The organism is Fimbriimonadaceae bacterium, from assembly GCA_019454125.1.
GTDB lineage: Bacteria > Armatimonadota > Fimbriimonadia > Fimbriimonadales > Fimbriimonadaceae > JALHNM01.
Map to the genome: position 1 here is coordinate 1 of CP075365.1, position 225,778 is coordinate 225,778.

A 225,778-nucleotide genomic window follows, 5' to 3' on the forward strand; every position below is an offset into this window, starting at 1 on the left:
AGCCCCACGGGTAAGGCGGCAAACGCAAAAAAGCCGCAAATGGCAAACGCGAAACACATCATGGCATAGTGGTTAGGTCGATCCATAAACGTCAGTAAAATAACACCGCCAGTGGCCAGCCAGAAGGAGACTTTGAAGATCTCCAGATATCTGTCAGCACAGCAGTCGGGCACAGCCAATGTAAAATGGAATGACAGACACTCTTTTCAGTTGCCCCACCCCACCCTCGTCTCCGTCGCCCACAGTTCTCCTCCTCCCCCACCTCAATTCCGTTGCCCACAGTTCTCCTCCTGCCCCACCTCAATTCCGTTGCCCACAGTTCTCCTCCTCCCCCACCTCGATTCCATTTGCCCACAGTTCTCCTCCCCCCCCCCCCCGATTCCCCTTTGCCCCACACCCCCCCCCCCCCCCCCCTTTCGAGAGCTCAAACAAAATATGTTTGCGACCGGGCTCCCTTCCGATGGTGCCATCCAGATTGCCAAAGAAAAACTCAACGCGGATCCGATTTGTCCCTCCGGGTGCATTATGTCCACAATGACATAGACCTTCTGTAAACGTGTTGCCGTCAATCCTAACCGATGTTGGATGTACTACCACGACTTTACCGCCTACACCTGCTCGGGCCAAACGTACTATAACTGCAACGGCTACGTTTGGGAGACGGCTGAAGAGTCTTGTCTGTGCAGCATTCCGCCTCAAGACAATTTACCAACCGGTTGCGTTCCTCCGGTTCCTCCGGGCTATAAATTCTGCGTGCCTAATGGCGGCGGAAGTTAAGGGCAAGTCGATTGAAGTCCCCTTCCTGGACCGGTCTCTTGCTGGACTGTTGGGAGGGTTTCTCGGGGGCTGGCTCGTCGACGTCCTATCGAGGGCGACCCTTGGCCCGCTTCGCATGGCCTCGCTCTCCATCGCCTCGGGAATCCGGCCTCCCTGGATTTATAGTCCCGGCCATTGGACGACCCTCGATTTGGCACCCTCTTCATACGTGCTCGTCGCTCTGACCTCGGTCGCTTCAATTGTCGTGCTGGAGTTCGGTTTGCGACGCGCGTTCCCTGCCACCGCTATCGGCTTGGGACTGCTATGTCTTGTGCTTACGGCAACCGCGGGCTATTTAGCGTACATCCTCCACTTACCGTTCTGGATCGACTTCTTGTGGAACTTGTTCGAACGGACCCTGGCGCTGTCCTTAGCGTGCCTTGGCGCATTTAGCGTCCAGACCCTGGTCAGGAGAATTTGGTATTGAGAAAGGCTCTAAGCTTCGTCGAGGTCTTGGTGGTGATCGCCTTGCTTGCGGTCCTTGTCGCCATCATCTACCCTGTCTTTGGCAACTCGAGACGAGGGGCCCGGGAGACGAACTGCGTCAGCAACTTGCGGCAGCTCTATGCTGCTTGGGCCCTATACGTCGATGCAAACGAGGGCCGGCTTCCGAGCAACATGGCTCAGTTTGTCGGCGAGAGCGCAAAGCCCGTAGCCCTTTGCCCTTCCGACCCGTTAGGCGGTGCTAACACGGAGTCCTCGAAAGCGCTTCAGAGCCCCGTCTCTTACTTCTACGTGCCGACACAGGACTACTTCCTAAACGCGATAGCCGCCGCCGATCCCAATCACGGCATCCTGGTCGATCTCATGCACGGGGAGCGGAAGAAAGTGGTCAAGGATCCATTTCTGGATACGAAGGGTCTCGTCTTTCGTGGGCTCTTGGACGGCTCCGTCCACCGCGCCCGCGTCGACCATATGTGCCTCAATACTGCCCGAGGAGAAGTCGTGGCGCGACCCCATTGGACCATCTTCACCGACGCCCTTCCGTGTCCTGAACCGTGGTGCCTAGCCGGTTCCACACCCTGCTCGCGCTGACGCCGCCCGTAGTCGCAGGCTGTCCGCAGGTCGGCGGCAGCCGACCGAAGGATCCCTGCGCTTATGCGACCGCTCGGACTCCGCAGGTATCGACCCATCGCTGCCGCACGGGCGGACAGCCTGCGCCCACGGGTCACCGCGTCTGCCAGCTCTTCCAATAGTCCGGGTCTTCGATCGCCACCGCGTCCTCGGTCATGTAGAGCGGGTGGAAGGTGTCGAGCATGACGGCGAGCTCCTCGGTCTTGGTATGGCCGATGCTGCGCTCGACCGCGCCGGGCTGGGGGCCGTGGGGGATGCCGAGCGGGTGCATGGTGATCGAGCCCTCCTCGATGCCCTTGCGCGAGCCGAACTTGTCGTTGCAGTAGTAGAGCACCTCGTCGCTGTCCACGTTCGAGTGGTTGTAGGGGATGACGATCGCCTCCGGGTGGAAGTCCAGCATGCGCGGGCAGAAGGAGCAGACGACGAAGTTGTGCCCGGCGAAGGTCTGGTGGATCGGCGGCGGTAGGTGGAGCTTGCCCGTGATCGGCTGGAAGTCCAGGATGTTGAACGTCCACGGGTAGACGTAGCCGTCCCAGCCCACGATGTCGAACGGGTGGAACTTGTAGTGGTACTTCGTGTACCGCCCGCGCGCCTTGACCACCACGTAGTAGTCGCCCGCCTCGTCGTACGTCTTCAGCTCGACCGGCGGATGGATGTCGCGCTCGCTGTAGGGCGCCTCCTCGAGGAGCTGGCCGTACTGGTTGCGGTAGTTCTTGGGGATCGTGACCGGCCCGTAGCTCTCGATCGTGAGCATGCGCACGGGCAGGCTGTCGAAGCGCAGCCGCCAGATCGTGCCGCGCGGGATGACGATATAGTCGCCCGGTTTGAACGGCACGTCGCCGTACATCGACTCCAGCACGCCGCTGCCGTCGTGGATGAAGAGCACCTCGTCCGCCTGGGCGTTTTTGAAGAAGTCCTGCATCTGCTCGGCGACCAGGGCCTGGTTCCAGACGCAGTCGTTGTTGCCCATGAGCGGGATGCGCCCGGTGATGGCGTCGCCGCACGGCTTCAGCCGCGCGGTCTTGAAGTGCCGGTGCCGCAAGGCCTCGTCCTTGACGTAGCGCGGCTCGACCGGCCCCATGTCCTCCCACCCCGCGACCTCCGTCGGCAGGTTGATGTGGTACATGGTCGACATCATGTCGCTGAACCCGTGGGTGCTGAAGAGCTGCTCGGAGTAGAGCGAGCCGTCGGGCTTGCGGAACTGCACGTGCTTCTTGGCCGGAAGCTGGCCGAGTCGGTGATATCGCGGCATCTTGGCTCTATTCTACGCTTAGCGCGCATTCCCCTGGGCAGTGCCGTGGGTGTTCACCGAACAGGGGGTGGCGGGGCACTACCATCCCGCCACCCTGGCCACCTGCCCCGTCGAATCACCTCCGAAAACCAATGGAACGCTCGACAAGAGGGCAAGTTGGCGGTATCTTGACCGTGGTATGAGAATGGTTCTGTTTCTGGCTGCGATGCTTCCCGGAGCGGTCTTGGCAGGGGCAAGGGTCGAGGTTTTTCTGTGCAGCAACCGTTCTATTGGAGTGGCACAAACTGCCGAGCCAATGCAGATGCCGTCATAGAAGGGATTGGCACACAGGGCTTTACCGAGATCCGACTGTATGTGAACGGCGAAGAGGTGGAAAGAAACACGTGCGAACCAGGGCTACCTTTCCTCCAGCACGTTTCGGTTGGGGACATGATTGACTCGACGCACTTCACCGACGGAACTCTAGCATCGCTCAGAGCTGAAGCGGATGGAACTGACGGCCTTACATACCATTCAGCGACAAAAACGATGCCGAATGGGTTGCAGGAAACCCAATGTCCGGTGAAAGGTACAGGCCAATCTTGCCGCTTCGTCAGGCGGCTAACGGATCGGGACTGCCCCCCTTCAACACTGGTTCGATACCGATTAACTTGGCATTTCTCCAGTGCTGCCACACTGGAGAAACGAATCAGTTTGCAGAGGGCTTCCTTTTCCCGTATGGCAATGCGTACGCAGGAATTTCTGAGTTCCCTGAGAATCAGGCACAGTGCGGATACATCGGAGGTGTGCTCCTCAATCTGTATCGTCCGCTCGCGCAGGCGTTCTTCTTGGCGTTAAAGCAGGGCTACAATGTCCACTATGCGAGGCTTGCGGCTGAGACTGTGTTTGGCCCAAGCGTGGATATCGACGATCCTGTTCCCCAAGGACAGGAGCACCGACTTATAATTTGGGGCGATCATGCCACAAAATAAAAGGCGTGTACGAGGGCGTAGTAAGTTCAACCCCTAATCTCAGTTGGCATCGGTAACATCATGAAACTCACAATGCTTGGCCTCGTTATTGCCGCTCTGGCTTTAGCGGTGATCTTAAGAGTCGATTCAGCGGATGTCACCGCCGAAGAGGCGGCTTCCAGGTGCCGAGCACTACTGAAGAAGTTGAAAATTGAGGCGCCCACCGATGCGTACACTTGCCGTAAGTTGGACGGTGGCGACTTCTGGCACTGGCAGTGCTCAGTCGTTGGTGGGGGGCGGGACCTTTTCATCCTCGTAACACCGAAGGGCGACGTCGTTCGGATCAACGATGGGCAGCTGAGCTACGACATAGCCCGAAACGTGGGAGCTAACAAGAGCAAGGCATTTGAAAGCGAACTTGAGGCGGCTACCAGGCTCAGAGAAATTGTGGACGCCGTCCGTGGAGAGTGCCAAGTTCGTCGAACCGACTTCAAGTTCGTGCAGAATGGTTCTGGCGACCCACCAAGGCGAACCAAGACCTATGCGGCTTATGAGGGGCTGACAGCAGGTTATCCAGTCGTGTCTGACGTCAGCGTAGGATGCAGGATCACGCTGTGCGCCCAGACAGGACGTTTCATTGATTTCCACCAGAGTTGGCAAGAACCCGATCATAGAGACCCCGCTCGGCTCAACCTAGACGAAGCAGCTGCTCGATCCGCTTTGGCTAAGGTAGCGAAAGGCAAGCATTGGGCTCAGATCACGCCAAAAGTTGGGTGGGCAAAGGGCTCTGGCGGCAGGTACCGATTGGCATGGCGTTTTGTCGACAAGGGGGATCTTGACGCCGGGCGACATCCGTCGCAGTACTTCATCGACGCCGAAACAGGTTCCCTCTTACGCCGCGATCTATAGCGGCAGGTGGCATGCTCTTCTGGGTGGCTTCATCATGAGGGTTGGGTGGCATGGTTATGGCCCTCGCTGGGCGCTGGGTGAAGCCCACTGACGCCCGGACCATAGCCATGGGCTCTCACCCCGTCGGAGCCGCCGCAACCATCGCCTCAGCCCAGCCCCTCTGACCACTCATGATAAACATCTTCCGGCGGCTAACAGCTCAGCCACGCGAGTGAAAGGGCTTGTCCCATGGCTATGACCCTTGTCCGTCCTTGATGTTTGACCGCCGCCACGGACGGGTCATAACCATGCCACCCGTAGGGCGCATTTCCCCTCAGGGGTCTTCGAGGCCTCTTGCAGGCCTCTTCGAGGCCCCTTAAGCGGGTTAAGAGGCCTTAAAGAGGCCTGATTAACCTCTCGAAGGCCCCTGAGGGGCGGACGGGGGGTGGCCGATAACTGTCGTATGGCGCGGGCGCGGCCGGGGGTGTTGTTCGACTCGGTGCGGGGGCGGTTGGACCAGGTGGTCGTGGTGCAGACCCGCACGGGGCTTGGGGTGCGGCGGCGGCCGGTCTTCCGCAAGGTGCTGACCCCGGCGCAGCAGGCGGGGCGCGACCGGCTCCGGGTCGCGGCGGCGCTGTGGCACGAGCTGGAGCCCGCCGAGGTGGACGCCTGGCGCGACTACGCCGCGCAGGTCCGCCGCCGCCAGTCCACGACCCTCGTGGAGTACTCGCCCATCGCCTACAACGCCTTCACGATGCTCACCACCAAGTGGCTCCAGCTCAACGGCGGCGGCGACCCGCCCCGCACCCCGCCGATGGACGACTTCATCTTCGAGCAACCGAAGCTGACGGTCGAGGCGGTCGAGGGAGGCGTCCGGTTCACGGCCGACTCGCCGACCGGGCCGGGCGAGGTGGCGGAGCTCATGCTGCAGCCGCTGGCCAACGTCAACCGCCGCCCCGGCAACCAGTACGTCGCCGCCGCCTTCACGCCCTTCCCGCCCGGCCAGCCCACCTATGACCTCCCTCTACCCCCCGGTGCTTACGCCTTCGCCTCGCGTTACGCCCGCGTGGCGACGGGCGAGCAAGCGGGTTTGGGGGTGGTGGGCAAGGTCGAGCTCCAAGGCACCTAGGCAATAGCAAGGCGATGGGCGCAGGCTGTCCGGAGGTCGGCGGCGCTAGCCGGTCGAAGGGTCCCTGCGCCGGCGCGGCCGTGCGGTCTCACCGCAGGGATCGGCCTGCGCCCCTCAAGAGTGGGGCTGTGGGCCGGAGACAAGGGCGCGGGCCCACGTCAGGGACAATAGCGCCCGTGGACGGCCTAGCGGGAATCAACGGCGCGCTGCTCGTGGCGGGCATGTTCCTGCTGCTCTGCGTCCTCGCGAGCAAGGCCTCGACAAAGCTGGGCGTCCCCGCGCTCGTGGTGTTCTTGGCGCTGGGCATGCTCGCGGGCAGCGACGGCCCCGGGCGCATCCCCTTCGACAACTTCGAGATCGCGTCCTACGTGGGGAGCGTCGCCCTCGCCTTCATCCTCTTCTCCGGGGGCCTTGACTCGAACTGGACGGACTTGCGCCGGGTAGCCCGTCCCGGGCTGCTGCTCGCGACGCTCGGGGTCCTCGTCACGGCGGGCCTCGTCGGACTCTTCGCGCACTTCTTCCTGGGGTTGCCGATCACCCTCGGCCTCCTGCTGGGCGCCGTCGTCTCCTCAACCGACGCCGCAGCCATATTCGGGGTCTTGAGGGGCTCTGGCTTTCGGCTCAAGCACCGGATCACGCCGCTGCTTGAGTTCGAGTCCGGCGCGAACGACGCACTGGCCGTGTTCCTGGTCGTGGCCCTCACCCAGGTCGCGGTCGACCCGAACGCGACCGCTTGGGGAATGATTCCGAGCCTCCTCGTCCAGATGCCCCTTGGCGCGGCGATCGGCTATGTGGTCGGCCTTGGCGCGGTCTGGGCGATCAATCGTATCCGGCTGGAATACGACGGGCTCTACCCGGTGGTGACCGTTGCGGCGGCGTGCCTGGCCTTCGGCGGCGCGGGGGCGCTGGGCGGCAACCCGTTCCTCAGCGTCTACGTCGCAGGGGTCGCCTTGGGCAGCCGCACCTTTGTCCACCGCATCTCGTTGCGGCAGTTCCACGACGCGGCGGGCTGGCTCATGCAGATCGTGATGTTCGTCCTCCTCGGTCTGCTTTCTTTTCCCAGCCAACTGCCGCCGGTGGCTTTGTCCGCCTTGGCCCTCTCGCTGTTCTTGATCTTCGTGGCCAGGCCCGTGGCGGTGGCCGCCTCGCTCGCGCCGTTTCGGATCGCGCGTCGGGCACAGGTCTTCGTCGCTTGGGCGGGGCTGCGCGGGGCCGTGCCGATCGTGCTCGCCACGATCCCCGTGGTTCGGGGCGTCCCGAACGCGGTCCACCTCTTCCACCTGGTCTTCTTTATCGTCCTGACCTCGGTGCTGCTGCAGGGCACGCTCCTGCGCCCTCTCGCGAGGGCCCTGCGCGTGCTCTCGCCCATAGGGCGCGAACCCGCTGAGGACATGCGCGAGGTCGGCGGCAAGAACCTGCTGGAGACGACCGTCGCGCCAGGCTCGCCCGCCGACGGGAGCCAGGTCGTGGAACTGCGGATGCCGCCGACCGCCCTGCTCGTCCTCCTCACCCGCGACGGCCGCTCGTACGTGCCGCGCGGGTCGACCGTCCTCGCCGCAGGCGACCGCATCCTCATCGCCACCCGCCGCGACGACGAGGACGAAATCCTGGCGCGATTCGGTTGAGGGGCCGTTGTCGGTCGGCGCAGGCGGCCGTGCGGTCTCACCGCAGGTTGTCGGCCCATCGCGGGTACACGGGCCGACGGCCTGCGGCTATGGGTGGCGGGCGGGCTAGATCGCCCGGTCGTAGTGGACGGAGGCGTACTCTTCACAGAACCCGAGGGCGACGTTCAGACCCAACATCGGGTTCTTCTCCTCGTTGTCGGTATAGAGCCGCTTGCCGCCCCGGCGCTTGGCCTCGGCGAGGTTCTGCACCTTCAGGGCGGTGGCCAACCCTTGCCGCCGGTGGGCTTCGTGGGTGGCGGTCAGGCCGGTCGAAAAGATCGTGGTGTCCACTTGGTTGTGGAAGACCCCCGTCATCGCCACGATCTCCCCGTCCTTGAAGGCGTTGAGCTGGAGCGTCTCGTCGAGGCTGGGGTCCTCAAGGAACTTCAGCCAGTCCTCATAGGGGATGCCCTTCCACTCATAGGGAAGCGGCACCGTCTCCATCGCCACCATGTCGAACTCCCACCACTTGCGGCGGTAGTCAGGGTCGGTCTTGGCGACCTCCGCCCACGTCTTGAACTCGTAACCGCGCGCCAGGGCCGCGTCGATCGTGGCCTGCCACGGGGAGGGGTCGAAGGCAGCGAGGTCGAGCGAGGTGACCGGGTTGCGCTGGCCCATCTTGTAGCCGCGGGCTTCCGCCACGTGCGCGGTCTCGGGGATGTCCGTGCGGGTCCAGACGGTGATGCGCTGGCAACCCAGGTCCTTGGCCGCCTTCTCGCCGATCTCGAAGAACTGGTCGGCAAGGGCCTCGGCATCGCCCTCACGGCTCGGATAGAGCCGGACGGAGAAAAGGCCTTCGTCCGCGCTCCAGAAGGCTTGCGTCACGTTGATCGCGCCGACTTCCGCTCCGTCGAGTTCGACGATGCAGCGCCGTCGGGGCACCCGCTCGGGCGTCTCGCTGGCCCAGTGGGCGAGCTGCTCGGGGGTCGAGGGGTTTTCAAGGGTATGGACGTTGCAAAACTTGGCGTAGACGCTCCAGTCCGCAGGCGTGGTGATGTCTCTTAAGGTGAGTGTTCGCATAGGGGAAGGCGCGGCAGGGCCGCTTTTAACGGTCGTGGGTGAGGCGAGGGTGCGGGCGCTCGGCTGCCGCTACTCTTTCGCTGCCTGGGTGGCGCTGTTCAGGATGTTCATCATTCGATCCACCTCCTTCTCCAATCGGCCACTATACCCTCGGGCGTTGGCGACAGGCAATGGACCGCAGCGCTTCTGGGCCAGAATGGGACGATGGCTCATATCGTCGTGCCAGAGGCCGAAGCCCTGCTGGACCAGGAGATGAAGGTCCTCGATAAGGGCTTTGTGCGGCTGGTGGACTACCTGGGCGGCGACCAGCGGATCGTCCAAGCCGCACGGGTCAGCTATGGCGCCGGCACGAAGACGTACCGCCAGGATCGGGGCCTTATCCACTACCTGATGCGGAACGAGCACACGTCGCCCTTCGAGCAGGTCGTCCTCACGTTCCATTGCAAGATGCCGATCTTTGTGGCGCGTCAATGGGTGCGGCACCGCACGGCGCGGCTGAACGAGATCAGCGGGCGCTATTCCATCATGCGGGACGAGTTCTACGTCCCCGAACCGGCGACCATGCAGCGCCAGAGCGACTCCAACAAGCAGGCGCGAGGCGAGGAGACGGTGGCGGGAGCGGCCGGCCTCATCGAAGAGATGCAGCAGGACCAGCGCACGCTCTATGCCCACTACCAAGGGATGATCGAGCAGGGCCTGGCTCGCGAGGTCGCCCGGGCGAACCTGCCTCTAAGCCTCTATACAGAGTGGTACTGGCAGTGCGACCTGCACAACCTCTTCCACTTCCTGGCCCTCCGCCTGGACGCCCACGCCCAATACGAGATCCGCGTCTATGCGGAAGCGATGGCGCTGTGCGCCCGGGCGGTGGCACCGCTGGCCTACGAGGCGTTCGAGGAGCACAAGTTGAACTCGGTGCGCTTCAGCCAGTCGGAATGCGCCGCGCTGGTCGCGATGCTGGAGGGCAGGGAACCGGCGCTCCAAGACCGGCCCCGACAAATGTTCGACGAGAAGATGGCGAAGCTCCGCGACGCCCACCCGGTCGAAACGCCCGAAGAGCTCGCACCCCCCTCTGAAACCGCTGTCGTCGAAAGTTAAAGGGACGCCAAAACTCATAGATTTACGTAGTCCTTAGACCGGGAACTGCTCCCGTATGGATTCCGGGACGCCTCCGGGATAAACCGCTCGATCAGGACTCAGGAACCAGAATAATCAAAATGCTCGTCAAACACACTATGCCCTTCTCGCACAAGGCCCTCGCCTTTGCGCCGCTGCTTCTCGCCGCGGCCGCACAGTCCGCGAGCCTCCAGCCGGACTGGTTCCAGCCAACCCTTCGGCTCCCCGTCAACTCTTCCCACTTTGTCGTGGGGCAGCTCGACGGCGATAGCGCACGCGAAGTCGTCCTTGGCTCGGACAACCGAATTTTCGTCCTCGACTACGCCGGCGCCGGCAACTACCAACTGCGCCACCTCGACAACGGCGACTTCGAGTACCCGCTGAGCGGCGTCGTCATGGGTGCCTACCGCAACCCACAGCTGACATGGGACAACCTGGTCTATCTCGACAACTCGAAAGTCGGCTTTATCAGCGGCTTCCCCGTCGTCCAAGACGGACTGCTCCCCGGGCCGGTCCTGCTGGACAAGGTCTCTGCGGGCCCGCTCGCGGGGCCGAACACCCTGAACTTCTTCGGCACCGGCAACGGCCTCTTCCAGATCGTCAACGCCCAGGGCCAGCGGCTCTACGCCAACCGGCTCCTCGCCTCCCGCGAATACGCCTTTGGCCAGGTCGACACCGACCTGCAGCTTGAGCTGGTCTTCGCGCGGAACGACGGCACCGGCTTCGACGTCTATGACGGGGCCAGCCGCGCGCTCCAGCTGTCGCTCGACGCCTTTGGCACCGTCCACTCGTTCGTCCTTGCGGACCTCGACGCGGACGGCAAGGACGAGCTCGTAGTCAACCTCAGCGGCAACCTCGCCGTCTACGACCTGGACAACGGCAACCGCAAGTTCTTGCGCTCGGTGCCCGGCCGCAGCGCGAGCTATTCGATCGCGGTCGCGGACTTCGACGGCGACGGCAAGCTGGAAGTCGCGGCGCCGACGACGATCGGCCAGACAGAAGGCATTTCGCTCTACGACGGCGTGACCGGCGCCCTCAAGCGCCAGGTCACGATGCCCGGCCCGGCCGGACCGTGGACGCTTAGGGGCGGAGACTTCGACGGCGACAACCAGGTCGAGTTGCTCCGCTATTCCGGGAGCTACGGGATCCGCACCACCCAGATCGATATCGCCGATCTGCGCAACCGCCGGGTTGAATGGTCGAGCAGCCACGTCAAGGGCCTTCCCTTCCACATCGCGGTCGGCGACATCAACGGCGACGGACAACAGGACATCGTCTATGCCGACCAGATTCCCAACTCGAGCCGGCCGCTGATGGCCCTCGACGGCAAGACGAAAAAGGAGATCTGGCGCGAGCAGCCCGGTTCCCTTCCGACCAACTTGCTGACCTTCCCCTATGTCACGCTCGCCAACATCGACGCGGACCCGCAGGACGAGATCATCGGCGTCGTCCACCGGTTGGACGGCGGCCACATCATCGCTTACGACGCCAAGGACGAGGTTCTGAACATCGAGACGGCCCCCTTCAGCGGGCAGCCGCTCGCCATCGCCGTGGGCGATATTGACGCCAACGGCGTGATCGACCTGCTTGTCTCGACCTTGGAGGTCGGCACTCCGAACAAAGGCTACGTCTACGCGTTCCGTTCGGACACGGGCGCCCAGATCTGGAAGTCGCCGGAGCTTGTGGCCGGCGCCGGCATCCCGTCGTTCTTCCGCGTCGCGCAACTCGACCGGGACGCCCAGCTCGAGATCGTGGTCAGCGACAAATACACGCGGGCCTATGACGGAAAGACCAAGGGGGTCCAATGGAACGTCCGCAACACCTCGCCGACCACCGCCATCGCGACGGGCGACTACGATAACGACGGGCAGCCCGAGGTCTTCATCGCCAGCGAGAACGGGAGCCTGATCGGCCGCAACGGCCGCACCGGCCTCCAGGTCCGCACGATCGCGGGCAAGGTCTCCCCGGGCGAGAACGCCGGCACGGGTCTCGTGCTCTTCGACGCGTTCGCGGGCAACGCCAAGGACTTCATCTTCCTGGATGCGGGCAAGCTCGCCGCTGTCGCCTACGTCGGGGGCGGCGTCGGATTTGGCAAATGGACCCTGGACAACTTCCCGGTCTCCGCGCCGAGTTCGGCCCTATCCATCCCGATAGCCGACCTGGACGGTGACGGGATCCCTGAAGCCGTGCTCTCCGGCCCCTATGGCCTCGTCACGGTAGAACTGCGGCGCTAGGTCAAGCACGCGCACAAAGTAAACGCCCCTCCTCGCGGACTCGCGGGGAGGGGCGTCTCTCGTTACGGGGTCGGCAGGCTCGGGATCGGGAACCGGGCGCAAAGTGCCAGGACTTCCTCCTTCACCCGGGCCAGCTTCGATTCGTCCCCGTGGTCACGGAGGGCCGCCGCGATCCATCCTGCGATCTGCCTCATCTCGTCCTCGCCCATGCCCCTGGTGGTGGTGGCTGGGGTACCGAGCCGCACGCCGCTGGTGACGAACGGCTTCTCGGGGTCGTTCGGGATCGCGTTGCGGTTCGTGGTGATGTGGACCTTCTCCAGCACTTCTTGGGCGAGTTTGCCGGTCACGCCGAAGGCGCGCAGATCGACCAACATCAGGTGCGAGTCGGTCCCTCCGCTCACGATGCGGAACCCCTCGGCGGTCAACGCCGCGGCCAGCGTCTGGGCGTTTCTCTTCACTTGCGCCGCGTACTCCTTGAACTCGGGCTGCAGGGCCTCACCGAAGGCGACCGCCTTGGCCGCGATGATGTGCATGAGCGGACCGCCCTGGATGCCGGGGAACACGGACATGCGGATCGCCTTGTCGAAGGCCTCGTCGTCGTAGAGGATGATGCCTCCGCGCGGCCCGCGAAGCGACTTGTGGGTCGTCGAGGTAATGATGTGGGCGTGGCCGACCGGCGTGGGGTAGACCCCGCCCGCGATGAGCCCCGCGTAATGGGCCATGTCGCACAGGTGGATCGCGCCGACTTCGTCCGCTACTTGCCGGATAAAGGGGAAGTCGAACTCCCGAGAATAGGCGCTGGCGCCGCTCACGATAATCTTCGGCCTTTCCGCTAACGCCGTCTTCCGCAGCGCATCGTAGTCTATCGTTTCGTCAGCCTTTAACCCGTAGCTCACGATGCGATAGGTTTGGCCACTATGGGCGACGGGCGAGCCATGAGTAAGGTGACCCCCATCGGCTAGGCTGAGCGACATCAGCGTGTCGCCCGGCTTGAGGAACGCGTTGTATACGCAGAGGTTCGCCGAGGCGCCGCTGTGCGGCTGGACGTTGGCGAACGCCACGCCGTACAGCTCCTTGAGCCTGGAGATGGCGAGGCTCTCGACTTCGTCGGCAAACTCGCACCCGCCGTAGTACCTTTTGCCCACATATCCCTCCGCATACTTGTCCGTGAGGACGCAGCTCATGGCTTCGCGGACGGCGCGGCTCGCAATGTTCTCGCTCGCGATCAACTCGAGGTTCGTCTGCTGGCGCCGCTCTTCTTTGCTGATAATCTCGGCAACGCGGGGATCCGCATCTGTCAAAGGCCTAAAACGGCTGTTTTTTGAAGAAACCACGACAAGAAGAGTGTACTACCCTTCCAATCTGCGGCCACGACTGAGGTATTTTTTTAGACCTGTGTGACGTGTCAGCGGCCATCGGCCTTTGCCCTTCTAATTTCAGCCCAGAATCTTAGAAGAACAACCACAGGTGGATATTTTTGGAACTTCCCAAACGTTTGAACGAGATCTTGCAGCTTGCCTCCGCAGGGAGGAGCGACAAAGAGATTGCTGCGATCCTTGAGATAAGTCCGCAAACAGTTGAATCGCACTGGAAGCGCCTCCGCGACAAGTTTGGTTTTTCTAGCCGGGCACAGATCATCGCCACAGCCTTGGGGGAGATGCTTCGAAGGGCCGAGGCAGAAAGGGACGAGCTGCGCAAGCAGCTTGAGGCGGAGCGCGCGAAAAACCGGGCGCAAGTTGACCGCGCCGTGGTCGACCTCGGTCCTAAGAAACCGGAGCCGACCCCCGTGGCCGAAGACTAGGCTCGCGCCAGCGCCGATTCGATGTCGCGGAGGATGTCGCGAACGTCCTCCAGGCCAATGGAAAGACGGACGCCGCCGGGGCTGATCCCTGCCTTCGCCTGGTCCTCCGGCGGGATCGCGGCGTGGGTCATCGAGGCCGGGTGCTCAACAAGCGTGCGGATTTGGCCGAGCGAGACGGCCAGCGTCACGGACAGAGCCTCCGAAGCCAGGTGGTCGCAAACTTTGACCGCCGAATTGTAAGCTTCCTCCGGCGAGCCCTTCAGCTCGAAGAAGATCAGGGCGCCGGGGGCAAATTCACCGTCAATGTCGCGCATTTGCCGCAGGGCCAACTCCTTCTGGGCGAAGGTGTCCAGGCCCGGATAGTGCACCCGGGCGACCTTCGGGTGCAAGTTGAGGAACTCGGCGACCCGCTGGGCGGCCTCTTGCTGGCGCTCGAGCCGCAGGGCCAGAGTCGGGACTCCATAGGTGAGGATGTGCCACGCCGCATCGGGCGTCATCGAGCCACCAAAGTCTTTGCGGTACAGCAAGAGGTCGGTCTCCGTCTTGCGGGGGCCGACGACGACGCCCCCCATCGTCGCACCAAAGCCACTGATGTGCTTCGTCAGGCTGTGCACGACGTAGTCGATGCCGTGAGTCAAGGGCCGTTGCCCGTAGGGCGAGGCAAAGGTGTTGTCGATGACGGTCACGATCTTGCCGTCTTCTGGCCTGTCCGCGTTCACCTTCCGGACGAAGGAGGCGACGGCTTCCAGGTCGACCAGTTCCATCGTCGGGTTGCAGGGCGATTCAAAGTAGACCACGCGGGTTTCCGGCCGGACCGCCGCCTCCAGCGCCTGGGCTTCGGAAAAGCGGGCAGGGGTCGCCTCGACCCCGAACCGCGAGAGCCACCGCGTCAGGTGGCTGTAAGTGCACCCATAGACCGCCGGATGGTAGACCACGTGGTCGCCCGACCGGACATGGATGCCGATGCTCGCCGCCACCGCCGACATCCCCGAGCCGAAGCAGACCGCGCACTCGCCCTTCTCGGCGAAGGCCAAGGTCTCCTCAAGGAGGCCGACGCAGGGCTCGTCGAGCCGGTCATAGATGTAGATGGGATGGGCGGTCGAGCGGTCGACGTCCGGGTTCGCGAACTGCTGGAACCCCTCGGCGCCCCGCTCCGCGCTGCGGAGCCGGAAACTCACGGCCGTCGTGATGGGGGGCAGGATGTGGTCTTGGAAGTCCCACTTCTCGCTCCGGAACTTTCCGTGGATCAGGACCGACCGGTCTCTATACGCCTCATCGCGGCTCACGCCGTGAGTCTATCAAACTTCGGCCCAGCGAAGCCTAAGCCAACGCGATAAGACGCAGATGGCGTTAATTTCGAAAGATTCGTCTGCAAACCGCAGGAAACGCCTAAAGTTGTTAGCGGGGCTTCTGCTGCTGGTTGCCGTAGCGGCGCATAAACTTCTCGACGCGGCCGGCCGTGTCCACGATCTTCTTCTGGCCCGTATAGAACGGGTGGGTGAAGGCACTGATCTCGAGGCGGACCACAAAGTGCTCGACGCCGTCGATGCTGCGGGTCTCGCCGGACTTCATCGTCGAGACGCCCTGCCACTCGTGTTCGCCGTCGACGAAGAGCACAGGATGGTTCACGGGATGGGTTTCAGCCTTCATAAGTCGTCTCGCGGGCAAGGATGATGGCACACGGGCGAAGCTAGGCAATGGGCCCGGCCGGGAACTGGGATTTTCAGGTCGGCCAGGCGATCTTCCAGGGTATAAACCGGGCAGCGCGGGAGTAGCTTAATGGTAAAGCTCCAGCCTTCCAAGCTGGCCACGCGGGTTCGATTCCCGTCTCCCGCTCCAAGACAACTGAAAAGACCGGCGGGCGTAGTTCAATGGTAGAGCGTCAGCTTCCCAAGCTGAATGTTGCGGGTTCGAGTCCCGTCGCCCGCTCCAGATGTCCCCGGACTGCGTGAACGTCCGCCTTGATCTGACGTTGCAGTTCCGCCACCCCGTCGAACCGTTCTTGGGCGCGAATCCGGGCCAGGAAGCCCACCTCGGCCGCCGTGCCATAAAGCGGTTCGCCGTCGTAATCCAGCAGATGGGCCTCCACCGCCCGGGCCGTGCCCCCGACCGTCGGCCGTTCCCCGATGCTCACCGCCGCCCCAAAAGTGCCCCGCACGGTCCGGCAACGCCCCGCGTAGACGCCGTCCGCCGGGACGACTTGGTCGTCGGCCCGGGCTATGTTAAGGGTGGGGTAGCCGAGCTCGCGCCCAAGCTTCTCGCCTCCCACCACGACCCCGGCCAGGGAGAACGGGCGGCCCAAGAGCCGGGCAGCCTCGCCGACCTCGCCCGACGCCACTTTCGCCCGGACTTCCGTGCTGCTCACCCGACGCCCCTCGAGGGTGAAGGGCGGCACCACCACCGTCTCGATGCGGGCCGAGAGCCAGGAGGTGTCCCCCTCACGGCCCTTTCCGAAGGCGAAATCGTGGCCGACCACCACCGCTTCCGCCCGCAGGGCGTCCCGGAAGACCGTGTCGAAGAAGTCTTGCGCAGGGGTCGCGGCGGTGGCTCGGTCGAAGGGAAGGACGACCGTGACCGAAACTCCGAGCCGGGAGAACTCGGCAAGGTTCTGGTCCAAGGTCGCAAGCGAGGGCGGCACCCGGTCTGGCGCCAAGACCGTCGTCGGATGACGGTCGAAGGTGCAGAGCACGGTCGGCGCCTCGCGGCGTGTCGCCTCGCTCAGGGCTCTGCCTACAACGGCCCGGTGGCCCAGATGGACCCCGTCGAAGACGCCGATGCAGGCGACAGAGGAGCGCCATTCCGGTCGGAGCCCGGAAAGCCCAAAGTGTACGATCACGCGCTAGAAATGGTGGCACGTCGGCAGCCCTCGGCCGCGACCATGCGACTAGGGGCGTCAAGTTTCGGGGACGTCTTCCGGCCGGGTCTGGCCCGCGGCCTCGTTCTCGGCCAGGATCTGGTCGTAGATCTCCTTTCGGTGGACGGCCACGTTGCGCGGCGCTTTGATGCCCAGCCGCACCTGTTCGCCCCGGACTTCCAGGACGACGACTTCGACGCCGTCGCCTATCACGATGCTCTGGTTTACTTTTCTGGTCAGGACCAGCATGGACGCGCCCTCCTTGGCACCCCGTTCGAGCTCTGCCCGGTCAGGCCGCTTCCTTCAACCGTCTGAAGGCCGGGTAGCGCACCGGGTACGCGTCCGACTCCAAAACGATCTGGCGCGCCTTCCCGGTCGCGGTATTGATGACGATGGGCCCCGCGAGGTTCAACGTCATCCCGTTTGGATCGCCCGGCGGGATCGTGCAAACAGTATAGACGAGTTCCGTCGGTCCGTCCACTGGTTCACGGCCCAGCACCTTAAGAATCTGCGTGCTGTATCCGGGCTGATAGATCTCCGGGTCGACGGTCAAGACGGCGAAACCCGGCTCTTCCACGCTTTGCAGCCAGAAAAAGGGGCCGGCAGAGCGGTGCGGGATCACCAGGAACTGGCGCATCGCCGGAAGCCCGACGAGCCCTTCCGGAAACTCCAAGACATCGACCGGATCAAATTCGATCTCGCCGAAGCGGGGCGTGTCCAACGTCACGGTTTGGTGCTGCGTCATCTTAAAAAGTCCATGAGGCTGAGCTGGTTCGCCCGGGAGGTGACCTGGAGCGCAGCCTGGTAGGCGGTCTGGGCCTGGGTCATCTGGGTGACGGCCTCGGTGAAGTCGACTTCCGAAAGCTCGGAGATCCTCTTCTTCGTCTCGTTGATGAGGCGGGAGTTGTTCTCCCGCAACGAGGCCACCGTCTGCAACTTGTTGCCGATGTTGCCGCGCATCACGAGCGACTCCTGGTGGCGGTCGGCCAAGGCTTGGACGTCGAGGTCGCCGAGCCGGGACTGGTTCGCGCCCAGTAGGTCGTTCTTCAGGTTCTCAAGGTCGCTGTACGCTCCCTGGAAAAATGTGTCGGCCTGCGTGTTCACCTGGGTCTGCTCGCCGATCCGCGTCTCGATCAGGATCGGGTTCTGGTCGCCGTTGTAGTCCAGCCCGGGCGGGTTCACGGTGAAGGGCTTCGTCGTGGTCTTCTGACCGGCAAAGATGTACTGGCCGTTCGAGCCCCGGCTGTTGGCGAGGTCCACGAGCCGGCGTTGGATCTCGGCGACCTCGGTCGCCATCCCGTCCCGCGCTTCCTTTGTTGTCGCGGCGTTCGCCCCGTTCAAGGCGAGCGTCCGAGCCCGCTGGAGCATCGTGCCCACCTCGCTCAAGGTGTTTTCCGTATTGCCGAGATAGTCGTCGGCGGCGAGGAGGTTCTTGTCGAGACGCTCGATGCGGCTCAGCAAAGTCTGCGCCGGGAGGAGCGACTGCATCGCGGCCGGGTTGTCGCTCGGCCGCTGGAAGGCCTTGCCCGTCGCCACCTGTTGCTGGGCGCTGATCCAGCGCGAATAGCTTTGCTGGATCTGCTTTGTCAGGGACTGGTACTGGTATCCGGTGCTAATCCTCATTCTTCACCTCACCTGCGGACCATGCTGATCAGGTCTTCCGCGACCTGGTCGAAAATCGTGAGCGCCCGAGCGGCCGCTTGGTAGCTCCGCTGAAACTTGACCATGTCCGCCATCTCATCGTCGATGGAAACGCCGGAAACCGCCTGGATCCGGTTCTGGATCTGTTCGTTGACCGACCGCTCGGTGTCGGCGAGCGAACTGTAGTAGTTGACCTCGCCGGAGAGCTTGCTGACGTTGTCCCGCCAGTAGTCGTGGAACGTGACGTTCCCCAGGCCGGTGATGGCCGTGTCGCGAAGTCCGGCCAGGGCTTGGGCCATCGCGCCGTCGCCCGGATTGGCGGTCATGCCCGCGGCGATGTTCTTGACGTCACTCTTGATCTCGGTCGTCAGGTCGAAGTCCGCAGCCCCGGTCTGGGGGACTCCGTCGTTGAAGAAGTTGACCCCGGTCGCGCCATAGGAGTTGTAACCGGTGGAGTGGATGCCGTTGATCTGCGACTTGAGCGAGTTCGCCAGACCGTCCAGAGTGGCCTTCTGGTTCTCATAGGCGGCGTGGGTCGAGAGGAGGCCCGCCAAGGTGCCGCCCCGCACCACGTAGTCGGCGCTGCCATCGTTCACGGTCCCGGTCGCGGAATTGTAGGTTTGGGGGAAGGGCCGGGAGCCGGCGCTGTCCACCAACGTATAGCCCGCCGCATAGACCGCGATCGAGCCGTCTGGGAAGGTCGAGGTGGAGACGTTGACCAGTCCCGCGAGGTCTCGGATCGCTTGGTCGCGCTGGTCCAGGAGGTCGCCGTTCTCGCCGTCCTGGCCCAAGGAGGCCCGCACCGCCTTGTTCAGCGTGTCGATCTTCTTGGCGAGCAGGTCGACCTGCTGAATAGCCGTCTTGATCTGCTGGTGGGTGTCGATCTGCTGGCTCTGGAGGTCGCCATAGGAGTTGCGGATCCGGTCCGCCAGGACTTGCCCCGCCCCTCTCACGTCCACCCGGGCGGCCGTGTCCGAAGGGTTTGCGGCCAGGCCGCTCCAAGAATCGAAGAACTTGTCGAGGGCGCCTGAGATCGAACCCGCCCCAAGCTCGCTATAGATCTCCTCGATGCGGCCGAGGCCGCCCGAAGTCGTCTCAAGCCGGGCCAGTTCGGCCGTGCTCTTGTTTGCGGAGACCTCCAGATAGTTGTCGCGGATACGCTGGATGCCCACGACGCTCACGCCCTGCCCCACGGCCCGCCAGCCCTTCTCAAAGAACTTGATCGGTTCGTTCATGGCAAAGGTGACACGCTGCCGGGAATAACCCGGGGTGTTCACGTTCGCAAGGTTGTGGCCCGACGTCGCGAGCGCCCTTTGGAAGCTCCGAAGGGCCTGGCTCGCAACATTGAGTCCACCAAATGGGCCGGCCATGGCGTAATTGTCGGCTCAGGCCGCCTGGTTCATAACGACGTTTGTCACAGGTTCGGGCGGTCCGTACGGCCCTTGCTGTTCCGCGGCCGCCTTGGCGATCAAGGCGGTGGTGCCGTTGAAGTACTCGATCTCGTTCTCGATGAGGGCACGGTTCTTCGCCACGACGTCTTGAACGTTCCGGGCCACGACGATGACGCGGTTCGCGACGGCTTGGAGGCTCATGCCTTCGGCGCGGTCAAGTCCCTGCACCAAGCTTCGAAGGTTGGGCTCGCGACCCAGTTCTTCGGCCAGCTCTTTGGCACAGGCAAGCGCACGGGCATCGATATCCTCCATCAGCGCCATCATCGCGTCCAGTTCGGGCTGGATGCGGGCGACCCGGTCCGGATCGCGCAAGGTGAGCGCCGCGGTCTGTTCGTGGAGGGATCGGAGCAGCCTCTCAGAGGTGCTGAGCCAATCCCACCAGAGGGCCTCGAGGGCCTTGGTCTTCTTTGTGGTCGTGGTCATGGGTTGTTCTCGGTGGTCGGGGTCGGGCGGCTTGCGGCCGATTTGACGATCTGTCCGGCGGTTTGCACGAACACCATCTTCGCCATGCCGAGGCCGGGCGCCCGTTTGGCGACCGCGTCGGCGACGGCTTGGTTCATGAGGTCTCGGGCGAAGTCGCCCATCGGCGACTTGTCCTCGACAAACTTGACTTTCTGGGCCTGTTCCAGCAAGCCCTTGATGAAGAACCCTTCCAGGCCCTCGGCGGCGCTCTGGAGCTTCACCAGGTCACGGCGGGTCGTCTCCGAAAGCTTCGAAAGGTCGAGCTTGCCGCCCGAGGCAACCTGCTCCACCGCCTTCGCCGCACCGACGATCGGGGACCGGGAAACCTGCCCCAGCCAGCCGTTCAGCGCCGTCTCCAGCGACTGGCGGAAATCGCTGCGGAGCTCAGGGCCCGAATTCCGGGCCGCACCGATCGGGCCGCTCAGCGTGCCTTCTATGCGCGTCGTCATTGGACTTCGATCCTCGCTTTCAGGGCGCCCTGCTTTTGCAAGGCCATCAAGATGGCGATGACGTCCCGGGCGGAAACTTTCAGGGCCTGGAAGATCCGCGAGAGGTCTTCCAAAGTGGCGCCGGGCGGCACGAGCTGGACTTGGGCCCTCGTCTCGCCCGCATCCACCTGCGGCACTGCGATGACGACCGTCTCCCCCTGGGAGAACGGGGCGGGCTGGCTGATCACGTAGTCCGTCGTGATGCGGACTTCGAAAGAGCCGTGGGCGATGACTGCCGGGCCGAGCCGCACGTTGCCGCCGACCACGATGGTGCCGGTCCGCTCGTTCACCACGACGCTGGCCGGCGTGTTCGCCAGGACTTCGGTCGCCTCGACCTGCTGCGCCACGAACGTCGGGCTCTCCCCGCTCGGCGCCACGATCTTCACCGTCGCCCCGTCCAAGGCCGTCACTTGATAGCCCGGGAACTGGTCGCGGAGGGTGGCCGCCGTTCGTTCCGCCGTCGTAAAGTCCGGCTTGTCCAGGTCGAAGTACATCACCCCCCCTTCGAAGACGAATTGGGTCGGGACGCTCTTCTCGACCGTCGCCCCGCCCGAGATCACGCCGACCGTCGGGTGGTTCTTCCGGCTGCCGGAACCCCCGGAAGAGGCGTCGAAGCCGCCGATGCTCACGGCACCGTAGCCCACCGCCATCACCGTGTCCGCGTCCGTCATGGAGGCGAGCGTCGTCGGCAGGAGCACGCCGCCTTGGAGGCTCTTGGCGTCGCCGTTCGAACTCACCGTAAGGTCGACCCGCGAGCCGGGCGCGATGAAGGGCGGAAGCTCCGCCGTCACCATAACGGTGGCGATGTTCTTGCCTTTCACTTGAGCCTGGTCCACGATCGTGCCCCAGCGGCTTAAGTAGTTACTGATAAGCGTCTGCGTCCAGGGCGTGGACTTGGTGTCGCCCGTCCCGGCCAAGCCGACGACCAAGCCGATGCCCGTGAGGACGTTGCGCCGGGCGCCGCGGAACTGGCCGATATCGCCGAGCCGCACCCGGACGCCTTCCAGTTCCGCTTCGCGGACCGCTTGGCGCTCGGCCTTCTCCTTCTCCTCGAGGAGCTTCTTCACGTCGGCGATCTGTTGCGGGGTCAAGGGCGGGACCTGCCCTGTCGACTGCTGTCCTTGCGCGGCGGCGCCTTGCCCGATAGCCAGGGCACTGAGCACGATGAGCGCAAGGGTCGTGGTGGTTCGCGTTTTCATAAGCCTTAGAAGAAGATGTCGAGAATCGTGGTGATCAAACCTTTGCGTTGGCGGTCTTGGATCATTCCCTTGCCTTCCATGCGGATTTCCGCGTTGGCGATCTGGGTGCTCTTGACCGTGTTGTCCGGCTTGATGTCATAGGGCCGGATCTCGCCGGAAAGAACGAAGGTCTGAGTCTCCTTGTTCGTGACGAGCGTCCGCTTTCCTTCGATCAAGAGGTTGCCGTTCGGCAAGACTTGCTTGACGAGCACGCTCATCCGGGTCTGCATCGTCCCCGTCTGGTTCGTCTTGCCGTCCCCCTTGACGCTGCTGCTCGCCGAAGCGGACAACGGCCGGAAGAGCCGGTTCAAAATGTTGTTCACGAAGCTGAAGCTGAACGACGTCTTATCGTTCTTGGTCGCCTCGGTACTGGCCGTGTAGTTCGCCGTGTTCTGCTCGTCGACGATGACGGTGAGGAGGTCGCCTACCCTCCGGGCCACTCGGTCCAGATAAGGGTTCTGGTAGCTCGGAGTCACAAGCGAACCCGGGTTCGTCTTTTCCTCGGTCTGCTGCGCGCCCGCCAAAGTGGCCAGCAAGGCCGCAGCCAGGAAGAGAGCCTGCCTCACGCCTGCACCTCCACGACGCCGTCCGCGGCAAGCTTGCCGACAAGCAAGGCGTTCGTGTCTTGGGTGCGCACGGTGACCTGGCCGGTCTTGGCGTCCGCCTGTACGACCGTGCACTTGGTCGTCACTTGCACCCCGCCCGCGTTCACCCGGACGTTCACGATCGTGCCCGGGCGCAGGTCGACGATCGGGGCCGTGTTCTTCAAGCGAACCACACGCGAATTGAAACGGCGGCCGTCGACATAGACGGCGACCGTGACCGAGCCCTCCGAACGGCCAAGTTCCACGCCTTCCACGACGAGGCGCAGCGACCCGGTCGGCACGCTCATTTCAACGTCGTCCTTGGCCGCCGTCCAAGACCCCGCCTGCTTCGCCGCGACCGCGTCCAAGGCGGCCTTAAGAAACATGTCGTGCGTCAGTTTTTGGCCCTTGCGGACCACCTTGCCGCGCGTGGGGCCGATCAACCTGAGCTTGTCCACCTTGAGACCCGCCAGCCGCAGTCGGCTGACCACCCAGGTGCGGTCGACCGTGAACTTCACGCCGAAAGCGGGGGTCTTCCCCAGCTCGGCCGCGCTCAACCTCGGGGCCATGTCTGCCTTGGCGTAGACGGTCGCGATCTGGCCGAGCGTATAAGTCTCTGTGTCGAGCTCGGTCTCCGGGTTCAAGGCGACCTCGATGCCGCCCTCGGCCAGGTAGGCCGGGTCGGGAAGGACTTCCGGTAGGGCGTCCGCCGTCGCCGGTTCGGCGGGCGGGGCGGTCACGACGGTCGGCGCGACCGTCTCTTGCGGCTTCGGCGTGGGGCCGGACGAGAGCTTGGCGTCGCCGACCACCAACCTCAGCGGGGCTGCTATCGGCACCGTTCGGGGCCGTTCGGGCGACCGGTAAAACCCGTTCTCGTCAGGGCTCGGGGCCCCGTTAAAGACGTACGCCTGGAGCCGGCCGGCGACGACGCCCTTACTCGTGACAGTGCCGTCCTCCGCGATGGAAAAGTCGTCTCCGACGAAGACTGCCGGAAGGAGGGCGTCGCCACCCACGGTGGAGAGCCGGCCCTCGCGGGAGCAGAGGGTCGCGGTGCGCACATAGGCCACGCGCCCTTCGTGCAAGACCTTCAGCAGGAAGCCGCCCTCGGTCGCGACGGCGACCTGGTTTGGACCACTAAGCAACCCAAGCAGTGCCAGCATCATTCTTCGTTACCTCTTCATCCCGTTCAGGATGCTGAGCATGTCGTCGGCGGTCTGGATCGCCTTTGAGTTGATCTCATAGGAGCGTTGCGCCGTGATCATGCGGACCATTTCTTCGACAACCTGCACGTTCGACCCTTCCAGCGCGCCCTGGTAGATCGTGCCCGCCCCCTGGTCGCCCGGGTTCAAAGCGGTCGGGTCGCCCGACCCTCCGCCTGCGCGGAAGAGGTTCTGCCCGACCCGGGTCAGACCGGCCGGGTTCGGGAAAACGGCAAGCTGCAGCACGCCGATCTCGGTGGGTTCTTGGGAGCCCGGGAGGATGGCCGTGATCTGCCCGTTGCCGGCGATCGTGACCGCGCTCGCCCCGGTCGGAACGTTGACGGGCGGCTCGACAAGGTAGCCGTCGACCGTGACCAGGTTGCCGCTGGCGTCGGTCTTAAAGCTGCCGTCCCGTGTGTAGAGCACCGTGCCGTCCGGGTGCGTCACCTGGAAGAAGCCGTTGCCGTTGATGGCCAAGTCGTAGGGGTTGCCCGTACTCTGGATCGAGCCCAGGGAGAGCGAGGTCGAGTTGCCCGAGAAGCGGGAGCCCAGGCCGATCTGGGCGGGGCCCGGAAGGGTCGATTCCCCGCCGGTCGGGGCGCCGGAAGCCCGGATCGTCTGGTACATGACGTCCTGGAACTCTGCCCTTTGGCCCTTGAATCCGTAGGTGTTTGTGTTCGCGAGGTTGTTCGCGATAACGTCCAAGTTCGTCTGCTGGGCGACCATGCCGGTGCCTGCAGTGTTCAGTGCTCTCATCATTGGCGGCGCGTTCCTTTCAGTTGCTTTGCGCCTCTTCCGGTCTCCCGCCTGCCGCTTTCTGCGGCGGGGCGGCTCGCTCCTGCTTCCAAAAAGCAGTCCAGCGTTTAGCGACCTTGGAGGCTCTGGATCAGTCGGTCAGTGCTTGCGTCCTGGCTCTGCACGCTGCGTTGGGCCAGTTCGAAAGCTCGGTTGAGTCGGATCATCGCGATCATCTCGCTGACAACGTTCACGTTGCTCATTTCGAGCGTGCGTGGGAGGAGTTCGGGCGCGGCGATAGGCCGCGCGTCGTTCGATTCGAAGAGTCCAAAACCGGCCTTGGCGAAGCTCCCGGAGAAGACGCCGATCTTGCCGACGACATGGTCCTGCACCTTGACGGAGCCGTCCGCCTCGATCGAAGGCTCGCCCCGCGGCAAAGTGATCGGCTGGCGGTTCTCGTCCAAGACGAGGCGTCCCTGTTGGTCGGTGAGCTGCCGGGCCGTGTTGATGCTGAAGCTGCCGTCGCGGGTGAAGCGGACGCCTTGCGGGGTTTGCACCGCGAAGGCTCCGTTGCCACTCTTGATGGCGACGTCGAGCGGGTTGCCCGTCATCGTCTCGGGGCCGGTGCTGAAATCGGTCGCGATGCCTTTGGCGACCGCGCCCGCCCCGATGCTGCCGAGAAGGGCGCCCGATCCACCGTCCGCCCGTAAGTAGCGGACGAGTCCGTCGTCGAACGAGGCCACGTCGCGCTTGTAGCCGACGGTCGCCGCGTTTGCCAGGTTATGGGAAACCACGTCCAGCCATTGCTGGGCGCTTTCCATCGCCGTGGCCGCGGAATAAACACCCCTTTGCATCCCGCATTGTCTATCGGCAGGATTGCGGGGCCCATAAGGGGATCAACCTCGCATTCGACTTCAGGTTTGGGCGCGGGCAACGCCCCTGGGCTTACTTAGGCGAACTCAAGCGCCAAACCCGCAAAACCTTGTCCAGCCCGCCCGCCGAGACGTGGCGGCCGTCGGGGCTGAAGGCCACCGCGGAAAGCGGTTGGAGCGAGGCTTCCGCCCGCCCGTGGTTGACGCCGTGCACGACGTTCCAGAGCCCCATGCTGCCGTCCCGGCTCGCGCTGGCGAGCAGCCAAGATCGAGGGTGGAAGGCCAGCGCCTCGACCGGGCGGTCGTGGCCGAAGAAGGTCTTGCGCAATTGCAGCTTGTGGACGTCGAAAACGCGGATCGAGAGATCGACCGCCGCCACCGCGATCCAGTGCCCGTCCGGACTGAACGCCAGCGAGGTCACGGTCGAACGGACTTGGTCGAACGTATAGACCAGGGAACCCGTCCGCCCGTCCCAGAGCTTAACGGTCGCGTCGGCCGAGCCCGAGGCCAGGTAGCGGGAATCCGACGACCAGGCCAGCGCCGTCACCGCGTCGGCGTGCCCGTCGCACGTGAACCTCACCGCTCCGTCACGGCTGCCGACCACCCGCGCCTGGCGCGTCACCGTCCCGAGCGCCAGCGAGTTGCCGTCAGGCGAGGGGAGCACGGTCACGACCCAATCCTTCGGGACTTGGCGCCAGACCTCAAACTTAGTGCCGTCGATGCGCCAGCAGCCGAGTTGCTGCTCGGTGCAGCCCGCGACCACCGCCCGGCTGTCGTCAAGCGCCACTACGGAGCTGACGACGCCGCCTTCCAGACGCATCGACCGCTCCGCCGCGGTCATCTCTTCGTTCCACCAGAAAATCTCGTTGTCGAAAGAGCAACTGAGAAGCCGCCCGGTTCCCGGAGCGTAGCTCAGGCCATAGATCGGGGTCTTGTGCCCACGGGCGCGGTGGATGATGGTGGCCCGGATGGCGTCCGGATTCCGGCCCGCCGTCTCGCCGCTCGGCTCTTCGAAGGTGGCCGTGCCGATTAAGGCGTCGTACTCCATACGGCGCACGGGGTCACTGAGCACCTCGAACGCCGCGTTGATCTTCGCCATCTTGTCGTGCGAAGCCGGGTCATCGTTGACGTCCGGGTGGTAGGTACGGGCGAGCCGACGATAGGCGGTTCGCACTTCCGCGGGCTGGGCTTTCGTCTCAAGGCCCAGAATTTCGTAGAGCGTCGGCAAGGCACCCCATTATAGTTCGCTGGACGAAGGGCCCAGGGCTGTTTTCCAGCCCAAAGCGCGCCGATTCCAGCCAAAACCCTGAAGGCGGCGTTCCATCCGCCCGCCTTCTCCGTTCAACTCGCCCAAAATGAGGGCGCTGGATGGTGAAAGCCGAAAAAAGAGGGCCGGGGTGGCAGGAATGGCTTTTGTCCCTTTCCTGCACCTTGTTGATCGGCTACGAGCAACTTGTCCGGCGGGAAATGGAGACCCCCCAGACCGCCGAGCGTTACTACAGCTTGGAGGCAGGGGTCACGACCCTGCACTTCCTGGGGCAGGCCGTCGCGCTGGCTTGCACGGCCGCCACCCTGCTCTGGATCATTCTGGCAAATAAACGGGTCTTTCAAACCACGATCTTCGCTTTGGCGGGGATCGGGATCATCTTGTGCTGGATCGAGGTCCTCAGAGCGATCGGAACCCAGCCCAACTCCGTGTACATCCTCACAGAGCTGCCCTACCGACCTTTGAACAACATGGGCATCGTCGGGGCGCAGGTGTTCGGCACTTACCTCATCCTTCGGGGCAGGGACCTTCCCGGGCCGGTCTGGCGATCGCTCCTCACCAAAATGGGGCTGGCCGCCTGCCTGTTCCTATTCCAACTGATCGCCTGGGAGCTGTTAAGCCGTAGAATGGGTTAGGCATGACGCCGCAACGGAACCAGTCCAGAATCGCCATCCTGGCCACGGCCGCCTTCATGTTGGGGTTCCCGGCGCTCGGCCTGGTGTGGTTCTGGCTGGACGGCCACCGGCGGATCCAAGAATCGGCCGCACCCGCCGCGCACCGGATCGCGGAAGAGGCGCTCGCCCGCTGGGACGTCAACGTCCTCGACGCGGCCGGCACCTCCGAGTTCCGCCGGAGCGACGTCGAGAAGGCGTTCGAAGAGGCCCACGTGCGGCTCGGCCCGCTCAAGAGCCTCGGCGAGTTCCATTCGAACCGGTCGTGGGCAGGCGGCCGCGACGATATGGTGTGGCAGTTCGCCGAGTGCAACGGCAAGGCCAGCTTCCAAAACGGCCCCGCGGAGATCAAGATGACGGTCGCCCGCCGGACCATGAACCCGGAATGGCGGGTCGAGAAGTTCGAAGTCCGATGAGGACGATGCCTCAACCGGTCCCGATTTAGGCGGCGGCGAACTCGGAGCCCGGGTATATTTCGCCTTCGTCCTTGGAGCTTTCCAAGGGCTCAAAACCGAGCCACAGGCAAGGTGCAACGGGTCTTTCCCGCTTACGAGAGTCTAGACGTCCCGTCTTGCCCTCCCGGTGCGGGGCTCAGTCAAGGAGCAGACAGGCGGCCGGAAACGGCCCTCGCCCGGAGCAAACCGGCCCGGGAACGGCGGGGTACCGAATGCCAAAGACCTGTCTAATCGTAAAGCAAAAGCGCAAACCAAAGTTCAAGGTGCGCGCCTACACCCGTTGCAGCCAGTGCGGCCGCCAACACGGGTACATCCGTTATTTCGGCGTCTGCCGAATCTGCTTCCGTGAGATGGCCCACAAGGGCCTCCTCCCCGGCGTGGTGAAGTCGAGCTGGTGAGCTGAGTTATGCATAGCGACCCAATTGCCGACCTTCTGACCCGCATCCGCAACGGGATCATCTCCCGTGCGATGAACGTGGACTGCCCCGTGAGCAAGATCAAGCTCGAGGTCCTTCGCATCCTGAAGGACGAGGGGTTCATCACCGGGTTCGAAGTCATCACTGAATCGAAGTTCCCCAGCGTCCGGGTGCACCTGCGCTACGACGACCGCCGCAAACCGGTCATCCACAGCATCATGAGGGTGAGCAAACCCGGGCTGCGCGTCTACAAAGGGTCCGGCGAGCTACGGCCCATCCGCAGCGGCTTGGCGACCCGGGTGATGACGACCAGCCAAGGCGTCATGACGGACCGTGAAGCCCGGCGGCGCAAAATCGGAGGCGAGGTCCTCTGCGAGGTTTGGTAAGCGATGTCACGAATCGGATTTAAACCCATCAAGGTGCCCGGCACCGTCACCGTCACGTCCGAAAAGGGCCATATCGCGGTCAAGGGGCCGAAAGGCGAACTCGCGGTGCGGGTCGCGGAGAGCCTCACCCTCTCGCAGGAGGACGGCGTCCTGAAGATCGACCGGCCGGACAACGACCGGTTCCACCGGAGCCAGCACGGCCTCGCCCGGACCCTGATCGACAATATGGTCACCGGTGTCACCGAAGGGCACAAAAAGACCCTGGAGATCCACGGCGTCGGCTACCGCGCGTCGATGGAGGGCAAGACCCTCGTCCTGAGCGTGGGCTACTCCCACACCGTCAAGATCACCCCGCCGGAAGGCATCGACTTCAACATCGCACCGGACGAGAAGACACGCGTCACCACGATCACCGTCAGCGGCATCGACAAGGCCGTCGTCGGACAGATCGCGGCGGACATCCGCAAGGCGCGAAAGCCCGACCCCTACAAAGGCAAGGGCGTGCGCTACAAAGGTGAGGTCGTGAAGCTACGGCCTGGCAAGAGGGCAGGTAAGTAATCATGGCCACCAAGACAAGAAGCGACATGCGGGTCGTGCGGCACGACCGTCTGCGGAAGAAACTCCGCGGGACGGCCGAGCGACCGCGCCTCGCGGTTTTCAAGAGCACCAAGCACATCAGCTGCCAGCTCATCGACGACGTGGCCGGCCACACCCTGGCCGCGGCCAGCAGCCTGGAGAAGGGGCTCGAAGCGACGGACAACATCGCCGGGGCCAAGAAGGTCGGCCTGGCACTGGCCGAAAGGGCGAAGAAAGCGGGTGTGAGCACGGCGGTATTCGACCGAGGCGGGTTCCAGTACCACGGCGTCGTGAAGAGCCTCGCCGATGGCGCCCGAGAAGGAGGGTTGGAGTTTTAAATGGCTAGAGGACCAAGACTCGTCGGGCGACGACAGCCGAGCGCCCCGCGCGACGGCCGGCAACCGGAAGGGCCGCAACTCGACGTCCGCGTCATCCGCTCCAACAAGGTCTTCAAGACCCACAAGGGCGGCAAGACGGCCAGCTGGTCGATCCTCGTCGTGGTCGGGGACAACAAAGGCAGCCTCGGCGTCGGCCTGGGTAAAGCCCGGGGCATCCCGGACGCCATCCGCAAGGCGGAAGAGGCGGCCAAGAAGAGCATGTTCAAAGTGCCGATGATCGGCACCACGATCCCGCACGAGGTGCGAGGCAAGTGGGGCACGGCCGAAGTCGTGCTGAAACCGGCCTCGCCCGGTACCGGCGTCAAGGCCGGCTCCGCCGTCCGCATGTGCCTGGAAGCCGCCGGCATCCACGATGTGCTCGCGAAGTGTCTCGGCAGCAGGAACGGCACCAACGTCGCCTATGCCACGGTGAGCGCCTTCAAGGAACTCGCCGCGCCGGAAACCATGGCCCAGCGCCGTGGGGCCGACGTGAACGAACTCGTGCCCTGGCTCGCCAAGGCCCGTAAGGAGGAAGCGGACCATGCTTAAGATCACGCTCGTCAAGAGCAAGTTCGGCAACACGCCCCGGAACCGGGCGATCGTCCAGTCGCTCGGCCTTAACAAAACGGGCCGGAGCGTGCTGCAGCACGACACACCCTCGATCCGAGGCATGATCCACAAGGTCAAGCACCTCTTGGAAGTCGAGGAAGTCGAAGAACAGCCCAAGACGCCGAGGGCGAAGGGCCACAAGGCCGCCGCCCGGATCGGCAGCGCCGCTGCGGCCGAAAAGAAGCCGAAGGCGGCAAAGCCAAAGCAAGAGGCCGCCGGCGAAGAAACCGCCGAAAAGCCCAAGACCACCCGGGCCAAGAAAAAGGCCGAACCGGAAACCAAGGAGTCTGAAGAGTGAACCGACACGACTTGCGCCCCGCAAAGGGCAGCACGAAGCGCCGACGCCGCGTCGCCCGAGGCATCGGCAGTGGCATGGGCAAGACCGCGACCCGAGGCACAAAGGGCCAAAAGGCGCGACGCCAGATCCCGCCGTGGTTCGAAGGCGGCCAGACCCCGATCCACCGCAGACTGCCGGTGAAGAAGGGCTTCCGCAACATCAACCACAAGGAGTACGCGATCGTCAACGTCTCCTCGCTCGACAAGTACTTCGACAAGGAGGCGGGGCCGGAAGACCTGATGAAGGCGGGCCTCATCCACGGCGAGATGGACGGCGTGAAGATCCTGGGCCACGGCGAGGTCACGAAAAAGCTCACCGTCACCGCCCACTTCTTCAGCAAAGCCGCCCGCGAGAAGATCGAGAAGGCCGGCGGAAAAGTCGTCGTGCTGGAACGGCCGGAAAAGACCCAGCCGCAGAAGAAGGATAAGAACAATAGCGACGCGAAAGGCGTGAAGAAGACCAAGAAAGGTGAATAAACAGTGAGTGCGATCGCCAGCCTGGGCGGAGGCCCGGGAGACAAAGGGTTACGGTTAGGACTGCTCGAGACCCTGCGTCTCGCATGGTTGGACGAAGACCTTCGGGCACGAATGGTCTTCGTCCTCATGTGCTTCGGTGTCTACGCGCTCGGCGTGCACGTCCCCGTTCCCGTCCAAGGGCTCGACCCCGAACGGCTGACCTCGCTGCTGAAGGACAACAACTTCTTCATGCTGCTGAACACGCTCGGCGGAGGCGCCTTCCGGCGACTCTCGATCCTCGCCCTCGGCCTCGGCCCCTACATCACCGCCTCGATCATCACCCAGGTCATGACCCTGGCCGTGCCGGAGTGGAAGAAGGAGCTGCAGGAAGGCGGCGAATACGCCCGGCGACAACAGAACAAGCGGACCCGCTTCCTCGCCCTCGGCCTCTGCGCCTTCCAGGGCTGGGGCCTCATCACACTGATGGCCGGCTCCGTGCCGGAGCTTGCGGCCATGGGCTTTATGCCCAAGCTCAGCATGGTCCTCTTCTGGACGGCCGGATCCATGGGCCTCCTCTGGATGGGCGAGCAACTCAGCGAAAGAGGGATCGGCAACGGCATCTCGCTCCTGATCTTCGCGGGCATCGTCATCTCGATCCCGAACATCATCAACCTGGTCGGCACCACAGTCGCCCAAGGCACGATCGGATGGTGGCAAGCCGCCCTGATCTTGATTCTGTTCGTCCTCATCACCTGGTCCATCGTGCTCTTCACCGTCGCCCAACGGCGGATCCCGATCCAGCACATGAGGCGGAACTATGGGACGAAGTCCCTCGGGGGACAGACCAGCTATCTGCCGATCTCGGTCAACATGGCGGGCGTCATCCCGGTCATCTTCGCGATCTCGCTGGTCTACATGCCGGCCCAGTTCGCGGCCGCGTTCCCGCCGACCAGCCCGATCCACCAGGGGCTTATGACCGTCGCCAACCTCTTCGCGCCGGACTTCACCCGGCCGGTCGGCTACATCGGCGCCCTGCTGTACATGGTGCTCATCTTTGTGTTCACCTATATGTGGAACGCGATGATGTACAACGTCGAGGACATCGCCGACAACCTGAAGCGCGCCGGTTCTTACATTCCCGGCATCCGGCCGGGCAAGCAGACCAAGGACTTCCTTGACGGGGTCATCTCCCGGGTGACCTTCGTCGGCGCCGCATTCTTGGCCGGCGTAGCCTTGACGCCCTACCTCTTCCCGCTTATCGCGCCGATCCAGGGCCTCGCCCTCATCGGCGGCACCTCCCTGCTCATCATGGTGAGCGTGGCGCTGGAAACAATGCGGCAGATCGAGGCGAACCTGCTCGTCAAGCAATACGAATGACACCGGTCCGACTCATCTTAATCGGCCCCCCCGGAGTCGGGAAAGGCACCCAATCCGCCCTCCTCGAAGAGCGGCTCGGGCTTAAGCCCTTTTCGTCCGGCGTGATCTTTCGCAAAGAGATCGAGGCCGAGACCGACCTTGGACAGCTCGCCAAGTCGTACATCGACCGTGGCGAGCTTGTTCCGAACGGGATCACGATCCAGATGATGCTGAAGAGGATCCGCTCCGACGAAGTCCGACGAAAGGGCTTCGTCCTGGACGGCTTTCCGCGAACCGTCCGCCAAGCGGAAGCCCTGACGGAAGAACTCGCCCGGGCCGAGCTTGAACTCACCGGCGTCGTGAGCCTGGAGGTCGAGGACGAGACCGTCATCGAGCGGCTCAGCGGCCGGATGGGCTGCACCAAGTGCGGCGAGATCTACCACGCAGACCACAAACGACCGAAGCGGGAAGGGCTCTGCGACCTCTGCAACAGCCCCCTCATCGTCCGCGAGGACGACAAACCGGAAACGATCCGCGAACGCCTCCGCGTCTTCCATGAGAACACGCAACCCGTCGTCGACTACTACCATAGGCAGGGGCAGCTCCTGCGTGTGAACGGCGACCAAGGGCCCGAAGAGGTCTATTCGGAGATCATCGCGGGGTTGGGCGTTTGACCGGCCTCGGGCGGCCGCGCCAAGGGGCCGCACAGTGATCCACCTCAAGAAAGACTCCGAGATCGCCAAGATGCGGGAATCCGGGCGCATCGTCGCCCGCACGATCCGTCTGCTGAGCGAAGCCATCGTCCCCGGCAAAACCACCACGAAGGAATTGGACGACCTGGCCGAGAGGTTGATCCGCGAACAAGGCGGCGTCCCAAGCTTCCTGAACTACCGCGACAGCTACCCGGCTTCGGCCTGCATCAGTGTCAACGAGGTCGTGATCCACGGCATCCCGAACGAGCGGGTCCTGCAAGAGGGCGACATTATCGACATCGACCTTGGCGTGTGCAAGGACGGTTACCATGCGGACAGCGCCTGGACCTTCGCGGTCGGCACGGTCTCGAGCGAGACCCAGCGCCTCCTGAACGTGACCCAAGAGGCGATGTGGCAGGGCATAGCCAAGGCCCGACCCGGCAACCGCATCGGGGACGTCTCCGCAACAATCCAGCGTTATGTCGAGTCCAACGGCTATTCCGTCGTCCGCGAACTGCTGGGCCATGGCATCGGGCGCAACCTCCATGAGGAGCCGAACGTGCCCAACTACGGCCGCCCGAAGGAGGGCCCCTGGATCAAACCAGGATTGACGATTTGTATCGAGCCGATGGTGAACCAAGGCACTCGCAAGATCGTGACTTTGGACGATGGCTGGACTGTGGTGACCGAAGACGGTAAACTGTCGGCACACTTTGAGCACACTGTGGCCGTCACCAAAGACGGCCCCGAAATCCTCACAGTGGAAAATTAACCCCATCTATGGCTAGAGGACGCGGACGCGGAAGAGGCCGGCAGTACGTACCGCCGGAGATTAAAGAAGATTCCGAAAAGGAAGAAGGCATAGAGCTTGACGGGACGGTCATTGAGAACCTCCCCAACGCCCAGTTCCGCGTCAAGCTCGACGAGACTGACGGCGAGATCCTCGCCTATATCAGCGGCAAAATGCGCCGCCACTGGATCCGAATCCTGAACGGCGACCGCGTGCGGGTCAGCATAAGCCCCTACGACCTGAACCGAGCACGGATCGTCTACCGCTACCGCTAACTTCGCGGTCGCAGCAACAAAAGGTTCTGCGGGGCGTTCTCGACCATGTCGAAAGCCACGCTCCCCACGAAGAGCCTTTCCAAGAACCCGTGCCCTTGGGCGCCGACGATGATCAAATCCGCGTTGCGCTCCTGGGCCAGTTCACGGATCTTTAGGTTCGCGTGCCCCTCAAGCACGACCGAATCGACATCCGCCACCCACGGCTTTAGCCTTTCGACCAGCGCCTGGTTCATCTCTTCGACGCGTTGGCGCAAGTTGCCGATCGCGTCAGAGACCTTCAGCATCGCGTCGCCGTCGAGCCCCGCCAGGTTGCCGCCCGGGCCCCGGTAGACCGCGACCACAGTCACCTTGCCGATCCCCGTGGGCCGGTCTTCCAGCAAAGTCTCGATGCAACGGTTCGTGTAATCCGAGTGGTCGGTGGCCAGCACCACGTTCAGGGGCCCGTCGTGGGGGACGTCCTTCTTGGCGATGAGCAGCGAGCAGGGCGAACGCATTGCCAGCCCACGGGAAACCGAGCCCCCCAGGAACGCGGTGAACGCGTCGTCGTGCTCGAACCCGACCACGATCAGGTCGGCCTTCTTCTTCTCGGCCGCGTGCCGGAGCACGGTGACCGAGTCCCCAAACCCGACCTCACCTTCCGCCTTGAAGCCCATGGACTCCAAGGTCTCGACGGCCTGCCGCGTCGCCCGAAGACCGTTCTCCCGCAGCTGGGTCAAGATGTCCGCCATCGGGTGGGTCGCGCCAAGCTCGGGGAAGCTGCCGTCCGAAAGCACGGGCTCCACCGAATTCACGACGTAGGCGTGGACGTCACCATAACCGATGCGCTTGAGCAAGCCCATCGCCGGCTGACAAGAACCGCCCAGATCGATGCCCATGACCACGCTTTTCGGCATGCCCCCAAGTTACCAGGACCCGGCGTCTCGGCCCTTACGGCCGACTCCAATGGGCCGTCTGCGAACACCGGCGTCCCCCGTTGCGTAGACTCCCGGCGAACGATGTTGCAGATTAGAAACCTTCACGCAAAGGTGGCGGAGGAAGAGCGGGAGATCCTCAAGGGCGTGGCCCTTTCCGTGAACCCGGGCGAGGTGCACGCCGTCATGGGCCCGAACGGGAGCGGCAAATCGACCCTGGCGAACGTGATCGCTGGCCGGGAGACTTATGAAGTCACCGACGGCGACATCCAGTTTGAGGACAAGAACCTTCTGGAAATGGAGCCCGACGAACGCGCCCACCACGGCATCTTTATGGCCTTCCAATATCCGGTCGAGATCCCGGGCGTCTCCAACACCTACTTCCTGCGGGCGGCCGTCAACGCAAAGCGGAAGGCGCATGCCGAGCCCGAAATGGACGCGTTGAACTTTATGAAGTTCATTCGAGAGAAGGTCAAGGCGCTCGGGCTGACGGACGACATGCTCCAGCGATCCGTCAACGAAGGTTTCAGCGGCGGCGAGAAGAAGCGCAACGAGATCTTTCAGATGGCCGTTCTGGAGCCCAAGCTGTGCGTTTTGGACGAGACGGACTCCGGGCTGGACATCGACGCCTTGCAAACCGTCGCCAACGGCGTCAATTCGCTCCGCTCACCCGACCGGGCGTTCATCATTGTCACCCACTACCAGCGGCTCCTGAACTACATCGTGCCGGACCATGTGCACGTCATGATGGGCGGGCGCATCGTTCGCAGCGGTGGCAAGGAGCTGGCCTTTGAGCTTGAGGAGCGCGGCTACGGCTGGATCGAGCAGGAGGTCGGCGTCACGGCATGACGGCGACCCTTCGCTACCAGGCGTCGCTGGCCGACAAGGTCGTTCCGGCGCTTCCCGCAGGCGAACCAGATTGGCTCGCCCAGCTACGCCGGCAAGCCCTGGGGGCCCATCGGGAGATCGGGGTGCCGACTCCAAAGCACGAGGAATGGAAGTACACCCCCCTGCGCCTGGTCGCCGAGACGAATTGGCGGGCGGGCGAGCCCGGCCCCGCCGTCTTCGACCGACCGCTCCCGCGTTACGAGGAGGAGTCCCTCCAAGTGGTGCTGGTCAACGGCCGTTTTGACCGCAATCTCTCGCTCTCCGGCGCGCCGAAGCTGCCCCCGGGCGTCGTCATCCAGAGCCTGCGGGACGCGATCCAAGAGCGGCCCGACTTCGTCTTGCCCTACCTTGCCCAAGTGAAGCCGGAGACCACCTCCGCGGTCGGGCGGGTGATCCGACCGGACGTCCACCCGTTCGCCGAGCTCAATACGGCCGCCTTCGTGGACGGGCTCTTCATTTCCCTCTCGCGGGAAGCTACCGTCGACCAGCTCATCGAGATCGTGCACGTGGCGACCGGCGAGGGCCAAGCTTTCTTTCCCCGCCTCCTGGTCGTGGCCGAGACTGGTTCTTCGGCCCGGATTGTCGAAAGCTACATTGCCCATGGCACGGAGCGGACGCTGACGCTGCCCGTCACTGAAGTCGTCGTGCGCGAGGGCGCGAACATAGAGCACGTCCGGGTTCAGGACGAGAGTGTGGACAGCGTCCACATCGCCTCTTGGCAGACGGCCCAATCCCGAGACAGCTCGTACCACTCCTACAACGTTTGCTTTGGAGGCTCGATCGCCCGCGTCGACCAAGGCATCTGGCTTGGGGGCGAAGGGACGACCACCCGCCTCGACGGCGTGGTCTGTGCCGACGGCGGCCAGCACATCGACAACCACACGCGGCTGGACCATGCCTTCCCGAACGGCAACTCGTTCGAGGTCTATAAGCAAGTCGTCGACGACGAGGCGACGGTCGTCTTCAACGGCAAGATCTTCGTCCACCAAGATGCCCAGAAGACGGACGCGAAGCAGACGAACCAAGCCCTGCTCCTCAGTCCCCGCGCCACGATCGACTCCAAGCCGCAGCTCGAGATCTTCGCCGACGACGTGAAATGCACGCACGGGGCGACGGTCGGCCAGCTGGAGGACCTTCCGCTCTTCTACATGCGCTCCCGAGGGATCCCCAAGGCGCAGGCAGAAGCCGTACTGGTCTACGCCTTTGCGGCGGAAGTCATGGAGCTGATCTCGATGGATTCTGTTCGGCAGGCACTGGAGCGCCGACTGTACGAAAAGCTCGGGATCAGCGACTGAGGAAAGGCTCACGGACCTTTCGTGGCGGCCGCGACGTCCAACTATGGATAATAATGGGGCAGAACGCGGACAGATGGCTGAGTGGACGAAAGCGCCCGCCTGCTAAGTGGGTAGGGGATTATATCCCCTCTCGGGTTCGAATCCCGATCTGTCCGCCAGATTTTCGTATGCACGGCCGAGCCCTTCTCCTGATCGGAACGCTCCTGGCCGTCGTCACGGCGCCGGGCCAGACCCTGGAGGGCTACATGAAGCTCCGCCGCCAGTACGGGATCGAGCAGGCCGCAGACCCGGACGCCTTGACGAGCTTCGTCGGGCGAAAGGTCCTCGAAGTCCGCGGCACCGTGAACGGTGTCGTCGGCGGCCCCGACGGCTCCAAACTCCTGATCCTCTCGGGCTCGAGCGGCCAGATCTTTGTGAAGTCGGACGCGCCGCCCAACTGGCTGGTCGGGAACTCCACCCCTGCCCGGCTGCTGATCGAAGCGAAGCGGGCCACGGAATCGGGAATGCTCGAAGCCACCCTGCTCGGAGCGGCCACCGAGGGCCAGGTCGCGGCAAAGGAAGCCGCCGCACGGCCCAAGCCGACCGCTGCGCCGGCCCGAGGCAAAGGCTCCACCACTTCGCGTAAGGGTGGCCGGCCCTCGCCGATCCCGGGTGACATCCCGTCCACGGGCGTCCCCCGAGCCACCGCTTCCCCCGCGAACCTTTCGCCCAGCCTGGCGCAGCTCGTGCCGGCCTACACGAATTTTGCAAAGAGGATGAACCCGCGCCTGGGCGACGCAAAGGCCCGCCAGATCGCCGAAGGCATCCTCGCCATGAGCGCCCACTTTGGCGTGGACGCCCGGCTCATCGTGGCCATTATCGTCGCGGAGAGCACGTTCGACCCGAACGAGACCAGCCACGCAGGCGCGATGGGCCTCGGGCAGCTTATGCCGGGAACCGCCAAGATGCTGGGGGTCAGCAACGCGTACGACACGGACCAGAACATCTATGGCACCGTCAAGCTGATGCGCGACCACTTGGACACCTATACGGCCAAGACGGGCGACGACTTCGAGGGCCTTGTGCTCGCCCTGGCCGCCTACAACGCCGGGCCGGGAGCGGTCCGCAAGCACGGCGGCGTGCCGCCCTATCAAGAAACCCAGCGCTACGTGCGCAAGGTCATTGCGATCTACCGCCAGCTCTGCGCGAAGTAGGGGCCCCTAGAAAAGCTGGCCCTGCTCCTTGTGCCCGTGCGGGAGGACTGTCCCGTCTCCCATGATGTGCCACACCTCGTGGCCCCGTTCCACGAGCACAGGCGTGACGAGGCGCCCACGGTGGCAGGAATCGGGCGAGAGGCACCCGCACAGGAGGCACGGAACGCCCGGCAGCCCCTCCAAGACGGCCACCCCCTCGGCAAAGACGCTTGAAGCGCGGATCTTCTCGTAGTCAGGGCGTCCGTCCGTCTGCAAGGCCGGGTCGTTGGGCTTCCCTCCGAGTTCGCGGCCCAGAAAGACGTAGGCGAGCCCAGCTGCCTCGGCCAAGCTTCGGAGAGTGTCCCGACGGAAATCGGGCGAGTGGCGGGAGAAAGGGTTGGTCCGCACGTCCACCAGGTGGGTGACGGAGTGCGCCGTCAGTCGCGCCAGAGTCCGTTCCCAGCTCTGGTTGCCATATCCGACGGTCAAGACCTTCATTCCTCGTCAGAATACGTCTGATGGAAACGGTAAGTTGGGATGAGTTCGCAAAGGTCGAGGCCCGGGTCGGGACGGTCGTGCGGGCGGAGCCCTTTCCTGAAGCGCGCAAACCGGCGGTCAAGCTCTGGGTGGACTTTGGAGAGCTCGGCGTCTTGGCCTCTTCGGCCCAACTCACGGTCCACTATACGCCCGAGTCGCTGGTGGGGCGACAGGTCGTCGGCGTCTTGAACCTCGGGCCGCGCCGGATCGCCGGGTTCGAAAGCCAGTTCCTTACGACCGGGTTTCCGGACAGCGACGGGGCGGTCGTGCTTTGCGTGCCGGACAAGCCCGTGCCGAACGGGGCAAAGTTCTTCTAGGATGCCTCTTCGGCCTTGGGCGTGAAGCTGGTTCCGCACCCGCACGAGCGGGCGGCGTTGGGGTTTTCAAACGAGAACCCGCCCGTCAGCAAGTTGCCCGTCCAGACCAGCTTCGCCCCTTGCAGGAACTCGGCCGAGCGAGGGTCGCAGAGCAGGGTCACGCCCGCCAACTCAAGCACGAGGTCGCTTTCGCGCGCCGCTTCTTCCGGCCGCACGACGTATTCCAGGCCCGAGCACCCGCCCCCTTTCACCCCGACCCGGAGGAAGGCGACGCCCTTGCGCCCAGCCGCACGCACAAGCTCTGCCGCGGCGCGCTCCTCGATCTCAAGGGGGAATGGGGTCGTCATGCGATGCTCTTACCAGTAAAGGCCCAGCTCTAGGCGGATGTGTTCCGGGATTCGGTCGATCGTGAAGGGCGGGTCCCAGACCAGTTCGAGGTTCGCACTTCGGACGCCCGGTGTGCTCCGGACGGCCTGCTCGACCTCGCCGGGAAGCGTCCCGGCAACGGGACAGGCCGGGCTCGTCAAGGTCATCTTGATGTCGACCGTGGCATCGTCGTGGACCATCACCGAATAGATCAACCCGAGGTCGTAGACGTTGACCGGGATTTCCGGGTCGTAGACCTGGCGGATAGATTCGATGACGTCCCCTTCGAGGATCGACTTCGCGATCGGGTTGAGCGGGGGTGCCTTCGTGGGCGGGATTTTTTCCGGCACTCCTTCCAATAGTACGCCCCGGGCGAAGCGTTCTCACACCGGCCAGGCCAAACCCGAGCAAAAAGACCTTGTGCAACCCTGTTGCCGCCGATTCGTGCTCCCGAGAATCCTTGCAGAGCTACCGAAAAGGCAGCCACGAGACTTGCCGAGGGCAAGACGCAAGCGAGATAGGGTTCGGGCGACCTCCAACGAGAGGCGCCCATTTTTTTCGCCACGGCACGCCTAGAAGAAGACACTCTGGAAGGCGTCGCGGAGCGGGGCCTTGTAGTCTTCCACCGTCACCCTGCGGCCCGTCGCCTCGGTTAAGGAGGTGACCCCGTAACCCGGGATGCCACACGGCACGATGAGGTCGAAGAGGGAAAGATCGTTCTCGACATTGACCGCGATCCCGTGGGTGCTGACCCATCTTCGCACCTTCACGCCGATCGCAGCGATCTTGCGGGGCTCTCCCTCCACCTGCACCCAAACCCCGGTGTGCGGCGGGAACCGGTACCCCTCGAGGCCATAGGCGGCCAAGCTGCGGATGACAACCTCCTCGAGGTCGCGAAGCCACTTGTGCAGGTCACGCCCATGCTGGGCGACGTCGAAGACGGGATAGGCGACAAGCTGCCCGGGGCCGTGGAAGGTGACGTCCCCTCCCCGGTCCACTCGCTCGACCGCAATGCCCCTACGGGCGAACTCTTGCGGCGGGACGAGCAGATTCTCCAAGTGGTGACTGGCCCCGAGGGTCACGACCGGGTCGTGCTCGACCAGGAAGAGCGTGTCTTGCCGGAAGGGCTCCGCCGCCCGCCGTTGCTCTTCCCAGGCCGCAAGAAACCCCATGCGGCCGAGGTCCACGACGTGCAGGGCCGTTGCGTCAGCCAAGGGCGATCGCCAGAGCTTCCTCCGCCGTCGCCACGGGGTGGAACTCGATGTCTTTCCGCACGCTCTCGGGCAGGTCGTCCAAGTCCCGGAGGTTCTCCTCCGGGAGCACGACCTTCTTGATCCCCGCGCGGTGGGCGGCGAGGATCTTCTCCCGCACCCCCCCTACCGGCAACACGCGGCCCCGGAGCGTGACCTCGCCCGTCATCGCCACGTCCCGCCGCACCGGCTTGCCGGTAAAGGCGCTCACCAGGGCGGTAAGGATCGTAACCCCGGCCGACGGCCCGTCCTTAGGCACCGCCCCCTCTGGCACGTGCACATGGAGGTCGCAACGGAACTCTTTATCCGGGCTGAACCGCTCTTGGTTGGCGCGGAGGTAGGTCATGGCCGTGTACGCGGACTCCTTCATGACGTCCCCCAGCGAGCCGGTGAGGCGCACTTGAGGCTGGTCGCCGAAGGGGGTTGATAGGGAGACCTCGATCGTGACGATGTCGCCCCCGTACTCGCTATAGACGAGGCCCGTCGCGACGCCGATCTCGTCCCGCTTGCCGCGGACTCCGTATCGATAGCGCGGCTTGCCGAGCAGCCTTCCCAATTGGTCCGGGGTCGCATGGACGCAGTCCGTCTCGCCCTCGGCGATCTGGCGGGCGGCCTTGCGGCAGATCGTCGCGATCTCGCGCTCGAGACCACGCACGCCGGCCTCACGGGTGTACTCCCGCACTAAGACCTCCAACGTGGCCTTCGGCACCTTGAACTGGGCCTTGGTCAACCCGTGCTCGACGAGCTTTTTCGGCACGAGGTACTTCGTCGCGATCTGGAGCTTCTCCTGCTCGGTATAGCTGGGGAAGCGGATCACCTCCATGCGGTCGCGCAGGGCGGCCGGCACGTTCTCCAGGAGGTTCGCGGTGGCGACGAACATCACGGCCGAGAGGTCGAACGGCACCTCGAGGTAGTGGTCGCTGAAGTGGGCGTTCTGCTCCGGGTCGAGAGCCTCAAGGAGGGCCGACGTGGGGTCGCCCCGGAAGTCGTAGCCCATCTTGTCGATCTCGTCCAGCATGAACACGGGGTTCCGCGTCCCGCAACTCTTCAGGCTCTGGATCAGTCGGCCCGGCATCGAGCCGATGTAAGTCCGTCGGTGGCCCCGGATCTCCGCCTCGTCGCGCACGCCGCCGAGAGAGATGCGGACGAACTGGCGGCCCAAGGATTCCGCGATGGAGCGGCCGATCGAGGTCTTGCCCACCCCGGGGGGTCCGACAAAGCAGAGGATCGGGCCGCGGAGCGACTGCGAAAGCTGGCGCACGGCGAGGAAATCGAGGATGCGGTCCTTCACCTGGGCCAGTCCGTAGTGCTCGCGCTCCAGGATCGCGGACGCCTTCCGGACGTCGATGCGATCCTCGCTGAGGATGCCCCAAGGCAGGGCCGCGAGCCAGTCCAGGTAAGTCCGGATGACCATGCCTTCCGGCGAACTGGATGGCGCCCGCTCAAGCCGTCTCAGTTCTTGGACGGCCCTGTCCAGCGTCTCGGAGTCCATGCCCGCGTCCTCAAGGCGCTGCCGGTACTCCTCGCCCTCTTCGCTCAGTACCGCCTCTCCGCCGAGCTCCTGCTGGATCGCCTTGAGCTGCTCCCGCAAGTAGTACTCACGTTGGGTCTGGCCAAGTTCGCGCTCGACCCGGGTGCGGAGCGTCGCCTGCATCTCCAACACCTGGCGCTCCTTCACGAGGATGCGGACCAGCTCCTCAAGCCTGGCCATCGCGTCGATCTCTTCCAGGAGGCCCTGCTTGACCGCGGCATTGCTCGGGAGGTGGTGGGAAAGGAGGTCGGCCAGGTAGCGGGGGTCTTCGACCGAGGCCACCGACTCCACCAGTTCCGGCGGCACCGAGAGCCCGAGCGCCACCGCCTCTTGGAAGGTCGCGACGCATTCCCGCATCAATGCGGCGACATTGTCGCCCGTGGGCACGGGCTCTTCGATCAGGGTCAGCTCCGCATTGAACGACCCTGCTCGGTAAGTCATCTTTTCGACCCGGGCACGGGCGAGCCCGCGGAGCACGACCCGCATCGTGCCATCCGGGAGGGGCAGGACGTGGAGGACTTCGCTGAGCGTCCCCGTGCGGTAGAGGTCGTCGCCTGTGGGCTCGTCGACCCCCTGGTCCCGCTGGCCCAGCACCAGAGCCTCGCGGTCGCGCTTCAGAGCCGCCTGGAGCGCTTTGACGGACATGTCCCGGCCAATGAGGAGCGTCTGAATGACGCCAGGAAAGTGCACGGTGTCCCGAACGGGGAGGACGGGCGCTTTTGAAACGACGGCTTGGGACTGGCGTCGGGCTTTCGTTTCCGCCATCTCTTGAAAGTTCACCTTACCTTCTTCATTTCAAAGCCCAGGTCGCCATCGTTCAGGAGCCGGACGGCCTGCCGAAAACCGTCGTCGGAAAGGAACACCTGGTCATAGATTCGGTCGATCGTGCCAAAGATCTCGAGGATCGCCCTCAGTCTTTCCTTAAGTTTTTCCGCTTCGCCGGATTCGTCCTCGGTCGGCACCATCGCAAGGCACTCCCGCAGGGCGTCAACGGTCGGATCGATCTCCCGCCTCTTCCGCTCACGGATCACCCGGGCGAAGACCTGGTAGACGTCAGCCTCGCTCTGATAGGTGTCCTTCCGGTCTCCCGGGTTGCGCGAGCGGCGGATGATGCCCCAGTCGACGAGATCCCGCAGGTTCATGCTCGCGTTGCCACGGCTGATGTGGAGCCTTTCGATCAGTTCCTCGACCGTGAAGGGCCGCCCGGTCAAAAGGAGCAAGGCGTGGATCTGAGCCATCGTACGGTTGATGCCCCAACTGGAGCTCATCCGCCCCCACTCAACGACGAAGCGGTCTTCGACCTCGCTCACGTCGTGGCCGGCGTCTCGATCACGTGAATCCACTGGTGTAATTCTAGACTGAAATTTGTGGCGGAACGGCTTGAGCGCGGCCCCGAATCAGCCAATGATTCATACGGTGCCCCGGTATACGCCCAAGGACTTCATAGGAACGAGGCTGCGACTGCACCGGGTTAAAGACGCGGCGATCTTTAACGGTTGGCTGCGGTCCTTCTTCGGGTCTAGGGTCGAGGCGGACGTGAACGCCTCAAAGGTCCTCGAGATCGGGGACACCTTCCGAATGGAAGCGAACGGCCAAAGGGGGAACTTCATCTTCGAGGCCACACTCCAGTCGGTGGAGCAACTCGACATGGGGGCTAACGGAGTGGTCGCCGCGATCGAAGGCACGTCTGCCCGGCTCCTCGAAGCGCGGATGGTGACGCTCGTCTTGATGATCGGCCCGCAGCCCCGCTACGCCCCGACACCCCAGCCGTTCCGCATCCGTGTGACCGGCATAGACGGAATGGTCAACTCTAGCGGATCCGCACTTGAAGCGAGCCTTCTCGACGTCTCCAGCGAGGGTTTCGCCCTCTTCTCGAAGCGTGAGATCCGGCTCGGCGACACGATCCGCTTCGAGATTGCGACCCCGCTCGGCATGGTTCGAGGCGATGGCCAAGTGATGAACTGCCGGCCCGCCCCAGACCATCCCGGCTTTCACCGCGTAGGCGTGAAGGTTATCGACTTGGGGCGGCTCGATGCGCCCCGTTGGGCGAGGGTCGTCCAGGAATACTGATCCATGGGCAAAGGCAATCCTTACGAGGGCAACCGAGCCAGGCTGCAGAGGCTTTCCGACGCTAAGTTCTTTGGCGGCTGGGTCTTGCGCATAGCGGATAAGGCGATCGTCGTCAAGGCGCCGGACGCCCCCGGATTCCAGACCGGCGAGACGTTCCACTTCCAGGTCTTTGGCCAAGACGCGAGCCTCGTGTTCCAGGCCCGTTTCGCCAGCGCCATCGGCGACCAAGCGGTGTTCGAACTCAGCCAGAACCCACGACAGATCCCTTCAAACGAGCAGGCGAGGCGCACCGTGCGAGGCATCACGGCCAACCTTGCCCATCCGTCCGGCTCGGTGGAACTTGAAATCTTCGACGCCAGTTACGACGGCCTGGGCGTCCTTTGCGCCTTGGAACTTCAGAACGGCGAGACCTACCAGGTCCAGATGCAGTCGCCGGTCGGCGACCTTCAGGTCTCGGCCACCGTCCGGCACTGCAAACCTGCCGGCGACCGACTCAACCGGTACCGCGTGGGCTTCCAGATCCAGGCCGACTCGCGGACAGAGCTCGCCCGCTGGCGCTCACAACTCGGGCTCGCCGCCTAGCCGCCGCTGATTTCGGCGGACTTGACCTGGTTCTTTTGGACGTACTCGCGCCACTGCTCGGGCACGTCGGTATCGACGAAGATGGCGGAAACGGGGCACTCCGGCTCACAGAGGCCGCAATCGATGCACTCGTCCGGGTGGATGTAAACCATGTCGTCCCCTTCGTAGATGCAGTCTACGGGGCAGACGGTGATGCAGGATTTGTCCTTGACTCCGATGCAGGGTTCAGTGACGACGTACGGCATTCGAGGGCGGTCAGTGTACACCGAGCGAGCGAGCTTCGCCGGCCGTCCCGTTCGGACTGGACAACGGCTGTGACCCTCCGGGGACCTGGCTCAACGCCGCAAGCCACGCCTCGATCGCGGGACGAGACGGTTGCTCCCCAAAGTAATTATTGCGGGACGATGCCATCGCGTTCACGATCAGTTTTGCAAGGCCCGCTTCCCGCCGCTGGCCCTGACCCAAAGCCGCCTCGACCGGTCTGTACACCTGTTCTTCCAGGAGCCTCAGGGCTTCTTCCCTGCCGTGCGGTGAGAGGTCCTCGCAGTCCCGCCAGACCGCAAGCACGTCCGGGCTGTCCTCGGCAGTCAGCGCCCGGTGAAGCCGCACGAGCGTTTCTGGCAATGGGAGCTCCTCCCCGACCAACGCGGAGAGCTCGGCGCCCAGCCTTTTGAGCGAGACTTGGAGCCAAGTCGAATAAATGCCTTCCTTGTCGCCAAAGTGATGGTAAAGGGACGGGGCCTTCAGCCCTCCTTCCGCAAGGATCTCGGCGACGCTGACGCGCGAGTATCCCGAGGCCGTGAACAAACGGTCTGCGGCATCGAACAGGGCTTGGCGCCCACCTTGCCTCCTTCCCCTGCCCGGGGACTGCCTTTCCACATAGGATGCGAACGAGGTCCGGGCGGGCTTAGTGCCCAGAATTGTCACCTTTCGGGACTTGCGTACGTGGGAAAGGGGGCAGCGGTAGGCCACAGCGTCCCAGAGCCCCTTTTGGCTATGGCACAATGCCCTTAGCGATCCCGCCGCTGGAGCAAAACTATGTCCATCATTCTCACTCCTCGAGCCGCATGTGAACTGAGAGAGCTTATGGTCAGCCAGGGCAAACAGGCTGCCATGCTGCGTGTTTGGGTGCAGGGCGGCGGTTGCTCCGGCCTCAGCTATGGCATGGCCCTCGACGACGCCCCGGCGGACGATGACGACCAGGTCTTCACTTCCGAAGAGATCCAGGTGGTCGTGGACGGCATGAGCCTGCAGTATATGGCCGGCGCCACGGTCGACTACGTCGACGACATCATGGGCGGTGGCTTCAAGATCGACAACCCCAATGCGGTGTCATCCTGCGGCTGCGGCTCGTCCTTCAAGACGGCCGAATCCGAAGGCGGCGCCGGGTGCGGCGGCTGCTGCGGCAGCAACTAAAGGGCGCCCGCCAAGAAGAAGCTGGCCTCCTGGGCTCCCGGGTTCTCCGGAGGACAGGAGGCCAGACTCGTTTTGGCTTTGGCTTTCTCAGCCCGTGAGCTGTTCGCCCTGGCGCTGGAAGATGGCGTGGACGTAGTCCACCCATTCCATCCTTTCGCCGCCCGTGGTCGGCAGGCATTTGAAGCCGGTGGCGAAGAGGTCGGAGTCTTCAATCGGAATGCAGTACCGGGCCTCCGCTTGTACGACAAGCGGCTCCTCGGTCATACGGCCGATCTGCAGAGTGAAGATCTCGCCGACGGCGAACTTGTTGCGAGAGCGGACCTGGAGGCCGCCCAAGCTCACGTCGATGATCACGGACCGGACAGGCTCAAGCTTCCCCTGCTGGCGCACGATCGCGTACTCAAGAAGTTCGAACCTGGCGTGCCGCCTCTGGTCGCTGTTTTGCCCTTCAGTGCTCATGGTCTCGTCCCTACAAGTCGGTCTTGTTCAAAGCCTAGTGGAATAGTCGGAACCTAGAATCTGTGTCATTAGGTTCAGGCCGCCTCAGCCAGGCCGTCCTGCCTTTGAGGGATCACGCCGTGCCGCTCCACGACCTTGATGAGGGCGTTCAGGGCGGCCGGGTCGATCTTCCCTTCCATCACCTCACTGAGCATGATGTCCAACACCTCCTGCGTCTCGATCTTCTTGCGATAAGCACGGCTGGAGGTCATCGCGTCGAAAATGTCGGCCACGGTGGCGATGCGCACGCTCACGGAGATTTCGTCGCCCTTCAACCCGTCGGGGTACCCGCTTCCGTCCAGCTTCTCGTGGTGGCCGCGGATAATGGGGATGCACTCTTCGAACGGCTTGATGCCGCCCATGATGTTCGCGCCCAGAACCGGGTGGAGCTTGATGATGTCGAACTCCTCGTTTGTGAGGCGGGCCGGCTTGGTGAGGACGGCGTCGGGGATACCGATCTTGCCGATATCGTGCACGAGCAGGCCCATCTCCAAGATCCGGAGTTCATACGGGCCGAGGCCCATTTCCTCCCCGACCCAGACGCCGTACTGCATGACCCGCTCGGAGTGGCCCGCCGTATAGATGTCCTTGGCTTCTATGGCCCTCACCATCGCGCGGACGACTTCGCCCAAGTTGTCCTCAAGTTCGGCAAGGGCACGGGATAGCAGGGCGTTCTTCTGGGTCACCTCGGCGTTCATGGTGCGCAGCTCCTGTTCCGCCTTCCGCTGTTGGGTCATGTCCAGACAGAAGGAGAGCATGTGCCGGAAGGCCCCGTCCGGCCCCGTCACGGGCGCCACGCGGGTCTCGACCACCTGGTTCTTCCCCTTTGACCCCACCACGCGGCAGTCAAAGGTCGTGGACGTCTGGCTCCGCTCCGCGCCCTCCAGCTCCTGCTGGACCCGCCAGCGGTCCGCCGGATGGACGCGGGCGACAAACGCCTCGATCTGGTTCTCGCCCGGCTTCGCGTCAAAAAACTCCTGCCACGTCCGGTTGCTGAAGAGACCCGCCCCACGGGCATAGGCGAAGAGGCTGATCGGCATCGCTTCCACCAGGTTCCCATAGTCGTTTTGAACCTGGTTGCTCTCCTCCACCGCCTCGACCAAGCGCTCGTCCTGCCCGGACGTCACCCGAAGCACCACGATACAGCCGATCGCCAAGACCAGGGCCACGATCGAGATGCGGGCATAGCGCTGCACCGCCTCACGCTGCGAGGATTGCAGGCGGGCGATCTCTTCCTCGGTGTTCGCAGTCTCGTTATTAAGCCGCACGAGGACTGGCCGGGCTATTTCGGCCGCTCGGGCAGGGTCCGTGTCTTTGATCTTATCGAGGGCGTGGATCAGCCAAGCCTTCTTCTGCTGGACCAAGAGCTTCCCGAGTTGCCCGGCCTCCCTTTCCCAGTTCGGCGTCCCCAGGACGACCTGCTCCAACGTCCACTCCGTCCTGCGTAAAACCTCCCAGCCCGCTCGCTCCCGATCCAGGCTCTTATCGATCGCGGCTCCAGAGAGGCCGGCATAGGTGGATTCCACGACCACGATGCTCACGCCGATCACGAGGCCGGAGATGAGCAGCCTGCGGCGGAACCGACGGACTTCCGCCGTCTGGCTCGAGTGGGCCGCATTGTAGTCCGGGCGGCTGGTCGCCAGCGAGACCAAGAACGCGAGGATCGTGACCACGATGCACCCGACAAGGGTGATCGAATTGGTGTGGTCCAGCTCCTCCTTCAAGTAGCTGTAGGGACGGTCCACACCGACGAGTCCCACGATCTGGCCCTGGGCGTCCCGGATCGGGGCGAAGGCCGAAATGGCGACGCCTCGACGGCTCCCGATCGGCCGCAACTCAACGCTGCCCATTCCGTTCCGGTAGGCCTCGGACATTGCCGACGGGTCGCGCAGCACCTTGTCCAGAAAGGGCGACCGGTCCTCCATGCCATCGTGGTTGGCGTCCCCCACCGGGGTCGTGTCCAGCACGTAGATAAAACCGCTCTTTGACCTGCGGACCGTATAGATGGCGCTGACGTTCGCAGTGGCCGAAAAGACCTGGGCGAGGCGGTCGATCTGCTGCCAATAGGAGTCAAGCTTCGCGTCGCTGGGCGACTTTAAGGCATCGTGGGCGACCGGGTCGATTTGCTGGGCCGCGAGCCGCGCGATGCTTGAGAGTTCGTCCGCATGGGAACTCTTGGTCGCTTCCAGGGCTCGGTTCGAGACGAAAAGGCACGCGAAGACGCCGACGGCCGAGAAGCAAAGGCCGTTCACGAACTTGGCCTTCGTCACAAACGTTTTGGCGAACCGGAAGCCCTTCAGTAAAAATGACACGGTGCCCTACCCGTGTTTTCGGATAGGGCACCGCGAAAAGCAACGTGCCGAAGCAGCCTTTCCCTTACTTTTTGTCGCTTTTTGTGACGACGACGTGTCGGGTCTCGGGGTCGAACTGTACGTCGAGGCCGAGCGCCAACTTGATGAAGCTGAGCGGGACGATCGACCGTCCAAGCTCGAGGAACGGCTTGCGCTCCATGCGGAGGCTCTTGCCGTCCAGCTTCGCGTTGGCATCGCCGATCGTGAAAGTGAGTTCCACGCCCTGACCCTTCGCGTCGACCCGCTTAGCCTCGTGGTCCCACTTGACCTTGCCCCCTTCGTGCTCGAAGAGGTGACGGAAGGGGGCAAGGGCGACCCCGTCCTCAGCCCTCGGGGAAACGTCGAAATCGACCTTGTCGCCGTCGATGTAAACGTCGAAGGTTCCGCTGTAAGGCAGCTTCTTCCCGTATTCGACGCTGAGTCTGGCCGGTTTCGGCGAGATAACGGCCTTCGGCGCGGTCTTCGGCGCGGTCTTCGGCGCGGTCTTCGGCGCGACCACCGCTTTCGGCGCAGTTTTCGGCGTGATCACGGCCTTCGGTGCAGTCTTCGGTCCGACGACGGGTTCCGCCAGCGGCTTCACCTCGACGGCCGGTTCTGCCGCGGGCTTCACTTCAACGACGGTCGGTTCGGATTCGAGGGCGATGGCCCCCGGCTGGCGAGGAGCAATGGTGGCGGGCTTAACCGGCTTCGCTCCGACGACCCGCTTGCCCGTCGGGAGCATGGTCCGCAAATCGGAGATCATGGCCCCGTCCTTGGGAACCTTCGGCGGCGCGACCTTCTTCGAAACGACGGCGGTCCCGACGTTCTCGGCGAGTTCCAGGGCTTCAGGCTTCGCCTTCGGAGCGACGACGGCTGCTTCCGGCTCGGCGGTGATGGGCGGTTGGCGGTTCGTGCGGCCGCCGGGGTTGTTCACGTAGACCCGCATTCTCTGGGTCTTGTGGGTGCGGCTGGCCTCGTCGACCACCCACGCCTCGACCTCGTGCCATCCGTTGCCGACCGCTGTGGTGTCCCAAAGGAAGGTGTACGGCGGGTAGTTGCGGAGCGACTTGAACTGGTCGTCCACGAAGAAGCTGACATAGACGTTCTTCATGTCGACCTTGAAGCCGACGCTGATCTCGACGTCGCCTTGCACCGTCGTCCCGGCCTTGGGCTGGGCGAGGAAGACCTGGCCGCCGGCCAAGCGGTCGACTTGGACGCGCATCCGCTTGGAACCCAGCACCTTGCCGGCCGCGTCGTAGAGCCGAATCTCGATCTGGTTCTCGCCGTCGGGGAGCTTCGCCTCTTCCATGGTGAAGCTGACTTCGCCCGAGGTCGAGTTATCCGTGACCGGCTTGGTGGCAAAGCTCACGCCGTTCACACGGAGTTCCACGATCGCGGCGGCGGCACCGCTATAGCGCACGGAAAGGGTCTTCGAGTCTGGACGTTGGACGACGACGGTCGCCTCCTGGGCGGTCGCCCAACCGAGCCCCGCCATTCCGGCGAGCACAACCATCAAGTAGAGTCGGGTGATCCGTTTCCTCAGCATCGATCGAGATCCTTGGCAAGCGCCAAACATGCCTATTCTCCTCATCAGGGACGGGTCCGTCAAGGCCCTAGGTGCGATATTCTGTTGATAAAGGCGTATTAGACTCGATTTCTAGACTCCTAGGACTCTCGAAAGCAAAAATCATGGGGGCATTAGCGGACTACGTCGCAAAAGAAGACGGCGGTTTTCAGTGGCGTCTTGCGGGGCCGGACTGGATCCATTTGCAAAGCCATAACTGGAAAGGGTTCCTTTGGTCGCACGACCTCGTGTGCAAATGGCCACAAGACGGCCAAGGCCGCGGCCCCGTCTTTTTGCACGTCACCGGTGGGGAGCCGAACCCGACAGACCTTGACTGGGCGCAGCGCCTCGCCGACATTTCCGGTTGCGGCGTCGCCACCCTTTTCCAAATTCCAAACCAGCCCCTTTTCGACCGGGTCGAAGACGATTTGATCGCGCATACGTTCGAGCAATTCCTGGATTCCGGCGACCCCTCTTGGCCGCTGCTCTTACCGATGGTCAAGAGCGCTTTCGCGGCGATGCGCGCGCTCCGCGAGCACAAACCAGACATCGCGAGTTTTGTGGTGGGCGGGGCCAGCAAGCGCGGATGGACAAGCTGGCTGTGCTCTGCCGTCGCGGACCTCGACCTTGTCTCCGGCATTGTGCCGATGGTCTTCGACAACCTCAAGTTTCGGGAACAGCTCGAAAAGCAGATGAGGGACTGGGGGTGTTTCAGCCCGATGATCGAGGACTATACAGGCCGAGAACTCGATTTAAGCCTTGACGAGGATGAAGGCTCCGAACTCTTAAGGATCGTGGACCCTGCCTCCTACCTCCCCTCCATAAAAGCCCCCGTCCTCATGGTCCATGGCGCGAACGACCCGTACTGGACCACCGATGCCTTAAGTCTCTATTGGGACGCAATCTCTGCCCCGAAATCGGTCGTGGTCGTCCCCAACATGGGCCATGGCTGGGGCGCCACGGAGTTTTGGACGCCGACCGTCGCGAAATTCCTCCAGCTTCAAGGAGCCCTGCCCCGAGTCGATTGGGACGCCGAGCCTGCTGCAAAGTCCGGCCCATGCACCCTACTGAGGTCAGAGGTGTGGGCCGCCACGAGCGAGACCCGAAACTTTTCTCAATCAGAATGGAGCCCCATTCTCGACCACTTCCAGCTCTTAGAACTTTATGAGGCCCGTGAATGGCCGAGCCTTCCGACGGCCGTCTTTCCCCTCGCCCACTATGGGCACGAAGGAACGAGCTTCCCCGTCTCTGCCCCCGTTAAAGTGTTCATGCCTCGGCGCTCTCAGCCGTGACCACGCTGCTGATCCCGCCACGGACGTTAAACCGCCCGGTCACCTTCATCCGTCGCGGTTTGCACGCCGCCACAAGTTCGTCAAGGATCCGGTTCACCACCCCTTCGTAGTAAATCCCTTGGTCGCGAAAGCTGTAGTAGTAAAGCTTTAAGGACTTGAGCTCAAGGCACACTTGGTCCGGCACGTACTCCAGCTCAATCGTGGCAAAGTCCGGCTGGCCCGTCTTCGGGCAGACGCTGGTGAATTCGGGGCAGACGTGAAGGATCGTGTAGTCACGCCCGGGGTTGGGGTTGGGAAAGGTTTCGAGGATGTCCGACACGGGTTCCCCAGCATACCGAGGCTCGCGCAACGTGCGGGCTTTTGGTACAGTGACACCCAATGTACGCCGTCGTCTTCCCCGGACAAGGGTCGCAACACCCCGGCATGGGGCTGGACCTCTATCAAAACTCCCCTGCCGCCAAGGCCGTTTTTGAAGAGGCGGGCCAAGCCACTGGGATCGACCTCCCCCACCTGATGTTCGAGACTCCCGAAGAGGTCCTGCGCGAAACGCAGAACGCCCAACTGGCCCTCTATGTCGTCGGTTTGGCCGCTTGGAGGGCCTTGCGCGAGGAAGTCTCGGTGGAGCCGGCCGCCTTCGCGGGCCACAGCCTTGGCGAATATACGGCGATCGTCGCCGCCGGCGTCCTCCCGATCGGCGAGGGCGCGCGCCTGGTGCGGCGGCGCGGCGAGCTTATGGCGACCGTCGGGCGCAGCCGCCCCGGCACCATGGCCGCCGTCCTCGGAATGGACGGCCCGGAGATCGACGTCATCTGCCGCGAGGTGGAGGCGTGCGGCGAGGTCGTGGTGGCCAACGACAACAGCCCGGGACAGGTCGTTATCAGTGGCGACCTCGACGCAGTGCAAAGCGCCAGCGCGACCCTCCTGGAGCGGGGGGCGCGCCGTGTGGTGCCGCTCAACGTCAGTGGCGCCTTTCACAGCCCCCTTATGGAGGAAGCCGCGACCCAGCTGGGCGAAGCCCTGCGCGCCGCGCCCTTCGGCCAAACGCCGCAGAAGACCCCGGTCTACGCAAACGTCTCCGCCGAGAAGGTCACGGACCCGATGGACTGGCCTAGCCTCTTGGAGCACCAGATGTCGCGGCCGGTCCGCTGGACAGAAAGCATCCGGGCCATGGTGGAGAGCGGGATCGACAGGTTCGTCGAGTGCGGCTCCGGCGAGGTCCTTTCGAAGCTCGTGAAACGGATCGAGAAGGCGGTCGAGTGCTTCCGGGTGGTCGATATGGCGACCCTCGCCCAGACGACTGCCCTGCTCAAGGAGGCGCGGGGTTGAGGCTTCACGAGAAGATCGTCGTGGTCACGGGCGCGAGCCGCGGCATCGGCCGCGCCGTCGCCACCGCCTTCGGCCACGAAGGGGCGGTGGTCGTCTGCGTGGCAACGACCCAGGAGAACGCGGACTCTACCGCGATCGGGATCGAAGGGGCGGTCGGCTTCGGGTGCGACGTCTCCGACGCGGGTGCCGTGGAGACGCTCTTCTCGCGCATCGAGAAAGAGGTCGGGACACCCTATGCCCTCGTCAACAACGCGGGCGTCACCCGCGACGCGCTCATGATCCGCATGAAGGACGAGGACTGGGACCGAGTGCTCGCGGTCAACCTCAAAGGCGCCTTCCTTTGCACCCGTGCCGTCGCCAAGCCGATGATGAAAGCACGCGAGGGACGCATCGTGAACGTCTCCAGCGTGGTTGGGGTTTCCGGCGCGGCCGGCCAGGCGAACTACGCGGCGAGCAAAGCGGGCCTGATCGGCCTGACCAAAGCCACCGCCAAAGAACTCGGCGGCAGGGGCATCACGTGCAACGCGGTCGCGCCAGGGTTCATCGAGACGGACATGACCTCCGGGCTCACCCCCGAGTTCCGAGAGCACGTGGAAAAGACGTCCGCGCTCGGAAGGTTGGGCACGCCGGAAGACGTGGCCGCCGCCATCCTCTTCTTCTGCGCGCCGGAATCGGCCTATATCACGGGACAGGTCCTCTCGGTGGACGGCGGCCTCCCGCTATAAAACTCGCGCGCGTTCCCAGGGCAGGGCAACGCGCCGCGCCCGGGTCGTGTAATATCGCCAGACCCTGGTAACAGGGCTTAGGTGCACGAAGAGCATGTCCGAAGACATTTTCGAAAGGGTCAAAAAAGTCGTTTGCGAGGAACTGGGCGTCACTGAGGCCGAGGTCAAGCCCGAGGCTTCCTTCACGGAAGACTTAGGCGCCGACTCGCTGGACGTCGTTGAACTCGTTATGGCCTTGGAAGAGGAATTTGGGATCGACATCCCCGACGACGACGTTCCGAACTTGAAGTCGGTCGGCGACGCCGTCAGCTACATCGAAGGAAAGCTCTCAGGCTGATGGAGCGACCAGCCCGGTCAGGTCGGGTCGTGATCACGGGCCTCGGGGCGGTCACCCCCATTGGGATCGGGACCGATGCCTTCTGGAACGCGGCGCTCTCTGGCAAGAGCGGCGGGGGGCCCGTGACGCTTATGGACGCCACGGACTACCCCACCAAAGTCGCGGCCGAAGTCCGCGATTTTCAGGCCGAGAACTGGCTCGACAAGAAGGAGGCGAGGCGGGTCGACCGGTTCCTCGCCCTTGCCGCGGCCGCGGCCCAGATGGCGATGGACGACGCTTGTTTCCCGGCGGATCCCGACGTCCGGCTCAACACCGGCGTCTTGATCGGCTCTGGAATCGGCGGCTTGACGCTGCTCTCCGAGCAGTCGCGCAAGCTCCATGCAGAAGGACCGGGGCGCATCACGCCGTTCCTCGTCCCCTACATGATCCCGGACATGGCGAGCGGTTTCGTCTCGATCATCCACGGGCTGAAAGGGCCGAACACGTGCGTCGTCTCCGCCTGCGCGACGGGCGCCGACGCGATCGGCACGGCCGCGCGCACCATCCAGCACGGTGACGCCGTCGCCATGGTCTGCGGCGGCACCGAGGCCCCGATCAACGAGATCGGAATGGCCGGGTTCTGCGCGGCGCGCACGATGACCACCCGCAACGACGATCCCGAGCACGCCTCGCGGCCGTTCGATAAAGACCGCGACGGTTTCATGATGGGCGAGGGAGCGGGCGTCTTCGTCCTGGAGGACTTGGACTTTGCCAGAGCCCGGGGCGCGCGGATCTATGGCGAGATCGTCGGCTATGGCATGAGCGGCGACGCCCACCACATCACCGCCCCCGACCCGAACGGCGACGGCGCAGTCCGCGCCATGCGCAAGTGCCTTGCCGAGACCGGCGCGGAACTTGAAGACGTGGGCTATATCAACGCCCACGGTACGTCCACGCCGCTTAACGACAAAACCGAGACGCTCGCGATCAAGACCGTCTTCGGGGAGCACGCCTACAAGGTGCCGGTGAGCAGCACAAAGTCCATGATCGGCCACACTCTGGGCGCGGCCGGAGCCATCGAGGCGTTGACGTGCGTCCTCGCCTTGCGCGACCAGGTCCTGCCGCCGACCATAAATTACGACCAAGCCGATCCCGAGTGCGACCTCGACTATGTGCCAAACCATGCCCGAAAGACCGCCTTCAAGCTCGCGATCAGTAATTCTTTTGGCTTCGGCGGGCACAACGTAACCCTGGCAATTCGTACATACGACGAATGAACACCGGACTGGACTCACTTGTCCAGGCATACCTCGACCGTTTGAGCGCGACCCGTTCGCCTCACACGGTGCGCGCCTATGGGGCCGACCTCTCCCAACTCGTCGTCTCGTTGGGAGACGAACCCATCAGTGAGGCGACGCTCGCCGAGTACCTGCGGCGCTACGGCACGACCCCGGTGACCCGTGCGCGAAAACTCGCGACGTTGCGAGGATTTTGCAAGTACCTTCGGACTATGGGATTGATGGACGCGGATCCCACCGTACACCTCGCAAGCCCCATCAAGCGACGCCAAGTCCCTAAAACTCTCAGCCAAGACCAGGCGGCGGCCCTGCTGGACCAGGCCCCGAACACCCGGAACCCCTTGCGCGACCGCGCCCTGCTGGAGCTCGCTTACTCCGCTGGACTCCGCGCCAGCGAGCTGGTCGCCGCCAACCTCGCCGACATCGATTGGCGGGAGCAGACGATCCTCGTCCGCGGCAAGGGCAACAAGGAGCGGCTCACCCTCTTTGGCGCGACCTGCGCCGAGGCGCTCCGCGCCTATATAGACCACGAGCGCTTCCCCTCAACCTTCGAGAACCCGGTCTTCACGACCCCGCGGGGCAGGCGCATCGCGGCGCGCACGATCCAATACGTGGTGAAGCGGTGGGCCCTGCAGGCAGGCCTCCCGCCGAGCGTCTCGCCCCACACGCTGCGGCACAGCTTCGCTACCCACCTGCTGGACGGGGGCGCCGACCTCAAGACCGTGCAGCAACTTCTCGGGCACGAAAGCCTGGCCACGACCCAGATCTACACGCACGTCAGCGTCGAACGCCTCCGAGACGCGGTCGGCAAGGCCCACCCGAGGGCCAAGCGCCCGAAACACTAGATCCAGGTGGTCGCCCGGCGGAACAGCTTATAGCTGAGCGGACGGCGCAAGTGGGCGAAAACGAAGTTCGGCCAACCCACCATGAAGTCCATCTCGTAGTCGTCTGGCGCGGCGATCAGCACCAAGGGCACCGCGGCTCCTTGGGGATGCGCCATCTTGACCCGGGCGAACTTCTCGTAGCCCGACACTTTATGGGGCACCTCGAGCGTAGCGAGGAGATCGACGAAAAGAAGGTCCGCGTCGGCGCACTCGTCCAACGCTTCTTGCCAGTCCTCAAAAATCACCAGGGTGTCATCCGGTTGAAAGGCCCCGTCCGTGGCACTTCGGACATCCGGATCTTTCGTCACTAGGACGAACTTCATGTTCCGCGTAGGATAGACCTGGAAGCCTAACGATTGCAAGCTAGTCCCCACTTTCACCATTGCCGGCCCGTGCCCAGCCATGGGACTAGGGCGGAAGTATCAGAAAAGAATGATATAATGGCGTATAAGGAATCAGAGGTAGGGAAAAGTGATCGACGACACCCAGCTCAGAACCGGCCCCCGGACGCAAGAAGAGTTCGAGGCGATGCGCAAAGGGACGGAGCGACGGGCGTTCTCGGTCGCACTGAACCTCACCCGGAACCCGGTTGAAGCCGAGGACCTCGTCCAAGACACCTATCTCAAGGCGTGGCGCGGGTTCGACTCCTATATGCCGGGGCGCCCGTTCCTAAACTGGCTGCTCCGCATCATGCAGCGGGCCTACCTTGACCAGCGCCGCCGCGAGAACCCAATCCGCAAGGCCGACTCCCTCAATGCGATGGTCAGCCCGAACGACGGGGAGGTGCAGGAGATCCCGATCGCCGACGAGGCCCGAAACGCGGAAGAAATTCTCCTTATGGAGGAGTTCTCGGCCGAGCTGCGGAACTCGCTCACCGAGCTCCCGACCGTATACCGCAGCGCGATCGTGCTGTGCGACGTCGAGGGCCTGAGCTACGAGGAGATCGCCGAGCGCCAAAAGACGACGATCGGCACCGTGCGCTCCCGGATCCACCGGGGCCGCAAGCTCCTTAGGGAAATCGTCCAGAAGAAGGGGCTGACGATCCCCGTCCGATAAAGACGCCCGGCCAGGCGACCGACAATCCCCCTATGAGCGTCTCCGGGCCCAGTCCTGCGACTCACCCCGCGCCGACCGCGGAAGTCGACAAGGACGCTTATAAGGCCGCCATCTTGAAGAAAGCCCTGGACAACCAGAAGGCAGAGGCAGCCGAGGTGCTCAAGGTTCTCCAGCCAAAGGGCCGTGTCTTGGACATCCGGGCCTGAGTGGCAGCGGGTATCTTCATAGCCTGTGCTAGGTCGGCAGCCTAAGCAACCCAAAAAGCCCGTCTTTTGGAGGAACTCGTTTGTTTGGTACGCGGCCGCTATGGTCGTCGTGGCCACTCTTGGCCTTGTCAAAGGCCAAGAAGCGATCCGCGACCCGGGCCAGACCCGGGAACAAGTGAACCTCAGCCTGCTTTATATAGTGGGGGCGCTCGTTATGGCCGTTCACGGGCTTATCAGCCATCGGCAAGCCGTCCAAGCCTACGACGAAGCCCTGGAAGACTAAATGGTGACCTGCTCCCTATGCCAAAAGCCAATCGACAAGGTTCCCGAGTGGCTTAACTCGGTCAAAGTGAACTTTGTCTGCAACAACTGCCCGAACCGATCGGTGAAGTCGATAACGCAGGTGACCCTCGAGACGGCGCAAGAGCCGTCGCAAGGTAAGGACCACACCGTCGAAGGCGCGATGGACGAGGCCGAAGAAGACCTCGAAGACTAAGCCGCCGGCCTGAGCGCTCTCCGGAAGAGGATCATCTGGGGAGCCTGGTCCGGGCCGAGCGCGGTCCGGCATTCGTCGATCAGCTCCTCTTCGCCGTAGCTGGCGAAGTCCATGAGCGTGACGGAAGCAAGCACAGTCCCGCGCGAGATCCAAGCGCTGGCGTCAAGCACGCCTTCTTGGCTCAGCAGGAAACGCTCGAGGGTGTTGGTGTCGACATCGACGACCTTGGACACAGACAGGTGCACAGGTTAGAGTTCGGCATGCGTCCTGACCTTCTTTAGGCCGATCAAGTGGGAATACTGGTCGGCGTCGTCAATATCTGTCCCAATTTCCGGGTACCGGGAGACAATCCCCCTCACCCTTGTCCCCATGAACCGGCCAATGGCTGTCTCCAAGGCCGATATGGGCAGGGTCCCAGGGATTATCTTCCCGATCACGACGCGTGCCAACAGGCCGATCCCGACCATTCCCGCAAGCTTTAGCGGGCTCTTTCGGGCAAGATAGGCGGCCTCGAGCTTGGGCAGCGCGCCTCGGAACGCCTCCGTCCGCAGCACCGCGAGGTTGCCTCCCGTAAAACGGCCCTCGCGCACGGCAAGGGTCGTCCGCTTCAGCCCCGGGTACGCCCGCTCGCACTCCTCCATCGGCACGATCGGGTAGTTGAACCCTGCGGCAAGGTCGCACCGGGCGACGAAGTCGGCGACGGCCTCCTTCGAAAGGTCGGGGAGGTCGCTGGTCGCGAGGAGCAGACTGTCGGTCTGGACCGCCTCCAGTCCTGCCTTTACACTCCCCAGGAAAGTGGCCGCAGACGGCACGCGCTCAATCCCGGAGACCTCCGGCCCGCCGACTTGAACGATCCTGCCCACCCCGCCCACCGCACCAAGGACGATATCGATGAATCGGCGTCCCTCGTACGGCACTTCCGCCCGCCATTCGCAGCCGGTGAGGTCCCGGAACCGTTGGTCCGTCTTTCCGCCCGCCAAGACTATGACGTCCAAAGGCTCTCCTTCCGGGTGAGCGTCCGGCACGCCCATGCCCGCACTCCGTCTTCACCCTCCAGTCGCGAGGCGGCCTCAGCCGCCGCTGCCTCGTCCGAGAAGACCCCGAACGACGCCGATCCGGAGCCGGTGAGCCCGGCTTTCGCGCCAAGGTCTCGAAGTCTCTGGGTCAGCTCGAGCGCCGCCGCTGGGACGACGCGCTCGAAGTCGTTGTAAAGCTCCCAGGGGTCTTCCGGAAAGCTTCGCCACTCGTAGTCCAGTGCGTCGAGCCGGGCGAAGGCTTCCGGCGTGGAGGAGCCGATGGACGGCATGGCCACCACCAAGTGGCGCGGCGCCCCGTCCGGCAACGGGGTCAGGCACTGGCCGTAAGCCTCGCCCCTGGCCGCTCCGCCCATTAAAAAGAAAGGGACGTCCGCGCCGACCGCCAGGGCGATCTCGCTCGTCTCTCGCCGCGAGAGCGCGCCCTTGGAAAAGACCTCGAGGGCGCGCAAAAGCCCGGCCGCGTCGGAGCTTCCCCCGCCCAAGCCGCTCAGGGCCGGGACCCGCTTGGTCAAAGTCACCGAGAGAGGGGGAAAGCCGACGTACTCTCGGGCCAAGCGCCAAGCGCGGGTCACCGTGTTCTCGGGAGGGACGCCGGGGTCCTCGCAGACGAAACCGTCTTCATCGGCCTGCTCCACCACCAATTCGTCGGCCAGGCTTACCGCATGGAAAACCGTCCGCAAGGGGTGGTAGCCGTTCGCGTCTAGACGTCCCACCGCCAGAAACGTGTTGATCTTGGCGGGACAGATCGTGCGGACGGTCAATTCTCCGACTCCAGCGGTTTTTGGTGCTCTTCGCGCACGGGCGGCGGCCCCAAAAGTTGCTCCCGAAGCTGCGGGGAATCTGGCATGACCGAGATCGTCTGTGGGAACGGGGTCAGTTCCAGTTCCACCAAAGTCTTGTCGATCGCGTCGAGTTGCATCCGCGCTTCCGTGATCGCGGCGAGGAAGTCTTGCGAGGGGGTTTCGGCGCTACGAATCGCCAACCGATAGCCGAGCAGCCTCATCCGCAGGGTATCGAGGGTGGTGGAGAGCACGGCCGCCTGGGCCTCGGTCCGCTCGACCCCTGCCATCACCCCTTGGTAGTGCGAGCGGTACTCGGCGATGTTCTTGTCCGCCAGGCGGTAAAGCTCCTGGGCTTGCCGGTCGCGGCTGGCGACGCCGGGCAGAGGGGGTGCTGAGGCGGTCAACCACCCCTCGCTGGCGAGCACTTCCGTCGCCACCGTGTCCGCCCTGCGAAGGGCGACATAAAGCTGCTGTGCCGTGAGCTCGATGGTGTGGGGAAGCTCGCGCAGGTCCGCGATCTTGCTCCGCTTCAGGCCCTGCAGCGCGAGGCGCAGGCGCCGGCGCCGGTCCACCACCGATTCCCAAAGGAAACGGTAGCGCTGCGAGCGGAACCGCTTCGGGACGCTGGCCTGATAGGCCGAGACCCCCAGCGCCGTGAGCAGGCTCGCCCAACCGAGAATGAGCATCCACAGGGGGATCACATCCCCGACTTGGTACGCGAACCAGGTGATGAAGCCCGAGGCCCCGATGACCGTGAGCCGCCCGAGCGAGAAGAATTCCTGCAGGAAGACAGTGAGGTCTCGGCGGCGGATGTCGTCCATCTTGGGGCTAGGGCAGCGGCGGTCGGCGATAGGGGCCGAACGCCTGCTCGATCGCGTAGGCTTGCTTTAACAGACGCTCGTCCTCGTTCACCGGTGCGGTGAGGAGCAACCCGACAGGCAGCCCCTGGACCAAGCCACAAGGGACGGAAATGCTGGGAAACCCCCCCATGTTCGCGGGGATCGTGCAGAGGTCGAGCATCTTGAGGGCGAGGGGGTCGCCGCCATAACCGCCCGCCGGGAACGCGGGCACTGGGCACCCGGCCGAAACCACGGCGTCGACCTCCCCAAACTCCCGCTCGAACTCCGCGACCATCAAACCGCGCACCTGTTGGGCCCGATGGTAATACGCGTCGTAGTAGCCCGCAGACAGGGCATAGGTGCCGACCATGATGCGCAACTTCACCTCGTGGCCGAACAGCCGCCCTCGCGTGACGGCGACGTTCCCGATATGGCCGTCGCCCTCGCACTGGGGGCCAAACCGGATCCCGTCGAAGCGCGCCAGGTTGCTGCTCGCCTCCGCAGGAGCGATGATGTAGTAGGTAGTCACTCCGACCGAAATGCTGGGGAGGCTGATCTTTCGAACCTCGACGCCCTCCTTTTGCAGGGTTTCGATGGCGGCCTCCAGCGCGGCACCGACCGAGGGGTCGACGCTGTCCCCAACCAGTTGCTCGGGGATGCCGAGCCGGAGCCCCTTGAGCGAGCATGATTTCAGCTCGTCCAAGCGGATCTTTGAATCGGGCAGCGATGTACTGTCGAGCGGGTCGTGGCCGGAAATCGCCTGGGCGAGCATGGCCGTGTCCTCCACGGTTCGCCCGAACGGGCCGATCTGGTCCAGGCTCGAGCCGAACGCGATCAAGCCATACCGGGAAACCCGGCCATAGGTGGGTTTGAAGCCGACAATGCCGGACATCGCGGCCGGCATACGGATCGAACCGCCCGTGTCGGAGCCGAGCGAGAGCGGCGCCATCTCCGTTCCGACCGCCGTCGCGGACCCGCTCGAGCTGCCGCCCGGGACCCGCCCGGCGTCCCACGGATTGCGGCTGACGCGGAAGGCGGAGTTCTCGCCGCTGGTGCCCATGGCGAACTCGTCCAAGTTCGTCTTGCCGAGCATCACGAGCCCCTCCTCCCGCAACTGCCGCACGACCGTGGCGTCGAAGACGGGGCGATAGCCCTCCAGGATCCGTGAGGCGCACGTCGTCGGAACCCCGCGCGTGGAGAGGTTGTCCTTTAGCGCGACGGGCACGCCCGCGAGCGGCCCCCCGTCCCCGGAGTCGATCAGATCCTGCGCGGCCTGGGCTTGGGCGCGGGCGCCCTCTTCGTCCACATAGAGGAAGGCTTCGTAGGTGCCGTCAAGCTCCTTGATCCGGGCCAGGTGGGCCTCGCAAAGTTCAAGGGCGGAAATTTCACGGGCGCGCAGGCGGGCGGCCATTTCGGCCGCGGTCCACTGGGTCGCCACCGCTTATTCCTCGATGATCGTCGGCACGATGAAAAGGCCGGCGCGAGAGACGGCCGCGTTGGACAAGGCGTCCGTGCGGCTCAATCCAGGGGCCGCCACGTCGTCCGCCCAGACGTTTCGCAGCGAGACGGCGTGCGGCTTCGGCTCGGCGTTCGACACGTCGATGTGCTGGATGTCCTGAAAGTGGCCGAGCAGGGCGTTCAGTTCGCCTTGGAAAGCCATAAGTTCCTTCTCATCCAGCTCGAGCCGGGCCAGGCGCGCGACATGGCGCACCTCGTCCAGGGAAATCGACATCTGCTTGATTATAACCTTGCATAATCCTCTCCAATGCCGATCTGGGGACCACGGGAGCAGTACCCGATGGTCACCGCCACCGTGACTGCCTTGGTGGCCGTCTTCGCCGTGACCTCGGCGATCCGCCCGTTCATCCCCGAACGGGCCGAAGGCCCACTCACGAATTCATCCGGCGACTTCCTTCGCGCGGGGGCAAAACAGCGCATCGGCTGGCGCACCTTGACCGACGACCCGTTCCGGGAAGCCCTGCGGCGCGACAAACCGATCTTTATGGTGCTGGGCACCAACATGAACGCGACTGCCCGCGAAGTCGACAGGACGATCCTGATGGAAAGCGAGGTCGCAGAAAGGATCAACCGCGACTTCATCGCCGTCCGCGTCGACCTTGACCAGACTCCCGAGTGGCGCAACGCCTACCGTCCCCTCGCCTGCGCGGTCGACGGCGCCGACCCAGGCTGGCAGATCGTGGTGCTCGGCTCGCGTGGGGAGCTCCTCAGCCAGATCTTCCGCTACGACCGGCGACAAGAGCTCAACCCGACCTTCCTGCTCCGCGTCCTGCGCGAAGCCCAGCAAAGGGCGGTCCACAAAGTGGACGTCTTTGAAACGACGCTCGCCGACGGCCAAGCGTCGGAACGCAAACTGCTGCTCGACGGGAAGTTGGCGGACCACATCGACGCGTCGGCTTACGCCAACCGCCTTCGGGCGCGGCTCGACCCTCGGTACGGCGGCTATCCGCAGGGGGGCATGCAGCGGCTCTATCCCTGGGAGTGGCGGTTCCTGGCCGCCTCCGGCGACTTGGACGCGTTGCGCGCCTCGCTTGCGCCGCTCATGCGCACGGCCCTGGTCAACTGGCTGGACGGCGGCTTCTACCGCTATTCGATCGACCTCGGGGGATTCGTGCCGAAGTTCGAGGCCAGCGCGGAGCAAAGCGCCGACATGGCCGCCACTCTGGCCTTGGTCGCCACCCAGACGCGCGACCCGATCGTGCGCGAGCTCGCCCTGGAAACCTTCGACGGGACCTTGGAGAGCTTCGACCGGCCCAAGGGCTTCGCCGCCCATTGGTACGAGAACTCGGGCACCATGGCGCGCGGCAAACGCTATAGCTTCCCGCCGCGGGAGCTCTCCTCGCGCCTCTCCGCGGCCGACGTCGAGTGGCTCGCCAAGAACGCGGGGCTGGACCCGCGCCTTAACCCCACGATGGTACCGTTCGTGGCCGACGCCCAGGTCTACGTGCGGTCGCCCGAAGACTTCCAGCAGCACCTCGACCTTCTCCGCCACCTGCGGAAGAACGACTCCCGGATCTTCGAGTCTCTGGACTTGTTGGACGCCACCGCGAGCGTTGCCGCCCGCCTGATCGAATCCGCACGGGTCCTCGGCGACAAGGCCCGCCTACAGGAGGCCCTCGCCCTGGGCGAGCGGACGCAGAATTTTCGGTCTGGCCCGGACGACGTGATGCACCAGCTGAAGAAGGACGGGCGGAGCACCGCCTACCTTGGCGACTACCTGGCCTATGCCGATTGCGCGCTGCAACGGTACCTGGCGACAGGGGAAAAGGACGTGCTGGAAGACGGCTTGGTCGTGTTGCGCCGAGGGATGGACTTGTTCAAAGCGGACCGCAGGGGCGTCTACGTGCTCGGGCGCGGGCCGAACGGCAAAGTCGGGCAGGACGTGGTCGAGATCCCGGAGGTTGTCGACGGGACGGGACAAGCCGCGACTTCGCGCTTGCTTTCGCTCTGCCACAGCTACGGATTCTTGTTCCGCGCCTCGGCCACCGGCCGCGACTTGGGCAACAAGGCGGTCGAGATCATCCGCGCCACCTCCCCAGCCGTGAAGGACGTGCCCTGGCGCATGGGCTCCTTCTACCTGGCTGGCTGGGCGACCGTCTCGGACATGGAGATCGCCACGGTCGGCCCGGACGCCGTCGCGAACGCGGCGAAGCTCGCCCCCCTCGCGCCGCACATCTTGGTCACCCCGCTCACCGGCAGCCTGCTGCCCGAGATCCAGGCCAAAGGGCCGGGCGTCTACCTTGTGGTCCGGGGCTCGGCGAAGGGGCCCCTCACTTTCGAGCAAGCCGTCCGAATCCTCAAGGAACCAGCTGCCCTAACAACCCCCGCCCCGAAACAGCCATAATCTGGGGCTCGCCCGGAGAGGTCGCATAGTGGTCTAGTGCGCCGCACTCGAAATGCGGTGAGGTGCAAGCCTCCGTGGGTTCGAATCCCACCCTCTCCGCCACCTTCCTCTCTGCAGGTTCCCGCTTGCCTCCAGAGGTCACTCTACCCCGGTCTGTACGCATGTTGTACGCACGTGACCTTTCCAAGTTTCGAACCCGATTGACGCTACGACGACCTTCACTTTGACTGTCCGAGGGGTGGGGGTGGTCAAGATTTTGAGTCTCCTTTCCCGATTTGGGAAGTCCCAATTATCCGAGAGGCTCACATGCAAAACAGAGCCAGTCTTCCCGGTGTTCAGGAAGACTCGCTCATGTTCTCCGTGGGCAGCGAGTGAGGCTCTTTAGGGAGGACACATCCCTCTCTGGGAGAGCCAGAGCCTGGCGTTCTGGTTATCGTGCCACTCAACTATGGCTCGCAGGAGCATTTTCTTGTAGTAGCGATGTGACCGTGCCTTCCCGAAGTGCCAGAACAGGGGCTTAGACCGCTCATAAATCCCTTGGGCAAATTTGCCTACCTCTCTGGCTTTTCGATTTCGAGAATTTGGAGCACAGTTAATCTGCTCTGCGGCAAGGACTCTATGGTTGATGGCTTTGAAGCGCTCATCTAGCTGCTTCAAAAACATCTCCTGCTGCTTCCTCTTCAATGGCAACAGAAGCTCGTGCATATAGCTTGGTCGTTCCGGGATGCCGCTCACCCCAGCAAGCATCGCTCTGCACTCAAGCTGATTTACGTCGTCAACAAATGACTTGATTTGCGCTAACACGATTGCCGCTTCATCGCCCAAGTTTCGGTAGTGCTGGCTCGCCTGGCGAATTGCGTCTTGCCACGCTTCCTCTTGTTCGACGTAAGTCCTTCTCGCTTCATCGGGATTTGAAACACTCTCGGGGTGGATGAAGTGAGACGATGGCGGCATGAGCGAAGTCCGGCTCCGCTTCGCAAGAAGCTCACGCTGTCGCTCCGGTGACCTCAACCATCGCTGGTAGCAGCATGGACACAGTGAACGCTTCTGAACCGAAACGGGTCGCTCCTGACAGAAGCGGCAAAGGTCATTTGTATTTACTTGTTTTTCCATAAGTTGGTGGTACTCCTTCGATGCCACCAAGCCTGTCGTGCACCTTCCTGGAAATCCGGTCACCTGTTCTAGATTTTTCTGAAATGCTCTCCGATTCGAACCTGAAAGCCCTGCGCTGCTACCTTCACTAACATCCTCAACCTAGTCCGCATCTTGGGTAAAGGCGCATGGAAAATCCATGCGCTTACCGAGCCCGGCGGGACTCAACCAATGCCTCGCCACTCCCGACTTATCCCGACCTCGACCCCAGTGTCAGAAGCGTCTTGGCGAACCTCAAGCGACTTGCATCCAGATATGCGAATCGGGAGAATTGGCTCACTTTCGACGACGCCCTGCAAACGCTGTTGCTCGGCGCTCAAACAGCACTTCAGAGGCTCGATAGGACATTGACCGTCCGTGAGCAGGGTCGATATATTGTGGTTCGCTCAGAGAATTTCCTGAAGACACGAATTGACCTCGAATCTCACGTGTCATGTCCTTCGCACGTCACCGGTGCTCGGAATCGTGTACGAGACGGTCGTGGCTCCGACGAAGACCACCAGGCTGCAGGGTTCCTCTCGTTCAAGAGGATTTTCTTTGGCGATTTCGAGGACGGTTGCCAAGCCTGCCAGTGCTCGTCCCTCGACGACATGGAGGGGGAAGCTCTGGAAAGGTGGGCGCTGGCTCAGCTTCCTGAACTCGATGCTGCGGTCTTTGAACTCGTTAGGCTGCTGCAGTTCAGCTATCAAGACGCTGCGAGAATCCTCGACATCTCGGTTGACCGTGTTCAGTCCCGCCTCAAAGCCGCCTCCAAGAGGCTCGCCGACTTGTTTGACGACATCAACTAACTTGGAGGGCAGAGTTCGCAGGTTCTTCCTAGCGACTCGTCGAACAATTGTCTGTTCAGCGGTCACTCATCAACGTGAACAGCGCATACCGTGGCTGCGGCAACCGACCGCATTGCCGAGCCACACCTCAATCTCTGCTTCGATAGCAGTATTGCCGGTGCAGACGGCATATTACTGTCAGCGAAGCAAGTCATTGTAGTCCCTTGTATTGGGGCTGGTAGGCAGCCAGTCGTTCGGATTATTGGGAAGGTTCGGAACCGGTGGTTGCCACCCATCATTGAAGTACAACGGAAATTTATCACGAATTTCCTGCTGGTACCTTGACGCACTAGCCTTCCCATTTGCGGTGGCAGTGCTAGCACCGTCGCCAAGTATCTTTACCACCTTCGTCGAATAATCAACCAGGAATATGAGGTCATAAAAGCCAGTTCCTTTGCTTGTCGGGGTGCACGCAGGATTCTCCTCCCAGGGGTCATAGAAACCGTAGCGTCTCTCGAACTCCAAGACCTTGTATCGCCAAGCGCCGATAATGGTGTCGATTTGGCGGTCTGCTTTGTTCATCTCAGGACGCACAGCGGAGTCCAAGGTAGTTGGCGACGTTAGCGTGGCGCTGCGGCGTCCGGGCAACGGGTCAGCAGGGGAAGATGTATTGTTCACGATAATTGCACTGAATCCGAGCCAGCAAAGATAAGCGACACCGACCCCGCCCAAAAGCCGAACGAACCAGTTCGACTTTTGGGAGGGTGGAGAATAGTAGATTTGTTGGTCAGCGGGCGCATGGTTCTTGGGCTGAGACTTTCGAAGAGTGCAGTCGCCACAAAGAAACTGTCCGTTAGCGACGGGCTTGCCGCACTCAATGCAGGTTGGTGCTCTAGGAGGTGCCTTCGGCGCATGGGCTCCGCTTTGTGCTGTACCGGTGATTCCACCACTATCGAACTTGGGAGACGGCGTTGCGATGGTTGAAGCGCCCTGTTCGATGAGTGAGCCGCAATTCGTGCAGAATCTCGTCGATTCGAGCTTGGAGCCGCACTTGGTGCAGAAGTTCATTTGGACGCTCCCGGCTCCGAATAGCCACCTTCGGCAACTACATTGCACCCAGCGACGCTAGCACGCAGCTTCATCGCATCGGCAACGACTGTAGCGCTACTTAACTCCAGGGGGGTCAGTTGGCGTTTGAAGTGCTCATTTTGCTTCGCTTCCTGAACCATAGCATTCAACTCCGTACAGTTCATTGAAGCGATTCGGTCGAGGATTTGCTGTTTCTGGGAGGTGAACACGTCCACGCCATTCACCTTGAAGATGCTCCTGACGCAATCCTGGGGGGTCAATTCGGGCGGGCGATTGAGGGCTTTGAAAACGAGCGGAGAGGTGATGGCTATCACCGCCACCAGCAGACCACCAAACAGGACTCGATTTCCGCCCCCACTTGGGCTCGCTGCCTCGGCTATTGGCGAACTGATGAAAACGGGTCGGACACCAGGTAGAGGTTGACTTGGGAATTCGGCAGGTGCTTGGCTCAGGGAGGCAGCGACGTAAGCCGCTCCGCAGTTTCCGCAAAACTTCTCATCCCCTTTCAAGGGAGCCTGGCATGCTTGGCACTTCGGCATCCTGACCTCCACCCAAGGGCAGATTGTCGCCAAGGATGCCCCGAGTGTAGTTATGATACCTACAGCATGAGTGCAACCCTGTCGCCAAGAAGTGGCGAAGCGCACCAGACAGTCCTCAATCTCGACTGACACCGACGTTCTAATGGAAACGATTCGGTCGGCACGTGAGGCTGCGGGTCTCTCTCAAAGAGAGGTGGGTCGAAGACTTGGCTTCCATCCCACTGTTTATCACAAGATTGAACTCGGGGCTAGGGTTCTTGATGTCGTCGAGTTCGTCGCACTGGCTCGGGCGATAGGCACAGACCCGATTGAACTGTTGGGCTCCTACCTCGTGAACCTTCAGCAGCGCCGAGTGGAAAACGCCCAATGACGACCGCCACTGCTGGTGAGCATTACTGCCGTCTGTTTTTACGATATCGCCGTCGCTTTGACCAGATTTGAAGAATGATGCGGATTTTGGACTCGACTGAGTATCGAGCATCTTCCTTAGCAATCTCTGGTTCGTCGTAGGTCAGGTTTTGCGCCAGAATCTCATCGTAGAGGGTGTAAACGTGCCGAATATATCCACGCACGGCACGACTTGCTCGTTCGCTCACATGCAAATTTGTGTTCGTGCCGACCCGCTGGCACCCTTCCTCAAGGGTGTGGTCGAGAGTGGCTCGCAGGTCGTGCTCGGGGATGCTTGGGTAGATGCGCAGAATCTCGGCTTCAAGTTGCTTCCGTTGACGATGAGGTGATTTCTGTTCTTCGATGTTCTTTGACATGGCTCGATACGGGTCGAGTCAATGAACGTGAGGAACGTTGTGAAGAGAGGGAATTCCTCAAGTCAAAACCTGCGCACAGTAGCTATTGAGAATTGAAAGTTCTCGATGACCTCAGATGAACCAAATTCAGCCCATCCAATCCAGCGAAATCCAGCGCCTCGTCGTTGATGCGATTGACTATGCCCGCCAATCGAGAGCACCCGCCACGCTGAGGGCATATCAATCCGACTGGAGACTTTTTGAGGAGTTCTGCGGCTCGCATGGACTTGGGGCACTTCCTGCTGTACCATCAACGGTATCGCTCTTCATCACAAAGCTCGCTGAAACTCATCGACCGTCCTCGATTCAGCGTAAATTGGCAGCAATCTCCGTGGCTCACAAGACAGCCGGTGTGCCATCCCCCATCGCAGCCGAAATCGTGCATTCCACGATGTCTGGGGTGCGACGGGCAAAGGGCATGGCGAAAACTCAGAAGTCACCCATCCGGGCAAGACACTTGCGGGAGGGGCTTTCTCTGATGCGCTCGGACTTAAAGGGAGTGCGAGATGCGGCTATCATCCTCGTTTCCTACGCAGGTGCGCTTCGCCGCTCGGAAGTCGTAGGGCTTGACCTAGCTGACCTCACGTTTACCTCTGAAGGCGTCGTCTTGAACTTGACCCGCAGCAAGACCGACCAGGAGGGCTCAGGGGTGAAAGTCGCAATCAAAGCTGGGAACAGGGCGGACACCTGTCCCATCAGAGCGCTGCGGAACTGGATTACGGCGGCTGAACTCTCCGATGGAGCGCTCTTTCGTCCAATAACGAGAGGCGGACGCCTTGGGATGACACGGCTGTCCGACCAGACCGTTTGCGCCATTTTCAAAGAGTTTGCGCTTATTCTGGGACTCGACCCGAGAGACTACGGTGGGCACTCGGGACGAGCAGGAGTTATCACCGATGGCTTTGCAGCGTCGGTCGCTCAAGCAGTCATAGCCAAACACTCTCGGCACAGGTCGAACGCTATTTCAGACTATCTGCGGGAAGCCACATTGTTCGAGCAAAACCTCAGCGGCTTGGTTGGCTTGTGAGGCAAAGTTCTTCGGCTGATACTTTGAGACACACACTTTGATTTCGGGGACTTTTCCGATGGTTTCTACCCGAACCTGCGTACCAGTGGAAGGAGGAAGGGAGGGAGGAGGAGATATGGATAGAAATTAGGAGAAATTCCAGTGGGAGCGACTTTGTCGCCCTGAAAGGGCTCAAGCCTCAGACCACTCAAGGCTAGTTGGAATTCCCAACTCGCTACATTCCTGACTTACGACACCGGAGATTCTTCGTCTCAAGCAAGCTCGGTCTGAAGTGTCATGTGGATGGAGATGTAGCCCATCGAAGGTATTCACAAGGATGGTAAATCCATGTTTTCCTCTGCTTCGCTGAGCTAGTTCATAAGCCGCAAACATGATTCTCTGTTCGTAACTCTGCGACACTTGAGCCATGATGCTCTTAACATTGTCGCCTTTCGAGTCTGGAACAAGCGGAATTATCCTGCCCCAAGCGTCGGTGGCATAGCCCTCTGCACGAATCCTCCGCTTGACCTCCTCTCGACCTCTGAGTAGTGGATTGAAGAGACGGTGCTTCCGAAGCTCTCCCCAAAGTCCCCCTCGAATTTGTTCAGCCTTCTTTGGAAGGTTGACCCTGCCTCCGCCCGTATTCGACATGCCATAAAACAAGCAGAATATCAACTCCTTGATTTGCTCTCTCGATTCGGACGGTAATCCAAGGTCTTCGATGATTTCATCGTATGGGCGCTCCGTAAATGAACAGCCAAACTCTCCAAGTTGCCATATAGCCACGTTAATCGCATACTGCGCCGCACGCAAATCGCACTTCATCCAGTCTTTACAAATGACCTCCCGAACGCACCGCTTCAATGAAGGCAGCATAGCTTTGTGAGCAGGGTAGATTCGGGCACTCCGTTTGACGGTCTTGTAGATTGGTTTGGGATGGGTCAGAAGGCGGGACAGGGTAGCCGCACAGTGCTTTCCTACCCCAGAGTTAATATCTCCCAGTTCCGCTGCGAGGGAAGCTGCCTCTTCCCAATGACGCTCGACGGCTGCAGTGAATCGGTTTGTAGGGAGGTCGTTCATGTATTGCGCCATTTCCACGGAAGCTTCGCAAGATGAATTGAGCACCGGTAACTCGTCGGGCACAATAGCCTTCGAGCCAGACACGAACTGTATTCTCGGGGTTTGGCGTGTGCGGCGTTCTGCCTCCCAGAGCCCCGAAAGGGCTGTTGGAAGGGGCGAGTTCACGGTCTTTGAGAGGAACTTTCCCATTGAGGGACTGTATTCATGACCGCCAAGTGAGACTGCAAACACATGCGTTGAAAAGTCTTCTGCAATTCTTCTCACGCTGCCGTGCCCGCTGCCGAAGTGCCTTTGTCTGCCCATCCATTCGGAAAGCTCGTCCCTTGAGATGATGAGCTTCTCGTCATCGTCGAAGTGCACTCCGTAGAGCAGATACTGGAGGAACTCCCATCGTCCCGGCTTTGAATCGAGAGCCGGATATAGTCTCAAAATCTCATCCCGAAACCATTGCGAGCAATACCGGATGACGCTCACGACTGTGACTCTCCATCTGTTGAGCGGTCTCGATTGCGGCGCTCCATCAACCTGTTCAAGTCTCGGAAGTAGGTTGCTCTGCTTCGTCCGGTTAGCCTCGCATACTCCTCAACCCTCTTTTCGGTCGGGATGTCTAGCGCCTGCAAATCGACGAGCAGTCGAGTGTTGTTGTCGATGCCCATCGTATCGAGGACAGTCCGCTGCCAATCCAGATTGCCTTTTCTCAACTGCGACGCCGTGATGTAGAGTCTTGCGCTGACGGTGCTGACATAGGGCAGCCATTTCCAGACAAAGTCAAGAACCTCTCGGTCGTCAAACCAGGTCTCGACATACTTGTGGATGTCCTCGGGGCTAGGTGCAAAGTGAATGAGAAGTCCCCGGTCTTCAATGGCGGCGACATTTCGGTTCAAAGTGCGCCAGTCATTGGCAATGATGACAAATCGGCTCTTCGTCTCGAATTCAACTGGGACGCCCTCATCGCCGAGGTCACTATGTCTTGTTCGCCAAGATACGGTCTTGATTTCAGCCGTCTGGCAAGCTTGCTTGAGCAGTCGGATGAAAGCTCTGTCACCATATAGGGAGTCCACGTCGTCCAGAACGAACAGTTCATCTTGATGCTGATAGAGCAGCTTATAGAATTCGAATGCCGAGAGGTTCCCGTCGATGTGCTTGCCCGACCCATTGACCGCATTCTTGACAATCGAAGTTTTGGCAAGACCGGGGTCGCCGACGAGAATGATATTGTTTGCGGTCAATGCGAAGTGCTCGATGGCTCTTTGAAGCTCTTTGTATGTGCAAATCGTGGTTTTCATCACCTAGGGATTCGAACAGCGCACGATTTTGAGGAAAACAGTGAAGGACTGCCCACGCTTCACAAGTTTCCTCATGACTGGTGACTGGTTTGGCTAAGAGGTATGCCGACCTTTACGATTCCCTTGGAAGAAGCCGCTACTGCGCTTCGTTCACTCTCTCAAAGACTCATCGACCTGGAAGCCGAGGCATCAAGGCTTGGGTTGCTTCTCACTGGTCTGCCTGATGCCGATGAGCCGCCAGCACCGCTTACAGACGCCAAACTGAAAGTGTGGGTGGACAATCTGGTCGCCCGACGCTTGGAAACCAAGAAGTCCCTGAACTTCAGCATCCTCGTCTACGGCTTTTACCATCACAAGTTTCAAGCCCTCGATGGCTGGCTGGATGACCTCGAAGCAATCGTCGAGTTTGATTAGACGAAATGCCCCATTTTCTGGCAAGCCTTATTTCAGCGCCCGTCTGTGTAGGTCGAATTGAAATTCGTGTCCGACAGCCACTTTTTGAAAGCAGGGTTGTCGGAGAACTGTTTGAACAATTCCGTGTGGTCGGTAAGTAGCTCGACTAGCACCCGTTGCAGAGCCTTGTCGTGCTCAATCCGAGCGTTCTGCTTGTCGGAGTTGGCAATGGCGTTTTGATACGCCTTGTCCGCCGCCACCTTCGCTGGAATCTCCTGCGTGATGACCTCCTTTATCTTGTCTCCGTCCTTCCACTCGATATTCCCGAACTGGTCATTGAACGACTTGAGGATGTTGCTCAGCCTGTCAAGCTCAGGCTCAGGAGGGTGCCCTCCGCCTGCTGTTGGCACGGGCTCAATCTCGGAATCCTCGTCTGTCAGCGAAATCGAAAGCGCCGACCGAACCTCGACCCGATAACTGTCCATGTCGATGGACTCCAGAATTCCCTTGGATAAGTCCTCCTCTTTAGGGGCTGGAAGTTTGGGAATGAGGAAATTCAGGAAGATGGACAGCCGTTCCCATGAGGCGATGCTGTAGGTCAGAACCGAGGCTAAGAACCCATAGGTGCGGACGAACGCCTTGGCTTTGCCCTTGAACTCAACCTGTCCATCCTCGTCCAGCAAGTCCAGATACGTGGCGACGCAGCCATCGAGAATCGGGTCAAGCGTGTCACGGTCGGCACCAGCGAGATAAAGCTCGACTAGCTGTCGAATGTCGGAATCGCTGTAAACCTGAGCGCCATCGAGGTCAGCCTTGAGGTCATGCAGCTTGTTCGGGTCAGTCTCACGAGCCAGAACGGTCGTGCGGTAGTAATCGTCGAACGCCATCTGAATCGTGTCGATGTCGTTGACAAAGTCCAGCACAAAGGTGTCGTGCTTTTTGGGGTGCGCCCTATTCAACCGTGAAAGAGTTTGAACAGCCTTGATTCCAGAGAGCGGTTTGTCCACATACATGGTGTGGAGGAGTGGCTCGTCGTACCCGGTCTGGAACTTGTCGGCGCAGATTAGGAAGCGGTAAGGGTCTTCCTGAATCATCTCGGCAATCTTGTTGCTGGCAAATCCGTTCAGAGATGCCTCGGTCACCTTCTGACCGCCGTATTCATGCTCGCCAGAGAAGGCAACGATGGCTTTGTACGGGCTCTTGCGCTCCTTCAGGTAGTCCTGAAAAGCGTGGAAGTAGTCGATGGCTCTCTTGATGCTTCCCGTGATGACCATTGCCCTCGCCTGACCGCCAATCTTCTGCTTGGCAATCACATGGTCGTGGAAGTGGTCAACCATGATTTCGCTCTTCTCCCGAATGGCGTGGGTATGTGACTCGACGTACTTGCGGAGCTTTCGCTGAGCCTTCCTGGAATCGAACTCGGGGTCATCCTCGACGGTCTTGATGAGGTTGTAATAGGAGTTGACCGGCGTGTAGCTTTTGAGCACGTCCAGGATGAAGCCCTCCTGAATCGCCTGCTTCATCGTGTAGCTATGGAATGGTCGATGCTTGACCACATCTCCTTCGGGATAAGGCTCGCCAAAGACTTCCAAGGTCTTGTTCTTGGGAGTCGCAGTGAACGCAAAATATGAGGCGTTCGGCAGCATCTTCCGGGCTGCCATGATGCGGTTGATTTGGTCTTCCGTGTCTTCTTCGTCGTCCTCGGCTGAGGTGCCCGAGAGAGCAATGTTCATCTTCGCAGCGGTCTGACCGCCTTGGCTCGAATGCGCCTCGTCGATGAGGATGGCGAACGTGCTGTCCTTGTTCGCAGAGCCGATGTCGTCCAAGATGAACGGAAACTTCTGGACAGTCGTGATAATGATTTTCTTTCCGTTCTTGAGGAAATCTTTGAGTTGCCCCGAGCGCTCAGCATGACCCACCACTGACCCAACTTGGGCGAACTGCTTGATGGTGTCCCGGATTTGTTTGTCGAGGATGACCCTGTCGGTCACGACGATGACGGAGTCAAAGACCGGCACGGAGTCCTTCTCCAGACCGACAAGCTGATGAGCCAGCCATGCAATTGAGTTTGACTTGCCGCTTCCCGCCGAGTGTTGAATCAGGTAGCGCTTGCCAGACCCGTGCGTTCGTGTGTCCGCCAAAAGCTTCCGCACCACATCCCGCTGGTGAAATCTAGGGAAGATGAGGAGGCGCTTGACTTTGCCTGTCTTGGGGTCTTTCTCCTCAACCCGCTCAGCATAGTTTTCGATGATGTCGGTCAGACCTTCTTTGGTGAGTATCTCTTTCCACAGATAGTCCGTTTTGAGTCCATTGGGGTTCGGCGGGTTGCCAGCGCCATCATTCCAGCCTTTGTTGAATGGGAGGAACCAGGAAGCCTTGTCCCGGAGGTGAGTACAGAACCGAACCTCGGCGTCATCCACGGCGAAGTGAACCAGGCATCGAGCGAATTGAAAGAGCAGTTCACGACTGTCCCGGTCTCGCTTGTATTGCTGGACGGCGTCCTCGACCGTCTGCTTGGTCAGGCTGTTCTTGAGTTCGAAGGTCGCAATCGGTAAACCATTGATGAAAAGGCAGAGGTCGAGCGCAAGCTGGGTTTCATCCTTGCTGTAGCAGAGTTGCCTGGTGATGCTGAAGATGTTGGAGTCCCAGCGTTCCTTCGCCTTCTGGTTGCCCGGTGAGGGTGTCCCATAGAACAGTTCGACGTGCGCAGCTTGGTGAGAGACGCCTTTGCGAAGCACGTCTACGATTCCACGCTTGGCGATTTCTCCTTGAAGTCGGGTCAGAAACTGGGTTCTCTTTATTCCATCGGTGCCAAGGTCAAGCTGGGCAAACACCTTCGGTTGAGTCTGAGCGAGGAACTGAAGGAGGTAAGTCAGGTCAACCGCATATTCTCTACTGTAGTCTTGGGAGCGCCCCAGCACATAGCCAGCGCCACCGTAGCCAGTTGGGTTCTCTGCAATGCCTGGAGCGACCGGCTTGAGAATCTGCTCATTGGTGAGCCCAGTGAGGCTGCGAATGATGAGAAGTTCGAGTCCCTTCTCGCTGGTGTCGGTCAATTCAACCTCCATTCGGCTGGAGTGACTTCAGGCACCAGAATTCCCAGCGCTTCTCCAACGTGAGCGGAGAAACTAGGAACCGTCCAAGCCAACCTGCCCAGAGTTACCTCAACGCTCTTTCCACGGTCTCCCGAGAGGCGATAGAGCTTGTCAACGACAACTCCCCTGTCGTGCTCAAAAAGAGTGATTAGATACGTTCCAGGGTGAACAGCAACAATGCCCCAGGGGTCGAGTGCCTCGGAAGGGAAGTGCTTGATATTCGTCGTCACGATGGTCTCGACCTTCTCATGAATCGCCGCTGCCAACACATGGCGGTCGTCTTCGTTATTGTCGCACTTGCACTCCAGGTGCTCGAACCCAGAAACCATCGCTTCCTCAAAGAAGTTCGTAGCAACCTCTCGGCGCTTTGCAACCACTTCGGGTCTCCAACTCAGCTTGTCTCGACAAGTCCGGTCAACTTCGTCCCAAATCCGCTCCGTCCACTTAGGTAGGAGAAGGCGGGGTTCTTCAGACAGGCGGAGATAGAGGTCGGCGACCGAAGCCTCTGCGAGTACGCAGGCGTCAAGGACGACGGCAAAGTCCGCCCTGACCGGCATTTACTCTTCCGACTCCAAGCGTCGGTCGTAGACTCCTTCCTCGTCCATCAACTTGGTCAGGTCAGTCAGTGCCTTGCTTCGCTCCTTGTTCCTAGCCTCCTGAAACACCAGGAGGTCTTTGAACATGATGCGCCTGTGGGTTCCGACTCGATGGAACGGAATCCTGCCGTTTTCAAGCAGCCTCAGAAGGAATGGGCGAGACATGCCCAAGAAGTTCGCCGCAGCCTGAGTCGTGAAAGCCTCGTCCTCAGGCATGAGCAAAATTGCTTGCTTGCGCTTCATTGAGTCCACGATGAACAGCAGGAGGTCGTTGAGGGGCTTCGGTAGGGCGATGCGCTCGCCATGAAGACCAACGAGGCTGGCTTCACCCGTGTGGATGAGTCCGTCAAGCTGCTTCAGAATCTCGGGCGAGATTTCAGAGGGCTCCAATCTTCGGTCTTGTAGGCTGCTCATATGGATATTATACGCCTAAGTGTAATAAACGAAACCCGCAAAACTGCCGGGTCTATTGAAATCGGGACGCTTGACTCACCGCTCCATCAAATGACCATCAAATAAGAATCGGGGTCAACTTGAACCTAAAACTCGCTCTGAGAAGGCTGCCAATCAAATACCCATCAAATAAACTCGGGCTTGCATCGAACCTCCCTTTGCCCCGTCACCACGTCAGAAACTATCCTCGCCCGATACTCCCGCAGCAGAGCCAACTCCTTCGCCAACCTCCTCTTCGCACGAAGGACAGGACGAACGTGGTCATCAAACCAGCGCACGGCCGTGCGCTGGCTCTCCAATGAAGACACCGCAACCTGAAGTTCCGACAGGCGGCTCGTGCGAATCCCCACCGCACCGGCACCGGTCGCAAGTCGGCGAAGCTCATCCTGGAACGCACCCGACCGGCACACCATCAGCAGAAACTCAGGAACCACCAAATCCAAACGAGGGCGGAAGGCGACCACTCGTTGGGCGATGGAGATGTCCGGTCGGTCAGCCAGAGCGAAATGCCCCATTGGAGCCTCAGTCGTCATCAGCAGGTCTCCGACCTCGGGTCGTCGGGCATTCTCAAATTCGTGAGACTCTGAGACGAAGTCCACCGACACCTCATAGTCCACATAGCCTTGGCGGACGTTCTTCGAGGTCACCAGACGCCGCCCAGAGTCGGTTCGGTTGGGAGTCGTGCCTCGGTTGTCGATGCGGGTCGAGAAGCACCGGGTGAACGGGAGTCTCAGAATCTCACCGTTTGCCGTGTTCGTGTCCACGACATGCTGCAGCAAAGCCTGTTCCTGTTCGTCCAAGAGCGCCAGCATCCGTTCCTTGGCAGCGACCAGGCGGTTCATCTTCCCGTCGAACACCGCCACACGCCGAACGATGGCAAGCTGCTCATCGGGCGGAGGCAGAGGAATCTTCAGTGAGGCGAAGTTGCCAAACAGCAAGTCAGCGACCCGTTCTCGCACGCCACGGGCAGCCGCAAAGAGGAAGCCGTTCCGAGCCAGGTCACGAAACAAGAGAGCCAAGTAGTGTGCATCGGCTCCAGGAAGGGTCGTGCAGACGGCGCAGGCAGGCGTGGTCTTTCCATCCGAGTCGGAAACCCCAATGGCTCCGGCATAGGCATCGAGGTCGTGAATTACCAGGTCACCCTCTCGGACTCCCTGGTAACCGACCTCAAAGAGCGACTCCATGATGCCCTGTGGCTTCTTGGGATGACGCAACGTGACCTCGCCGTCTCGGAAGCAAGTGACCACTTCGTCGCAGAGTCTCACCGGTCGCTGCATGCGCCGCAAGATGGTCTTCGGTCGAACGATGCGCCAGTGGGCTGGGCATGAAGCAAGCCAAGGCAGATTCGTAGCCTGACTTAACTGAACATGCCCTTGCTGAGTCTCGGGCTCAGGCTTCGAAAGGAGGACGACGCTCAATAGTGTTTCAGTCCTTGCCGTCGTTGTCCCGAGGAGGTTTGATTTCCTTGGTCTCACCCTTATCGCCGCCCTTCTCGACGACCTCACTTTCCATTGCCACCTGTCGAGGCGGCATATCTTCATCAGTTTCTGGATTGAACATGGCTACTTCTTGGTTGTTGGCGGAGGCGTGGTCGTTCTTGGTGGCTTTTCTCCACGTTCGATTGTGCCCCCGTCCATCGCTGGCTGTCGAGGCGGCATTGGAGGCTCCGACCTCGTAATCGGCTTGGAAATCTGTTCTTTGTTCATTGCTGAAGTGAAGACGATAGAGAACGACAAACTGAATGAGATTGCCGTGGAGATGAGGAGTAAGACCACACCCCAGCGAAGTCCTCGACCGATGGTCTTGGTGCGCTCGATATGGTCTGCGATGAAAGACTCAGCGTTGTCAATAAGCTGCCTCAGAAGTTGCGCCTCCGAGTCGTATCCTCCTTCTTTCTCGATGATTTGATTCCCGTTAGGTAGATTGCGCACCTTGCGTGTGAGGGCTCCCGCAAGAGCAAGAAATGAACCCAATACAAGCAGAGCGGTCGAACTCAAACCCCCAACTATCAACACCATCCCGACCTCCTGGGCATCTTTGAGAAGAGAGACGAGGGCGACCAGCGCTGCCACCGACCCGCCTGAGGCAAAGCTTGCAACGATACTTGAACTCGTTCGAATCTGAAAGTAGCTCTGTTCTGCCTGAGTAATTCGAAGCTTTTCAAGCTCCCAAGCCTCCCTGCAAATTTGAGCGTTCGATGGCTTAGCGCTCTTTGGTTCGGGCACCAAGGCGGCTGGCACCGTACTGACAGGCGAGAACTTTGTTGAGTCGGATGGCACCGCTTCCTTCGCCTTACTAGTTCTCTGTTTCCTCGTCCTCAAGCTCCAAGTCCTCCGGCGAGTGGGCATCAATGGCTTCGAAGAGCGATTCTTCGACCTCGGGCAAGTCGAGGTGGCGGACATCGAGTTGACCGGTCACCACGTCAGCGACGAGGCGGGTGCGGTATTCACGAATGAAGTCGATTTCAGACCTCGTCAGTTGTAGTGCGCGGTCGATTTCTCGGCTCTCTTCTGCAATCCGAGTAACTATTCCGGCTTGTTCAGACAGCGGTGGCTCTATGATGACGCAGTCCCGAATTCGCCCTTGGCTGATGTTCGGGTCTTTGCGTGTTCCATCCGCACCCACCATCCAGAAAGGGCGTTGAAGTTGCATGAACCTAAAGAGGAATTCAGGTTGGAATCTCTTGTTCGGAAGGATTCCGCAAACAGCCTGATTGAGCGCCGCTGGGAATGTGAGGAGTCCATTCTTGCCAATTGTTCCAGCGCCGCCGTACATGGCGACCAATACCGTTCCTGCTGAAACGACTTTGCAGGCTGTATCCCGAAGCGCCCGGTCGGTGATTCCAATTTCGAAGGAATCCATGATGTCGTTGGTCAGGTCGGTCGTTCGAATCCACGGAGTTGAACCACCGTAGTAAAGCTCCTGCATGGAGGTGTTTGGCGTTCCTCCACTGGTAGTTCTGAATGCCCACTTTACTTTCACCTCATTCCAGTGGGCTGGAATCTCTTCCAGCCAGTCGATGCCGGAGGGTTTGAGGGGGACGGTGGGGTCGAGACCTCGGGTGACGGCACGGTGGATGATGGCTTGCTTCTGCTCGTTCAGCAACTCGATGAGCCGCCGCTTGGTCTTGATAAGCTGATTCACCCGATGGTCGAGGTGGCGAATGAAGCGCACAATTTGCGCCTGCTCGTCGGGAGGCGGAACGGGGATTGGCAGGCGTCGGAAGTCCACCCAAGACAGATTCTGCCGTAGACCTGACCCTAACCCATAGAACACCTTCTTGATGTCGTATGCGTGAAGCAACAGGTGGGCATAATCCTCCGTCAGCTTGCCCTTCGTTTCGAGGCACATATACGCTGAGGTGATGATGCCTCGGTCTTTCGCCTGACCCACTCGCAGACTGACATGGTCGTTCTGTAGGTCGGTCGGTCGAATGATGATGTTGCCTGGTTCGACAATCTGGTAGGTCTCGAATGATTCGGGCACGAGTCCACGCAGCTTGTCCTGTGGCTTGATGACCACTCGACCGTAGCTGAGAGAGAGCACTGTGGGTTCAACCAGACCGATGTTCTTGACCTGCCGTTCCTGGAGGACAGCCAATCCGGGCTCTACTTGCCAGCGGCTCGGGAACTCTCCAAGCCACTCAAGAGCCGTTGGCTGGAAGTCCGAATTCTGCTTGAGCGCCGTGCTCACGCCTTCACCTCGCCGGTCTCGACGTTGACCTGGCTGACCATCGCAATCTCTCTCCATCCTTCATCGAAAGTGAAGGTTCGAGCATTCCCAGCAGGGTCTTGGATTTTCAGGATTCGAGGTTCCTCAGAAGTGGCGTTTTCGACGATATAGAGCCAGTAGCGGTAGCCCTTCTCAAGAGCCATCTCGAACTGCGCCTTCGACATCCCGACCGGATGATTCGCCAACGTGCCGACCATCGCCTTGACCTCAATCCAGCGGTTCGTGTGACCGTCGTCGTCCGTGCCAAAGAGGTCATAGCCCTTGTTGCCTGCTGGCGTCCGCTGCAGGTCTGATTCGAGCGTGAGGATGTGGTCGATGGCGACCGCCTCGACCTTCATTCGCTGCTCATGGGTCTCGGAATCCGAGAATTCATCGTCCTCGACCTCGACGGGATGAGTCTTCAGATAGCTGAAGAACTCTCGACGACCGGCATGGGAGTTCTTGCTGGTCGAGGAACTAGACCCACCTGCGCCGCTAGAGGAGCCACTGCCAATTGACCTTGAGCCCCCCACATTTGAGCTACCACCTCCGCCTCCTGCACCCGTTCCCTCACCCTGGTTGCTGCCACTACCAGCACTGGCTCCAGAATCTCCTGCATCGCCGCCCTCGTCACCTTGATTGTTGTTATCGCCCTCTTCGTTCTCGTCTTCCTCAACCCCAATGACTAACCCAAGGCGCTGAAGGACTTCTTCGTCGCTAAGCCCGCTCTTCTTGATTCGGCTTAAGACATCCAAGTTCAAGCCAGTCGCCTCAGCAAGCTGAGCTAGGGCAGATGGGCGGAACTTGAGTGCAGATTGGAGAACGGCGTTCGGTTCCCATGGTGGCTCGATGTGCTCGAACACAACCTCATCTGGACTAGAAAGTTTGCCCTCGGGAGTCGGAATCCACTCTGAAGCCTTAAGGATGCGAACAAACTCAGCGTCATACTTTGTGCTGCGTCCGGTTCCATAAAACCAATGGTACGTTGCCCTCAGAACAGCCTCACGTCGATATTCGACCAAATCACCTAGAGCATCCCAAAGGATTTGGCAACGCACCACTGCCTGCTCAAACGGCAGTTCAGCAATGCGCTTAAGGAGGGCATTTAGACGCCCAATCGTCCGGTTGTCATGAGATTCACCGCCCGTTGAGGTTGCATAGCCTGCCATCTGCCGGAGTTCTGCACGTTCGCTCTCATCTGGCTTGGCGTCTGTCGTGACGGTTTTCAGAGTTCGTGAAACCCCGCTGGCAAGCAAAACTTCCCGCATATCCTCCCCCTGCAGACCTGTCACTGACTCGTCGATGAAGCGGACGCCAGATACGCCTTCGAATAGCGTCTTGAGGCGCTCCGTCGGAAGGTAGCACTGAGTGGGCACAACCCACTTCCGCACCCCAGTATCATCAACTGAAGGAATCCAATAGGCAGTGCGAAGCTCATTCGTGAGGCGCTCTCTGGTGTTTCTGTTTTCGAATGCGGACTGAATCGCTTGCAGATGCTCTCGATAGAGTTCGAGGTCGTCATGCTCCATTCCATCCCCGTACAACGGCAGAATATTGACGATGACCCCGTCCACTGGGTCAGGCTTGGTGAGCTTGAGGCTGTTCTGAAGGAAAGCGAATGCGTCTTCCGAAGCACAAACAGTGGAGCGAACAGTTGGGAACCCACTTGTCGAGGCGGAAGGAAGATAGGCATTGTGCCTTTCGCCACTTCGAGCCGCAACGTGAGAACCATCTTCAAGCCGCGCCCAAGGTTTGTTGAGGTTTGCAGCGACCTTCCAGAGATAGGGCAATCCCCCAAGATATTCGTAGAGGTGCTCAATCCAAGAATCAGGTTGAGCCGTAAGGAACTGAGGCGTCACCCTCGTTACGAAGCCTTGCGGTGTTAACTCTGTGATACCGTGCTCGTTTCGCAGGTAGTCGCTTACCGCAGACATCCGCTCCAAGGTGAGATTTGGGTCTAGCCATTCAAGCTCAGTGTCGGACTCGAATAGTGCTTGCAGTTGCTCCGGGCTCACCAGTTCGATAAGCTCTCGTCGTGTTAGCTTAACTTCTCCAACTCTCGCAAAGCTGCCGCCGCTAGTGGGAAGGAGGGGAATCTGTTCAAGGGCTTCAGCGAAGGCGTCATACAAGGGACGGAACATCGAGCCCTCAGGAAAGTCGTCCTCGTCAATCGGCATCCCGCTGAGGACATCGACCGAAAGGGCGTCCATGTCTCTGAGCACACCCAACGACTCTACAAGCAACGAAGCAGTCTCTTCGATGAGATGCTGATTCCAGGTGGCTTTTGGGGGAACGTTGTCCCGAGCCGGAGTGGTTCGATAGGGAGCTTGAAGAACTACCCCAAGATTCGTTTGGACGCTCGTCGGAAAGAACGCTGCCAGTCTTGAGTCGGCAACGGGTTTCAGCTTGAGTTCGCCCGGTGGCGATGCCAAGTCCACTGAGTAGGCAATCTCAACCGCTCCAACCTCTACGCCGTCGGATTCGACAGGTCGAGAGAAGACGAGCCACTGCTCTTCTGCAAGTTCTCCGCCCGTGTTACTGGTGCCAATGAGGGTCACTCGCCTCAATCCTGGCTTCAACTCGACCGACTCACGGCAGTACGTGCCGCTTGCACCGTCCTCGATGCTCCAATCTACTTCCTCGACGTGACGGAGAAACAGCAGGGTTTTCGCATCCAGCTTTTCGAGCCCTTCACTGATTTCACCGAATGCTGGACTGTCTTCAGGGCGGAAAGGGAACCAGAAGCTGGTCTCGCCATCTTGCTGTTCGCAGGGCTGCAATTCAACGGGATGGACATAGTCTTCGATGGCAAAGTGTTGTCCTGCCGAGCGAATCTCCGGTCGGTCGGTGACGGCATAAACCGACTTGAAGCCAATACCAAATCGCCCGATTGCGGTCAGTTCATCCTTCTTGGTGCTCTTGTTAATGCCGCAGATTCCTCGAACATCTGCTTCGTCGAACGGCTTGCCCTTGTGGGAGACTCTGAGCCCCTCACGACTTAGCTCGAACCGAACCGAGCGTGAGCCGGTGCTGGCTCGCTTTCGGATTGCATCCTCGGCGTTTTGGAGAAGCTCGAAGACGAAGTGAGTTCGTTCGTGGTACAGGTTGGCGAGCAGTTCAGGAGCCCATTCGCCGACATCCGTGCCATAGCGCTTGAGGTTTTCTTCACTGAGGGCTGCGTAGTCAATCTGCATCGAACCTCCTCAACTCTCAGCCTTCCTTGGGCACGATGTCCAACTTGTAGCCACACTCGTTCAGCCAACCGTAGAAGTCAACACACTTGACCCCAAGGTGGTCACAGGCATCAGGAACCTTTAACCGCTGCTTCTCTGGTTTCTTGCGTTTCTCCATCGTGACGACAATGGCTTCGCCTGCAAACAGGTCTTGATTAGGATTCCGGTGATGGGCAAGAGCCGTCGCAACCAAGAAGTGGTCGGCATCGACAGACTCGGTCTTGGTGGCGTCAACAAAATCCGGTATGGCAGCGACTTCCCGAATAACTTTCATAGTCTCGTTTGTCACAGGCTCAAAGCACTTCTCCTTGTGCTGGTCAGCCCATTCCTTAGCGACACCGCCTTTCATTTCACGGAATACGTGTTCGCACACCCTTATCCTTCCAGTCTTTACCTGGGACTCGGCAAGCTCGTGAATCTTGGGGATTATTGTCGATGGGAATTGCTCGTTGAGCGTGATGATGATATTCGCATCCCAATAGAAGATGGCTTCCATCAGTCCACCACCTTGCGCCGACTAAGCTCAAGTTCTAGCGCTTCGAACTGGTAATCCCGCAGACCTAAGAGGTCTTGCGCATCGGAGAATTCAAGCGTGCCCGAAGACATCGCCTGAAGCACTCGTCGGGTAAGGGTCTCACCACGAGCCGACAGGGAGTCGGCAACAGGCGATGCCCCTTTGCGTTCCTTGCCAAGCAGCTTGTTCTTCTCCTCCCGAGCCTTTTGCTTCGCCTCCCGAAGTTCAGACTCTTCTTCGTCGATTTTTCTCCAAGCTGAGAATACGGCAGTGGACTTGGACTTGGGAACTTTGCCCGATTCGATAAGCCTGTGAAGCAAAACGTATTTGCTGACCCGGAATTTCTTTGCATACTTATCCACGAGCCCAGCGTCCGTCGCTCCTTCTTTGGAGATGTCAGCAACGGCGGCTTGAACCTCCTTCGCCCCCGGTGGCAGAAGTAGCGCCGAAGCGAACCTGTTGCAGAACGTCTCCGTTCTCTTTACTGCGTCTCGACCAGTCTGAATACGGTCGGCTCCTAAATCGGAAACCACCGACTGTCGCAAGCACAAGTGCGCTAACTCATGGAAGAGTGTAAAGACCTGTTGGGACTTGTAGCCTTCTAAGTTGAAACCAACCAATGGGAAGCGGGGATGCCAAATAGCAAATCCCAACGCCTGCTCTCGTTCAACTCTGAATCCGAATGTGAGGACGCCAGTCAGGAAGAGTGCGTGCCTCCACTCTCGTAAACCTCGATTTTCTAGTTTGAACTTCTTTTGCTGAGCTAAGGTTACGCCCAAGGCTGTTCGCATTTCGTCAGCCCGCACAACGGGGTCGTCGCTGATTTGGAAGGCAGGCAGGTTTGAAGTCCACTCAGAAAGGACATCTTCCCAGTCCTCATCCAATCGCGACTGAAGGTACCGTGCTCGCCGAATATCGAGAACGAGGTCTGCTGAGAAACTCCCTTTGCTTCGGTTGCCCACCGTTCTGTAATCCAGCAGGGGCTTGGGTTCAGAAGGTTCTTCGGGCATGAAGAAGACAATGCAGGGTCGCTTGACCTTGTTCGCTATCCTTTCAATTTGGCGAAGAGTCGGAAAGGAAACGCCAGATTCCCATTCCCGATATCTCTCGACTGAAACGTCAGCAACCTGAGCCAACTCCTCTTCAGTTCGAAGCGAAGCTTTGCGAGCCCAGACCAGCACCTCCTTTGTGATTGGTGCTAACACGCTGCTCATGTCTCGACCTCCACGAGAACCTCATCTAGCAGACCCTCTGTCTCTTTCTCCAGGGCTTCGATGTCCCGCCGAATCTCTTCCAGCGTCCGCATCGGCTTGGGCTTGTAGAAGTAGCGGGTGAAGCTGATTTCGTAGCCAATCTGCGTTTTGTCGTCATCAACCCAAGCATCAGGTACGTTCGGCAGCACTTCCCGCTGAATGAACGCTTCGATGCCGCCATCTTCGAGCAGCGGCACGTTCTCGGTGTCTCGGAGGTCGGTGTCTGGCTCGTATTCCACGACGCAGGTCTTGCCGCCGATGACGACTTCGAAAAGCCCGTGCATGGGGTCGGCTACGGCGTTCTTGTGAATCTTCTTGATAACCGGATGGGCAGACTCGTCCACTCCGTTCGTCGCCTTAAGCTCCTTGATTTCCTTGGAAGAATAGGCTCTTGCCGGGTCGATTCCCTTGATGCGCAGGGGACGCTCGACAACGACCTTCCAGTATCCAAACGCCTCATTGGGGAAGAGCTTTGACTGCTCTGACTCCTCGAATGCTAGGAAGGCATCCATGACCCGCTGGATATCCTCAGGCGCAAGTTCACAGTTCTTCTTGCCCAGGTTCTTGCGCAGGGACTTGAACCACTGCGTAGCGTCGATGAGTTGGACTTTGCCTCGCCGGTGCTCTGGCTTTCGATTGGTGAGCACCCAGATGTACGTGGCAATGCCGGTGTTGTAGAACATGTTAAGCGGGAGTGCAATGATGGCTTCAAGCCAGTCATTCTCCAGAATCCAACGTCGTATATTGGACTCGCCCTGCCCAGCGTCGCCTGTGAAGAGCGAACTGCCGTTGTGTACTTCGGCGATACGACTCCCGAGAGGCGTGTTGTGCTTCATCTTGGCGAGCTTGTTCACGAGGAACATCAACTGACCGTCGCTGGAACGGGTGATGAGACTGAACTCGGGGTCTCCAGCGTGCTCGATGATGAAGCGTTGGTCGGTGAGTTCACCCTTGCCGCCCATACGCTCCAGGTCGGTCTTCCAACTCTTGCCATAGGGCGGGTTGGAGAGCATGAAGTCGAACTCACGGGACGGGAAACCATCTTGAGAGAGCGTTGAGCCGAGCCGGAAGTTCTCTGCCTCTTCACCCTCGCCTTTCAGAATCAAGTCCGCCTTTGTGATGGCATAGGTCTCAGGATTCACCTCCTGACCAAAGAGGTGAATGGTCACGTCTTTCCCATGCTCTTTCGCAAGCTCTTTGAGCCGCTCTTCAGCAACGGTGAGCATGCCTCCGGTTCCACAGGCGGCATCGTAGACCAGGTATGGGGCGGACTGTATCTGGTCGGCGATTGGACGGAAGATGAGTTCCGCCATCAGCTTGACGACATCTCTGGGAGTAAAGTGCTCTCCGGCTTCCTCGTTGTTCTCCTCGTTGAATCGGCGAATCAACTCCTCGAACATCGTGCCCATCGCATGGTTATCGAGAGCAGGAACCTTCTCCTTGCCATCTGTGTCGAGCACCGGCTGTGGTGAGAGGTTGATGGAGCGGTCAAGAAATTTCTCGATGAGGCTGCCAAGGATGTCGGCTTCCACGAGGGTCGGAATCTGGTTGCGGAACTTGAATTTGTCGAGAATCTCCTGAACGTTCGAAGAGAAACCGTCGAGATATGCCTCGAAATCATCCTTCAAGCGCTGTGCGGTCGCTCTGGACTTGAGGTCTCGGAGGGTGAAAGGGGACGCATTGTAAAACGCCTGACCTGCAGCTTGTCGAAGTGCCGCCTCCTGGTTGGCGACGCCCGCTGCATCCAGGTTCTTCTTCATGTCCAGGACGGCTTGCTTGGTCGGTTCCAGGACGGCGTCGAGGCGTCGAATAACGACCATCGGCAGGATGACATCCCGGTATTTGCCCCGGACGTAAACGTCCCTGAGCACGTCGTCGGCGATGCCCCAGATGAAATTTGTAATCCAGCCCAGCGTTTGTGCGTTCATCCCTGCCCTCTACCTTCTGCCCGTTCAAGCCGCTCCAAAAGCTCTTGATAACCTTCGGCGTCTTGGAGCACCAGCGTCGCCTTTCCTTTGACCGTCAACACGACCGGTGCCTTGGATTCCGACAGTCGAGCAATGTGCTCTTTGTGGTTCCGCAGGAAGTCGGTCAGCGAGTAGACGTGTCTTAAATCCAGCATCGGCGCAACCCTCCAATCATACTTTTCTCAGACGATACCCGGATGAGCTTCCAGCCTCATTTCCTCAAACTGTGAATGGCTACGGATAGGAGAATGTGGTAGTTCAACCCGCTCCCTTCGTTCACTCCGTCAGCTTCGTTTGGGAGCATGACCCCTGTGGTGAGCCCGACTACCTTGAGCGCTCCGCTGCAGACCACTTTGGAGATGGCTGGAGCCATGTTTCCGATGCTGAAAAAGCACGAGTCATCGAGCAGTTCGGGTCGATTGAGGCTGCCTGTCGTCACTTCGCCGAAGAGGATGCTCAGCGGATTCGAGATTTTCGAGCAGGTGACCGGTGGTTCGAAAGTTGCCGAGCGGTCGCCGAGGTTCGGTACGAACTCTACGATGGCAGCTTCCGAATCGAGCGGTTTTCGAGCGGCGGACTATATGGCATCGAGTCAGATTGCGGTGAAGACTGTTCGAGGCGGTTCACCATGCCTCACATCGTTCTCGGTCGGAGTCGCCGTGCAAGGCTCTCGACGGACTCACGAATGCTCAAGAAAGGGCTGGTGCAGCGATGAGCCAGCCATTCCCGGACACGTACAAATGGCTTCGAGAGGCAACGGCGCTTGACGCCAAAATGGAACTGCTGGGGCTCTTGTATGACGGCGCTCCGCTTGACAAGAGCGATATCTGGGATGTCGTCGAGGAAGTGGCTTACAAGACGGTCGTTCACCTCGTCGAGAACACCTCCCTGCTGACCACATATCTGATGCGGGGCGAAGTCGTATTCCCATGCACGGAGCCGACCTACCTGGAGCGCCTCATCAATGAGGTGTCGCTTAAAGCACCATTGAGCTTCTTGCCTGACATGCATCGGCGAATCGCTGCTGCAATCTACTTTCTGGCTCTGAAAGTCAAGAGGGACAACTTCGCCCTGTTCTCTCACGCCGCCAATGGGTTCATCCCTGACTGGGAGAACCGATATGAGGGAACCCTGTTCGACAGCAAGCAGGACACGGACTGATTTCCTCAAAGTGGATGCGCCTCTGAATAAACAGGGGTGAAGAGCACTTACCAAAGAATCACCGAGCAGGTCATCCAGGCAATCGAGACGGGCAACGTGCTGCCGTGGAAAAAGCCGTGGGCTGTTCGACGACCATGCAATGCAGTGACCAACAGACCCTATCGAGGAATCAATAGGTTCATGCTTTCGCTCAGTGAGTTCAGCGACCACCGGTGGCTCACCTTCAACCAGGCAAGGGCTCTCGGCGGTTCCGTTTGCAAGGGCGAGAGGGGTTCAACGGTGTTGTTATGGTCGGACGTTGAAGACGAGGTGACGGGGAAGGAGCGAGTTGTTTGCCGAGCTTTCACCGTGTTCAACGTCGAGCAGTGCAACGGGCTTGAGTTGCCGAGCGGCTCAATTGCTCAAGCACAGGGCTGCGGGTTCGAAGCTGCAGAGCGAATCGTCGCTGGATACAAAGACTGCCCAACCCTTCACTTCGGCACCGAGCAGGCGGCATATTATCCTGTTCGAGACGCAGTGGTGGTTCCCCACATGCGAGACTTTGAGACCCCAGAGGCGTTCTACGGAACGCTCTATCACGAGCTTATCCATTCGACGGGTCACCCTTCCCGCTTGGGGAGAATCTCCCTTGGTGCAGGCATCGACTTTGGCTCAGATGAATACAGTCGAGAAGAAATTTTGGCTGAAATCGGAGCGGCGTTCTTGTCGAGCGAGGCATCCATTCAGAATCTCTCGCCTACCACGAACTACATCAACTCTTGGTTGACCAAAGCGCTGAACGCTGATGCGAGCCTCATCATCAAGGCTGCATCGCATGCTCAAAAAGCGGTTGATTGGATTCTTGGCGACAGTCATCATGATGACAACTCGGAGCCAGAACCTCGGCTGACGGGCGAACTAGTCGCTTTGTAGGGATTCGAACTCTGAATTCTCTGAGTTGAGCGATTCGCCCAGGTTCAATGGAGACTGACTTGAAGTCGTAAGTCACTCGACTTCAAGTCAGAAAACCATCGACCGGTTGGAGAAATCCACCCGAGTTTAGGTCGAGGTTTTCAGAGACACAGCTACCTGCTCTGCAACCCGAAAGCCTGCGTCACCTGGCGTCCTGCGGCATCGTTGACCCTTGCTTCATCCTCATCGCTGCTCCGCAAGTACAGCATTGTCGTGTCAAGCGTGGTATGTCCCATGCTGTGGCGGATGGCATCTGGGCTCACCGACTCCGTGCGCATCAATCCCGTGGCATAGAGCCGACGACCATCGTGCGGTCTAAATGGAACCCCGACCTTTTCGGTCAACTCCTTGAGCGCTAAAAGGAAGTCGTTATAATGCCAGTCCGCACCATTGGCGTTCGGCACGACGAATCTGTGGCTCTCCCACTTCCGGGTCACCTCGTTGTAAACCTTTGTTGCTTTGGCTAGCTTCAGGGATTCATGAAGGATGTCGAGTTCAGCCTGAGTCAGTTCGAAGCTCTTTTCTTCGGCGTCGTGCTTGAGTTTCGCGAGTCCCCACACGCTCTTTGATTCAGCACCGTTCGGATTCCAAAGGTCATTGACTTGGTAACAAACGGTGAGCCTGCTACCCTTAATGGAGTCCTCGGTCACAGCAAGTGCCTCTCCTGCCCGCAAACTTCGCCGAAGCAAAACCAGTGCCGCTTTCAGGCGAATGTCGGCGGCATCGAACAACTTCTGCAAGTCGCCGTCGCTGACTTGCAGCTTCTTCCGAGTCTTTCTTCGCTTCGCCCTTGGCAAGTCTTCCGCTGGATTGTCGGAAACGTTGCGTAGCTTGATGTGCCGTTTGAAAAGACCGTTGAGCATGTCCCGCATGAACGGCTGACTTTGCCCGACATGGTTTTTGCACCAGGCTCGATACATCGGCTCCAGATGATGCAGTTGAATCTCGTTCAATAGGTAGTCCCCAAGCGGTCTGCCAACCCCCAAGGGCTGGAAGCTGCATGCGAACTCAACCACCGAGCGGTACTTCTTGAAGGAAGTGAATGGCTGGTCGTTGTGCAAGTGGCGCTCGGTCAGTGCTTGACGAAGCGTCGGAACGACCCTGGGAGCCACTCCGTTCCTCAACTGCCATTCGGCGTCATGAGCATCTGCTTTTGCACGAGCAGCCGCCTCTGCCTGCGTTTTCGTTTTCCCGGAAGCGTAATGCTTGCGCAGCCCGTTGGGTAGTGGATGCTTCGAGAAGACGTAGCCGTACGCAAATCTGGTCACTCGACCCGTTGCGCCGACTCGTTCCCTGTACTCGAAATGCCCGGTAGCGTATGCTCGCACACGGGGTCTGTCATGCGTTTTCGATTGTTTTCGGTCAGTCATTTGCAGCGTTTGCTGCAAGCGGTTCAGCGAACCCGGCTTGTACGCACGTCTGTACGCACGTTGTCCTCGCTCCTAGGATGAGCGCAGACTCAACCGCTGGTACACTTTGAGTCGGTCGGGAAGGGTTTAGGTTCCCTGTGTAGGTAATCCCTCCCTCTCCGCCACCGACCGGTTCGAGCCATCGACATATTCTTCAGAAACGTCGATGGATCCTGCGATTCATCGACACGTTTAGGTAATGTGTCGATGGTGACGACAGAAGGCTACGCGCCGACCAAGCCCTATAACGAACTCTCTCCCTTGCCGCCCCGCGCTGAGGTCGAGACCAGGGCCACGCTGAAGGCGGCGATCACGGCGAACTCGGCTTTGGCCGAGCTCCGGTGGGCGGGGGATTTGATCCCGAACCAGACCGTCCTCCTTCGGTCGATCCTCGTCCAGGAGGCAAAGCTCTCCAGCGAGATCGAGAACGTGGTCACCACGAACGACGAGCTTTATCGGGCGTTGGGCGAGCTCGCCTCCCAAACCGATGCGCCGACCAAGGAAGTCCTGCGCTACGGCGAGGCGCTCTGGCACGGCTACGAAAGATTGGGGAAGGGGGAGCGGCTCGGCCCGGAGCTCTTCCTGGAGATCGCCCGGACGATAAAGGAAGGCTCCATCAACCTACGCCCCGGCCAGTGCCAGATCGCCAACCAGCGAACGGGCGAGGTCGTCTACACGCCCCCGGTTGGCACGGCACGGATCCAGGGCCTGCTCGATAACGTCGCGGACTATTTGGAGGCCCGCGACGGCACCGACCCGCTCATCAAGATGGCGGTCGGCCATTACCAGTTCGAGGCGATCCACCCCTATCCCGACGGCAACGGCCGCACCGGGCGGGTGCTGAACATCCTCTACTTGGTCTCGCGAGGGCTGCTGCGCGTCCCCGTGCTCTACTTGAGCCGCTTCGTCATCGAGAACAAGAACGACTACTACCAGTTGCTCCGCGCCGTGACAGAGCGTGGGGAATGGGAGGATTGGACCATCTTCATGCTGCGAGCTGTCGAAGAGACCGCGCGGCAGACGGTCGAGACGATCCTCAGCGTTCGCGACGCCCTCGCCCAAGGGGTCGAGACAGCGCGCACCGGGATGCGCAAGGGCTATAGCAAGGAATTGGTGGAGCTCGTCTATTCCCAGCCCTACGTCCGGATCTCGCACCTAAGCGAGGCTGGCCTCGCGAAGCGGCAAACGGCGAGCGAATACCTGCGCGAGCTGGAACGGGTCGGCTTGCTGGAAGGTCAGAAGGTCGGCCGCGAGATGCTCTATGTGAACAAAGGGCTCTTACGAGCCCTGACGGGGCGGGCTTAGACCCGCGCGTTCCGGCGGGCGATCGTGCCGATCAAGGGAAGCTCGTAGAGCTGCCCGTCGTAGGCCTTGACCGCGCCCAGGATCGGGAGCGCGAAGCTCGCGACCAGCAGGACAATGCCCATCACGATGGCGACCGGGATCAAGACGATCGTCACGGCGAGGAAGCCGGCGACGATCCCCAGCACGGTGAGCGCGACCTGAAAGAGCAGGGCCTGCAGCGCATGGAAGGCGACAAACCGGGACTTGTCCTTATAAACCATCCACACCACGAGGGCGACCACCCAGCCAAAGCCGACCCAGCCCCCCACCATGCCGAGGACGTGGGCGAGCGCGCCCCAAGTTTTTTCTTCCGAAGAGTTCATGTGACCCACCTAACCGCTATCACGCGGGCCGCTCTCCTCGGGTTGCGCGCTTTCGTTCTCAGAGGCGAAGCGGTGGGCCTCGTCGGCGTCGAGGATGACGACATTAGGCTCCGCGATGCGGATGAACTCTTCGACCGAGACGCCCTTCACGACGCCGTCCCGGCTGAACTCGCGGTAAAGGCACTCGACGACCTCGCCGCCGCTCGGCTGGTGATAGGTGGCGTCCACCCAGAGGCCCGGCTTGTCCTCCGAGCTCTTGTAGGCCACGGCCGCGAACCAGACTGGGCGCACGACCTTGAGCAACTCAGCCTCTTCCTCCGGCGACCATTGGCCCCGTCCGATCTCGAGCCCCGCCTCCTGCAGCAGGAACTGGGCGGATTCGAGCGACATCTTCGTCTCCGCGCGGACGAGGAAATTGGCCGCGGGGTGGGCCGCGCTGGCCACCGTCCTGCCTGCGAGCCGCGTGAGGTAGGCGAGGGGTCGGGGGCAGTGCCGCTTGACCTCTTCGGCGAACCGGTCGAATTCCACCAGCAATACCATCTGCGGCGATTATAGTGGGGTAACCACTGCCCGGTCGTCCTCTGCGCCCCGGTCGTGGCACCAAGCGAGCCCAAAGGGGTCGACGAAGACACTCTCAAAGACCTCCTTGAACCCCAGCGCAACCAGGTCTTCCGCGCTCGGCAACGAGGTGAGCCAGAGGGCCGGCTGCGAAACCGGAGCCTGACGGAACCGCAACCGGACCAAGCCGGACTCGATCGCCACGCTCCTGTCCGGGAGCAGATCGGGCGCCTGGCACAGGAGCTCTCCGTAGAAGTCCGCCGCCTCACCGGGCGAAAGGAGGAGGCCGCCCACGAACGGCTTCACGAGGCGGCTGTCCGTGAGTTCGACCTCGGGGGACTCGAACGTGCTCGGCGAGCTGTAGATGTTGAAGACATAGCCGAACGGGTCGCGCACCAGGTTGCTTCCTCCCGGCCCTTTCCAGGCGATCTCCTCAAAGCCAAACCCTTTTAGGCGAAGCCGCGCCTCCAGCAAGTCGCACGTCAGGAGTTCCAGCACCAAGGGTCGGGGCGCGCCCGGATCGAGGAACAAACGGAGGAGCCCGCCCGAAAGTTCGATGCCGTTTTCCCTGCTGACGATGGCCATACCCAAGTGGCCCGCATAGAATGCGGCCGCCGCGCTGGGTTCGGGCGTGACGAGTCCCACGCACCGACTGAGTCGGAAAAGCTCGTCGATAAAGTCAAGACGAAACGATCTGCCTCACCGCGTCGTGAACATCGGCGGCAAAACGCGGTTAGAATCCATCGTAAGATGAACGACAACCGCCAGGGCCGCATCTTTGAAAAGAGGGTCTTTCCACCGCCGGCCGACTTTGCCGCACGAGCGAACGTCCGCGACCGGAGCCTCTACGAAGAGGCCGACCGCGACCGGATCGCGTTCTGGGAAAGTTGGGCGCGGAAGTTGCACTGGGAGGAGCCCTGGCACACGCCCCTGGTGTGGGAGAACCCGTTCGCCCAGTGGTTCGTCGGCGGCAAGCTGAACGCTTGCTACAACTGCGTCGACCGGCACGTCGAGGCAGGGCTCGGAGACAAGACCGCGTTCATCTCGGAAGGCGAACCGGGCGACGTGCGCCACTTCACCTATCAGCAGGTCCAGGACGAAGTTTCGCGGATTGCGAACGGCCTCAAGTCCCTGGGCGTCGGCAAGGGCGACCGCGTCTGCCTTTATCTGCCGATGGTCGCGGAACTCCCCATGGCGATGCTCGCCTGCGCCCGCATCGGCGCGATCCATTCCGTGGTCTTTGGCGGCTTCGCGGCCGAATCGCTCCATGAACGCATCAACGACGCGGGCGCCAAGGTGCTCCTCACTGCCGACGGCGGTTGGCGTAAGGGCCACGTCGTCGAGTTGAAGCGCATCGCCGACGAAGCGCTGGAACTTGGCTGCCCGACGATTGAAAAGGTCGTCGTGCTCGACCGCATCACGCCGGGGATCACCGCCACCGCCGACCACCCTCGCGACTATGACCCGGGGGTCTGGACCGAAGGCCGCGACCTTTCCTGGGCCGAGGTCGTGAAGACGCAGTCCACCGAATGCCCCTGCGTCCCCATGGACGCGGAAGACCCCCTCTTCATCCTCTATACAAGCGGCTCGACAGGGCACCCGAAGGGCATCGTCCACTCGACCGGCGGCTACCTGACCCAGGCGGCGATGACCGCCTACACAGTCTTCGACCTCAAGCCGGAGGACGTGTTCTGGTGCACGGCGGACTGCGGTTGGATCACCGGCCACAGTTACGTCACCTATGGCCCCATGGCGAACGCGGCGACCCAGGTGCTCTATGAAGGGGCGCCGGACTCGCCCGGGCGCGACCGCTTTTGGGAGATCATAGAGAAGCACTCGGTCACCATCCTTTACACCGCGCCGACCACGATCCGCACCTTCATGAAGTGGGGCGACGAGTTGGTCCAAAGCCACGACCTCTCGTCCCTGCGACTCCTCGGGTCGGTCGGCGAGCCCATCAACCCGGAGGCCTGGATGTGGTACCGCGACCTTGTCGGCGGAGGGCGCTGCCCCGTGGTGGACACCTATTGGCAGACGGAGACGGGGGCCGTCGTCGTCTCTCCCCTTCCTGGGCTCTCCGCGACCAAGCCGGGTTCAGCGACGCAGCCGATGCCCGGCATGGCGGTGGGGATCTTCGCCGAGGACGGCCGGGACATCACGCCGTACCCAGGTTCAAGTCCCGGGGAGGTGACCGGGCTGCTCGGCATCAGCGAGCCTTGGCCTTCGATGCTGCGGGGGATTTGGGGCGATCCGGAGCGCTATAAGGCCACCTATTGGGGCAGGCTGGAAGGCACTTACTTCGCCGGCGACGGGGCCATGGTCGACGAGGACGGCTGCTTCTGGCTGCTTGGCCGGGTGGACGACGTCATCATCGTGGCGGGGCACAACATCTCCTCGATGGAGGTGGAGAGCGCCCTTGTCGACCATGTCTCCGTCGCCGAGGCGGCCGTCATCGGCCGTGCCCACGAGGTCAAGGGCCAAGCCATTTCCGCCTTCGTCCTACTTCGCGCGGGCTATGACGCCGCGGACTCCGACCAATTGGTGGCCCTGCTAAAGGAGCACGTCGCCCACAAGATCGGGCCCATCGCCCGTCCCGAGGAGGTCTTCGTCTGCGCCGATCTGCCCAAGACGCGTTCCGGCAAGATCATGCGGCGCCTGCTCCGGGACATCGCGGAAGGGCGGGCCCTCGGCGACACCACCACCCTGGCCGACCGCGCCGTGGTCTTCTCCCTCCAACACCAATACGAAAGTACGGAGGGGTAAGGCCCGGCAGGTTTTCTAGTGGGAAGGGGCGTTCAAAACGGAACGAACCCCCTATGCGACGCATGGCGATCCTGGGATTCCTGGCCTTTTCGGCCGTGGCGGTCAGTCAGCAGCAGTCCGAAATGTTCAACCCGGAGCTCAAGGCGCCGGGTCAGTCCTTCACGCTGAAGGGGATCGCAGGGTGGTCGCAGGAAGTCTCCGGCGTCATGGGCATCCTGATCGAGTTGCCCGCCCGAATGGGGGTGCGCCAGCACTACCTTTTCCGCATGACTGACCCCAAGGCGAAGGACGTGAGGGCCGGCATGGAAGTCCAGGTCAACGGCCAGTTCGTCGCCAAGCAGTACTTCAAGGAGCAGAACACGGCGGTCTATACCTTTGACCAGACCAAACTGCTCTCCGCAAGCGGGCAAGCGGCCCCGGGGGCGGACCAGCAAGCCCTGAGCCCGGGCGGTCTCTCCACCGAGACCTCCATGGCCCCGGCCGGCGGACGTGGCCCCAGCAGCCTCCACGATGGCTCCCGGGCCGCTGGCGGCGAGGCGCCCGAGAAGCCGAAGTTTACCGACCAGCTCAAGGGCTGGGCGTTCAGGGGCACGGTCCGATCGGAGCACGGCGTCACCGCCGTCTTCGTAAACGCGGCCCGGACCCGCTATGTGCAGGTCGGCGGCAAGATTGAAGACGACCTCTTCGTCGTCGGGTTGAACTCGGACCGCGTCCAGGTCAAGGGACCGGCGGGCCGCTTCGACCTCACGCCCTGGTAGTCTAAAGTCAGGGGCGTGTGTTCCCCAGCCGGGCGGCCGATGCGAATCAGCCGCCCGGCTCCGTTTGGCTCAGCCGTTCTTGGCGGCGAAGTCGCCCATAAAGGAGGCGAGGTCGCGGCAGCCCTCCAGCGGGAAAGCGTTGTATACGCTCGCCCGGCAACCGCCCACGCTGCGGTGGCCCTTGAGCTCGACCATGTTGTTCGCCTGGGCTTCCTTTAGGAACTTGTCCGTGAGCTCGTCGCTCGGAAGGACGAACGGAATGTTCATGCGGCTCCGGTTCTTCTCCACCGCGTGCGGCTTGTAGAACCCGCCCGAGCCGTCGATCGCGTCGTAGATCACCTTAGCCTTGGCCTCGTTGTGCTTGCCGACCGCTTCCAGGCCGCCGAACTCGAGCCAGTGCTCGCAGACTAGCCCGATCATATACGCGCCCCAGCAGGGCGGCGTGTTGTACATCCAGTCGTTCTCGACCTGGACCTTGTAGTCCAGCATCGGAGGGAGGCCGGCCGGAACCAGTTCCAGCATGTCTTCGCGCAACAGCACGAGGCAGACGCCGCTCGGACCGAGGTTCTTCTGCGCGCCCGCATAGACCATCGCGTACCGCGAAACGTCGAAGGGGCGGCTTGCGATGCAGCTGGACATGTCGCAGACGACGTCCTTGGCGACCGTCGGGTCGGCCAGGTAGTCGACGCCTTGGATCGTCTCGTTCAGGGTGGTGTGGAGGAAGCGGGCGTCAGCCGAGATGTCGAGCGATCCAAGGTCCGGGGCGCTCGTGTACTTGCCTTCCTTCCCGCTCCAAAGGAGCCGCGCTTCGCCCTCAAGGTTGGCCGCCGCTATCGCCTTCTCGCCCCAGGAGCCGGTGACGATATAGTCAGCCTTTCCTCCGCGCAGGAAGTTCATGGCGAGCATCGTGAACTGAAGGCTCGCCCCACCCTGCAAGAAGAGGACTTTGTAGTTGTCGGGCACGCCCATCAATCGCCGCACGGCGCTTTCGGACTCTTCCGCGATCTTAAGGAAGTTCTTCCCGCGGTGGCTCATCTCCATGACGCTCATGCCGCTTCCCCGCCAGTCGAGCATCTCTTCCTTCGCGCGCTCAAGCACAGGCACCGGCATCACGCCCGGGCCGGCCGAGAAGTTGTACGTTCTTGTCTGCGTCAGGGCCATGGGCCGAGTTTACTCACGGCGGGGGCAGGGCTGACGGCTGCCGCCGCCTAATTGCCAGGAAGGGTGCTCGCGAGCTCGCGGCAGTGCCGGTGCCGGGGGCAGTCCACCAAATGGTCGTTCACCATCCCCACCGCTTGCATGTGGGCGTACATGATGGTCGGACCCACGAAATTGAAGCCCCGCTTCTTCAGGTCTTTGCTGAACTCCTCTGCTTCTTTCGTGACCGCCGGGACTTCATCGAGGGACTTCCAGGTGTTCTGGATCGGCCTTCCGTCCACAAAGCGCCACTGGTAGTTTGAGAAGGAGCCGAACTCCTCGACGACGCGCAAAAACGCGATCGCGTTGTTCACGCTGCTCGCCACTTTCGCCCGGTTGCGGATGATGCCCTCGTCCGAAAGGAGCCGTTGCTGGTCCGCCTCCGTATACCGCGCGACGACCTGCGGGTCGAAGCCCTGGTACGCGCGGCGGTAGCCTGCGCGCCGGTTCAAGATCGTCGACCAGCTCAGCCCGGCCTGCGCGCCTTCCAGGATCAAGAACTCGAAGAGCACGCGGTCGTCGAGGACGGGAACCCCCCATTCCTCGTCGTGGTAGCGCTGATAGACCTCGCTCCCCTCGGCCCAAGCGCAGCGAGGCATCGTTATCCGCCGGCGACGGCCTTCGCTTCCTCGGCATTCTGGCCCATCGACCATTTGTGGCCGAAGGGGTCGATGAACTGGCCGTAACGGTCGCCCCAGAACTGGTCTTCGAGGGGCATGGTCACTGTCGCGCCCGCGTCGACCGCCCGTTGGAAGTCCGCGTCCACGGCTTTGGAGGAGATGTGGATCGTGACCGAAGAGCCGCTGTAGTGCTTCGGGCCGAGTGCGCCGTAGTCCGGATACTCGTCGTTCAGCATCAGCATCGAGTCGCCGACCTTGAGCTGGGCATTCATGACCTTGCCGTCCTCGCCCTTCATCACGTCGACGACCTGCGCGCCGAGCGCCTTTTGATAGAAGTCGATCGCCGCCATCGCATCGTCGACGACGAGGTACGGGGTGAGGGTCGGGAATTGGTTCGCCATGCGGACGATGGTACCGGCAAAGCCCGCGTCACCCGGTGGGCTGCAGGAGCGCCTTGAGGAAGCGGCCCGTGTGGGACGCCTCGCACGCGGCGACGTCCTCCGGCGTTCCCTCGACGATGATCTGGCCGCCGCCCGCCCCGCCTTCCGGCCCGAGGTCCACCACCCAGTCCGCGGTCTTGATGACGTCCAAGTTGTGCTCGATGACGAGCACCGTGTTCCCCTGGTCAACCAATTGGTGGAGCACCGCGAGCAGGCGGCGGACGTCCTCGAAGTGGAGCCCGGTGGTCGGCTCGTCAAGGATGTAGAGCGTGCTGCCGGTCGAGCGCTTGCTCAATTCTTCCGCTAGCTTGACGCGCTGGGCCTCGCCGCCGCTGAGCGTCGTCGCGGGCTGGCCCATGCGGATGTAGCCGAGCCCGACGTCGAGCAGGGTCTTCAGCTTGCGGTAAATCTTGGGGATCGGCTGGAAAAACTCGCACGCTTCTTCGATCGTCATCTCGAGCACTTCGGCGATCGACTTTCCCTTGTACTTCACCTCCAGGGTCTCGCGGTTATAGCGCTTGCCTTTGCAGACTTCGCAGGGGACGTAGACGTCCGGCAGGAACACCATCTCGATCTTGATGATCCCGTCCCCTTTGCAAGCCTCGCACCGCCCACCCTTCACGTTAAAGCTGAAGCGGCCCTGCTTGTAGCCCCTCGCGCGCGAGTCCGCCGTTTGGGCGAAGAGGTCGCGCACCATGTCGAACGTCCCCGTATAGGTGGCCGGGTTCGAACGCGGCGTCCGGCCGATGGGCGACTGGTCGATATCGATGACTTTGTCAAGTTCGTCGGCCCCTTCAAGGCTATCGTGCGGCGCCCACACCCCGCGCGTGCCATAGACCTCGTACATGAGCCGCGGGAACAACGTGTCCTGGACCAAGGTCGACTTACCGCTGCCGCTTACGCCCGTGACGCAGACGAAGAGCCCCAGCGGCACGTGGAAATCGACCCCTTTGAGGTTATTTCCCCGCGCTCCGCGCAGGCTCAACCAGCCACTCGACATGTAGACGGGAGGATACCCATTCCTGCAGGCCGGGAACGGGCTCCCCCGTTTAGGCTTCCCACGCCGGGCGCCTGGTCAGCGAGCGTCCTCAGCGTACATGACCATCCCGACCCGGTTGCCGTCCGGGTCGCGGACGACGGCCGACCAGCCCACGCTGGCGACTTCGCCCTTCTCCTCCTCGATGCTCCCGCCCAAGCCGCAGGCCGTGTCAATCGATTTGTCGAGGTCCGCGACGCGGTACCAAACGCTCGGGCTACGCGAGGGCTCGACCCGGTCGACCCGCATCAGTCCGCCGATGTGTTCCTCCTCCTGACCGAACACCACCATGTCCGGCATGGCGAACTCGCTGAAGTGCCATCCGAAGAGGCCTTGGTAGAACGCCTGGGAGCGCTTGAGGTCGGTGACTTCAATCTCGATGTGGCAGACAGTGTTGTGCTTCACGGTCTCGATTCTTGCCGGTGGCCGTCATCGTCTGATTGTCCGGGCTTGCTAATTTTGTGCTTCGTAGCGTGGAGGCCGACGAGAGTCGCTCCCGGTGCGTGCCCAAACTGCTTGCGGTAAGCGCGGTGGAACGAGGACGGGCTGCTGAAGCCGATTTCGGCGCAGACCGCGTTCACCGCCCAACCCTCCTTCAAGAGCGCCACCGCCCTTTCGAGCCTGCGCCTTCGCAAATAGGTCTGCGGGGTCAGGCCGTAGGCTTCGCGGAAGAGGCGGTGGAAGTGGTAGGGCGAGAGGTCCGCCAGCCGGGCAAGCTCGGGCAACGAATGACGGTCTTGGGCCTCGTCCAGGATCCGGCGCGCGCCCTCCAGCCTGCGAAGGACGTCCTCCCGCGTCCCCCATTTCTTGGCCGGGATGCGGGCCATCGTCAGCGCGGAAGGGCAAGGGGGCATGGCGGTCAGACCTTGGCCGGTCGCCCCCGCTTCTTGGCTCTCGGCGCGACCACGGCCGCGACGACGGCTTGGCCGGACTTCGTCCCTAGAGGTTTCCGCGGCTTTCGGCGCACCGCAGGCACTTCGATCATGTCCTTTCCAGTGAGATAGCGGGAGGTGGGCGAATCGCGGGTGACGAAGTCGTCGTACGCCCCTTCGTTCACGACCTCTCCCCCGTGCTCGCCTGCTCCTGGACCCATGTCGATGAGCCAATCGGCGGCCCGCATCGTGTCCTCGTCATGCTCCACGACAAGGACGGTGTTGCCGACGTCGCGCAACCGCTTGAGGGTCTCGATCAGGCGCGCGTTGTCGCGCTGGTGCAGGCCGATGCTGGGTTCGTCCAAGACGTAGAGGCAACCCATCAGCCCGCTCCCGATCTGGGTGGCGAGGCGAATTCGCTGGGCTTCGCCGCCGGCCAGCGTGTTCGTGTTGCGGTCGAGGTTCAGGTAGCTCAGGCCGACGTCGTTCAGGAACGTCAGACGCTCGGTGACCTCCTTCACCGCCCGCTCGCCGATCGTCATCTGCCGCTTTGAAAGCTTGCCCGGCAACTCGACGAAGTAGGTCAGCGCGTCCGCCACCGCGAGGCTGGTGACGTCCGCGATCGAGACGCCCCGGAGACTGGCCCCGCCACCCCCTGCCCCCTCGCCCGCGACAGGAGGGGGGGCCGCCGCAGACCTCGCCGTCCCGGGGAGGCGGACGCTGAGCGTCTCGGGCTTGAGGCGCTGGCCGTGGCAGACGGGGCAGGGGCGGGTGCTCATGTACTGCTGCAAGTCAGCCTTGACCCACTCGCTTTCGGTCTGTTCGTAGCGCTTACGCAGGATCGCGGTCACACCCTCCCACCGCGCGTTGAACGTGCGCTCCGTCTTTCCGTACCGCATTTTGACGGGCACAGGGTTCGGCAGGCCCTCCCAGACCACGCGCATCGCCTCCTCGTCGAGGTCCTTCACGGCACGCGAAGCGTCGAAGCCGCACGCGCGCCCGACCCCGTCGAGCACGTCCGGCCACCACTCCTTGGTCTCGCCCGACTTATAGACAAAGGCCTTGATCGCGCCGTCCCGCAGGGGCTGCGTCTTGTCCGGGATAACGAGGTCCGGGTCGAACTCGGTCTTGGTGCCGAGCCCCGTACACTCGGGGCACGCGCCGAAGGGCGAGTTGAACGAAAACATGCGCGGCTCCAGTTCCGGCATGCTGAAGCCGCAGACCGCGCAGGCGTAGTGCTCGCTGAAGGTCTTTTCCTGGGGCCCGTCTCCCCCCCCAACCCCCCCCTCAGTTTCGGGGGCACGATCATCCCCCAAAACCGAGGGGAGGGCTTCCCAGACGAGAGTCACAAGACCCTTGCCCATCTTGAGGGCGGCCTCGACCGAATCGGCCAGTCGCCGCTCGATTCCCTCCTTCATCACGATCCGGTCCACGACGACCTCGATCGTGTGCTGCTTGTACCGGTCCATCGGAATGTCGTCCGTCACCTCGTACATCTCGCCGTCCACGCGGACACGGACGAACCCCGCGGCCTGCACCTCCTTCAGCTCCTTTTGATAGGTGCCTTTTCGGGCCCGGACCACGGGGGCCATGACCTGGAGGCGCGTGCCCTCGGGCAGGGCAAGGGCCGCGTCGACGATCGTGTCGGTCGACTGGCGCTCGATTGGGCCGTGACCGTTCGGACAGTGGGGGACGCCGACCCGGGCGAAGAGGATGCGAAGGTAGTCGTAGATCTCCGTGACCGTGCCGACGGTCGAGCGGGGGTTCTTCGAAGCGCTCTTCTGGTCGATGCTGATGGCGGGCGAAAGGCCGTCGATGTGATCGACGTCCGGTTTGTCCATTTGGCCGAGGAATTGGCGGGCGTAGGCGCTCAGGCTCTCGACGTAGCGTCGTTGGCCCTCTGCATAAATCGTGTCGAACGCGAGGCTGGACTTGCCGCTACCGCTCAAGCCGGTGATCACCACAAGCTTGTCACGGGGGATCTCGACGGTCACGTTCTTGAGGTTGTTCTCTCGCGCGCCGACGACAACGATCTTCTCGCTGGACACGGCCCCGATCATACCCGTGCCATGAGTAGACATATGACGACTTAATGCCTATCGTTCCATGGAAGTCCCGGCCTCGTACGTTTGGGTCGAACCTGTGGAAAATTGTAACGACGGGGATGGATTTCTCCGATTTAGGCGTATCATGGCTAGGATGCGAGTTAAGAGCCTCTACGTCGGTCTATTGACCGTTGCGCTCGCGGGTAGCGCCTTTTCTCAAGAAACCCCGCAGCCGCTGACCATCGGCGACCCGGCCCCGACTTTCAAGCCGGTCGGCTGGGTGAAGGGAACCCCGGTGCCCGAGTTCGAGAAAGGGAAGGTCTACGTCGTCGAGTTTTGGGCCACTTGGTGCGGCCCTTGCCTGCAGTCCATGCCCCACCTGAGCGACATGGCCGACAAGATGAAAGGCAAGGTCGACTTCATCGGAGTGAACACGTGGGACCGGAACGAGGAGGGCGAGAAAGAGCCCGGCAACGCGAAGCACGAGGAGCGCATCAAGAAGTTCGTGGCCGAGAACGGCCAGAAGATGCGCTACAACGTCGCGATGGACGACGAGCGCGACACGATCGCCAACACTTGGATGCGCGCCGCCGGCCAAAACGGCATCCCCTGCGCCTTCATCGTCAACCAGGAGGGCCAGATCGCTTGGATCGGCCACCCGATGAGCATGGAAGAGCCGGTCGAGCAGGTCTATAACGGCACGTTCGACCTCCAAGCCTTCAAGACGAAGTTCGACGAGGAAGCCGCCCAGGCCCGCGCCGAGATGAAGCTTTCCCAAGACGCCCAGGCCGCCGCTAAGGAAGGCGACATGGAGAAGTTCGAGGGGCTCATCGCAAAATTCGACGGTGAGAAGAGCGACGCGGTCGTGCGGGGCGCGAGCATCGCTTCCCGCGCGAACCCCGAGTTCGCCATGAAGTATGTTGAGGCGAACATGGACAAGGTCACCGTCGACCCCGTCGACTGGTGCAACATCCTGGGCTCGATCGCCCAGTCCACCAAGGACGAAGCGACGAAGACCAAGGCTCTCGCGATGTCGGCCGATTGTGCCGAGAAGGCGAACCCCGAGATGAAGGGCGTCGCCTACGCCTTCCACGCCCGGTCGCTCTCCCAAACCGGACGCAAGGACGAGGCGAAGCAGTACATCGCGAAGGCGCGCGCGGCCGTCAAGGACTATCCTGAGCAGGGCCGCGAATCGCTGTCCAAGTTCATCGACGGCATCGAGAAGTCGATCCAGTAACGGGGGCGAGACCCTTATGCAGGGGGCGCGGGCCGACTTTGGCCCGCGCCCCCGGTCGTTTCGCCGGGCTCGTGCTCGTACTCGACCAGCGCCTTGGCCCGCGACCAGAGTCCGGCGACCACCATGCACATGAACCCGCCGATGACGATCGACGCCCGTTCGCCGACCCAGCTCGCCACCGCACCGGCCTCGAAATCGCCAAGCTGGGGCCCGCTAATGTGGAAGAGGCTGCTGGTCGCGGACATCCGTCCGCGAAGCTCGTCCGGCGTGGCCAACTGGCGGATCGTTTGGCGCATCACCGTGCTCACCATGTCCGCCGCCCCCACGCACGCCAGGCAGGCACAGGCCACTGGCAGGTTCGGCGCTAGTCCGAAGCCGATTGTGGCCAGGCCGAAGAGCGCGATCATGGCCACCACCCATCGACCCTGGTTGCGGATGGTCGGAAGCCAGGCGAGCGAGGATGCGGCCAGAAGCGCGCCCATGGCACTGCTCGCGGCCAGGATCCCGTAACCCTTGGACTCCAGTCCGAGCACGACGGTCGCGAATGCGGGCAACAGCGCCTCCGCCCCCGAGAAAAAGGTCGCCCAGAAGTCGACCCACATCGCGTGGCGCACGACAGGCGTCCTGTTCACGAACCGCAGTCCGTCGCCGACCAGCCGCAGGACGTCGCCGATGCTCGTCGCCGACGCGACGTCCGGAGCGGGCCTCGGCCCGAGCCGCCAGATGACCGCGAACACGGCGAAGAAGGAGAGGAAGTTCAGCCCATAGGCCAGGCTCAACCCGTTCAGACCGAGGAACCCGTGCGAGGCGATGAGCAACCCCGCCGAAACCGGGCCAAGGACGTCGCTGAGCCGCCAAGCCACCCCGTTCAGGCTCGCCGCGTTCGGGAAGTCTTTGATCGGAACGAGGCTGACCTGGAGCGCTTGGCGGGTGGGACCGTCGAAGGCGCGGGCGACCGCGTTCAGGGCGACCAAAAGGTACAGAGGCGCGACCGACTGGATCCCCGCCGTCGCCGTCGCGAACAGCGCAAGCGAGATTCCGGCCATCGCCGCCTGGGTCACAAGCAGCACCTTGCGGCGGTCCGCCCGGTCCGCGATCACCCCGCCAAAGAGCGCGAACACCAACAAGGGGCCGACCCTCGCCAGGCCCAAAAGCCCGACCATGAGCGAGCTCTGGGTGAGGGCGAAGACTTGCCAGGCGATGGCCCAGGCTTGGATGCTGTTGCCGACGTTCGAGACAAAGGAGCCCGCGAGGTAACTGCGGTAGGTCGCGTGTTTGAGCGCGGGCGGAAGGTGGATAGCGCATTTTGGCGCGGCCCATCAACGGGGCATCCGCCCCTCAGCCCACGAACTTGTATCCGACGCCGCGCACCGTCACCAAGTGGCTGGGCTTGCTCGCGTCGGGCTCGATGCGCTCTCGCAGCCAACGGACGTGGACGTCGACGGTGCGGGGCGAGACATACGACTCCTTCTCCCACACCCGGTCCAGGAGCGTCTCGCGCGAGAAGACTTGGCCGGAGTGCCGGGCCAAGAAGTGCAGCAACGCGAACTCGCGGGGCGAAAAACTCACCGGCTCGCCGTCCACCCACACTTCATGGGTCCGAGGGTCGATCTTCAGTCTGCCGGATTCGATGATCCCGCTGGAGTGATCACCGCTGGACCGGCGGAGCACCGACCGGATCCGCGCCACGAGTTCGGAGAGCGAGAACGGTTTGACGACGTAGTCGTCCGCCCCAAGGTCAAGCCCTTGGACGCGGTCCTCTTCGCTCAAGCGCGCGGTGAGGAAGATGATCGGCACGTTCGAGACGCGGCGCAGCGCCCGGCACAGCTCAAAGCCAGAACGCTGGGGAAGCATGACGTCCAGCAAGATGAGATCTGGCTTGACGAGCTTGAAGAGCCGCATCGCCTCCTCCGCGGTGTCCGCGGAAAAGGTGGTGTAACCTTCTTTCCGAAGCTTGTTCTCGACTGTCTCGAGGATGTTCTGTTCGTCGTCTACGACTAGGATCGTCATGATGTGGCGATGATCTCGACATTGGCGCGAGGTACCGTCACCTCGCGGCCATCATCGAGTCTCGCCGTCAAAACGCGAACCTCTGCCCCGGACTCCACCTGTTGCAGCGTCGCGGGAAGGCCGGTGACCTTGCCCAACTCGCCGAAATACGGTTCACGGATGATCCGGATCGGTGTACCAACCTCCAGAGGGGCACCGCTGGCGGCCAAGTGGCCCGCCCCGGTCAATCCCTCTATTGGCGCTATGACTTCGGGTCTGATGACGCCCGCCCGGATCTGGGTCGCCCCGTTCAGGCTGGCTTGTCGGCCTTCGATGGACTTCAACAAGTTGAAGGTTCTCTCGGCCATCTGGAGTCTACCAAAACCTTCGGTCGCAATGACAGTCACATTGATAGATTCTTGCCCCGTGATCGCCACTCCGATGTCATAGCCCAGGAATTGAATCAGGTCGACGTCCCGCACAGCCCCGACCACGAGGCCGACCACGCCGGAGGAGTTCGCCTTCTCCAGGGCCGCCAAAGTCAAACCGGCGCCACCGACCAAGATCTTCCCCGCGTCGCCGTCGCCGATATGCTGGGCGTCCAGGATCTCGCCCGGGTTCTGGACCGCCACCCGGAGCGTGCCGTTCCTTTCGCCGCCGACGCCGAAGATGCCCTGCACCATGGCGCCGCGCGTCTCCACCATCGCGCCGTCGCCGTCAGAGACCTCGATGATCTTGCCGTCCACGTAGGCCGTCACATCGACCGGGATCGAAGGCTCGCGGATCAGGGCGTGCCCGGTGAGCTCGGAGACCGAGTCCACCGTCCCCGTGAAGTCGGAGACGACCTTTTGCTTGAAGAGGCCAAAGAACCCTTTCGACTCGGCCACGATCTGGCCCGCTTCCACCGGGTCGCCGACCTTCAGCTGGAAGTAAGGCGGCGCATCCTTGGCGTCCACCCCAAGGCGCTCCGAAAGGCGGATCGTCTGCAGGACGCCGGGCAACATCGCGCGGGCCACGACGGTGTCGTGTTTCACCTCGTCGCCGACTTTCACCAAGACCTCGCCTTTGATCGGCAGTCGCCTCACGCGCTGGACGACGATGTCACGGCTAACGGTTAGTCCTGGTGTGTAGGCGCTCCCCAACTTTTTACGATCCTCCCTAATCGGACGGGCGTCGTCGCCCTCCGGTGCGGGAGTTTAGCACGGGCTAGGGCGAGCTAGGGTGAGGGGTTTCCGCGCAGTGGCCCACACGCCGGCTCCGGGTTGTAGACCCGGTTTGGAGGGGCCTTCCGACTGGACGACGTCGGATCCCACGCCCAGTTCCCCGGCCCGGGAGGGCTCCCGGTGCTATAATGCCCGGTCGGACTCCGGGTGACGCTTCCCACTCCCCGCCGTAGTTCCAGAAACCTTTACAACGAGACCGCCCTATGGCAAAGAAGATCACAAGCGTCATCAAGCTCAACATCGCCGCTGGAAAGGGAACGCCTGCGCCGCCCGTCGGCCCTGCCCTTGGCCAGGCCGGCATCAACATGATGGAGTTCCTGAAGAAGTTCAACGAGCAGACCGCGCCGCAGATGGGCTTCACCCTGCCGGTCGAGATCGTCGTCTTCGAAGACCGGTCTTACAACTTCCGGGTCAAGCAGCCGCTCATGACCGACCTCATCAAGCGCGCGGTCGGGATCGAGAAGGGCTCCCAGACCCCCGGCAAAGCGATCGCGGGCAAACTGACCAAGGATAAGGCTTTGGAAGTCGCTCGCCTGAAGATGGCGGACCTCAACACCGACGATGAGGAAATGGCCGCCAGGATCGTCGCTGGCTCGGCCCGCTCGATGGGCCTCGAAGTCGACTTTTGACCTGGAAATCCGGCCTGTTTCTCGAAATGTGCCGAAACCAATGCAAGGCCCCGGAGTCATAAGGACATAGAGATGAAGAAGGCCCGGGTTTTTGCATGCCTTGGGGCGATGGCTGCGTGCCTGGCCCTAGCCGGGCCCGACCGCGAAGCCTTCGGCCCCGCCCAGGTCGCCGCCGACTACCTTCGGTCCGCGGCGCGGACCGACATCGCCTTCCTTCCCGCGGGCGTTCTGAAGCCCGAGTTCAAGTCGGGCGACTTGAGCGGCATGCTTCAGTTCCCGACTGACGACCTCTGTGTCGTGCAGCTGACCGGCGCCCAGCTTCGTGCAGCGATGGAGCGGTCGGTGTCTCTCTACCCTTCGCCGAATCCGGGCTTCCTTCAGGTCAGCGGCATCTCGGTGACGTTCAAGAAGGGCGCCGCTCCGAACAAGAGGGTCGTCGACCTTAATGTGGCAGGGGCGGACGTCCAGGGCGACGCCAAGTACAAGGTCGCGATGCCGGGCAGCCTTGCCCGCGGCGGTCTGGGCTACTTCACGATCTGGGATCGCTCACAGATTCTGGACACCCTCCCGGGCCAGGACCTCGAGTCCGTGCTGAAAGGGAAGTCCGGCACAGACCCGAACCCTCGCGTCCGCCCCGTCGACTAGGCACCGGGTGCAACAGCGCCGACTGCGCGTAGAATCCCAGGGATGCTGACGCCCTACGACTGGCAAGAAAACATCACCCACCGTGCCGAATTTGTCGAGGCGAGGATCGCCAGCGGCGTTCCCGTCGCGGCTGTCTCCCGGCCGGAGGGCATCGTCGCGGCCAGCTTCAAGCGGCGCACACGGAAGCTCTATGAGATCTACGACCGACTCATGTACGCGGCGATCGGCCAACAGTCGGACGTGGAGTCCCTCCGGGTCGCGGCGATCGACTTTGCCCACCGCGAAGGTTTCAACCGGAGCGAGGAAGACGTCACCGTCCAGCGCGTCGTCAGCGCCTTGAGCCAGCCCATCAAGAGTTCGTTCGGCAACTTCCAAACCGCGCCTTGGGTCGGCAAGGCCCTCTTCATGGAAGTCGGGGATGAGCCCGCGCTCGACCGCTACTACTGTCTGGAGTACGACGGCGACTATTGCATCGACGCGAACTGGACGTGGCTCGCCGGAACGAAAGACGCAGGCGACCGCATGAAGAAGGTCATCGAGGAGCAAGCGCTGGAAGCCAAGACGCTCGAAGACGCGGTCGCGGCCCTGCGCGCGGCGGTCGTGGAAGCGATGGGGGAAGCCGGCGACCAGCGGAGCGAGGACGAGCGCTGCTCCGGCCTGGTCTTCGAAGCGGCCCTCATGTCCCGCGAGCCCTCCCACGAGCGGCGTTTCCGGACTCTGGCCGGAGACGGCCTGGCATAATTCGGCGGTAAGGCGAATTGCTATGACCCGAAACCCGTTCATCATGTTCACCGACCAAACTGCCGCCGGGTTCCTGACGGAGGCCCCCTAAGGAGCTTAGACATGGGACCTTTACTTCCCCTTCTCGCCTTGTGGGCGCTCCTACCGACGCAAGAGCCCGCTCGCACCTTAGAACTGACGCCCGCCTTCGCGACCGAACCCGTCGGCCATGACGCCGACGACCCCGCCATCTGGGTGAACCGTCGCGACCCCTCCAAGAGCCTGATCATCGGCACCGACAAGAACGCGGAAGACGGCGGTCTCTTCGTCTTCGACCTCGAGGGCCGCGTCGTGCAGTCCTTCGTGGGGATGAAGCGACCGAACAACGTCGATGTCCAGTACGGCTTCGTGATGGGCGAGGACACGGTCGACCTGGCCGTCGCTACCGAGCGGGGCGCTAAGAAGCTTCGCGTCCTGGCGATCGACCCGGACACCGGGAAGATGCAGGACGTGACCGGGGAGACCCGAGTCTTCATCGGCCGCACGGGTGAAAGCGGCGCGCCGATGGGCATCTCGTTAGCCAAGCGCCCGAACGGAGAGATCTGGGCGGTGGTCGGCTCGAAGACCGGGCCGACGGAAGGCTATCTCGAAATGCTCCGCGTCACCGCGATCGGCTCGCGCGTCGCCACGGAGCCTTTGGGCAACTTTGGCGCGTTCAGCGGCGAGGGCGAGATCGAGGCCATCGCCGTAGACAGTGAGATGAACGAGGTCTGCTATGCGGACGAAGGCTTCGGCCTCCGGCGCTACCGCTTCGACGAGCAAGGCTCGGCGACGAAGGTCGAGGAGTTCGCCACCGCGGGGTACTCCGGAGACCGCGAGGGGCTCGCCTACGCCACCATCAAGGGCCGACGGTTCCTCTTCAGTAGCGACCAGATCGAGAACGGCTCGAAAGTCTTCGTCTGGGAAGAAGTCGAGGGCCGGTTCAAACTTAAGCTCACCCTGCTGACAGGCGCGGACTCTACCGACGGCTTGGAGGTCACGACCGAGGCCCTTGGCGAGAGATTCCCGCAGGGGGCGCTTGTCGTCATGAATTCGAAGGGAAAGAACTTCCTCGTCTTCGACCTGGCTCCCGTAATCTCGGCCTTGGCCCAAGAATAAACGCAAAGGCGCCCCCCGTATAAGGCTCTCATCGGGGGGCGCCTGGTCTTGGAGCCTTAGCTCTTGCGGCGTCGGGCCACGAGGGCAGCGAGGCCCGCGCCAAGCGCGATCATCGAAGCGGGCTCCGGCACCACCGCGAGGCCGCGAAGGTTCTGCGAGTTGCCGCCGACCACGCTCATAGCCGTTGCCTGGCCCGTGGTCAGGTTGATCGAAGTGAGCCAGGAACGGGCGTCCCCGGCCCGTTGCATCACCGCCCAGGCGGTGTTGACTCCGACGATGTCGAAGCCGGCAAGGTTCGTAATATCCATGCCAAGCGAGCCCACCGTGACGAGCGCACCGCTGTTTGCCGGGTTCTGGATCACAAGGACGTCCAGGTTCGAATCGATGTTGTACAGGGTCGTGCTCTGGGCGCCCGCGAAGTTGTTCGTATAGGCGGAGGCGACGATGTTCGGGTTGGCGCCGAAATTGACGTCGCCGCTCGCGAAGGCCAAGTTGCCATCAAGCAGGACGGTGCCGTCGTTCGGGTTCCCGCGCAGGTTCTGCTCCAGATCGCTCACGATCCGGACGCGGTCGACCGTCGGGTTGAAGTCAAACCCGTGCTCGACGCCGTTCAGCGTCGGGCTAAACGGGCCGGAACCCACTGCGGTGAGCACGCCCGTGTTCTCGTTCACTGTGTACAAGCGGCTCGAGCTGCCGAGCGCGTAGAGCTGGCCCGTGGCCGGCCGGTAGTCGATGGCCAGGATCAGTTCGTTCTGCTGGGCGAACCCTGAGAAGTTCACGTTGCTGGTCAAATTGACCGGGTTCATCACGTCGAATCCGACCAGGCGGTTGTCCGAGGTAAGGGCGTAGGCTTGCTGCGCATTGGCCGCAATCGCGATCGCGGCCAGGGCGACCGTGCTGCTGAAGTGAATGGCTCTAGTCATGCTTTCTCCTTGGAAACAAGGGGGAACAGTGCCCCCATGCCGACCATCAGGCCGACTACTGAAAGAGTAAGCGCACGACTTGAACGAGACCTGAACGAGAATTGACGGGGATCTAACGCTGGGCAGAAATCACGGGTTAAGCTCGACCAAATGGCTTCGCAAAGGGGCGGGCTCGAAGGGCTCCGGCCAGAATTCGACGATCCTGGTGACGAGCCCGTCCGTTACGGTGAAAAACGTGAGGGCCCGGCCCGAGACACTCCCATCGGTGACCTTGACGTCCGAGACCGCTTCAACGTCGTTCCCCACGACCCTCTGGACCGAGAACTGCCAGGCGCCGTGCTTCGGATATTCGGTGTTCATCCGGGCGAGGTTCTCAGCCCCGAGGATGCGCTCTCCCGACTGGGGCCACTCCAGGACAAAGTCCTCGGAGAGCAAGACCCCTACCGAAAAGAAGTCGTTCGTGGCCATCAGCCGCCAGAACTCGTGCACGATCTCGACCGCAGATTTCATGTCGATCCCCTCGATCGTGACGGGTGGCCTGAGCCGATAGGTTGCGAGCGGGTCCTCTGGCCTTATGTTAACGCAATGTTAACAAACGAGGTATAGTTGGGTCGTCTCTCCCCCGGGAATCCGGTGGGACAGAGCTGAAGCGGGGAAGGCGTTTGGTTCATTTGCTTCGGGTCAGAACCGGCGCCCCCCGCTTTGGCGTTCGCTAGAGCGGAGAGCTACCCCTTCTCACCCCGTTTCTTAGGGGATCAAGACCTTGTCGACCTCGTGGACGAGGCCGTTTTTGGCGAGGATGTCGGCTTTGATGAACTTGGCGCCTCCAATCTTGAGGTCTTTTTCGCCGCCCGAAATGTCCCAGGCCTTCCCGCCCTTTGACATCACCCGTTCGACGTGGACGAGGTCCTCGACGCGGCTCTGCCCATAGAGCATGTGCGACCGGATAAAAGTCTTGAGCCTTTCCGGATCCTTGCGCAAAGCGTCAAGCGTGGCCGCCGGGACGGCCTTGAACGCGTCATCGGTCGGGGCGAGCAAGGTCATCCGGTCCTCGCCGGTCAACTCAGAGCTAATGCCGGACTTGGCGACCAAGCCGATGAAGACGGAAAACCTCTTGGGGTCCAAAGTGGCGAGCATGTCCTTGCCCGCCCCTGTCGGCGCGTACGTGATGCCCCGTGCCCGAGCTTCCTTTGCCGCCTCTTCAGCCTGCTTCTGAGGGTCTCTGTTGATCGCCTTCGCCACTTTCTCGGGCTGCACCTTCACGGTGCCCGTGCCGCCAGGTCCGGGCTGCACTTTGGCTCCGGGGGAATCGGTGGCGTGGAGGGTCACTGCCCCGTCCGACGCGCCTGACTCTTGGACTTGGCCGGCCTTGGGAGCGGACGTTTCGGCGTCGCCCTTCTTCCCATCGATCGGTTCCAGCGCACCTTCGACACTGTCGGGTCGTATGTCCCTGGGATTGGGACCGTTCTGTAATCGGCAGCCGGCGCCCATGGTGAGGAGGGCCAGGCCGAAAAGAATGGAGGTTGCGGAAAGCCGCATACCCCCATTTTGGTTCATTTCGACTTCTATCCCAGGGACAAAATGAACCCGCCCCGGCAGTCTTGCCGGGGCGGGGAGTGGGCTGCCTTTAGCCGCCGACTCGCGGGGGGGCGGACTCGCCCTTTCGCTTTGCGCGCTCTTCGAGGCCGCGCTGCTCAGCCTCTTTACGAGACTCCTTGTAGTCTTCGAGCGGGCGGGGCGACCGCTCCATCGAGGTCTCCGGCGAGGCCGCCATTGCGCGGTCCTTTCCGGTGACTTCCATGGCGGTCAGGAAGAAGACGATCTCCGTCCGGACCTTGCTGTCGTTCCTGCGGCTGAAGAGCTGCCCGATGATCGGGATGTCCTTCAGGATCGGAATGCCGCTCACGCTCTTGCGGTCCTGGTCCATGATCAGGCCGCCGAGGGCGATGGTCTCGCCGCTCCGCATGTTCACGAACATGCTGGTCTCGCGGTCGCTCGTCTGGGGCAGCTGGCCGCCGCCCGGCACCGGCGTGAAGCCGGTCAGGATGCTGAAGTTCTGCTTCAGGTCCAGGGCGATGTTGCCGCCCGAGCCGATGCGGGCCTTGATCCCGAAGACCACGCCGACCTTGATCTGGTCGGTGATGACCGTCGTCCCGTTCTGGCTCGTCTGAATGCTCTTGATGTAGCGGACCGTGTCGCCGACGAAGAGGTCGGTGCTGCGGCCGTCGCTGACCAAGGCGTTCGGGCGGGCGATGAGGTTGCGGTTGTTCGCGACCTGGTCAAGCGTGCCCAGGAACGAACCGTTCTCGAAGAACGGGGCGTTGGTCACGCCGTTCAGGGCTTGGTCGAAGTTGACGTTTCCTTGGAAGGAGCCGGGGTTCGCGATGTTGTCGCCCAGACCCTGGTTGATCCGGATCACGTTGCCGCGAGCGCCTGTCACCAGGCTCCAGTCGAGCCCGATCTTCAGGGCGTCTTCCTTCGTCATCTCCATGACCCGGAGCTCGAGCGCCACCTGGCGCGGAGCCACGTCGATCATGGCGAGATAGGCCTTGGCCTGCGAGATCTGCTGGCGGGTGCCGCGAAGCACGAGCTTCATGGGTTCCCGACCGATCTGCCGCTTCAGCTTGGCCTCGTCGGGCTTCGCCGTGGAGCCACCGCCGCCGGGGGCGCTCTCTTGCGGAGTGTCCGCCTTCTTGCTCTCGTCCTCGCCCGTGATGCCCGGCGTGACCGGGTCCGGCACGACCGTGACCCAGAGCCCGCGAATGCGGTTCTTCAGGTCGAACTCGGCGACCATCGGCTCCAGATACTTAAGGTCGATGACTTCGTAGACCCGGTTCAGGTCGTTGACGGAGTCGAGGTAGGCGATGCCCGAGGCGCGACAGAGTTCCTGGTCGAGCGCGACCGTGAACTTCTTAAGCGTCTCCAACTCCTCGGCGGGGCCGATCATCAGGAGCATGTGGGTGGCGAGTTCGCCCTCAGGGAGCTCCTTGACGGAGGTCTCGGAGATCGAATAGTCGCTGGCCCGCGGGTTGTCGACCAAGAGACGGTCGATCATCTGTTTGATGCGCTGGGTCTCACCGCTCTGGATCGGCACGACGACCGTTCCGGCCGTGTCCGCCATGTTCAGCGAGAACGACTGTGCGATGCGCGCGTCCAAATCGCGGATGTACTGCTCCACGACGCTCAGCCTCGTCGTGTCGCCGACGAGCATCAGATAGAACGCTCGAGTGCGACCGTTGCGGGGCGAATCGTTGGAAGCAGGCGCCTCCTGGCCCTTCTGGGGCGGGTTGGGAGCGGCCCCACCCTGTCCCATGGCGGCGGCGAGTTGGTCGGCGGTCGACGGGTTACCCCCGTCGGTCGGCGCCTTCTGGCCGGGCCCGTTCGCCTGCGCGGCGGCTTGGCCCGGAACGATGATCTCGTAGTAGCCGTTTCGGCCGTCCGGCGGAAGGGCCTTGAGGGCGGCGTCGCGGATTTGGGCGCCTTCACCGCTGATCAGGTTGATGACGCGGGTCTGGTAGCTGTCCGCGTTGCGCTCCATGATCTGGCGCATGGCGGTCGTGAACGACGCGCCCGGCGTCACCACGAACGTGTTGCCGACTTTCGCATATCGGAGCCCCGTGATCGAGGTCAGCATCGAGAGCGCGTCTTCGAGCTGGACGTCGTTGAGCGACAGGGTCACGCGAAGAGGCTTGTCCTGCGGACTGACTTCCGGCGCAGCAATGATGTTCACGCCCGCCTGGATGCTCAGCGCCTTGAGGATCTGGACCACGTCCGTGCCCACAAAGTCGAGGGACACGCGCTGGCGCATGGCCTGCTGCGCGCTGACGCCCGTGTTGGCGTCGAGCGACGGGCTCGGGCTCGGGGCCGATTCGGCCAGGGCTGGCTTCGGACCCTTGGCGGCCACGGTCTCCGCGGCGTTCTCCTGCAGCTTTCGGGTCGCTTCCTCGAGGGCGATGCGGTCGGCATCGCTCGCCTGGGCGAACGGGTCAGGCAGCTGCTCCAATTCGTCGGACGTGGTCTGCGGGGCAGCGTTGATCGGCTCGGAGACCGATCCAAAGAGGTCTTGCGGCGTCTGGCCCTCGCCGGACTCGCCGTTCGGCGGGGTCACGCGGACGATCCACTGGCCGCCTCGGTTCACGAGGTCGACCTTCGCCAAGCTGGTCGTCCGGACGCGAAGGCGGACCTTCGGCGGCCGGGCGCTGTACCAGTTCAACTGGATGTCCTTGATGTGGTGGTGGCCGACCGTCTCGAACTGCTTCCGGCCCTCCATAGCCCCCGTGAACTCAAGGATGTAGGAGGTGTCCTGCAGCAGTCGGTAGACCTTCGGCTTTTGGAGCCCTTGCCCTTGGACGGCTATCTCGAGGCTGCCGCCTGCCTTGTTGGTTTGAAATCCGGTCAGGCGAGCCTGGCCCAGCGCGTTCGACGCCAGTGCCGCCAGCAAGCCTACCGTCAGTGTCAGGTGCTTCATTTACTGTCCCTCCGAGAGGGTCAGCGTCTTGTCCTTCCCTCTGTGGCGGATGCGAACCTTTCCTCTTTCGATGCCGACGACCTTGCTGTCTCCATCGACCGAGCCACCGAGCGGCACGAGCCGCTGGTTGCCGTCGTCGTCCTCGAACACGGCCATCGGCTTGCTGCCGACGACCACGCCTTTTACGCTGTATGCGAACTCGCCCACGTTTCGCACGGGCTTGCCCGGGGTCGTGAGCATTCCCGCGTCCGTCGAAGGCGGCAAGCCAGGATTGGCGTTGCCGGGCAACGGGTTCATGGGGGGGATGCTGACGCCGTTGTCGGAGCTCGCTCGCCGCGGCGCCCTCGTCACCTTGTTGACGGGCGGGGCCGCTGGGGGGCTGTCCGGCCGCTTGGTGCCTTCCGGGACGATCTTGTTCGCGGGAGGTTGGAGCGTGCTGTTGCCCGCGGTCGTGAACGAAGCCATCATGAAGGGGTCTCGTTTGGGCAGTGGCCCGGTCACCATGGCCATGAGCGCCTCGCGCTGCGGATCCAGTTGGACCTTTTGCGCCTCGCCCTCCTTGCCACCGGCATTCACCGCGCCCTCGGTGGCTTTCGCCCCCTTGGAAGACTTCTTCGCCGTCGGGTCTTCGAGCTCGCCGCCTTGGCCCATTCCAGAGAACTGGAACACGCCGACGCAAACGAGCACGAGCCCAAGGCCGCCCACGACCATCATCTTTCTCTTGTCGTTCATGATGTCGACACCGCCGACTTGTCCGTGGCCTTGTCGTCCGTTGTGAACAGGAAGGCCTTGATGCGAATGGAAACATCGAGGAGCGGGCCGTCGCCAGGGGCGACCTCCAGATCCTTGGTGACCCTCTTGGGTTGAAGGCCGACCGTCTGGACCGCGATGATCTTCGGGAAGGTCTTCAGGGCCTCGACCATGCCCATCACGTTGGCGTACGTGCCGCGGCCGGTGATGTCGATCATGATCTCCTGGTAAGCCTTCTTTGCCTCGCCCAGCTCTTTCTTGTTCGCGCCCTTACCCTTGCCCAGGCTCTTCGAATCGACGATCGGACGGACGCCCGTCACCGTGATCTGGTGCTGCCGGCCAAGCTCTTCGAGCTCTTGGAGCAGGGTCGGGACATACGCGAGGCCAGGGACTCCGGCCTCGAGGTGGTCGAGCTGGGCACGGTACTCGTCGACCGAGTACTGCGACTCGGCGAGTTGTTCCTGCAGCTCCTCCTCCTCGGGGACCTCGGCTCGCAGCGCGTTGTAACGCTGTTTGGCGTCCACGCTCATGTTAAAGGTCCACATCGTGGCGAGGAAGCCAATGAAAATGACTCCGAGCGCCATCAAGACCATCGTCTTTAAGCTAGGGGTGCGACTCATGCGGACTCCTTCTTCTTCTCGGCGACCGTCTTCTTAACTTCGGTGCCGGTGAGAGTGGCAAGGATTTCGAACTCCAAAACCTTCTGCTGGTCGATCGGGCGTTCCTGGCTGAACTTCAGGGAGACATTGGCCAGGTCGGGGCAGGTGCCCAAGCGGATCAGAAGCTCGCCGATCTGTTCTTGGGTCAGCCCGTATCCGTCGACCGTGACGACCACGCCTTTGGACGCGTCGTTGCTGTTGCTCCGGACCTGGGTGAGCCAGACGCCGTTCGGCGTGTTGTAGCTCAGGTGGTCCATCACCCGGAACCAGCGCTCCGTCGCCTTGACCGCGCTGCCCAGCGACTCGATCCTCGGCTCGAGCTCCTTCATCTCCTTCAGGTTCGCCTGGTACTTGTCGATCTGGGGTTGGAGCCGTTGCTTCTCGCCCGAGAGGCTCATCACCATCACCTGGTAGCGCGCCGCTTCGAACGTGAAGAAGCCTGCACACAGGAACGCCAGGGCGCCGAGCCCGACTGTGGCGAACAGCAGGGCGCGGATCTTTTGCTCGCGCTCTTGGATCGCCAGGCGCTGTTCTTGGATCAGGTTGATCATCGGCATGGGTGGTTGCTCCTTAAGCCGCCTTGGCGAACGGTCGCATGGCGAGGCCCGACGCGACGGTCAGGTCGAATCCGTGCCCCGGATCGTCAGGCCCGGAATACATAAACCGGGGGTTGTCGAAGACTCCGAGACACAAGGTCTCGAGCCCGAGCTTGTTCTGCATATAGGTGCTGAGCCCCTTCATCGAGGCACCTCCGCCACAGACCAGGATCTTCGTGACCGGCTTGTTCTGGCCCGCCTCGGTCTGCTGCGACTGGTAGTAGTTCAAAGACCGCCGAATCTCCCGGACGAGGTCGTCCAGGTGCGGCTGGATCACCCTCAAAGGCGGGTTCTCCTGAGGCTTCTCGGCGTCAAGCAGGGACTGAAGGTCAAGCTGGGCCTTGCCCGCCTCGGCGTCCTCTTCCGGCAGCTTGAAGTAGTTCTTCAGCGCCTCCGTAAAGATTTGGCCGGCCTGCGGGATGGTGCGCGTCATGGCAAAGACGCCCTCGCTCACCACGCTCACGTTGGTCGTCTGGCTGCCCACGTCGACCAAAGCGATCGTCTGACCGAAGAGGTCGTCGCCCGGCGCCGCCTCGACCATGACGCGATAGGCGGCAAAGGCATCGACGTCGACGGTCTCGACCTCGAGCCCGGCCCCTTCGCACGCCTTCACACGGCTCTCGACCACTTCCTTGGGCGCGGCCACGACCAAGATCTCCATCTGGCCGTCTTCCGTCTCGCCCAAAATCTCGAACTCGATGTAGCTGTCCTCGACGCTCGACGGGACGTAGCGGCCCGCCTCGAACTTGATCGACTTGCGCAAAACGTTCTCGGGCATCTTCTGCGTCCGGACCGAACGCACGATGACCGAGGCGCCGGCCGCGCCGACGACCGCGGTGGTCGCGCTGATCTTCGCGTCCCGAAGGGCGGCGTGGATGGTGGCGGCCATCGCCTGGACGTCCGTGACGACTCCGTCCTTGATGCAGTCCTCGGGGGTCGGGGCGTGCGCGAAGCGCGTGACCTTCCACCCGTGGGCGGCCCGTTCGACCTGCACCGCCTTGATGGACTTGGCCCCAAGGTCGAGGCCCACGTATGACTTTGCCCTGAAAAGCTTAAGCGACATCTGTCTTCTCCTCGGCTGTCACCGCTTGGTGCAGCCACTCGTCGAGCACGTGCTTCTGGAACCGGTAGCGGCCGTCGATCTCCACGGACGGGATCTCGCCGTCGCGGGCGAGCTTCGCCAGCGACTGCGGCCGGATACGGAGGTACTGCGCGGCCTCGGCCATGGTCATCACGGTGTGCTGGCCCGCCATGATCGCGCGCAACATGCTGCTGGTCTGTTCGGAACTGAGGAACAGCTCGATCCGGACAACATTGCCGCTCAAGATCGCCGCGCTGGGCGCATCCGGCGGCAAACCCTGGCCCACGGTCGCGTCGCCACTCTCCGGAACGTTATGGTTCGGGCTGGGCGCGAACGCGGTCGGGACTGACCCGATTGGGGGCAGGGATCCTTCTTGGGCTGCCTTTCGAATGGCATCGGCTAGGTTCATGCCGCGACTCCGGTGTACTCCTCTGCGACTTCGTGCATCAAGAAAGCGTCGATCATGTGCTCGTTGCGAGCCATGGCCATCATCATCGCGTTGTCCGCCAGCTGGCAGATCACGCGGGGGGCGCCGCCAGAGATCTGATGGAGCTTGTGGACGGCGTCAGGCGTGAACGGGCTCTTTTCCCCGGCGTAGCCCGCCACCCGCAGGCGGTGGAGGATCAGCTCGCCACAGTCCGTGAGGTCGAGCGGCTTCAGCACGTGCCGCACGGCAAGGCGCTGCTCGAGGGCGGGGACTTTGGCGATCCGACCGCGGAGCTCCGGCTGACCCAGGAACAGCAGGCTCATGAGGAACTGGTCGTTCATCTGACAGTTCAGCAGGAGCCGCATCTCCTCAAAGGTCGCGGCGCTCTTGATCAGGTGCGCCTCGTCGATCAACACGACGACACGCCGCCCCTTGTCGTAGTACTCTAGCAGGGCAAGGTGAAGCCGCTGGACCAGCACCTGGCGGTTTCGGGACTGGATGTCAATGTCCAGCTGGTCCAAAACCTCTTGGAGCATCTGAGTCGGCGTGAAGATCGGGTTCACGATGAGGACGACCCGGTACTGGACCGGATCGAGCGTCTCGATCAACTTTCGGCTAATTGTCGTCTTGCCCAGCCCGATCTCGCCAGCTAGCATCGCCGCACCCTTGTTCCGGGTGACAGCGTAGTGCAGCATCATGAGCGCGTCCTCGTGCGCCCGGCTCATAAAGAGGAAACGGGGATCGGGCGTTAGGGAAAAAGGTGGCTCGTTTAAGCCCCAAAACTGCTCGTACATGCGCGATACTCCGGTCGGTAGACCCGGTGAACATATCGGGCAGCTAGAGCGAGAACTTAAGGGGCCGCTTCAGGTCTTGCCGGGTGAAAGTTAGATCGGACCCTGCGAGCCGAACCTGGCGGGCGGGGCATACTCTTCTGGACGCCGGGGCCGCGAAGCCTCAAAAGCTTAACTATTGTGGACACCATCGAACCTGGAGACGTGACCGGGCCGGGCGCCCCCGAGAGAGAGCCGAGGCGATTCTATTGGGGCTGGGCCCTATTGTCCATCCTTTTCGCCGCTTGGATCGGCTATGCATTGACCGGGTACTTCAGTCCCGGTGAAAGCAAAGAGAAGGACTTCACGCAAGAGCGAGTCGCTATCCGCTTGACCGGCGTCTACCTGGCCGCCCTCCGCAAGTCGGGCCAGACCGAGGCCATCGAGAAGGTCGAGGAACAGTACGGCAAGAGCCTGGCCGAAATCCGCAAGAACCTCTTCGAAGAACGCGGCGCCCAGGCCGGGGCGGCGGAGATCGTCCTCGTCATCGACGCCCTGGAGAATCGTCCGCCCGACCCCCAGGCCCTAGAGAAGCTGGCAGCTAGTAAGGACACCGACGAGCGGATGTTCGGCGAGGCGTTCCAGCCCGGGCTCGAGAAGACTCGCGCACAGGAGCTCTCCCGCAAGCTGGACGCGGATTTCTTTGAGCGTCTGGCCGGTGCCCAGGCCCTGGAGGAGGGCGGTCTCGTCGAAAGGAGCTCCAGACGGTTTGGGCTCGTCGATCGGGTCTCCGACCCGGAGACGTACATCCCCGTGGTCGCGGTGATGCTGGCGGCCCCAGCCATTGTCGTCGTCGGCCTCGTCGTCCTGGCCCTTGGCGTGGTGTTCCACTTGAGCAAGGCCTTCAAGCCGCTCGGGACGCCTCTGGGTGAGATTTCCGCCCTCGATGCAGACCGCCTCGCCCTGCGGGTGGCCCTGGCCCTCCTCTGCTTCGCGATCGTGCCGCCCATGGTCGTCGCCTTTTTCCCGCCCGGCACGCGGGGCAGCTTCTCGACCTTCACCGGCATGCTGGTGGTCTTCGGCGCGATCGTCTTCATGCTGCGCATCCCCCTCGTCGGGGTGGCCGACCCGTGGCCGAAGCTCGTGGGCCGGGTGAGGCCCGCCTGGCAGCTCGTGGGGCTCGGCGTCCTGGGCTTCTTGGCGAACCTGCCGATCGTGATCCTTCTCGCCGTCGGCTCGTCCCAGCTCTTGAAGAATCTGCCCGCCCCCAGCCACCCGGTCACCGAGATCTTGGGAAGGGGCGGCGCCTTCGGAACGATCGGGCTCTACCTGCTGGTCTCGCTCACGGCCCCGCTGATCGAGGAGACCATGTTCCGTGGGATGCTCTTCCCCGCGCTGGGCCGGTTCATGAAGCCGGTGGCGGCGGGGCTCCTCACGGGCCTGCTGTTCGCCTCAGTCCACCCCCAGGGCCCCATCCTCTGGGCGTCGCTCGCCGCGGTCGGATGCATGGCCTGCTACCTCACCTATATGACGGGCTCGCTGGTGCCCGCTCTCGTCATGCACAGTGTGCACAACGCGGCGATCGTCACCCTCGCCCTCGCCCTGGCCGGATGAACCGGTTCTATCTCGACCACGCCGCCACCACGCCCCTCGCCGCGCCCGCCCGAGAAGCCATGGCCCGGTGGCTGGGCCAGCCGGCCAACGCGTCCTCGCTCCATGCCGAAGGCCGCGCCGCCCGCGACGCGGTCGACCAAGCAAGAGAAACCGTGGCCGAAGCCTTCGGCTGCCTTTTCGGCGAGGTCGCCTTCACCTCGGGCGGGACCGAGGCCGCGAACCTCGCGATCCTGGGCACGGCCCTTGCGAATCCGGACGAGCGACGCAGGCGCGTCCTCTTTGGCGCGGCCGAGCACCACTGCGTGCTGCACACCCGTCCGATCCTCGAGCGGCTGGGCTACCGGGTGGAGATCCTGCCGACCTGCCCCGACGCTACCGTTGCGCCCGAGAGCCTTGCCGCGGCCCTGGGCGAGGACGTGTTCCTCGTGAGCGTGATGCAAGCGAACAACGAGGTCGGCTCCATCAACCCGATCGAGGCCCTCGCCGGGCTCGCCCACGAGGCGGGCGCCCTCTTCCACACCGACGCGGTGCAGACCTTCCCCTTTGACGAGGCGGCTCGACCGGCCACGGCCGACCTCATAAGCGCGGCCTCCCACAAGACGTACGGCCCGCAAGGGGCCGGAGCGCTCTACGCACGGTCGGGCGTCCCGTTGCAGCCCCTCGCCGTCGGCGGCGGCCAAGAACGGGAGGTCCGGGCGGGGACCGAGAACGTGGCCGCCATCGTCGGCTTCGCGGCCGCGGTCGCTTGGCGCCTGGCCGAGCCCGGCCTCTTGGCCAAGAAGAGGGCGGCCCGGGACGCCTTCGCCCAAGCGCTGCTCAAGGACGGGAGGTTCCAAGCGACACTTCTAGATTGGCAGGGGCCAGGCGTGCTCTGCGGACATTTCCACTGCCGCTTGCCGGGGCTCTCAGCCGAAACCGCCCTCATACGCCTTGACCGGGCCGGGGTCGCGGCCAGCAGTGGCGCCGCGTGCAGCAGCGGCAGCCTCCTCCCCAGCCACGTGCTCCTATCCATGGGGTTTTCCGAGGCCGCGGCCCGCGAGGGGTTGCGCTTCTCCTTCGGCCCCGCCCAAGACGCCGCTTTCGGGGAAGCGGTAGCCGCCCATGTTCGCGGGTCACTAACCGGGTGATGCCTCTCCCCAGCTTCGGGAAGGAGGCCTCTTTATGCCTCGGCTGTCGGGGCTGGCCCAACAAGACTTTGCGCGGACTCGACGCGAAGGGCTCCCCTTGCGTTCCCCTCTTGGCAGCCCATGGCCGTCCATCCCTCGCCCCACCGTCGGCCACTCGTGATCGGACGACAATCGGACGACAATCGGACGACGAAGCTTGGGAAAGGGGTGTGTCAAGCCGACCGTCTGGTCATAGCCGAAGCCTTTCTGGGGTTGAGCGGGAGGTTCGGCAACGCCGTCTCTTACCAGACCGTCGAGGCGCGGTCCTTCGTGGGGAGGCCGGGCGCTCCTTGGCCGCGCAAGACATCCTTCCCAGGCTTGGGAAGAGGGAAAGGAACGCTCATCTAGAACCCCCTCCCCAGGCTTGGGGAGGGGGCAGGGGGAGGGGTTAGTCGAGGTAGCGATCGGCCCCGGACCCATAGCCCCTCACCCCGCCAAACGTTGAATCAATAGATGGATTGGTCATGGGTTGAGCGGAACTGGGACTCGCTGAGGCACGACGTTGTGGAGCGGTGGAACGCGGTGACGAGCGAGGACCTCACCTCGATCGCGGGGAACCGGAACCGGTTCGTCGAGATGTTGCAGCACAGGTACGAGATGGGCCGACAGGCCGCCGAGGCCGCGGCGGACGACTGGGCCAGGAGGATGCGCGACCCGAGGAAGCGCCAGGCGGCCTTGACCGTCGGCGGCGCGCTCCTGCTGATCGGGGCTGCGTTCGCGGGATACATGCTGTTCCAGAACATGTGCCGCCGGCGCGAGCTCGAACACCGCGAGAGCCGGTTGGACGAGGAGGTCGCCTCCACGATGGATGCCAGCGACCCGATCGCCCGGTACTGAGCGCCGCCTTTCAGAACCAGCCGATCCCGCCGTCCGGACGGGCGACGGGTACAACGAAGACTCCATGTCGCTGCCGATTGAAGACCTCACGCCCCGCCAGATCGTAAAGGAGCTCGACAAGTACATCGTCGGGCAGGCGGCCGCGAAGAGGGCAGTGGCCGTCGCCCTGCGCAACCGCTACCGCCGCCAGCGCGTCGACCCCAAGCAGCGCGAGGACATCCTTCCCAAGAACATCCTTATGATGGGGCCGACGGGAGTGGGCAAGACCGAGATCGCCCGCCGACTCGCCCAGCTCGCTCGGGCGCCCTTCATCAAGATCGAGGCGACCAAGTTCACGGAGGTCGGCTATGTCGGGCGCGACGTTGAGAGCATGGTCCGCGACCTGGTCGGCTCCGCCGTCCGGCTGGTCGAGAACGAGAAGATCGAGGCGGTGCGGCCCCAGGCGGAGGAGGCGGCGATCGACCGCCTGGTGGAGCTCCTGGACAAGAACCCGCACCCGGCCTACGCCATCTTCGGCGAGCCCGGCGAGCAAGAGGACTACGCGCAGATGGAGGCGGAAATGGAGCAGCGCCGCGCCGAACTGCGCCAGGCAATCCTCCGGGGCGAGCACGATTCCACCTTGATCGAGGTCGAGACCGAGGACGCGGGCAGCGGCTTCATTCAGATGTTCACCCCGCAGGGGATGGAGGAGATCGGCGTGGACAACCTCCCCTTTAACCAGAGCACGAAGTACGTCCGCACCAAGATGACCGTCCGCGAGGCGAAGGAGTTCCTGGTCGATGCGGAGGCCCGGCGCTTCCTAGACCGCACAAGCGTGAACCGGGAGGCTGTCCGGCGGACCGAGCAGACCGGCATCATCTTCTTGGACGAGATCGACAAGATCGGCGCGAAAGGAGGGGGCAGCGGCCCCGAGGTCAGCCGAGAAGGCGTCCAACGCGACCTCCTGCCCATCATCGAGGGTTCGACCGTGCCGACCAAGTTCGGCCCGGTGCGCACCGACCACGTCCTCTTCATCTGCGCGGGGGCGTTCCACATGTCCAAGCCCAGCGACCTGATCCCCGAATTGCAGGGCCGCCTGCCCATCCGGGTCGAACTCGACCCTTTGAACCAGGAGGACTTCCGCCGCATCCTTTTAGAGCCGCAGAACGCCATCACCCGGCAGTACCAGCTGCTGCTTGCAGTGGAGGGCGTAGACCTCACTTTCACCGACGACGCCCTCTCCGAGATCGCCCTCTTCGCGGCGGCCGTGAACGAGAAGGCGGAGAACATCGGTGCCAGGCGGCTCCACACAATGCTGGAACGGCTGCTGGAGCCGGAGATGTTCGACGCGCCCGAATGTGGGGCCAAGCGCATCGACGTCGACAAGGCCATGGTCGAAGAACGGCTCGGGCCGGTGATGAAAGACCTGCAGCTCAGCCAAACGGTGGTGTAGCGGCTCATTCATACTAAGGGCATGGCCGAGGAAAAGCGACGGGGAGTCAACCCCCTCGTGAAGCTCTTCGTGGCGTTCCACGCCTTCATGGTCTTGAGCTGGTCGCTGCCCAGACCCGCGCCCGCGGTGATGAACGGGGCACTGCCGCCGACCGCGGCCAACCTGGCTACCCACGCGCCGGACTTCCTCTTGGCCGCAAACCTCCGGCTCAGGAGCGAAGCCCCGACCCGCTACTACATGCTCTCGAGCGGCCTTTGGCAGTACTGGGACATGTTCTCCCCAAACCCCGCGAACGTCGACTTTTGGTACGACTCCGTCGTGACTTACCGCGATGGGACCACGCGCGTTGTGCCCTATCCTCGGATCCATGACTTGCCGATTTGGGAAAAGTACTTCAAGGAAAGGTTCCGCAAGTTCATCGAGCGAGTGAACAACGACGGGACCGACGCTTGGAAACGCCCCCAGTTCGCCCAACGGATGGCGTTGCTCGCCTATACCGACGCGAAAAACCCACCGGTGCGGGTCGAGCTGCGCCGCCACTTTAAAACCATGAAGTCGATGTACGAGCCTGTCCCAGAGGACTACACGACTTACAGCTTCTTCACTTGGATCGTCGACCAAGACCGTCTTCGACGAGAAGCTAAACGTGCGCTTCCTATCAAGTCTTAACGAGAAGATATTCGGCTACGGATCCCCCGTTACGATGGGATTGGTCCGGATGCTCACCGGCACCCTCGCGTTCGTGAACTTTGCCATGATCGCGATCGACTTCGATTCGTGGTTCACTGAGCGGGGCTTCGTCCCCGCCTGGTTCGCAGAGCGCTGGGCCGGGGGGATCCCTCGCTTGAACCTGCTGGCGAACGTGACGGACGACCGCGTCACGATGCTGGTCTATGGCCTTTTGATGCTCGCCTGCCTCTTAACGGCGGTCGGCCTTTTCACCCGGGTTTCTAGCATCGCGATGTTCGCCCTCATCGTCACGATGCACCACCGAAACCCCGAGATCTTGCACAGTGGCGACACCCTGCTCCGCAATATGGCCTTCTATGTGATGATCGCGCCGAGCGGCGCCGCGCTTTCGCTCGACCGCGTGATCGGACTTTGGAAAGGCACGGCTCCTTCGATCCCCGCAGAAGTCTCTTTGTGGCCGCAACGGCTCGTGCATTTCCAAGTGGCCGTCCTCTATTTCACCACGGCCTGGCACAAGTGGGGAGGTTCTACTTGGCGCGATGGCACCGCGACGTGGTACGTGCCCCAACTTCATGAGTTCGATAGGTTCCCGCTTCCCGCCTTTATGGATCAACAACCTATCGTGGCAATCACCACTTATGGCACGCTCCTGGTTGAGCTAGCCTTCGCCTCGCTGGTCTTCGCGAAACCATTCAGAAAATGGGTCTTGCTGAGCGGGCTCATCCTTCACGGCTTTATCGAGTACCGTTTCAACATCCCTCTTTTTTCCTTCATCATGACGAGCACATACGTTGCCTTTTACAGAGGCGAAGAGGTCAGCGCCTGGTGGAACCGGCTCACTGAGCGCTTCCAAGGGCGGCGGCTCCGCCTGCTCGCTCCGCACGGGGCCGACTGGAGCCCAAACCCCTTGCGGGCCCTCAAGGCGCTGGACGCCTTCCGCCAGATCGAGTTCGAAACCGGCCAAGAACCGGCGCTGGAGGCCCGCACCGCCGCGGGAAGACCGGTGTCCCCCGTCTTGGCGAGCTTGGCCCGGTGTCCGGGAGCCTGGGCGCTCTGGCTCTGGGTGCCGGCTTGGCGCCGGGTGCTGAACGCTGCCCTCCAGAGCCGGGCCATGTCCGCCGAAGCTGCCGTTCAACCGATCCAGGAGGCGGCGACCGTCTAGCGTGCGCTACCGCCTGAAACACCTCCTGCCCTGGCAGAAGCCCAAGACACCGGGCTTCGGCATTTCGAGCAGCTTTTATTTGAGCGTCCTGGCGGCCAGGCTGCCCCTGCCCTGTTTGGGAGCCTTCATCAACCCAAAGGGGGAAGGCGGCGCGGTCGCCGGGTTTGGAGTGCCCCTGGCGCGTGAAGCGGGAAAAGAGGCGATCGACCAGCCCTTGGAACGGGGTGTCTATGGCCTCTCTTCTCCGGACCGGCACAGCCTGCTGAAGATGCGAGTGCTTTCGAAGGAAGAGGCCGGGTTCGACCCCGAAGCCCTCGCCCGCAGCCCGCTCGCCAGCCACCTTCCCGCGGACGACCTTGACAAGATTCGCGCGACATGGTCGATCGTGCAGCTGACCTTCGAGGCGCACGACCCGAGCGTTTATCCCGCGCTGGACTTCCTGACCCAGTGCGCCGCGCGGCTGGCCGACCTCACAGACGGGCTCATCGCCGACCCCGTCTGCCAGGTTTATCGCTCCCCGGCGACCTGGCCGACGCCACGAAAGGAGGGCGAGCCTCCGAACGTGACCGATTTCATCGTCGTCAAACACGGCGAGGGGTTCGCCCACACGCTTGGACTCGCCAAGTTCGCCCAGCCCGAGATCGAGCTGGCAGGGTTTGGGCCGGGACTGCTCGACAAGGTCGACCTCTTGCTCCTGAGCCTGGCGAACGGCGTGCTCCGAGGCCAACTTCTGCAAGCTGGAGACCGGTTCGGCACGGCCGGCAAGCAGTTCCGCCTTGCCGAGGGCGGGCTTGATCGCGGTCGTTGGGATGGGATCGATGTCCTCGAGATCCTGCCGGAGCAGACGGGTGGCCTCGACGAGGCCCTTGCCGCCTTCGGTAACCCAGACTAGCCAAAATTGGGCATGCGCCCCCAATTTGAGGCCGTCCTTTATGCCGTCCGCGAGAGCCCCGCGAAGGGCCGCGCGTTGCGGGAGCTCGCGATACGCCAGCTGGACGGTTTGGACGGCTACGACTGGTCAGGGGTCTACCGGATGGACGGTGGTCGCCTGGTGCTGGACGCCTATTGCGGCGCCGATACCGAGCACACCGAGATCGAGGTGGGGGTCGGCGTTTGTGGCACCGCCGTGGCCGAGGACCAAGACCAGGTGGTCGAGGACGTCCGCGCCCTGACGAACTACCTCTCCTGTTCGACCCACACCCGGTCGGAGATCGTGGTTCTGATCCGGGACGGGGACGGCGCCGTTCTCGGCCAAATCGACATCGACGGCCACACCGTCGGCCAGTTCGGGGAGGAGGACCGGGCGTTCCTCCAAGTGCTCGGCTCCCTGCTAGCCGAAAGATGGCAGGAGTGAGCGGGAAGACGACGGAAAACCGCGCAAGGTTCCCACATGCCCCCTCCATTCACCAAATCTTAATGCGCTAGAACTCACGTATAAAGAAATGTTAAGTTATGGGAACCTTGTGATCACGGAGTCGTCAGAATCGCTTGGAAAGGGAGCGCAGGCTAAGGCGCAACTTTCCGTGAGTCTGTCCTAATCGGGCCGCCACCGTGCGGCCCACTTTTTAGCCAGTTTCGAAGACGGCTTCCATGTCCGAACTGTGCCCAGGGAACAGTTTGGCGGCAGGGTCAATCATAGTTTTTATCAAGCAGACCACAGTCGCCGCCTCGCCCACGCCAGTAGCGATTAAGCGTATCTTATTCGCATAGGAGCAGACATCGCCGACGGCGAAGACTCCAGGAAGGCCCGTGTTGAACTTTTCGTCCACGACAATTTGGTTTCTTTCGATCTTGAAACCCCAGTCTTTTAAGGGCCCTAGGGACGACTTGAAGCCGATGTTGACGACCACCGCGTCGCACTCCATCTTCTCGTCGCTCTTGTTCTGAACGTCTTCCAGGGTCAGGCAGTGCAACCGTCCGTTCCCGTGCACTTCCTTCACGACCCGCCAGAGGCGGAACTCGACGCCAAGGTCGCGCACGGCCTGGACCGTCTCCTCGTGCGCCCTGAACTGGTCGCGCCGGTGGACCAGCGTAATCGACCGCGCCACATCGTGCAGGTTCAGCGCCCAGTCGAACGCACTGTCGCCGCCCCCCACGATCACTACGCGCCGACCGGCGAACTCGGCCTTGGACCGTACCCCGTAATAGACCCCCCGGCCGACAAACTCGTCCTCGCCCGCAGCGCCAAGCTTCGTCGGGCTGAACGCGCCGTTGCCGGCCGAGACCACCACGGTCCGCGTGGGATAGCGGTTCCCGCTGGCGGAGACGATCGAGTAGCCGTCCTCGCCCTCATTCTCCAGGTGCGCCGCGGTCTCTTCGAGCACGACCTCCGGCTTGAAGCGCGACGCTTGCTCGATCAGCCCGTCGGCCAATTGCCTGGCGGGCACGGCGGGGAAGCCGGGCATGTCGTAGACAAGCTTCTCCGGATAGAGCGCCGTGAGCTGCCCGCCGAGTTCCGGAAGGCTATCGATGATGCGGACGCTCATGCCCCGCATTCCCGCGTAGAAGGCGCCGAAAAGTCCGACGGGGCCCCCGCCGATGATCGTCGTATCGACCCTGCGCATGCTTCTTGGGCAGTCTACGGCTTTCGCCACGGGCAGGGCGGCCCGAACCTAGGGACAAAGCCCAGGCCGGGCACAAAAGCGGGGCAGGCGCGGTGCCTGCCCCGATTCCGGCGCTCCGGTTCGGAATCCGCTTTACGGGTTCACAACGAAGGAAGCATGGTTGACGGACGCCTTGCCTCCCGAGGGCTTCAGCGTCACGCGCGCTTTCATCATCTTCTCGCCGTTCAAGAACTGGGCGGTGCCGCGGCCCTCGGGACGGAAAGTGGCGCCGTCATCGGCCTTGGCCCCGACCCACTTGCCCTCCTTGTAGTCCCAGAGTTCGACCGTGGCGTCTTTCTGGTCCGATTCAAAGCCGAAGCCGACCTTGGCGAGCCCGGACCAACGGCTTTTGCCCTCGAACTCGATCTGGATGTCCTTGCCCTTGACCGTCACCGCCTGGGTGTCCACCGAGCTCAGGCCTTCGAGATCCTCGCGGGAGGCCTCGCCCTTCACCGCTTTGGCGCTCGTCACCGGCATCTTCACCTTGGTCGCGTCCGTGACGTCCACCACGAAGAGCCCGCGGTTGATGTCGCTGATCAGCACGATTCCGCTGGGCAAGAGCGGATAGTTGCTCCAAGCACCCTCAAAAACCGCGTCGTCGTTCTCCGGGTGGGTGTCGAAGTAGCCCACCATTTGCGGCGACGTCCGGTTATCGTTGGCGTTGAAGATCCAGAGGCCGGTCGTGTAGTTCGCGTGGTAGACGAAGTCGTTTCGGGTGTAGAGGTTGTGGTCGATGGAGGGCTTGCCGGTCGTATAGGTCGAGACGAGCTCGGCGTTCTCCAGCACGCTCACGTCGAAGACGAGGGTACGGGTGGCGATCGAGTTCGTCGTCTCATCGAACTCGTCGTTGACGTAGTAATACTTGCGGTCGCTGCTCAGCCACCCTTGGTGGCAATAGCCGACGAACGGATAGGCGACGCGGCGGATCAGGGACGGATTGTCCTTGTCAGTCACGTCGAAGATTTCGAGGCCGCGGCCCTCACCGCCCCCGAAGAAGACCTGCTTGCCCTTATAAGGGCCCTCGGTGTACGTCACGACCTGGGCCTCGTGCTGATAGACCGGAGTCATCGTCTTGGCGCCGACTTGGGTCGGGTTCAGCGGGTCGGCCTTCAGGTCGAAGCAAGTGGTCGTCCCCGTACCTTCGCGCGAGCCGCAGGTGTAAAGGAAACCGCTGACCTCGTCGACCGCGATGGTGTGCGAGCGACCAGGCGAAGGGATGGTGCGGACGAGGCGGACCTCGCCCTCATCGACCTTCGAGAGGTCGATCACCTGCAAGCCGCTCGCCGCGTTCTCCGTCGAGACGTAAGCGGCCGACTTATAGGTCTTGATGTCCGACCACAAGCCCTTGGTGTGCGGCACTTCTCCCACGACCTTGATGTCGTTCGGATCGGTCACCTCGACCACCAATGTCTTGTTGTCGAAGCCCATCAGGCCGTATTCACGGCCACTCGGGCTCACGTACCCCCAGCACGTGTTGCCGGAGGCCGCGCCAAAGTCGGACGGCGGGAAGTTCTTTAGGAGCTTGACGCCTTGGGCAGCGTATTCCGGGCCCGCGAGGGCGAGGGTGGAGAGGCAGGCCAAACCGAACACGGCACCGCCCATAACGATCCTTCTCATGGAGTTAAGAAGTTATACGGCAGATCGACTAGGCGAGATGCCCGGCATAAATGCTAGATACCGTCTGGGAATGGACGAAATTCGCTCTAACTCGCGAAAAAAGGCTTCGGCCCCACCCCCTCCCCATTTCGGGGAGGAGGGAGCAAGGGTCGGGGTGGCCCCCCTTTACGGGTTGACGATCCAGTCGAGCTTGTCCACGTCCATCCGCCAGTTGTTGCTCTGGACGGGGCCGGCCTGGCTGATGCTCACCCGGGCGCGGACGGTCTTGCTCGTTGGCTCGATGAACCGGTCCGGGTTCGCGGCGGTGACGGTCAGGTCGGTGTCCGAGAGCGGCGCCGGCCCACTCTGCAGCGTGACCCAGTCGTTCGCTTGATAGTCGAACATCTCCACCTTCTGGGTCAAGTTCGCAATGCTGACCTTCGTGCGGAGCTCCAAACGAAGCTTAGTGACGTCCGTCCACATCGACGTGCCGTTGAACTCGACCCGGATCGGCGGAGTCGAGGAGTTCGGCGTGATGCCCTTGGCGACGGTCAGATACTGGCCGTCAGTTTGCTGAAGCTCGGTGAGACCGCCGTTCAGAAGCGTGCCAGGGCCGACCTGGAAGCTCTCGACCAGGGCGGTGCGCTTCGTGGCCTCGGTCACGTTGACCAGGAAGAAGCCGCGATTAATGTCGCTGATGAGCACGTTGCCGCTCGGCAAGTAAGGGTAAGTGCTCCAGGCGCCGTTGTAGGACGCATTGTCGTTCGCTGGATAGGTGTCGAACCAACCGACCTGGACCGGGCGCTGGGGATCCGAATACCCGTCGAAGATGCGAAGGCCGCTCGTGTAGTTCGCCTGGAAGATGTAGCCGTTTTTGTTGTACTGGTTGTGGTCGATCGCGCGAGTGCCGCTCGTGAACGTCCCGACCAGGTCGGCGGTCTCGAGCACGCTCACGTCGAAGATCAGCGACCGGGTTGTGAAACCGTTGTCCGACTCGTCGAACTCATCGTCCAGGTAGAGGTAATTCCCGTCCGGGCTCAACCAACACTGGTGGCAATAGCCCACGAACGGGTACGCGACGCGGCGGATCAGCTGGACGTTGCTCTTGTTCGTCACGTCCCAGATCTCGAGGCCGCGGTTTTCCCCGCAGCCGAACATGATCTCGCGCCCCGCATAGGGGCCGCTGGTGAACTTGCGGACCTGAACGTCGTGCTGGTACGTGGGCGTGAGGGAACTCGAACCGACGACGACCGGGTTTGCGGGGTTGCTCAGGTTGAAGCACATCGTCGTGCCATTGGCCTGGTTGGAGCCGCAGGTGTAGAGGTAGCCGCTCGCCTCGTCGATATGGATGTTGTGGGTGCGGCCCGGGTTTGTGATGGTGCGAACCAGGGTGACGGTGCCGCTGTCGATGTTCGCCAGGCTGATGACCTGGACGCCCGTGTTGTTCGCCTCGGTCACCACGTAGCAGTGGTCACGATAAACCTTGATGTCGCTCCAACTGCTGGAGGAGTGGGGAATGCTCGTAAGGATGACCGGGTTGTTCGGGTCTGTGACCTCGATGAAGACGGTGCGGACGTCGGTACCCATGAGGGCGTACTCCCGCCCACTCGGGCTCACATAACCCCAGCAGTCGTTGCCTGCGCCGGCCTGGAGCTGGGCCAAAGTGAAGTTTTTGTAGAGGGTGACCTTGTCGGACTGGAATTGCGCCGACGCGGGGAGCGCGAGCGCGGCAGCCATGGCGAGAGCAAGCTGGCGGTAGTTCATTTACATGTCGTCCCGAGTGAAGGCGGTCACGCTACCGGATTCATTCGCCATATCGCGATACCCCCACCAATAACCGGCACGTTTACGAGCGCGTTAGACCAAAATTGTCCGAAGAGATCGCGTAATACGGTGCGGCGTCGGTTCCGTCATTGAGGCAAGGCAGAAGCAAGGATCGACTTCTCGGTCGCCTCGGCCCGCTGGAACTCGGCGGAGAGGCGGCCTTCACGCATGACCAAGATCCGGTCTGACACGCCCAAGACTTCGGGCAGTTCGCTAGAGACCAGGAGAACGGCCGCTCCATCGGCGGCCGCCTGGTGCACGATCTCGTAGATCTCGCGCTTGGCCCCCACGTCCACCCCCCGCGTCGGCTCGTCGAGCAGGAGCACCTTCGGCTTCGCCGCCAGCCACCGCGCTAGCACGACCTTCTGCTGGTTGCCGCCGGAGAGAAGGCGCACCGGCTGGCGCAGGTTCGGCGTCCTGATGCGCATCGCCTCCACCTGGCGCTGGGCCGCCGCCGCTTCGCCGGGATCGTCGACGAGGATCTGCTTGCGGCCCGCGAACGCCATGTTCTCAGTCACGGAGCGGCGAGGAAGCAACCCGTCCGCCTTACGGTCTTCGGGCACCAGCACGATCCCCGCCTCCACCGAACGACGCGGCGAGCCGAGACGGACGTCCTGGCCGTCCACCGTGACCTTGCCCCGACCGCGGTGGTAGATGCTGTGCAGGAGTTCCGTCCGCCCCGAACCCACCAACCCGAACAGCCCCACGATCTCGCCAGCCCGGAGGCTGAGGTCGACGGGCTCCGCCAACCCCGGACCGATCAACTGCGAGACGGTGAGGCGCACCGGGCCGAGCTCGTGGGCACGGTAGGGGAAGACCTCGCCCAACGGGCGCCCCACCATCGCCTCGATCAGCCGTTCGTCGGCCACGTCCTGCAGCTGGGCGTGGGTGGCCACGTGCTTTCCATCGCGGAGGACGGTGCCTGCGGAGCAGAGCCGCCGGATCTCCGCCATGCGGTGCGAGACATAAATGACGGCCCGACCTTCGCCCGCCAGGCGCCCAATGACCTCGAACAACGCCTCCGCCTCCCGGCTCGTAAGGCTGCTCGTCGGTTCGTCGAACGCGATCACGCGGGCGTCCCAAGCGAGGGCCTTCGCAATCTCCACCGTCTGCCGGAGCGCGATGGAAAGCTTGCCGAGGCGCTCGCGCGGAGAGACCGAGACCCCGAGCCCGGCCATGAAATTCGCCGCTCCTTCCTCCATGGCCGCCCGGTCTACCAACCCCGCCCGGCCCGGCATGTGGCCAAGGTACACATTCTCGGCCACCGTCAGGTTCTCGACCAGGTGGAGTTCCTGATAGATCACGGCCACCCCGGCCTTCAAGGCGTCCACCGTCCCGCTGAAAAAGGTCGGCTGCCCGTCGAGCAGAAGCTTTCCTTCGTCAGGCCGGTGGGCGCCGCTCAGCACCTTGAGAAGCGTGCTCTTGCCCGCGCCGTTTTCGCCGAGCAGCGCGTGGACGCTGCCCGGCTCCACCCCGAACGAGACGCCGTCCAAGGCCCGGACGCCTGGGAACGACTTGCCAATCCCCTGGAACTCGACGGCAAATCCGGACATGGTTCGCGAGTAAACCCGGAAAGCCGGGAGACACGGCCTGGTACCTTTCGGACTATGCTGGGCTTTGCGGCTGTGGCCGCCTTCGCAACAATGGCAAGCCAACCTCAACAGACGTGGCCCGAGCGCATCATTCTCTACACCGAGGACATCGGTAGCCTTTCGCGGAAGTACGACGAAAGCCTTTCGCCCACCGGCGTCGACCGGATGGAACGGTTCTACCGGACGGTCGAGAAGGAAGCCCAAGCCGCTCCTGCTGAGACCCGGGACGACAAGGTCGATAAGGCCCTGCTGACGCTCGACGCGGCCAAGCGGGCCAAGCGGCTCGCCATCGAGGCCGGCCAAAACGAAGCCACCCCCCACCTCCCGTTCCGAGCGACGATCGTCGCCTTCGACGACGCCCGCCGAGACATTGAGCCTGTCCGTCCGAAAGAAGCGGCCAAAGCCCTGGCGCAAATCCCCGAAATGGTGGCCGACGCCCGGAGAGGCGCCCTGAATTCGCCCCCGAGCCGCGCCGTCGCCCTCCGTGCCTCACGGATGACGGCCCAATTGGGCCGGGCCCTCGAACGCTGGTTCAAGTTCTACGACGGCTATGACCCGCAGTTCAGTTGGTGGTGCCGCGCACCCTATGCCGAGGCAAAGGAGGCGGTAGACGGCTACGAAAAGTTCCTGCGGGAAGAGGTCGGCGGCGTGCGGCTCGGCGACCAGACCACCATCGTGGGCGACCCGATCGGGCGCGATGCCCTGCTCGCCGAGCTCCAGCTGGAGCTCATCCCCTACACGCCCGAAGAACTGGTCGAGATCGCCTGGCGCGAGTACGAATGGTGCCTGAAAGAGATGAAGAGGGCCAGCTCCGAGATGGGCTATGGCGACGACTGGCACCGGGCGCTGGAGGCGGTGAAGGGCATGCACGAGGAACCAGGCGGCCAGCCTCAGTTCATCAAAGGGCTGGCGGACGAAGCCGCCACCTACGTCCGAGACCACGGCCTCGTGACCGTGCCCGAACTCGCCGCCGAAACCTGGCGCATGGAGATGATGTCAGCCGAGCGGCAACTCGCCAGCCCGTTCTTCCTGGGCGGGGAAGCGATCATCGTGAGCTTCCCGACCGAAAGCATGCCCGAGGGGGCCAAGCAGATGAGCATGCGGGGCAACAACCGGCACTTCGCCCGAGCCGTCGCCCACCACGAGCTCATCCCGGGGCACCACCTGCAGCAGTTCATGACCCAGCGGTACCGCCCCTATCGCCAGGTCTTTTCCACACCGTTCTGGATCGAGGGCTGGGCGCTCTATTGGGAGTTCGTGCTCTACGATATGGGCTTCGCACGCTCGCCAGAGGACCGTATCGGGATGCTCTTTTGGCGGATGCACCGGTGCGTCCGCGTCGAGTTCTCACTCGGGTTCCACCTAGGCAAACTGACGCCGGACCAATGCGTCGAAATGTTGGTCGACCGGGTCGGCCACGAGCCCGCGAACGCCGAAGCCGAGGTGCGCCGCTCCTTCGGCGGGGACTATCCCCCGCTTTATCAGGCGGCCTACCTGCTCGGCGGCTTGCAGATGAAGGCGCTGGCGGCAGAGGCCCTCGCAAAGGGCATGACCCTGAGGCAGTTCCACGACGAGGTGCTGCGCCAAGGGCCCATCCCGATCCCCATCCTCCGGATGGCGCTGGGGCTCGGCGATTCGCCCGCCGGCTGGAAGTTCGCCCAAGCCCAGCTCTGAAGCAGAAGTGCTTTAACGCGACGCAGGGCACCCTATCACGCCCGCGCCTAGGTGGCCGGCCTCGGCTCAGTGGGCACTGCGCCCTCTGCCGCACGCTTTATGCCCCGGAGCATCCCTCCAAAAACGATGTTGTGGAACGGGACGACCATGTACCAATAAAGCAAGCCGAAAAACCCCTTGGGGCGGAAACGCGCGGTCATCGTCAGGCGGGTCGTGCCCTCGGTATGGGAATCGAGCGCGAAGTCGAGGGTCGCCGTGCCAGGGAGCTTCATCTCGGCCAGGAGCATGAGGCTCTTGTCCGTCTCGACACCGATGACGCGCCAGAAGTCGAGTGCCTCGCCGTAGCCGACTTCGTCGGGGTGCCGCCGTCCGCGCCGAAGCCCGGGCCCGCCCACGAGCTTATCCATCCAACCCCGGACCTGCCAAAGGATGTCACCGGAATACCAACCGTGCCCCCCGCCCACTCGGCAAACGGCTCTGTAGACGTCGGCCTTCGACGCGAGAATGTCGATCGTCCGCTGATCTTTGAACACGGTGCCGCCTGCCCATTCGGGGTCGCCTTGAACCGGGCCCGCCGCCGACCAACTGGTGACGACATTGCCCTGCTTGACTCGGGTCAAGGCGGTGTGGATCGCTTCCCGCACCCCCATCGCCTCGTGCGGCATGAGCCGCTGGGTCAAGTCATTGGTCACCACCACCCGGTTCCGCAGCCCTTCCGCGAGGGGCCGTGCGATGCGGTAGGACACCGGGGTGACGAGCCCGATCCAGCCGGAGCTGAGACGCGGAGTGAGAACCGGCAACGGGATCACGATTCGGCGAGGCAGTCCCAGTTCGTCGCTCATGATGTTCATGAGGTCGCGGTATTGGAGCACGTCCCTGCCGCCGATCTCGAGCGTCTGCCCGTTCGTCTCGGGCACCGCGAGACACTCGGTCAGCCAATGGAGCACATCGGCGATTGCAACGGGCTGGCATTCGGTCTTCACCCAACTCGGGGTGACCATGATGGGCAACCGCTCGACCAAGTAGCGAAGAATCTCGAACGAGGCCGAACCCGATCCGATGATCATGGCAGCGCGGAACGTCGTCACGGGCACGCCTCCCTCTTCCAGCACCTCCTCGACTTCGCGCCTTGAGCGCAGGTGCTCGCTCAAGTTTTCGCCCATTTCACCAAGCCCGCCGAGGTAGATAATGCGTTGGAGACCGGCCGCCTTTGCGGCTTTACCGAAGGCCCCGGCGAGCCTGCGGTCTTCTTCGGCGTAACGCGCCCCGCTCGCGTGCATTGAGTGGATCAGGTAGTAAGCACAATCGCAGCCCCTCAGCTTTCCGGCGAGTTCTGCCGGGTCCGAGAGATCGTCGGCGACGACGTCCACCCTCGGGTTCCGCCTCCAGTGACGGTCGTCAAGCTTCCGGGCGTTCCGGACGAGGCATAAGACCTCGTAGCCTTTATCGAGAAGCATGGGGACGAGCCGTCCTCCGACATAGCCCGTTCCCCCCGTTACCGCGACCCTCATCGCCTTGCCGCCTTGGTGAGCCCTTTCCATAGCCACCCGTTGTGCCGTACCGTGAGAGGGGGGAACCCGTTGAGCCGAACCTTCAGGAGAGGCAATCTCAACCCACGTAAGGGTTCTTCACTCGAGAAGAGCCAGCTCGCCAACTGTAAAGCAGGCTTAAGCGCCCCGAACCCGCTCAGACTCAACACGACCACCTCCTCTTCGGCCTGAACCTCAAATGGCCGGCCTCCTACAGTCCCTTGTAGACGGCCGACCATGGTCAGTTTGGGCTCTGGGCGACCGGCTTGGTGCGGATCTTGAGCTGTCCGCTGACACGCCATTCCGCGTGCTCGGCGGTGGCACCAGTGCCGCTTGGGACGCTGACTCGGAGGTCGCTGAAGTCGTATGTGATCTCTGCGTTGCGGCCGGTGAGCTTGTCGTAGAGGCCGATAGCAAGATCGGGCCAAGTCTTCGTGTGATCGGTCTCTTGCACGTTGCGTACTTCGGGGGCTGTTCCTCGATCGTCTCACGGGCCCCAGGCCAGGCACGTGTACTCGCCCCCCTTTCCGCCGCTTTGGTTGCTAGACCCCGGGGAGCTCTCGAGGGAAACTCGCCAACCGCTTGAGCACGCGAAAAGCGTGGTGGAGGCTAGGGGACTCGAACCCCTGACCCTCTGCTTGCAAAGCAGATGCTCTCCCAACTGAGCTAAGCCCCCAGAGGAAGTGAAGTGTACCGTCGGGGCCCGGGGCACAGGCGGATGGCTTAGGCAGAATCGGGCCGTGTCGCCACGCCTTGCCTTCGCTATCGAGACGGCCATAGCCGCAGGTCGGGCGACTTTGCCCTGGTTCCAGACCGGAGTGGACGCGGAGGCAAAGGGCGACGGCTCGCCCGTCACCGCCGCAGACCGAAGGGCGGAAGCGGTCGTCCGGGAACGGATCGGCAGACACTTCCCGGGCGAGGCCGTGCTCGGAGAAGAGGAAGGAGGAGACCCGACCGCGCCCGACCGCTGGGTCGTTGACCCGATCGACGGAACCAAGTCCTTCGTCAGCGGAGTCCCCCTCTTCGCTACGCTCCTCTCCTACGAAGTTGACAGTGTCCCTATTGTGGGCGTTGCATACTTCCCCGGTTTGGACGAGCTCTATTACGCTGAGAAAGGGGAGGGCGCCTTTTGGAACGGCAGGATTTGCCGCGTGGCGTCAGAAGAGGGCCGGGACACGGCCGTCGTCTGCCATGGGGGCATCAAGGCGATGCGCGGCGCGGGCCGTTTGGAAGGGTTGATTCGCCTGAGCGACCAAGTCATGGCCACCCGCGGCTGGTCCGACGCCTACGGACACGCCCTCGTCGCTTCTGGCCGAGCGGTCGCCATGCTGGACCCTGCCGTGAAGCGATGGGACGTCTCGGCCATGGCCCTCATCGTCCGCGAGGCGGGCGGCGTCTGGACCGACTTCGCGGGCCGGGAGGTGCTGGGGGACGAAGCCGTTTCGAGCACGCCCTGGTTCCACCCGACCGTCATGGAAGCCTATTCGGCCGTCGGAGCCGAGCCCCTATGAGAGCCCTGGCCGTGGATTTTGGCTCGAAGCGGATCGGAGTCGCGGTCGGCGAACATTCTGTCAAGCTCGCCACCCCGAAACCCGCCCTCGCGGCGAGCGGCACCCTCGCCCGCGACGCCGAGGCGATCGCCTCGCTGGCGCAAAGGGAGGAGGCGGAAGCCGTCGTCCTCGGCTTGCCCCTGGACGAATCCGGCCAGGAGACAAAGCTGAGCAAGGTGGTCCGCCAACTGGGCGAAAAGATTGCGGCGCTCGGACTCGCAGTGGACTATGTGGACGAGACGCTGACCAGCCACATCGCCCATCAGAGCCTGGAAGCGCAGGGCCTCACCATCGCGGGGACCAGGCGCCGCCTCGACTCGGAAGCGGCGTGCCAGATCCTGGAGAGGTGGTGGGCTGAGTAAGACGGGCCGAAGGGTCGGCTGCCTGCTGGTCGCGGCAATCGGCCTTGCGGCGGCGGGCTTTCTGGCGTTCAAAGGGTACGTCGCCTCCTTGGCGGTCGTCGATATCGGCGAGGCGACGCAGGAGTACGTGAGGTTCAACCAACCTACGCCGGTCGGCGAGGCCGTCGATTTTCTGCAGAAGCAGAAGATCATCAAGGGCGACGCCACCGGGAAGTACGTCCGACTGAGCAGGATGACGTTCACAGTGGCGGCCGGCACCTATTCGTTCCAGCGAGTCCACACCCCCGGTCAAGTCGTCGGCACCCTGCAGAAACCGGTCCGCAACATGGTGCGCCTGCCCGAAGGCTGGTGGATCAAGCGGACGGCCGACCGGCTTCAAGAGCAGCTTGTCTGCAGCGCTACAGACTATGTCAAGGCGGCCAACGACGCCGCGGGCTTCTCCCGGAAAACGAGGACCGGCACCCTAGAAGGCCATCTTTTCCCGGACACCTACGACCTGCCACCCCTGCTGGGGGCGGAAGAAGTTGTGCAGCGTCAACTTCGGGCCTTCGAGCAGAAGGCATGGCCGATCCTGGAGGCGGCCGACGATCCAGAGGCGGCCCTCATCGTCGCATCGATGGTAGAAACGGAAACGGCGAAGGACAGCGAACGGCCCCGAGTCGCCGGGGTGATCTATAACCGTTTAAAGAGGAACATGAGGCTGGAGATCGACGCGACCGTGCTCTACGCGCTGCAGAAGTGGCAGGTCTTGGGGCCTGGAGTCGTGCGCAAGGTCCGCTCGCCTTACAACACCTATCTCAACTTCGGCCTCCCGCCAGGGCCGATCTGTTCGCCGGGGGTCGCTTCGATCAAGGCGGCCGTCAACCCCGAGCAGCACGACTTCCTTTACTACGTCGCGCGGCCCGACCGCAGCCATTTCTTCGCCAAGACGTACGAGGAGCATCGTGCCAACATCCGCAAGGCGTCAAAGGAACGGGAGGCCGCAGCAAAACGATGAGACACGTCCGTCCTGGGGTGTTCGCCCGCCAGAGCATGCCCAGCACGCTCCGCCGGTTCAGCCCGAAGGAAGCGCTCGAACGGCTGACAGACGTTGACTTGGACGCCTTGAAGCAGGCCGACAAACGCCTGATCCTGCTGGACGTAGACAACACCCTCATCCGGTGGCGCGAGACGCAGGCGTCCGAAGATGTCCTTGCCTGGCTCCAGAAGGCGAAGGCGCTGGGCTTTGACCTCTGCATCCTGAGCAACACGAACAACTGGGACCGGCTTGGCGCGCTCTCCAAAGCGATCGACGTGCCGTTCATCCGCGACAAGAACAAGCCCAGCCGGGCGATGTTCCAGCGGGCGCTGGAGAAGTTCGGGCGCAAGCCGGAGGAAGCGGTGATGATCGGGGACCAGCTCTTCACTGACGTCCTGGGCGCGAACCGCTCCGGGATCGACGCGATCTGGATTCGGCCGATGGCCTCGCACGAGTTCGCCGGAACCCGCTACATCAGTCGGAACCTCGAGCGGGTCGCGGCCCTCTTCCTTTACCAGTACTTCCAAGAACACCCTCCCAAAGAGGCGGTAGAGAAGGTCGAGCAGGGGCTTTACTCCGGTTCGACGCTCGTCCAGTTCGTCCGGTTCATCATCGTCGGGGCGAGCTCCACGATCATCGACATCGGCCTGCTCTTCGTCGTGATGTTCGCCGTCCCGATCAACGGCCAACCGCTCGGCACGGTGCTGGGCGAATGGCTCTTGGCCTGGCAGCCCGGTGTTTTTGGCTTCGCCCAAGCCCGTCCCAGCGACGCAGCCGTCCCCGTGCTGACCGTGCCCGTGACCTCGCTCGCGATCCTCAACGGCTTCTATTGGAACCGCCTTTGGACCTTTGAGAGCCGCGATCCGAGCACGCGCCACCGGCAGTTCGTCCGCTATTGGATCATCGCGCTGCTTGCGATGCTCATCAATGCCGCGGTCAAGACCTTGGGCAACAACGTCTTGCCGGGTCACGCAAAGCTCAGCTTGCTCGCCGCGTCGGCGATCGCGACCGTCGTGGCGGGTGTGTTCAACTTCTACTTCCAGAGAAACTGGACCTTTAAGTCGTGAGCTGGAAGGAGTGGCGGGCCGTCGAACGTGGGGACTTGGCCGTCATCGGCGATCCCATCGCCCACTCCCTTTCACCCGTGATGCAGAACGCCGCTTTGCGGCACGCAGGTCTTTCGTGGGGCTATCAGGCCGTGCGAGTTCCCCTGGAAGAGTTTGACGAAGCGCTGGGGCACCTGGCCGCTTGCGGCCTTTGGGGCCTGAACGTGACCGTCCCTATCAAGGAAGCGGCCTTCGCCTGGTGCACCGACGTCGACCCGCGGTTAGGCGCCGCGAACACTTTAGACCTGCGGACACCGGGCCGGGGCACGAACACCGACGCTCCCGGGTTCATGGACACCCTGGCGGAACTTGGCGTCCAGCCGTGCCGGGCCGTGGTGCTCGGGGCGGGAGGGTCGGCCCGTGCTGTCGCCGTCGCCCTTTGCGACGCCGGATTCCAGGTCGCCCTGCACAACCGGACCTCAGACCGGGCGCGGGCCCTGAGGGGCGAAACCGGCCTTGCGATCGAGATCCTTGAGGAACCGGTCTTGACGGGGGGAGGGCTGGTGGTCAACGCCACTTCGGCCGGACTGGGAGGGGAGGCTCCATACGTGGCCTGGGAAACGGCCGAACCGGGCGCCCTCGCCTACGACCTGATGTACGGCCCAGCTCAGACCGCCTTCTGTGAGGCGGCCGAAGCGAGGGGGCTCCGTTCGACTGACGGCCTCGCGATGCTGGTCGCGCAGGGGGCTAGGTCGTTCACCTGGTGGCTCGACATCCCCGCTCCCCGTCAGGCTATGATGAGGGCGCTCGATGAGCATCGTCGCTCCAACCGCTGAGAATATTCGCTTCGCCGCACGGGTCGTCCGTGAAGGCGGGGCGGTTGTGATGCCGACCGAGACCGTCTATGGGCTGGCCTGCGACGCGACCAACGACGCGGCCGTCGCCAACGTCTTCTCCATCAAGGGGCGGCCGAGTGAGAACCCGCTCATCGTGCACATTGGAGGCCTGGACTGGCTCGAAAGGGTCGCCGCGTCCTGGCCGAAAGTGGTCGAAGAACTGGCCCTTCGCTATTGGCCTGGGCCACTGACCCTCGTCCTGCCGAAGTGCAAGGACTTGCCGGACCGGACCACGGCCGGGCTCGAGACTGTCGCCGTCCGCGTGCCGGACCATGACGTCGCCCTCGCCCTCATCGACGAGGCGGGCTGCCCGATCGCCGCTCCCAGCGCCAACGCGTTCAGCCGACTCTCACCCACCACCGCAGAAGCGGTCGCACCGGAGATCGCCGGCCAGGTGCCGATGATTCTGGACGGCGGACCTTGCTCGGTGGGACTCGAGAGCACCGTGCTCGACCTCTCGACAAAAACCCCGCAGATCCTGCGGCCGGGCGGCGTCTCGCGGGCCGACATAGAAGCGGCCCTGCGAATGCCGCTCGGCATCGTGCCTCCGCCAGCCGTCCGCCGCTCACCGGGCATGTACCAGCGGCACTATGCGCCTCGGGCGGCGATCCGGTTCGTCGACAGCCTTTCGAACGGCGAGAGCGGCTTGACCTTCCAGACCGCCACCGGCCCCGGACAGATCCACATGCCCCGCGAACCTCGGGCCTACGCGACCATCCTCTACGACGCTCTGCGGCGCGTCGATGAGTCCGGCGCGACCGAGATCGCGATCGAACTTCCACCCGAAGGGCCCGAGTGGGAAGCGGTCCACGACCGCTTGAAGAAGGCCTCCGCCACGCCCTAAGGCTTCCCGCCGGAGACCGGCCCCCGGACGATGACCAACGGGCGGCGGACCCGTTCGACCACGGCGGCCAACGTTTTCAGGCACGTCTCGTCGCCCTCGCGGAACTCGGGGAGGGCAAGCACCACGTGCGCCGCTTCAAACTCGTCCGCGACCTCGTTCAGGATCGCCGAGAGGTCACGCCCGCGCTCGATGCGCAGCACGGTGGGAGTGCCCCGGTCGTGCAGCCGCTTCCGGGCGGTTTCCAGCCCGATGGCGGCGGCTTCCTCCTTCTCCGGCATCGGGGCCGTGACGGGCTTTTCCCGCGGGACGATGATCGGGGCGACGACGACCGCCTTAGCCGGCATCGATTCGACCAGTTCCTCCAAAACGTCAAGGAGGTGGGCATCGTCGCGGGTCACGCTGAGGCAGGCGACGATGTGGCGGTCGAAAGCCTTGAGCGACTCTTTCTTCCTTCGGGGGCCGTGCTCCTCGTCCTCGACCAAGAGGTCGAGCGAACGGCGGGCGTCATCGACCGTCTTGACGACGGGGAGTTGGGACCGCACGTTCGGCACCTGGCGCAAGACCTCCATGACATGCTCGGGGACGGCCGCGACGATGATGCGGGCGTCCTCGAACTTGTTCACGAACTCTATGGCGTCGATGAAGGTCTCCGCTCCTTCCTGCGTGACCTCGGTGATGTCGCTGCAGTCGATGATGACGCCGGTGGGGTGGCGCTTCAGCGTCAGCGAGATCGCCGTGTGGATCGTCTCCCAAAAGTTCGAGCGAAGCGGCCCGGAGAGACGGATGACGTCTTCGTAAGACTCGACGATCATAAGAGCTAGCGGAGGAAGTAGCGGACGTTCGTGACGACCACGTTCTTGCGCGAGGCGAGGGCGGTCTTCAATTGGGCGGCCGCGTTATTGTGTAGGATGGCATGCCAGGGATATTTGGGCACGGCCTGGGGCACGATGACAGTCACGACCAAGTCCGGATCCTCTGCGATCATCTGGTCCACGTAGTCGGTGACGGGATCCACCAGTGACCGGTAGGGCGAGTCCAAGATCACCAGCGGGAGGTCTTCGCCGAACTCTTCCCAGGCTTTCTTGAGACTTTCGGCGCTGGAGCCGTCGAGGGTCACGTGCAACGCGCGGACGTCCGCCGTGCTGGCCCGAGCATAGGCGATCGCGCTCAGGATGCCTTTGTGCAACCTCGGCACCAACAGGAGAGCCGCCGTCTTGTACTTGGGAATCACGTCGTCCGGAGCCAAGTTCAGTTCGTTCGCCAGATACTTGTAGTGCTTGCTGATCGCCTGGAAAAGGAACAGCATCGCGGCCAGCGCGATCACGATCAGGTAAGCGCCCTCTTCCCACTTCGTGACAAGCAGGATGCCCGTCACGATGAACGTGACCAGGGCGCCGAACCCGCTGATCGACATTTGCCAGGCCTTCTTGCGGGCGGAGCCGGTCGCGCCCTCGGCCAGGGCCTGCTTCCGCTCGGTCCAGAGCTTCATCGCCATGCCTGCCTGGCTCAACGTGAAGGAGATGAAGACGCCCATCGCATAGAGCGGGATCAAACTGTGGGTGTCCGCGTTGTAGAAGACGATGAGCGCCACCGCGAACAGAGAAAGCAGGACGATGCCGTTCTGGAAAACGAGGCGGTCGCCCAGCGACATCAGCTGCCGGGGGAGGAAGTTGTCCCGGGCGACGAAGCTGGCCAAGCGGGGGAAATCGGCGTAAGCCGTGTTCGCAGCCAGGAACAGGATCGTGGCCGTCGCGACAAGAGTCAGGCGGAAGAGCCAGGAGCCGTCGCCAAAGTGCAGGCTCGCCAGCTGCGCGACCACCGTCTGGTATCCCGGGGCATCGGCGGCCATGGGGACGATGCCGTAGTGCATTGCGGACCAGCTGACGCCCAAGAACATGGTGAGCAACAAACCGACCATGAGGATCAGGGTCAGGCCGGCGTTCCGGGGCGCCGGGTCCTTGAAGGCAGGCACACCGTCCGCGATCGCCTCCGTCCCCGTGAGCGCCGTACACGAGGCGGCAAAGGCCCGCAGGAGGAGGAGCACGTTGATCGCGTGCCACCCTTCGGCCGGAGCGGTGAGCCCCTGGGGCGGGATGTGTGGCGACCCTGCCCCCCTCATCAAGCTCGTCCCGATGAGCGCCAGCATCATGACGACAAAGAAGTAAGTCGGTATGGCGAACAGCGCGCCGCTCTCTTTCGCGCCACGCAGGTTCGCCAGGCCCAAGAGGGCGATGGCCGCGACGCCGATAGGGACGGCGAAGGGTTGGACGCCCGGCGCCATCGAAACGATGGCGGCAATGCCAGAACTGACTGAGACCGCGACCGTGAGGACGTAATCGATCAACAAAGAGGCCCCAGCGATCTTGGCCGCCCCTTTCCCAAGGTTCTCGGACGAGACGATATAAGTGCCGCCACCTTTCGGATAGGCCTGGATCGTCTGGAAGTAGCTGAAGCCCACAATGAGCATCAGAACGCCGAGCCAGGCGCTCACCTTTAGCAGGTATTGGAGTCCGACCGGCCCCGCCAAGACGAGGACCAACATGATCTCCTCGCTCGCATAAGCGACCGAAGAGAGCGCGTCCGAGGCGAAGACGGCGAGCCCAAAAGGAACGATGAGCTTCTCGTGGTGGGCCCGCTTTGTAGCGATCGGCCGCCCCAGCAATATCCGCTTAAGCCGTGATATCCCCGTCATAGCTCGGCTGACCGCGCCGTCAACGCCTTGCTATCCTAGCACCCGACGCGTTTCCGTGATGCGCAGGTCGGGGTCTAACGTCAGCCAAACACGAGGGTCCAGGCTCAGGCCGGGGGCCGCCCTGCGGGGGTTGAGACAGCAAAGGCGGATCGCGGTCTCTGCGCCGAAGTCCTCCCACAAGAATCGGAAACTGTCATACAGCGTCGACGCGCTCCCCGCCAAAGTGCCGTCTTCCAAGCTGACGACGCCCTTGACCACGGACGCCTTGTGGCCCCACAGCTCGAACTCGCTCCGGTTGGGCAGCCCTGCGCCCGCGGCAGCGTCGCTGACCGCCACGATCTTCTCCAGCGGCTTGCACTTGAAGAGGAGCTCCGCCGCCTCCTTCGCGACGTGGACCCGGTCGTAGACCAGCTCGCAGGTCAGATCGGGGTTGGTGAGGGCGTAGCCGACGATGCCCGGGCTGCGATGGTGGAAGGGGCGCATCGCGTTGAACATATGGGTCACGTTCGAGGCTCCGAATTCGAAGCCGATCCGCGCCTCGTCGTAATCGGCGTCGGTGTGGCCCATCGAGACGGTGACGTTCCGGTCGCGCAACCGCGAGATGAGGGCCGTCGCATTGGGCAGTTCGGGAGCCAAGGTCACCAGCTTGAGCCGCGGGTCGTTCAAGACGTCGTCCCATTCGCCCGGGCCGCTCGGAGGGAGGGCGATCGCTTCCTTGGGCTGCGCACCGGCCCTCGCGGGGCTAATGAAAGGGCCTTCCATGTGAAAGCCCGCCACCATCGGATCTTCAGGCAAGAGGCTCAAGAACCGTTGGACACCCATCACCGAGCTTGCGACCGTCGTGGGAAGCAGCGACTCATATCCCTGCCGACACAGGGCGTCCAGCCACTTACGCCAGCCTTCCGAGTCGGCCGTCATGCCGTCGACTCCCACCCCGCCGTGAGCGTGGATGTCAACAAAGCCGGGGACCAGCGTCCCTTCGGGCTTCTTGGTCACCCTTTCGAGGATCGGCCCACCCTCGTCCCATTCGACAAGATAAGCCCCAAAACCCTGCGGACCAAGGGCATCAAGAACCTGGCTCACTGGGCGCGAGCGTACCCCTCGGTCGCCCGGACAATCGCGCCCTCAAGCTCCAAAATTGTCAGGGCGGAAAGCACGCGGCCGGGGGCGAGACCCGTCGATTCGGCAAGCTTTTCGACCGAAAGCGGCTGACCGACCAACGCTCCGAAAACGGCCGCCTCGTCGCCGCCGAAGGCGGACGGGTCGAACTCCTGCCCAGGGGAAGCCTGCAGCCCCAAGCTCCGCAGGACTTGCCCCGGGTCGTCCGCTAACACCGCCCCTCGGCGGATCAAGGCGTGCGAGCCGACGAAGCTCGGTTGGTTCGCGGGGCCGGGGACGACGAAGGTCGTTCGGCCCGCTTCCCGAGCGTGCTTGGCGGTGATGAGGGCGCCGCTCTCGGACGGCACCTCGACCAAGATCACGGCCCTGCAAAGCCCGGCGACGACGCTGTTCCGACCCGGGATCCAATGCTTCTTCGGCCCGACCCCGCACGGGTAACGGCTCATGAGCGCCCCCCTTTCGCGGATCTTCGCGTAGAGCTGGGCGTGGCGGCTGGGATAGACCACGTCCACGCCGCAGGGGAGGACCGCGAGGGTCGCGCCCCCCGCCTCCATCGCAGCCTCGTGGGCTGCGCGGTCAATGCCCACCGCCCCGCCGCTCACCACCGTCGCGCCGGCTTGGGCAAGCTCGCCCGCGAAGCGCCGCGCCATCGCAAGCCCATAGGTGCTCGCCGTCCGCGTTCCCACGATGGCCACCATCGGCCGATCGAGGCACCGAAGGTCTCCGTCGACGAAGACGGCAGGGGGAGGCGAAGGCGCCCGCAAAAGCAAGGACGGCAAGCGGTCGCCGAAGAGCACCTCGGCCCCGCCCAGGAGAGCGCGCTCGGCGGCAGTGGCGTCATGGGCCGCCATCGCCTGGCGCTGTCGCTCGCTGGCACCGGGCCAAGCGAGAAGGAACGCTTCAGGGTCGGGGGAGGAAGACGCTCCGGCCGCGGCCCGGGACGCCTGTTCGACGCCCAGTTCCGCGGCCAAGATCCGCGACCAGAAGGCCGCGGAAAGTTCGCTAGGTCTAGCCGCCTCCGGCTGCCCCGCCACGCCTTCTGCCACCTGCGCCGCCGGTTCCCTCGGTCGCCGACTTGCGGGGCGCGAGGCCGGTTGCGGCCAGAGTGTTGTCAACGCTTACATTCACGGTTTGAGTGGCCTCGTTGCCAAGCCAGTCCTTGGCGACCACCCGGATCTCGTGTCGCCCGTCGGTCAGGGGCTGGTTCCGGCCGCCCGCCGCGATCTTCACGCTGAGGTAGCCGTCCCGCGAGTAGACGCCTTCGTACTCCTTGTCGTCCACGTAGACCTTCAGGCTCGAAGAGTTCACGCCGGACGAGGCGTCATCGATCTGGAAGAGGAACTCCAGGGGCGCCGCGCCGGAGATCTGTTCGCCACGGCGGGGCCAGAGCATCGAGATCTCCGGCGGGGTGAGATCCACGCCGAGTCGGCTGTCGAAAGCGACCAGGCTGCCGTCGCGAAGCAGCACCAGCATCGTCGAGCCGCTCTCGGCGGCCGGGCCGGAAGCCGTCACGAACCGGGCAGGCGGGGTGTCGCCCCCACCGTCCGCAGCCACCTTAAAGAGCGGCGGGACGATGTAGTTGAAGACGATGTCGCCCGTGGTCGGGTCGAGCACGTTCACGGAACCGTTCGTCGTCGGGACGACGACCCACTTGCCGACGAACCCAGGTGAATTGACCGGCAGCGACTCCAAGTTGATCCCCGCGCGGAAGACCGGCTTCAGGTTCGCGTCGAACGTGAAGACGTACCCGTCGTCCGAGACCACCGCCACCCCGTTCGCGCTGACGGCCGGGCCGAAGGAAAGGGTCTTGTCCAGCCGCACCTCGCCTTTGCGGCCGCCGCTTGCCGCTCGGATCGCGGAGATATAGTTGCCGCTGGCGACATAGATGGAGTCGCCGTAGGCGACGAGCTGGGTCGCCGCGCTGAGGCTGCGCAGGCCGATGCGCCAATTCTCCTTCTTGGTGGCGACGTTCATCGAGATGATCTGCGGCTCGTTCGTCATGTAAATGACGCTGTCTTGCCAGGCGGCCAGGTTCGGATAGATCCCGTTGGCGGCCTTCACCGGCTGGGGCCAAAGGGGGCTGCCGCTGTCCAAGTTCAGCGCGACCAGGCTGCGGTCGGTGGTCGCATAGACCACGGCGTTGCCCGCGATGACCGGGGTGCCTGCGACGGGGGCTTCGGCCGGGTGCTGCCACTTCAGGGCGCCCGTCGCCTTGTCCACGGCATAGACGATTCTGGCATCGGTGGCGCCAACGATCAAGTTGCCGGCAAGGGCCGCACCAGTTCGGAAGTTGCCGTCCAGAGGCTCGGCGACCGGGAAGCGCCAGTTCTGGTTGCCGGTCTTGCGGTTCACGCTATAGATGCGGCCTCCGACGGCGACGAAGACTTGGTCGCCGTCGACAAGCGGCGCTCCAGCAGGCGGGGCCGAAGTTGTCTCGGCCCATCGCCAGGCCACGGGGGCGACCCCGTCGAACTGGGCGACGGCGGAAGCGGCGAGGCCCGCAAGGGCCAGCACGGCGGTTGGGATTCTCGAAGACATCGTTTCTGCGTCCTGTAACTCTTCTCGGCCGGCAAGGTCACCGGACTCCGGCGCAGTCTACCGAAGGACGACGGGGGCCGTGCCGAGGGGTTCGTCCCTTATTGGACGCTTTCCACCCCAATTCAGTACGCGGGCCTGAAAAAGGACGCACCGCGCCGATAATCGGAAGGTATCCTACGCGCCTGGTAAGGGCCTATAGCTCAGCTGGTTAGAGCGCACCCCTGATAAGGGTGAGGTCACTAGTTCGAATCTAGTTAGGCCCACCAATCCCCGAGCCACCGCTAACGCGCGAATCGCTATACTCACCGGGCAGATGGCAAGGAAAAAAGCCCCCGATGACGCAGGCGAGGCGAGGGAGACCCCCCGAGGGACGACCGGCCGAAGGCTCACCCCCGAAGACCTAAGTCGCCTCCCTTGGCGCTCGGTCGGACCCGCTGTCATGGGCGGCCGTGTCAGCGACCTCTGCTTCGAGCCCGGCAACCCTAAGACCTTTTACATGGGCTTCGCGACCGGCGGGCTCTGGGTCACGAAGAACCGTGGGACGACCTTCGAGCCCATTTTCGACAAGGTGCTTGAGACGTCCTCGATCGGTTCCGTCGCGGTGGTCCGGCTACCCGGGACCCCTGTCAGCACGGAGGCGGAGCCGCCCGCCGGAGCCCAGCCGAAGGCGGCCGCGAAGACGGCCTCGATGATGGACGAACCGCTCGGCGACGCCCCCGGGCAAGCGCCGTCGGGCGGAGACCAAGTCCCCATGCCCGAGCCGGTCGCGGCAAGCAAGGGCTTCCGCATCTGGGTCGGCACCGGCGAAGGCAACGGGCGGAACTCCAGCAGCTGGGGCAACGGCGTCTACCGCAGCGACGACGGCGGCAAGAATTGGGTGCACTGTGGGCTGGAGGACAGCCACGATATCCCGCGCCTCGTCGTGGACCCACGCGACCCTGACGTCTGCTATGTCGCTGCCCTCGGGCACCTTTGGGGCGCGAACCCCACCCGGGGCGTCTACAAGACCACCGACGCGGGCCGGACTTGGGAGCCCGTGCTCCAGATCGACGACCAGACCGGGTGCTGTGAGATCGCGATCGACCCAGAAAACCCCGACACGCTTTTCGCCGCGATGTACCACCGTCGCCGCACCCCTTACAGTTTCACCAGCGGTGGCCCGCAGGGCGGGCTCTTCAAGACGACCGACGGCGGCCGAACCTGGAGAAAGCTGGCGGGCGGGCTGCCCGAAAAGACGGGGCGCATCGGCCTCGACGTGTTTCCCGGCGACAGCCGCATCCTAGTGGCCGTGGTCGAAGCGACCGAGGGCGGGGCGAACTCGATCCGCGACGACCGCATGCGCGGGGGAGGAGTCTTCCGCAGCGAGGACGGCGGCGAGACCTGGGCCCGCTTCAGCGTGCGCAGCCCCCGCGCCTTCTACTTCAGCAAGGTCCGGTTCGACCCCAAGGACAGCCAGCGTGTCTACATGCTGGGCTGGACCTGCGAGGTCAGCGACGATGGAGGGCGGACGTTCCGCCAATTCCAGGCGAACCTGCTCCACGCCGACCACCACGCCATCATCATCGCGCCGGACGACCCCGAGCACATTGTGATCGGCACCGACGGAGGCACCTCCCAATCGTTCGACCGAGGCGCCACCTGGGATTTCCTGAACACGATCGCGACGGGGCAGTTCTACAACATCAGCCTTGACATGGGCGACCCATACCGCATCATCGGCGGCCTGCAGGACAACGGTACGTGGATCGGCCCCAGCGCCGGAGCCCGAGAGGTCGAGGCGGACAAGGCGGCCAAGACCCCCGCCACCGGGATCACGAACGCCGAGTGGCAGTATGTGAACTGGGGCGACGGCTTCCACGCCGACTTCGACCCGGAGGACCCGGACATCGTCTACGCCGAATGGCAGGGCGGCAACCTCGTCAGAGTCGATCTCGGCACAGGCGAGCGCCGCTACATCGCCCCCGAGGCCCGCGAAGGACAGCCGCGCCACCGCTTCAATTGGAACTCACCGTTCTTCGTCTCGCAGCACGACCCCTCCGTCATCTATCACGCGGGCAACTATGTGTTCAAGATCACGGACCGAGGCGAGAAGTGGGAGAAGATCAGCCCCGACCTCACCACGGCCGACCCGGCCAAGATCGAGACGGTCGGCTCCCACGCCGAGACCCATTGCACGGTCGTCACGATCGACGAATCGCCCCGAAAGGCGGGGGTGCTCTGGACGGGGAGCGACGACGGCCTGATCTACCTTTCAAAGGACGACGGCGGCTCGTGGAAGAACGTGACCCCGAAAGAGGTCGGCGGACGCTATGTCTCGCGCGTGGTGGCGAGCGCCCATGCCGATGGTCGCGCCTACGCCAGCATCGACGGCCACCGGTCGGACGATATGGACCCGCTGATCCTTGCCACCGAAGACTGGGGCAGGACCTGGACGGATGTGACCGGCGACTTGCCCAAAGGGCGGTCCGTCAAAGTCGTCCGTGAAGACCTCTTCAGCCCGGACGTGCTCTACTGTGGGACCGAGAACGCAGCCTACGTCACCTTGGATCGAGGGCGCACCTGGGTTCGCATGAACGGCAAGGCGCTGCCGCCCACGCCGGTGGACGACATCAAGCAACACCCTCGAGAGACGGACGTCGTCCTTGGCACCCACGGACGTTCCATTTACGTGCTCGATAGCGGCGCGTTCTTCAGCCAGCTGACTCCGGAAGTCCTCGCCTCGCCCTTGCACCTCTTCGACCTGCAGCCCCGCCGCCCCATCTACCGGCTGAACTATCAAGGGCTATGGAGCCACAAGATCTTCCGGGCCGCGAACCCTTCGATCGGGCCGAGGATCGATTATTGGATCGGGGAGTACACGGGCGAGGAGGTGAAGGTCAAGATCGAGGACGCAAAGGGCAACACGGTCCGGGAACTGAGCGGCTCGAACGCGGCCGGGTGGAACCGGGTCACCTGGGACCTCCAACCGGAGGACTGGCTGAAGCAACCGGACCAGAACCAGGACGTGCTCTTCAACCCCTTCCATGTGCAGCCCGGCGACTATCAAGTCACGGTAACCATGGGTGATCACAAGGCCACGAAAAAGCTGGTGGTCTTGGAAAGGCTCTAGCTGTTCTGCCGGCGGCCCTCGGCTGGAGTCGGGGTCACCAGAGGGCGGGACCGCGCCGGGCCTTCGGCGGGCGCTGGAACGCCAGAAGGTTACAATGCTGTCTCATGTCGGACCAGTGCCCGCTTAGCCAGGTCAAGTCCTCCGTTCCGAAGGACGCGGGGTTTGTCGCGATCAACTACATCGACTGCAAGGCACACTATCGAGACCGCTTTGAGTGCCTCTTCTGCACGCGCGCTCGCGCCATCGACCGCATGCCCGGCTTTATGGGGATGCAGGTCTTGAAAGACCAGAAGGAGAACGAGCCGTACTTGATCGTGAGCTACTGGAAAGACGAGGCCAGCTTCAACGCGTGGGTCGGCAGCCCCGAGTTCCTAGAGGGCCACAAGCGTGGGTTCGAGGACATCACGGAGGCCAAGAAGCGCGGCGAGGAGCCGCCCATGTCCTCGCGGTTCCACACCTATTCGATCTTGACGGACTGAGCGGTCAGGGCGCCGTAAGCTTGTAGCCGTAGCCCCGGACCGTGTGGAGGTACTGCGGCTTCGCCGGCCTCTCCTCGATCTTCTTGCGCAGTCGGTAGAGGATCACCTCGAGGCTGTTCGTATTGAACTCCATCTCGTAGCCCCAAGCCCGCTCGAAGATCGTGTCCCGATCCATCACCCGGCCCGCGTTTTGGGCCAGAAGCGCGATCACGTCGAACTCGCGGGAGGTCAGCGTGACAGGCTGTCCCGCCCGGCGCACCATCCGCTTGGCCAAATCGATCTCGAGGGCGCCGATCTGGATCGGCTTCGGCGCTTCGTCCTCGGTGGAGCCATATTCGTTCGCCCTGCGCAACTGGGCGCGGACCCGGGCGACCAACTCGATCGGCTCGAACGGCTTGGTCAAATAGTCGTCCGCACCGACCTCCAAGCCGACCACCTTGTCGATGGACTCCGAGCGGGCGGTGAGCATGATGATCGGCAGCTTCCAGCGAGAGCGGATCCGGCGGCACAACGTTAGGCCGTCCATGCCCGGGAGGCCAAGGTCCAAGATCAAGAGGTCCGGCTTCGCCTCGGTCACCAAAGCGAGGCCCTGCTCACCGGTGGAGGCGGTCGTCACCTCGAAACCTTGCCCGGTAAGCACCCGCTTGAGGTTGTCGAGCAGATAGCGGTCGTCTTCTACGACTAACAGTCTGTTTGGCATCGAATAGACTTCCTTTAGATGCTTCGGGAGGCCGCTAACGTTACGCGAAACGTGGTGCCGACGCCAATTTTGCTCTCGACCTCAAGCGTCCCGCCATGTTCTTGCGCGATACGGCGGCAACTGTAGAGGCCCAGACCGGTCCCGTCCGTCCTACCGGATAGGAACGGCTGGAACAGCGTGGACAGGTCTTCGGGCACGATCCCTTTGCCCGTATCGATCACCTCGACGACCACATTTGCTCCCACATGGTTGGCGCGGAGCTTGACCGAGCCGCCGGAATCAGCCATCGCCTGGATCGCGTTGATGACCAGGTTCACGATGAGGTGCTCCAACTGGTGGCGCTCGCCCATGACCCAAAGCCCCCGGCCCTCCACCTCGCGCTCCAGCTTGGTCCCGTGGATCCGGGCCAGCGCCCCCGTCAGTTCGACCACGTACTCCAGCACCTCCGCGACGTCCAGCATGCTGTGCGAGACCATCCGCGGCTTGGCATAGGAAAGCAGACGGTGCGAAAGGAGCGAGAACCGGTCCAACTGGTCGCGGACCGCGCTGAGCGCCCATTCGGGGTCGGCGTGGCGCTCGTTCAACAAGATGGAGAGCGTCGAGAGGATGTTGCGGATGTCGTGCGCCGTGCTCGCGGCGAGCGTGCCCGCCACTGAGAGCTTCTCGCTTTCGACAAGCTGGCGCGAGGTGGTCTCGAGTTCGTCCCCGGTTTCGACCAGCTCCCGCTTCAGCGACTGGGTGCGGAGCAGCAAGTTCACCTGCTCCACCAAGGCCTCGAGGTGGGCGCGATGGTGCTCGTCGTCGACGGGCGGCGCGGTCGGGTTGCCGAAGGCGACGACTCCCGAGACCCCCGTGCCGAGCGAGATCGGAGCGAGGACGATGTACGACGTCCCGAGCATTTTTGCAAGGACGCAGGCTTCCGGCGTGGCGACGACGAAGTCGCGTTGCCGGTCTTGGGCGGAGGCGATGCGAGAGAGGACCTGGCACCGCTCAGGTGCGACCTTGGCTGACCGCGGACGGTCGGCCCCGGCCGCATAGGCGAATCCCTCCCAATCCTTGCCGCCTTCGGCCACGAAGAGGCCGCACGCTTCATAGTCGAGCAGGCCGTGCAAGATGCGGACCTGGCTCTTCACAAGGGCCTTGCGGGAGTCCGATCCGAAAAGGTCGAACGCCTCGTTCATCGCGGAGAGCACGGTCCGGGTGGTCCCGAGGGCGCGCCTCTGGCGGGCGACCTCCCGCTCCTGCTGCTCGATCCGCTGGCGGATGTTCTCTTCACGCGCGAGTTCTGAACCGACCCGCAGCGCCAGCATGGAAAGGAACTGGACGTCCGCGTCGTCGAAGATGATCTCGGTGCGGTGGTCCAAGACGCAGATCGTCCCGACGGGGCTGCCCTGGGCGGACATCACCGGCGCACCCAAGTAACGGTTTTGGCCGAATCGGGCCGGCAACAGGCTCGCAAGGGCCGGGCTTTGGCGCGCGTCTTGCACCAGGAAGGGCCTCACCGATTCGATCGCATACTGGCAATAGCTGTCGGAGACCTCGTTCCCGGGCGGGAAGGGCACGCCGGGCGGGGCCCCTGCCACCTCACTGAACTCCAGCCAGTCCCCTTTTCGGACGGAAAGGATCGAGATCGCGCCATCGAAGAACCGGGAGGCCATCTCGATCCCCTTGCGCAGCACATCGCGGGGCTCCGGGCTGTAAAAGTCGCTGAGCTCCTGCAGCGCTTCGCGCATCCGCATCGCCCTCCTCTCGCGGGTGACGTCCTGGAACGTCCAGACCCGGCCAATCAGACGCCCCTCGGAGTCCACCACCGGCCCCGTGAAGCGGCGGACCACCGCCTCGCCCGTCCCCTTGTCCAAGACCAGGTCGTCCTCGAACTGGTCGAGGGGGTTCGCGTAGACCTCGTCTAAGTTCCGAAGCCATGCGTCCGCATCACGGATGATCGGCAAGACCCGGCTTCGCACACCCTCCACGTCGTCGCTCACGACCGCGGTCGGCTCGACCCCGAAGATCTCCCCGAAAACGCGGTTGCAGGCCAGGCTCTTGTGGTCCAGGTCGGTCAAGAGGACACCGTGGTCGATGGCGGCGAGGATCGCGCGAAGGGTCGCGGTGGGCTGGGGCTCCAAATTCGGGCGCAAGGCCACCCCGTCGTTCCCCGGTTCGAACCGGTCGTCCCGCACTTTGCTCCGATGCATGAGCCCTAGATCATTCTGTCGGCAAAACCTGGCCTATTCTGACGCTGAGCTGAACGAAACCTTACGTTGCCGCAAGTGGCCGATGAGCAAGGCGATGTCGGACGGGCGCACTCCCGGGATGCGACCCGCCTGGCCGATCGTCAAGGGGCGCACGGCCGTCAGCTTCTCGATCGTCTCGTAGCTCAGCCCCTGCAGGGAGGAAAAGACGAACGTGGAAGGGATCGGCAGGTCTTCCAGTCGCCGCGCCATCAAGACTTCCTCCTCTTGCCGGGCCAGGTAGCCGCTGTAGACCGCTTCGATCTCAAGCCGCTCCCGCGCCCCGCGCCGGACCGACCCGGCGGGTTCGTCTTCCTTAAGCGTCAGTGGACTCTCGCCCAGGCCCGTGGCCCCGGCTAAGGCTTCTATCGTGCGGAACGAGACGTCCGGACGGCGCATAAGTTCGAAAAGGGAGGCGCGACCCTTGACCGGGGCCAGCTCCAGCCTCTCCAACTTGGCGTTCTCGGCTTCGAAGACCCACGTGCCTTGAAGCCATTCCCGTGCCCTTTCGATCGTCGCGCACTTTTCCTCGAAGCGGCGGCGGCGGTCCTCGGATGCCAAGCCCAATTCGATCGCCAAGGGTGTCAAGCGCTCGTCCGCATTGTCGTGGCGCAGCACGAGCCGGTGCTCCGCCCGCGCCGTCAACATTCGATAGGGGTCTTCGACCCCTTTCGTGACGATGTCGTCCACCATGACGCCGATGAAGCTTTGCGTCCGGGGAAAGACGACGGGCCCCTCGCCCCGCGTTCGCCGGGCAGCGTTGATTCCGGCCACGATGCCTTGACCGGCCGCCTCTTCATATCCGCTCGTGCCGTTGATCTGTCCGGCCAGGAAAAGCCCCGGCAGCAGCTTGGACATCAAGGTCGCATCCAGCTGGAGGGGGTCGGCCATGTCGTATTCCACGGCGTAGCCGGGACGAAGCATCTCCACCTCCTCCAAACCCGGGATCGTGCGAAGCGCGGCCAGCTGGACCTCGCCCGGCATCGAGGACGAGAAGCCCTGGACGTACACGGATTCGTCGTCCCATTCCTCCTGCTCGAGGAAGACCGGGTGCGAGTCCTTCTCCGCGAAGCGCACGACCTTGTCCTCGATGCTCGGGCAATAGCGTGGCCCGACCCCCTCGATTTGTCCGCTGAACATGGCGCTTTCGTCGAGCCGCTCGCGGAGCACGTCGTGGGTGGCGGGCAGGGTCCTCGTCTGCCAGGTCGGCAGGAGCTCCCGCCTTGGAAACGTGCGGTCATGCAGGTAGCTCATCGGCGCGGCGTCCGGATCGCTCGGCATCACGTCCGTCCGGGCGAAGTTGATCGACCCAAGCCGGACGCGCGGGGTCGTGCCTGTCTTGAAGCGTCGCATCCGGATGCCGAGCTCGACCAAATCGTCCCCGAGCGTTCTCACCGCGTCGTCCCCGTGGCGTGCGGCCACGGTCTTGTTGCGGCCCTCGTGGCAGAGCCCGTTGAGGAACGTGCCGGTGGTCACGACCACGGCGCCCGCCTCGATCCGCGTGCCTTGGACCACCACCCCGCGCAACGCCCCTCCCTCGGTCCAGAGGCGCTCGACTTGCCCTTCACGCGCGCCCAGGTTCGGCTCATTGAGCAGGACACGCTGCATGAAGGCGGGATAGTCGCGCTTGCAGACCTGGGCGCGCGCGGTCTGGACGGCCGGCCCCTTGCCGGTGCCGACCCGCCGCAGGTGGGTCAGGGTGTGGTCGGTGGTGACCGCCATCTGTCCGCCCAGTGCGTCGACCTCGCGCGCGATGTGCCCCTTCGCCGGGCCCCCGATCGAGCAGTTGCAGGGCAGGTGCCCGATCCGGTCGAGCCGCAGGGTGACGCAGAGGGTGCGCCGCCCCATCCGGGCGGCGGCAAGCGCGGCCTCGATGCCCGCATGGCCCGCGCCGACGACGATCACGTCGTACCTCTCCTGCATCCGGACATGGTACCGCCCGGGCACAAACCATCTGAAAAGCGGGCAAAATCACGCGATGCCGCTCACGAGCGAAGAGATCGACGCCCTTTGGAACTTTGCCGACCCAAGCGAGAGCGAGGCCCGGTTCCGAAGGGCCCTTGAAGAAGGGGGAGGGACCGAGGTCCAGACCCAGCTGGCCCGCTCGCTGGGGCTGCAGCGGCGGTTCGATGAGGCGCAGGCCGTGCTGGACGGTCTCGAAGGCGAGATGGACACCCCTCTGCTCAAGGCGCGGTACGCGCTGGAGCAGGGCCGCGTGCTCAACAGTTCGCAGAAGAAGGAGGAAGCCGTGGCTTGGTTCGAGACCGCCCTTGCCCGTGCGATCGAGGCGGACGAGGACTTTTACGCGGTGGACGCGATGCACATGCTCGGTATCGCGTCTCCGCCGGAAGATGCCCTGGACTGGAACCTCAAGGCGATAGCCGCCGCCGAGGCCAGCGCCCAGCCGCGTGCTAAAAAGTGGCTCGGCAGCCTGCTGAACAACACGGCTTGGACCCTCCACGACATGGGTCGGTTGGACGAGGCGCTGGGGCTATTCGAGAAGGCGCTCGCCTTCCGGCGCGAGCACGGCACGTCCGAGACGCAGCGCATCGCGGAGTGGAGCGTCGCCCGCTGCCTCCGCTCGCTCGGCCGCACCGAAGAGGCCCTCTCCCGCCAACGCGCGCTCCTCGCCGAGGACCCCGATGGTGGCTACACCTACGAGGAGATCGCCGAGTGCCTCCTCGCGCTGGGCCAAGCCGAAGAAGCCAAGCCCCACTTCGCCCGCGCCCACGAGATCTTGAGCCGCGACGAGTGGTTGGTGGCGAACGAGCCAGCCAGGCTTGAGCGGCTTAAGTCGCTAAGCATGCAGGAAAGCTGAACCGCCTGTCGTATTGGCTAGATTATAGGTCGCGGCGTAGGAGCGTCCCTGTCTCTGCGTCGATGAAGTAACGAGACGGATGGCGGCCGGTGCCGGGGTCACCTTTATCGATGAGCCGCCACGCTAACTTGTACCGCCCATCATCGCCTTTGGCCCAACCAAGTTTCGGCGTTATCGTCGCCCATTGTTTGCCTTTGGCCACCTTGGCAATCGCGGTTTTGGCGGTTGCCTCGTCGAGGTTGCGGAAGCGTTACGACTTGTGCGCGGCCCAAAGCCTTTCGAACTCGGCCTGTAGCCCTTCGATCGCTGCGAAGCCGCCTTGCCAGAACTCGCGGGAGCGGAGGTCGATACCGAGGTGGGCCATGAGTTCGAACGGATTCTGAGAACCGCCGAGCCGGAGCACCTCGACGTACTTTTGCTCGAACCCGGCGCCTTCGGCTTTCGCCTTCTGGTAAACCGCCAGCGCCAGCAATTCCCCAAAGGAATAGGCGTAGACGTAAAACGGCGCGAAGACGAAGTGGCCGACATACTGCCACCACAGCTTGTGCTGCTCGCCTAGGCGGAGCGCGTCGCCGAACATCGACTGGATCTCCTCCTGCCAGATCGCCTCGAAGTCGTCGCTACTGAGCTCGCCCTTCGTGCGACGGTGCTCATGGCAGCGCTGCTCGAAGCGGAACATCGCGGCCTGGCGGTGCACGCTGGCGAAGATGCCTTCCAGCTTCTGCGCATAGAGCGCGAGCCGGTCACGGTCGTCAGCCTCGCCTACGAGCCGCTCGAAGGTGAGCATCTCGCCGAAGATCGAGGCGAGCTCGGCCAGCGGCAGCGAACCGTCGAAGTTGAGATAGCTTTGCGCCCGGCTGAGCGAGCCGTGCACGCCGTGGCCCATCTCGTGGGCGAGGGTCATCACGTCGTCCAGCGTGCCGAGGTAGCTCTGTAGAAGCACCGGGTGGGTGTCCGGCGTGTTGTAGCTGCAGAAAGCGCCGCCCGTCTTTCCCTCGCGGGGCTCGGCGTCGATCCAGCCCTTGTCGAAGAACTCTTGCGCGCGGTCGCGGAGGGTCGCAGAGAAACCACCGAAGGACTCCAGCACGATCTGCTTGCCAAGTTCCCAGGAGACCGTGCGCTTCGTCTCGAAGAGCGGCGCGTAGCGGTCGATGTGGGTGAGCTCGTCCAAGCCGAGGGCCTCGCGCTTGACCCGGTAGTAGCGCTCGACGATGTCGCTCCGCTCCTTGCAGAGTTGCATGACGAGGTCGACGGTGGGTTTGTCGAGCTCGTTCGCCATGTGGCGGGAGCTCTCCGGGTGCTCGTACTTCCGCAGCCGGTCCTCCAGCCGCTTGTCCGCGAGCAGGGTGTTGTAGAGGAACGTGCAGGTGCGGCGCAGGTTGACGAGGCCCGCGGAGAACGCGTCGGCGGCGGCCTGGCGCACGAGGCGGTTGGGGTCGCGAAGCTTGGTGAGGACCTCTTCCATCGTCAACTCGACCGCGGCGGCCACGTCCGGACCATGGTAGTGGTACTTCTGGTTCGCGGTGAGCTCGTCGTGCAGGCGCATCCAGGCGCGCACGCCCGTGTTGGCGGTCTCCTCCAACAAGACCTCCTCGGTCTCCGAGAGGGCGTGCGGCCGGTAAGCCTGGCGGACGCTGAGGAAGTGCGCATAGGGGCTGCATGCGGGGTCCTTGGCGCAGTCCGCGATGTAGACCGGGTCCGCCGCCTGGAGCTCCAGGTCGAAGAACATCAGCTTGATGCGCAACTCGCTCGCCTTCTCGGTCTGTTCTTGCATGAAGGCGCCGTGCTCCGGCTTGCCCGTGTCGGCCGCGAAGACGAGGTTCGCATAGTGCTGCGGCTTGGACATCTCGGTCAAGATGGCTTCGTACTCGCGAAGGGCGGTGCCCAGCTCTGCACCGGTCATCGCCTTGTTGCCGACCTTACTGCGGTAACGCGCGGCAAAATCGTCGGCCTTGCGGTGGCACTCTTCCCAGGTCGCGGCGATCTTCGGGTCGGCGAGCCCGGAGAAGAGGGCGGACAGGTCCCACCGCACGCCCTTGGCGGCGGCCGATTCGATAGTGGCGCTCATTCCACCCATTATTCCCTCAGTCCCTTAGCCGAGATCGGGCTCGGCATGGTGCTCACGCTGCTGGTGGCGGAGCTCTTCCTCATAGGGCTCGTAGTGCACGATCGTCTCCGCCCCGCCGAGGGCTTGGCTGAGCTCCGCCTCGATCTCCTCGGCGAGGTCGTGGGCCTGGATGAAGGTGAGGTGGTCGTCCAGCATGATGTGCAGTTGGACGATGCGCTTCGAGCCGGACTGCCGCGTCTTGAGGGCGTGGTGGCCGCGCACAGCGGGATGCTCTGCGAGCACCCGCTCGATGCGCTGGAGGTCGGCCCGGGGCAGGGCCCCGTCCATCAAAGGGTGCAAGGCGCGCAAAAGGTGGCGGATAGCGAGAAAGGCGGTGATCCCCGTAAAGGCGAGCGCCACGGCCGGATCCATCCAGTTCAGCCCCGTCACCCGCGTCGCGACCAGGCCCACGAGCACGCCGAGCGAGGCGAACGTGTCGCCGCGCAGGTGCTCCGCCTCACCGCGCAAGGCGGCCGAATCGGCCCTCTTCGCAGTCCGGATGAGGTAGCCGCGGACGGCCGTGTTCGCGAGAGCGGCATAGGCCATGGCGGCGATGCCCCAGCCCGCCTCGATCGGTTTGGGGTCGTGGAGCCGCAAGGCGGCCTGCCAGGCGATGACGCCCGCCGAGACCACGACCAGCACCATCTGGAACGCGCTGAGAAGATCCTCCGCCTTGCCGTGACCGAACGGGTGGTCGCGGTCTGGCGGCTCCGCCGCGATGCGGATCGTCCAGAGCGAGGCGGCCGAAACGGCGACGTCCAACATCGACTGGATCGCCTCGGCAAGCACGGCGATACTGCCCGAGAGCCCGCTCGCCACCCCCTTGAAGGCGACGACGAGGACGGTGGACAGGAGCGAGACGGCGGCCGCCCTTTGGGCCAGCACCGATTTTTCCGCCGCCGTCATAAGCGTGATTTTCGCTCGAAACTGTCGTTTGAGGCTCGGGCCTTGCGGCAAGGAGCCCGGAATCGTCCGTCGTCGGATTGACTCCTTTTGACTTGTAGTTCGCGTGCCGCTTTCCTAGGCACTTCTGCCCAAACGATTCTAAGGGGAGCTCGGAGAGCAACTTTTGAATAAAATAGACTTGTGAGCAAACTTCTTACCAAAAAATGGGCGTGCGCGGCTTCGTGCGTGGTAGCGGGATGGAGTTGGGTGGTCGCCGCTGCGGTTTCAACGCCGAACCCGGTCCGAGATAAGGGTTGCGGCATTGCCTCAGATCCAGCCTGCGTGAGCGCAACGCCTGCCCCAACGGTTGTCAGAACCATGCTGGGATGTCCCAGTTGAATTGGGCGTCCAGGTATAAAGATTGCGGCAGTCCCGGAAACTGTTACTCCGAGTCCTGCCGCTTCTGGGCATACACCGGCCAAAACTGTGTCACGGCAAATTACGTCGGTGAGTTCTTTAGCAACGCAGAAAGGTGCGGCCAGATATGGCAACCGGACAACTGAGCCAGAAAACCCGAAGCGGCTTCACCCTCGTGGAGCTCGCCACGGTCGCGGCGATCGTCGCGATCCTAGGCGCCGTCCTCTTTGCGGTGGTGGCAAGGGCCAAGTCGTCTGGCCACTATACGACCTGTCTTTCGAACCTCTCACAAATGGGTAAGGCCCATTCCCTTTACGCCTTAGACTATAGTGACACCTTGCCCGCTTGCCTTACGCCCATCTGCGTGGATTCTGACCTCAAGGGGGGTGACGTTAGGAAGCCTGCCCATCTCTGGCGCGGGATGATAAAACCGTATGGATTGGCCGACGGCCAGTTTTTCTGTCCGAAAGATCCCCACGCCCATAGGGAGTTCAAGGACGGATGGGCCGACCACACGGCGTCCAGTTACCTTCACTGGGTGGGGATCACCGCGAACGGCATGCCCGTCGTCGCCACCACGATTGGCGACCCGACCAAAACGCCCCTGATGCTTGAAGACGCGGTGGAGTTCCGCCGCAAGCCGGATTCGAACAACAGTTACGGTATTGGCCCGCACGATGGGCTGTCCAACATCGTCTATTTCGACGGCCACGTCAAAGCGTTCAAAAGTCCGTAGGGTCGCCCGGGTCTCGTTTAGGGGGTGCAGGCGCCCGCCGCGCTCCGTCATGATGTTCAGGCATGCTCCTTGAGCTGACCGTCGAGAACATCGCGATCATCGACCGGGCGTCCCTTTCCTTGGGGCCCGGGTTCACCGCGCTCACGGGCGAGACGGGGGCGGGCAAGTCGTTGTTGGTCGACGCGATCGGCCTGGCCCTCGGCGGGCGCGCCGATTCTGACTTGGTGCGGACGGGGGCGCGGAAGGGAACGGTCACGCTCCTGGCCGACCTCAGCCGCTCGCCCGCGATCCTGGCCCGTTGCGCCGAGTTCGGCGTGGACATGGAGGACGGGCAGCTCGCCGTGCAACGTGAGGTGAGCGTGGAGGGCCGTTCCAACGTCCGCCTGAACGGGCGCCCTGCGTCGGTCGGCGTCCTCCGCGAGATCGGCGCGATGCTGGTCGACCTGCACGGGCAGCACGACCACCAGGCGTTGCTCGCCCAAGAGAAGCAGGTGGACTTCTTCGACGCCTGGATCGGCGAGGCCGCCTGGAAGGCACTTGCCGAGGTCCAAGAGCGGCACCACGAGTGGGAAGCCCTCCGCCGCCGGCTCGAAGCCCTGCGTGGCGGAAGGCGCGAACGCGAGCAACGCCTTGATATGCTGCGTTTCCAGGTCGGAGAACTCGAGGCGCTTGCGCCGGTCGAAGGCGAGGTGGAGCAGCTCGAGGCGCGCGTCGAGCGGCTGCGGAACGCGGAACGGCTGGCGGTGGGGGTCGGCGCCGCCCTCGCCCTCATCGCCGACGAAGGCGGCGCCCAGGAGTCGCTCGGCCGGGCCTTACGGGAAGTGGAGGGCGCCGTCAACTACGACCCCGCATTAGGCGAAGCCCTCGAGACCCTGCGCGAGGCGACCCTCGCCGCGCGGGAGGCAGCGCCCCAGCTCCGCTCCTACCTGGACGAGCTCGAATCGGAACCGGATGCGCTCGAGCAGACCGCCGCCCGGCTCGACGCCCTGCGCCGTGCCATGCGAAAGTACGGCGACACCGAGGCCGCGCTGGTCGAATACCTGCGCGCCGCACGAGAGGAACTCGGGACATTGGAGACGGACGACCAAGACGAGGCCGGGCTCGTCCAGAGACTCGGCGCGGCGGAGGCCGACCTTCACGAAGCCGCCGCCCAGTTGACCGAAGTCCGGCGAGGCAGGGCCGAGGAGTTCGGCCGGCTCGTGACCGCGCAGATCCGCGAGCTTGCCATGGAGCGTGCCGAGTTCCGCGTGGTGGTCGATCCGAAGCCGATCGCCGCGGACGGTGCTGACTCGGTGGCCTTCTTCTTCACGGCGAACCCCGGAGACCCCCCACGTCCCCTCGCACGGGTCGCGAGCGGCGGCGAGATCAGCCGGGTGATGCTCGGAATCAAGGTCGCTTCCGCCGGGCGGGCCGGCGTGCCGACCCTCATCTTCGACGAAGTCGACACTGGCCTAAGCGGACGTGCGGCGGCGGTGACGGCGCGCAAGCTGGAGGAGTTGGCCCAGTTCTACCAGGTCATCGTCATCAGCCACCTGCCCCAGATCGCAGGGCGGGCGCACACCCAGTTCCGGATCGAGAAGTCGGTGGAGGGAGAGCGCGCGAGGACGGACGTGCGGCTGCTGGAAGGCGAGGAGCGGCTGGCCGAAGTCGCAAGGCTGCTCGCCGGCGAGAAGGTCGGGGAATCGGCCCTGGCCAACGCCCGGGAAATCTTGGCCCGAGGCTAGCTAGCGGCCGCCGAGGCCGCCCAGCCCGCCCAGAATGTTGCCCATCCCGCCGCCGATGTCGCCCGCGATCGAGAACCACTTGCGCTTGCGGTACTTGTCGCAGATCTCCTGGACAAGGTCGTCGGTCTGGCGGCCCGAGACGTCCACGCGGTTGCTGCTCGTCCCGCGCATCTTCATCAGGGATTTGACCGCTTGGTCCGGATCGCTGCCCGCCTGGGAGATCGCGTCCAAGACCTCGACCACCATCGTCTTGGTCTCGCCGAGGGCTTGCGCATAGGCGTTGCGGATTGGGACGCACTCGGGCGGCGGCGGCAGGCTGTCGAAGTCATCGATCAGCGTGTTCCACTCGGCCCGCTTCACCCCCGCCTGCTGGGCAATGTCCTCGGCCGGCGACTTGTCGAGGGCGTCCGGGTCGTTATTGAGGAGGCCGTCCATGACTCCCGGGGTCCCGCCGACCCCGGAAAGCATGGCGAGGTTCGTCAGGAGCCCGGCCATCTGCTCGGTGGACATGTCCTTGCGCTTCTTCTCGATGCGCTCCAGGTGCTTCAACCAGTCCAGGATTGCCTGCGGCATCTCGGGCGGAACTTCTTGCGACGCCTGCAAGGCGGGTTGGGGCTCGGCAGTGGCCTGCGTCACCGGTGCGACGGGCACCTCGCCCGCTTGGGTCGCCGGGCCGCTCACGCCCTGGCCCTTGAAAAGAATGCCTGAAAGACCGACTCCCAGCACGATCGCGAGCACAAGCATTCCCAAGCCGATGTAAAGGTAGTTCCGGCTCTGCTTCGCATGGGCGGCGTACGGGTCGATCGGGGTCTGCACGTCCTCCTTTTAGGGTCAGCCAATTGTGCCTGACTTTCGCCATTGGTTTTGACGCCCGAAACCAACGGCCCGTTCCTTGACGGGCCTGTCAGGGCGAACTCTTCAAATCTTTTTGAAGTCTGAGGAATAAGGAAGCTATGGCACGGATTGGAGACGGACACCCCTTGTTCGCCTATTTCCGCGGCCTCGTTCACGAGGCGGTGGCGGTGGAGCTGCGTGAGCCCCGGATCGACGACGTCGAACACTACGTCGCCCGGCTCCTCACCGATTTCGCCCTCTTGGACTCCGTCTTTGCGATCCAGGACGGCACCGGGCGTCGTCTTACCAGCATCCAGGAGATGCTTGCGGAAGGGGACGTGCTGCTCAATGCCGACTCCTTCGAACGGGAGCGGCAAGTCCACAAGCACATTGGCGACTACATCCTCTTCTGGTCTGGGGTCAACCCGGTCTATCTCACCCGGCTGAAGCTCACGGACGGTCGCGAAGTCGTCTGCGACTACACCCGCCAAGGCAAGGCGAGCTACCAGCTTGTGAGCCAGTTCGACTACTCGCCCTATGAGCGCGAGGCGGAGACGTTCGCGAAGCTAAGCGACCTTTTCGAAGGCGTCGCCTATGCGCTGGCCCGCGTCCGCCACCAGCTGCCCTTCGGACGAGCCTAGGCTTCTTCCTTGGGCGGCAGGGGTTCGGTCGCGGCCGGCATGGTCGCGGCCCGTACATGCCGGTCGCCCCAGACGGCAAGCGCGGCGGCGGTGATGCCACCTCCCATGACGAGGTACATGCGGACGAGCCCGACCGCCTTCAGCGAGAACCCCGTGAGGGCGGCTCCTACCGGTTGGACGCCAGCCGAGACCATCGAGGCCACGGAGTTCACGCGCCCGCGGTAGTGGTCTTCGACGACCAGGTTCATATAGGTCGAGAGCGGGATGAAGACGAAGGGCAGCGCGAGACCCGCCGCCACGTTCATCAGGACGTAGAAAACGTAGTTGGGAACGGCCATGCCGGCGACGGTCGCGCCGAGGACGACGCTGCCCGCGACAAAGCTCAGCCCCACCCGACGGACCTTCAACCGGTTCACGACCATGCTGCCGACGACCATCGAGAGCATGAACGCGAACTCGATGCCGGCCAAGGTCGCGAAAGAGCCCCCGAACCACTCCCGGTTCGTTGCGGTGTAGACCACCATGAACCCCGCGATGAAGAGGTTTGTCACGAGGTTCACGGCGAACAGCTTGCCCAAGACGGGGTGCCGGAAGATCACGTCGAACCCTTCGCGGGCCTGGGCGAGCACTTGGCTCTCGCCGCGCTCTCGCGCGTCGGCCTTGATCGCCGGGAGCATGCGGATGAACACCCAGGAGAGCAAGAACGTGGCCGCGTTCACGAGGATGGCGATCTGGAAGAACCGGATGGGGTCGAGCCGCTCGATCTGGGCCAGCAAGAGGACGCTCAGGGCGAGGCCCAATGTCTGCATCAAGCTCTGCGTCGCGGCGGAGAGAGAAGTCGCTTCCAGGAGCCGCTCCGGAGGCACGAGGCGCGGCACAGCGGCGCCCCGCGCCGGAAAGAAGAACACGTTCACGCAGGAGAGCAGGAACGGGACGAGCACAAGCGTCCACCGCGGCACCTCTGCGGAAACCATGAGGAACCCGGCAAAGGCCAGGAGGAGGACGGTGCTCGCCAAATCCGCGAAGAGCATGATGCGGCGCCGGTCCATCCGGTCGGCGGCCACGCCCGCCAACGGGCTGAGCAAGAGGAACGGTAGGGCGTTCGCGGAAGCCACGTACCCCACGAAGACCGAATCCCGCGTGATCCGGTCCGCCATAAAGATGAACGTCAGCCCATAGACGGCGTCGCCCAGTTGCGAAACCGTCTGCCCCAGCCACAGGTTGCGGAAATCGCGGATCTCTAGCGCGCCGAAGCTGGGTCGCAAGTGGACCTACTCTTTCATCGAGAGCACGATCTTGCCCGCGTCCCCGTGCTCCAAGATCTCCATGGCCCTGACGATGTCGGTATACGGCATTTCGTGGGTGACGATGGGGGAAACGTCCAAGCCCTTCTCGCTGAGAAGCCACGCCATCTGATCCCACGTCTCCCACATTTTTCGTCCGACGATGCCTTGCATGCGGAGCCCCTTGAAGACGATGCGGTTGAAGTCCACCGACTTCAACGTGTCCGCATAGACCCCGAGGAGGGAGACGCGCCCCCCGGGGCGGGTGGCCTCGATCGCCAGGTCCAGTGCGGCAGGCTTGCCGGACATCTCCAGAGTGCCGTCCACCCCACGGGGCTCGTGCCGCGCGAGGATGTCGTAGACGTCGGTCTTGCTCGGGTTCAGGACGATATCGGCGCCGAGCTTCTCGGCCAGCTCGATCCGGTACGGGGCGACCTCGGTCGCATAGACCTTTCGGGCGCCGAGACACTTGCAGATGGCTACCGCGAAGAGCCCGATCGGCCCCAAGCCGGTGATGAGGATCGCCTTGCCCTCGACTGGCCCGTCCATGACGGTGTGGACGGCGTTGCCGAGCGCGTCTTGCAGGCTCGCGATGTTCTTCGGCACGACGCTTGGCGTCTTGCGCGCGTTCAGCTCGGGCACGACCGCATACGGGGCGAAGCCACCGTCCACGTCCACACCAAGGATCGACGTGGTCGAGGCGACGTGCCCGTTGCCGATGAGGTAGTCCGGGTCGCACGGGTCGACGATGTGCGACTCGCTCGCGACAAAGTCGCCTATCTTCACGTTCTTGACCCCGTCGCCAAGCTCCACGACGGTGCCGCAGAACTCATGGCCGATGACCCGCGGCGGCTTGATTCGGCCCGCCGCCCAGGCGTCCCACTGGAAAATGTGGAGGTCCGTGCCGCAAACGCTGCCGTGCTCCACCCGAATCCTCACATGCCCTGGCCGGATGATGGGCTCCGGAACATCGACAATCTCCAGCCCCCGACCCGCTCGCGTCTTTGCGACCGCCTTCACAGCCCGGAGCATACCGACCAGGAGCCGCGCGAAAGTGCCAGGCAGAGACGCATGGCTCAGGCCCTCACCGATATGAACGGCGAAGCGTCGCCCACAAGTTCGCCTTCGAGCATGAGGCCCTCCTGCCGCTCCAGCCGGACCCACTGGCAGGTGCCCCGCACTTCGGGCGGACCCGCGAACTGGACGGAGAGATAGTTGTCCGAAAGCCCTTCGAGCAGGCCGTTGCGAGGCGTCTTGCCTTCCACCAGGACGCGCACCTTTTGGCCCAAGAACCGGGCGACGTGGGCGCGGCCGGATTCCGCCACCACTTCGGCCAACGCGAGCGAACGGCGGTGCTTCTCGTTCGGATCGACGGGGTCGCCCCAGGCGTCGGCCGGAGTCCCCGGTCGGGGGCTGAACCGGAAGACGTGCGCCTTGTAGTACCCCGCCCGGCGCACGGTCTCCAAACTGTTCGCAAAGCGCTCGGCGGTCTCGGTCGGGAAGCCCACCATGACGTCCGTCGTGAGCGTCACGCCAGGGACCGTGCGTCTCAGATCGTCGCAGAGCGCCAAATACTCGTCCTTGTCGTACCGCCGGTTCATGTCCCGCAGGACGTCGGAATCGCCGCACTGAAGCGGGATGTGAAAGTGGGGGCAGACCACGCCTGCCTTTGCCAGGTCGATGATCGGGGGCGTGACCTGGTGCATCTCGATGCTGCTGATGCGCAGGCGGTCCAGGCCGGAGCGCTCGGCTAGGATTTGGACAAGCTCGTCGAAGCACGGCCCGCCACTCCCCGATTCCGGGCCATAGGCGCCGATCAGGACCCCCGTGAGCACGGCCTCTCGATAGCCCAGGTCCACCAGCCGGCGCGCCTCGTCCAGCACCTCTCGCCAGGGCCGCGAGACCAATCCAGGCCGCGTGAAGGGGATGGAACAGTAACTGCAGAGCACGTCGCAGCCGTCCTGCACCTTCAACGTGGCGCGGGTCCGCCGCTTTGCGCGACCGTCCGCCGCGGGGGTCTCAGCCTGTCGGTTGGCCCGGGCCGCCTCGGCCAGGAGCGGGAACCGGGTGAGAACGTGCTCCACCGCCTGTAGCTTTTCGGGGTTGGGGACGACGAGGTCGGCGTCGAGCGTGGCCCGCCCCTCGTTCAAATCCATTTGCGCGGCGCAACCGGTGGCGACGACCTTCGCGTCCGGGTTCAGCCGGCGGGCGCGCCGCACGGTGTTGCGGCTCTTCGCTTCGGCCTGGCCGGTGACGCTGCAGGTATTGATCACATAGACGTCCGCCTCCTGGTCGAAGGCGACCACGTCAAAGCCCGCCTCCAAGAAGGAGTCAAGGATTCGTTGCGTCTCGTACTGGTTGACCTTGCAGCCCAGCGTCGTGAAAGCCGCGCGCGGCACACGGCTATTGTACGGCACGGGCCCGGCGAGTCTGGCCCGGCCCCGAAGGGCCACAATCCAGGCACGTGCGGATCGACATGGAGTCGACCTGGGCTCCTGGCAGCCCGGCCCCCTATTTACTCTCGCCCTTGGCGCTTCTCTACGCCCTGGGATGGTGGTCGTATGAAGGGCTCTACGCCCTTGGGCTGAAGAAGCCCTTCGAGCCTCACCGGCCCGTCGTCAGTGTCGGGAACCTCCTCGTCGGCGGTTCTGGCAAGACGCCGCTGACCCTCTTCGTGTCCAGCGTGCTGACCCGGTTGGGCAAGGCCCCCGTCCTTTCGCTCAGCGGCTATGGGGCGGCCCGGGCGAAATCGGCCTCGATCGCCCCGGAAGGCCCCCTCGACCCCGCCGAATGGGGGGACGAGCCCACGATGGTCAGGTGGCTCCGGCCCGAGCTGCCGCTGGTGGTGGGGCGCGACCGCGTGCAAGCCGCGCGGCTGGTCCATGAGCGATGGCCCGACCGGTCGATGCTCATGGACGACGGCTTCCAGCACCTGCGCCTGCGCCAGCACGTGCCCATCGTCATCGACGCCCGCGCCCCAAACCGGTTCTGCCTGCCCGCCGGGCCCTACCGTGAACCGCGCTGGACCGGCCTCAAACGGGCGCGGCTCGTCCTCCCTTCGAAGGATATGGCCTTGCGCCTGAGACCTGTTTGGCTGAGCCCGGAGGGAGAGGCGGTCGCGGGGCCGAAGGGCGACGCCCAGGCCGTCTGCGCTTTGGCCAGGCCCTATCGCCTTGTGAGCAACCTGGAGGCCCAGGGGATCAAGGTCAGGCGGGCGACCTTCCGCCCGGACCACGACCCCTTGACAGCACCGGGGCTACTCGAATCCTTCGACCCGAACCTTCCGACCGTGGTCACCGCGAAAGATTGGGTCAAACTTCGGGAGCGGCCCGATGTGGAACGGCTTGACGTGCGGGTGGCGCATTACGAACTCATGGTCGAGCCAGAGGCGGCATTCTTGGACTGGTTAGGTGGAACTCTCTAGCGAATTCAGGCGGCGACGGAAACGGCTCCGCAGGCGCGCGGTCGGGGTCGTGGCGAGCGGTTCGCTCTCGACCCTTCAGCGATGGCTCGCCGGGAAGCCACCGGAGAAGGTGGACGAGATCGGCGCCCGGTTTGGCCGCTTGATTCACCGTGTGGTTAAAAAGCGGCGGGAGCGGGCGCTCTCGAACCTGGAGCTCGTCTTCCCTGAGATGCCCGTCTCCGAGCGGGAAGCGCTTGCCCTGCGGGTCTTCGAGCACTTCGGCCGCGTCTCGGCCGAGTTCCTTGCGCACGCCTCGTTGGAGCCGGAGAGGGTGATCGCGACGACAGATGCCACAGGAATGGAGTATGTCGATGAGGCCCTTAAGCTTGGCCGTGGCGCCCTCCTGTTGACCGGCCACTTCGGCAACTGGGAGCGCGGGTCCGCATACCTTTCCAGCCTCGGGTACCGCATTAACGTCGTGATCCGGTCCGCGAACGACGACGGAGTCGACCAATTGGTGAACAGGCTCCGCGGAAAGGGCGGCGCGGGCATCATCCCTCGCGGAAACGCGGCGAAACTGATCTTCCAGAAGCTGCGTGCGAACGAGCTTGTCGCCATCCTCCCAGACCAAAACGCCGAGGACGCGTTCATCCCCTTCTTCGGCCATCCGGCCGGGACGAACCTGGGACCGGGGGTGATCCACGAGCGGACCGGCGCGCCCGTGATCCCGTCAAGCTGCCTCTATGTCGGCGCTGGCCGGTGCAGCCTCACCGTCGGCGCTCCGCTGGTCGCCCTTCCCGGCTACGAGACCAAAGGCGAGGGACTCATGCGGGCCTTTCACACGTTCTTAGAGTCAGTGATCTCGCAGAACCCCGAGCAATGGCTGTGGTTCCACGACCGGTGGCGCCGCGCGCGCGAGGCCGGGCTCCTATGAAGGTGCTCGTCGCTCGGTTCTCCGCCATAGGGGACTGCGTGATGACGGCTTGGGCCGTCACCGCCCTGCGCCAAGCCCTGCCCGAAGCGAGGATCGTCTGGGCGGCCCAACAGCGTTGCGCCCCCGTGATCGATACCGACCATTTGGTCGATTTCACCCACATCTTTCGGCGGGAAGCCTGGAAGAAGGAGCGGTGGTCGCTGCGAAACTGGCGCGAAGCGACCGCGACCTACTTAGGGTTGCGCAAGGAGAAGTTCGACGTCGGGCTCGATTTCCAGGGCCATAGTAAGACCGCGCTCTGTCTCGCCCTCAGCGGGGCGAAGCGGAAACTGGGCTCCCGCGCGACAGACGCCCTTGCCGAAAAGCTCCTTCAAATCGTCGTCCCCCCGGGCCGGCGCCACGAAGTGGAAACCGCCCACCTTTTGGTCAACCAAGTGGCAGAAACGACCCTTCCAGTGCGTCCCCTAATGCCAAAGCCGCAGCCCTTTCCCTGGACCGGGGATAGACCTCTGGTGACGGTGCAGACCGGCGCGGGCGAAGACCAGAAGCTTTACCCCGCCACGGCTTGGGAAGAGGTCGTGCGCACACTTGTTGCACGGCGATTCCATGTCGCGGTGATCGGTGCCCCGAGCGACCCGCGCCTGAACGTGGAGGGCGCGACCGACCTGGTCGGCCGCCTCAGCCTGAAGGAGGCCATGGGAGCGGTCGCCGCCAGCGACCTTCACCTTGCCGCAGACACGGGCACCGGGCACATCGCCGCTGCTTACGGGGTGCCCGTCGTGAGCGTCTTCGGACCCAACCCGGCCTGGCGGTTCCGGCCCTATTCCGACCGAGCGCGGGTGCTGGAAGAGGGAGGGAATCCTGCCGCCGTCGCCTCCTCGCGGGTCGTCGAGGCGGCGTGCGAGCTCTTGGAGGCGCGGCTTGCGCGTCCTCGTTAGCCGCCTGTCCGCGCTAGGCGACGTCGTCTGCACGCTCCCCGTGGCCCACACTCTAAAGGCGGGGAAGGAGCCCTGCGAGGTCGTGTGGGTCTGTGACCGGCGGTTCTCCGCGATCCCAAAGCTCTGCGGCAGCATTGACCAAGTGGTTGAAGTGTCGAAGGACGTCCGTGAGGTCTGGCGCAAGGTTCGGGCCCTTGGCCGGTTTGACTATGCCCTCGACGTCCAGGGCCTGCTTAAGTCGGCTGCGGTGGTGGCGTTCGCCCAGGCAAAGCACCGGCTCGGCTATCACTGGCAGCGTGAGGGGAGCAGCCTCTTCAGCAAGGCCGTCGCTCCCGACCCTTCCTCACACCACGTGGTGGACCAATACGTGGACGTGGCGCGCGCGGCAGGAGGTTATGCCGACCGTGCCGTCTTCGACCTCGCTCCGGATTCAGGGGACGTCGCCAACGTTCGGGAAAAACTTGACTCAGCGGGGCGCCGCGCCCGCACTCCCCTCGTCCTGGTGAATGCAGGGGCGGGTTGGGCCACCAAAAGGTGGGATCCCGCGAAGTTCGCGCAAGTCGCGGAGTCCTGCACAAGGGCCGGGTGCGACGTCGCCTTCCTCGGGGCCCCGGGCGACCGCCCCATCTTCGAAGAGGTTCGGGCCAGAACGTCAACTCCCGTCCTCGATATGGTGGGTAAGACGAACATTGCCGAGCTCGTCGCGCTCGTCTCACTCGCCGACGTCCACCTGGGGGGCGATACGGGAAGCACCCATATCGCGGCCGCGCTCGGGGTCAAGGCGGTCGGCATCTACTTGGTGACGGATCCCGTCCGGTCCTGCCCTTACGGGCAGATCCAAAGGTGCTTCGCGGGCAACCCCGAAGCAGACGAGGTCGTGCGAATGGTCCAGACTTGCCTGGAATTGGAGCCATGCCCCTCGCAACTTTAGAGCAGGTCGAGAGCCTCAGGGCGGGCCGCCGCCTGGTCTTTACAAACGGCGTCTTCGACATTCTCCACGCGGGACACGTGGACTACCTTGAGGCCGCACGGGCACTCGGAGACCTCCTTGTCGTGGCGATCAACAGCGACGACAGCGTGAGAAGACTGGGCAAGGGGGCAAACCGCCCGATCAACCCTTTGGTCGACCGCGCTCGAGTTGTCGCCGCCCTACGTGCGGTGGACGCGGTGGTCTCCTTCGACGACGACACTCCCGAACAGATCATCGCGCAAATCCAACCGGACGTCCACGTGAAGGGGGGCGACTACCGTGAAGAAGACCTGCCCGAGGCCCGCATCGTCCGCGCCTATGGCGGCGAGGTCGTCATCCTTCCGTTCCTTCCCAACCGCTCGACCACGGCGATCCTTGAGCGACTTAGCCAGAGCCGCGAAGCTGAGGACTGAAGACAGGGCTCGTATAGTCGCCTTCCTGCGAGAACCGCTTGGGCGGGCCGGATGCGTCGGACGGCACCGTAAAGATCACGCGCGACTTGCCCGGTTCCTGAACCGAGAAGACCAGTGTCTTGCCGTCCGGGCTCCAATTCGGACTGGAAATCTCGCCGATAGCCAGCTGCCGCGGGAGGCCGCCCGCTTCGGAAAGCGGGAAGACCACAAGCGCCTCGCCGATCAGGCGGCCTTCCGGGGCTTCGCGCCCGAGCACAAAGGCGACGGCTGAACCATCTGGCGAAACGCGCGGATAACCGAAGCTGAAGGTGCCGCTCGGGCGCTCGGTCTGGGGACGCGCGTCCTTCGAGGGAGGCCCCGTAAAGAGCGCGCGGTCCTTGCCGAAGGCCATGACCGCAGGCGGAGCCGTCATGGACGGGTCGAGGATGAAGAGTCCGTTCCGGATCGGCGGCACCGGGCGGCCGTCCACTAGGAACTCGGGCGGGGCCTGCGCGGGATCGAGGAACTGGTAGTCGCGGACGGCGATGATGGCCGTCCCGTTCGGAGCGACGTCAAAGTCGAGCTTCCTGCCCGCGAGGATCGGAGCCGGCGCGCCCTTGTTCAGCTCGCTCGAGAGAGGGCTGGCGACAAACACCTCGTCGAGTTCGCGGTGCATCCGGCTCCAAATGAGGGGATGGCCCGTCGCCGCCTTAGACTCGATGAAGCTGTCCCCGATCTGCCGGTAGGCCGCTTCCATCTGGCTCACGCTGCCCTCGCCTTCTTGGGTGGACTGCGACCGCTGGAGCGAGGGCGGCAACACCTGGCGCATCGTGCCTGTCCGCTGGTCGTACTCGTATGTCCTGCCCCCAAGGGTCACCAGGGCGAGGGGCTGGCCCTCGGGAGAATCTTTGTGGAACCAGATCGCCGACTTGCCCCGGGAATCCGTGGACCGCTTCTCGACCGAGTCCGTACCGGGCGCCCAGCGATAGATCTGGACGTCCCCGTCGCGGTTGCTCACCCAAAGCAGCCGGTTGCCGTCGGGGCGCCAATTGAGGTCGTGCTCTTCGTAGCCCTGGCTCACGCCGGGCGCGGCAACTTTCTTTCCGTCCGGGCCGAACGTAACGATGCGCGTTCCCTCGGAGACGTGCTCGATCGCCGCGATCATGCCGGCCGTGTCCACCTTCGAGTCCCCTGTGGGGTCGACCGTCGCATTGCGAAGCCACTGGTATCCCGCCACAAGGGCCGCGATGCCGAAAAGCCCGATCGCAAGCCGCACGGCGACGCGTTGGCCAGGGGTGCCCGTATCCTTCGGGGCCGCTTCCGGGACGGCGGGCGCGGCCTCGCTTGCATTCGCCAGGCAGACCTCCAGCGCCTCGTCAAGTTTGCGACGGTGCTCAGGATAGGCCGGGTCGCTCCGTCCCTCGTCTTCCAGCTTGAAGAGCAACGCGCGGTAAGCACGACGGACTTCGCGCTCGGTCGCGGCTTCTCCGAGTCCGAGGATGGCGTAGGCTTCGCTCTGGTTCATGGGGTGGGCGGCTCCAGGGTCATTCGGTAAGACGGTCTCCAACGCTCAGGCGTGCCCCGTTTGCGTATTCGGGCCCGCTCATTCGTCGCTTTCCTTCCTGCTGGACCTCCAAAAGGTTGATCGCGCCATCGGTAAAGCCCACGACGAGGCCGCCCTTCACCATCGCGACGACGCCCGGCCCGGGGGAGGCGTCGGTGACAAGCCGCGCCTGCGTCACCTTTAGCGGCCCGTCCTTGGTGCGGAGGAACGCGCCCGGGAACGGGGTGAACGCCCGAAAGCGGTTGTACTCGAGCTTGGCCGGGCTCTGGGGCTGGAGCTCCGCCTCGGCCTTCGTGACCTTGGCCGCGTGGGTCGCGAAGGCGTCGTCCTGCTTCTGGCGGGGATAGTCGCCTGCGACGATCAGCGGGAGCCAGCTGCGGGCGAGCTCGGCGGCAAGGCCGGCAAGCCGAGCAAAGAGCTCGCCGGCCGTTTCGTCCGGCCCGATCGAGCAAGACTCCGTCACGATGATGTCGCCCGTGTCCATGCCCTTGTCCATCTGCATGAGCGTCACCCCGGTGTACGTCTCGCCCGCTTCGACCGCCCGCTGGATCGGGGCCGCGCCGCGGTACCTCGGAAGCAAGGAGCCGTGCAGGTTGATCCCCCCGCGCCGGGTCGCGCCCAACATCGCCTCGCTCAGGATCTGTCCATAGGCCGCGACCAGGAGGCAGTCCGCGTCCAACCGCCGTATGCTCTCGACGAACTCAGGGGCGCGGCTCTTGACGGGCGTCTCGACCGGAAGGCCGAGCTCGATCGCCGCCTTTTTGACAGGAGAGGGCTTCAGGTCTAGGCCTCGGCCGCTCGGTCGGTCCGGCTGGCTGACCACCAGGGCCACGTGCGGCGCCACGGCACGCAACGCGGGGACGGCAAAGTCCGCCGTCCCCATATAGACCACCTTCACTCGTCCCTCTCGTCCTGGTACGGATCCATCCAATGGAGCGTGGCGACATCGACCTTGTCGATGAACAGCACGCCGTCCAAGTGGTCGATCTCGTGCTGGACGATCCTTGCGGCGCTCCCTTCCATTTCGTACACCGCCTCGCGCCCGCGCCGGTCCAGCCCCTTCACCTCGACCATCTCGGCCCGCTTGACGTCGCCGTAGAGGCCAGGGATGCTGAGGCAGCCTTCCTCGCCGACCTGCTCGCCCTCCGCGGTCACGATCTCCGGGTTGAAGAGCACCATCGGTCGTCCGTCCGGGATCAGGACGATGAGCCGTTCCAACACGCCGACCTGTGGCGCGGCGAGACCGACGCCGCGCGCCTTGCGCATGATCCGCGTCATGTTCTCGGCCAGGGCCAGGTGGCGCTTCGTAATCTTCTCGATCGGCTTGGCGACCTTGCGCAGGACCTCGGCCGGAACCTTTACGACCGGATGCTCATCGTCCTGAGCGTAGAGGTGCTTGTACTCGTCGGGTACGACGATATTCATCGGGGTTAGGGCTCCATTGTACTCGGAAGGCACGTCAGGGGCCCCTGAACCGCCATCGGCTAGGCCCTTGCGAACGTCGCCGCCCTGGGCACACCACCCAGGTCGTCGGCCACGTCCTGCAAGACCCAGCCTCTTGGTTCGAACACCCCCCTGACGGCCTCCAGCATCCCGTCACCCAGCTCGACCAGCAACCGTCCCCAGGGCATCAGGTATGGCGCGGCCTCGTCCGCCAGGCGCCGATAGATGGCCAAGCCGTCCGGCCCAGCATAGAGCGCCACTTCCGGCTCATAGAGCGAAACGTCCGGGGGCAGCGCCGCCCCTTCCGCGATGTAGGGAGGATTGCTCACGATCAGCCCGAACTGCATCCCCGCGAAGGGCTCGAACAGGTCCCCGTGGCGAAAGAGGACGACCGCGTCATGCTCCCGCGCATTGGCCCGCGCGACCCGCAGCGCCGCCGCAGAGACGTCCACCGCCGCCACAAACCAGCTCGGCCGCTCCAGCTTCAGCGTGATCGCGAGGCAGCCTGACCCCGTGCCAACGTCCAGCACGCGGCCGCCAAGCCCGCCCAGGGCGGCCTCCACTAGGGTCTCGGTCTCTTGCCGCGGCACCAGCACGCCCGGCGCCACCCGGAACACGCGGCCATAGAAGTCGCGCGAACCCCGGATATAGGCCAGCGGCTCGTGGGCCATCCTCCGCTCCAAGAGCGCGTCGGCACCGGGGGGAGCCAGCGACTCCGGGTGCGCCAGCACCCACGCCCGCCCCCGGCCCGTCGCCTGGGCCGCGAGCACCTGCGCCTCGAGGTCCGGCCTCTCGATCCCGACACGGCGGAGCCGGCCCGCGGCCGCCACCACCCACTCGCCGAGCGTCATGCCACCGCAATTTACACCGAGCGCGCCTCTGGTCGACACAGGTGTGCCCCATGCCCAAACTTTTAGCTTGTTGAAAGAAGACCCCTTCATAGGACTTTAGATCTGCCGATGCCTCTTTTGGGGTGGGTACTATCGCTTAATGAGATCGGCCTTTACACTTACTGAAGTCCTGGTCGTGGCCGCGATCACCGGCGTGGTCGCTGCGATCTCATATCCCGTGGTGTCATCCGCAAGGCGCGAAGGGAGCAAATCCGCCTGCACCTCAAATCTCGCCCAGCTCAGTAAATCGACAGCCTTATACCGAGCGGATAATGGAGGCGACGGGACACTCGGTGGAATGTACGAGATGGGCCTCCCCCCAAGCGTGAACCTTCTGCCTGCATTGGCAGGCTATGGCCTGGGGGCGACCCTGAAATGCCGGGAGACCCCAAAACCTTGGATGCCAAGAGAGGCATTCCACTATCACTACATGCCGCTTGACGACAGGCCTTCTCACCGCAAGGGGGGAGTCGCTTGGCGCAAATACGTATCAGAAGTCGGCGAAGAGGCGGTGCTGTTCATCGATGTAAACCACAACGACGAGTCGCACCCCTTTTTGAACTACGAGTTCCCAACCTTCGCGCTGGGTGTCAAGCTAAACGGATCGGTGCAACGAAGATTCTCCAAAGGAAACCCAGAAGACTATGCCTTATGGCGTACGCGTGAATAAAACGAATAGCTTCAAGATATTGAGTATGGTCGCAATTATTCATGGCTTGGCGACTTCTGGTGCTGTTGCCGAAGTCTCGCCAACCTGCCATTCCTGCACGGACACCTGGTGCCCTCCTGCATCACCGGACTCTCTGGATTGCTCTCAAGACTTTACTGACTACGAGTGCAACATAAGGGGCAACGACTGTTGTTGGCGCAAGACGATCTACTACCATTGTCCGGAGCCGACCGGCTACACGTCCGTCACCTGGCAGAACCAGAAGCTTAACGCCTTCTGCTTGGGCAGCCCGATGACGAGGTGCCATTCGCAAGTCCCGTGGTAACCCCAAGAGAAACGACTGGACCGCGATGGAGACGCGTCAACATCGCAAAGGCGGCACTGGTCGCTATCCCGTTGATTTTTGCGCTTACTATCGTGGCGGCCTTGTTTAGTCGACGAATGGACGAGCGGAGCACGTCTCTGGCTGCCGTCGAACGGCTTGCGGATGGGGACCTGGTCTCAGTCTACAAGCTCTGTTCGGAAGAAGAGCGAAGGGCCCTGGGATTATCGGAAGATGCTGTCCGGAGAATCGAACAAAGATTGGTGACGCCTTATGTCCAAGCGATCAAGCACAGCGGCAAGGTGCAAACCGACTGGATGGCGCCAATGGCAAGCGCAATCTCGTCGCAGGAGTTTGTGACGCTCAACGGGCAAACCGGTCGAATCGCGTTTCAAGTAGACAGGAACCCTGAAGGCGCATTCGCATCGTTCACCGCAGCCATCTTCGAATGCTGGGAACTGCGTGAGGCAGTGGAGAGAGAGAACCCTTCGCTACAACCCTTGGGAGGGCCGTCTTTGCTCGTCGCCGCACTAGAACGAGACCGCCCGTTCTTTGAATCGATCGGCTTTACCGGTTTCTTTAACCAGAAGACGAAACGCATTTGGACATGGGACGAGGCGCGGATGTACTGGTTGGAGCTTGAGGAGCTCAGACGCGATAACGAAAGAGACTAAAGGGCCGGGCACTTGCCTGCATAGAGCCGGTGGACCAGCACGTTCCTGGCAAGGTGTCACCGCGAGCTTGACAAACCCCGCCCCGACCTGCCATAATAGCGCTCGTCTTCTCATGTGGCTGATCGACCTCTGAGTCGGCGCTCCTCGCCGACCGCCCCCAACTCACCGCCAACCCGCGCGGTCAGGTCGATTCCTCGTTCTGCACCCCAAAGCCAGACTTTCGGCTGTCCGCGCCCCGTCACAGGCCCCATCGGCCGTCGTAGGGACAGATAAGCATTGCCACAACCCAAAACCACCCAAGAAGCCCCGGAGCGCATCTTCCTCGTCTACGTCAATTCGGACGAGGCTGAGGACGCCTATTTCGAGATGGAGCTCGAGAGCCTCGTCGACGCGGCCGGAGGCGTCGTCGCAGGGAGCACCCGCCAGCGCCTCGACCGCCCCCACGCCAAAAACTACGTCGGAACGGGCAAGGCCGAGGAGATCAAGGGCTACGTCGCCGCCTCCGCCGCGGACACCGTTGTCGTCGATTCCGAGCTGAACGCCGTCCAGATCCGCAACCTGCAGGACAACGTCGGGTGCCGCGTCATCGACCGCACCACCCTCATCCTGGACATCTTCGCCAAACGCGCCCGCACCCGGGAAGGCCAGCTGCAGGTCGAGCTCGCCCAGTACAGCTACATGCTCCCGCGCCTGATGAGCGTCTACACCAAGTTCGAACGCCAGCGCGGCGGCATCGGCATGCGCGGCCCCGGTGAGACCAAGCTCGAGTCAGACAGACGCATGGTCAACAACCGGATCGCGAACCTGAAGGACGCGATCGAAGACGTCAAGCGCCAGCGGCAGCTCCAACGCGCCGCCCGCGGCGAGCAGCCCGTCCCCATCGTCTCGCTCGTCGGCTACACCAGCGCGGGCAAGAGCACGCTCATGAACCGCCTGGCCGGCACCCATGTCTACACCGACGCGATGCTCTTCGCCACGCTCGACCCCACCACCCGCCGCGTCGAACTGCAAGACGGCTTCCCCGTCTTCCTCACCGACACCGTCGGCTTCATCCGCAACTTGCCGACCCAGCTCGTCGCCGCCTTCCGCGCCACCCTGGAAGAGGTCGCCGAGGCCCACTTGCTGCTGCACGTCGTGGACGTCAGCCACCCAAACTGGGAAGAGCAGCGCGACGCCGTGATCGAGACCGTCGCCTCGCTCGGCGCCGGAGAGGTTCCGATGCTCACCGTCTTCAACAAGATCGACGCCCTGCCCGACGCGACTTTGACGCGCCGGCTCGTGGCCGAGTGGCCCGACTCCGTCGCCGTCTCCGCCAAGACGGGCGAGGGCACCGAGGAGCTTATCGCCCACATCGCCGGGATGCTCAAAGAGCGTTACTCCCTCGTCCGCGCCCTCGTGCCCTATGGCTCCAACGGCCTCATCGAGGCCGCCCACAAGTACGGCCGTGTGCTGAAGGAGGAGTATCGCGAGGACGGCGTCTACCTGGAGGCCGAGGTCGTCCCCGAATGGCGCGCCAAGCTCGCGGAGTACGCGGTCGGCCCCTCGTAACGCACGTTTGTTCGTGAACGGGCGCACCTTGGCGCATACTGTCAGGGTGCGACCCGTGAACGGCCTGCGGAACCTTGGGCCGCTCCTGACGGGCGCCTGGAGACAGCCTATGAACCGGACCGCACGAATATCGTTCCTCGCCGTCGGGGCCTTGGCCAGCCTCGGCATCGCCGCCCTCTTCTCCTTGCCAGCCGTCGCCCAGGTGGGCGGGACGTTGCCTGCCTACGTCGCCCTCCAGGCCCAGTCGCCCGGAACGCCGCAAGTCGGCAACTCGAACGTCGGCGGCACCGCCGCCGCCGAAAATGTCGTCGCCCGCGCCGGGGTGTCCACGCCCACGCTCACCATCGGAAGCGCCCAGCCTGGCTACCCGATCCAATTCCCCAGCACCCTGGGCAGCAAAGTCTCGCTCTACGGCGAAAGCGGTGCGCACTACGGCATGGGTGTGCAGGGCTTCCTCTACCAGATCTACACCGACTCGCCCGCGGCCAGCATCGCGTTCGGCCATGGCTCCAGCGAGTTCTTCACCGAGGTCGCACGTTTCACCGGCAACGGCCGGCTCGGCATCGGCACGACCAGTCCCGGTGTCGAGCTCGACGTCAACGGGAGGATCCGCATGCGGACGAACGCCATATCGAACGGCGTCATGATCGGTGACAACAACGGCTTCGCCTCCTGGAACCTGGTCGGGGCCAATTCGCTCCAGTTCGACCCCGGTTCGCTGGCTCGGGTCACGAACAACAGCTTCGGGATCGGTAGCTTCGGCCTCGCCGGCGCCGCCACAAAAGGCATCGAACTGTTCCGCACCGGCTCGAACGCGCCCATGATCAAGCTCAATCCCAACCCGGGGAACAGTGGCGAGGTCACCCTCTACGGCAACAACGACAGCATCAACATCCAGATGAACGGCCTCGGCGTGGACGCCCGTCGCGGGATCCTCTCCGCCTTTGACGAGACCTCTTTGCCGCGCGCCTCGATCTACGTCGACTCCAACCGACAGGGCCGAATCCAGGCCGAACTCAAGAACTTCCGCGTCCCCGATCCCACCGACCCCAGGAAGGATATCGTCTACGCCTGCATCGAGGGCCCCGAGGCTGCAATGTACACGCGCGGAACAGGCCAGCTCGCCTCCGGCGCCGCCCGCGTCAGCCTCCCCGACCACTTCCTCAAGCTCGCCAACCTCGGCACGATGACCGTCCACCTCACGCCCCGCGGCGACTGCGAGGGCCTCTACTACCAGCGCGACGGTGACGCCGTCATAGTCCGCGAGATGCGCAAAGGCACGTCCTCGGTCGAGTTCGACTGGGAGGTGAAGGCCGTCCGTCGCGGGTACGAGGACGAGAAGGTCTATGAAAACTGGGACGACAACCCCGCCCTCCCCAGGGGCAGCCGCGAGAATCAGTGGAAGGCCAGGCTGCAGGCTCTGGCTGAGGCCAAAGCCCGCCTCACCACCCCCTCCCGCCCCTGAGCGCGCCCAAAACCCCCGTCAACCCAACCTCCCCATCTCCCTTCCGAGGGAGAGGGGGCCAGGGGGGTGAGGGAATCGCGGCCCAGATGCGCGCGGCCAAGCACCTTTACCGGCCACGACCTAGCTGGAATCGCCTGACCGCGCCCGCGAAGAAACTGACGGCCTAAAATCCGCCTTCCCCTCCCCTGGCCCCTCCCCAAGCTTGGGGAGGGGGAGTGGGCTCCGGACTCCCACTCGCCCTTCCGAGGGAGAGGGGGTACCCAATCCGCGAAGGAGCGGACAGCCTAGGATCCGGCTTCCCCTCCCCTGGCCCCTCCCCAAGCTTGGGGAGGGGGAGTGGGCTCCGGACTCCCACGCGCCCTTCCGAGGGAGAGGGGGTGCCCCATCCGCGAAGGAGCGGACAGCCTAGGATCCGCCTTCCCCTCCCCTGGCCCCTCCCCAAGCGTGGGGAGGGGGAGGGGGTTCCGGGCTCCCACTCGCCCTTCCGAGGGAGAGGGGGTACCCCATCCGCGAAGAAACTGACGGCCCAAAATCCGCCTTCCCCTCCCCTGGCCCCTCCCCAAGCTTGGGGAGGGGGAGTGGGCTCCGGACTCTCCCTCTCCCTTCCAAGGGAGTCGCGGGCTGCGCACGATGGTCGGCCCTTTGTTGCACCGTTGTTTCCCCCTTGCTGCACCGCATTTGCACCGCTGGCCAGCGGGGGAGGGGTGGGGTTTGGAGGATCAGGCTTGGGGTTTCGGGTGGGGAATCGACCGGGTTATGCCGACGATTCCCTCGTATGGCCAAGCTCAAGACGGCTTGTTTCCTCCCCGGCCTCAGTGGGGCGACGGGGAGTGCGGTGTTCGTGCAGATGCCGGACGGGAGCGTCTATCTGCGTGGGCGGCCGGTCGTCGACGACCCGGACACCGAGGCGCAGCGACACGTGCGCGGGCTGATGCGGCGGGCGGCGCGGGCGTTCCGCGCGCTCAGCGCCCCGCAGCAGCGGGCTTGGCTGGACTATGCCGAGGAGGAGGCGCGGCGCAACCGCCGCGAGGGGCAAGCCACGACCCCGCGGGCGTACAACCTTTTCACCGGGCTCGCGTACCAGGTGCTGCGGATCGACCCAGGCGCGACGATCCCGGTCACCCCTCCCGCCAGCCCCTTTAGCGGCGACGCGCCCAGCCTCTCGGTCGAGTCGGTGCCGGGGGCGGTGCGGTTCACGGCGGACGCGCCGAACGGGCTGGACGTCGTGACCGAGCTCATGCTCGCACGGGTGCGGTCCTCGATCTCGTTGCCGAACCCGAGGGCGTACCGGCACCAGGCGTTCGTGCGGTTCGTGCCGGGCTCGCTGTCGGTGGACGTGCCGCTAGAAGACAACCCCTACGCCGGCCGCTATGTGGCGTGCGCGGCCCGCTACCTGCGCTCAAGCACGGGCCAGGCGGCCGGGCCGATGGTGCTCGGCGTGGTGGAAGTCCCCGGTTAAGTGTCGCCGATCTCCCTCCCCAACCCCTCCCTCATGGGGCCGGGCACGAGCCGACCCGGTCCACACGAGGGAGGGGAGGGAGTGTCAGTCAAACGCGGAAGGCAGCGTCGGGACGGGGGTCGAAGCGGCCTCGTACTGCGCGCGCGCCGCCCTATAGGATTCCGCCTCCCTCGGGCGTTTCGCAGCCCACTCGGCATCCTCCCGGAAGCTGTGGCGGGGAGGGGCGAACGGTTGCGACCCCTGGGGGTTTGGCACCCGCTTATAGACCACGAAGCTGAAGGCCGTTTGGTCTGCGACCGCCGAAGTGTTCGCCGTGACGACCAAGAACTTCCCGCCAACACTGCCTGTACGAGCGAAGCCTTGGCTGAGCCGGGTCACGACCGTCGCGTATTCGCTGAAGAAGAACGACTCTCCCGTTATCGTGATTTCGTACCGGTCCAACCCCGAGTTGTACGTGGACGTCCAGTTCTGGGTGCCGCTGGAAACCCCGCCTGAAAAATCGACTTGTCCATAGGCGACTGGCACCATGGCAGCGTCGCCGCCGGCGTAGCCATGTTTCGGCAGGGCCCCGCCCGTGCGGAGAGAGTCGGTGCCGGTCGCCGCAGTGAAGGAGTTGCCGCTGATGTTGTTCCGGCCTGCAACCGCGATTCCGTTCGCGCTATAGGCCTCGCCAAACACGCCCGTGCCCGCGCCGTCTTGCTTGCGCTGGATCCCCCAGATCGCCACACCATTGTTGGAACGGTTGTAGAAGAGGCCCCCGACCGTGGACCCCGTGGCGCTCATGGCGTCGGCGACGAGCGCGCGCCCGCCGACGGAGTTCGTCGTGAAGTAACCGCCGGCGCCCAAACCACTGGCGGCAGTGTTCTTTCCATAGACGCTCACACCGCTTGCGGTCTCCGCCCGCACCCCCTGCAGCGTGCCGCCTTCGTTGACTTGGACCCGGGCGAGGCTGGGGTCCGTCCCGAGGCCCACCCTACGGCCGAGGATGTTTCCCGTGACGTTGATGTGGCCGGTCTGGGGCGTGCCGGGCGTCGAGTCCTGCAGGTTGACGAAGCCAGCGGCGATCGCACCGCCGGCCACTGCGCCGGAGACCGTCGCCGAGAAGAAGCTGACCAAGAGATGAGTTTTCATGGTTGCACCAAAGCTCTCTAAACCGAGCTTGGCAAACCTTACCATTAAGTTTTAGACGCCACTGAACGTTGAATTCTGCGAGGGCGGGGGCGGCCAAGCTCCATCGGGCATAATGCCAGGGTTCGTGGCCGCGGGCAAACAACGGTTAGGGTTTTGGTTAGGCGCGCTCGTCTTGCTCGTCGTCGCCCAGGCCCACTTGTGCGCCTCCGCCTTCTATTTGCCGGACGGCGGTCTGTGCCAGGCTTGCGAGCAGTTGGCCTGTGGCGAAGGCGGCGCGGGCCCTCTCCGTCCTGCGGCGGACCACAACGACTGCCACGATTGCTGCGAGCTTAAAACTTGCCACGGTGAGGGGCACTCCGGCCAAAAGGCGCTTAAATCGGAGCCGCTCAGCCTCGATGAAGTCCTTCTGCCGCCGGGCGAACTCTTTGTAGAGACCTCTCCGGTGGCCGCTTCACAAATCGGGGCGGCCCTGGTCGGCCATCCGCCTACCGGCCCACCAAGCCCGACCGCATCCCGCGCCCCTCCCGCAACGCTTCAGACCGCTTAACCGACCTGCAGCCGGCGCAACGCCGGTTGCCCAGACCTAAGCCCTGAAGCTGACATGAATTCACAACGCCTCGCGGCCGCATGGCTGCTCCTGGCTCCGGCCCTTGCCGGGGCGCAATCGTTGACGTTGGACGACGCCCTGCGCGCCGCCCGCTCGAACCAGACGGCCCTTCAGGCCGCCGAGCTTGCGATCGAGAGGGCACGGGCCACGGCCCGCTCGCTTGGCGCGTATCCAGCGACCAGGGTCGGCCTTGGTCTCTCGAGCCCTAGCGACCTTGGCCCGACGGACGAAGACCTCTTCCTCGAACAGCCGATCGACGTCTTCGGTAGGGCTGCCGGGCAGAAACGTCTGGGCCAGGCCAGGGTCAAAGAGGCGGAAGCGGACTACCGGCATGCCCTTCTGAACCTGCAGGCCGAAGTGGTCGAGCTCTTCGCAAGGGCCAAGGCGGCGCGGGACTTGGCCACGGCGGCCCGCTCGCTGGAAGCCCTTGCCGAGCAGATCCTCGCCGCGACGGAGCGACGGGTCGAAGGAGGCGACCTCCCCCAAGTGCAAGCCACAAGGGCACGTATCGAGCATGGCCGGGCGCACCAGGAGGCGCGGGCCAGGACGTCGGAATACGAGGCGGCCCTGCGGCGCTTGGCGGCAGCGATCGGGGCGGCCCAAGTGGAAGCGGTGGAGGGGACGATCGAGCTTCCCTCGACGCGCGACGCGGACCTGGCTCAGCGGCCCGACCTCGAGAAGGTCCAGGCTCGAATCCAAGTTGCAGGGGCCGAGCGGCGCGCCGCCCAGCTTTCTCGACTGCCGGAGGTGAGTGCCCTTGCGTTCCGCTCTCCTTGGAGCGACGGCCGGGGCGAGGTCGGGGGACGGCTCCAGGCGACCTGGACGCTCTGGGACGACGGTCGCAGCCGCGCCCAGGAAGATTCGGCCAAAGCGGAGAGGGCAGCGCTGAAGTCCGAGTACGACGTGAACCTCCGGCGGGCGGAGGCGGAACACGCCGCAGTCGAGCTCGAAGCCACGACGGCGCGGGGGCAAGTGGAAGCCCTGGCCGGGCTGATCGACCAGAACCGGGCGCTGGTCGAGACGATCCAGCGCGGGCTCGACAACGGGATCGGGACGTTGACCGACGTTCTGGAGGCGACCCGTTCTCTGAGGGAACTCGAGCAAGCGGCGATCGAGGCCCGACTGCGGCTGGAGCTTGCGGAGGCGGCCCGGTTACGGACGACGGGTGTCGTGCTGGAGGCCCTGCGGTGAAAGGGGCTTGGGCACTGGGCCTGGTCGTGCTCCCCCTGGCGCTGGGGTGTGGCACGAGCCAGGGCAACGAGCCTCGAGAGGAACACGCCGCCCACGAAGACGGGACGGTAGCCCTGACCGCCGAACAACTTGAGGGCGCCGGCATCCGAACGGAAGAGGTGCGGGAGCGGGTGTTCGAGGGCAGCTTCATTGTCCCGGGCACAGTCTCGCCGACACCGGCGGGCCGGGCAGTGGTGACGCCGCCAGTCGCGGGACGGCTCGTGCGCCTGGACGTCAAGCCAGGCGACCGGGTTCGGCAGGGCCAGGTGCTGGGCATGGTGGAGTCCACCGAACTGGCCGAGGCATGGTCGAGGACGACAGACGCGGCCCGCGTCCGGGACGAAGCCCAGGCGAGGCTGCGTGAGGCGGAGGGGAACCTCGCCCTGGCCCGGTCGCGTGTAGAGGCCGCCAATCAGACTTTGGCCCGGCAACGGCAACTGGCAGAGGCGGGCGCCTTCAGCCAGGCGCCGCTCCAAGCGGCCCAAGGCGAGTGGAACGAAGCGCAGGCGGCCCTTCTCGCAGCCCGGAACGAGCAGGCTTCGCACCGTGAATTGCTCCTGCGGCTAGAACGGCTGTTTCGGGACGGGCTTGTTTCGCGGAACGACCTGGACGCCGCGAGACTGGAGCTTGAGCAAGACACCGGGCGGGTGGCTCTGGCCCAAGCGCGGTTCGACCTGGCGAAGGCGGCCTTTGAACGAGAACGCGGCATCGCCCAGCGAGGGCTGCTCAACGCACGCGAGGTGCAAGCGGCCGAGAGCGACGTGAGGACGGCGCGACTAGGCATGGAACAAGCCGAACTGGCTGTGCGATTCGCCCGAGGCTTTGTGGCCTCGGCGGAGAAGGGGGTTGGCAACGCCCGCGCGGCCTACCAGACCTACACAGGTGGAGCCAAGGCAAGCGGCGGCCGGACACCGCTCCTGGCCCCGATCTCCGGCACGGTGGCGGAAGTGGCCGTGACTCGCGGACAGGCGGTCGACAGGACGCAGGCGCTCTTCGAGATCACGGACCTCTCCGCGGTCTATGCAACGGCGCTCGTCCCGGAACGGAGTGTCGGGCTGGTGCAGCGGGGGGCAAAAGTGCAGGTGACCGCCCAGGCCCTCTCGGGCAGGGTCTTTGAGGGCACCGTGCAAAGCGTGCCGCCCAGCCTCGACGCCAAGACGCGGACGCTGGCGGTGCCTTGCCTTCTGGAGGACACCGGCGGGGTCTTGAAGCCGCACATGTTTGTGCAGGTCAGCCTCTCAAACGGGGCCCCGCGATCCCTGCCCTCTGTGCCGACGAAAGCGCTTGTAGAGGAGGGCGGCGAGCAGTCTGTCTTTGTGAAGGAGGGCGGGGGCTTTGTGCGGCGCAAGGTCCGCACAGTCGGCGGGACCGGCGGCTATCGCGCAGTGGAAAGCGGCGTGAAGCCTGGCGAGCTGGTGGTGACGGACGGAGCGTTCATCCTGAAGAGCCAGCAGAACAGCGACGAGCTGCGGGGACACGAGCACTGATGCTGGAACGCGTCTTGGCGTTCAGCCTGCGCCAGCGGCTTGTGGTGGTGGTCGGCTCGTTGTTGCTGGTGGCCCTGGGGATCTGGGCGTGGCCCCGGGTGACGCTGGACGCCGTGCCGGACATCACGACGAACCTCGTGACCGTCAACACCGAGACGGGCGGACTTGGGCCGGAAGAGGTCGAGAAGCTCGTGACGTTGCCGATCGAGACGGCGATGGGGGGCGTGCCGGGCGTTGTCCAGGTGCGGAGCTTGAGCCAGTTCGGGCTTTCGCAGGTGAACGTCACGTTTCGCGACGACGTGGACCTCTACTTTGCCCGGCAGCTGGTGGGAGAGAGGCTTGCGAGCGTGCGAGACAAGGTGCCGGAAGGAGTCAGCCAGCCGGAGATGGGGCCGGTTTCGACCGGGCTCGGCGACATCTACATGTACGCGCTGGAGAGCGAGCAGCGGTCGCCCATGGACCTGCGGGAGTTGCAGGACTGGGTGGTGGCGCCGCAACTGCGCACAGTGCCTGGCGTGGCCGAAGTGAACGTGGCCGACGGCACCGTGAAGCAGTACCAAGTCGTGGTCTCGCCGACCGGGATGCTGGCCTACGGCGTCTCGGTGGCGGAGGTCGTCGCCGCCCTGCGGGAGAACAACGAGAACGCGGGGGGCGGGGTCATCGAAAGGAACGGTGAGCGGATCCTCGTGCGCTCTGTCGGCCTGGCCCGATCGATTGCGGACCTAGAGCAGATTGTCGTGAGAGCCGAAGACGGGGTTCCGGTGCTGATACGCGACGTGGCGACGGTGCGGCTTGGGCGGCCCGTGCTCACGGGGGTCTCGACCAAGGACGGCAAGGAGAGCCTGGTCGTGACCGTGATGATGCTAAAGGGGGCCAACGGGCGGACGGTGGCCACGGCCGTGGACGAGCGCCTCGAACAGGTCCGGCGGCAGCTGCCCGCAGACGTGAGCCTCACCACGACCTACAACCGGGCCGAGTTCGTCGACCAGGTGCTTCATACGGTGCAGGAGAGCCTCACCCTGGGGGCGACGCTCGTGATCCTGGTCTTGGTCTTGCTGCTCGGCAACTTTCGCGGGGCGGTGATCGCGGCCGTGGCCATCCCGCTGGCAATGCTGTTCGCGATCCTGGGGATGGAGCGGTTCGGGATTAGCGGCAACTTGATGAGCCTGGGCGCGATCGACTTCGGGATCATCGTGGACGGGGCGGTGATCATGGTGGAGAACTGCGTGCGCCGGCTGGGGCAAGCGCGTGAACGTCTGGGCCGGGCCCTGACCCACAGCGAGCACCTTGAGATCGTCCAAAGGGCGACTTCGGAAGTGCGCAAGGTGACGCAGTTCGGCGAGATGATCATCATCGCCACCTTTGTCCCGATCCTGGCGCTGGAGGGCACAGAGGGGAAGATGTTCCGTCCCATGGCCCTAGTTTTCATCCTCGCCTTGGTCGGGGCCTTGGTGTTGTCGCTCACCCTCGTCCCGACTCTATGCTCACTCTTCCTGAGCCGTGACACCCAGGAGCGGCACAGCCCCGTCTTGCGGTTTGCTTCGCGGCTCTATCAGCCCACGCTGGGTTTCGCTTTGAAGCGGCAGGGACTTGTCATCGGGGTGGCCCTGGCCTTGCTTGCCTTGGCTGCGGGGTTCTTCACTCGCTTGGGCTCGGAGTTCATCCCCCAGCTGGACGAGGGAGCCTTGGTCATCCAGCCGGTCCGGTTGCGGTCCGTCGGTCTGGAGCAAACGCTGGACCTCGTGACGAAATACGAGCGCAAGGTGCGGGAAGTCCCCGAAGTCGAGACTGTGTTTTCCAGGACGGGGACTCCAGAGATCGCCACCGACCCCATGCCGATCAGCATCACAGACAGCTTTGTCATGCTCAAGCCGCGCAAAGAGTGGCGCCCGGGAATGACGAAGGAGCGGCTCCTGGCCGAGCTGCAAGAGAAGGCCGAGCAAGTGCCGGGGCAAGGCTACAGCTTCACCCAACCGATCGAGCTTCGCTTCTCTGAGATCGTGTCCGGGGTCAAGGCCGACGTTGGGATCAAGGTGTTCGGGGATGACCTCGCCGAACTCAAACGACAGGCAGACCGGATCGCGCAACTCATGCGCGAGACTCCTGGTGCGGCGGACGTTGAAGTCGAGCAAGTGGACGCGGTGCCCGTGTTCCAAATCGACTTGGATCGGGAAGCGATGGCGCGACTGGGAGTGAACGTCGGGGACGTCCAGCACCTCATCTCGGTTGCAATGGGGGGCGAGCCGGTGGGACAGGTCTTGGAAGGTGAACGAAGGTTCGCACTGACCGTCACTCTGCCGGACGAAGTGAGGGACGACATGGACGCGATCCGGGATTTGAGGATCGCGACGCCAACGGGGGCGACGGTGCCCCTCGCGAGCCTGGCGACGATCGGCGAGGTCGAGGCGCCGGCCCAGATCTCGAGGGAGAATGCCAAGCGGCGGGTCGTGGTCCAGTTGAACGTACGCGGCCGCGACCTAGGATCCTTTGTGGCCGAGGCGCAGCGGAAACTGGCGAAGGAGTTGACGCTTGGCGAGGGCTACTACGTGATCTGGGGCGGGCAGTTCGAGAACCTTCAACGGGCGTCGCAGCGGCTGGCCGTGGTCGTGCCGCTCGCTTTGGGCCTGATCTTCGTGCTGCTCTTCAGTACGTTCGGCTCCCTTCGCCAAGCATTGCTGGTCTTCTCGAGCGTCCCCTTGGCCGTCACGGGGGGCGTGGCCGCCCTCGCCTTGAGAGGGATGCCGTTCAGCATCACCGCGGGGGTCGGATTCGTCGCGCTCTCGGGCGTGGCCGTGTTGAACGGGGTGGTGATGGTCTCCGCGATCAACGCCCTGCGGGGCGAAGGACTGTCGCTTGCCGAAGCGGTGCGGCGGGGGGCAGAGGAGCGGCTGCGGCCCGTCCTGATGACGGCCCTCGTGGCGGCCCTGGGGTTTGTGCCGATGGCGTTGAGCACAGGCATCGGGGCAGAGGTCCAACGTCCGCTGGCGACCGTTGTCATCGGCGGCATCCTCTCCGCCACCTTCCTGACCTTGATCGTCCTGCCCGTGCTCTATATGCGGTTCGAGGAAGGCTGGCCCTCAGGTGCAGGAAGGAGCGTCCCGTAGCAACCCATAAGAAGTCGGTCTTTACAGGCCCCGCGGACTCGTTACTGCTCAGAAACATACCCGGCTATCGGCATCGGAATTGAAATAAACGTCCACAGTTCTTAGGACATTTTGTTCATGCAGAAACGACTGAATCAAGACGCCTAAGAAGTACAATCCTTTATATCAGCATGCTTATCCGCCGCCTTGCTCAGTTCGAGCACTCTTTGAGGTGGGCTGGCGGCAAGGGGCCCGCTGATCGGAGCGCGACTTGACTGGCGAAACCTTGGCCCGACCGGTCGCGACCAGGAGATAAAATGACCTATACGCGCGTGGCCCAGATGGCCACACTGTTAACGGCTTTCGCGGCGATCGCAGTCGCCCAGTCCCCTCTTTCTCCTTTGCCCGGCGACCTGCTGAACGAGTATGCGGCGGGCGACCAAGCGAACCCCCACATCTCCACCGGCACCGGGATCCGGTTGCTGGTCTGGTCTGACACGCGCAGCAACCCGTACGGGAGCTACGAATACGAGTCCTCCCGCGATATTTACGGGGTCCGGGTCGACGCCGATGGGCATATCCTCGATTCGTCCCCCATCCCGATCTGCACCGCGCCAGGCACGCAAGACCGCCCGCAAGCCGTCTGGAACGGGGAGAACTGGCTGGTGGCGTTCGACTCAGTCGTTCTCGGCGGGACGGGATATTACTACGACACCGGCCTCGCGGCCGTGCGCGTCGCGCCCTCCGGCAACGTCTTGGACAAGGATCCCATCAAGCTGACGGGCATGAGACGAGGGGGCGGCGGTTGGTCTATGACCTCCAACGGCTTGAACTGGCTCGTCGTCAACAACGGATCGGGCACCTCGAACGGCATCGTCGCGATGCGGATCGGGCCGGACGGCAAGATCCTCGACCCCCAGAACCGGATCGTCGTTCCGGAGTCGTACTATATCTACTTCAATCCCCAGGTGGCGTTTGCCGACGGGGTGAACATGGTGATGTGGTCGGACGTCAACCTTGGGGCGGGCTACGTGCTGCTCGATGCCGACTTAAAGCCGCTCACCCCGACCCCGCGACAGCTCCAGCCGGAGGGCGTCTTAGCGTTGACGTCAAACGGCGGCCAGTTCTTCGCGACCTGGAACGGCACGCGCCCGAACTTCTCGACCGGCTACTTCGGGCGGCGCGTCCTGCCGGACGGCACCAAGCTAGACGGTGAAGGCATTGACATCTCGGCGGGGAACGACCCGATCGGGAACACGAAGCCCGCCGCGACGTGGGACGGCTTCAACTGGCGCGTGACTTGGGGAACCTTGCCGGGAGTGCGGACAGCTCGGGTCTCGCCGAACGGCGTCTTGCTCGATCCGGGCGGCCGCTTGGTCGCCGAAGCGCAGACTGGCCCCATCGGCGGCACCGGCCAAGGCGACATCCAGATCGCATGGGTGCCCTACGTCGACGGTAACAACGACGTCGCGACCGCCGTCATCCGGACAGACGGTGCCAAGACCCCGACTGAGAAAGCGAGCTTCGCGACGACTTTGCAACACCGCCCTGACGCCGCAATCGGCGCGAACGGTTCCATGGTCGTTTACCTGAGCTCCACCGGCCGCGGCACCCGCGTGCTGGCCCAACCACTGGACCCGAACGGACAGGCGACGACGGCCGAACCGGTGTCCCTCGCAACGGGTCCGTCGCTCAACGGGCTCGGCTCGCCGAACGTCGCCTGGAACGGCACGTGCTACCTGGTCGCCTGGGGCGCGAGCAACGGGATCGTGGCGCAGCGCATAGACCAGACCGGCACGAAGCTCGATCCGCAACCCTTCCTGGTCGGCTTGCAGGCGTTCGGCCCGGCTGACGTCGCCGCGCTTGGCGGGATCTTCCTCGTGACGGGCCGCAAGTACGGCTCGACTCCCCAAATCATCACCGCCCTGGGATGGCGCGTCAACGGCTCGGGGCAGGTGCTCGACCCCAGCGCCATCCAACTCGGCGGCGGGTACTTGCGGTCCGCGCCTGCGGTGTGCCGCTTCGGCAGCGAGTGGCTGGTGGGCTACAGCAGCAACTGGACGCACAACAACTCGAACGCGGACACCGCGGCCGTGTTCGTCCGCTCGAACGGCACGGTCGCCTTTTCGACCAAAGTGGGCAACACGTTCTCGACCGCAGGGGGCAACGGCATTTTTGAGGTGGCGGTCGCCGCCAGCGAGGACGTCGCGTTCCTCTTCCAATCGGCCGAGCTCACATCCGGGGTCGAGACCGACCTCAAGTGCCACCGCATCTTGCCGTCCGGCGTGGTGGGGCCACAGATCAACCTGACGCCCTGGACCGAGGATCAGTACCGCCCCCGCGCCGCTTGGGACGGACGCTACTTCACGGTGGTCTTCCAAGACCAGCGCAACGCAGGGGCCGTCCAGTCGCTTGAGCAGCTCGACGCCCGTAGCGACCTTTTCGGCATGCGGATCCGCGAGAACGGCACCGTGGTCGACCCGGTCGGCTTCCTGATCTCGGCCAACCGGGTGGGGGACACCGACCCGAACATCGCGGCCCTGACGGGCCAGAACCTTCTCCTGGCCTCCACTATGGAGTTGGATTCGGTCCGGTCGTCCTACCGAGTGTCGGTCAAGCAAACCGTCACCGCAGATAACGAACCGCCAGTGGCCTATGCCGAAGCGACCCCGAACGCAGGCGTGACGCCTCTGACCGTGACCTTCAACTCGGCAGGAAGCTTCGACACCGACGGCACCCTTACCGGATACAGCTGGGACTTCGGCGACGGCAGCGCCTTCTCCGCCCAAGCCAACCCGGTCCACGTCTACACGCAGGGCGGACCGTTCGCAGCCAAGCTCACCGTGACCGACGACGGGGGCGGCCAGACCACCACGACCGTGCGCGTTTGGCCTCGCCTGCCGAACCAAAGGCCGGTAGCGATCGGCCGGGCCGTTCCCGAGGCGGGGCCAGTTGGGATGAACGGGACATTCTACAGCGACCGCTCGTTCGACCCAGACGGCCTGATCGGCAACGTCGAGTGGCTCTTCCCCGGCAACACGCTCTATTACGGCGCGACTGCGTACGAGCAGTTCAACTCCCGCGGGATCTGGCCGGTCGACCTGACCACGATCGACAGCGATAACGAGCGCGGCACCACTCGTCTGCACGTGGCCGTCGGAAACGCGGCGGCCCTGGCCCCGTCCTCCGCGCGCGTCTTGATCGGCCAGTTGCTGGGCGGGAACCTGGGCAGCCTCGAGAAATCGGACCAGGACGACTTCGTCCTGCGCGACTTCATCCGGCCAAACCCGGCGTCGCCGTGGATCCAGGTGGAGTGCGAGTTCGCGCTCGCGCAAGCCACAGTGGACAAACTGTTCTTCAGGATCGAGTCCACGTCCGACGCAGTTCCGACCTCCAGTGTGGGTTTGACCTTGTCCGCGTTCGACGTGGTCGCGAACGCCTGGGTCGACCTCGACACGCGCCCGAGCCTGGGCATCGACCAGCCCTACGAGGTGTTGCTCTCCAGCAACGTCTCGCGGTTCGTCGACCCGGCGACGAGGAAGGCGCTGGTGCGGCTGAGTTGGAGACCGACAGGCCCGCTGGCGCGGAAGTCGTTCAGCACGGCGACGGACCAGTTGCGGCTCGTCGTCCTCTACCCGTAACCCATCCGTAACATAACCTCACTGCCCGCGCAGGGATCGGCCCATTCGGTAGCAATGGACCGATCCCTGGGTGGGACGCCGCGCGGCAGCGACGGAGGATTGCCGGACTCAGGTTCCAGGTCGGCAAACGCCGCCCTGGAATAGCCTTCGGCTACGGCCGTTGCGTGTAACTCCTTGTGCATTCCTTAACGGTCTGTCGCCTCTCACCCGGAGGGGAGTACACCTGTTAGCTTCACCGGCAACTGCCAAAGTGTTCGCTTTACAGATAGATCCAGGGGTATGGTCTTCTTAGATGAGACCTTTCGCGACCCGTCTCGCGATGCTTGGCTTCGCCGCTTGCATCTTCAGTCCTGCATATGCGGACGAATTCCGCTTCCGCGCGGACATGTTTGACCTTGACCAGAGGCGGTCAGGCCTGCCCAATAACGGGAACATGTACTGCGTGCCGACCAGTTTCGTCAACTGCTGCGCTTACTTTCAGAAGTACGGCATGCCGAACATGCTGGCCGGGTATAGCCCGAGCAGCCATGGCGAAATGACAGCCCTCATCTTCCTCGTGGGCTTCCTGATGGGGACGCACCCGCAGGACGGGACTAAAAAGGCCTGGCCCGCCGAGTTCGCCTGGATCGATGCTCACACAAGCAAGCTGGTGATCATGGGCGCGTGGGGGCCGTCCAGCACCTGGGGCTATAACTCGATCATGAACCAGTTCCGGGCCGGAGCACTCGTCCGGATAGCCTATGGCCGCTATGCGAACGTGAACGGCACGTGGTTCCGCACAGGCGGGCACAGCGTGACCATTGGTGGCTTTGGGATCCAAGGTTCGCAACGTTACTTCTTGGTCACCGACCCGGCACAGGACGATGGCGACAACACCAAGCAGAGTCCCTTCATATTCCAGCAGAAGGACACGCAGAACTTCACCTTGAACACGAACGATCACGGACCTATCACCCACGCTCGCTATACGTTCTGGACAGGGGACAACGGGAACAACCGGGCGATGGTCGACAGCATGAGCGCCTTTATGCCGGTCTACGCGGGCTGGCCCGCCCCGAACCTGGACGGGACGAACATCAACATCCGCTTCCAGTACATGCCGCAAGACCCCACGCAGGGCCAGTTCCCCTCAACCTACACCGTGACCACGACGGACACCATCCAGGATTGGTGCTTCGACCCGAGCGAGTTTGGAATCTGCATGCTGAACTCGGCGGGGCAGGTGAAGATGATCGACATAGCGACCCAAGCCGCGACGACGGTGCTGACAAGCGCAGCCGCGAGGCAGGTGGCAGTCGGTGGTCCGGACCAGGACGTCTATGTCCTGCGCGCGGGCGCGTTTTTCGACTCGGTGACCCGAGTGCGGCGAAACGGCGACCGAACGACCTCGATCAACTTGCCGGGCAAGGCCGCCGCGATCGAGGTCGACGACCAGACAGGCGGCGTGGTCGCCCTCGATAGCGACCTCGAGGGCATAAGCACCTTCGACGCCGACTTCACCACGCTTCGCCGCGAGCCGTTGCTCCGCATCGCCCCGGCCAAGCCGGACGTCCGGGTCGCGACAGGCGAAGGCCTCTTTGCCATCGATTCGCAAAGCGGCAACTATATGGTCTCGGAGCCTGGACAGCAGGGATGGACGGTCTACGTCCGCCAGGGCAACAAGCGCATCGGCATTCCCGTCAAGGCCAAGGTGACGGGCGGTATCCAAAGGCTGATGGCAGGGCCACAGAACACGGTCTTCGTCCAGACCGGTGGGAACCGGATCATGACCTACAGCCCCAACGGAACCCTCAAGCTAACCGAGTTCACCAACATGGTGGTGGCTGGCACGGTGCGCATCCCGAAGACCTTTACGGCCGTGAGAGCGGGCGAGATGACCGGCCCTGGTTGGATCAACGTCTTGCCTGTAGGCGACAATCCGTAACCCGCCAAGGGACCGCGGAAGTCTAGGCTTGTGGGCAGGGTTCTGAGGTCGGCGAGAGCCGGCCTTAGAACCCTGCGGTTCCTTCCCTGTGCGGCTGTCCGCACTGGGAGAAGGATCGTTAGCGCACGGTCGCGCGCTTGCGCGGACGGTGGGCGTGGACGCCGGAGGCGTGTTGGGGCCTGCGGCTACGCTGAGCGAAGGGCGCGGCGCCCTTGTGGCCCGGGTCGCGCGGGGCCGAATGGTCCGCGTCGAAAGCCTTGCCGAGCAGGCGCTCGATGTCCCTGACCCCACCCTTCTGTTCGGGCGTGGCGAGCGTGATGGCCTTGCCCGTTGCGCCGGCGCGGCCCGTGCGGCCGATCCGGTGGATGTAGTCCTCGGGGTTGTCGGGGAGGTCGTAATTCACGACGAGGCCGATCTCGTGCACGTCGATGCCTCGGGCGGCAATGTCGGTGGCCACCAAGATACGGTGCTCACCCGACTTGAACCCTTCGAGCGCGGCCCGTCGTTGGGGCGGGGTGCGGTCGGAATGGATCTCGGCGGCGCTGTGCCCAAAGCCGCGCACGACCTTGGCGAGCTTGCGCGCGCCGTGGCGAGTCCGGGCGAAGACGAGGACGGTCCCGGTGTGGTCGTCCAGGATTTTTCCGAGCGCCGCCTGCTTCTCCGGGTGAAGCACCATCAGTAGCTTCTGGGAGACCAGTTCGGCAGCCGTTCCGGCAGGGGCGACCTCGACCCGGGCGGGATTGATAAGGAACTCCGCGGCCAATTCGGCGATGGCCCTCGGCATGGTCGCCGAGAAGAGCATCGTCTGGCGCTCGCGAGGCGTCATGCCCAGGATCCGCTTGATCGTCGGCGCGAAGCCCATGTCGAGCATTCGGTCGGCCTCGTCAAGCACGACGGCATGGACACGGCGCAGGTCGATCGTGCGCTGTTCGACGTGGTCGAGCAGTCGGCCCGGGGTGGCGACGACGATCTCGGGCCGTCCCCGCAAGGCAGAGACCTGGCGGTTCATCGACGCCCCGCCGACGAGCACGGCCGTGCGGATGTCGAGCTTGCGAAGGTTGGCCTCGATCTGTTCGGCCAGCTCCCGGGTGGGAGCGAGCACGAGCGCGAAGCAGCCCTTCTGAGACCGCATCGCGAGGGGGAGGCCGAAAGCGAAAGTTTTGCCGGTGCCCGTCTGGGCGAGTCCGACAACGTCCCGTCCCTCCAGCACCAGCGGGATCGCCGCGGCTTGGATCGGGGTCGGGGTGGTGATGCCTTGCCGCGAGAGCTTCGTGAGAAGCCCAGGCGCGAGGCCGAGGGCGGCAAATCCGCCCATGTTCTGAGGTTCAGGCATACAAATAGCCGAGCAGAGAGTCTCCACCCGGCTCCGGACATTATGACGCGTCCCGTAGACAAACGTTCGGCAAGACCCGGCCGACAGGCTCAGACCCTCCGGGCCAGGCCGCTTGGTGGACTCTGCCTCTGGGGCCACGGCCATTCACGCCATAATTGCCCTTGAGTCGGCCGGGCGGCGGCTCTTCGGCTCGCCGAAGGGAGGAAAGTCCGGACTTCACAGGGCACGGCGCCTGGCGCAAGCCAGGGCGGGGCGACCCGACGGAAAGTGCAACAGAAAGCAGACCGCCCGCAAGGGTAAGGGTGAAACGGTGGGGTAAGAGCCCACCAGCGTCCTGGGCGACCGGGGCGGCTAGGCAAACCCCGCCGGAAGCAAGGCCGAATAGGGGGGCGTTGACCCGGCCCGGAGAGCCCCCGGGTAGGCCGCATCAGAGAAATCGCCGCACAAAGACAGAATCCGGCTTATAGGCCGACTCGCCTCTCTCAAGGATTCTTGGCCTCCGTCCGAAGCAACAACCCTCCGTGCGACCCGCAGGGTCGCTGGGTCAGGCGGCGAGGTCGAGTGGCGGCGCGGTGGGCTGGCCCGACCCGGCGATTTTCAGCGCCTCCTCCAACGACGTCTCCCCTCGGGTGACGTGCAGCGCAAGGGTCTCGCGGAGCCGGTTGTAGCCGTAGTTCGAAGCCGTCTCGGCGATCTCTTCCACCGGTCTGCGACCGGAGACCAACCGCGCCACCGCCTCGGGCATGGGCAGAAGCTCGTGGACCGCGAAGCGGCCCGAATACCCCGTGCCAAAGCAGGAGGCGCACCCGCCCGGGCGAAGCACGCGGCTCGAACCAGGCGCCCCGAGCGCCGCGAGGACGGCCGATTCAGCGCGGTCCGGTTCGCCCGCGACCGCGCACTTCGGGCAAAGCCGCCGCGCAAGGCGCTGGGCCGTGACCCCGGTCAGACAGGTGCCGAGCAAGTACGGGTCGACCCCGATGTCCAGGAGGCGGGGCACGGCGGAGGGCGCGTCATTGGTGTGGAGCGTGCTCAGCACCAAGTGCCCGGTCATCGCCGCGCGAAGGGCCGTCTCGGCGGTCTCGGAGTCGCGGATCTCGCCGACCAGGATCACGTCGGGGTCTTGGCGCAAGACGGCGCGGAGTTGCGCGGCGAACGTCAGCCCGACCTTCTCGTTCACCTGGGACTGGTTCACCCCGTCAAGGTCGTATTCGATCGGGTCCTCACAGGTCATGATGTTCCGGCGGCCGTCGTTGAGCTCCTGCAGGGCGGCATAGAGCGTCGTCGTCTTGCCGCTGCCCGTTGGCCCGGTCACGAGGACGAGGCCGTGCGGCCGCTGGAAGAAACTTCTGAAGAGGTCGAGCTCTTGGATCGAGAAGCCGAGTTCCTCCAAGGGTCGAAGGCTGAGCCGCCTGTCCAGCACCCGCAGGACGATGCGTTGCCCGTACTTGGTCGGCAGGACGCTCACGCGCAAATCCACCTGCCGGCCCTGGTGCTCGACCGTGATCTGACCGTCCTGCGGCAAGCGGTACTCGACGATGTCGAGCTCTGACATGATCTTCACGCGGGTCGCGAGCGCGGGGCCGATGCCGACCGGCACCTCCATGGCCTCCACAAGCTCGCCGTCCAAGCGGAAGCGCACCTCGACCCGGTCGTAGCGCGGTTCGATGTGGACGTCGCTCGCGTGGCGGTCGATGGCCGTCGAGATGATCTGGTTCACCAGTTCCACGACAGGACGGCTGTCCGCCTCGCTCAGGTTCTCACGGACAGGGGCCGGACTGCCCCGCTCCGAATGCTGGTTGACCGCCTCAATGACGAGGTGGCCCACTTCGAGCGCGCGGTGCCGGTGGTTGGCACGCGCCGTGTCTTCGATCGCCTCCGCAAGGAGGGTCTCGTCGGCCAGCACGGGTTCGATCCTGAGCCGGGTCAGGTTCCGGGCAAGCTCGATCGCTTCGATGTCCGAAGGGTTCACCATCGCGAGGAGGAGCAAGTCTCCGCGACGACGGACGGGCAGGATGCGGTGCTCCCGGCAGGCTTCGACCGCCAGCAAGCGGGTCGCGGCGGGGTCGGGCTTATCGACTTCGAGGTGCCAGGCCGAAACCCCACGGTGGGCGGCCAGGGCCTGGAGCCACCTTTTCTTGCTGACCCACCCCTTCTCGACCAAGATTTCGCCGAGAGGCTGCAGGGTGCGATGCTGTTCCCCTTCTGCAAGCCGCAATTGCTCTTCCGTGAGCAACCGGTTCGCGACCAGGATCCAGCCAAGACTCGCGGCGTCCCGTCGCATGCGCACCCCTCCCGACACGTGGGAATCATCGGCAGAACCCGGGGGGCCGGGCACCGAAGAATTACGGGACAGAAGGCCCCGGAGTTCAGAACCACTCCGGGGCCGGGGCGGCTAACCTCCGCCGCCGATGCGGGGGAAGTCAGGCCGCTGCGGGTCTCGCCGCGGGTTCTTGGCGAGCTCGCTGTTCAGGTACTCGAGGGCCCGGTCCAGGATCGGATCCTTGCCCTGGGCGATGAGATCCGGCCTGGCGTCCACGGGGATGTCCGGGTCGACCCCGGTGTTCTCCGCGATCCAGCGGGTCTTATCGAGGTCATAGATGCCGAACGCGGGGGCCGTGACGCCGCCACCATCGACCAACTGCACCGAGCCCTGGATGCCGACCAGGCCGCCCCAAGTGCGGACGCCGATCAGCGGGCCCATGTTGTTCCGCTTGAAGAGCCAGGGCAACATGTCCCCGCCCGAACCGGCGAACTGGTTGATCAGCATCGCCATGGGCCCGTTCAGGGTCTGCGAGGGCAGCGGAGTCTGGGGCCCGTATCGGGGGGCGAAGACCGTCTGTGGCCTGCGCATCAGAAAGTCGATGAAGAAGGTCGGGATGAACCCGCCGCCGTTGTACCGCTCGTCGATGACGAACGCCTCGGCGCCAGAGTTCGAGTAGTACCCCTTCATGAACTCAATGATCCCTTGGAAGTTCGTGTCCGGCACGTGCATATAGCCGATGCGGCCGTTCGAGACCTTCTTGACGTAAGCCCGGTTGGTCTCCACCCAGTCGATATAGCGAAGCCCGGACTCGCTGGCGATCGGCCGGACCGTGACCTTCCTCGCCCCGCTTTCGCTGGGCGTGCTGCTCACGGTGAGCGTCACGGGGACGTCGACCTTGTTGATCAAGAGCTTGTGCAGGTCTTCGTTCGCGGCAACCGGCTGGCCGTCGATGGCAAGCAGGTAGTCGCCGTCCCTGACGTCAACCCCAGGGGCGCCCAGGGGCCCTCGGCGAGACGCCTCGAAGTTCTGGCCGCGATAGATCTTGGCGATGCGGACCTTGCCGCCGGTGGGTTCGTAGTCGGCGCCGAGAAGTCCCACGGGGACGTTCGGGGCGTCAAAGCCCAGTTCGCCGCCTTGGACATAGGCGTGGCCCGTGCCGAGCTCGCCGACCATCAACCCGAGCAGGTAGCTCAGGTCAGACCGGTTCGAGACGTAGGGAAGGAGGGCGGCGTACTTGTCGCCGATCGCCTTCCAATTCAGCCCCAGCATCTTCGGGTCGTAGAAGTTGTCGCGCTGGTGCCGCCACGCTTCCCAGAACATCTGGCGCCACTCGTCACGGGGCTGCCATTCGAAGGCGACGCCGTCCGTGCTCACCCGACCCTGGTTGGGGTCGGCGCCCGGCTTGACGTCCGCGATCGAAATGGCCCCGCCCACCCGGTACGCCATCTTATCGCGCTTCGGCGTGAAAGAGAACCCGGTCGCGCCCTGCACGATCGTCTGCGGCTGGCGCGAACCCATGTCGAACTTAACTAAGGCGCCGTTCGCAATGGTCAGCACGCCGTTGTCGACGCCGACTAGGAACTGGTAGGTGGCCGGAGGCCAGGGAAGCGGGATGATACGGTCTGCCAGGCCGTCAAGGTCTACCTTGATGGGCTTCGGGCCATCTTGCTTGGGCTCCTCCTTCTTGGGTTCGCCCTCCGGCTTGGCCGCTTCGACCTTCACCGGCTCCTCGTCGCTGTCGGCGATGAGCGGGTCGGTCGCGTCTTTTGCGAGGGTCAAGGCATAGACGCGTTGGACGTTTTGCTGGTGGAGACCGATCTCAAACTCGCCTATGTTCACGCCGTAAGTGCGGGCGGAGACGAGGTAAAGGTACTTCCCGTTCAGGTCGAAGGACACCGCGCTGTCGTTGTAGTAGCCCTCGGTCACCTGGGTGCTCGTCCCGGTCTGCACGTTGTACAAGTGCACCGCGGAGAAGAGGTTCGGGCCGTACTTCGTGTAGGCGATCCAGTTCCCGTCCGGAGACCAGTCGAACTGGACGCCGGCACCCGGGTTCTCGAAGATCATCTTGGTCTGTCTCGACGCCAGGTCGTAGATGTAGACCTTGGAACCCAGGGTCTGCACCGTGAGCTTTTTGCCGTCCGGAGACCAGTCGAAGCTCGTGATCGTGGCGTCGACGGCGGGATCCAGCATCGTGGCGTCGCCACCCATCTGCGGCCGGGTCCAGATCTTCCACTCGCCGGTCTGGTCACTCAGGAAGGCGATCGTCTGGCCGTCCGGCGCCCAGCTCGGGCTCTTCTCGCGCCAGGCCGGCGTGCTCGTCAGCTGCCGGGTCGGGCCGTTCTTCGCGGGGACCGTGAAGAGCTCTCCACGGGCCTCGACCGCCACGCGCTTCGCGCTCGGCGAGATCGAGAATTCCCCGACGCTGTTACCAAAGCGCCGGAAGCGCGACCGGGAGCTCCCTTCGTCGAAGACCAGCGAGACCTTGATGGGGGACGTCCGCTTCGACGCAATGTCGTAGCGGAACAGGTCGCCGTTCCGCTCGAAGACGATCGTCTTGTCGTCGGAGCTCGGGTTCTTGATGTCCCCGTCCGCGAACTTCGTGAGCTGCTCGAACTTCTTCGAAGCCGGCTCGAAGGACCACAGGTTCAGGTTTTTGTCCGCGCTCCGGTCCGAGAGGAAGTAGACCTTGCTGCCGATCCACATCGGCCAGTAGTTCTGCTCCCGGTCGGAGGGTGCCTCCCAGTACGCCTTCTTCTCGAAGTCCCAGAAGCTCAGACGGCCCTGGGTGCCGCCGCGATAGTAGCGCCAGTTGTAAAGGTACGAGTTGGCGCGGTTATAGACGACCTGCTTCCCGTCCGGGCTGAACGTGCCGTTCGTGTACTCGCTCAGGTCGGTGCGTTGGGGCATGCCGCCCTTCGGGTCGACGATCCAGAGCCGTTGGGTGAAGGGGGCGCCGTACGAGGAGGCGAAGGAGACACGGCCGTCGCGGGTCCAGGCCGTCGGCACGCTGCTCACGGGCTGATAGGTGAGCCTGCGGGGCGAACCGCCGTCGACCGGCATGACGTAGACCGAAGTCACGGCACTGTCGTACTGTCCGCCGAACGAGACCATCGAACCGTCCGGCGAGAACCGCGGCATCACTTCGGAGCCGTTACTTGTGGTCAGGCGGCGGGCCGGGGCGGAGCCGTCGAGCGGAGCCGTCCAGATGTCACCGGCGTACACGAAGGCGACCGTGTCGCCGTGGACGGCCGGGTAGCGAAGGAGCTTGCCTTCCATCGGCGCAAGGCCGAGAAGGGTCGCGACCAAAGAAGTGGCCAGCATAAAGAGTTCTATTCCTACGGAGCCCGCGCCAGGCACAGGGCCCTATGAACCTTACCTGTCCGTCAAAATGCCTACTTGGACTCGACCGTGACGGTCAGGCTGAAGACGCGCCCACCGACCCACGCTTGGACTTCCGCCCGGCCAGGCTTCAGCCCCCGCAAGCGGCCGCCCTGGTCGATCCAACCTTGCCCTTGGGCGGCCCAGACGACGTTCGAATTCGGTACGGCCCTTCCTGCGCTGTCCACGACCCGGTACTCGGCGGCGCCGCCCTCGGCCACCTTGGCCGAGCCCGCGATCACCATGTCCCCGGCGTACTGGGGCGAGGGCTTGGCAAAGAGCAGCAGGCAGTCCGCGATCGGCCTCTCGGCCCCGTCGCTCGGGCGGTTGAGGGTGAGGCCGCTCAGGGCAATCTGGCTGCTGCCGCCGCCGTCCAAGTTCACTGCTTCCTTGCACCCGAACCGCACCATGATATCGGCCAGCTCGACCAACGTGGCGCCTTCGCTCATGGCCTGGCGGCCCTCCACCACGACGAGCCAGACGTCGCCACCCTCTGTCACGCCCACCGCCGTGCGCGGGTGGCGCTTCGTCGCGAAGTCGTCTTGGAAGTCCTCAGACGACCAGGCTTGCAGGGGCTTGCCGCCGGAAACGATGGCGGGCCCACCGCTCACGACGTTCTTGACCTTCTCCCAATCGGCCCCTTCCGTGCGGACGCGGACCGTCACTTTGTCGCCTCTTGCCAGCTTCTCGAGCAGGGGGACCTTGTTTCCGCGTGCCGTCACGGCCACCTGGTCGCGGCCCACGGGCGCTTCCTTCGCGTCGTCGACGGTCGTGACGACCGTTCCGCTCCAAGTCGTGTCCGGAGTCAAGACGCCCTCGCCCTGGAGGTAAACCGTCTTGGACGGTTTCTCTGCCAGGACAAACCCGCCCGTCCCGGTCGTCAGCGAGACGGCGTTGTCGCCCACTTCCTCGTTCAGCCCGTCGACCGGGATCGGGTCGCCCTCGGCGGGCACCACCGTCGCAGACCACTTTAGCCGCGTGACGGTCGCGAAGTTCGGCCCCCAGGCAAAGACGGAGCGTCCCCGGAAGGGACGGCTCACCATCTCGCCGTCGCGGACCATGGCGCCCAAGGGATCGCCCGTCCAGGGAAAGAAGTCACCGTTGATGCCGACCAGCGCCTGGGTCTCCGCCATCGTCTTGGAAAGCGGCTCGCGACCCTTGTCGTCGCTGCCGGGCAGGAACACGCGCTCGCCCGTAAGTTCCGCCCTCGACGTCACGTTTGTGGCGGCCAGCGAGAAACGCACCGCGTGGATCATGCGAGGCACGTTCGCGGTGTACTCCATGCGGTAGACGACCCCGGGCGCGATCGGCTTTTCCCAGCGCTGCGCACTACTGCAACCTGCCAGTGAAAGCAGGGCGAGGACGAACGCGTTCGCGTTCCTTGGCATGGGTAAGAGGATAGCCCAGTCGGCCGTTCAGGCCCGTGGCTACGCGTACAAAAGCGTTCCCTTTTCGGCATCGAGAGTGGCGGGGACCCCGAGCGGCAGGGTCAGGATGTGCATCGCATGGCCGAAGGGGAAGTCGAAGACGGCGGGCACGCCGAGGTCCCCCACCCGGTCTTGCACGATCCGCCGCCAGTCCCAATGGCCGATGCCGTCTTTCGGCTGGTCGTCTGTACCCGTCATCTCCCCGACGACGATGCCGGCGGCGCGTTGCAGGAACCCCCCGTTGCGGAGCTGGGTCAGCATCGAATCGACGCGGTGGGCTGGCTCGTCGACGTCCTCCAACAGGAGGATCTTGCCCTCGGTCTCGATGGCCTCGGGCGTCGCCAGGCTCGAAGCGATGAGGCAGACACAGCCTCCTGTGACCACGCCTTGGGCGCGGCCGGGCACGAGCGTCTTGCCCGCCGGGGCCTCCGTCACGATCGAGTCTTCGCCGCGCATCGCTCGCAAGAGGCTCTGCGTGACCCATGGGGCGCGGTCGCTGCCCAGGGTCAGCAGCATCGGGCCATAGAGGGTCGGCAACCCTCGCCGGTTCAAAGCGGTGTGGAGCGCGGTGACGTCGCTGAAGCCGACCAGGAGCTTCCCGCTCGCCGCCATGCGGTCGAGATCCAGCAGAGGCAGCAGGCGCGCGCAACCATAGCCGCCGCGCGAGCAGAAGACGCAGTCCACCCCAGGGTCGGCGAAGGCGTCTTGGAGATCGGCCGCGCGCGCCCCGTCGGTGCCGGCCAAGTAGCCGTCCCGCTCGAAAACGTTGGCGCCGAGCGTGACCCGATAGCCCTCGGCCTCCAAGACCGCCACGCCCTTCTCGATCTTCGCGGGCTCGATCGAGGAGGCAGGCGAGACCACACGGATGTGGGCGCCAGGCTCGAGCCGAGGCAGCTTGGTCATTCAGCCGGCGCGATCACGACGCGGCGGTTGGGCTCTTCGCCTTCGCTGTAGGTCGTGACCCCGGCGAAGTCGGAAAGCGCCTGGTGGATCACGCGCCGCTCAAAAGCGGGGAGCGCGTCCAAGACGGCCTCCTCGCCCCGATCCCGAACCTGCTCCGCGATGTCCATCGCTTGGCGGGTGAGGACCTCGGCCCTCCGCTCTCGGAAGTCGTCGCCGTCCAGCACGACACGGACCCCGTTCCCAAGCTGGCGGGCGGAGATCACGTTCATGATGTACTGCAGAGCGTTGAGGACTTCACCTCGGCGACCGACCAGATAGCTTGTATCGCGTCCTTTCAGCTTGACGTGGATGTACTTCCCGTTGAGCTCGGCGACGGTGGCGTCCACGTCCAAGTTCGAGAGCTCGACGAGTTCGGCAAGGTAGCCCACGAGCTTGTCCGCGTCCTGCTGGCTCGCGACGACGTCTTCGGCCGCGTCCCCGGCCTCCTCGACTTCCTCGGGTTCGATCTCGGCGTCCTCAACCGCGGCGGGCGGTTCGGCCACGGCCACGGCGGCCGTGCTCGACTCTTCCTTCTTCGCGCGGGTGCTGGTCCGCTTACGCTTCGGCGCGGCCTCTTCCTCTTCCGCGACGGTCGCCCGGATCCGAACCTGGCCACGACCGAAAAGGCCCTTGGTTTCATCCAAGACCTCGGCCTTTACTTTCGCGCGGTCGACGCCTAGCTCGGCCGCTGCCTTCCCGACCGCGTCTTCAAGTGTCGATCCGGCGACTTCTATGCTGTTCATGTGTTGTCTCGCAAGCGCCCTTAGGGCGAAACTTTACTTCTTTTTCCTGGATTTGCGCGGCCCACCGGTCTTACCGAAAAAGCCGGCGTCCACGTGGCCGTTCGACTTGCCGTTCTTCGGCGTGGCCTGGACCGGGATCACGCCGCCCGTCGCCGTGGCGACCTTCTGCAGCGGTTCCAGCGGAATCCGGTAGATGACCAGCGACTGGATCATCGTCAAGATGTTCGTGAAGACCCAGTAGAGCACGAACGCGCTCGGAATCGGGAAGAAGAACATGCCGACGCCGACGATGATCGGCATCAGAATCCCGAGCATCCGCTGTTGCCTCTGCGTGGCTGGGTCGCTCACCGGCATCATCATCGTGCTGGCGAGCATCGTCAGCGCGTAGAGGATGATCATCGGGTGGTCCACTTGGCCGAGGTTCGGCGCCAGCTGCATGCCCAAGAAGTTGTGCGCGCCAGGTCGGATCCAAAGGAACGTGCCCGCTGTGAACTCGAACTTGTACAGCAGCATGCACTGGTAGATGCCAAGGAAGAAAGGGATTTGGACGGCGGCGGTGCCACACCCGGCGAGCGGGTTCAGGCCGTACTCCTTGTAGAGCGCCATCATTTCCGCCTGGGCCGCCTGCTGGCGCTCCATCGGGATCTGCCCCGTCTTCTTGTCCTTGAACTTCTCCTGGATCTCCTTCGTGTACGGCTGCAGCTGCATCATCTTGCGGCCGTGCATCATCTGCTTGTTCGAAAGGGGCAGGACGGCGGCGCGGACGACGATGGCCAAGAGGAGGGCCGCGAACCAGTAGCTGAAGCTCGGCACGGCACCGGTCAGCTGCACGAGAAAGTCGATCAGGTACCAGCCAGGGAAGAGATAGAAGACGAGCTGGCTCTTGTTGCGGACCTTTAGGTCGTCGACAAGCGTGCCGTAGAGCGCCCCTGGCGTGACCGAAGTCTCGGTCAAGGTGAGCTGTGGAGTGACGGGGACGGGCGATTCCCACAAGGGGCTATCGTGGAAAGCCGTGTACTTGGGCTGCAGCAGCGTATAGCCCGCCATGATCTTCTGCTGCGCGCCGGCTTGGTCGCCTTTGACTTTGTCCCAATAAAGACCGGCCTTGAGCTTGGTGTGCGCGGCCAGCGTGTGCGCCGCGAGCACGCGCTTATCGAGCTCTGCCTGGTCGATGGTGCCGTCGCTCTTCAGCTTCTCCACCGCGCGGGTATAGGCCGGCAGCTCCTTCGCCAGGGAGACGTCCTTGCCTTCTGCGGCCAGATCCTGCATCCGGCCCAGGATCTCGCCCGCCGACCGGGTGTCCGGTTGCTGCGGCGGGAAGAGGAGCTGCATGCCCAGGAACACGACGGCGAACAGAAGCAGCGTCGTCATGAGTTGCTGGCGCGGGTGTTGGGCTTGCGGAGCGGCCATAAGGTCGGTTTGTCTTGGTCTACGGAACGGGATCGTGGCCGCCAGGGTGGAACGGGTTACAGCGCATGATCCTGAGCGCCCCCATCCACGAACCCTTCAGCAGCCCGTATTTCTCGACCGCCTCCAGAGTGTACTGGGAACAGGAAGGCGTGAAGCGGCAAGTCGGGGGCACCCATCGCGTCGTCCTCTGGTAAAGCCGGATCAACGCGACCCCCGTTTTCCTTCCCAGCGATCGCGCGTCTCGTCTAAGAGTCGTCCCAGTTCCTCCTTCATTGTGCCCATGCCCGCCCGGTCGGCCTCGGAGCGGACGAAAACGGCGATGTCCAAGTCTACGTCCCTCCGGCCCGTGAGGATGAGGGCGGCCCGGGCCCTTCGTTTTGCTCGGTTCCGCCGAGCGTGAGAGCCGATCTTTCGGGCGGTCGCAAAGCCGACAAGGCCCGCTCCCGGAAGCGAAAAGACCCGGAAAAGACTCCCGCTGACCCTTTGGCCCTGGTTGAAGACCTCGTCGAAGCGCGCTGCGTTCGGGCCCTTTAAGCGCCCAGACGGCGCCGACCCCGGAGACGACGGCGCTTGAGCACGTTCTGGCCGTCCGTCGTGCGCATCCGGACACGGAAGCCGTGGGTCTTGCTTCGCTTCCGGTTGTTCGGCTGAAAAGTGCGTTTCATGGTTCACCTGCCTTCTGGACGTCGGGCGCAGATGGTACCCGGCTCCCGCCCACCTGATGGGACTGGCCTCAAACGACCTGCTCCGGGCGGGGGTGGAGGCGCGTCGCTCCGGGCAGATCGGCTTCGCGGATGACCCCGATCAACTCGTCGAAGCCCGGGGGGACCGTCATCTCGCCCGCCATCGTCTCGATGAACTCCAGGATGGGGTCGACCGGGGTCAAGTCGGGCAAAGTCACGTTCATAGAGACCTGCGAGGCCTCGCGCGAGGCGAGCGGAAAGCCGAGGGCCCGGACTCCGAGGAACCTCGGGTCCCCCTCGGAACGGAGACGCCGGATCGAAGCGGCGATCGTCTTGGCCGCGACCGGCTCCGAAGACTTCAGGTTCGCGTTCATTGCGATAAGGAAGTCGCGCCAACCCACGACCGTCGCGCCCAAGAGGGGGTGTGCCCTGCTCGGGCCATAGTCCGGGCGGAGCTCCCGCTCCAGCAACCCGCCAAAGCCGCCCTTCCTGAGCCCGGGGAGGTCGGCCTCGTGCCTCCCCTTCTCAGACTTCTCATAGAGGAAGACGGGCAGGTCGAACTTCTCGGCCAGGCCCGAGGCGACCGACTCTACCCACTGCAGGAACCTGCTCCGGCCGTCCTCGCCCCCGATCGGCTCCAAGGGCGTGAAGGGGCAGACGTCCAAACCCCCGATGCGGGGATGGACGCCGACGTGGCGGTTTAGGTCAATGGTCGGAAGGACGAGGTGGGCGAGGTCGTAGAGCACCGCCTCGACCACCTCCTGCTCGCCGGAAAAGGCGGTCACCGTGCGGTTGTGGTCGACGTCGCTCTCGCAATAGTGGACCTTCACCTGCCAGGAGTCGAGCGCCTCTCGGCAGGCCCATAGCAACCGCCGGTCTCGGCCGAACGACCAGTTCGGCACCGTGAGGACCCTCATGCGGGCGGCCCAAACCCCCATTGCGGATGGGACATCTAACCGATACCAACGACGTTGTAGCCGTTATCGATGAAGACGATTTGCCCGCTCACTCCCCGGCTCAGGTCGCTCATGAGCCAGACACAAGTGCCCGCCACCTCTTCTTGGCCAAAGGGTCGCTTGAGGGGGGCGTGGGTATGGACGTGGTCGATCATTTCGGTCAGACCCTTCACCCCGCGGGCGGCGACCGTATTGATCGGCCCAGGGCTCACCGTGTTCACCCGGATCCCCCGCCCACCCAGGTCGACCGCCAGGTACCGGACGCAGGACTCCAACGCCGCTTTCGCGACGCCCATGACGTTGTAGTTGCCGACCGCGCGGGTCGACCCCAGGTAGCTCATCGCCATGATGCTCGCGTCGTCGGCAAGGACCGGCTCGAGCGCGCTGCAAAGGCCGACAAAGGAGTAGGCGGAAATCTCGAGCGCGAGCTTGAAACCGTCACGGCTCGTCTCAATGAAGCGTCCGGCCAGGTCCTCCCGTTTGGCATAGGCAGCCGAGTGGACGAGGAAGTCGATCTTGCCATAGTGCTCGGCGACCTCGGTCGCCAGAGCGGCAAGCTGGTCGTCATAGGCGAAGTCGACCGTCAGGAGCTTCATCCGCTCGTGACCCTCGACGAGTTCGGCGACCTTCTCGCTCATCCGCGAGTCCTGCGCACCGACCCCGACCTGGGCCCCGTGTTCGTGCGCCATCCGAGCAACGGACCAGCCAATGCTGTTCTTATTGGTGACGTTGAGCACGAGCCCCTTCTTGCCTGCAAGAAGCATGGGGACGATTATGGGCGGTTAATTGCGTTCCACGCGGGGGGCGCCGTCTTCCAAGCGGCTTTTCAGACCACCGGCAACGGCTTGAAGTGCTCGCCGAGGACGATTCCCGAGTCTGAACCCATCCACTCGTCAAGCGCGGTCGCATAAACCTGGCGAAAGTCCGTCGAGAACGCCAAGTCGCCGTCGTCTAGGTTCACGAGGTCGGGCTTTTGCCCGTGGAAGCCGCCTTTGACGTTCTTGCCGATCAGCATCATCGGGCCCGCCTTTCCGTGGTCGGTGCCGAGGCTGCCGTTCTCATAGGAACGCCGTCCGAACTCGCTGAAGGCCATCACCATCACCCGGTCGGCGCGGCCACAAGCCTCCATCTCGCGCTGGAAGGCGAGCACGGCGTCGGAAAAATTCTTGAGGAGCCGCGCGTGGCTGTCGGGCTGCCGGGAGTGGGTGTCGAAGCCGCCCGCGCTGAAATAGACCACGCGGGTCACCGGAGAAGAGGCGACCAACTGGCTGATCTGCCTGAAGCCCCGGCCGAAAGGATCGTCGCCATAGGTCTCTTTCGTCGCGAAACCGTTGAGTCGCAGCTTGAGGTCGGCCATCGCGTCGAGGGCGGAGGTGTTCGCTTGCTGGATGGCGCGGGTCGCCGAGCCCGATTCGGCCGCTTGGCCCTGGATGGCGCGGAGCCTCCGCTCGGAGTCCAAATCGCCGACCATCGCCTGGATGTCCGCAAGGCTCGCAAAGCACGGGATGCTCGACTTCTCGGACGCCAGCGCCATCGGCTTCTCCACTGAAAGGCCGATCCCCGCGACGGAATCGAGCGGCCCTTGGGCCAGGGAAAGGTCGAAATAGCGGCCCAACCAGCCGTTCTTCAGCCTCCCGTCGGGAGAGGCCGAGTGCCAGATGTCCATGCTCTTGAAGTGCGAGCGGTTTGGGTTGGGATAGCCGACCCCGTTGACCACCGCGACCTTCCCTTCCTTGAAGAGCTGGTGGATGCCCTCCATTGAGGGATGGAAGCCCAACTCGGCGCTCACCTTGAGCACCGCGTCCTCTTTCACCGCGAGGGTGGGGCGAAGCCGGTAATAGGCCGACTCGGTGTACGGGATGACCGTGTTGAGACCATCGTTCCCGCCCGAGAGCTGGCAAACGACCAGGACGTTGTCCGGGTTCTTCCCGCCTCGCGCTGCCTTGACCAGGTCCGCCCGAGCGATCGCCGAGAGCCACGGCGGCGTCATCAACCCGACGGCGAGCACACCGCTCTGTCGGAAAAGTTCTCGTCTGGTGATGTCGTTCATCGGGTCAGCCCTGGGCGTTCGCCTTTCCCTTGGTAAGACGTCGGAAACCGACCGCCGTTCAACCAGAGGTAACCTTTGTCTCGGTGAGGAAGGTTACCACTAGCACTCTTTCCGTGGTCGCTTCGGTCGTCCTTGCCGTCCTGACCCTGGGCGTTTTCAGCATCGCCCGGGACAAGGGCCCCGCCAGCACAGTCGTCCGGTATCTGGAGGCGGTCGCCCGGCAAGATATCAACGCCCAGGCCGACCTGACCCTGCAGCCCGCCGACCACCCTTCGACCCAGAACTTGCGCCGCATGCTGACCGAGGCGCTCAGCGTCGGCGACGGCGCGGGCGTCCAGGTGAAGTCCCAACGCGGCCGCGAGGCGCTCGTGATGGTCACCATCAAATACCGCCAGGGATTCTTCTCGCTCGCCTTCCATCTGACCAAGCCGCGCTACTCCTGGAAGATCGATGCCCAGTCCATGATGGCCCCGACCCCGGCAAGCCCGTATTAGAGTCGGGCTAAAATCGTCGGGATGCTTCGAACGGGCCGTACGAACTGGATCGTCGTTGCCCTCACCGCCCTGATTGTCGTCATTGTTGGCCTCCTCTTCTTTGTGGGCGAATCTCCCACGACCACGACAAACCGATTTTTCATCGCCCTTGCCAAGGGCGATTCGGCCGAACTGGCGGAAGTGACCGTCTTTTCGCCGCCAAAGTCGAAGGAGGAAGCCAAGGCGGCTTGGGACAAAACCTTTGAATATTCGAGGCACTACCGCTTCGTCTGGAAGATCACCGGCCACACGAACCCCGCCCCAGACCGGGCGACCGTCCGGTTCAAGTTCGTGAAGAACGCGCTGCGCGGCAGCGCCTACGAGGAAAACTACGACATCGACCTGCTGAAGGTGGACGGCAAGTGGAAGGTCGCGGTGGACTCAGTGGACAGGGAGATCTTCCCGGCCCTGCCGCGATAGACCCCAGTATCCTATTGCAATGCTATGCACATTGCTTTCGCTTCTGGCCCTCGGCCAAGACCAACCGGTCGTGGTGGCAGTCGACCAACTCGCGGTCGTCCGTAGGGACGGCGAAGGATGGGAGCGCGTCGAACCCGAATGGGCCGAGAAGCACAAGGAACTCTCCTTCGCCCGCGTCACCGTCGGAGGAACCGGCGCCACCAGCGTGATCGCCCTCTGGAGCGGGGGGGAAGGCGAAGGCGGTGAAGGAAACGAGGGACTCGTCTTCTGCGGCGAGGGCCCGCGCGAGGAGACGGCAGAGGTCTACGTCTCCGGCGGCAAGGTCGGCGTCCCCCGACCGGTGGTCTCGGGCACGGGCAACCGCGACGGCGCGACGGCCGACGTCGTGCGGTACCTTGCCGCGAAGGGCCTGAAGCCCGCCAAAGTCGCCTCCCGGAAGGGGTGGCAGGCGGACTTGGACGGAGACGGCTTCATGGATAAGGTCGTCGTGCTCTCTACCCAGAAGAAAGGGGAGGACCGCCCTCCCACCGACGACGACTTCACGATCGCTTTGCTCGTCTGGGGGAAGTCCAACAAGATCGAGACCCTCGCCCTCGAGAACAAGTTTGAGGAAAGGCGAGGGATGCCCGTCCTTGATATCCCCGCGATCGCTGACTTCGACGGCGACGGCGTGATGGAGCTCGCGGTGAGCATCCGTGACCGCCAGATGAACCGCGCGACGGTCTGGGGCTGGGTGGACGGCAAGCCGGAGCAACTTGGCGAAGCCGGGGTCGGTGAATAAGCCGGGCTGATCGGACTCGAAGCGGCCGCCGGTACAATCACGCCTCCCATGGAAGACTCGGGCATTAGAAACCTTGGCATCATTGCCCACGTCGACCACGGAAAGACGACGCTGGTCGACGCGATCTTTCGGCAGTCCGGCCTGTTCCGGTCGAACGAGACCGTCACCGACCGCGTGATGGACTCAAGCGACTTGGAACGGGAACGGGGCATCACGATCCTTTCCAAGGTCGCGAGCTGCCGCTACCAAGGCACAAAGATCAACATCGTCGACACCCCCGGCCACGCCGATTTCGGGGGCGAAGTCGAGCGCGTGCTCAGTATGGTGGACGGCGTCCTGCTCGTCGTGGACGCCTTCGAGGGCCCGATGCCGCAGACGCGGTTCGTGCTGAAAAAGGCGTTTGACAACGGACTGCGGCCCATCGTCTGCATCAACAAAGTGGACCGGGAGAACGCCCGGCCGACCGAAGCCTACGACAAGACGCTGGACCTCTTCATCGACCTTGGCTGCAGCGAGGACGACCTCTTCTTCCCCCACCTGTACACGAGCGGTTCCGCCGGGTTTGCCCGGGCCGAACCGAACGGCACCGAGGACGACATGAAGCTCCTCTTCGAGGCCATCGTGAAGCACGTGCCCGCCCCGAGGGTCCAGGTGGAAGGGCCGGTGCGGCTGCAGATCAACAACCTCGACTACAGCGACTACCTTGGCCGAATGTTCGGGGGGAAGCTGCTGCGCGGCACCGTCTATGTCGGGGACCGGCTCACGCGCATCGGCGAGAGCAAACAGGACAGCTTCAACTGCACGAAGCTCTGGATCTACGAGGGCCTAAAACTTGTGGAAGTGGAGAGCGTGAAAGCCGGCGACATCGTGATGATGTCCGGCCTGGACGAGGTGCTGATCGGGGACAGCGTCTGCGACGCCCAGTTCGTCGAGCCCCTCCCGAGGATCGAAGTCGAGCCCTCCACCCTGACGATGAACTTCTACGCCAACAACAGTCCGATGGCGGGCAAGGACGGCGGCAAGTTCCTGACGATCCACAAGATCCGCGAGCGGCTTGAAAAAGAAGAGAAGGTGAGCGTCAGCCTGAAGATCGACCGGGAGGCGCCGGCCGACACGGTGAAAGTCGCCGCCCGCGGCGAGATGCAGCTCTCGGTCCTGATCGAGACCATGAGGCGCGAGGGATACGAACTCGCGATTGCGCGCCCGCAAGTCATCTTCAAAGAAAACGACCTTGGAAAGAAGCTTGAGCCCGTCGAGCAACTCACCCTGGAGTTCGAGGACGAGGCCATGGGCGGGGTCATGGAAGAGCTGGCCAGGCGCAAGGCCGAGATCCAAGACATGGCCAGCCTCGGAAACGGCCGGTCCAAGATCGTGGCCTCGATCCCGACGCGGGGCCTCATCGGTTTCCGCACCGTTTACCTCACCCTGACCCGCGGTTCCGGCCTCATGGGCTCGATCTTCGAGGGGTACGAGGTGCACCGGGGAGAGGTCCAGAGCCGCGTTCAAGGCTCGCTGATCGCCAAGGATCCAGGGAAAATGACGCGCTACGCCTACGAGCACGTCCAAGAACGCGGCACGTTCTTCTACCCGGTCGGAACCGAAGTCTATGGCGGCATGATCATTGGAGCGTGCAGCCGGGACGAGGACATGGTCGTCAACGCGACCCTGCAGAAGGCGGCCACCAACATGCGGTCCGCCACCTCGGACACGACGACCGTGCTCGACGCGCACCGCGAGTTCTCGCTCGAACAAGCGCTCTCCTGGCTGCGCGACGACGAGCTTCTCGAAGTGACGCCGAAGCAGCTCCGGTTCCGCAAGAAGATCCTCGACCACAGCGAGCGCCGGGTCGCCGAACGCCGGGCTACCACGGTCGGCTAATCACGGCGAATCGGGCGTGACCCGGTATAGGGTCACATCGCCCGTCGGAGTGGAACTTAGGGGCTCGACCCGGAAGCCGCCCGGTTCGATCTCCGGCCGCTTTTGGCCGGTGTGGACCAGCAACAAGTAAGCCTCCGAAAATCCTAGGCGCGGCTCGAAAAACTTGGTCAGCACGGAGTCCAACCCCGCTGTCGAGATGAAGATGAGCGGATCGTTCCCCTGCACGGGCTTGAGCCGGTCGTAGCCGGGAAGGAACTTCAGCGGTTGCTGCCGCTCCTTCAAGAACAGCTGCGGCACGAACTGAGCGGAGTCGATCGTTCCCCAATCCGCTGCATGGCGGTAGATGTCGCTCGAAGAGGGCACCGGCTCATAGAACCGCGCCGTGACCACCATTGCCTCTCGTCCCGCCGAACGCTGGAGCGCCCGGAAGTCGTCGACGGCCTTTGCGGCGGGGAACCAGTGCAGGCCCGCCACTAGGGCGAACCGGATCGCCACCGCCGTCACCACCGCTCGCGAAACCTGCCCCGCCCGGGACTCCCAGGTGAGCCCCGCCGCCAAGACCGCCACCAGGGCGAGCGAGACGCGCTCGGAGGTGTAGGCCGTGCCCGCAAAGAAGCCCGGGCCGACCAGCGTCAAGACCAGCGCGACCGCCGCCGGACACTGCGCGATGGGCGCCAGGCGCACCTGTCCCCGGAACACGAACACGGCGAGGGCGATCGCCAGGATCCACCCGATGACCAGGGCGCCGCCCGCGGCCGGGGCCCAAAGCTGCGCCCACGTCCAGAGCCGGGTCGGCCAGCTGAGCGGCTCGCGCCCCATGAGCGCCAGCGCCCCCAGGGCCAGCGCGCCAAGGGGGATGCCAGCGGCCAGGATCGTTTTCGCCACCCGGGCATGTCCCCAGCGACGCCCCGCCAACATCGAGACGCCCAGGGCAGTCGTGACGAGGAACGCCATGAGGTGCACGACCGCAAGCAGGGCGCCGACCGGGAGGAGCCAAAGCCATGGCGGCCGGAACGCCCCTTTCTCCGGCGGCGACGCCAACGCCAACACCCAGAGCCCGAGCCCTATCCCGAAGAGGAAGTTGACGAACCCCATCAAATACCACTGGTCGAAGACCACGAGCCCCGCCAGGGCCACGGACGGCACCCAGCCTCCGTGCCACTTCTTGGAAAGGGCGAGCGTCCCCGTCACGAGGAGCACCGTCACAAACGCGAGGAACAGGCGGGAGCCGACGTCCAAGGGCAGCACTCTCAAGAGGGAGGCCATCAACAGGTCCATTCCAAGGTTCGGAATGGGGATCCAATCGGGCGCATAGAAGCGGTTCGCCCCATGGGCCAGGATCTGCACCCGGGCGATGTGGAGCGGGTAGTCCACCATGGGAGGGCTACCGACCAACAATGCCGGAGCCGATGCAAGCGCCACCGCCGCCGCCATTGGCCAGCCGGGGACGCCAGCACGCCCACCCATTTCGGGAACCGGGGCCATCCGGCTCGGGATTCTACTCACCGGACTAAAAGAATTGGCGCGGGCATCTGCCCACGCCAGAGACTGCTTGTCGATTTGATCGCTGGAATACTTTTCGTACGGGGAGTGCGTCCCTCTGAGGAGACTATGGTTCGAGCTTGTTAAGAACAGGTAAAGGGGGCGCGACGTGCGGGACCCCCTCTATACGTTCGAGTCGTTAGTCCCAGCAAGAAGAGACAGGAGCAAGGCCAAACTGCACGTGGACCGTGGCCCCTTTCGTCTTCGTCGTCGACAACTACGACAGCTTCACCTATAACCTCGTGCAATACCTCGGCATGTGTGGCGCCCGGTTCGAGGTGCGGCGGAACGACGAGGTCGACGTGGAGACGATCGCCGCCGCCGAACCCGACGGGATTTTCATGTCGCCAGGGCCGTGCCGTCCAACCGAGTCCGGCGTCTGCCTGGACCTCTCGCGCGCGGCGGCCACACCAGGCTCGCCCGTCTTCGGGATCCCACTTTTCGGCGTCTGCCTCGGGATGCAGGCCATGGGGCACATGGGCGGCGGGAGGGTCAGCCGCTCCAAGACGATCCGCCACGGTAAGACCTCATTGATCCAGCACGACGGCGAGGGGGTCTTCACTGGGCTGCCAAGCCCGTTCCTTGGCGTCCGCTACCACTCCCTCTCGATCGAAAGCGGGGCCGTGCCGCCCGGCTACGTCGTCACGGCCAGGAGCCTCGACGACGACGAGATCATGGGCGTCCGGCACGAAAGCCTCCCTATCGAAGGGGTGCAGTTCCACCCCGAATCGGTGCTCTCCGAGCACGGGCTTCAACTGATCGACAACTACGTTTCTAGATTAAGACCTTAACTCGACGGCGGCTTTCTCGCTCACAGTTTCTTCAGACAGCTTCCCGTTCGCCCTTCCTAGCTGGCTTCGAAGGGAGTCGAGCTCGGCGCGTGCCTCGGCAAGCTCTCTCTCAAGCTTGTCGACGGTCTCGCTCAAGGAGCGCGACACTATAAACACCCGACTCGAGGATCCAAACCGGTCCCTCAACCGCTTCCAGTGGGACTCAACCGTCTGATGGCTGATCATCAGTTCGGACGCGATCTCTTTGTCGGTCTTCCCTTCGGCCGCCAAATGCAGGATTTGGCTGAGCCTGGGAGTCAAGACGTGCGTTGAGGGGTCGGTCTCGCTGCGGGCTCTTGGGACGTGGTCCCCGTCTTTAGAAACGGCCATAGGCTACCTCTCCCTACATTATTACCGCGAACTATGCCTTAACGTTAATATAGTGCCTTTACATATGACGGTATTTCTTGGAATTACCTGAAAACGGGTAGCGGCCTGGATTGAATCCATCTCTTCAAGTCCGTTCCGCAACCGTCCCAGGCGCCGGTGAACGTTCCTTCAGAACGACGCGTGCCATATGCCACACTCCAGGCCATGGTCGGAGTCGTCGGAGCAGGCAACTGGGGAAAGAACATCGTGCGGACTTTGCACGAGATGGGGCAGCTGGCGGGGGTCGCGGAGCCTGGCGACGCCCTTCGCGCTGGGCTTGCGGAAACCTATCCGGACGTGCCCGTTGCGGCCAGCCTGACCAAACTCCTGGAGACGGCCCGGCCCGGCGCGGTCGCGATCGCCACCCCGGCAGAGACGCACGCCCCGCTCGCAAGGGAGGCGCTAGAAGCCGGGTGCCACGTCTTCATCGAGAAACCGATGACGCTCTCCTCGGAAGACGCCGAGGAGTTGGTCGCCCGCGCCGACGCGGCCGGCAAGGTCTTGATGGTCGGCCACCTCCTGCTCTACCAACCCGCCGTCCAATTCATCAAGGAGGCGATCGATGGCGGAAAGATCGGCAAGGTCCACCTGCTCCATCATGAGCGGCTGAACCTTGGCCGCGCCCGAAACGTGGAGAACGTGCTCTGGTCGCTGGGGGTCCACGACGTCGCTGTCTGCCTCTATCTGGCAGGTGAGGCGCCGAGCGACGTGCAGTTCGTAGGGCACAAGATGCTCGGAACCGGGGTTGAAGACGACACCCGCCTCTTCCTCGACTTCCCTTCGGGGCAGCGCGGCTACGTCCACAACTCGTGGCTGTGGCCCGAGCTGCGCCGACGGCTTACGGTGGTCGGCGAGAAAGGGATGCTGGTCTACGACGAACTCGAGCAGAAGGTCTACTTCCACGACAAAGGCGTGACCGAAACCCTCCAGAACCGCGACGAGGGCGTGCACCTCGTCTATGAAGGCGCGGGCCAACCCCTGACGCTGGAGATGCAGCACTTCCTAGACTGCATTGAACAAGGCACCAACCCCCACAGTGACGGCCGGAGCGGGCTCGAAGTCGTCCGCGTCCTGGAGCGGGCGTGCGGGAAGGCCGGACCAGCAGCGGGCCTGCCAGAAACTCGAAAGGCCGTCGGATCGAAGAGCTGAGCCAACCGACCAAGAACCCATGAGCACTCTCCCCGACTCCCCGAGCGCCCAATCCGCCCAACGAGGCTTCTTCGCCCACGAGTCTGCCTACATCGACGAAGGGGCGCAGATCGGCGAAGGCTCGAAGATTTGGCACTTCAGCCACGTTCTTCCGAAGGCCGTTATCGGCAAGAACTGCGTTATCGGCCAGAACTGCGTGGTGATGAACAATGTTCGCGTGGGCGACTACTGCAAGGTTCAGAACAACGTCAGCCTTTACGAAGGAGTTGTCCTAGAGGACTACGTGTTCTGCGGCCCGAGCATGGTCTTCACGAACGTGCTGATTCCGCGGTGCGAATTCCCGAGGAACACCAGCGCGGACTATCACGAGACTTTGGTGAAGAGGGGCGCGAGCATCGGCGCCAATGCGACCATCGTTTGCGGGGTCACCCTGGGCGAACGCTGCCTCATCGGCGCGGGGGCCGTCGTGACCAAGGACGTCCCTGCCTATGCTCTCATGCTGGGCGTACCCGCGAGACAGGTGGGCTGGGCCTGCCGCGACGGGCAACCCGTATTTTTCCACGAACTCGAGACCCCGGAAAAAGTCCAAGAGATGCTAGAACGCACCGGAGATATGGGCCGCGAACTGCTCGCGCTTATCGAGAAGTGACAGTTGTCGTTTGCGCTCCTTCGACCGCGATAGGCGAAGGAATGGTTCTTTATCCGGCAGACCGCGGTAAGCCCTTTGGAGTTGTTGGAAACGGCAAGCGGCAAATCGGCAATCCTGGAATGTAGGTCGCAAATCCTTTCGCCCGTTTCGTCCGTCCCATCCTTTGCCAAGGGAATGGCGGGCGAACGGCTAGGGACGGCCGAAAACCCTCTCGGGGCCTAGCGTGCCGTGAAGACCATCCGGGGCAAGACCCCGCTCCGCAACCTCTTCCGAGAGCACAGCCGCCTGAACCCGCCCCGTCGCGAACTCGCTTTCTTGCTCCAGGATTGGGACGACGGCTACAACGTCGGCGGCCTTTTTCGCACCGCTGAGGCGCTCGGCGCGGTCGAGGTCGTCATGAGCGGCCACACCCCGACCCCGCCAGACCCGCTCATCGAGCGGACCAGCATGGGCCAGCACCGCCGCGTCCCCTGGCGCCACTTCGCTGGCCACGAGGAGGCCGCGCTCGCCCTCTTGGCATCGGGCTGGACCCTTGTCGCGGTCGAGATCGCAGAGGACGCCGTCAGTTACCGCGACTTCGCCTTCCCTCCCCGCACCGCCCTCGTCCTCGGCAATGAGGCGAACGGAGTCTACGGCAACGTGTTGAAGCACTGTGCGGGGGCGGTCTTCATCCCGATGTACGGCAAGGGCCGCAGCCTGAACGTTCAGGTCGCCGCCGCCGTGGTCGGATACCATGCGTTGCTCTCTGACTAGCCCCCCTAAGCCGCAGGCGGTTGCGCCCGGCAATCTTGTCGCGGCCGCACGGTGCCTGATGCCGCATGGCCCGACAGCCTGCGCCTACGGGGTCGGGGCGGGCTCGGAGATGGGGGTGACGACCGCGTGGCGCGGCGTCAAGGACGTCACCACCTCGTCGCTCCCAGGGGGCGGGGTGGGCAAGAGGGGCTGGCTGCGGGCGGCGACCTCGACGAGCGCCGCGTCAGCGCCCTTCTTGCGCAGCAGGCGTTGCACGCCGGCCCGGGCGGCGGGCTTGTTCAGCACCGCCATCGCCGTCAGCCAGATGACGCGGAAGTAGACGTCCACCGTGCGGTGGCGCAGGGTGAAGAGGGCGAGGCGGCTCTTCCAGGGACGGATGAGCTGGTTGTAGGCGAGGTCGGGGTCGGACTGGCCAGCCAGAATCTCGCCCTCGTCGCTAAACGTGATGCTGGCGAGGTCGGTGATGCCCGGCAGCACGGTGAGCATCTCCCGCTCGGCATCGGTGTAAAGGTCGACGTCCGCGCGGACTTGGGGGCGCGGCCCCACCAGGCTCATCTCGCCGACGAGCACGTTCCATAGCTGGGTCAGTTCGTCCAGCTTGAACTTGCGGATCAACTGGCCGATCGGCGTGATGCGCCGGTCACCGCTCGCGGTGGAATTCACCCCGGACTTGTCCGCGTTCACGACCATGCTGCGAAGCTTCACCATCGTGAACGTGCCCCCGCCCCGCGCCACCCGCGGCGCCAAGTAAAACGGCGACTTGCGGTCTTGTGCCCAGACCAGCACCATAAAAACGAGCAAGACCGGGCTGAGCAAGACCAACCCGATGGCGGCGAGGAGAAAGTCGATGAGGCGCAACATGGGCTGTTTACGAATGCTAGACGCTTGCCGCCTCCCTCTTGCCTCTCGCCAAGGCATGGCGGGCCGCCGCGACGATTGCCTCCGCGTCCATCTGATAGTACTTGCGCAGGTAGGTTTGGGAGCCGACCACGCTGCTATAGCCCGCCCGGAGGGCGACCCGGCCAAAGGCCCGGGGGGAGCAGCCTTCGTCCAAAAGGACTTCGGCGACAGCGCCGCCTAAGCCGCCCGCCAGGCCGTGCTCTTCGACCGTCACCACGCCGCCCGTCTCGCGCGCAGCCCGCACAAGGGCCTCGCGGTCGATCGGGACCAGTGTGTGGAGGCTCAAGACCCGGCATTGGACGCCCTGCCCGGCCAGCGTCTCCGCCGCGACTAAGACCTCCTCCATAATCCCCCCGCACGTCACAAGGGTCAGGTCCGCGCCCTCTCGGAAGACGCGCGCCTTGCCCAGTTCGAACGCCGGTGCGGCAGCAGGCTCGGGGGCGGCAGACTTGTCCAGTCGCAGGTAGCAGGTGCCGGGAGCGGCGACAATCGCCTTCGTAGCGGCGGCCGTCTCGTGAAGCGTGCAGGGGGCGACCACGGTGACGCCCGGAAGGGCGCGCATGATGGCGAGGTCCTCGGTCGCGTGGTGGCTCATCCCTAGCGAACCGTAACTGAAGCCGCCACCGATGCTCACGACCTTGACGTTCGCCTCGTGATAGGCGGCGTCGTTGCGGATCATCTCCAGGCAGCGCAGGATCGGAAAGTTGGCGATGGAGTAGGTGAAGACGACCCTGCCCTCAAGGGCGAGGCCCGCGGCCAGCATCGTCATGTTCTGTTCGGCCACGCCGGCGTTCAAGAACTGGCGCGGACGCTCCTCGGCGAACTTTGTCAGCACTCCGAAGCCGAGGTCGCCCGTGATCAGCATAATGCGGTCGTCCTGCTCGGCCGCAGCCGTGAGGGCGGCGATAAAGGTGTCACGCATGGGCGCCCAGCTCCTTGAGGGCTGCCTCGTATTCCTCGCCTTGGGGCGTGCGGTAATGCCAGAGAACCGTGTTCTCCATGAAGCTCACACCCTTGCCCTTTATGGTGTGGGCGATGACGACCTTCGGCCTTTCGCTCTCGACGGCGAACGCCCTCTTCAGGGCGTCGTGGTCGTGGCCGTCGCATTCCACGACTTCCCAGTGGAAGGCACGCCACTTGTCGGCGAACGGTTCGAGTTCGAGGGTCTCGCTCACCGGCTTCAGCGACTGGATCTTGTTGTAGTCGATGACGGCGACGAGGTTCGACAGGCGATGGTGGCCGGCAAAAAGGATCGCCTCCCAGTTAGACCCCTCGTCGCACTCACCGTCGCTCAGCAAGGCGAACGTCCGCCACGCCAGGGAGTCCAGCTTAGCGCCATAGGCCATGCCAGCCGCTACCCCGAGCCCGTGGCCAAGCGAGCCGGTCGAGAGCTCGACCCCCGGTATGCCTTTGTGGCTGACGTGGCCAGAAAGGATGCTCCCATCCTGGTAGTGGGTGGCGAGCGTCTCGAGAGGGAAGAAGCCGGTCTCGGCCAACGCGGCGTAAACGCAGGCGCCTGCGTGGCCTTTGCTGAGGATAAACCGGTCGCGGCCCGCCCACTTCGGCTCGTCCGGCTTGAGGCGAAGCACCTCGCCATAAAGCACCGCGACAATGTCCGCCATGGAAAGGCACGCCCCCACGTGGGACGACTTTCCCAGGTGGGTCATGCGCACGACATGACGCCGCAAGCGAAGGGCAAGCTCTTCGGTGGTGGCGGCACGGTCGGGTGCGGCGAAGCGGCTGCCGGGCACGATCAAGGATTATAACGGTCCAGCGCCCGGCAACGGGAGTCCCCAGGTCGCAAACTTCCCAGTCTGGGGTTCACTGGGCCCTCCCCCTGACCCCCTCCCCAAGCCTGGGGAGGGGGTTTGCTTTCGCCACGTGCAACTCACTTGGCGCAACTCCACACCTGTGGAGCGGAAGCCCCTCCCCCTGACCCCCTCCCCAAGCTTGGGGAGGGGATTGCTTTCGCCACGGAACGTACAAGTCACTTGGCGCACCGCCACACCTGGAGCCGGGGGCCCCTCCCCCTGACCCCCTCCCCAAGCTTGGGGAGGGGGGATTCGATGCGGCGCCCGGTGGCTAACTTTACCGACCGTAAAACTCGCGGACCTTCGCGACGACGTAACGCACATCGTCGTCGCTGACGAAGAGGTTGCAGGGAAGCAACAGGCAGCGCTCGAAAAGACGCTCGGTCCGAGGAAGGGAGACGTCGAAACCGAGGCCTTGGAACTGGTGCACGGGCTTGCCCCCCCATTGCACCAGGGTGCCGATGCCTTGCTCCTTCAGGAAGATGCGGAGATCGTCGCGCCGCTCCGCCTCGACCTCGTAGTTCTGGTACACGTCGAAGTGGTCGGGGTCGCTATCCGGTGCTGGCGGGAGAGCCACCTCGGCGAGGTCGCCAAGGCCCTCTTGGTAGAGCGCGGCGACCTCGCGCCGGCGGGCGACGGTCTTGTCGTAGTCGCGGAACTGAAGGTGCAGAATCGCGGCCTGGACGTTGTCCAAGCGAAAGTTGAAGCCCCACTGGACGACCTCGCCTGTCTTCTCGTCGCGGCCGTGGTCGCGGAAGAGGCGCGCCTTGCGGGCGACGGCGTCGTCGTCCGT

The 225,778-nt window shown here is 63.6% G+C and carries 219 protein-coding genes, 6 tRNA genes, 1 other RNA gene and 1 pseudogene (1 of these 227 cut by a window edge); 103 read left to right on the forward strand and 124 right to left on the reverse strand.

Features of this window, described 5'->3' with window-relative positions:
- Positions 1–760: 760 nt before the first annotated feature.
- Both KF733_00005 and KF733_00010 read left to right on the forward strand, forming a co-directional pair.
- Positions 761–1,243 (forward strand): hypothetical protein, encoded by a 483-nt coding sequence (locus KF733_00005; GenBank protein ID QYK55877.1) that lies wholly within the window; start codon positions 761–763, stop codon positions 1,241–1,243.
- Positions 1,240–1,851 (forward strand): prepilin-type N-terminal cleavage/methylation domain-containing protein, encoded by a 612-nt coding sequence (locus KF733_00010; protein ID QYK55878.1) that lies wholly within the window; start codon positions 1,240–1,242, stop codon positions 1,849–1,851. Before KF733_00005 ends, KF733_00010 begins: the two co-directional genes overlap by 4 nt.
- A 133-nt stretch (positions 1,852–1,984) precedes the next feature.
- On the opposite strand, the gene KF733_00015 is transcribed toward KF733_00010, so the two are convergent.
- A complete protein-coding gene (locus KF733_00015; GenBank protein ID QYK55879.1) occupies positions 1,985–3,142 on the reverse strand; it encodes a homogentisate 1,2-dioxygenase in 1,158 nt (385 codons plus the stop codon).
- Positions 3,143–4,173: 1,031 nt separating this feature from the next.
- Between KF733_00015 and KF733_00020 the strand changes: the two genes are divergently transcribed.
- The 3 genes from KF733_00020 to KF733_00030 all read left to right on the forward strand — a co-directional run bounded on the left by KF733_00020 (position 4,174) and on the right by KF733_00030 (position 7,734).
- A complete protein-coding gene (locus tag KF733_00020) occupies positions 4,174–5,001 on the forward strand; it encodes a hypothetical protein (GenBank protein QYK55880.1) in 828 nt (275 codons plus the stop codon).
- 442 nt (positions 5,002–5,443) lie between these two features.
- Positions 5,444–6,109, forward strand: a complete 666-nt coding sequence (locus KF733_00025; GenBank protein QYK55881.1) for a hypothetical protein — start codon at positions 5,444–5,446, stop codon at positions 6,107–6,109.
- A 176-nt stretch (positions 6,110–6,285) separates the two neighbouring features.
- Complete coding sequence (locus KF733_00030) at positions 6,286–7,734, forward strand: potassium/proton antiporter (GenBank protein QYK55882.1); 1,449 nt, start codon at positions 6,286–6,288, stop codon at positions 7,732–7,734.
- 105 nt (positions 7,735–7,839) lie between these two features.
- On the opposite strand, the gene KF733_00035 is transcribed toward KF733_00030, so the two are convergent.
- Positions 7,840–8,793, reverse strand: coding sequence for a GNAT family N-acetyltransferase (locus KF733_00035; protein QYK55883.1), 954 nt, complete (start codon positions 8,791–8,793; stop codon positions 7,840–7,842).
- A gap of 204 nt (positions 8,794–8,997) precedes the next feature.
- On the opposite strand from KF733_00035, the gene KF733_00040 reads away from it, so the two are divergent.
- Positions 8,998–9,888 (forward strand): FAD-dependent thymidylate synthase, encoded by an 891-nt coding sequence (locus tag KF733_00040; protein QYK55884.1) that lies wholly within the window; start codon positions 8,998–9,000, stop codon positions 9,886–9,888.
- Positions 9,889–10,007: 119 nt separating this feature from the next.
- Positions 10,008–12,140 carry a VCBS repeat-containing protein gene (locus KF733_00045; GenBank protein ID QYK55885.1) on the forward strand — a complete coding sequence of 711 codons (2,133 nt, stop codon included), beginning with the start codon at positions 10,008–10,010 and terminating at the stop codon, positions 12,138–12,140.
- A gap of 62 nt (positions 12,141–12,202) precedes the next feature.
- Here KF733_00045 and KF733_00050 read toward each other — a convergent pair whose 3' ends face one another.
- Positions 12,203–13,441, reverse strand: a complete 1,239-nt coding sequence (locus KF733_00050; GenBank protein QYK57142.1) for a serine hydroxymethyltransferase — start codon at positions 13,439–13,441, stop codon at positions 12,203–12,205.
- Positions 13,442–13,635: 194 nt separating this feature from the next.
- Between KF733_00050 and KF733_00055 the strand changes: the two genes are divergently transcribed.
- A complete protein-coding gene (locus tag KF733_00055) occupies positions 13,636–13,941 on the forward strand; it encodes a helix-turn-helix domain-containing protein (GenBank protein QYK55886.1) in 306 nt (101 codons plus the stop codon).
- On the opposite strand, the gene KF733_00060 is transcribed toward KF733_00055, so the two are convergent.
- A complete protein-coding gene (locus KF733_00060) occupies positions 13,938–15,227 on the reverse strand; it encodes an aminotransferase class I/II-fold pyridoxal phosphate-dependent enzyme (protein ID QYK55887.1) in 1,290 nt (429 codons plus the stop codon). The genes KF733_00055 and KF733_00060 overlap by 4 nt on opposite strands.
- Positions 15,228–15,339: 112 nt before the next feature.
- Entirely contained in the window at positions 15,340–15,591 is a 252-nt protein-coding gene (gene rpmE / locus KF733_00065; protein QYK55888.1) for a 50S ribosomal protein L31, read from the reverse strand.
- 115 nt (positions 15,592–15,706) lie between these two features.
- Between rpmE and KF733_00070 the strand changes: the two genes are divergently transcribed.
- Both KF733_00070 and KF733_00075 read left to right on the forward strand, forming a co-directional pair.
- A tRNA-Gly gene (locus KF733_00070) sits at positions 15,707–15,780 on the forward strand.
- A gap of 18 nt (positions 15,781–15,798) precedes the next feature.
- Positions 15,799–15,873 (forward strand) — tRNA-Gly (locus KF733_00075).
- Here KF733_00075 and ribF read toward each other — a convergent pair.
- The 13 genes from ribF to KF733_00140 form a co-directional block, all read right to left on the reverse strand.
- Positions 15,824–16,777, reverse strand: coding sequence for a riboflavin biosynthesis protein RibF (gene ribF, locus KF733_00080; GenBank protein QYK57143.1), 954 nt, complete (start codon positions 16,775–16,777; stop codon positions 15,824–15,826). The genes KF733_00075 and ribF overlap by 50 nt on opposite strands.
- 57 nt (positions 16,778–16,834) lie before the next feature.
- Complete coding sequence (gene csrA, locus KF733_00085; GenBank protein QYK55889.1) at positions 16,835–17,044, reverse strand: carbon storage regulator CsrA; 210 nt, start codon at positions 17,042–17,044, stop codon at positions 16,835–16,837.
- Between the two features lie 40 nt (positions 17,045–17,084).
- A complete protein-coding gene (fliW, locus tag KF733_00090; GenBank protein ID QYK55890.1) occupies positions 17,085–17,540 on the reverse strand; it encodes a flagellar assembly protein FliW in 456 nt (151 codons plus the stop codon).
- On the reverse strand, positions 17,537–18,418 hold the full coding sequence (gene flgL, locus KF733_00095) for a flagellar hook-associated protein FlgL (protein ID QYK55891.1): 882 nt from the start codon (positions 18,416–18,418) through the stop codon (positions 17,537–17,539). Before flgL ends, fliW begins: the two co-directional genes overlap by 4 nt.
- Before the next feature lie 8 nt (positions 18,419–18,426).
- Entirely contained in the window at positions 18,427–19,806 is a 1,380-nt protein-coding gene (gene flgK / locus KF733_00100) for a flagellar hook-associated protein FlgK (protein QYK55892.1), read from the reverse strand.
- A 15-nt stretch (positions 19,807–19,821) separates the two neighbouring features.
- Entirely contained in the window at positions 19,822–20,310 is a 489-nt protein-coding gene (gene flgN, locus KF733_00105; protein ID QYK55893.1) for a flagellar export chaperone FlgN, read from the reverse strand.
- Positions 20,307–20,798, reverse strand: coding sequence for a hypothetical protein (locus tag KF733_00110; GenBank protein QYK55894.1), 492 nt, complete (start codon positions 20,796–20,798; stop codon positions 20,307–20,309). Before KF733_00110 ends, flgN begins: the two co-directional genes overlap by 4 nt.
- Complete coding sequence (locus KF733_00115) at positions 20,795–22,036, reverse strand: flagellar basal body P-ring protein FlgI (protein ID QYK55895.1); 1,242 nt, start codon at positions 22,034–22,036, stop codon at positions 20,795–20,797. The genes KF733_00110 and KF733_00115 overlap by 4 nt, the downstream gene beginning before the upstream one ends.
- 5 nt (positions 22,037–22,041) lie before the next feature.
- Positions 22,042–22,641 (reverse strand): flagellar basal body L-ring protein FlgH, encoded by a 600-nt coding sequence (locus KF733_00120; GenBank protein ID QYK55896.1) that lies wholly within the window; start codon positions 22,639–22,641, stop codon positions 22,042–22,044.
- A complete protein-coding gene (locus KF733_00125) occupies positions 22,638–23,819 on the reverse strand; it encodes a hypothetical protein (protein QYK55897.1) in 1,182 nt (393 codons plus the stop codon). Before KF733_00125 ends, KF733_00120 begins: the two co-directional genes overlap by 4 nt.
- A 9-nt stretch (positions 23,820–23,828) precedes the next feature.
- A complete protein-coding gene (gene flgG / locus KF733_00130; protein QYK55898.1) occupies positions 23,829–24,617 on the reverse strand; it encodes a flagellar basal-body rod protein FlgG in 789 nt (262 codons plus the stop codon).
- A 104-nt stretch (positions 24,618–24,721) separates the two neighbouring features.
- Positions 24,722–25,447 carry a flagellar hook-basal body protein gene (locus tag KF733_00135; GenBank protein QYK55899.1) on the reverse strand — a complete coding sequence of 242 codons (726 nt, stop codon included), beginning with the start codon at positions 25,445–25,447 and terminating at the stop codon, positions 24,722–24,724.
- Positions 25,448–25,538: 91 nt separating this feature from the next.
- The gene (locus KF733_00140) at positions 25,539–26,693 is read right to left on the reverse strand and encodes a DnaJ domain-containing protein (GenBank protein ID QYK55900.1); all 1,155 of its coding nucleotides are present in this window, start codon (positions 26,691–26,693) and stop codon (positions 25,539–25,541) included.
- Positions 26,694–26,833: 140 nt separating this feature from the next.
- On the opposite strand from KF733_00140, the gene KF733_00145 reads away from it, so the two are divergent.
- From KF733_00145 to infA, 13 genes are all read left to right on the forward strand, one after another.
- On the forward strand, positions 26,834–27,367 hold the full coding sequence (locus KF733_00145) for a hypothetical protein (GenBank protein ID QYK55901.1): 534 nt from the start codon (positions 26,834–26,836) through the stop codon (positions 27,365–27,367).
- A 2-nt stretch (positions 27,368–27,369) separates the two neighbouring features.
- Complete coding sequence (locus KF733_00150) at positions 27,370–27,819, forward strand: hypothetical protein (GenBank protein ID QYK55902.1); 450 nt, start codon at positions 27,370–27,372, stop codon at positions 27,817–27,819.
- A gap of 251 nt (positions 27,820–28,070) precedes the next feature.
- Complete coding sequence (locus tag KF733_00155) at positions 28,071–28,256, forward strand: type Z 30S ribosomal protein S14 (protein ID QYK55903.1); 186 nt, start codon at positions 28,071–28,073, stop codon at positions 28,254–28,256.
- Between the two features lie 8 nt (positions 28,257–28,264).
- Complete coding sequence (gene rpsH / locus KF733_00160; GenBank protein ID QYK55904.1) at positions 28,265–28,660, forward strand: 30S ribosomal protein S8; 396 nt, start codon at positions 28,265–28,267, stop codon at positions 28,658–28,660.
- 3 nt (positions 28,661–28,663) lie between these two features.
- Complete coding sequence (gene rplF / locus KF733_00165) at positions 28,664–29,218, forward strand: 50S ribosomal protein L6 (GenBank protein ID QYK55905.1); 555 nt, start codon at positions 28,664–28,666, stop codon at positions 29,216–29,218.
- 2 nt (positions 29,219–29,220) lie between these two features.
- A complete protein-coding gene (gene rplR, locus KF733_00170; protein ID QYK55906.1) occupies positions 29,221–29,574 on the forward strand; it encodes a 50S ribosomal protein L18 in 354 nt (117 codons plus the stop codon).
- Positions 29,575–30,162, forward strand: coding sequence for a 30S ribosomal protein S5 (gene rpsE, locus KF733_00175; protein ID QYK55907.1), 588 nt, complete (start codon positions 29,575–29,577; stop codon positions 30,160–30,162).
- Complete coding sequence (gene rpmD / locus KF733_00180; GenBank protein QYK55908.1) at positions 30,155–30,520, forward strand: 50S ribosomal protein L30; 366 nt, start codon at positions 30,155–30,157, stop codon at positions 30,518–30,520. The genes rpsE and rpmD overlap by 8 nt, the downstream gene beginning before the upstream one ends.
- Entirely contained in the window at positions 30,517–31,035 is a 519-nt protein-coding gene (gene rplO / locus KF733_00185) for a 50S ribosomal protein L15 (GenBank protein ID QYK55909.1), read from the forward strand. The genes rpmD and rplO overlap by 4 nt, the downstream gene beginning before the upstream one ends.
- A 3-nt stretch (positions 31,036–31,038) precedes the next feature.
- Entirely contained in the window at positions 31,039–32,391 is a 1,353-nt protein-coding gene (secY, locus tag KF733_00190; protein ID QYK55910.1) for a preprotein translocase subunit SecY, read from the forward strand.
- Positions 32,388–33,044, forward strand: a complete 657-nt coding sequence (locus KF733_00195) for an adenylate kinase (GenBank protein ID QYK55911.1) — start codon at positions 32,388–32,390, stop codon at positions 33,042–33,044. Before secY ends, KF733_00195 begins: the two co-directional genes overlap by 4 nt.
- 34 nt (positions 33,045–33,078) lie before the next feature.
- Positions 33,079–33,834, forward strand: coding sequence for a type I methionyl aminopeptidase (gene map / locus KF733_00200; GenBank protein ID QYK55912.1), 756 nt, complete (start codon positions 33,079–33,081; stop codon positions 33,832–33,834).
- Between the two features lie 8 nt (positions 33,835–33,842).
- On the forward strand, positions 33,843–34,127 hold the full coding sequence (infA, locus tag KF733_00205) for a translation initiation factor IF-1 (GenBank protein ID QYK55913.1): 285 nt from the start codon (positions 33,843–33,845) through the stop codon (positions 34,125–34,127).
- Here the strand turns inward: infA and KF733_00210 are convergent.
- Positions 34,124–35,020 (reverse strand): universal stress protein, encoded by an 897-nt coding sequence (locus KF733_00210; protein QYK55914.1) that lies wholly within the window; start codon positions 35,018–35,020, stop codon positions 34,124–34,126. The two genes, infA and KF733_00210, sit on opposite strands and share 4 nt — an antisense overlap.
- Before the next feature lie 102 nt (positions 35,021–35,122).
- Here KF733_00210 and sufC point away from each other — a divergent pair, with 102 nt between their 5' ends.
- The 4 genes from sufC (at position 35,123) to KF733_00230 (ending at position 38,414) form a co-directional block, all read left to right on the forward strand.
- Complete coding sequence (gene sufC, locus KF733_00215; protein QYK55915.1) at positions 35,123–35,887, forward strand: Fe-S cluster assembly ATPase SufC; 765 nt, start codon at positions 35,123–35,125, stop codon at positions 35,885–35,887.
- On the forward strand, positions 35,884–37,221 hold the full coding sequence (sufD, locus tag KF733_00220; GenBank protein ID QYK55916.1) for a Fe-S cluster assembly protein SufD: 1,338 nt from the start codon (positions 35,884–35,886) through the stop codon (positions 37,219–37,221). Before sufC ends, sufD begins: the two co-directional genes overlap by 4 nt.
- 67 nt (positions 37,222–37,288) lie before the next feature.
- Positions 37,289–37,379: transfer RNA gene (locus KF733_00225), tRNA-Ser, on the forward strand.
- 9 nt (positions 37,380–37,388) lie between these two features.
- Positions 37,389–38,414 carry a transglycosylase SLT domain-containing protein gene (locus tag KF733_00230; protein ID QYK55917.1) on the forward strand — a complete coding sequence of 342 codons (1,026 nt, stop codon included), beginning with the start codon at positions 37,389–37,391 and terminating at the stop codon, positions 38,412–38,414.
- A gap of 6 nt (positions 38,415–38,420) precedes the next feature.
- Here the strand turns inward: KF733_00230 and KF733_00235 are convergent, their stop codons facing one another.
- Positions 38,421–38,891 (reverse strand): DUF488 domain-containing protein, encoded by a 471-nt coding sequence (locus tag KF733_00235; protein QYK55918.1) that lies wholly within the window; start codon positions 38,889–38,891, stop codon positions 38,421–38,423.
- Between the two features lie 20 nt (positions 38,892–38,911).
- Between KF733_00235 and KF733_00240 the strand changes: the two genes are divergently transcribed.
- Positions 38,912–39,247: a tRNA-binding protein gene (locus tag KF733_00240; protein ID QYK55919.1), complete on the forward strand. Its 336-nt coding sequence runs from the start codon at positions 38,912–38,914 to the stop codon at positions 39,245–39,247.
- Here KF733_00240 and KF733_00245 read toward each other — a convergent pair.
- The 5 genes from KF733_00245 to KF733_00265 form a co-directional block, all read right to left on the reverse strand.
- A complete protein-coding gene (locus tag KF733_00245) occupies positions 39,244–39,594 on the reverse strand; it encodes an iron-sulfur cluster assembly accessory protein (protein QYK55920.1) in 351 nt (116 codons plus the stop codon). The genes KF733_00240 and KF733_00245 overlap by 4 nt on opposite strands.
- 9 nt (positions 39,595–39,603) lie before the next feature.
- Positions 39,604–39,963 (reverse strand): DUF59 domain-containing protein, encoded by a 360-nt coding sequence (locus KF733_00250; GenBank protein ID QYK55921.1) that lies wholly within the window; start codon positions 39,961–39,963, stop codon positions 39,604–39,606.
- A 222-nt stretch (positions 39,964–40,185) separates the two neighbouring features.
- Positions 40,186–40,827: a lipoyl(octanoyl) transferase LipB gene (lipB, locus tag KF733_00255; GenBank protein ID QYK55922.1), complete on the reverse strand. Its 642-nt coding sequence runs from the start codon at positions 40,825–40,827 to the stop codon at positions 40,186–40,188.
- Entirely contained in the window at positions 40,820–43,159 is a 2,340-nt protein-coding gene (gene lon, locus KF733_00260; protein QYK55923.1) for an endopeptidase La, read from the reverse strand. Before lon ends, lipB begins: the two co-directional genes overlap by 8 nt.
- Positions 43,160–43,170: 11 nt before the next feature.
- Positions 43,171–43,737 (reverse strand): MarR family transcriptional regulator, encoded by a 567-nt coding sequence (locus KF733_00265; GenBank protein QYK55924.1) that lies wholly within the window; start codon positions 43,735–43,737, stop codon positions 43,171–43,173.
- A 193-nt stretch (positions 43,738–43,930) separates the two neighbouring features.
- On the opposite strand from KF733_00265, the gene KF733_00270 reads away from it, so the two are divergent.
- Both KF733_00270 and KF733_00275 read left to right on the forward strand, forming a co-directional pair.
- Positions 43,931–44,464 (forward strand): PilZ domain-containing protein, encoded by a 534-nt coding sequence (locus tag KF733_00270; GenBank protein QYK55925.1) that lies wholly within the window; start codon positions 43,931–43,933, stop codon positions 44,462–44,464.
- Positions 44,465–44,467: 3 nt separating this feature from the next.
- Entirely contained in the window at positions 44,468–45,046 is a 579-nt protein-coding gene (locus KF733_00275) for a PilZ domain-containing protein (GenBank protein QYK55926.1), read from the forward strand.
- Here KF733_00275 and KF733_00280 read toward each other — a convergent pair.
- Complete coding sequence (locus KF733_00280; protein QYK55927.1) at positions 45,043–45,291, reverse strand: 4Fe-4S binding protein; 249 nt, start codon at positions 45,289–45,291, stop codon at positions 45,043–45,045. The two genes, KF733_00275 and KF733_00280, sit on opposite strands and share 4 nt — an antisense overlap.
- A 10-nt stretch (positions 45,292–45,301) precedes the next feature.
- Positions 45,302–45,853 (reverse strand): TetR/AcrR family transcriptional regulator, encoded by a 552-nt coding sequence (locus tag KF733_00285; protein ID QYK55928.1) that lies wholly within the window; start codon positions 45,851–45,853, stop codon positions 45,302–45,304.
- 231 nt (positions 45,854–46,084) lie between these two features.
- Here KF733_00285 and erpA point away from each other — a divergent pair, with 231 nt between their 5' ends.
- Positions 46,085–46,462 (forward strand): iron-sulfur cluster insertion protein ErpA, encoded by a 378-nt coding sequence (gene erpA / locus KF733_00290; protein ID QYK55929.1) that lies wholly within the window; start codon positions 46,085–46,087, stop codon positions 46,460–46,462.
- A gap of 87 nt (positions 46,463–46,549) precedes the next feature.
- On the opposite strand, the gene KF733_00295 is transcribed toward erpA, so the two are convergent.
- The 3 genes from KF733_00295 to KF733_00305 form a co-directional block, all read right to left on the reverse strand.
- Positions 46,550–46,921 (reverse strand): PilZ domain-containing protein, encoded by a 372-nt coding sequence (locus KF733_00295; protein QYK55930.1) that lies wholly within the window; start codon positions 46,919–46,921, stop codon positions 46,550–46,552.
- A gap of 74 nt (positions 46,922–46,995) precedes the next feature.
- Positions 46,996–49,272 (reverse strand): HD domain-containing protein, encoded by a 2,277-nt coding sequence (locus KF733_00300; protein ID QYK55931.1) that lies wholly within the window; start codon positions 49,270–49,272, stop codon positions 46,996–46,998.
- A 64-nt stretch (positions 49,273–49,336) separates the two neighbouring features.
- Positions 49,337–50,836: a hypothetical protein gene (locus tag KF733_00305; protein QYK55932.1), complete on the reverse strand. Its 1,500-nt coding sequence runs from the start codon at positions 50,834–50,836 to the stop codon at positions 49,337–49,339.
- Positions 50,837–50,979: 143 nt separating this feature from the next.
- On the opposite strand from KF733_00305, the gene KF733_00310 reads away from it, so the two are divergent.
- On the forward strand, positions 50,980–52,146 hold the full coding sequence (locus tag KF733_00310) for a hypothetical protein (protein ID QYK55933.1): 1,167 nt from the start codon (positions 50,980–50,982) through the stop codon (positions 52,144–52,146).
- On the opposite strand, the gene queF is transcribed toward KF733_00310, so the two are convergent.
- Positions 52,121–52,465, reverse strand: coding sequence for a preQ(1) synthase (queF, locus tag KF733_00315; protein QYK55934.1), 345 nt, complete (start codon positions 52,463–52,465; stop codon positions 52,121–52,123). The genes KF733_00310 and queF overlap by 26 nt on opposite strands.
- 59 nt (positions 52,466–52,524) lie before the next feature.
- Between queF and fabD the strand changes: the two genes are divergently transcribed.
- The 5 genes from fabD to KF733_00340 all read left to right on the forward strand — a co-directional run bounded on the left by fabD (position 52,525) and on the right by KF733_00340 (position 56,656).
- Positions 52,525–53,472, forward strand: coding sequence for an ACP S-malonyltransferase (fabD, locus tag KF733_00320; protein ID QYK55935.1), 948 nt, complete (start codon positions 52,525–52,527; stop codon positions 53,470–53,472).
- Positions 53,469–54,197 (forward strand): 3-oxoacyl-[acyl-carrier-protein] reductase, encoded by a 729-nt coding sequence (gene fabG, locus KF733_00325; protein ID QYK55936.1) that lies wholly within the window; start codon positions 53,469–53,471, stop codon positions 54,195–54,197. The genes fabD and fabG overlap by 4 nt, the downstream gene beginning before the upstream one ends.
- 94 nt (positions 54,198–54,291) lie before the next feature.
- A complete protein-coding gene (locus KF733_00330) occupies positions 54,292–54,534 on the forward strand; it encodes an acyl carrier protein (protein ID QYK55937.1) in 243 nt (80 codons plus the stop codon).
- Complete coding sequence (fabF, locus tag KF733_00335; protein ID QYK55938.1) at positions 54,534–55,790, forward strand: beta-ketoacyl-ACP synthase II; 1,257 nt, start codon at positions 54,534–54,536, stop codon at positions 55,788–55,790. Before KF733_00330 ends, fabF begins: the two co-directional genes overlap by 1 nt.
- Complete coding sequence (locus KF733_00340) at positions 55,787–56,656, forward strand: tyrosine recombinase XerC (GenBank protein QYK55939.1); 870 nt, start codon at positions 55,787–55,789, stop codon at positions 56,654–56,656. The genes fabF and KF733_00340 overlap by 4 nt, the downstream gene beginning before the upstream one ends.
- Here the strand turns inward: KF733_00340 and KF733_00345 are convergent.
- On the reverse strand, positions 56,653–57,018 hold the full coding sequence (locus KF733_00345) for a hypothetical protein (GenBank protein ID QYK55940.1): 366 nt from the start codon (positions 57,016–57,018) through the stop codon (positions 56,653–56,655). The genes KF733_00340 and KF733_00345 overlap by 4 nt on opposite strands.
- A gap of 148 nt (positions 57,019–57,166) precedes the next feature.
- On the opposite strand from KF733_00345, the gene KF733_00350 reads away from it, so the two are divergent.
- From KF733_00350 to KF733_00365, 4 genes are all read left to right on the forward strand, one after another.
- Entirely contained in the window at positions 57,167–57,751 is a 585-nt protein-coding gene (locus KF733_00350; GenBank protein ID QYK55941.1) for a sigma-70 family RNA polymerase sigma factor, read from the forward strand.
- A gap of 32 nt (positions 57,752–57,783) precedes the next feature.
- The gene (locus tag KF733_00355; GenBank protein ID QYK55942.1) at positions 57,784–57,957 is read left to right on the forward strand and encodes a hypothetical protein; all 174 of its coding nucleotides are present in this window, start codon (positions 57,784–57,786) and stop codon (positions 57,955–57,957) included.
- A 100-nt stretch (positions 57,958–58,057) separates the two neighbouring features.
- The gene (locus tag KF733_00360) at positions 58,058–58,240 is read left to right on the forward strand and encodes a hypothetical protein (protein QYK55943.1); all 183 of its coding nucleotides are present in this window, start codon (positions 58,058–58,060) and stop codon (positions 58,238–58,240) included.
- A 66-nt stretch (positions 58,241–58,306) separates the two neighbouring features.
- A complete protein-coding gene (locus KF733_00365) occupies positions 58,307–58,453 on the forward strand; it encodes a hypothetical protein (GenBank protein ID QYK55944.1) in 147 nt (48 codons plus the stop codon).
- On the opposite strand, the gene KF733_00370 is transcribed toward KF733_00365, so the two are convergent.
- From KF733_00370 to gatC, 6 genes are read right to left on the reverse strand one after another with little or no spacing between them, the layout of a single operon-like run.
- Positions 58,450–58,686: a hypothetical protein gene (locus KF733_00370; protein QYK55945.1), complete on the reverse strand. Its 237-nt coding sequence runs from the start codon at positions 58,684–58,686 to the stop codon at positions 58,450–58,452. The genes KF733_00365 and KF733_00370 overlap by 4 nt on opposite strands.
- A 15-nt stretch (positions 58,687–58,701) precedes the next feature.
- Positions 58,702–59,448 (reverse strand): NTP transferase domain-containing protein, encoded by a 747-nt coding sequence (locus KF733_00375; GenBank protein ID QYK55946.1) that lies wholly within the window; start codon positions 59,446–59,448, stop codon positions 58,702–58,704.
- Positions 59,436–60,251 carry a 4-(cytidine 5'-diphospho)-2-C-methyl-D-erythritol kinase gene (ispE, locus tag KF733_00380; protein ID QYK55947.1) on the reverse strand — a complete coding sequence of 272 codons (816 nt, stop codon included), beginning with the start codon at positions 60,249–60,251 and terminating at the stop codon, positions 59,436–59,438. Before ispE ends, KF733_00375 begins: the two co-directional genes overlap by 13 nt.
- The gene (locus KF733_00385; protein QYK55948.1) at positions 60,248–61,093 is read right to left on the reverse strand and encodes a hypothetical protein; all 846 of its coding nucleotides are present in this window, start codon (positions 61,091–61,093) and stop codon (positions 60,248–60,250) included. Before KF733_00385 ends, ispE begins: the two co-directional genes overlap by 4 nt.
- A 7-nt stretch (positions 61,094–61,100) precedes the next feature.
- Positions 61,101–62,549, reverse strand: a complete 1,449-nt coding sequence (gene gatA / locus KF733_00390) for an Asp-tRNA(Asn)/Glu-tRNA(Gln) amidotransferase subunit GatA (GenBank protein QYK55949.1) — start codon at positions 62,547–62,549, stop codon at positions 61,101–61,103.
- Positions 62,550–62,552: 3 nt separating this feature from the next.
- Complete coding sequence (gene gatC, locus KF733_00395) at positions 62,553–62,843, reverse strand: Asp-tRNA(Asn)/Glu-tRNA(Gln) amidotransferase subunit GatC (GenBank protein QYK55950.1); 291 nt, start codon at positions 62,841–62,843, stop codon at positions 62,553–62,555.
- A gap of 33 nt (positions 62,844–62,876) precedes the next feature.
- Here gatC and KF733_00400 point away from each other — a divergent pair, with 33 nt between their 5' ends.
- Together KF733_00400 and KF733_00405 are read left to right on the forward strand one after the other, a co-directional pair.
- Positions 62,877–64,973, forward strand: a complete 2,097-nt coding sequence (locus KF733_00400) for a thioredoxin domain-containing protein (GenBank protein QYK55951.1) — start codon at positions 62,877–62,879, stop codon at positions 64,971–64,973.
- Between the two features lie 14 nt (positions 64,974–64,987).
- A tRNA-Ser gene (locus KF733_00405) sits at positions 64,988–65,075 on the forward strand.
- Positions 65,076–65,354: 279 nt separating this feature from the next.
- Here KF733_00405 and KF733_00410 read toward each other — a convergent pair.
- Entirely contained in the window at positions 65,355–65,927 is a 573-nt protein-coding gene (locus KF733_00410) for a hypothetical protein (protein ID QYK55952.1), read from the reverse strand.
- 422 nt (positions 65,928–66,349) lie between these two features.
- Here KF733_00410 and KF733_00415 point away from each other — a divergent pair, with 422 nt between their 5' ends.
- On the forward strand, positions 66,350–66,913 hold the full coding sequence (locus tag KF733_00415; GenBank protein QYK55953.1) for a hypothetical protein: 564 nt from the start codon (positions 66,350–66,352) through the stop codon (positions 66,911–66,913).
- Positions 66,914–67,956: 1,043 nt separating this feature from the next.
- Here the strand turns inward: KF733_00415 and KF733_00420 are convergent.
- Positions 67,957–68,301 carry a hypothetical protein gene (locus KF733_00420; GenBank protein QYK55954.1) on the reverse strand — a complete coding sequence of 115 codons (345 nt, stop codon included), beginning with the start codon at positions 68,299–68,301 and terminating at the stop codon, positions 67,957–67,959.
- A gap of 310 nt (positions 68,302–68,611) precedes the next feature.
- Between KF733_00420 and KF733_00425 the strand changes: the two genes are divergently transcribed.
- The gene (locus KF733_00425) at positions 68,612–68,890 is read left to right on the forward strand and encodes a helix-turn-helix transcriptional regulator (GenBank protein QYK55955.1); all 279 of its coding nucleotides are present in this window, start codon (positions 68,612–68,614) and stop codon (positions 68,888–68,890) included.
- Positions 68,891–68,912: 22 nt separating this feature from the next.
- On the opposite strand, the gene KF733_00430 is transcribed toward KF733_00425, so the two are convergent.
- Positions 68,913–69,284 (reverse strand): DUF2293 domain-containing protein, encoded by a 372-nt coding sequence (locus KF733_00430; protein ID QYK55956.1) that lies wholly within the window; start codon positions 69,282–69,284, stop codon positions 68,913–68,915.
- Positions 69,285–69,399: 115 nt separating this feature from the next.
- Here KF733_00430 and KF733_00435 point away from each other — a divergent pair, with 115 nt between their 5' ends.
- Complete coding sequence (locus tag KF733_00435; GenBank protein QYK55957.1) at positions 69,400–70,350, forward strand: site-specific integrase; 951 nt, start codon at positions 69,400–69,402, stop codon at positions 70,348–70,350.
- 171 nt (positions 70,351–70,521) lie between these two features.
- On the opposite strand, the gene KF733_00440 is transcribed toward KF733_00435, so the two are convergent.
- Both KF733_00440 and KF733_00445 read right to left on the reverse strand, forming a co-directional pair.
- Complete coding sequence (locus KF733_00440) at positions 70,522–71,883, reverse strand: hypothetical protein (protein ID QYK55958.1); 1,362 nt, start codon at positions 71,881–71,883, stop codon at positions 70,522–70,524.
- On the reverse strand, positions 71,880–72,695 hold the full coding sequence (locus KF733_00445; protein QYK55959.1) for a hypothetical protein: 816 nt from the start codon (positions 72,693–72,695) through the stop codon (positions 71,880–71,882). Before KF733_00445 ends, KF733_00440 begins: the two co-directional genes overlap by 4 nt.
- Before the next feature lie 102 nt (positions 72,696–72,797).
- Between KF733_00445 and KF733_00450 the strand changes: the two genes are divergently transcribed.
- Complete coding sequence (locus tag KF733_00450) at positions 72,798–73,109, forward strand: hypothetical protein (GenBank protein ID QYK55960.1); 312 nt, start codon at positions 72,798–72,800, stop codon at positions 73,107–73,109.
- A gap of 32 nt (positions 73,110–73,141) precedes the next feature.
- Here KF733_00450 and KF733_00455 read toward each other — a convergent pair whose 3' ends face one another.
- The 11 genes from KF733_00455 to KF733_00505 form a co-directional block, all read right to left on the reverse strand.
- On the reverse strand, positions 73,142–76,144 hold the full coding sequence (locus KF733_00455; protein ID QYK55961.1) for a type I restriction endonuclease subunit R: 3,003 nt from the start codon (positions 76,142–76,144) through the stop codon (positions 73,142–73,144).
- Entirely contained in the window at positions 76,141–76,740 is a 600-nt protein-coding gene (locus KF733_00460; GenBank protein ID QYK55962.1) for a PIN domain-containing protein, read from the reverse strand. Before KF733_00460 ends, KF733_00455 begins: the two co-directional genes overlap by 4 nt.
- The gene (locus KF733_00465; protein QYK55963.1) at positions 76,741–77,193 is read right to left on the reverse strand and encodes an excisionase family DNA-binding protein; all 453 of its coding nucleotides are present in this window, start codon (positions 77,191–77,193) and stop codon (positions 76,741–76,743) included. It lies immediately after the preceding gene.
- 164 nt (positions 77,194–77,357) lie between these two features.
- On the reverse strand, positions 77,358–78,509 hold the full coding sequence (locus KF733_00470) for a restriction endonuclease subunit S (GenBank protein QYK55964.1): 1,152 nt from the start codon (positions 78,507–78,509) through the stop codon (positions 77,358–77,360).
- A 285-nt stretch (positions 78,510–78,794) separates the two neighbouring features.
- Positions 78,795–79,457, reverse strand: a complete 663-nt coding sequence (locus KF733_00475; GenBank protein ID QYK55965.1) for a hypothetical protein — start codon at positions 79,455–79,457, stop codon at positions 78,795–78,797.
- A gap of 70 nt (positions 79,458–79,527) precedes the next feature.
- Positions 79,528–80,925, reverse strand: coding sequence for a restriction endonuclease subunit S (locus KF733_00480; protein ID QYK55966.1), 1,398 nt, complete (start codon positions 80,923–80,925; stop codon positions 79,528–79,530).
- Entirely contained in the window at positions 80,922–84,137 is a 3,216-nt protein-coding gene (locus KF733_00485) for a DUF3883 domain-containing protein (GenBank protein QYK55967.1), read from the reverse strand. Before KF733_00485 ends, KF733_00480 begins: the two co-directional genes overlap by 4 nt.
- Positions 84,138–84,153: 16 nt before the next feature.
- On the reverse strand, positions 84,154–84,672 hold the full coding sequence (locus KF733_00490; GenBank protein QYK55968.1) for a DUF4411 family protein: 519 nt from the start codon (positions 84,670–84,672) through the stop codon (positions 84,154–84,156).
- A complete protein-coding gene (locus KF733_00495; GenBank protein ID QYK55969.1) occupies positions 84,672–85,904 on the reverse strand; it encodes an ImmA/IrrE family metallo-endopeptidase in 1,233 nt (410 codons plus the stop codon). The genes KF733_00490 and KF733_00495 overlap by 1 nt, the downstream gene beginning before the upstream one ends.
- On the reverse strand, positions 85,901–87,871 hold the full coding sequence (locus KF733_00500) for an SAM-dependent DNA methyltransferase (protein QYK55970.1): 1,971 nt from the start codon (positions 87,869–87,871) through the stop codon (positions 85,901–85,903). Before KF733_00500 ends, KF733_00495 begins: the two co-directional genes overlap by 4 nt.
- A complete protein-coding gene (locus KF733_00505) occupies positions 87,868–88,065 on the reverse strand; it encodes a hypothetical protein (protein QYK55971.1) in 198 nt (65 codons plus the stop codon). The genes KF733_00500 and KF733_00505 overlap by 4 nt, the downstream gene beginning before the upstream one ends.
- A 556-nt stretch (positions 88,066–88,621) precedes the next feature.
- On the opposite strand from KF733_00505, the gene KF733_00510 reads away from it, so the two are divergent.
- Together KF733_00510 and KF733_00515 are read left to right on the forward strand one after the other, a co-directional pair.
- The gene (locus KF733_00510; GenBank protein ID QYK55972.1) at positions 88,622–89,071 is read left to right on the forward strand and encodes a hypothetical protein; all 450 of its coding nucleotides are present in this window, start codon (positions 88,622–88,624) and stop codon (positions 89,069–89,071) included.
- 36 nt (positions 89,072–89,107) lie between these two features.
- Complete coding sequence (locus KF733_00515; protein ID QYK55973.1) at positions 89,108–89,983, forward strand: DUF1738 domain-containing protein; 876 nt, start codon at positions 89,108–89,110, stop codon at positions 89,981–89,983.
- Positions 89,984–90,135: 152 nt separating this feature from the next.
- Here KF733_00515 and KF733_00520 read toward each other — a convergent pair whose 3' ends face one another.
- Positions 90,136–91,290 (reverse strand): site-specific integrase, encoded by a 1,155-nt coding sequence (locus KF733_00520; protein QYK55974.1) that lies wholly within the window; start codon positions 91,288–91,290, stop codon positions 90,136–90,138.
- 348 nt (positions 91,291–91,638) lie between these two features.
- On the opposite strand from KF733_00520, the gene KF733_00525 reads away from it, so the two are divergent.
- The gene (locus KF733_00525; protein ID QYK55975.1) at positions 91,639–92,736 is read left to right on the forward strand and encodes a Fic family protein; all 1,098 of its coding nucleotides are present in this window, start codon (positions 91,639–91,641) and stop codon (positions 92,734–92,736) included.
- Here the strand turns inward: KF733_00525 and KF733_00530 are convergent.
- From KF733_00530 to KF733_00540, 3 genes are read right to left on the reverse strand one after another with little or no spacing between them, the layout of a single operon-like run.
- The gene (locus tag KF733_00530) at positions 92,733–93,098 is read right to left on the reverse strand and encodes a DUF4870 domain-containing protein (protein ID QYK55976.1); all 366 of its coding nucleotides are present in this window, start codon (positions 93,096–93,098) and stop codon (positions 92,733–92,735) included. The two genes, KF733_00525 and KF733_00530, sit on opposite strands and share 4 nt — an antisense overlap.
- A 9-nt stretch (positions 93,099–93,107) precedes the next feature.
- Entirely contained in the window at positions 93,108–93,638 is a 531-nt protein-coding gene (locus KF733_00535; protein QYK55977.1) for a hypothetical protein, read from the reverse strand.
- 9 nt (positions 93,639–93,647) lie between these two features.
- Positions 93,648–94,301: a hypothetical protein gene (locus KF733_00540; GenBank protein QYK55978.1), complete on the reverse strand. Its 654-nt coding sequence runs from the start codon at positions 94,299–94,301 to the stop codon at positions 93,648–93,650.
- 105 nt (positions 94,302–94,406) lie between these two features.
- On the opposite strand from KF733_00540, the gene acs reads away from it, so the two are divergent.
- Both acs and KF733_00550 read left to right on the forward strand, forming a co-directional pair.
- Complete coding sequence (gene acs, locus KF733_00545; protein QYK55979.1) at positions 94,407–96,419, forward strand: acetate--CoA ligase; 2,013 nt, start codon at positions 94,407–94,409, stop codon at positions 96,417–96,419.
- A gap of 62 nt (positions 96,420–96,481) precedes the next feature.
- Positions 96,482–97,177, forward strand: a complete 696-nt coding sequence (locus KF733_00550; protein ID QYK55980.1) for a hypothetical protein — start codon at positions 96,482–96,484, stop codon at positions 97,175–97,177.
- Between the two features lie 69 nt (positions 97,178–97,246).
- Here the strand turns inward: KF733_00550 and serC are convergent, their stop codons facing one another.
- From serC to uvrA, 7 genes are all read right to left on the reverse strand, one after another.
- Positions 97,247–98,338 carry a 3-phosphoserine/phosphohydroxythreonine transaminase gene (gene serC, locus KF733_00555; protein QYK55981.1) on the reverse strand — a complete coding sequence of 364 codons (1,092 nt, stop codon included), beginning with the start codon at positions 98,336–98,338 and terminating at the stop codon, positions 97,247–97,249.
- Positions 98,339–98,385: 47 nt separating this feature from the next.
- A complete protein-coding gene (locus KF733_00560) occupies positions 98,386–98,973 on the reverse strand; it encodes a DNA-3-methyladenine glycosylase I (protein QYK55982.1) in 588 nt (195 codons plus the stop codon).
- Between the two features lie 2 nt (positions 98,974–98,975).
- On the reverse strand, positions 98,976–99,395 hold the full coding sequence (locus KF733_00565; protein QYK55983.1) for a VOC family protein: 420 nt from the start codon (positions 99,393–99,395) through the stop codon (positions 98,976–98,978).
- Positions 99,396–99,423: 28 nt separating this feature from the next.
- Positions 99,424–100,434, reverse strand: a complete 1,011-nt coding sequence (locus KF733_00570) for a hypothetical protein (protein ID QYK55984.1) — start codon at positions 100,432–100,434, stop codon at positions 99,424–99,426.
- A gap of 75 nt (positions 100,435–100,509) precedes the next feature.
- On the reverse strand, positions 100,510–100,875 hold the full coding sequence (locus KF733_00575) for a VOC family protein (GenBank protein ID QYK55985.1): 366 nt from the start codon (positions 100,873–100,875) through the stop codon (positions 100,510–100,512).
- Entirely contained in the window at positions 100,872–101,324 is a 453-nt protein-coding gene (locus tag KF733_00580) for a helix-turn-helix transcriptional regulator (GenBank protein ID QYK55986.1), read from the reverse strand. The genes KF733_00575 and KF733_00580 overlap by 4 nt, the downstream gene beginning before the upstream one ends.
- Positions 101,325–101,329: 5 nt before the next feature.
- On the reverse strand, positions 101,330–103,390 hold the full coding sequence (gene uvrA / locus KF733_00585) for an excinuclease ABC subunit UvrA (GenBank protein ID QYK55987.1): 2,061 nt from the start codon (positions 103,388–103,390) through the stop codon (positions 101,330–101,332).
- Positions 103,391–103,541: 151 nt separating this feature from the next.
- On the opposite strand from uvrA, the gene KF733_00590 reads away from it, so the two are divergent.
- Positions 103,542–104,624, forward strand: a complete 1,083-nt coding sequence (locus KF733_00590) for a TlpA family protein disulfide reductase (GenBank protein ID QYK55988.1) — start codon at positions 103,542–103,544, stop codon at positions 104,622–104,624.
- 14 nt (positions 104,625–104,638) lie between these two features.
- On the opposite strand, the gene KF733_00595 is transcribed toward KF733_00590, so the two are convergent.
- The 3 genes from KF733_00595 to KF733_00605 are packed head-to-tail and all read right to left on the reverse strand — an operon-like array spanning position 104,639 to position 107,698.
- Positions 104,639–105,922 carry an MFS transporter gene (locus KF733_00595; protein QYK57144.1) on the reverse strand — a complete coding sequence of 428 codons (1,284 nt, stop codon included), beginning with the start codon at positions 105,920–105,922 and terminating at the stop codon, positions 104,639–104,641.
- Between the two features lie 40 nt (positions 105,923–105,962).
- Positions 105,963–106,634 carry a response regulator transcription factor gene (locus KF733_00600; GenBank protein QYK55989.1) on the reverse strand — a complete coding sequence of 224 codons (672 nt, stop codon included), beginning with the start codon at positions 106,632–106,634 and terminating at the stop codon, positions 105,963–105,965.
- Positions 106,631–107,698: a hypothetical protein gene (locus KF733_00605; protein QYK55990.1), complete on the reverse strand. Its 1,068-nt coding sequence runs from the start codon at positions 107,696–107,698 to the stop codon at positions 106,631–106,633. The genes KF733_00600 and KF733_00605 overlap by 4 nt, the downstream gene beginning before the upstream one ends.
- A gap of 341 nt (positions 107,699–108,039) precedes the next feature.
- Between KF733_00605 and rplK the strand changes: the two genes are divergently transcribed.
- From rplK to KF733_00625, 4 genes are all read left to right on the forward strand, one after another.
- Positions 108,040–108,465 (forward strand): 50S ribosomal protein L11, encoded by a 426-nt coding sequence (gene rplK / locus KF733_00610; GenBank protein ID QYK55991.1) that lies wholly within the window; start codon positions 108,040–108,042, stop codon positions 108,463–108,465.
- Positions 108,466–108,537: 72 nt separating this feature from the next.
- Entirely contained in the window at positions 108,538–109,110 is a 573-nt protein-coding gene (locus tag KF733_00615) for a 5'-nucleotidase C-terminal domain-containing protein (GenBank protein ID QYK55992.1), read from the forward strand.
- A gap of 42 nt (positions 109,111–109,152) precedes the next feature.
- Entirely contained in the window at positions 109,153–109,851 is a 699-nt protein-coding gene (locus KF733_00620; protein ID QYK55993.1) for a hypothetical protein, read from the forward strand.
- Positions 109,852–109,953: 102 nt separating this feature from the next.
- Positions 109,954–110,988, forward strand: a complete 1,035-nt coding sequence (locus KF733_00625) for a phytase (protein ID QYK55994.1) — start codon at positions 109,954–109,956, stop codon at positions 110,986–110,988.
- A gap of 56 nt (positions 110,989–111,044) precedes the next feature.
- Here the strand turns inward: KF733_00625 and KF733_00630 are convergent, their stop codons facing one another.
- The 10 genes from KF733_00630 to KF733_00675 form a co-directional block, all read right to left on the reverse strand.
- Positions 111,045–111,911 carry a DUF4394 domain-containing protein gene (locus tag KF733_00630; protein QYK55995.1) on the reverse strand — a complete coding sequence of 289 codons (867 nt, stop codon included), beginning with the start codon at positions 111,909–111,911 and terminating at the stop codon, positions 111,045–111,047.
- Positions 111,912–112,040: 129 nt separating this feature from the next.
- Positions 112,041–112,421 (reverse strand): nuclear transport factor 2 family protein, encoded by a 381-nt coding sequence (locus KF733_00635; GenBank protein QYK55996.1) that lies wholly within the window; start codon positions 112,419–112,421, stop codon positions 112,041–112,043.
- Positions 112,422–112,658: 237 nt separating this feature from the next.
- Entirely contained in the window at positions 112,659–113,450 is a 792-nt protein-coding gene (locus KF733_00640) for a fasciclin domain-containing protein (GenBank protein ID QYK55997.1), read from the reverse strand.
- An 88-nt stretch (positions 113,451–113,538) separates the two neighbouring features.
- Positions 113,539–116,379, reverse strand: a complete 2,841-nt coding sequence (locus KF733_00645; GenBank protein QYK55998.1) for a hypothetical protein — start codon at positions 116,377–116,379, stop codon at positions 113,539–113,541.
- Complete coding sequence (locus KF733_00650) at positions 116,380–117,111, reverse strand: hypothetical protein (protein QYK55999.1); 732 nt, start codon at positions 117,109–117,111, stop codon at positions 116,380–116,382.
- Positions 117,108–117,749, reverse strand: coding sequence for a type 4a pilus biogenesis protein PilO (gene pilO / locus KF733_00655; GenBank protein ID QYK56000.1), 642 nt, complete (start codon positions 117,747–117,749; stop codon positions 117,108–117,110). The genes KF733_00650 and pilO overlap by 4 nt, the downstream gene beginning before the upstream one ends.
- Positions 117,746–118,345 (reverse strand): PilN domain-containing protein, encoded by a 600-nt coding sequence (locus tag KF733_00660; GenBank protein ID QYK56001.1) that lies wholly within the window; start codon positions 118,343–118,345, stop codon positions 117,746–117,748. Before KF733_00660 ends, pilO begins: the two co-directional genes overlap by 4 nt.
- Before the next feature lie 13 nt (positions 118,346–118,358).
- Positions 118,359–119,447: a type IV pilus assembly protein PilM gene (pilM, locus tag KF733_00665; protein QYK56002.1), complete on the reverse strand. Its 1,089-nt coding sequence runs from the start codon at positions 119,445–119,447 to the stop codon at positions 118,359–118,361.
- The gene (locus KF733_00670) at positions 119,437–119,874 is read right to left on the reverse strand and encodes a helix-turn-helix domain-containing protein (protein ID QYK56003.1); all 438 of its coding nucleotides are present in this window, start codon (positions 119,872–119,874) and stop codon (positions 119,437–119,439) included. Before KF733_00670 ends, pilM begins: the two co-directional genes overlap by 11 nt.
- Positions 119,871–120,617: an AAA family ATPase gene (locus KF733_00675; GenBank protein QYK56004.1), complete on the reverse strand. Its 747-nt coding sequence runs from the start codon at positions 120,615–120,617 to the stop codon at positions 119,871–119,873. Before KF733_00675 ends, KF733_00670 begins: the two co-directional genes overlap by 4 nt.
- Positions 120,618–120,863: 246 nt before the next feature.
- Between KF733_00675 and KF733_00680 the strand changes: the two genes are divergently transcribed.
- The 8 genes from KF733_00680 (at position 120,864) to KF733_00715 (ending at position 128,917) form a co-directional block, all read left to right on the forward strand.
- Complete coding sequence (locus KF733_00680; protein QYK56005.1) at positions 120,864–122,276, forward strand: CPBP family intramembrane metalloprotease; 1,413 nt, start codon at positions 120,864–120,866, stop codon at positions 122,274–122,276.
- Positions 122,273–123,403 (forward strand): aminotransferase class V-fold PLP-dependent enzyme, encoded by a 1,131-nt coding sequence (locus KF733_00685; GenBank protein ID QYK56006.1) that lies wholly within the window; start codon positions 122,273–122,275, stop codon positions 123,401–123,403. Before KF733_00680 ends, KF733_00685 begins: the two co-directional genes overlap by 4 nt.
- A gap of 492 nt (positions 123,404–123,895) precedes the next feature.
- Entirely contained in the window at positions 123,896–124,279 is a 384-nt protein-coding gene (locus KF733_00690) for a hypothetical protein (GenBank protein QYK56007.1), read from the forward strand.
- A 64-nt stretch (positions 124,280–124,343) separates the two neighbouring features.
- Positions 124,344–125,711 carry an ATP-dependent protease ATPase subunit HslU gene (gene hslU / locus KF733_00695; protein QYK57145.1) on the forward strand — a complete coding sequence of 456 codons (1,368 nt, stop codon included), beginning with the start codon at positions 124,344–124,346 and terminating at the stop codon, positions 125,709–125,711.
- 21 nt (positions 125,712–125,732) lie between these two features.
- Positions 125,733–126,380 (forward strand): hypothetical protein, encoded by a 648-nt coding sequence (locus tag KF733_00700; protein QYK56008.1) that lies wholly within the window; start codon positions 125,733–125,735, stop codon positions 126,378–126,380.
- The gene (locus tag KF733_00705) at positions 126,358–127,563 is read left to right on the forward strand and encodes an HTTM domain-containing protein (GenBank protein ID QYK56009.1); all 1,206 of its coding nucleotides are present in this window, start codon (positions 126,358–126,360) and stop codon (positions 127,561–127,563) included. The genes KF733_00700 and KF733_00705 overlap by 23 nt, the downstream gene beginning before the upstream one ends.
- Position 127,564: 1 nt before the next feature.
- On the forward strand, positions 127,565–128,455 hold the full coding sequence (locus tag KF733_00710; GenBank protein QYK56010.1) for a hypothetical protein: 891 nt from the start codon (positions 127,565–127,567) through the stop codon (positions 128,453–128,455).
- 12 nt (positions 128,456–128,467) lie between these two features.
- Positions 128,468–128,917, forward strand: coding sequence for a GAF domain-containing protein (locus KF733_00715; protein QYK56011.1), 450 nt, complete (start codon positions 128,468–128,470; stop codon positions 128,915–128,917).
- Between the two features lie 211 nt (positions 128,918–129,128).
- On the opposite strand, the gene KF733_00720 is transcribed toward KF733_00715, so the two are convergent.
- The 4 genes from KF733_00720 to KF733_00735 all read right to left on the reverse strand — a co-directional run bounded on the left by KF733_00720 (position 129,129) and on the right by KF733_00735 (position 135,139).
- Complete coding sequence (locus KF733_00720; protein ID QYK56012.1) at positions 129,129–130,127, reverse strand: NAD(P)/FAD-dependent oxidoreductase; 999 nt, start codon at positions 130,125–130,127, stop codon at positions 129,129–129,131.
- A 132-nt stretch (positions 130,128–130,259) separates the two neighbouring features.
- Complete coding sequence (locus KF733_00725) at positions 130,260–131,783, reverse strand: choice-of-anchor B family protein (protein ID QYK56013.1); 1,524 nt, start codon at positions 131,781–131,783, stop codon at positions 130,260–130,262.
- A 165-nt stretch (positions 131,784–131,948) separates the two neighbouring features.
- The gene (locus KF733_00730; GenBank protein ID QYK56014.1) at positions 131,949–133,526 is read right to left on the reverse strand and encodes a choice-of-anchor B family protein; all 1,578 of its coding nucleotides are present in this window, start codon (positions 133,524–133,526) and stop codon (positions 131,949–131,951) included.
- 146 nt (positions 133,527–133,672) lie between these two features.
- Positions 133,673–135,139: an ATP-binding cassette domain-containing protein gene (locus KF733_00735; protein ID QYK56015.1), complete on the reverse strand. Its 1,467-nt coding sequence runs from the start codon at positions 135,137–135,139 to the stop codon at positions 133,673–133,675.
- A gap of 54 nt (positions 135,140–135,193) precedes the next feature.
- On the opposite strand from KF733_00735, the gene KF733_00740 reads away from it, so the two are divergent.
- On the forward strand, positions 135,194–136,852 hold the full coding sequence (locus KF733_00740) for a DUF885 family protein (GenBank protein QYK56016.1): 1,659 nt from the start codon (positions 135,194–135,196) through the stop codon (positions 136,850–136,852).
- 47 nt (positions 136,853–136,899) lie between these two features.
- Here the strand turns inward: KF733_00740 and KF733_00745 are convergent, their stop codons facing one another.
- The 3 genes from KF733_00745 to KF733_00755 all read right to left on the reverse strand — a co-directional run bounded on the left by KF733_00745 (position 136,900) and on the right by KF733_00755 (position 139,057).
- Positions 136,900–138,393: an SDR family oxidoreductase gene (locus KF733_00745; protein QYK56017.1), complete on the reverse strand. Its 1,494-nt coding sequence runs from the start codon at positions 138,391–138,393 to the stop codon at positions 136,900–136,902.
- Positions 138,394–138,622: 229 nt separating this feature from the next.
- Positions 138,623–138,835: a hypothetical protein gene (locus KF733_00750; GenBank protein QYK56018.1), complete on the reverse strand. Its 213-nt coding sequence runs from the start codon at positions 138,833–138,835 to the stop codon at positions 138,623–138,625.
- Between the two features lie 146 nt (positions 138,836–138,981).
- Positions 138,982–139,057, reverse strand: a tRNA-Ala gene (locus tag KF733_00755).
- 64 nt (positions 139,058–139,121) lie between these two features.
- On the opposite strand from KF733_00755, the gene KF733_00760 reads away from it, so the two are divergent.
- Genes KF733_00760 through KF733_00785 form a run of 6 tightly spaced genes read left to right on the forward strand, consistent with a single transcriptional unit; the run spans position 139,122 to position 144,097 of the window.
- On the forward strand, positions 139,122–139,892 hold the full coding sequence (locus tag KF733_00760) for a hypothetical protein (GenBank protein QYK56019.1): 771 nt from the start codon (positions 139,122–139,124) through the stop codon (positions 139,890–139,892).
- Positions 139,889–140,293, forward strand: a complete 405-nt coding sequence (gene ruvX, locus KF733_00765) for a Holliday junction resolvase RuvX (GenBank protein QYK56020.1) — start codon at positions 139,889–139,891, stop codon at positions 140,291–140,293. The genes KF733_00760 and ruvX overlap by 4 nt, the downstream gene beginning before the upstream one ends.
- The gene (gene mltG, locus KF733_00770) at positions 140,193–141,290 is read left to right on the forward strand and encodes an endolytic transglycosylase MltG (protein QYK57146.1); all 1,098 of its coding nucleotides are present in this window, start codon (positions 140,193–140,195) and stop codon (positions 141,288–141,290) included. The genes ruvX and mltG overlap by 101 nt, the downstream gene beginning before the upstream one ends.
- A complete protein-coding gene (locus KF733_00775) occupies positions 141,287–142,378 on the forward strand; it encodes a YqeG family HAD IIIA-type phosphatase (GenBank protein ID QYK56021.1) in 1,092 nt (363 codons plus the stop codon). Before mltG ends, KF733_00775 begins: the two co-directional genes overlap by 4 nt.
- Complete coding sequence (locus KF733_00780; protein QYK56022.1) at positions 142,375–143,193, forward strand: shikimate dehydrogenase; 819 nt, start codon at positions 142,375–142,377, stop codon at positions 143,191–143,193. Before KF733_00775 ends, KF733_00780 begins: the two co-directional genes overlap by 4 nt.
- Positions 143,168–144,097 (forward strand): threonylcarbamoyl-AMP synthase, encoded by a 930-nt coding sequence (locus tag KF733_00785; GenBank protein QYK56023.1) that lies wholly within the window; start codon positions 143,168–143,170, stop codon positions 144,095–144,097. Before KF733_00780 ends, KF733_00785 begins: the two co-directional genes overlap by 26 nt.
- Here KF733_00785 and KF733_00790 read toward each other — a convergent pair.
- The 5 genes from KF733_00790 to KF733_00810 are packed head-to-tail and all read right to left on the reverse strand — an operon-like array spanning position 144,094 to position 150,422.
- Entirely contained in the window at positions 144,094–144,909 is an 816-nt protein-coding gene (locus tag KF733_00790) for a hypothetical protein (GenBank protein QYK56024.1), read from the reverse strand. The genes KF733_00785 and KF733_00790 overlap by 4 nt on opposite strands.
- A 5-nt stretch (positions 144,910–144,914) precedes the next feature.
- The gene (locus tag KF733_00795) at positions 144,915–146,789 is read right to left on the reverse strand and encodes an APC family permease (protein ID QYK56025.1); all 1,875 of its coding nucleotides are present in this window, start codon (positions 146,787–146,789) and stop codon (positions 144,915–144,917) included.
- 30 nt (positions 146,790–146,819) lie between these two features.
- A complete protein-coding gene (locus tag KF733_00800) occupies positions 146,820–147,872 on the reverse strand; it encodes an amidohydrolase family protein (GenBank protein ID QYK56026.1) in 1,053 nt (350 codons plus the stop codon).
- Positions 147,869–148,954, reverse strand: a complete 1,086-nt coding sequence (dprA, locus tag KF733_00805) for a DNA-processing protein DprA (GenBank protein QYK56027.1) — start codon at positions 148,952–148,954, stop codon at positions 147,869–147,871. Before dprA ends, KF733_00800 begins: the two co-directional genes overlap by 4 nt.
- The gene (locus KF733_00810) at positions 148,917–150,422 is read right to left on the reverse strand and encodes a PQQ-binding-like beta-propeller repeat protein (protein ID QYK56028.1); all 1,506 of its coding nucleotides are present in this window, start codon (positions 150,420–150,422) and stop codon (positions 148,917–148,919) included. Before KF733_00810 ends, dprA begins: the two co-directional genes overlap by 38 nt.
- A 213-nt stretch (positions 150,423–150,635) precedes the next feature.
- Here KF733_00810 and KF733_00815 point away from each other — a divergent pair.
- The 3 genes from KF733_00815 to KF733_00825 all read left to right on the forward strand — a co-directional run bounded on the left by KF733_00815 (position 150,636) and on the right by KF733_00825 (position 154,034).
- Positions 150,636–150,712 (forward strand) — tRNA-Ile (locus tag KF733_00815).
- 47 nt (positions 150,713–150,759) lie between these two features.
- Positions 150,760–153,555: a hypothetical protein gene (locus KF733_00820; GenBank protein ID QYK56029.1), complete on the forward strand. Its 2,796-nt coding sequence runs from the start codon at positions 150,760–150,762 to the stop codon at positions 153,553–153,555.
- A gap of 104 nt (positions 153,556–153,659) precedes the next feature.
- The gene (locus KF733_00825) at positions 153,660–154,034 is read left to right on the forward strand and encodes an antibiotic biosynthesis monooxygenase (GenBank protein ID QYK56030.1); all 375 of its coding nucleotides are present in this window, start codon (positions 153,660–153,662) and stop codon (positions 154,032–154,034) included.
- A 4-nt stretch (positions 154,035–154,038) separates the two neighbouring features.
- Here KF733_00825 and KF733_00830 read toward each other — a convergent pair whose 3' ends face one another.
- The 3 genes from KF733_00830 to mnmG are packed head-to-tail and all read right to left on the reverse strand — an operon-like array spanning position 154,039 to position 158,888.
- The gene (locus tag KF733_00830) at positions 154,039–154,734 is read right to left on the reverse strand and encodes a response regulator transcription factor (protein QYK56031.1); all 696 of its coding nucleotides are present in this window, start codon (positions 154,732–154,734) and stop codon (positions 154,039–154,041) included.
- 14 nt (positions 154,735–154,748) lie between these two features.
- Entirely contained in the window at positions 154,749–156,929 is a 2,181-nt protein-coding gene (locus tag KF733_00835) for a GAF domain-containing protein (GenBank protein QYK56032.1), read from the reverse strand.
- A gap of 33 nt (positions 156,930–156,962) precedes the next feature.
- A complete protein-coding gene (mnmG, locus tag KF733_00840) occupies positions 156,963–158,888 on the reverse strand; it encodes a tRNA uridine-5-carboxymethylaminomethyl(34) synthesis enzyme MnmG (GenBank protein QYK56033.1) in 1,926 nt (641 codons plus the stop codon).
- A gap of 55 nt (positions 158,889–158,943) precedes the next feature.
- On the opposite strand from mnmG, the gene KF733_00845 reads away from it, so the two are divergent.
- A complete protein-coding gene (locus KF733_00845; GenBank protein QYK56034.1) occupies positions 158,944–159,783 on the forward strand; it encodes a tetratricopeptide repeat protein in 840 nt (279 codons plus the stop codon).
- A 250-nt stretch (positions 159,784–160,033) separates the two neighbouring features.
- On the opposite strand, the gene KF733_00850 is transcribed toward KF733_00845, so the two are convergent.
- A complete protein-coding gene (locus KF733_00850; protein QYK56035.1) occupies positions 160,034–161,851 on the reverse strand; it encodes a M3 family oligoendopeptidase in 1,818 nt (605 codons plus the stop codon).
- Between the two features lie 24 nt (positions 161,852–161,875).
- Positions 161,876–162,796 (reverse strand): cation transporter, encoded by a 921-nt coding sequence (locus KF733_00855; GenBank protein QYK56036.1) that lies wholly within the window; start codon positions 162,794–162,796, stop codon positions 161,876–161,878.
- A gap of 523 nt (positions 162,797–163,319) precedes the next feature.
- On the opposite strand from KF733_00855, the gene KF733_00860 reads away from it, so the two are divergent.
- Together KF733_00860 and recN are read left to right on the forward strand one after the other, a co-directional pair.
- On the forward strand, positions 163,320–163,928 hold the full coding sequence (locus KF733_00860; protein QYK57147.1) for a prepilin-type N-terminal cleavage/methylation domain-containing protein: 609 nt from the start codon (positions 163,320–163,322) through the stop codon (positions 163,926–163,928).
- A gap of 62 nt (positions 163,929–163,990) precedes the next feature.
- Entirely contained in the window at positions 163,991–165,652 is a 1,662-nt protein-coding gene (gene recN / locus KF733_00865) for a DNA repair protein RecN (protein QYK56037.1), read from the forward strand.
- Here the strand turns inward: recN and KF733_00870 are convergent, their stop codons facing one another.
- A complete protein-coding gene (locus KF733_00870; protein ID QYK56038.1) occupies positions 165,653–166,468 on the reverse strand; it encodes a hypothetical protein in 816 nt (271 codons plus the stop codon).
- Between the two features lie 137 nt (positions 166,469–166,605).
- On the opposite strand from KF733_00870, the gene KF733_00875 reads away from it, so the two are divergent.
- The gene (locus KF733_00875) at positions 166,606–167,127 is read left to right on the forward strand and encodes a hypothetical protein (protein QYK56039.1); all 522 of its coding nucleotides are present in this window, start codon (positions 166,606–166,608) and stop codon (positions 167,125–167,127) included.
- On the opposite strand, the gene KF733_00880 is transcribed toward KF733_00875, so the two are convergent.
- The 3 genes from KF733_00880 to mtaB are packed head-to-tail and all read right to left on the reverse strand — an operon-like array spanning position 167,124 to position 170,809.
- Positions 167,124–168,392 (reverse strand): MFS transporter, encoded by a 1,269-nt coding sequence (locus KF733_00880; protein QYK56040.1) that lies wholly within the window; start codon positions 168,390–168,392, stop codon positions 167,124–167,126. The genes KF733_00875 and KF733_00880 overlap by 4 nt on opposite strands.
- A 6-nt stretch (positions 168,393–168,398) precedes the next feature.
- Positions 168,399–169,430 carry an L-threonine 3-dehydrogenase gene (gene tdh, locus KF733_00885; protein QYK56041.1) on the reverse strand — a complete coding sequence of 344 codons (1,032 nt, stop codon included), beginning with the start codon at positions 169,428–169,430 and terminating at the stop codon, positions 168,399–168,401.
- 56 nt (positions 169,431–169,486) lie between these two features.
- The gene (gene mtaB, locus KF733_00890) at positions 169,487–170,809 is read right to left on the reverse strand and encodes a tRNA (N(6)-L-threonylcarbamoyladenosine(37)-C(2))-methylthiotransferase MtaB (protein ID QYK56042.1); all 1,323 of its coding nucleotides are present in this window, start codon (positions 170,807–170,809) and stop codon (positions 169,487–169,489) included.
- A 65-nt stretch (positions 170,810–170,874) separates the two neighbouring features.
- Here mtaB and lpxK point away from each other — a divergent pair, with 65 nt between their 5' ends.
- Genes lpxK through rfaE2 form a run of 5 tightly spaced genes read left to right on the forward strand, consistent with a single transcriptional unit; the run spans position 170,875 to position 175,068 of the window.
- Positions 170,875–171,834, forward strand: coding sequence for a tetraacyldisaccharide 4'-kinase (gene lpxK, locus KF733_00895; protein QYK56043.1), 960 nt, complete (start codon positions 170,875–170,877; stop codon positions 171,832–171,834).
- Positions 171,821–172,747, forward strand: a complete 927-nt coding sequence (locus tag KF733_00900; GenBank protein ID QYK56044.1) for a lysophospholipid acyltransferase family protein — start codon at positions 171,821–171,823, stop codon at positions 172,745–172,747. The genes lpxK and KF733_00900 overlap by 14 nt, the downstream gene beginning before the upstream one ends.
- Positions 172,744–173,685 (forward strand): glycosyltransferase family 9 protein, encoded by a 942-nt coding sequence (locus KF733_00905; GenBank protein ID QYK56045.1) that lies wholly within the window; start codon positions 172,744–172,746, stop codon positions 173,683–173,685. The genes KF733_00900 and KF733_00905 overlap by 4 nt, the downstream gene beginning before the upstream one ends.
- A complete protein-coding gene (locus tag KF733_00910; protein QYK56046.1) occupies positions 173,669–174,616 on the forward strand; it encodes a glycosyltransferase family 9 protein in 948 nt (315 codons plus the stop codon). The genes KF733_00905 and KF733_00910 overlap by 17 nt, the downstream gene beginning before the upstream one ends.
- Positions 174,598–175,068: a D-glycero-beta-D-manno-heptose 1-phosphate adenylyltransferase gene (gene rfaE2, locus KF733_00915; GenBank protein ID QYK56047.1), complete on the forward strand. Its 471-nt coding sequence runs from the start codon at positions 174,598–174,600 to the stop codon at positions 175,066–175,068. The genes KF733_00910 and rfaE2 overlap by 19 nt, the downstream gene beginning before the upstream one ends.
- On the opposite strand, the gene KF733_00920 is transcribed toward rfaE2, so the two are convergent.
- From KF733_00920 to prmC, 4 genes are read right to left on the reverse strand one after another with little or no spacing between them, the layout of a single operon-like run.
- Complete coding sequence (locus KF733_00920) at positions 175,040–176,572, reverse strand: PD40 domain-containing protein (protein ID QYK56048.1); 1,533 nt, start codon at positions 176,570–176,572, stop codon at positions 175,040–175,042. The two genes, rfaE2 and KF733_00920, sit on opposite strands and share 29 nt — an antisense overlap.
- A 19-nt stretch (positions 176,573–176,591) precedes the next feature.
- The gene (fmt, locus tag KF733_00925; GenBank protein ID QYK56049.1) at positions 176,592–177,509 is read right to left on the reverse strand and encodes a methionyl-tRNA formyltransferase; all 918 of its coding nucleotides are present in this window, start codon (positions 177,507–177,509) and stop codon (positions 176,592–176,594) included.
- On the reverse strand, positions 177,506–178,036 hold the full coding sequence (gene def, locus KF733_00930) for a peptide deformylase (protein ID QYK56050.1): 531 nt from the start codon (positions 178,034–178,036) through the stop codon (positions 177,506–177,508). The genes fmt and def overlap by 4 nt, the downstream gene beginning before the upstream one ends.
- A 59-nt stretch (positions 178,037–178,095) precedes the next feature.
- A complete protein-coding gene (prmC, locus tag KF733_00935) occupies positions 178,096–178,905 on the reverse strand; it encodes a peptide chain release factor N(5)-glutamine methyltransferase (GenBank protein ID QYK56051.1) in 810 nt (269 codons plus the stop codon).
- A 139-nt stretch (positions 178,906–179,044) separates the two neighbouring features.
- On the opposite strand from prmC, the gene KF733_00940 reads away from it, so the two are divergent.
- The 5 genes from KF733_00940 (at position 179,045) to KF733_00960 (ending at position 185,082) form a co-directional block, all read left to right on the forward strand.
- A complete protein-coding gene (locus KF733_00940; protein QYK56052.1) occupies positions 179,045–179,614 on the forward strand; it encodes a prepilin-type N-terminal cleavage/methylation domain-containing protein in 570 nt (189 codons plus the stop codon).
- Between the two features lie 441 nt (positions 179,615–180,055).
- On the forward strand, positions 180,056–180,610 hold the full coding sequence (locus KF733_00945) for a hypothetical protein (protein ID QYK56053.1): 555 nt from the start codon (positions 180,056–180,058) through the stop codon (positions 180,608–180,610).
- A 276-nt stretch (positions 180,611–180,886) separates the two neighbouring features.
- Complete coding sequence (gene hflX, locus KF733_00950) at positions 180,887–182,158, forward strand: GTPase HflX (protein ID QYK56054.1); 1,272 nt, start codon at positions 180,887–180,889, stop codon at positions 182,156–182,158.
- 46 nt (positions 182,159–182,204) lie between these two features.
- Positions 182,205–183,623 carry a hypothetical protein gene (locus KF733_00955; GenBank protein QYK56055.1) on the forward strand — a complete coding sequence of 473 codons (1,419 nt, stop codon included), beginning with the start codon at positions 182,205–182,207 and terminating at the stop codon, positions 183,621–183,623.
- Positions 183,624–184,398: 775 nt separating this feature from the next.
- Complete coding sequence (locus KF733_00960) at positions 184,399–185,082, forward strand: hypothetical protein (protein ID QYK56056.1); 684 nt, start codon at positions 184,399–184,401, stop codon at positions 185,080–185,082.
- An 84-nt stretch (positions 185,083–185,166) separates the two neighbouring features.
- Here KF733_00960 and KF733_00965 read toward each other — a convergent pair whose 3' ends face one another.
- Together KF733_00965 and KF733_00970 are read right to left on the reverse strand one after the other, a co-directional pair.
- Positions 185,167–186,213: a hypothetical protein gene (locus KF733_00965; protein QYK56057.1), complete on the reverse strand. Its 1,047-nt coding sequence runs from the start codon at positions 186,211–186,213 to the stop codon at positions 185,167–185,169.
- A 157-nt stretch (positions 186,214–186,370) separates the two neighbouring features.
- Positions 186,371–186,529 (reverse strand): hypothetical protein, encoded by a 159-nt coding sequence (locus KF733_00970; GenBank protein QYK56058.1) that lies wholly within the window; start codon positions 186,527–186,529, stop codon positions 186,371–186,373.
- Positions 186,530–186,814: 285 nt separating this feature from the next.
- Here KF733_00970 and KF733_00975 point away from each other — a divergent pair, with 285 nt between their 5' ends.
- The 5 genes from KF733_00975 to KF733_00995 all read left to right on the forward strand — a co-directional run bounded on the left by KF733_00975 (position 186,815) and on the right by KF733_00995 (position 198,185).
- Positions 186,815–188,011 (forward strand): TolC family protein, encoded by a 1,197-nt coding sequence (locus KF733_00975; GenBank protein QYK56059.1) that lies wholly within the window; start codon positions 186,815–186,817, stop codon positions 188,009–188,011.
- On the forward strand, positions 188,008–189,537 hold the full coding sequence (locus KF733_00980; protein ID QYK56060.1) for an efflux RND transporter periplasmic adaptor subunit: 1,530 nt from the start codon (positions 188,008–188,010) through the stop codon (positions 189,535–189,537). The genes KF733_00975 and KF733_00980 overlap by 4 nt, the downstream gene beginning before the upstream one ends.
- Positions 189,537–192,641: an efflux RND transporter permease subunit gene (locus tag KF733_00985; GenBank protein QYK56061.1), complete on the forward strand. Its 3,105-nt coding sequence runs from the start codon at positions 189,537–189,539 to the stop codon at positions 192,639–192,641. Before KF733_00980 ends, KF733_00985 begins: the two co-directional genes overlap by 1 nt.
- Positions 192,642–192,961: 320 nt before the next feature.
- Positions 192,962–196,261: a PKD domain-containing protein gene (locus KF733_00990; protein ID QYK56062.1), complete on the forward strand. Its 3,300-nt coding sequence runs from the start codon at positions 192,962–192,964 to the stop codon at positions 196,259–196,261.
- Positions 196,262–196,553: 292 nt separating this feature from the next.
- The gene (locus tag KF733_00995; GenBank protein QYK56063.1) at positions 196,554–198,185 is read left to right on the forward strand and encodes a hypothetical protein; all 1,632 of its coding nucleotides are present in this window, start codon (positions 196,554–196,556) and stop codon (positions 198,183–198,185) included.
- 118 nt (positions 198,186–198,303) lie between these two features.
- Here the strand turns inward: KF733_00995 and KF733_01000 are convergent, their stop codons facing one another.
- Positions 198,304–199,518: a DEAD/DEAH box helicase gene (locus tag KF733_01000; protein ID QYK56064.1), complete on the reverse strand. Its 1,215-nt coding sequence runs from the start codon at positions 199,516–199,518 to the stop codon at positions 198,304–198,306.
- A gap of 162 nt (positions 199,519–199,680) precedes the next feature.
- Between KF733_01000 and rnpB the strand changes: the two genes are divergently transcribed.
- Positions 199,681–199,998, forward strand: an RNA gene (gene rnpB / locus KF733_01005) — RNase P RNA component class A.
- Between the two features lie 64 nt (positions 199,999–200,062).
- On the opposite strand, the gene KF733_01010 is transcribed toward rnpB, so the two are convergent.
- The 12 genes and pseudogenes from KF733_01010 to KF733_01065 form a co-directional block, all read right to left on the reverse strand.
- Positions 200,063–201,817 (reverse strand): type II/IV secretion system protein, encoded by a 1,755-nt coding sequence (locus KF733_01010; GenBank protein QYK56065.1) that lies wholly within the window; start codon positions 201,815–201,817, stop codon positions 200,063–200,065.
- 93 nt (positions 201,818–201,910) lie between these two features.
- On the reverse strand, positions 201,911–205,102 hold the full coding sequence (locus KF733_01015; GenBank protein ID QYK56066.1) for a PD40 domain-containing protein: 3,192 nt from the start codon (positions 205,100–205,102) through the stop codon (positions 201,911–201,913).
- 71 nt (positions 205,103–205,173) lie between these two features.
- Positions 205,174–206,547 (reverse strand): phosphodiester glycosidase family protein, encoded by a 1,374-nt coding sequence (locus KF733_01020; protein ID QYK56067.1) that lies wholly within the window; start codon positions 206,545–206,547, stop codon positions 205,174–205,176.
- 39 nt (positions 206,548–206,586) lie between these two features.
- A complete protein-coding gene (locus KF733_01025) occupies positions 206,587–207,489 on the reverse strand; it encodes an LD-carboxypeptidase (GenBank protein ID QYK56068.1) in 903 nt (300 codons plus the stop codon).
- Complete coding sequence (locus tag KF733_01030) at positions 207,486–208,271, reverse strand: KH domain-containing protein (GenBank protein QYK56069.1); 786 nt, start codon at positions 208,269–208,271, stop codon at positions 207,486–207,488. The genes KF733_01025 and KF733_01030 overlap by 4 nt, the downstream gene beginning before the upstream one ends.
- 33 nt (positions 208,272–208,304) lie before the next feature.
- Complete coding sequence (locus tag KF733_01035; GenBank protein ID QYK56070.1) at positions 208,305–209,681, reverse strand: membrane protein insertase YidC; 1,377 nt, start codon at positions 209,679–209,681, stop codon at positions 208,305–208,307.
- Between the two features lie 19 nt (positions 209,682–209,700).
- Complete coding sequence (gene yidD, locus KF733_01040) at positions 209,701–209,886, reverse strand: membrane protein insertion efficiency factor YidD (protein ID QYK56071.1); 186 nt, start codon at positions 209,884–209,886, stop codon at positions 209,701–209,703.
- A pseudogene (locus KF733_01045) lies at positions 209,883–210,200 on the reverse strand (ribonuclease P protein component). Before KF733_01045 ends, yidD begins: the two are co-directional and overlap by 4 nt.
- 11 nt (positions 210,201–210,211) lie before the next feature.
- Complete coding sequence (rpmH, locus tag KF733_01050; GenBank protein QYK56072.1) at positions 210,212–210,346, reverse strand: 50S ribosomal protein L34; 135 nt, start codon at positions 210,344–210,346, stop codon at positions 210,212–210,214.
- A gap of 68 nt (positions 210,347–210,414) precedes the next feature.
- Positions 210,415–211,281: a hypothetical protein gene (locus tag KF733_01055; GenBank protein ID QYK56073.1), complete on the reverse strand. Its 867-nt coding sequence runs from the start codon at positions 211,279–211,281 to the stop codon at positions 210,415–210,417.
- A 35-nt stretch (positions 211,282–211,316) separates the two neighbouring features.
- On the reverse strand, positions 211,317–212,084 hold the full coding sequence (locus KF733_01060) for an enoyl-ACP reductase (GenBank protein ID QYK56074.1): 768 nt from the start codon (positions 212,082–212,084) through the stop codon (positions 211,317–211,319).
- A 62-nt stretch (positions 212,085–212,146) separates the two neighbouring features.
- Complete coding sequence (locus KF733_01065) at positions 212,147–213,370, reverse strand: DUF1501 domain-containing protein (GenBank protein ID QYK56075.1); 1,224 nt, start codon at positions 213,368–213,370, stop codon at positions 212,147–212,149.
- An 83-nt stretch (positions 213,371–213,453) separates the two neighbouring features.
- On the opposite strand from KF733_01065, the gene KF733_01070 reads away from it, so the two are divergent.
- The 4 genes from KF733_01070 to typA are packed head-to-tail and all read left to right on the forward strand — an operon-like array spanning position 213,454 to position 216,982.
- A complete protein-coding gene (locus KF733_01070) occupies positions 213,454–213,864 on the forward strand; it encodes a hypothetical protein (protein QYK56076.1) in 411 nt (136 codons plus the stop codon).
- A gap of 21 nt (positions 213,865–213,885) precedes the next feature.
- Positions 213,886–214,323 carry a hypothetical protein gene (locus tag KF733_01075; GenBank protein ID QYK56077.1) on the forward strand — a complete coding sequence of 146 codons (438 nt, stop codon included), beginning with the start codon at positions 213,886–213,888 and terminating at the stop codon, positions 214,321–214,323.
- Between the two features lie 19 nt (positions 214,324–214,342).
- Positions 214,343–215,104, forward strand: a complete 762-nt coding sequence (locus KF733_01080) for a hypothetical protein (GenBank protein ID QYK56078.1) — start codon at positions 214,343–214,345, stop codon at positions 215,102–215,104.
- Between the two features lie 48 nt (positions 215,105–215,152).
- Positions 215,153–216,982, forward strand: a complete 1,830-nt coding sequence (gene typA / locus KF733_01085) for a translational GTPase TypA (GenBank protein QYK56079.1) — start codon at positions 215,153–215,155, stop codon at positions 216,980–216,982.
- Here the strand turns inward: typA and KF733_01090 are convergent, their stop codons facing one another.
- A complete protein-coding gene (locus tag KF733_01090) occupies positions 216,983–218,467 on the reverse strand; it encodes a hypothetical protein (GenBank protein ID QYK56080.1) in 1,485 nt (494 codons plus the stop codon).
- 245 nt (positions 218,468–218,712) lie between these two features.
- On the opposite strand from KF733_01090, the gene KF733_01095 reads away from it, so the two are divergent.
- Positions 218,713–219,315 (forward strand): aminodeoxychorismate/anthranilate synthase component II, encoded by a 603-nt coding sequence (locus KF733_01095; protein QYK56081.1) that lies wholly within the window; start codon positions 218,713–218,715, stop codon positions 219,313–219,315.
- On the opposite strand, the gene KF733_01100 is transcribed toward KF733_01095, so the two are convergent.
- Positions 219,304–219,684, reverse strand: coding sequence for a hypothetical protein (locus KF733_01100; protein QYK56082.1), 381 nt, complete (start codon positions 219,682–219,684; stop codon positions 219,304–219,306). The genes KF733_01095 and KF733_01100 overlap by 12 nt on opposite strands.
- Before the next feature lie 204 nt (positions 219,685–219,888).
- Here KF733_01100 and KF733_01105 point away from each other — a divergent pair, with 204 nt between their 5' ends.
- The 3 genes from KF733_01105 (at position 219,889) to KF733_01115 (ending at position 222,274) form a co-directional block, all read left to right on the forward strand.
- The gene (locus KF733_01105) at positions 219,889–220,872 is read left to right on the forward strand and encodes a Gfo/Idh/MocA family oxidoreductase (GenBank protein QYK56083.1); all 984 of its coding nucleotides are present in this window, start codon (positions 219,889–219,891) and stop codon (positions 220,870–220,872) included.
- A gap of 19 nt (positions 220,873–220,891) precedes the next feature.
- Positions 220,892–221,521, forward strand: coding sequence for an N-acetyltransferase (locus tag KF733_01110; GenBank protein ID QYK56084.1), 630 nt, complete (start codon positions 220,892–220,894; stop codon positions 221,519–221,521).
- A gap of 228 nt (positions 221,522–221,749) precedes the next feature.
- Complete coding sequence (locus KF733_01115) at positions 221,750–222,274, forward strand: TrmH family RNA methyltransferase (protein ID QYK56085.1); 525 nt, start codon at positions 221,750–221,752, stop codon at positions 222,272–222,274.
- An 84-nt stretch (positions 222,275–222,358) separates the two neighbouring features.
- Here KF733_01115 and KF733_01120 read toward each other — a convergent pair whose 3' ends face one another.
- The 4 genes from KF733_01120 to KF733_01135 form a co-directional block, all read right to left on the reverse strand.
- The gene (locus KF733_01120; protein QYK56086.1) at positions 222,359–223,135 is read right to left on the reverse strand and encodes a sugar transferase; all 777 of its coding nucleotides are present in this window, start codon (positions 223,133–223,135) and stop codon (positions 222,359–222,361) included.
- A 16-nt stretch (positions 223,136–223,151) separates the two neighbouring features.
- Positions 223,152–224,096 carry a hypothetical protein gene (locus KF733_01125; GenBank protein QYK56087.1) on the reverse strand — a complete coding sequence of 315 codons (945 nt, stop codon included), beginning with the start codon at positions 224,094–224,096 and terminating at the stop codon, positions 223,152–223,154.
- The gene (locus tag KF733_01130; GenBank protein QYK56088.1) at positions 224,089–224,925 is read right to left on the reverse strand and encodes a transketolase; all 837 of its coding nucleotides are present in this window, start codon (positions 224,923–224,925) and stop codon (positions 224,089–224,091) included. Before KF733_01130 ends, KF733_01125 begins: the two co-directional genes overlap by 8 nt.
- 337 nt (positions 224,926–225,262) lie before the next feature.
- On the reverse strand, positions 225,263–225,778 hold the final stretch of the coding sequence (locus KF733_01135; GenBank protein QYK56089.1) for a DegT/DnrJ/EryC1/StrS family aminotransferase. Its footprint extends 612 nt past the window's final position; 516 of the gene's 1,128 nt are visible here — the last part of the coding sequence; its start codon lies beyond the right edge, outside the window; its stop codon occupies positions 225,263–225,265.

What these genes read in the sequence shown, in the direction of transcription:
- KF733_00005 (QYK55877.1), top strand. Translation starts at nt 761, where the DNA reads ATGGCGGCGGAAGTTAAGGGCAAGTCGATTGAAGTCCCCTTCCTGGAC.
- KF733_00015 (QYK55879.1), bottom strand. Translation starts at nt 3,142, where the DNA reads ATGCCGCGATATCACCGACTCGGCCAGCTTCCGGCCAAGAAGCACGTG.
- KF733_00020 (QYK55880.1), top strand. Translation starts at nt 4,174, where the DNA reads ATGAAACTCACAATGCTTGGCCTCGTTATTGCCGCTCTGGCTTTAGCG.
- KF733_00025 (QYK55881.1), top strand. Translation starts at nt 5,444, where the DNA reads ATGGCGCGGGCGCGGCCGGGGGTGTTGTTCGACTCGGTGCGGGGGCGG.
- KF733_00035 (QYK55883.1), bottom strand. Translation starts at nt 8,793, where the DNA reads ATGCGAACACTCACCTTAAGAGACATCACCACGCCTGCGGACTGGAGC.
- KF733_00040 (QYK55884.1), top strand. Translation starts at nt 8,998, where the DNA reads ATGGCTCATATCGTCGTGCCAGAGGCCGAAGCCCTGCTGGACCAGGAG.
- KF733_00045 (QYK55885.1), top strand. Translation starts at nt 10,008, where the DNA reads ATGCTCGTCAAACACACTATGCCCTTCTCGCACAAGGCCCTCGCCTTT.
- rpmE (QYK55888.1), bottom strand. Translation starts at nt 15,591, where the DNA reads ATGAAGGCTGAAACCCATCCCGTGAACCATCCTGTGCTCTTCGTCGAC.
- csrA (QYK55889.1), bottom strand. Translation starts at nt 17,044, where the DNA reads ATGCTGGTCCTGACCAGAAAAGTAAACCAGAGCATCGTGATAGGCGAC.
- fliW (QYK55890.1), bottom strand. Translation starts at nt 17,540, where the DNA reads ATGACGCAGCACCAAACCGTGACGTTGGACACGCCCCGCTTCGGCGAG.
- flgL (QYK55891.1), bottom strand. Translation starts at nt 18,418, where the DNA reads ATGAGGATTAGCACCGGATACCAGTACCAGTCCCTGACAAAGCAGATC.
- flgK (QYK55892.1), bottom strand. Translation starts at nt 19,806, where the DNA reads ATGGCCGGCCCATTTGGTGGACTCAATGTTGCGAGCCAGGCCCTTCGG.
- flgN (QYK55893.1), bottom strand. Translation starts at nt 20,310, where the DNA reads ATGACCACGACCACAAAGAAGACCAAGGCCCTCGAGGCCCTCTGGTGG.
- KF733_00110 (QYK55894.1), bottom strand. Translation starts at nt 20,798, where the DNA reads ATGACGACGCGCATAGAAGGCACGCTGAGCGGCCCGATCGGTGCGGCC.
- KF733_00115 (QYK55895.1), bottom strand. Translation starts at nt 22,036, where the DNA reads ATGAAAACGCGAACCACCACGACCCTTGCGCTCATCGTGCTCAGTGCC.
- KF733_00125 (QYK55897.1), bottom strand. Translation starts at nt 23,819, where the DNA reads ATGCTGGCACTGCTTGGGTTGCTTAGTGGTCCAAACCAGGTCGCCGTC.
- flgG (QYK55898.1), bottom strand. Translation starts at nt 24,617, where the DNA reads ATGATGAGAGCACTGAACACTGCAGGCACCGGCATGGTCGCCCAGCAG.
- KF733_00135 (QYK55899.1), bottom strand. Translation starts at nt 25,447, where the DNA reads ATGCAAAGGGGTGTTTATTCCGCGGCCACGGCGATGGAAAGCGCCCAG.
- KF733_00145 (QYK55901.1), top strand. Translation starts at nt 26,834, where the DNA reads ATGGTGAAAGCCGAAAAAAGAGGGCCGGGGTGGCAGGAATGGCTTTTG.
- KF733_00150 (QYK55902.1), top strand. Translation starts at nt 27,370, where the DNA reads ATGACGCCGCAACGGAACCAGTCCAGAATCGCCATCCTGGCCACGGCC.
- KF733_00155 (QYK55903.1), top strand. Translation starts at nt 28,071, where the DNA reads ATGCCAAAGACCTGTCTAATCGTAAAGCAAAAGCGCAAACCAAAGTTC.
- rpsH (QYK55904.1), top strand. Translation starts at nt 28,265, where the DNA reads ATGCATAGCGACCCAATTGCCGACCTTCTGACCCGCATCCGCAACGGG.
- rplF (QYK55905.1), top strand. Translation starts at nt 28,664, where the DNA reads ATGTCACGAATCGGATTTAAACCCATCAAGGTGCCCGGCACCGTCACC.
- rplR (QYK55906.1), top strand. Translation starts at nt 29,221, where the DNA reads ATGGCCACCAAGACAAGAAGCGACATGCGGGTCGTGCGGCACGACCGT.
- rpsE (QYK55907.1), top strand. Translation starts at nt 29,575, where the DNA reads ATGGCTAGAGGACCAAGACTCGTCGGGCGACGACAGCCGAGCGCCCCG.
- rpmD (QYK55908.1), top strand. Translation starts at nt 30,155, where the DNA reads ATGCTTAAGATCACGCTCGTCAAGAGCAAGTTCGGCAACACGCCCCGG.
- KF733_00195 (QYK55911.1), top strand. Translation starts at nt 32,388, where the DNA reads ATGACACCGGTCCGACTCATCTTAATCGGCCCCCCCGGAGTCGGGAAA.
- infA (QYK55913.1), top strand. Translation starts at nt 33,843, where the DNA reads ATGGCTAGAGGACGCGGACGCGGAAGAGGCCGGCAGTACGTACCGCCG.
- KF733_00210 (QYK55914.1), bottom strand. Translation starts at nt 35,020, where the DNA reads ATGCCGAAAAGCGTGGTCATGGGCATCGATCTGGGCGGTTCTTGTCAG.
- sufC (QYK55915.1), top strand. Translation starts at nt 35,123, where the DNA reads ATGTTGCAGATTAGAAACCTTCACGCAAAGGTGGCGGAGGAAGAGCGG.
- sufD (QYK55916.1), top strand. Translation starts at nt 35,884, where the DNA reads ATGACGGCGACCCTTCGCTACCAGGCGTCGCTGGCCGACAAGGTCGTT.
- KF733_00230 (QYK55917.1), top strand. Translation starts at nt 37,389, where the DNA reads ATGCACGGCCGAGCCCTTCTCCTGATCGGAACGCTCCTGGCCGTCGTC.
- KF733_00235 (QYK55918.1), bottom strand. Translation starts at nt 38,891, where the DNA reads ATGAAGGTCTTGACCGTCGGATATGGCAACCAGAGCTGGGAACGGACT.
- KF733_00240 (QYK55919.1), top strand. Translation starts at nt 38,912, where the DNA reads ATGGAAACGGTAAGTTGGGATGAGTTCGCAAAGGTCGAGGCCCGGGTC.
- KF733_00245 (QYK55920.1), bottom strand. Translation starts at nt 39,594, where the DNA reads ATGACGACCCCATTCCCCCTTGAGATCGAGGAGCGCGCCGCGGCAGAG.
- lon (QYK55923.1), bottom strand. Translation starts at nt 43,159, where the DNA reads ATGGCGGAAACGAAAGCCCGACGCCAGTCCCAAGCCGTCGTTTCAAAA.
- KF733_00275 (QYK55926.1), top strand. Translation starts at nt 44,468, where the DNA reads ATGGGCAAAGGCAATCCTTACGAGGGCAACCGAGCCAGGCTGCAGAGG.
- KF733_00280 (QYK55927.1), bottom strand. Translation starts at nt 45,291, where the DNA reads ATGCCGTACGTCGTCACTGAACCCTGCATCGGAGTCAAGGACAAATCC.
- erpA (QYK55929.1), top strand. Translation starts at nt 46,085, where the DNA reads ATGTCCATCATTCTCACTCCTCGAGCCGCATGTGAACTGAGAGAGCTT.
- KF733_00295 (QYK55930.1), bottom strand. Translation starts at nt 46,921, where the DNA reads ATGAGCACTGAAGGGCAAAACAGCGACCAGAGGCGGCACGCCAGGTTC.
- KF733_00305 (QYK55932.1), bottom strand. Translation starts at nt 50,836, where the DNA reads ATGCTGAGGAAACGGATCACCCGACTCTACTTGATGGTTGTGCTCGCC.
- KF733_00310 (QYK55933.1), top strand. Translation starts at nt 50,980, where the DNA reads ATGGGGGCATTAGCGGACTACGTCGCAAAAGAAGACGGCGGTTTTCAG.
- fabD (QYK55935.1), top strand. Translation starts at nt 52,525, where the DNA reads ATGTACGCCGTCGTCTTCCCCGGACAAGGGTCGCAACACCCCGGCATG.
- KF733_00330 (QYK55937.1), top strand. Translation starts at nt 54,292, where the DNA reads ATGTCCGAAGACATTTTCGAAAGGGTCAAAAAAGTCGTTTGCGAGGAA.
- fabF (QYK55938.1), top strand. Translation starts at nt 54,534, where the DNA reads ATGGAGCGACCAGCCCGGTCAGGTCGGGTCGTGATCACGGGCCTCGGG.
- KF733_00340 (QYK55939.1), top strand. Translation starts at nt 55,787, where the DNA reads ATGAACACCGGACTGGACTCACTTGTCCAGGCATACCTCGACCGTTTG.
- KF733_00345 (QYK55940.1), bottom strand. Translation starts at nt 57,018, where the DNA reads ATGAAGTTCGTCCTAGTGACGAAAGATCCGGATGTCCGAAGTGCCACG.
- KF733_00355 (QYK55942.1), top strand. Translation starts at nt 57,784, where the DNA reads ATGAGCGTCTCCGGGCCCAGTCCTGCGACTCACCCCGCGCCGACCGCG.
- KF733_00360 (QYK55943.1), top strand. Translation starts at nt 58,058, where the DNA reads ATGGTCGTCGTGGCCACTCTTGGCCTTGTCAAAGGCCAAGAAGCGATC.
- KF733_00385 (QYK55948.1), bottom strand. Translation starts at nt 61,093, where the DNA reads ATGGACGACATCCGCCGCCGAGACCTCACTGTCTTCCTGCAGGAATTC.
- gatC (QYK55950.1), bottom strand. Translation starts at nt 62,843, where the DNA reads ATGTCGATTTCCCTGGACGAGGTGCGCCATGTCGCGCGCCTGGCCCGG.
- KF733_00400 (QYK55951.1), top strand. Translation starts at nt 62,877, where the DNA reads ATGCCGATCTGGGGACCACGGGAGCAGTACCCGATGGTCACCGCCACC.
- KF733_00410 (QYK55952.1), bottom strand. Translation starts at nt 65,927, where the DNA reads ATGCCGCCATCGTCTCACTTCATCCACCCCGAGAGTGTTTCAAATCCC.
- KF733_00430 (QYK55956.1), bottom strand. Translation starts at nt 69,284, where the DNA reads ATGTCAAAGAACATCGAAGAACAGAAATCACCTCATCGTCAACGGAAG.
- KF733_00435 (QYK55957.1), top strand. Translation starts at nt 69,400, where the DNA reads ATGAACCAAATTCAGCCCATCCAATCCAGCGAAATCCAGCGCCTCGTC.
- KF733_00445 (QYK55959.1), bottom strand. Translation starts at nt 72,695, where the DNA reads ATGAAAACCACGATTTGCACATACAAAGAGCTTCAAAGAGCCATCGAG.
- KF733_00450 (QYK55960.1), top strand. Translation starts at nt 72,798, where the DNA reads ATGCCGACCTTTACGATTCCCTTGGAAGAAGCCGCTACTGCGCTTCGT.
- KF733_00460 (QYK55962.1), bottom strand. Translation starts at nt 76,740, where the DNA reads ATGCCGGTCAGGGCGGACTTTGCCGTCGTCCTTGACGCCTGCGTACTC.
- KF733_00465 (QYK55963.1), bottom strand. Translation starts at nt 77,193, where the DNA reads ATGAGCAGCCTACAAGACCGAAGATTGGAGCCCTCTGAAATCTCGCCC.
- KF733_00470 (QYK55964.1), bottom strand. Translation starts at nt 78,509, where the DNA reads ATGCAGCGACCGGTGAGACTCTGCGACGAAGTGGTCACTTGCTTCCGA.
- KF733_00485 (QYK55967.1), bottom strand. Translation starts at nt 84,137, where the DNA reads ATGCAGATTGACTACGCAGCCCTCAGTGAAGAAAACCTCAAGCGCTAT.
- KF733_00490 (QYK55968.1), bottom strand. Translation starts at nt 84,672, where the DNA reads ATGGAAGCCATCTTCTATTGGGATGCGAATATCATCATCACGCTCAAC.
- KF733_00495 (QYK55969.1), bottom strand. Translation starts at nt 85,904, where the DNA reads ATGAGCAGCGTGTTAGCACCAATCACAAAGGAGGTGCTGGTCTGGGCT.
- KF733_00500 (QYK55970.1), bottom strand. Translation starts at nt 87,871, where the DNA reads ATGAACGCACAAACGCTGGGCTGGATTACAAATTTCATCTGGGGCATC.
- KF733_00505 (QYK55971.1), bottom strand. Translation starts at nt 88,065, where the DNA reads ATGCTGGATTTAAGACACGTCTACTCGCTGACCGACTTCCTGCGGAAC.
- KF733_00510 (QYK55972.1), top strand. Translation starts at nt 88,622, where the DNA reads ATGAGCCAGCCATTCCCGGACACGTACAAATGGCTTCGAGAGGCAACG.
- KF733_00525 (QYK55975.1), top strand. Translation starts at nt 91,639, where the DNA reads ATGGTGACGACAGAAGGCTACGCGCCGACCAAGCCCTATAACGAACTC.
- KF733_00530 (QYK55976.1), bottom strand. Translation starts at nt 93,098, where the DNA reads ATGAACTCTTCGGAAGAAAAAACTTGGGGCGCGCTCGCCCACGTCCTC.
- KF733_00535 (QYK55977.1), bottom strand. Translation starts at nt 93,638, where the DNA reads ATGGTATTGCTGGTGGAATTCGACCGGTTCGCCGAAGAGGTCAAGCGG.
- acs (QYK55979.1), top strand. Translation starts at nt 94,407, where the DNA reads ATGAACGACAACCGCCAGGGCCGCATCTTTGAAAAGAGGGTCTTTCCA.
- KF733_00550 (QYK55980.1), top strand. Translation starts at nt 96,482, where the DNA reads ATGGCGATCCTGGGATTCCTGGCCTTTTCGGCCGTGGCGGTCAGTCAG.
- serC (QYK55981.1), bottom strand. Translation starts at nt 98,338, where the DNA reads ATGGCCCTGACGCAGACAAGAACGTACAACTTCTCGGCCGGCCCGGGC.
- KF733_00560 (QYK55982.1), bottom strand. Translation starts at nt 98,973, where the DNA reads ATGCCTCGCTGCGCTTGGGCCGAGGGGAGCGAGGTCTATCAGCGCTAC.
- KF733_00565 (QYK55983.1), bottom strand. Translation starts at nt 99,395, where the DNA reads ATGGCGAACCAATTCCCGACCCTCACCCCGTACCTCGTCGTCGACGAT.
- KF733_00570 (QYK55984.1), bottom strand. Translation starts at nt 100,434, where the DNA reads ATGTCGAGTGGCTGGTTGAGCCTGCGCGGAGCGCGGGGAAATAACCTC.
- KF733_00580 (QYK55986.1), bottom strand. Translation starts at nt 101,324, where the DNA reads ATGCCCCCTTGCCCTTCCGCGCTGACGATGGCCCGCATCCCGGCCAAG.
- KF733_00590 (QYK55988.1), top strand. Translation starts at nt 103,542, where the DNA reads ATGCGAGTTAAGAGCCTCTACGTCGGTCTATTGACCGTTGCGCTCGCG.
- KF733_00600 (QYK55989.1), bottom strand. Translation starts at nt 106,634, where the DNA reads ATGACGATCCTAGTCGTAGACGACGAACAGAACATCCTCGAGACAGTC.
- rplK (QYK55991.1), top strand. Translation starts at nt 108,040, where the DNA reads ATGGCAAAGAAGATCACAAGCGTCATCAAGCTCAACATCGCCGCTGGA.
- KF733_00615 (QYK55992.1), top strand. Translation starts at nt 108,538, where the DNA reads ATGAAGAAGGCCCGGGTTTTTGCATGCCTTGGGGCGATGGCTGCGTGC.
- KF733_00620 (QYK55993.1), top strand. Translation starts at nt 109,153, where the DNA reads ATGCTGACGCCCTACGACTGGCAAGAAAACATCACCCACCGTGCCGAA.
- KF733_00625 (QYK55994.1), top strand. Translation starts at nt 109,954, where the DNA reads ATGGGACCTTTACTTCCCCTTCTCGCCTTGTGGGCGCTCCTACCGACG.
- KF733_00630 (QYK55995.1), bottom strand. Translation starts at nt 111,911, where the DNA reads ATGACTAGAGCCATTCACTTCAGCAGCACGGTCGCCCTGGCCGCGATC.
- KF733_00635 (QYK55996.1), bottom strand. Translation starts at nt 112,421, where the DNA reads ATGAAATCTGCGGTCGAGATCGTGCACGAGTTCTGGCGGCTGATGGCC.
- KF733_00640 (QYK55997.1), bottom strand. Translation starts at nt 113,450, where the DNA reads ATGCGGCTTTCCGCAACCTCCATTCTTTTCGGCCTGGCCCTCCTCACC.
- KF733_00645 (QYK55998.1), bottom strand. Translation starts at nt 116,379, where the DNA reads ATGAAGCACCTGACACTGACGGTAGGCTTGCTGGCGGCACTGGCGTCG.
- KF733_00650 (QYK55999.1), bottom strand. Translation starts at nt 117,111, where the DNA reads ATGAACGACAAGAGAAAGATGATGGTCGTGGGCGGCCTTGGGCTCGTG.
- pilO (QYK56000.1), bottom strand. Translation starts at nt 117,749, where the DNA reads ATGAGTCGCACCCCTAGCTTAAAGACGATGGTCTTGATGGCGCTCGGA.
- KF733_00660 (QYK56001.1), bottom strand. Translation starts at nt 118,345, where the DNA reads ATGCCGATGATCAACCTGATCCAAGAACAGCGCCTGGCGATCCAAGAG.
- pilM (QYK56002.1), bottom strand. Translation starts at nt 119,447, where the DNA reads ATGTCGCTTAAGCTTTTCAGGGCAAAGTCATACGTGGGCCTCGACCTT.
- KF733_00670 (QYK56003.1), bottom strand. Translation starts at nt 119,874, where the DNA reads ATGAACCTAGCCGATGCCATTCGAAAGGCAGCCCAAGAAGGATCCCTG.
- KF733_00675 (QYK56004.1), bottom strand. Translation starts at nt 120,617, where the DNA reads ATGAGCCGGGCGCACGAGGACGCGCTCATGATGCTGCACTACGCTGTC.
- KF733_00685 (QYK56006.1), top strand. Translation starts at nt 122,273, where the DNA reads ATGAACCGGTTCTATCTCGACCACGCCGCCACCACGCCCCTCGCCGCG.
- KF733_00690 (QYK56007.1), top strand. Translation starts at nt 123,896, where the DNA reads ATGGATTGGTCATGGGTTGAGCGGAACTGGGACTCGCTGAGGCACGAC.
- hslU (QYK57145.1), top strand. Translation starts at nt 124,344, where the DNA reads ATGTCGCTGCCGATTGAAGACCTCACGCCCCGCCAGATCGTAAAGGAG.
- KF733_00700 (QYK56008.1), top strand. Translation starts at nt 125,733, where the DNA reads ATGGCCGAGGAAAAGCGACGGGGAGTCAACCCCCTCGTGAAGCTCTTC.
- KF733_00715 (QYK56011.1), top strand. Translation starts at nt 128,468, where the DNA reads ATGCGCCCCCAATTTGAGGCCGTCCTTTATGCCGTCCGCGAGAGCCCC.
- KF733_00720 (QYK56012.1), bottom strand. Translation starts at nt 130,127, where the DNA reads ATGCGCAGGGTCGATACGACGATCATCGGCGGGGGCCCCGTCGGACTT.
- KF733_00725 (QYK56013.1), bottom strand. Translation starts at nt 131,783, where the DNA reads ATGAGAAGGATCGTTATGGGCGGTGCCGTGTTCGGTTTGGCCTGCCTC.
- KF733_00730 (QYK56014.1), bottom strand. Translation starts at nt 133,526, where the DNA reads ATGAACTACCGCCAGCTTGCTCTCGCCATGGCTGCCGCGCTCGCGCTC.
- KF733_00735 (QYK56015.1), bottom strand. Translation starts at nt 135,139, where the DNA reads ATGTCCGGATTTGCCGTCGAGTTCCAGGGGATTGGCAAGTCGTTCCCA.
- KF733_00740 (QYK56016.1), top strand. Translation starts at nt 135,194, where the DNA reads ATGCTGGGCTTTGCGGCTGTGGCCGCCTTCGCAACAATGGCAAGCCAA.
- KF733_00745 (QYK56017.1), bottom strand. Translation starts at nt 138,393, where the DNA reads ATGGAAAGGGCTCACCAAGGCGGCAAGGCGATGAGGGTCGCGGTAACG.
- ruvX (QYK56020.1), top strand. Translation starts at nt 139,889, where the DNA reads ATGAGAGCCCTGGCCGTGGATTTTGGCTCGAAGCGGATCGGAGTCGCG.
- KF733_00775 (QYK56021.1), top strand. Translation starts at nt 141,287, where the DNA reads ATGAGACACGTCCGTCCTGGGGTGTTCGCCCGCCAGAGCATGCCCAGC.
- KF733_00785 (QYK56023.1), top strand. Translation starts at nt 143,168, where the DNA reads ATGAGCATCGTCGCTCCAACCGCTGAGAATATTCGCTTCGCCGCACGG.
- KF733_00790 (QYK56024.1), bottom strand. Translation starts at nt 144,909, where the DNA reads ATGATCGTCGAGTCTTACGAAGACGTCATCCGTCTCTCCGGGCCGCTT.
- KF733_00795 (QYK56025.1), bottom strand. Translation starts at nt 146,789, where the DNA reads ATGACGGGGATATCACGGCTTAAGCGGATATTGCTGGGGCGGCCGATC.
- KF733_00820 (QYK56029.1), top strand. Translation starts at nt 150,760, where the DNA reads ATGGCAAGGAAAAAAGCCCCCGATGACGCAGGCGAGGCGAGGGAGACC.
- KF733_00825 (QYK56030.1), top strand. Translation starts at nt 153,660, where the DNA reads ATGTCGGACCAGTGCCCGCTTAGCCAGGTCAAGTCCTCCGTTCCGAAG.
- KF733_00830 (QYK56031.1), bottom strand. Translation starts at nt 154,734, where the DNA reads ATGCCAAACAGACTGTTAGTCGTAGAAGACGACCGCTATCTGCTCGAC.
- KF733_00835 (QYK56032.1), bottom strand. Translation starts at nt 156,929, where the DNA reads ATGCATCGGAGCAAAGTGCGGGACGACCGGTTCGAACCGGGGAACGAC.
- mnmG (QYK56033.1), bottom strand. Translation starts at nt 158,888, where the DNA reads ATGCAGGAGAGGTACGACGTGATCGTCGTCGGCGCGGGCCATGCGGGC.
- KF733_00845 (QYK56034.1), top strand. Translation starts at nt 158,944, where the DNA reads ATGCCGCTCACGAGCGAAGAGATCGACGCCCTTTGGAACTTTGCCGAC.
- KF733_00850 (QYK56035.1), bottom strand. Translation starts at nt 161,851, where the DNA reads ATGAGCGCCACTATCGAATCGGCCGCCGCCAAGGGCGTGCGGTGGGAC.
- KF733_00855 (QYK56036.1), bottom strand. Translation starts at nt 162,796, where the DNA reads ATGACGGCGGCGGAAAAATCGGTGCTGGCCCAAAGGGCGGCCGCCGTC.
- KF733_00860 (QYK57147.1), top strand. Translation starts at nt 163,320, where the DNA reads ATGGCAACCGGACAACTGAGCCAGAAAACCCGAAGCGGCTTCACCCTC.
- recN (QYK56037.1), top strand. Translation starts at nt 163,991, where the DNA reads ATGCTCCTTGAGCTGACCGTCGAGAACATCGCGATCATCGACCGGGCG.
- KF733_00875 (QYK56039.1), top strand. Translation starts at nt 166,606, where the DNA reads ATGGCACGGATTGGAGACGGACACCCCTTGTTCGCCTATTTCCGCGGC.
- KF733_00905 (QYK56045.1), top strand. Translation starts at nt 172,744, where the DNA reads ATGAAGGTGCTCGTCGCTCGGTTCTCCGCCATAGGGGACTGCGTGATG.
- rfaE2 (QYK56047.1), top strand. Translation starts at nt 174,598, where the DNA reads ATGCCCCTCGCAACTTTAGAGCAGGTCGAGAGCCTCAGGGCGGGCCGC.
- KF733_00920 (QYK56048.1), bottom strand. Translation starts at nt 176,572, where the DNA reads ATGAACCAGAGCGAAGCCTACGCCATCCTCGGACTCGGAGAAGCCGCG.
- def (QYK56050.1), bottom strand. Translation starts at nt 178,036, where the DNA reads ATGAATATCGTCGTACCCGACGAGTACAAGCACCTCTACGCTCAGGAC.
- prmC (QYK56051.1), bottom strand. Translation starts at nt 178,905, where the DNA reads ATGACGCTCGGCGAGTGGGTGGTGGCGGCCGCGGGCCGGCTCCGCCGT.
- KF733_00940 (QYK56052.1), top strand. Translation starts at nt 179,045, where the DNA reads ATGAGATCGGCCTTTACACTTACTGAAGTCCTGGTCGTGGCCGCGATC.
- KF733_00945 (QYK56053.1), top strand. Translation starts at nt 180,056, where the DNA reads ATGGACGAGCGGAGCACGTCTCTGGCTGCCGTCGAACGGCTTGCGGAT.
- KF733_00960 (QYK56056.1), top strand. Translation starts at nt 184,399, where the DNA reads ATGGCCAAGCTCAAGACGGCTTGTTTCCTCCCCGGCCTCAGTGGGGCG.
- KF733_00965 (QYK56057.1), bottom strand. Translation starts at nt 186,213, where the DNA reads ATGAAAACTCATCTCTTGGTCAGCTTCTTCTCGGCGACGGTCTCCGGC.
- KF733_00975 (QYK56059.1), top strand. Translation starts at nt 186,815, where the DNA reads ATGAATTCACAACGCCTCGCGGCCGCATGGCTGCTCCTGGCTCCGGCC.
- KF733_00985 (QYK56061.1), top strand. Translation starts at nt 189,537, where the DNA reads ATGCTGGAACGCGTCTTGGCGTTCAGCCTGCGCCAGCGGCTTGTGGTG.
- KF733_00990 (QYK56062.1), top strand. Translation starts at nt 192,962, where the DNA reads ATGGCCACACTGTTAACGGCTTTCGCGGCGATCGCAGTCGCCCAGTCC.
- KF733_00995 (QYK56063.1), top strand. Translation starts at nt 196,554, where the DNA reads ATGAGACCTTTCGCGACCCGTCTCGCGATGCTTGGCTTCGCCGCTTGC.
- KF733_01000 (QYK56064.1), bottom strand. Translation starts at nt 199,518, where the DNA reads ATGCCTGAACCTCAGAACATGGGCGGATTTGCCGCCCTCGGCCTCGCG.
- KF733_01015 (QYK56066.1), bottom strand. Translation starts at nt 205,102, where the DNA reads ATGCTGGCCACTTCTTTGGTCGCGACCCTTCTCGGCCTTGCGCCGATG.
- KF733_01020 (QYK56067.1), bottom strand. Translation starts at nt 206,547, where the DNA reads ATGCCAAGGAACGCGAACGCGTTCGTCCTCGCCCTGCTTTCACTGGCA.
- KF733_01025 (QYK56068.1), bottom strand. Translation starts at nt 207,489, where the DNA reads ATGACCAAGCTGCCTCGGCTCGAGCCTGGCGCCCACATCCGTGTGGTC.
- KF733_01030 (QYK56069.1), bottom strand. Translation starts at nt 208,271, where the DNA reads ATGAACAGCATAGAAGTCGCCGGATCGACACTTGAAGACGCGGTCGGG.
- KF733_01035 (QYK56070.1), bottom strand. Translation starts at nt 209,681, where the DNA reads ATGGCCGCTCCGCAAGCCCAACACCCGCGCCAGCAACTCATGACGACG.
- rpmH (QYK56072.1), bottom strand. Translation starts at nt 210,346, where the DNA reads ATGAAACGCACTTTTCAGCCGAACAACCGGAAGCGAAGCAAGACCCAC.
- KF733_01055 (QYK56073.1), bottom strand. Translation starts at nt 211,281, where the DNA reads ATGAGGGTCCTCACGGTGCCGAACTGGTCGTTCGGCCGAGACCGGCGG.
- KF733_01060 (QYK56074.1), bottom strand. Translation starts at nt 212,084, where the DNA reads ATGCTTCTTGCAGGCAAGAAGGGGCTCGTGCTCAACGTCACCAATAAG.
- KF733_01065 (QYK56075.1), bottom strand. Translation starts at nt 213,370, where the DNA reads ATGAACGACATCACCAGACGAGAACTTTTCCGACAGAGCGGTGTGCTC.
- KF733_01075 (QYK56077.1), top strand. Translation starts at nt 213,886, where the DNA reads ATGCTTCGAACGGGCCGTACGAACTGGATCGTCGTTGCCCTCACCGCC.
- KF733_01080 (QYK56078.1), top strand. Translation starts at nt 214,343, where the DNA reads ATGCTATGCACATTGCTTTCGCTTCTGGCCCTCGGCCAAGACCAACCG.
- typA (QYK56079.1), top strand. Translation starts at nt 215,153, where the DNA reads ATGGAAGACTCGGGCATTAGAAACCTTGGCATCATTGCCCACGTCGAC.
- KF733_01090 (QYK56080.1), bottom strand. Translation starts at nt 218,467, where the DNA reads ATGGCCCCGGTTCCCGAAATGGGTGGGCGTGCTGGCGTCCCCGGCTGG.
- KF733_01100 (QYK56082.1), bottom strand. Translation starts at nt 219,684, where the DNA reads ATGGCCGTTTCTAAAGACGGGGACCACGTCCCAAGAGCCCGCAGCGAG.
- KF733_01105 (QYK56083.1), top strand. Translation starts at nt 219,889, where the DNA reads ATGGTCGGAGTCGTCGGAGCAGGCAACTGGGGAAAGAACATCGTGCGG.
- KF733_01110 (QYK56084.1), top strand. Translation starts at nt 220,892, where the DNA reads ATGAGCACTCTCCCCGACTCCCCGAGCGCCCAATCCGCCCAACGAGGC.
- KF733_01120 (QYK56086.1), bottom strand. Translation starts at nt 223,135, where the DNA reads ATGTTGCGCCTCATCGACTTTCTCCTCGCCGCCATCGGGTTGGTCTTG.
- KF733_01125 (QYK56087.1), bottom strand. Translation starts at nt 224,096, where the DNA reads ATGCGTGACACCTTTATCGCCGCCCTCACGGCTGCGGCCGAGCAGGAC.